This window comes from Nonomuraea sp. WAC 01424 (assembly GCF_003947315.1).
GTDB classification, from domain to species: Bacteria; Actinomycetota; Actinomycetes; order Streptosporangiales; family Streptosporangiaceae; genus Nonomuraea; species Nonomuraea spiralis.
Genome location: NZ_QHHZ01000012.1, coordinates 1 through 226,714, shown reverse-complemented (window position 1 = coordinate 226,714; position 226,714 = coordinate 1). Strand labels below are relative to the sequence as shown.

General features: G+C 71.4%; 209 protein-coding genes, 3 tRNA genes, 2 rRNA genes and 1 pseudogene. 89 read left to right on the top strand and 126 right to left on the bottom strand.

Annotation, left to right across the window (positions count from 1 at the left end; genetic code table 11):
- Positions 1-29: 29 nt before the first annotated feature.
- From DMB42_RS31695 to DMB42_RS31685, 3 genes are read left to right on the top strand one after another with little or no spacing between them, the layout of a single operon-like run.
- A complete protein-coding gene (locus tag DMB42_RS31695; protein WP_125639869.1) occupies positions 30-269 on the top strand; it encodes an acyl carrier protein in 240 nt (79 codons plus the stop codon).
- 37 nt (positions 270-306) lie between these two features.
- Entirely contained in the window at positions 307-1,539 is a 1,233-nt protein-coding gene (fabF, locus tag DMB42_RS31690; RefSeq protein ID WP_125639867.1) for a beta-ketoacyl-ACP synthase II, read from the top strand.
- Positions 1,539-2,963: an acyl-CoA carboxylase subunit beta gene (locus DMB42_RS31685; RefSeq protein WP_125639864.1), complete on the top strand. Its 1,425-nt coding sequence runs from the start codon at positions 1,539-1,541 to the stop codon at positions 2,961-2,963. Before fabF ends, DMB42_RS31685 begins: the two co-directional genes overlap by 1 nt.
- A 160-nt stretch (positions 2,964-3,123) precedes the next feature.
- On the opposite strand, the gene DMB42_RS31680 is transcribed toward DMB42_RS31685, so the two are convergent.
- A complete protein-coding gene (locus DMB42_RS31680; RefSeq protein WP_125639861.1) occupies positions 3,124-3,618 on the bottom strand; it encodes a DUF3145 domain-containing protein in 495 nt (164 codons plus the stop codon).
- A 175-nt stretch (positions 3,619-3,793) separates the two neighbouring features.
- Between DMB42_RS31680 and DMB42_RS31675 the strand changes: the two genes are divergently transcribed.
- From DMB42_RS31675 to DMB42_RS31660, 4 genes are all read left to right on the top strand, one after another.
- Positions 3,794-4,807 carry a S8/S53 family peptidase gene (locus DMB42_RS31675; protein ID WP_125639858.1) on the top strand — a complete coding sequence of 338 codons (1,014 nt, stop codon included), beginning with the start codon at positions 3,794-3,796 and terminating at the stop codon, positions 4,805-4,807.
- Positions 4,808-4,879: 72 nt separating this feature from the next.
- Entirely contained in the window at positions 4,880-5,440 is a 561-nt protein-coding gene (locus DMB42_RS31670; RefSeq protein WP_125639855.1) for an RNA polymerase sigma factor, read from the top strand.
- The gene (locus DMB42_RS31665; protein ID WP_125639852.1) at positions 5,437-5,898 is read left to right on the top strand and encodes a hypothetical protein; all 462 of its coding nucleotides are present in this window, start codon (positions 5,437-5,439) and stop codon (positions 5,896-5,898) included. The genes DMB42_RS31670 and DMB42_RS31665 overlap by 4 nt, the downstream gene beginning before the upstream one ends.
- A 67-nt stretch (positions 5,899-5,965) precedes the next feature.
- Complete coding sequence (locus DMB42_RS31660) at positions 5,966-8,518, top strand: CHAT domain-containing protein (protein ID WP_125639849.1); 2,553 nt, start codon at positions 5,966-5,968, stop codon at positions 8,516-8,518.
- A gap of 22 nt (positions 8,519-8,540) precedes the next feature.
- Here the strand turns inward: DMB42_RS31660 and DMB42_RS31655 are convergent, their stop codons facing one another.
- The 4 genes from DMB42_RS31655 to DMB42_RS31640 all read right to left on the bottom strand — a co-directional run bounded on the left by DMB42_RS31655 (position 8,541) and on the right by DMB42_RS31640 (position 13,880).
- Positions 8,541-9,353 carry a sulfurtransferase gene (locus DMB42_RS31655; protein WP_125639846.1) on the bottom strand — a complete coding sequence of 271 codons (813 nt, stop codon included), beginning with the start codon at positions 9,351-9,353 and terminating at the stop codon, positions 8,541-8,543.
- Positions 9,350-10,462 carry an alkaline phosphatase family protein gene (locus DMB42_RS31650; protein ID WP_125639843.1) on the bottom strand — a complete coding sequence of 371 codons (1,113 nt, stop codon included), beginning with the start codon at positions 10,460-10,462 and terminating at the stop codon, positions 9,350-9,352. Before DMB42_RS31650 ends, DMB42_RS31655 begins: the two co-directional genes overlap by 4 nt.
- Positions 10,463-10,520: 58 nt before the next feature.
- Positions 10,521-11,111 carry a DUF5998 family protein gene (locus DMB42_RS31645; RefSeq protein ID WP_125639841.1) on the bottom strand — a complete coding sequence of 197 codons (591 nt, stop codon included), beginning with the start codon at positions 11,109-11,111 and terminating at the stop codon, positions 10,521-10,523.
- 96 nt (positions 11,112-11,207) lie between these two features.
- Complete coding sequence (locus DMB42_RS31640; RefSeq protein WP_125639838.1) at positions 11,208-13,880, bottom strand: bifunctional GNAT family N-acetyltransferase/acetate--CoA ligase family protein; 2,673 nt, start codon at positions 13,878-13,880, stop codon at positions 11,208-11,210.
- 168 nt (positions 13,881-14,048) lie between these two features.
- On the opposite strand from DMB42_RS31640, the gene DMB42_RS31635 reads away from it, so the two are divergent.
- On the top strand, positions 14,049-14,942 hold the full coding sequence (locus tag DMB42_RS31635; protein WP_125639836.1) for a carbohydrate kinase family protein: 894 nt from the start codon (positions 14,049-14,051) through the stop codon (positions 14,940-14,942).
- Between the two features lie 21 nt (positions 14,943-14,963).
- On the opposite strand, the gene DMB42_RS31630 is transcribed toward DMB42_RS31635, so the two are convergent.
- Together DMB42_RS31630 and DMB42_RS31625 are read right to left on the bottom strand one after the other, a co-directional pair.
- Positions 14,964-17,051 (bottom strand): RecQ family ATP-dependent DNA helicase, encoded by a 2,088-nt coding sequence (locus tag DMB42_RS31630; protein WP_260478060.1) that lies wholly within the window; start codon positions 17,049-17,051, stop codon positions 14,964-14,966.
- 115 nt (positions 17,052-17,166) lie between these two features.
- Positions 17,167-17,988 carry a TauD/TfdA family dioxygenase gene (locus tag DMB42_RS31625; RefSeq protein ID WP_125639833.1) on the bottom strand — a complete coding sequence of 274 codons (822 nt, stop codon included), beginning with the start codon at positions 17,986-17,988 and terminating at the stop codon, positions 17,167-17,169.
- A 143-nt stretch (positions 17,989-18,131) separates the two neighbouring features.
- On the opposite strand from DMB42_RS31625, the gene DMB42_RS31620 reads away from it, so the two are divergent.
- The gene (locus DMB42_RS31620; protein ID WP_125639829.1) at positions 18,132-20,624 is read left to right on the top strand and encodes a DNA topoisomerase (ATP-hydrolyzing) subunit A; all 2,493 of its coding nucleotides are present in this window, start codon (positions 18,132-18,134) and stop codon (positions 20,622-20,624) included.
- 134 nt (positions 20,625-20,758) lie between these two features.
- Complete coding sequence (locus DMB42_RS31615) at positions 20,759-23,809, top strand: glycoside hydrolase family 3 N-terminal domain-containing protein (RefSeq protein WP_125639826.1); 3,051 nt, start codon at positions 20,759-20,761, stop codon at positions 23,807-23,809.
- A 46-nt stretch (positions 23,810-23,855) separates the two neighbouring features.
- Here DMB42_RS31615 and DMB42_RS31610 read toward each other — a convergent pair whose 3' ends face one another.
- A complete protein-coding gene (locus DMB42_RS31610) occupies positions 23,856-24,230 on the bottom strand; it encodes a VOC family protein (protein ID WP_396984192.1) in 375 nt (124 codons plus the stop codon).
- Positions 24,231-24,281: 51 nt separating this feature from the next.
- On the opposite strand from DMB42_RS31610, the gene DMB42_RS31605 reads away from it, so the two are divergent.
- Complete coding sequence (locus tag DMB42_RS31605) at positions 24,282-24,848, top strand: thioredoxin family protein (RefSeq protein WP_125639822.1); 567 nt, start codon at positions 24,282-24,284, stop codon at positions 24,846-24,848.
- A gap of 6 nt (positions 24,849-24,854) precedes the next feature.
- Here the strand turns inward: DMB42_RS31605 and DMB42_RS31600 are convergent, their stop codons facing one another.
- Positions 24,855-25,175, bottom strand: coding sequence for a hypothetical protein (locus tag DMB42_RS31600; RefSeq protein ID WP_125639819.1), 321 nt, complete (start codon positions 25,173-25,175; stop codon positions 24,855-24,857).
- A 139-nt stretch (positions 25,176-25,314) separates the two neighbouring features.
- Here DMB42_RS31600 and DMB42_RS31595 point away from each other — a divergent pair, with 139 nt between their 5' ends.
- On the top strand, positions 25,315-25,809 hold the full coding sequence (locus DMB42_RS31595; protein WP_125639816.1) for a carbonic anhydrase: 495 nt from the start codon (positions 25,315-25,317) through the stop codon (positions 25,807-25,809).
- On the opposite strand, the gene DMB42_RS31590 is transcribed toward DMB42_RS31595, so the two are convergent.
- The 3 genes from DMB42_RS31590 to DMB42_RS31580 form a co-directional block, all read right to left on the bottom strand.
- On the bottom strand, positions 25,790-26,806 hold the full coding sequence (locus DMB42_RS31590) for a cytochrome d ubiquinol oxidase subunit II (RefSeq protein ID WP_125639813.1): 1,017 nt from the start codon (positions 26,804-26,806) through the stop codon (positions 25,790-25,792). The genes DMB42_RS31595 and DMB42_RS31590 overlap by 20 nt on opposite strands.
- Before the next feature lie 2 nt (positions 26,807-26,808).
- Positions 26,809-28,167, bottom strand: a complete 1,359-nt coding sequence (locus DMB42_RS31585) for a cytochrome ubiquinol oxidase subunit I (protein WP_260478059.1) — start codon at positions 28,165-28,167, stop codon at positions 26,809-26,811.
- Positions 28,168-29,011: 844 nt separating this feature from the next.
- On the bottom strand, positions 29,012-31,078 hold the full coding sequence (locus DMB42_RS31580; protein WP_125639807.1) for a type IIA DNA topoisomerase subunit B: 2,067 nt from the start codon (positions 31,076-31,078) through the stop codon (positions 29,012-29,014).
- A 247-nt stretch (positions 31,079-31,325) separates the two neighbouring features.
- On the opposite strand from DMB42_RS31580, the gene DMB42_RS31575 reads away from it, so the two are divergent.
- Complete coding sequence (locus DMB42_RS31575) at positions 31,326-31,556, top strand: hypothetical protein (protein ID WP_125639804.1); 231 nt, start codon at positions 31,326-31,328, stop codon at positions 31,554-31,556.
- Between the two features lie 108 nt (positions 31,557-31,664).
- Here the strand turns inward: DMB42_RS31575 and DMB42_RS31570 are convergent, their stop codons facing one another.
- A complete protein-coding gene (locus tag DMB42_RS31570; RefSeq protein WP_125639800.1) occupies positions 31,665-32,363 on the bottom strand; it encodes a GNAT family N-acetyltransferase in 699 nt (232 codons plus the stop codon).
- A 60-nt stretch (positions 32,364-32,423) separates the two neighbouring features.
- Between DMB42_RS31570 and DMB42_RS31565 the strand changes: the two genes are divergently transcribed.
- Positions 32,424-33,170: a YaaA family protein gene (locus DMB42_RS31565; protein ID WP_125639797.1), complete on the top strand. Its 747-nt coding sequence runs from the start codon at positions 32,424-32,426 to the stop codon at positions 33,168-33,170.
- A gap of 62 nt (positions 33,171-33,232) precedes the next feature.
- Here the strand turns inward: DMB42_RS31565 and DMB42_RS31560 are convergent, their stop codons facing one another.
- The 3 genes from DMB42_RS31560 to DMB42_RS31550 all read right to left on the bottom strand — a co-directional run bounded on the left by DMB42_RS31560 (position 33,233) and on the right by DMB42_RS31550 (position 38,003).
- Positions 33,233-34,891, bottom strand: a complete 1,659-nt coding sequence (locus DMB42_RS31560) for an RNA polymerase sigma factor (RefSeq protein ID WP_125639794.1) — start codon at positions 34,889-34,891, stop codon at positions 33,233-33,235.
- A 242-nt stretch (positions 34,892-35,133) separates the two neighbouring features.
- Complete coding sequence (locus DMB42_RS31555) at positions 35,134-37,224, bottom strand: SpoIIE family protein phosphatase (protein ID WP_125639791.1); 2,091 nt, start codon at positions 37,222-37,224, stop codon at positions 35,134-35,136.
- Positions 37,225-37,430: 206 nt separating this feature from the next.
- Complete coding sequence (locus tag DMB42_RS31550; RefSeq protein ID WP_125639788.1) at positions 37,431-38,003, bottom strand: HhH-GPD-type base excision DNA repair protein; 573 nt, start codon at positions 38,001-38,003, stop codon at positions 37,431-37,433.
- Between the two features lie 141 nt (positions 38,004-38,144).
- Between DMB42_RS31550 and DMB42_RS31545 the strand changes: the two genes are divergently transcribed.
- The 8 genes from DMB42_RS31545 (at position 38,145) to DMB42_RS31510 (ending at position 45,480) form a co-directional block, all read left to right on the top strand.
- The gene (locus tag DMB42_RS31545; protein WP_125639785.1) at positions 38,145-38,369 is read left to right on the top strand and encodes a hypothetical protein; all 225 of its coding nucleotides are present in this window, start codon (positions 38,145-38,147) and stop codon (positions 38,367-38,369) included.
- Positions 38,370-38,510: 141 nt separating this feature from the next.
- Positions 38,511-40,001, top strand: a complete 1,491-nt coding sequence (locus DMB42_RS31540; protein ID WP_260478073.1) for a hypothetical protein — start codon at positions 38,511-38,513, stop codon at positions 39,999-40,001.
- Between the two features lie 20 nt (positions 40,002-40,021).
- Positions 40,022-40,792 (top strand): thioesterase family protein, encoded by a 771-nt coding sequence (locus DMB42_RS31535; RefSeq protein WP_185844954.1) that lies wholly within the window; start codon positions 40,022-40,024, stop codon positions 40,790-40,792.
- Between the two features lie 16 nt (positions 40,793-40,808).
- Positions 40,809-41,564 (top strand): LamB/YcsF family protein, encoded by a 756-nt coding sequence (locus DMB42_RS31530; RefSeq protein ID WP_125639779.1) that lies wholly within the window; start codon positions 40,809-40,811, stop codon positions 41,562-41,564.
- Entirely contained in the window at positions 41,561-42,172 is a 612-nt protein-coding gene (locus DMB42_RS31525) for an allophanate hydrolase subunit 1 (protein WP_125639776.1), read from the top strand. The genes DMB42_RS31530 and DMB42_RS31525 overlap by 4 nt, the downstream gene beginning before the upstream one ends.
- A complete protein-coding gene (locus DMB42_RS31520; protein WP_125639773.1) occupies positions 42,169-43,014 on the top strand; it encodes a biotin-dependent carboxyltransferase family protein in 846 nt (281 codons plus the stop codon). The genes DMB42_RS31525 and DMB42_RS31520 overlap by 4 nt, the downstream gene beginning before the upstream one ends.
- Before the next feature lie 76 nt (positions 43,015-43,090).
- Entirely contained in the window at positions 43,091-44,494 is a 1,404-nt protein-coding gene (sthA, locus tag DMB42_RS31515) for a Si-specific NAD(P)(+) transhydrogenase (protein WP_125639770.1), read from the top strand.
- A 71-nt stretch (positions 44,495-44,565) separates the two neighbouring features.
- Positions 44,566-45,480, top strand: coding sequence for a DMT family transporter (locus tag DMB42_RS31510; protein WP_125639767.1), 915 nt, complete (start codon positions 44,566-44,568; stop codon positions 45,478-45,480).
- Here the strand turns inward: DMB42_RS31510 and DMB42_RS31505 are convergent.
- Both DMB42_RS31505 and DMB42_RS31500 read right to left on the bottom strand, forming a co-directional pair.
- Positions 45,466-46,125, bottom strand: coding sequence for a DoxX family membrane protein (locus tag DMB42_RS31505; protein ID WP_185844953.1), 660 nt, complete (start codon positions 46,123-46,125; stop codon positions 45,466-45,468). The genes DMB42_RS31510 and DMB42_RS31505 overlap by 15 nt on opposite strands.
- Positions 46,126-46,160: 35 nt before the next feature.
- Positions 46,161-47,690 carry an MFS transporter gene (locus tag DMB42_RS31500; protein ID WP_125639761.1) on the bottom strand — a complete coding sequence of 510 codons (1,530 nt, stop codon included), beginning with the start codon at positions 47,688-47,690 and terminating at the stop codon, positions 46,161-46,163.
- Between the two features lie 255 nt (positions 47,691-47,945).
- Here DMB42_RS31500 and DMB42_RS31495 point away from each other — a divergent pair, with 255 nt between their 5' ends.
- The 8 genes from DMB42_RS31495 (at position 47,946) to DMB42_RS31460 (ending at position 59,942) form a co-directional block, all read left to right on the top strand.
- Entirely contained in the window at positions 47,946-49,676 is a 1,731-nt protein-coding gene (locus tag DMB42_RS31495) for a tetratricopeptide repeat protein (RefSeq protein ID WP_260478058.1), read from the top strand.
- Between the two features lie 15 nt (positions 49,677-49,691).
- Positions 49,692-50,588 carry a haloalkane dehalogenase gene (locus DMB42_RS31490; protein ID WP_125639755.1) on the top strand — a complete coding sequence of 299 codons (897 nt, stop codon included), beginning with the start codon at positions 49,692-49,694 and terminating at the stop codon, positions 50,586-50,588.
- Between the two features lie 64 nt (positions 50,589-50,652).
- Positions 50,653-53,001 carry an AAA family ATPase gene (locus DMB42_RS31485; RefSeq protein ID WP_125639752.1) on the top strand — a complete coding sequence of 783 codons (2,349 nt, stop codon included), beginning with the start codon at positions 50,653-50,655 and terminating at the stop codon, positions 52,999-53,001.
- 83 nt (positions 53,002-53,084) lie between these two features.
- Positions 53,085-54,068 (top strand): ABC transporter permease, encoded by a 984-nt coding sequence (locus tag DMB42_RS31480; protein ID WP_125639749.1) that lies wholly within the window; start codon positions 53,085-53,087, stop codon positions 54,066-54,068.
- Positions 54,068-54,967 carry an ABC transporter permease gene (locus DMB42_RS31475; RefSeq protein ID WP_125640264.1) on the top strand — a complete coding sequence of 300 codons (900 nt, stop codon included), beginning with the start codon at positions 54,068-54,070 and terminating at the stop codon, positions 54,965-54,967. The genes DMB42_RS31480 and DMB42_RS31475 overlap by 1 nt, the downstream gene beginning before the upstream one ends.
- Complete coding sequence (locus DMB42_RS31470) at positions 54,964-56,994, top strand: ABC transporter ATP-binding protein (protein WP_125639746.1); 2,031 nt, start codon at positions 54,964-54,966, stop codon at positions 56,992-56,994. Before DMB42_RS31475 ends, DMB42_RS31470 begins: the two co-directional genes overlap by 4 nt.
- A 20-nt stretch (positions 56,995-57,014) precedes the next feature.
- Positions 57,015-58,709 carry an ABC transporter family substrate-binding protein gene (locus tag DMB42_RS31465; RefSeq protein WP_185844952.1) on the top strand — a complete coding sequence of 565 codons (1,695 nt, stop codon included), beginning with the start codon at positions 57,015-57,017 and terminating at the stop codon, positions 58,707-58,709.
- A 126-nt stretch (positions 58,710-58,835) separates the two neighbouring features.
- Positions 58,836-59,942: a DNA glycosylase AlkZ-like family protein gene (locus DMB42_RS31460; RefSeq protein ID WP_125639743.1), complete on the top strand. Its 1,107-nt coding sequence runs from the start codon at positions 58,836-58,838 to the stop codon at positions 59,940-59,942.
- Positions 59,943-59,952: 10 nt separating this feature from the next.
- Here the strand turns inward: DMB42_RS31460 and DMB42_RS31455 are convergent, their stop codons facing one another.
- The gene (locus DMB42_RS31455) at positions 59,953-60,204 is read right to left on the bottom strand and encodes a hypothetical protein (RefSeq protein WP_125639740.1); all 252 of its coding nucleotides are present in this window, start codon (positions 60,202-60,204) and stop codon (positions 59,953-59,955) included.
- 81 nt (positions 60,205-60,285) lie between these two features.
- Entirely contained in the window at positions 60,286-61,392 is a 1,107-nt protein-coding gene (locus DMB42_RS31450) for an MFS transporter (protein WP_125639737.1), read from the bottom strand.
- Positions 61,393-61,471: 79 nt separating this feature from the next.
- On the opposite strand from DMB42_RS31450, the gene DMB42_RS31445 reads away from it, so the two are divergent.
- The 3 genes from DMB42_RS31445 to DMB42_RS53500 all read left to right on the top strand — a co-directional run bounded on the left by DMB42_RS31445 (position 61,472) and on the right by DMB42_RS53500 (position 63,004).
- Positions 61,472-61,924, top strand: coding sequence for a hypothetical protein (locus DMB42_RS31445; RefSeq protein ID WP_125639734.1), 453 nt, complete (start codon positions 61,472-61,474; stop codon positions 61,922-61,924).
- A gap of 89 nt (positions 61,925-62,013) precedes the next feature.
- Entirely contained in the window at positions 62,014-62,460 is a 447-nt protein-coding gene (locus DMB42_RS31440; protein WP_125639731.1) for a carboxymuconolactone decarboxylase family protein, read from the top strand.
- A gap of 370 nt (positions 62,461-62,830) precedes the next feature.
- On the top strand, positions 62,831-63,004 hold the full coding sequence (locus tag DMB42_RS53500) for a hypothetical protein (RefSeq protein WP_185844951.1): 174 nt from the start codon (positions 62,831-62,833) through the stop codon (positions 63,002-63,004).
- 92 nt (positions 63,005-63,096) lie between these two features.
- Here the strand turns inward: DMB42_RS53500 and DMB42_RS31435 are convergent, their stop codons facing one another.
- Together DMB42_RS31435 and DMB42_RS31430 are read right to left on the bottom strand one after the other, a co-directional pair.
- Positions 63,097-63,717 (bottom strand): pyridoxamine 5'-phosphate oxidase family protein, encoded by a 621-nt coding sequence (locus DMB42_RS31435; RefSeq protein ID WP_125639728.1) that lies wholly within the window; start codon positions 63,715-63,717, stop codon positions 63,097-63,099.
- 34 nt (positions 63,718-63,751) lie between these two features.
- The gene (locus DMB42_RS31430; protein ID WP_125639725.1) at positions 63,752-64,270 is read right to left on the bottom strand and encodes a helix-turn-helix domain-containing protein; all 519 of its coding nucleotides are present in this window, start codon (positions 64,268-64,270) and stop codon (positions 63,752-63,754) included.
- A 45-nt stretch (positions 64,271-64,315) separates the two neighbouring features.
- Here DMB42_RS31430 and DMB42_RS31425 point away from each other — a divergent pair, with 45 nt between their 5' ends.
- Entirely contained in the window at positions 64,316-65,659 is a 1,344-nt protein-coding gene (locus DMB42_RS31425) for an MFS transporter (protein ID WP_125639722.1), read from the top strand.
- Position 65,660: 1 nt separating this feature from the next.
- On the opposite strand, the gene DMB42_RS31420 is transcribed toward DMB42_RS31425, so the two are convergent.
- Both DMB42_RS31420 and DMB42_RS31415 read right to left on the bottom strand, forming a co-directional pair.
- Positions 65,661-66,746, bottom strand: a complete 1,086-nt coding sequence (locus tag DMB42_RS31420) for a PrsW family intramembrane metalloprotease (RefSeq protein WP_125639719.1) — start codon at positions 66,744-66,746, stop codon at positions 65,661-65,663.
- A gap of 76 nt (positions 66,747-66,822) precedes the next feature.
- Positions 66,823-68,028, bottom strand: a complete 1,206-nt coding sequence (locus DMB42_RS31415) for an amidohydrolase (RefSeq protein ID WP_125639716.1) — start codon at positions 68,026-68,028, stop codon at positions 66,823-66,825.
- A 117-nt stretch (positions 68,029-68,145) separates the two neighbouring features.
- On the opposite strand from DMB42_RS31415, the gene DMB42_RS31410 reads away from it, so the two are divergent.
- Genes DMB42_RS31410 through DMB42_RS31400 form a run of 3 tightly spaced genes read left to right on the top strand, consistent with a single transcriptional unit; the run spans position 68,146 to position 69,540 of the window.
- The gene (locus DMB42_RS31410; RefSeq protein WP_125639713.1) at positions 68,146-68,616 is read left to right on the top strand and encodes a hypothetical protein; all 471 of its coding nucleotides are present in this window, start codon (positions 68,146-68,148) and stop codon (positions 68,614-68,616) included.
- Between the two features lie 28 nt (positions 68,617-68,644).
- Positions 68,645-69,043, top strand: a complete 399-nt coding sequence (locus DMB42_RS31405) for an ester cyclase (RefSeq protein WP_125639710.1) — start codon at positions 68,645-68,647, stop codon at positions 69,041-69,043.
- Positions 69,044-69,072: 29 nt separating this feature from the next.
- The gene (locus DMB42_RS31400; RefSeq protein ID WP_125639707.1) at positions 69,073-69,540 is read left to right on the top strand and encodes a pyridoxamine 5'-phosphate oxidase family protein; all 468 of its coding nucleotides are present in this window, start codon (positions 69,073-69,075) and stop codon (positions 69,538-69,540) included.
- Here the strand turns inward: DMB42_RS31400 and DMB42_RS31395 are convergent.
- Positions 69,494-70,891, bottom strand: a complete 1,398-nt coding sequence (locus DMB42_RS31395) for an MFS transporter (protein WP_125639704.1) — start codon at positions 70,889-70,891, stop codon at positions 69,494-69,496. The two genes, DMB42_RS31400 and DMB42_RS31395, sit on opposite strands and share 47 nt — an antisense overlap.
- A 99-nt stretch (positions 70,892-70,990) precedes the next feature.
- Here DMB42_RS31395 and DMB42_RS31390 point away from each other — a divergent pair, with 99 nt between their 5' ends.
- Both DMB42_RS31390 and DMB42_RS31385 read left to right on the top strand, forming a co-directional pair.
- Complete coding sequence (locus tag DMB42_RS31390; protein ID WP_221762438.1) at positions 70,991-73,552, top strand: glycosyl hydrolase family 18 protein; 2,562 nt, start codon at positions 70,991-70,993, stop codon at positions 73,550-73,552.
- Positions 73,553-73,768: 216 nt separating this feature from the next.
- Positions 73,769-74,599 carry a glycerophosphodiester phosphodiesterase family protein gene (locus tag DMB42_RS31385; RefSeq protein ID WP_125639701.1) on the top strand — a complete coding sequence of 277 codons (831 nt, stop codon included), beginning with the start codon at positions 73,769-73,771 and terminating at the stop codon, positions 74,597-74,599.
- Positions 74,600-74,703: 104 nt separating this feature from the next.
- Here DMB42_RS31385 and DMB42_RS31380 read toward each other — a convergent pair whose 3' ends face one another.
- Complete coding sequence (locus tag DMB42_RS31380) at positions 74,704-77,508, bottom strand: vitamin B12-dependent ribonucleotide reductase (RefSeq protein WP_125639699.1); 2,805 nt, start codon at positions 77,506-77,508, stop codon at positions 74,704-74,706.
- Positions 77,505-77,960 carry a transcriptional regulator NrdR gene (gene nrdR, locus DMB42_RS31375; RefSeq protein ID WP_103955744.1) on the bottom strand — a complete coding sequence of 152 codons (456 nt, stop codon included), beginning with the start codon at positions 77,958-77,960 and terminating at the stop codon, positions 77,505-77,507. The genes DMB42_RS31380 and nrdR overlap by 4 nt, the downstream gene beginning before the upstream one ends.
- A gap of 2,111 nt (positions 77,961-80,071) precedes the next feature.
- On the opposite strand from nrdR, the gene lexA reads away from it, so the two are divergent.
- Positions 80,072-80,779, top strand: a complete 708-nt coding sequence (lexA, locus tag DMB42_RS31370) for a transcriptional repressor LexA (RefSeq protein ID WP_125639695.1) — start codon at positions 80,072-80,074, stop codon at positions 80,777-80,779.
- Positions 80,780-81,547: 768 nt separating this feature from the next.
- Positions 81,548-82,657, top strand: coding sequence for a MalY/PatB family protein (locus DMB42_RS31365; protein ID WP_125639692.1), 1,110 nt, complete (start codon positions 81,548-81,550; stop codon positions 82,655-82,657).
- A gap of 35 nt (positions 82,658-82,692) precedes the next feature.
- On the opposite strand, the gene DMB42_RS31360 is transcribed toward DMB42_RS31365, so the two are convergent.
- Entirely contained in the window at positions 82,693-85,839 is a 3,147-nt protein-coding gene (locus tag DMB42_RS31360) for a S41 family peptidase (RefSeq protein ID WP_125639689.1), read from the bottom strand.
- 157 nt (positions 85,840-85,996) lie between these two features.
- Between DMB42_RS31360 and DMB42_RS31355 the strand changes: the two genes are divergently transcribed.
- On the top strand, positions 85,997-86,440 hold the full coding sequence (locus DMB42_RS31355; protein WP_125639686.1) for a hypothetical protein: 444 nt from the start codon (positions 85,997-85,999) through the stop codon (positions 86,438-86,440).
- A gap of 28 nt (positions 86,441-86,468) precedes the next feature.
- Positions 86,469-87,437 carry a TIGR03557 family F420-dependent LLM class oxidoreductase gene (locus DMB42_RS31350; RefSeq protein WP_125639683.1) on the top strand — a complete coding sequence of 323 codons (969 nt, stop codon included), beginning with the start codon at positions 86,469-86,471 and terminating at the stop codon, positions 87,435-87,437.
- A gap of 30 nt (positions 87,438-87,467) precedes the next feature.
- Here the strand turns inward: DMB42_RS31350 and leuS are convergent, their stop codons facing one another.
- Positions 87,468-89,948: a leucine--tRNA ligase gene (gene leuS / locus DMB42_RS31345; protein WP_125639680.1), complete on the bottom strand. Its 2,481-nt coding sequence runs from the start codon at positions 89,946-89,948 to the stop codon at positions 87,468-87,470.
- A gap of 432 nt (positions 89,949-90,380) precedes the next feature.
- Here leuS and DMB42_RS31340 point away from each other — a divergent pair, with 432 nt between their 5' ends.
- Positions 90,381-92,237 (top strand): hypothetical protein, encoded by a 1,857-nt coding sequence (locus DMB42_RS31340; RefSeq protein ID WP_125639677.1) that lies wholly within the window; start codon positions 90,381-90,383, stop codon positions 92,235-92,237.
- 42 nt (positions 92,238-92,279) lie between these two features.
- Here the strand turns inward: DMB42_RS31340 and DMB42_RS31335 are convergent, their stop codons facing one another.
- From DMB42_RS31335 to DMB42_RS31270, 14 genes and pseudogenes are all read right to left on the bottom strand, one after another.
- Positions 92,280-93,521 carry a cytochrome P450 gene (locus tag DMB42_RS31335; protein ID WP_125639674.1) on the bottom strand — a complete coding sequence of 414 codons (1,242 nt, stop codon included), beginning with the start codon at positions 93,519-93,521 and terminating at the stop codon, positions 92,280-92,282.
- A gap of 394 nt (positions 93,522-93,915) precedes the next feature.
- Complete coding sequence (locus DMB42_RS31330) at positions 93,916-94,227, bottom strand: gas vesicle protein K (protein ID WP_125639672.1); 312 nt, start codon at positions 94,225-94,227, stop codon at positions 93,916-93,918.
- On the bottom strand, positions 94,211-94,450 hold the full coding sequence (locus DMB42_RS31325) for a gas vesicle protein (RefSeq protein WP_125639669.1): 240 nt from the start codon (positions 94,448-94,450) through the stop codon (positions 94,211-94,213). Before DMB42_RS31325 ends, DMB42_RS31330 begins: the two co-directional genes overlap by 17 nt.
- Positions 94,437-95,219 (bottom strand): GvpL/GvpF family gas vesicle protein, encoded by a 783-nt coding sequence (locus DMB42_RS31320; protein WP_125639666.1) that lies wholly within the window; start codon positions 95,217-95,219, stop codon positions 94,437-94,439. The genes DMB42_RS31325 and DMB42_RS31320 overlap by 14 nt, the downstream gene beginning before the upstream one ends.
- Positions 95,209-95,619, bottom strand: coding sequence for a gas vesicle protein (locus tag DMB42_RS31315; RefSeq protein WP_396984156.1), 411 nt, complete (start codon positions 95,617-95,619; stop codon positions 95,209-95,211). Before DMB42_RS31315 ends, DMB42_RS31320 begins: the two co-directional genes overlap by 11 nt.
- Positions 95,616-95,969, bottom strand: coding sequence for a gas vesicle protein (locus DMB42_RS31310; RefSeq protein ID WP_260478057.1), 354 nt, complete (start codon positions 95,967-95,969; stop codon positions 95,616-95,618). Before DMB42_RS31310 ends, DMB42_RS31315 begins: the two co-directional genes overlap by 4 nt.
- A 77-nt stretch (positions 95,970-96,046) precedes the next feature.
- On the bottom strand, positions 96,047-96,256 hold the full coding sequence (locus tag DMB42_RS31305; RefSeq protein WP_396984272.1) for a gas vesicle protein GvpG: 210 nt from the start codon (positions 96,254-96,256) through the stop codon (positions 96,047-96,049).
- Between the two features lie 58 nt (positions 96,257-96,314).
- Positions 96,315-97,109 (bottom strand): GvpL/GvpF family gas vesicle protein, encoded by a 795-nt coding sequence (locus DMB42_RS31300; RefSeq protein WP_185844950.1) that lies wholly within the window; start codon positions 97,107-97,109, stop codon positions 96,315-96,317.
- 214 nt (positions 97,110-97,323) lie between these two features.
- Positions 97,324-97,530: pseudogene (gene gvpJ, locus DMB42_RS56415) on the bottom strand (gas vesicle protein GvpJ); the annotation flags it as partial.
- A 58-nt stretch (positions 97,531-97,588) separates the two neighbouring features.
- Complete coding sequence (locus tag DMB42_RS31290; protein WP_260478056.1) at positions 97,589-98,887, bottom strand: SRPBCC family protein; 1,299 nt, start codon at positions 98,885-98,887, stop codon at positions 97,589-97,591.
- A gap of 5 nt (positions 98,888-98,892) precedes the next feature.
- Positions 98,893-99,429, bottom strand: coding sequence for a hypothetical protein (locus DMB42_RS31285; RefSeq protein WP_125639657.1), 537 nt, complete (start codon positions 99,427-99,429; stop codon positions 98,893-98,895).
- 878 nt (positions 99,430-100,307) lie between these two features.
- Complete coding sequence (locus DMB42_RS31280) at positions 100,308-100,970, bottom strand: DUF4097 family beta strand repeat-containing protein (RefSeq protein WP_125639654.1); 663 nt, start codon at positions 100,968-100,970, stop codon at positions 100,308-100,310.
- A 165-nt stretch (positions 100,971-101,135) separates the two neighbouring features.
- Positions 101,136-103,523, bottom strand: a complete 2,388-nt coding sequence (locus DMB42_RS31275; protein ID WP_125639651.1) for an SCO7613 C-terminal domain-containing membrane protein — start codon at positions 103,521-103,523, stop codon at positions 101,136-101,138.
- Between the two features lie 266 nt (positions 103,524-103,789).
- Positions 103,790-104,647 (bottom strand): alpha/beta fold hydrolase, encoded by an 858-nt coding sequence (locus DMB42_RS31270; protein ID WP_260478055.1) that lies wholly within the window; start codon positions 104,645-104,647, stop codon positions 103,790-103,792.
- 89 nt (positions 104,648-104,736) lie between these two features.
- On the opposite strand from DMB42_RS31270, the gene DMB42_RS31265 reads away from it, so the two are divergent.
- Positions 104,737-106,041, top strand: coding sequence for an MFS transporter (locus DMB42_RS31265; RefSeq protein WP_185844949.1), 1,305 nt, complete (start codon positions 104,737-104,739; stop codon positions 106,039-106,041).
- On the opposite strand, the gene DMB42_RS31260 is transcribed toward DMB42_RS31265, so the two are convergent.
- Positions 105,983-106,387: an ester cyclase gene (locus tag DMB42_RS31260; RefSeq protein ID WP_221762435.1), complete on the bottom strand. Its 405-nt coding sequence runs from the start codon at positions 106,385-106,387 to the stop codon at positions 105,983-105,985. The two genes, DMB42_RS31265 and DMB42_RS31260, sit on opposite strands and share 59 nt — an antisense overlap.
- 45 nt (positions 106,388-106,432) lie before the next feature.
- Between DMB42_RS31260 and DMB42_RS31255 the strand changes: the two genes are divergently transcribed.
- On the top strand, positions 106,433-107,074 hold the full coding sequence (locus tag DMB42_RS31255; protein ID WP_125639641.1) for a TetR/AcrR family transcriptional regulator C-terminal domain-containing protein: 642 nt from the start codon (positions 106,433-106,435) through the stop codon (positions 107,072-107,074).
- On the opposite strand, the gene DMB42_RS31250 is transcribed toward DMB42_RS31255, so the two are convergent.
- The gene (locus DMB42_RS31250) at positions 107,004-107,690 is read right to left on the bottom strand and encodes a TetR/AcrR family transcriptional regulator C-terminal domain-containing protein (RefSeq protein WP_125639638.1); all 687 of its coding nucleotides are present in this window, start codon (positions 107,688-107,690) and stop codon (positions 107,004-107,006) included. The two genes, DMB42_RS31255 and DMB42_RS31250, sit on opposite strands and share 71 nt — an antisense overlap.
- 50 nt (positions 107,691-107,740) lie before the next feature.
- Here DMB42_RS31250 and DMB42_RS31245 point away from each other — a divergent pair, with 50 nt between their 5' ends.
- Positions 107,741-109,222, top strand: a complete 1,482-nt coding sequence (locus DMB42_RS31245; protein ID WP_185844948.1) for an FAD-dependent monooxygenase — start codon at positions 107,741-107,743, stop codon at positions 109,220-109,222.
- Here DMB42_RS31245 and DMB42_RS31240 read toward each other — a convergent pair.
- A complete protein-coding gene (locus tag DMB42_RS31240) occupies positions 109,197-110,450 on the bottom strand; it encodes a cytochrome P450 (protein ID WP_125639632.1) in 1,254 nt (417 codons plus the stop codon). The two genes, DMB42_RS31245 and DMB42_RS31240, sit on opposite strands and share 26 nt — an antisense overlap.
- An 80-nt stretch (positions 110,451-110,530) precedes the next feature.
- Positions 110,531-112,075 carry a GMC family oxidoreductase gene (locus DMB42_RS31235; protein ID WP_125639629.1) on the bottom strand — a complete coding sequence of 515 codons (1,545 nt, stop codon included), beginning with the start codon at positions 112,073-112,075 and terminating at the stop codon, positions 110,531-110,533.
- A 147-nt stretch (positions 112,076-112,222) separates the two neighbouring features.
- On the opposite strand from DMB42_RS31235, the gene DMB42_RS31230 reads away from it, so the two are divergent.
- From DMB42_RS31230 to DMB42_RS31215, 4 genes are all read left to right on the top strand, one after another.
- The gene (locus DMB42_RS31230) at positions 112,223-113,758 is read left to right on the top strand and encodes a long-chain fatty acid--CoA ligase (protein WP_125639626.1); all 1,536 of its coding nucleotides are present in this window, start codon (positions 112,223-112,225) and stop codon (positions 113,756-113,758) included.
- An 87-nt stretch (positions 113,759-113,845) separates the two neighbouring features.
- Positions 113,846-114,508, top strand: a complete 663-nt coding sequence (locus DMB42_RS31225; protein ID WP_125639623.1) for an HAD family hydrolase — start codon at positions 113,846-113,848, stop codon at positions 114,506-114,508.
- A 9-nt stretch (positions 114,509-114,517) separates the two neighbouring features.
- Entirely contained in the window at positions 114,518-115,492 is a 975-nt protein-coding gene (locus DMB42_RS31220) for an aminoglycoside phosphotransferase family protein (RefSeq protein ID WP_221762434.1), read from the top strand.
- A 75-nt stretch (positions 115,493-115,567) separates the two neighbouring features.
- Complete coding sequence (locus DMB42_RS31215; protein ID WP_125639621.1) at positions 115,568-116,086, top strand: hypothetical protein; 519 nt, start codon at positions 115,568-115,570, stop codon at positions 116,084-116,086.
- 6 nt (positions 116,087-116,092) lie between these two features.
- Here DMB42_RS31215 and DMB42_RS31210 read toward each other — a convergent pair whose 3' ends face one another.
- The 5 genes from DMB42_RS31210 to DMB42_RS31190 form a co-directional block, all read right to left on the bottom strand.
- Positions 116,093-116,455 carry a DUF488 domain-containing protein gene (locus DMB42_RS31210; RefSeq protein ID WP_125639618.1) on the bottom strand — a complete coding sequence of 121 codons (363 nt, stop codon included), beginning with the start codon at positions 116,453-116,455 and terminating at the stop codon, positions 116,093-116,095.
- Between the two features lie 185 nt (positions 116,456-116,640).
- Positions 116,641-117,900, bottom strand: a complete 1,260-nt coding sequence (locus tag DMB42_RS31205; RefSeq protein WP_125639615.1) for a cyclopropane-fatty-acyl-phospholipid synthase family protein — start codon at positions 117,898-117,900, stop codon at positions 116,641-116,643.
- Positions 117,901-117,902: 2 nt separating this feature from the next.
- On the bottom strand, positions 117,903-119,252 hold the full coding sequence (locus tag DMB42_RS31200; protein WP_125640237.1) for an FAD-binding oxidoreductase: 1,350 nt from the start codon (positions 119,250-119,252) through the stop codon (positions 117,903-117,905).
- Between the two features lie 130 nt (positions 119,253-119,382).
- Positions 119,383-120,366 carry a D-isomer specific 2-hydroxyacid dehydrogenase family protein gene (locus DMB42_RS31195; RefSeq protein ID WP_125639612.1) on the bottom strand — a complete coding sequence of 328 codons (984 nt, stop codon included), beginning with the start codon at positions 120,364-120,366 and terminating at the stop codon, positions 119,383-119,385.
- A complete protein-coding gene (locus tag DMB42_RS31190; protein ID WP_125639609.1) occupies positions 120,363-121,901 on the bottom strand; it encodes a serine/threonine-protein kinase in 1,539 nt (512 codons plus the stop codon). Before DMB42_RS31190 ends, DMB42_RS31195 begins: the two co-directional genes overlap by 4 nt.
- A gap of 208 nt (positions 121,902-122,109) precedes the next feature.
- On the opposite strand from DMB42_RS31190, the gene DMB42_RS31185 reads away from it, so the two are divergent.
- Positions 122,110-123,231: a CaiB/BaiF CoA-transferase family protein gene (locus tag DMB42_RS31185; protein WP_125639606.1), complete on the top strand. Its 1,122-nt coding sequence runs from the start codon at positions 122,110-122,112 to the stop codon at positions 123,229-123,231.
- A 17-nt stretch (positions 123,232-123,248) separates the two neighbouring features.
- Here the strand turns inward: DMB42_RS31185 and DMB42_RS31180 are convergent, their stop codons facing one another.
- Positions 123,249-124,478, bottom strand: coding sequence for an FAD-dependent monooxygenase (locus DMB42_RS31180; protein ID WP_125639603.1), 1,230 nt, complete (start codon positions 124,476-124,478; stop codon positions 123,249-123,251).
- 83 nt (positions 124,479-124,561) lie between these two features.
- Here DMB42_RS31180 and DMB42_RS31175 point away from each other — a divergent pair, with 83 nt between their 5' ends.
- Positions 124,562-125,080, top strand: coding sequence for a TetR/AcrR family transcriptional regulator (locus tag DMB42_RS31175; RefSeq protein ID WP_125639600.1), 519 nt, complete (start codon positions 124,562-124,564; stop codon positions 125,078-125,080).
- Position 125,081: 1 nt separating this feature from the next.
- On the opposite strand, the gene DMB42_RS31170 is transcribed toward DMB42_RS31175, so the two are convergent.
- Positions 125,082-125,534, bottom strand: a complete 453-nt coding sequence (locus tag DMB42_RS31170; RefSeq protein ID WP_125639597.1) for a GyrI-like domain-containing protein — start codon at positions 125,532-125,534, stop codon at positions 125,082-125,084.
- A 95-nt stretch (positions 125,535-125,629) separates the two neighbouring features.
- Between DMB42_RS31170 and DMB42_RS31165 the strand changes: the two genes are divergently transcribed.
- The gene (locus DMB42_RS31165; RefSeq protein WP_125639593.1) at positions 125,630-127,069 is read left to right on the top strand and encodes a GuaB1 family IMP dehydrogenase-related protein; all 1,440 of its coding nucleotides are present in this window, start codon (positions 125,630-125,632) and stop codon (positions 127,067-127,069) included.
- An 88-nt stretch (positions 127,070-127,157) separates the two neighbouring features.
- On the opposite strand, the gene DMB42_RS31160 is transcribed toward DMB42_RS31165, so the two are convergent.
- Positions 127,158-128,027, bottom strand: coding sequence for an SDR family NAD(P)-dependent oxidoreductase (locus DMB42_RS31160; protein ID WP_125639590.1), 870 nt, complete (start codon positions 128,025-128,027; stop codon positions 127,158-127,160).
- Between the two features lie 66 nt (positions 128,028-128,093).
- Here DMB42_RS31160 and DMB42_RS31155 point away from each other — a divergent pair, with 66 nt between their 5' ends.
- The 3 genes from DMB42_RS31155 (at position 128,094) to DMB42_RS55275 (ending at position 131,270) form a co-directional block, all read left to right on the top strand.
- The gene (locus DMB42_RS31155) at positions 128,094-128,468 is read left to right on the top strand and encodes an FKBP-type peptidyl-prolyl cis-trans isomerase (protein WP_125639587.1); all 375 of its coding nucleotides are present in this window, start codon (positions 128,094-128,096) and stop codon (positions 128,466-128,468) included.
- 108 nt (positions 128,469-128,576) lie between these two features.
- Positions 128,577-130,100: an ATP-dependent DNA ligase gene (locus DMB42_RS31150; protein WP_125639584.1), complete on the top strand. Its 1,524-nt coding sequence runs from the start codon at positions 128,577-128,579 to the stop codon at positions 130,098-130,100.
- Positions 130,101-130,559: 459 nt separating this feature from the next.
- Entirely contained in the window at positions 130,560-131,270 is a 711-nt protein-coding gene (locus tag DMB42_RS55275; protein ID WP_125639582.1) for a septal ring lytic transglycosylase RlpA family protein, read from the top strand.
- A 478-nt stretch (positions 131,271-131,748) separates the two neighbouring features.
- On the opposite strand, the gene DMB42_RS31140 is transcribed toward DMB42_RS55275, so the two are convergent.
- The gene (locus tag DMB42_RS31140; protein ID WP_125639579.1) at positions 131,749-132,339 is read right to left on the bottom strand and encodes a DUF1707 and DUF4870 domain-containing protein; all 591 of its coding nucleotides are present in this window, start codon (positions 132,337-132,339) and stop codon (positions 131,749-131,751) included.
- A gap of 139 nt (positions 132,340-132,478) precedes the next feature.
- Here DMB42_RS31140 and DMB42_RS31135 point away from each other — a divergent pair, with 139 nt between their 5' ends.
- A complete protein-coding gene (locus DMB42_RS31135) occupies positions 132,479-132,823 on the top strand; it encodes a hypothetical protein (protein WP_125639576.1) in 345 nt (114 codons plus the stop codon).
- Between the two features lie 44 nt (positions 132,824-132,867).
- On the opposite strand, the gene DMB42_RS31130 is transcribed toward DMB42_RS31135, so the two are convergent.
- The 6 genes from DMB42_RS31130 to DMB42_RS31105 all read right to left on the bottom strand — a co-directional run bounded on the left by DMB42_RS31130 (position 132,868) and on the right by DMB42_RS31105 (position 138,948).
- Positions 132,868-133,938: a DUF4192 domain-containing protein gene (locus DMB42_RS31130; protein WP_125639573.1), complete on the bottom strand. Its 1,071-nt coding sequence runs from the start codon at positions 133,936-133,938 to the stop codon at positions 132,868-132,870.
- Between the two features lie 186 nt (positions 133,939-134,124).
- Positions 134,125-134,886: an EI24 domain-containing protein gene (locus DMB42_RS31125; protein ID WP_260478054.1), complete on the bottom strand. Its 762-nt coding sequence runs from the start codon at positions 134,884-134,886 to the stop codon at positions 134,125-134,127.
- A 10-nt stretch (positions 134,887-134,896) separates the two neighbouring features.
- Positions 134,897-135,478, bottom strand: a complete 582-nt coding sequence (locus tag DMB42_RS31120) for a nucleoside triphosphate pyrophosphatase (RefSeq protein ID WP_125639569.1) — start codon at positions 135,476-135,478, stop codon at positions 134,897-134,899.
- A 28-nt stretch (positions 135,479-135,506) separates the two neighbouring features.
- Positions 135,507-136,097: a DUF937 domain-containing protein gene (locus tag DMB42_RS31115; RefSeq protein ID WP_185844947.1), complete on the bottom strand. Its 591-nt coding sequence runs from the start codon at positions 136,095-136,097 to the stop codon at positions 135,507-135,509.
- A gap of 114 nt (positions 136,098-136,211) precedes the next feature.
- Positions 136,212-138,131 carry an ATP-dependent zinc metalloprotease FtsH gene (gene ftsH / locus DMB42_RS31110; RefSeq protein ID WP_125639563.1) on the bottom strand — a complete coding sequence of 640 codons (1,920 nt, stop codon included), beginning with the start codon at positions 138,129-138,131 and terminating at the stop codon, positions 136,212-136,214.
- A gap of 37 nt (positions 138,132-138,168) precedes the next feature.
- A complete protein-coding gene (locus tag DMB42_RS31105; protein ID WP_125639560.1) occupies positions 138,169-138,948 on the bottom strand; it encodes a hypothetical protein in 780 nt (259 codons plus the stop codon).
- A 170-nt stretch (positions 138,949-139,118) separates the two neighbouring features.
- Between DMB42_RS31105 and DMB42_RS31100 the strand changes: the two genes are divergently transcribed.
- On the top strand, positions 139,119-140,084 hold the full coding sequence (locus DMB42_RS31100) for a DUF3616 domain-containing protein (RefSeq protein WP_260478053.1): 966 nt from the start codon (positions 139,119-139,121) through the stop codon (positions 140,082-140,084).
- Here DMB42_RS31100 and DMB42_RS31095 read toward each other — a convergent pair.
- Positions 140,074-140,739, bottom strand: a complete 666-nt coding sequence (locus DMB42_RS31095) for a peptidyl-tRNA hydrolase (protein WP_125639557.1) — start codon at positions 140,737-140,739, stop codon at positions 140,074-140,076. The two genes, DMB42_RS31100 and DMB42_RS31095, sit on opposite strands and share 11 nt — an antisense overlap.
- Entirely contained in the window at positions 140,739-142,007 is a 1,269-nt protein-coding gene (locus DMB42_RS31090) for an MFS transporter (protein WP_125639554.1), read from the bottom strand. The genes DMB42_RS31095 and DMB42_RS31090 overlap by 1 nt, the downstream gene beginning before the upstream one ends.
- 71 nt (positions 142,008-142,078) lie before the next feature.
- Here DMB42_RS31090 and DMB42_RS31085 point away from each other — a divergent pair, with 71 nt between their 5' ends.
- Positions 142,079-143,029 (top strand): GlxA family transcriptional regulator, encoded by a 951-nt coding sequence (locus tag DMB42_RS31085; protein ID WP_260478052.1) that lies wholly within the window; start codon positions 142,079-142,081, stop codon positions 143,027-143,029.
- A 22-nt stretch (positions 143,030-143,051) separates the two neighbouring features.
- On the opposite strand, the gene DMB42_RS31080 is transcribed toward DMB42_RS31085, so the two are convergent.
- Both DMB42_RS31080 and DMB42_RS31075 read right to left on the bottom strand, forming a co-directional pair.
- Positions 143,052-143,816 carry a class II aldolase/adducin family protein gene (locus DMB42_RS31080; RefSeq protein WP_125639547.1) on the bottom strand — a complete coding sequence of 255 codons (765 nt, stop codon included), beginning with the start codon at positions 143,814-143,816 and terminating at the stop codon, positions 143,052-143,054.
- 38 nt (positions 143,817-143,854) lie between these two features.
- A complete protein-coding gene (locus DMB42_RS31075) occupies positions 143,855-144,304 on the bottom strand; it encodes a DUF1453 domain-containing protein (protein ID WP_125639544.1) in 450 nt (149 codons plus the stop codon).
- A gap of 38 nt (positions 144,305-144,342) precedes the next feature.
- Between DMB42_RS31075 and DMB42_RS31070 the strand changes: the two genes are divergently transcribed.
- The 4 genes from DMB42_RS31070 (at position 144,343) to DMB42_RS31055 (ending at position 146,978) form a co-directional block, all read left to right on the top strand.
- Positions 144,343-144,957, top strand: a complete 615-nt coding sequence (locus DMB42_RS31070; RefSeq protein WP_125639542.1) for a TetR/AcrR family transcriptional regulator — start codon at positions 144,343-144,345, stop codon at positions 144,955-144,957.
- Between the two features lie 49 nt (positions 144,958-145,006).
- Positions 145,007-145,582: an ABATE domain-containing protein gene (locus tag DMB42_RS31065; protein WP_221762433.1), complete on the top strand. Its 576-nt coding sequence runs from the start codon at positions 145,007-145,009 to the stop codon at positions 145,580-145,582.
- An 88-nt stretch (positions 145,583-145,670) separates the two neighbouring features.
- On the top strand, positions 145,671-146,114 hold the full coding sequence (locus DMB42_RS31060; RefSeq protein ID WP_125639539.1) for a VOC family protein: 444 nt from the start codon (positions 145,671-145,673) through the stop codon (positions 146,112-146,114).
- Entirely contained in the window at positions 146,115-146,978 is an 864-nt protein-coding gene (locus DMB42_RS31055; RefSeq protein ID WP_125639536.1) for a pyridoxamine 5'-phosphate oxidase family protein, read from the top strand.
- Between the two features lie 18 nt (positions 146,979-146,996).
- Here the strand turns inward: DMB42_RS31055 and DMB42_RS31050 are convergent, their stop codons facing one another.
- Together DMB42_RS31050 and DMB42_RS31045 are read right to left on the bottom strand one after the other, a co-directional pair.
- Positions 146,997-147,410, bottom strand: coding sequence for a hemerythrin domain-containing protein (locus DMB42_RS31050; protein ID WP_125639533.1), 414 nt, complete (start codon positions 147,408-147,410; stop codon positions 146,997-146,999).
- Positions 147,407-148,735: an MFS transporter gene (locus DMB42_RS31045; protein ID WP_125639530.1), complete on the bottom strand. Its 1,329-nt coding sequence runs from the start codon at positions 148,733-148,735 to the stop codon at positions 147,407-147,409. The genes DMB42_RS31050 and DMB42_RS31045 overlap by 4 nt, the downstream gene beginning before the upstream one ends.
- A gap of 22 nt (positions 148,736-148,757) precedes the next feature.
- On the opposite strand from DMB42_RS31045, the gene DMB42_RS31040 reads away from it, so the two are divergent.
- Complete coding sequence (locus tag DMB42_RS31040; protein WP_125639528.1) at positions 148,758-149,396, top strand: TetR/AcrR family transcriptional regulator; 639 nt, start codon at positions 148,758-148,760, stop codon at positions 149,394-149,396.
- A gap of 36 nt (positions 149,397-149,432) precedes the next feature.
- Here DMB42_RS31040 and DMB42_RS31035 read toward each other — a convergent pair whose 3' ends face one another.
- A complete protein-coding gene (locus tag DMB42_RS31035) occupies positions 149,433-150,380 on the bottom strand; it encodes a helix-turn-helix domain-containing protein (protein ID WP_125640225.1) in 948 nt (315 codons plus the stop codon).
- A gap of 127 nt (positions 150,381-150,507) precedes the next feature.
- On the opposite strand from DMB42_RS31035, the gene DMB42_RS31030 reads away from it, so the two are divergent.
- Complete coding sequence (locus DMB42_RS31030) at positions 150,508-151,527, top strand: type III polyketide synthase (RefSeq protein WP_125639525.1); 1,020 nt, start codon at positions 150,508-150,510, stop codon at positions 151,525-151,527.
- A 78-nt stretch (positions 151,528-151,605) separates the two neighbouring features.
- On the opposite strand, the gene DMB42_RS31020 is transcribed toward DMB42_RS31030, so the two are convergent.
- Entirely contained in the window at positions 151,606-152,460 is an 855-nt protein-coding gene (locus DMB42_RS31020; RefSeq protein WP_185844946.1) for an asparagine synthase-related protein, read from the bottom strand.
- A 357-nt stretch (positions 152,461-152,817) separates the two neighbouring features.
- Between DMB42_RS31020 and DMB42_RS31015 the strand changes: the two genes are divergently transcribed.
- Complete coding sequence (locus DMB42_RS31015) at positions 152,818-154,293, top strand: von Willebrand factor type A domain-containing protein (RefSeq protein ID WP_125639523.1); 1,476 nt, start codon at positions 152,818-152,820, stop codon at positions 154,291-154,293.
- Positions 154,294-154,458: 165 nt separating this feature from the next.
- On the opposite strand, the gene DMB42_RS31010 is transcribed toward DMB42_RS31015, so the two are convergent.
- Positions 154,459-155,136, bottom strand: a complete 678-nt coding sequence (locus DMB42_RS31010; RefSeq protein ID WP_185844945.1) for a tRNA-dependent cyclodipeptide synthase — start codon at positions 155,134-155,136, stop codon at positions 154,459-154,461.
- A 94-nt stretch (positions 155,137-155,230) separates the two neighbouring features.
- On the opposite strand from DMB42_RS31010, the gene DMB42_RS31005 reads away from it, so the two are divergent.
- Positions 155,231-155,303, top strand: a tRNA-Ala gene (locus DMB42_RS31005).
- A gap of 488 nt (positions 155,304-155,791) precedes the next feature.
- Here the strand turns inward: DMB42_RS31005 and DMB42_RS31000 are convergent.
- From DMB42_RS31000 to DMB42_RS30990, 3 genes are all read right to left on the bottom strand, one after another.
- Complete coding sequence (locus DMB42_RS31000) at positions 155,792-156,187, bottom strand: DUF3224 domain-containing protein (protein ID WP_260478051.1); 396 nt, start codon at positions 156,185-156,187, stop codon at positions 155,792-155,794.
- 36 nt (positions 156,188-156,223) lie between these two features.
- On the bottom strand, positions 156,224-157,027 hold the full coding sequence (locus DMB42_RS30995; RefSeq protein WP_125639498.1) for an LLM class flavin-dependent oxidoreductase: 804 nt from the start codon (positions 157,025-157,027) through the stop codon (positions 156,224-156,226).
- Between the two features lie 91 nt (positions 157,028-157,118).
- On the bottom strand, positions 157,119-158,327 hold the full coding sequence (locus tag DMB42_RS30990) for an FAD-binding protein (protein ID WP_312024769.1): 1,209 nt from the start codon (positions 158,325-158,327) through the stop codon (positions 157,119-157,121).
- Between the two features lie 64 nt (positions 158,328-158,391).
- Here DMB42_RS30990 and DMB42_RS30985 point away from each other — a divergent pair, with 64 nt between their 5' ends.
- Positions 158,392-158,739, top strand: coding sequence for a PLD nuclease N-terminal domain-containing protein (locus tag DMB42_RS30985; protein ID WP_221762432.1), 348 nt, complete (start codon positions 158,392-158,394; stop codon positions 158,737-158,739).
- On the opposite strand, the gene araA is transcribed toward DMB42_RS30985, so the two are convergent.
- The 8 genes from araA to DMB42_RS30945 all read right to left on the bottom strand — a co-directional run bounded on the left by araA (position 158,736) and on the right by DMB42_RS30945 (position 168,808).
- Complete coding sequence (araA, locus tag DMB42_RS30980) at positions 158,736-160,190, bottom strand: L-arabinose isomerase (RefSeq protein ID WP_125639494.1); 1,455 nt, start codon at positions 160,188-160,190, stop codon at positions 158,736-158,738. The two genes, DMB42_RS30985 and araA, sit on opposite strands and share 4 nt — an antisense overlap.
- Positions 160,187-160,834, bottom strand: a complete 648-nt coding sequence (locus DMB42_RS30975) for an L-ribulose-5-phosphate 4-epimerase (RefSeq protein ID WP_185844943.1) — start codon at positions 160,832-160,834, stop codon at positions 160,187-160,189. Before DMB42_RS30975 ends, araA begins: the two co-directional genes overlap by 4 nt.
- Positions 160,835-160,845: 11 nt before the next feature.
- Positions 160,846-162,465, bottom strand: a complete 1,620-nt coding sequence (araB, locus tag DMB42_RS30970) for a ribulokinase (RefSeq protein ID WP_125640219.1) — start codon at positions 162,463-162,465, stop codon at positions 160,846-160,848.
- A gap of 53 nt (positions 162,466-162,518) precedes the next feature.
- Positions 162,519-163,502: a LacI family DNA-binding transcriptional regulator gene (locus tag DMB42_RS30965; RefSeq protein ID WP_125640216.1), complete on the bottom strand. Its 984-nt coding sequence runs from the start codon at positions 163,500-163,502 to the stop codon at positions 162,519-162,521.
- Positions 163,503-163,573: 71 nt separating this feature from the next.
- Positions 163,574-164,842, bottom strand: a complete 1,269-nt coding sequence (gene mmsB, locus DMB42_RS30960; RefSeq protein ID WP_221762428.1) for a multiple monosaccharide ABC transporter permease — start codon at positions 164,840-164,842, stop codon at positions 163,574-163,576.
- 5 nt (positions 164,843-164,847) lie between these two features.
- Positions 164,848-166,377, bottom strand: a complete 1,530-nt coding sequence (gene mmsA, locus DMB42_RS30955; RefSeq protein ID WP_125639488.1) for a multiple monosaccharide ABC transporter ATP-binding protein — start codon at positions 166,375-166,377, stop codon at positions 164,848-164,850.
- A gap of 62 nt (positions 166,378-166,439) precedes the next feature.
- Positions 166,440-167,558: a multiple monosaccharide ABC transporter substrate-binding protein gene (gene chvE / locus DMB42_RS30950; RefSeq protein WP_125639485.1), complete on the bottom strand. Its 1,119-nt coding sequence runs from the start codon at positions 167,556-167,558 to the stop codon at positions 166,440-166,442.
- A 500-nt stretch (positions 167,559-168,058) separates the two neighbouring features.
- Positions 168,059-168,808, bottom strand: coding sequence for a metallophosphoesterase (locus DMB42_RS30945; RefSeq protein WP_125639482.1), 750 nt, complete (start codon positions 168,806-168,808; stop codon positions 168,059-168,061).
- Between the two features lie 68 nt (positions 168,809-168,876).
- Between DMB42_RS30945 and DMB42_RS30940 the strand changes: the two genes are divergently transcribed.
- The 3 genes from DMB42_RS30940 to DMB42_RS30930 are packed head-to-tail and all read left to right on the top strand — an operon-like array spanning position 168,877 to position 172,084.
- Positions 168,877-170,322 carry a PLP-dependent aminotransferase family protein gene (locus DMB42_RS30940; RefSeq protein ID WP_125639479.1) on the top strand — a complete coding sequence of 482 codons (1,446 nt, stop codon included), beginning with the start codon at positions 168,877-168,879 and terminating at the stop codon, positions 170,320-170,322.
- A 35-nt stretch (positions 170,323-170,357) separates the two neighbouring features.
- Positions 170,358-170,543: a DUF4236 domain-containing protein gene (locus tag DMB42_RS30935; protein ID WP_125639476.1), complete on the top strand. Its 186-nt coding sequence runs from the start codon at positions 170,358-170,360 to the stop codon at positions 170,541-170,543.
- Positions 170,544-170,587: 44 nt separating this feature from the next.
- The gene (locus DMB42_RS30930; RefSeq protein WP_260478050.1) at positions 170,588-172,084 is read left to right on the top strand and encodes a pyridoxal-dependent decarboxylase; all 1,497 of its coding nucleotides are present in this window, start codon (positions 170,588-170,590) and stop codon (positions 172,082-172,084) included.
- Here DMB42_RS30930 and DMB42_RS30925 read toward each other — a convergent pair.
- Positions 172,081-172,527, bottom strand: a complete 447-nt coding sequence (locus DMB42_RS30925) for a MarR family winged helix-turn-helix transcriptional regulator (RefSeq protein WP_260478049.1) — start codon at positions 172,525-172,527, stop codon at positions 172,081-172,083. The two genes, DMB42_RS30930 and DMB42_RS30925, sit on opposite strands and share 4 nt — an antisense overlap.
- Positions 172,528-172,588: 61 nt before the next feature.
- On the opposite strand from DMB42_RS30925, the gene DMB42_RS30920 reads away from it, so the two are divergent.
- The gene (locus DMB42_RS30920) at positions 172,589-172,969 is read left to right on the top strand and encodes a hypothetical protein (RefSeq protein WP_125639474.1); all 381 of its coding nucleotides are present in this window, start codon (positions 172,589-172,591) and stop codon (positions 172,967-172,969) included.
- Between the two features lie 17 nt (positions 172,970-172,986).
- Here the strand turns inward: DMB42_RS30920 and DMB42_RS30915 are convergent, their stop codons facing one another.
- The 7 genes from DMB42_RS30915 to DMB42_RS30885 all read right to left on the bottom strand — a co-directional run bounded on the left by DMB42_RS30915 (position 172,987) and on the right by DMB42_RS30885 (position 177,078).
- A complete protein-coding gene (locus DMB42_RS30915) occupies positions 172,987-173,628 on the bottom strand; it encodes a response regulator transcription factor (protein WP_125639472.1) in 642 nt (213 codons plus the stop codon).
- On the bottom strand, positions 173,625-174,758 hold the full coding sequence (locus DMB42_RS30910) for a sensor histidine kinase (protein ID WP_125639469.1): 1,134 nt from the start codon (positions 174,756-174,758) through the stop codon (positions 173,625-173,627). Before DMB42_RS30910 ends, DMB42_RS30915 begins: the two co-directional genes overlap by 4 nt.
- A complete protein-coding gene (locus DMB42_RS30905; RefSeq protein ID WP_125639466.1) occupies positions 174,755-175,552 on the bottom strand; it encodes a hypothetical protein in 798 nt (265 codons plus the stop codon). The genes DMB42_RS30910 and DMB42_RS30905 overlap by 4 nt, the downstream gene beginning before the upstream one ends.
- A 139-nt stretch (positions 175,553-175,691) precedes the next feature.
- Positions 175,692-175,764, bottom strand: a tRNA-Ala gene (locus tag DMB42_RS30900).
- 94 nt (positions 175,765-175,858) lie between these two features.
- A complete protein-coding gene (locus DMB42_RS30895; RefSeq protein ID WP_125639463.1) occupies positions 175,859-176,389 on the bottom strand; it encodes a Clp protease N-terminal domain-containing protein in 531 nt (176 codons plus the stop codon).
- A gap of 3 nt (positions 176,390-176,392) precedes the next feature.
- Positions 176,393-176,608: a helix-turn-helix domain-containing protein gene (locus DMB42_RS30890; RefSeq protein WP_125639461.1), complete on the bottom strand. Its 216-nt coding sequence runs from the start codon at positions 176,606-176,608 to the stop codon at positions 176,393-176,395.
- A gap of 50 nt (positions 176,609-176,658) precedes the next feature.
- Positions 176,659-177,078 (bottom strand): MarR family winged helix-turn-helix transcriptional regulator, encoded by a 420-nt coding sequence (locus DMB42_RS30885; protein WP_221762427.1) that lies wholly within the window; start codon positions 177,076-177,078, stop codon positions 176,659-176,661.
- A gap of 49 nt (positions 177,079-177,127) precedes the next feature.
- Between DMB42_RS30885 and DMB42_RS30880 the strand changes: the two genes are divergently transcribed.
- Positions 177,128-177,868, top strand: coding sequence for a dienelactone hydrolase family protein (locus DMB42_RS30880; RefSeq protein WP_125639458.1), 741 nt, complete (start codon positions 177,128-177,130; stop codon positions 177,866-177,868).
- 14 nt (positions 177,869-177,882) lie between these two features.
- On the opposite strand, the gene DMB42_RS30875 is transcribed toward DMB42_RS30880, so the two are convergent.
- From DMB42_RS30875 to DMB42_RS30850, 6 genes are all read right to left on the bottom strand, one after another.
- Positions 177,883-178,704: a metal-dependent hydrolase gene (locus DMB42_RS30875; RefSeq protein WP_125639455.1), complete on the bottom strand. Its 822-nt coding sequence runs from the start codon at positions 178,702-178,704 to the stop codon at positions 177,883-177,885.
- The gene (locus DMB42_RS30870; protein WP_125640202.1) at positions 178,701-179,924 is read right to left on the bottom strand and encodes an MFS transporter; all 1,224 of its coding nucleotides are present in this window, start codon (positions 179,922-179,924) and stop codon (positions 178,701-178,703) included. Before DMB42_RS30870 ends, DMB42_RS30875 begins: the two co-directional genes overlap by 4 nt.
- Before the next feature lie 133 nt (positions 179,925-180,057).
- Positions 180,058-180,663, bottom strand: a complete 606-nt coding sequence (locus DMB42_RS30865) for an SRPBCC family protein (protein WP_125639452.1) — start codon at positions 180,661-180,663, stop codon at positions 180,058-180,060.
- A gap of 31 nt (positions 180,664-180,694) precedes the next feature.
- The gene (locus DMB42_RS30860) at positions 180,695-181,072 is read right to left on the bottom strand and encodes a hypothetical protein (protein ID WP_125639449.1); all 378 of its coding nucleotides are present in this window, start codon (positions 181,070-181,072) and stop codon (positions 180,695-180,697) included.
- Positions 181,069-181,431: a hypothetical protein gene (locus DMB42_RS30855; RefSeq protein ID WP_125639446.1), complete on the bottom strand. Its 363-nt coding sequence runs from the start codon at positions 181,429-181,431 to the stop codon at positions 181,069-181,071. Before DMB42_RS30855 ends, DMB42_RS30860 begins: the two co-directional genes overlap by 4 nt.
- Positions 181,432-181,442: 11 nt before the next feature.
- Positions 181,443-182,132 carry a TetR/AcrR family transcriptional regulator C-terminal domain-containing protein gene (locus tag DMB42_RS30850; protein WP_125639444.1) on the bottom strand — a complete coding sequence of 230 codons (690 nt, stop codon included), beginning with the start codon at positions 182,130-182,132 and terminating at the stop codon, positions 181,443-181,445.
- 41 nt (positions 182,133-182,173) lie between these two features.
- Here DMB42_RS30850 and DMB42_RS30845 point away from each other — a divergent pair, with 41 nt between their 5' ends.
- Both DMB42_RS30845 and DMB42_RS30840 read left to right on the top strand, forming a co-directional pair.
- Positions 182,174-183,529, top strand: coding sequence for a DHA2 family efflux MFS transporter permease subunit (locus DMB42_RS30845; RefSeq protein ID WP_125639441.1), 1,356 nt, complete (start codon positions 182,174-182,176; stop codon positions 183,527-183,529).
- On the top strand, positions 183,499-183,993 hold the full coding sequence (locus tag DMB42_RS30840) for a DUF523 domain-containing protein (protein ID WP_125639438.1): 495 nt from the start codon (positions 183,499-183,501) through the stop codon (positions 183,991-183,993). Before DMB42_RS30845 ends, DMB42_RS30840 begins: the two co-directional genes overlap by 31 nt.
- Here the strand turns inward: DMB42_RS30840 and DMB42_RS30835 are convergent.
- A complete protein-coding gene (locus DMB42_RS30835) occupies positions 183,969-184,349 on the bottom strand; it encodes a hypothetical protein (RefSeq protein ID WP_125639435.1) in 381 nt (126 codons plus the stop codon). The two genes, DMB42_RS30840 and DMB42_RS30835, sit on opposite strands and share 25 nt — an antisense overlap.
- Positions 184,350-184,390: 41 nt before the next feature.
- Positions 184,391-184,990 (bottom strand): TetR/AcrR family transcriptional regulator, encoded by a 600-nt coding sequence (locus tag DMB42_RS30830; RefSeq protein ID WP_125639433.1) that lies wholly within the window; start codon positions 184,988-184,990, stop codon positions 184,391-184,393.
- A gap of 141 nt (positions 184,991-185,131) precedes the next feature.
- Here DMB42_RS30830 and DMB42_RS30825 point away from each other — a divergent pair, with 141 nt between their 5' ends.
- From DMB42_RS30825 to DMB42_RS53490, 4 genes are all read left to right on the top strand, one after another.
- Positions 185,132-186,502, top strand: a complete 1,371-nt coding sequence (locus DMB42_RS30825) for a Dyp-type peroxidase (protein WP_125639430.1) — start codon at positions 185,132-185,134, stop codon at positions 186,500-186,502.
- A 112-nt stretch (positions 186,503-186,614) separates the two neighbouring features.
- Complete coding sequence (gene nhaA / locus DMB42_RS30820; RefSeq protein WP_125639427.1) at positions 186,615-188,411, top strand: Na+/H+ antiporter NhaA; 1,797 nt, start codon at positions 186,615-186,617, stop codon at positions 188,409-188,411.
- 35 nt (positions 188,412-188,446) lie between these two features.
- Positions 188,447-188,944, top strand: a complete 498-nt coding sequence (locus tag DMB42_RS53495) for a hypothetical protein (protein ID WP_185844942.1) — start codon at positions 188,447-188,449, stop codon at positions 188,942-188,944.
- A gap of 219 nt (positions 188,945-189,163) precedes the next feature.
- Positions 189,164-189,307 (top strand): hypothetical protein, encoded by a 144-nt coding sequence (locus DMB42_RS53490; protein ID WP_185844941.1) that lies wholly within the window; start codon positions 189,164-189,166, stop codon positions 189,305-189,307.
- Here DMB42_RS53490 and DMB42_RS30805 read toward each other — a convergent pair.
- Positions 189,302-189,757 carry a hypothetical protein gene (locus DMB42_RS30805; protein ID WP_125639419.1) on the bottom strand — a complete coding sequence of 152 codons (456 nt, stop codon included), beginning with the start codon at positions 189,755-189,757 and terminating at the stop codon, positions 189,302-189,304. The two genes, DMB42_RS53490 and DMB42_RS30805, sit on opposite strands and share 6 nt — an antisense overlap.
- A 46-nt stretch (positions 189,758-189,803) precedes the next feature.
- Between DMB42_RS30805 and DMB42_RS30800 the strand changes: the two genes are divergently transcribed.
- The 4 genes from DMB42_RS30800 (at position 189,804) to DMB42_RS30785 (ending at position 194,328) form a co-directional block, all read left to right on the top strand.
- Positions 189,804-190,799 carry a YafY family protein gene (locus DMB42_RS30800; protein ID WP_125639416.1) on the top strand — a complete coding sequence of 332 codons (996 nt, stop codon included), beginning with the start codon at positions 189,804-189,806 and terminating at the stop codon, positions 190,797-190,799.
- Positions 190,800-190,957: 158 nt separating this feature from the next.
- Complete coding sequence (locus DMB42_RS30795) at positions 190,958-192,250, top strand: PHB depolymerase family esterase (RefSeq protein ID WP_125639413.1); 1,293 nt, start codon at positions 190,958-190,960, stop codon at positions 192,248-192,250.
- A 180-nt stretch (positions 192,251-192,430) separates the two neighbouring features.
- The gene (locus DMB42_RS30790; RefSeq protein WP_125639410.1) at positions 192,431-192,898 is read left to right on the top strand and encodes a hemerythrin domain-containing protein; all 468 of its coding nucleotides are present in this window, start codon (positions 192,431-192,433) and stop codon (positions 192,896-192,898) included.
- Positions 192,899-193,269: 371 nt separating this feature from the next.
- Positions 193,270-194,328 carry a glycosyltransferase family 2 protein gene (locus DMB42_RS30785; protein WP_125639407.1) on the top strand — a complete coding sequence of 353 codons (1,059 nt, stop codon included), beginning with the start codon at positions 193,270-193,272 and terminating at the stop codon, positions 194,326-194,328.
- 61 nt (positions 194,329-194,389) lie between these two features.
- Here DMB42_RS30785 and DMB42_RS30780 read toward each other — a convergent pair whose 3' ends face one another.
- Complete coding sequence (locus DMB42_RS30780; RefSeq protein ID WP_125639404.1) at positions 194,390-195,682, bottom strand: lipase; 1,293 nt, start codon at positions 195,680-195,682, stop codon at positions 194,390-194,392.
- Positions 195,683-195,876: 194 nt separating this feature from the next.
- On the opposite strand from DMB42_RS30780, the gene DMB42_RS30775 reads away from it, so the two are divergent.
- Complete coding sequence (locus tag DMB42_RS30775; RefSeq protein WP_125639401.1) at positions 195,877-197,259, top strand: sensor histidine kinase; 1,383 nt, start codon at positions 195,877-195,879, stop codon at positions 197,257-197,259.
- The gene (locus DMB42_RS30770; protein ID WP_125639398.1) at positions 197,256-197,933 is read left to right on the top strand and encodes a response regulator transcription factor; all 678 of its coding nucleotides are present in this window, start codon (positions 197,256-197,258) and stop codon (positions 197,931-197,933) included. The genes DMB42_RS30775 and DMB42_RS30770 overlap by 4 nt, the downstream gene beginning before the upstream one ends.
- Before the next feature lie 212 nt (positions 197,934-198,145).
- Here DMB42_RS30770 and DMB42_RS30765 read toward each other — a convergent pair.
- Both DMB42_RS30765 and DMB42_RS30760 read right to left on the bottom strand, forming a co-directional pair.
- A tRNA-Ala gene (locus DMB42_RS30765) sits at positions 198,146-198,218 on the bottom strand.
- Between the two features lie 96 nt (positions 198,219-198,314).
- A complete protein-coding gene (locus DMB42_RS30760) occupies positions 198,315-199,025 on the bottom strand; it encodes a TetR/AcrR family transcriptional regulator C-terminal domain-containing protein (protein WP_185844940.1) in 711 nt (236 codons plus the stop codon).
- A gap of 128 nt (positions 199,026-199,153) precedes the next feature.
- Here DMB42_RS30760 and DMB42_RS55270 point away from each other — a divergent pair, with 128 nt between their 5' ends.
- Positions 199,154-199,279, top strand: a complete 126-nt coding sequence (locus DMB42_RS55270; RefSeq protein ID WP_260478047.1) for a hypothetical protein — start codon at positions 199,154-199,156, stop codon at positions 199,277-199,279.
- 10 nt (positions 199,280-199,289) lie between these two features.
- On the opposite strand, the gene DMB42_RS30755 is transcribed toward DMB42_RS55270, so the two are convergent.
- The 3 genes from DMB42_RS30755 to nadD all read right to left on the bottom strand — a co-directional run bounded on the left by DMB42_RS30755 (position 199,290) and on the right by nadD (position 201,020).
- Positions 199,290-199,919, bottom strand: coding sequence for a histidine phosphatase family protein (locus DMB42_RS30755; protein ID WP_125639392.1), 630 nt, complete (start codon positions 199,917-199,919; stop codon positions 199,290-199,292).
- A complete protein-coding gene (gene rsfS / locus DMB42_RS30750) occupies positions 199,916-200,311 on the bottom strand; it encodes a ribosome silencing factor (RefSeq protein WP_125639389.1) in 396 nt (131 codons plus the stop codon). Before rsfS ends, DMB42_RS30755 begins: the two co-directional genes overlap by 4 nt.
- A 91-nt stretch (positions 200,312-200,402) precedes the next feature.
- Entirely contained in the window at positions 200,403-201,020 is a 618-nt protein-coding gene (nadD, locus tag DMB42_RS30745) for a nicotinate-nucleotide adenylyltransferase (protein WP_125639386.1), read from the bottom strand.
- Positions 201,021-201,106: 86 nt separating this feature from the next.
- Between nadD and DMB42_RS30740 the strand changes: the two genes are divergently transcribed.
- Positions 201,107-202,138 carry a M48 family metallopeptidase gene (locus DMB42_RS30740; protein WP_379478550.1) on the top strand — a complete coding sequence of 344 codons (1,032 nt, stop codon included), beginning with the start codon at positions 201,107-201,109 and terminating at the stop codon, positions 202,136-202,138.
- Between the two features lie 21 nt (positions 202,139-202,159).
- Here DMB42_RS30740 and DMB42_RS30735 read toward each other — a convergent pair whose 3' ends face one another.
- From DMB42_RS30735 to DMB42_RS30650, 19 genes are all read right to left on the bottom strand, one after another.
- A complete protein-coding gene (locus DMB42_RS30735; RefSeq protein WP_125639381.1) occupies positions 202,160-204,094 on the bottom strand; it encodes a serine/threonine protein kinase in 1,935 nt (644 codons plus the stop codon).
- A 91-nt stretch (positions 204,095-204,185) separates the two neighbouring features.
- Positions 204,186-204,362 carry a hypothetical protein gene (locus tag DMB42_RS53485; protein ID WP_185844939.1) on the bottom strand — a complete coding sequence of 59 codons (177 nt, stop codon included), beginning with the start codon at positions 204,360-204,362 and terminating at the stop codon, positions 204,186-204,188.
- A gap of 50 nt (positions 204,363-204,412) precedes the next feature.
- On the bottom strand, positions 204,413-205,696 hold the full coding sequence (locus tag DMB42_RS30730; protein ID WP_125639378.1) for a glutamate-5-semialdehyde dehydrogenase: 1,284 nt from the start codon (positions 205,694-205,696) through the stop codon (positions 204,413-204,415).
- Between the two features lie 10 nt (positions 205,697-205,706).
- Positions 205,707-206,828: a glutamate 5-kinase gene (gene proB, locus DMB42_RS30725; protein ID WP_260478046.1), complete on the bottom strand. Its 1,122-nt coding sequence runs from the start codon at positions 206,826-206,828 to the stop codon at positions 205,707-205,709.
- A gap of 59 nt (positions 206,829-206,887) precedes the next feature.
- A complete protein-coding gene (obgE, locus tag DMB42_RS30720) occupies positions 206,888-208,240 on the bottom strand; it encodes a GTPase ObgE (RefSeq protein ID WP_125639375.1) in 1,353 nt (450 codons plus the stop codon).
- Positions 208,241-208,373: 133 nt separating this feature from the next.
- Positions 208,374-208,631, bottom strand: coding sequence for a 50S ribosomal protein L27 (rpmA, locus tag DMB42_RS30715; RefSeq protein WP_090773491.1), 258 nt, complete (start codon positions 208,629-208,631; stop codon positions 208,374-208,376).
- A gap of 15 nt (positions 208,632-208,646) precedes the next feature.
- Positions 208,647-208,949 carry a 50S ribosomal protein L21 gene (gene rplU / locus DMB42_RS30710; RefSeq protein ID WP_049575732.1) on the bottom strand — a complete coding sequence of 101 codons (303 nt, stop codon included), beginning with the start codon at positions 208,947-208,949 and terminating at the stop codon, positions 208,647-208,649.
- Positions 208,950-209,157: 208 nt separating this feature from the next.
- The gene (locus DMB42_RS30705) at positions 209,158-212,271 is read right to left on the bottom strand and encodes an Rne/Rng family ribonuclease (protein ID WP_260478045.1); all 3,114 of its coding nucleotides are present in this window, start codon (positions 212,269-212,271) and stop codon (positions 209,158-209,160) included.
- Positions 212,272-212,504: 233 nt separating this feature from the next.
- Positions 212,505-213,275: a TIGR03936 family radical SAM-associated protein gene (locus tag DMB42_RS30700; protein ID WP_125639372.1), complete on the bottom strand. Its 771-nt coding sequence runs from the start codon at positions 213,273-213,275 to the stop codon at positions 212,505-212,507.
- A 137-nt stretch (positions 213,276-213,412) separates the two neighbouring features.
- The gene (locus DMB42_RS30695) at positions 213,413-215,323 is read right to left on the bottom strand and encodes a TIGR03960 family B12-binding radical SAM protein (protein ID WP_125639368.1); all 1,911 of its coding nucleotides are present in this window, start codon (positions 215,321-215,323) and stop codon (positions 213,413-213,415) included.
- An 87-nt stretch (positions 215,324-215,410) separates the two neighbouring features.
- Entirely contained in the window at positions 215,411-216,574 is a 1,164-nt protein-coding gene (gene rodA, locus DMB42_RS30690) for a rod shape-determining protein RodA (protein ID WP_260478044.1), read from the bottom strand.
- Entirely contained in the window at positions 216,571-218,616 is a 2,046-nt protein-coding gene (mrdA, locus tag DMB42_RS30685; protein WP_125639365.1) for a penicillin-binding protein 2, read from the bottom strand. The genes rodA and mrdA overlap by 4 nt, the downstream gene beginning before the upstream one ends.
- Positions 218,613-219,077 (bottom strand): rod shape-determining protein MreD, encoded by a 465-nt coding sequence (mreD, locus tag DMB42_RS30680; protein ID WP_125639362.1) that lies wholly within the window; start codon positions 219,075-219,077, stop codon positions 218,613-218,615. Before mreD ends, mrdA begins: the two co-directional genes overlap by 4 nt.
- Positions 219,078-219,241: 164 nt before the next feature.
- Complete coding sequence (mreC, locus tag DMB42_RS30675; protein WP_125639359.1) at positions 219,242-220,120, bottom strand: rod shape-determining protein MreC; 879 nt, start codon at positions 220,118-220,120, stop codon at positions 219,242-219,244.
- Positions 220,120-221,151, bottom strand: coding sequence for a rod shape-determining protein (locus DMB42_RS30670; RefSeq protein WP_125639356.1), 1,032 nt, complete (start codon positions 221,149-221,151; stop codon positions 220,120-220,122). Before DMB42_RS30670 ends, mreC begins: the two co-directional genes overlap by 1 nt.
- A gap of 274 nt (positions 221,152-221,425) precedes the next feature.
- Positions 221,426-221,836, bottom strand: a complete 411-nt coding sequence (ndk, locus tag DMB42_RS30665; protein WP_125639353.1) for a nucleoside-diphosphate kinase — start codon at positions 221,834-221,836, stop codon at positions 221,426-221,428.
- 176 nt (positions 221,837-222,012) lie between these two features.
- Positions 222,013-223,605, bottom strand: a complete 1,593-nt coding sequence (locus tag DMB42_RS56070) for a hypothetical protein (protein WP_125639350.1) — start codon at positions 223,603-223,605, stop codon at positions 222,013-222,015.
- A gap of 11 nt (positions 223,606-223,616) precedes the next feature.
- Entirely contained in the window at positions 223,617-223,958 is a 342-nt protein-coding gene (locus DMB42_RS30655) for a DUF4233 domain-containing protein (RefSeq protein WP_125639347.1), read from the bottom strand.
- The gene (locus DMB42_RS30650) at positions 223,955-225,280 is read right to left on the bottom strand and encodes a folylpolyglutamate synthase/dihydrofolate synthase family protein (protein ID WP_260478043.1); all 1,326 of its coding nucleotides are present in this window, start codon (positions 225,278-225,280) and stop codon (positions 223,955-223,957) included. The genes DMB42_RS30655 and DMB42_RS30650 overlap by 4 nt, the downstream gene beginning before the upstream one ends.
- A 155-nt stretch (positions 225,281-225,435) precedes the next feature.
- On the opposite strand from DMB42_RS30650, the gene DMB42_RS30645 reads away from it, so the two are divergent.
- Entirely contained in the window at positions 225,436-226,269 is an 834-nt protein-coding gene (locus DMB42_RS30645) for a carbohydrate-binding protein (protein WP_125639344.1), read from the top strand.
- 129 nt (positions 226,270-226,398) lie between these two features.
- Here the strand turns inward: DMB42_RS30645 and rrf are convergent.
- Together rrf and DMB42_RS30635 are read right to left on the bottom strand one after the other, a co-directional pair.
- A 5S ribosomal RNA gene (gene rrf / locus DMB42_RS30640) occupies positions 226,399-226,515 on the bottom strand.
- Between the two features lie 70 nt (positions 226,516-226,585).
- Positions 226,586-226,714, bottom strand: a 23S ribosomal RNA gene (locus tag DMB42_RS30635); the annotation flags it as partial.

The window sequence follows — 226,714 nt, the reverse complement described above, 5'->3', positions numbered from 1 at the left end:
CCAGAAAAATCAGAAGGAGAACTAGCGACATGGCTGCCACCGAGCAGGAGATCCTCGCGGGCCTCGGCAAGATCATCAACGAGATCACCGGCATTCCGGCCGGCGAGGTGACCCCGGAGAAGAGCTTCGTCGACGACCTCGACATCGACTCGCTGTCCATGGTCGAGATCGCCGTGGCCGCTCAGGACGAGTTCGGCGTCGAGATCCCCGACGACCAGCTCAAGAACCTGAAGACGGTCAAGGACGTGCTCAACTTCATCCAGGCCTGACGAACAACCATTTCTGACCAGTAAGGAGCGCGAAAACGTGAGTGCGAACCGGGTACGTGTCGTCGTCACCGGGCTTGGCGCGACGACGCCCGTCGGTGGAGACGTCACCTCGACCTGGACGGCGCTCCTCGCCGGTCAGTCGGGTGTGGAGACCCTCACCACGGAGTGGATCGACTCCGTCCCCGTGCGTTTCGCGGGGACGGCGGCGGTCGACCCCACCGAGGTGCTGCCCCGCCCGGAGTCCCGCCGGCTCGACCGCAGTGAGCAGTTCGCCCTGGTCGCCGCCAGGGAGGCCTGGCAGGACGCCGGCGCCCCCGAAGTCGCCCCTGAGCGGCTCGGCGTCGTCGTCTCCAGCGGCATCGGCGGGATCACCACCACCCTGACCGCCTACGACACGTGGAAGGAGCGCGGCTGGAACCGGCTGTCGCCCTTCACCGTGCCGATGCTCATGCCCAACGGCCCCGCCGCCTGGATCGGCATCGACCTGGGCGCCCAGGCCGGCGTGCACGCCACCGTCTCCGCCTGCGCCTCCGGCGCCGAGGCGATCGGCTACGCCATGGACATGATCCGGCTCGGCCGTGCCGACGTGGTGGTCGCGGGCGGCACCGACGCCGCCATCCACGGCCTCAACATCGCGGCCTTCGCCGCCGCGCGGGCGATGTCCACCCGCAACGACGACCCGCAGGGCGCCTCCCGGCCGTGGGACCGCGACCGTGACGGGTTCGTGCTCGGCGAGGGCGCCGGCATCGTGGTGCTGGAGTCCGAGGAGCACGCCAAGGCGCGCGGCGCGCGCATCTACGCCTACGCCGCCGGTGTCGGCTACTCGGCCGACGCCCACCACATCACGCAGCCCGAGCCCGAGGGCCGCGGCATCATCATGGCGATGACGCAGGCGCTGACCGACGCCGAGGTCACCGGCCTCGACGTCAAGCACGTCAACGCGCACTCCACGTCCACCCCGGCGGGCGACGTCGGCGAGGTGCAGGCCGTGGCCAAGGCCATCGGCACCCACCCGCTGGTCACCTCGACCAAGTCCATGACCGGTCACCTGCTCGGCGGCGCCGGCGGCATCGAGTCCGTCTTCACGATCAAGGCGTTGCAGGAGCGGATCGTCCCGGCCACCATCAACCTCGACAACCTCGACGACGGCATCGAGGTCGACATCGTCCACGGCGCGAACCGTCCGCTGCCGCAGGGCGACATCGCCGCGGTCAACAACTCCTTCGGGTTCGGCGGCCACAACGTGACCGTCGTCTTCAAGGGCGCTTGATGACCGTACTGGACAACCGGGCGGTGGGCGGCGGCTCCGACCAGGAGTCCGCCGATCCCCGCGATCCGGTCGTCCGGCTGGCCGCGCTGCTCGACGAGGGCTCGGCACGGTTCATCACCCCGCAGGACAAGAGCGGCGTCCTGGCCGCCATGGGTCGCGTCGAGGGCGTGCCCGTCGTCGCCTTCTGCAGCGACGCCCGCTTCCAGGGCGGCGCGATGGGCAGCGAGGGTTGCGAGCACATCGTGCACGCCTACGACGTCGCCGTCCGCGAACGGGTGCCGGTCATCGGGATCTGGCACTCCGGCGGTGCGCGACTCGCCGAAGGCGTCGAGTCGCTGCACGCCGTCGGGCGGGTGTTCGCGGCCATGACCAAGGCGTCCGGCCTCGTGCCGCAGATCTCGGTGGTCGTCGGCCCGGCGGCCGGCGGCGCCGCCTACGGTCCCGCGCTCACCGACCTGGTGATCCTGGCCGACACCGGCCGCATCTTCGTGACCGGCCCCGACGTCGTGCGCAGCGTCACCGGCGAGAACGTCGACAGCGAGGCGCTGGGCGGCCCCGAGCCCCACAGCAGGCGCAGCGGCGTGGTGCACGTCGTCACCAAGTCCGAGGCCGAGGCGTACCTCAAGGCGCGCCGGCTCGCCACGCTGCTCGGCCACCAGGGCCGGGTGCGTACCGGCGAGGTGGAGGAGGCCGACTTCTCCTCCTTCCTGCCCGAGTCCGCGCGCCGGGCCTACGACGTCAAGCCTCTGGTCAACGGCCTGCTCGACGAGGCCGGTGTCGAACTGCACGCCAAATGGGCGCCGAACATCGTCACGTCGCTGGGCCGCCTCGGCGGCCGGACGGTCGGTGTGGTCGCCAACAACCCGTTGCGGCTGGGCGGCTGCCTCGACGCCACGTCCGCCGAGAAAGCCGCCCGCTTCGTACGTATGTGTGACGCTTTCGGAGTGCCTTTGGTTGTCCTCGTGGACGTACCGGGTTACCTGCCGGGCGTCGGACAGGAGCACGACGGCGTGGTCCGCCGCGGGGCCAAGCTGCTGCACGCCTTCGCCGAGGCGTCGGTGCCCCGGGTCACGCTGGTCACACGCAAGGCGTACGGCGGGGCGTACGTCGCCATGAACTCGCGGGCGCTGGGCGCGACCAGGGTGTTCGCCTGGCCGACCACCGAGATCGCGGTCATGGGGGCCGTGGCGGCGGTGCGCGTGCTCAAGCGGCGCGAGCTCGCGGCGGCCTCCGAGGAGGAACGGCCGGCGCTGGAACAGCGGCTCGCCGCCGAGCACGAGAAGCTCGCCGGCGGCCTGGCACGGGCCCAGGAGCTGGGCGTCATCGACGAGGTGATCCAGCCGGCGGCCACCCGTGGGGCGATCGCCAAGGTGCTCGCCCAGGCCACCCCGGCCCGGGGCGCCCACGGCAACATCCCGCTCTGACCCGGCAATTCCCCAGCTTCAAGAACGAAAGGCCCCGCACCGACACCCGGCGCGGGGCCTTTCCGCATGATGGAGGCCGTGTTGCCGCCCGTTCGCTGCCCGGAGGCCGGGAGGCCCGGCAGGCGCTCAGCGGGAGGTGGGGCGAGGTCGGACGGCGAGGTCAGACGGCGGCGTGCAGCCAGCGGACGGGCGCGCCGTCCCCGGCGTACCTGAAGGGCTCCAGCTCTTCGTCCCACGGCCGCCCGAGCAGCTTGTCGAGCTCGTCCTCCAGCACGCACCGCCCCTGGCCGGCCATCATCATGGCGGCGCGCAGCCGGTCTTCGGGGATCATGATGTCCCCGGCCACGCCGATGACCGCCGTGAACGCGCCCAGTGTCGGCGTGTAGGCGTGCCGGGAACCGTCGATGCCCGGCGAGGGATCCTCGGTGATCTCGAATCTGAGGCGCTGCCAGCCCATGAGCGAAGAGGCGATGGCCGCCGCGATGCCGGCGCGGCCCTCCCACTCCGCCTGCGCGCGCACGACGTTCGGCGCGGCTGGTTGCGGTGTCCACGTCAGATCAACGGGCACGCCGAGAACACCCGCGACTGCCCATTCGATGTGAGGGCACAGCGCGGGCTGAGCCGAGTGGACGTAAAGGACGCCACGAGCAGACACCGGACCTCCCGTTTCGGTACGAGGTGCGCCTTCCCCAACGGCCTCGCCCCGGGATGATCACAAGTGACTAGGGAGAGACTACCGTCGGTCGCCATCGGACACCAGAGGGGGGCCATACCAAGTTGGTGCGGGCGTGTCACGTGACAGGTGTTGCGGACGGGGAAACTACCCGCTCATGGACATGCAATCTGTCGGCGAGGCGTTCATCCGGCCAGGTCAGGTGCTGGCCGATCGGGGCGCGGTGTCGGCCGCCGCGCGCTGGACGCAGGCGGTCTCCGAGGCCGACGGTGTCACCGTCCTGCATCTGTCGTCCGGCGTCGATCCGTGTGAGATCACGGCCGAGTTGCGCGACCGGGGATTCCGTGCCTCCCCCAATCACGTGCTCACCGGTCAGCCGCTGTTCTTCGGCGGTCCGGCCTCGCGGCCGTTCCCCGTGCCGCCGGTGCCGTTCAGGCCGGGGCGGGCGCGGTCCGACGTGGTCGTGGCCCTGCTCGACACCGGCGTGGCCAAGCATCCGTGGTGGTCGGGCGGCGACTGGTACCCCCGGCTCGGCCCCGAGGGTGCCGACGCCGCGCAGGGGGCGCAGGCCGGGCACGGCACGTTCATCGCGGGTCTGCTGGCCCGTACCGCGCCGGGCGTCAGGCTGCGGGTCCGCCGGGTGCTCGACGGCGACGGCCTGGGCGACGAGGCGACCGTGGTACGCGCGCTCCACCGCATGCGCGACGACCCGCCGCACGTGCTCAACCTCTCCTTCGGCTGCCACTCCTTCGACGACCGGCCGCCGCCCCTGCTGGCCGACGCCATCGGCGCGCTGAGGGACACGGTGACGGTCGCCTGCGCCGGCAACACCGCCTCCGACCGGCCGTTCTGGCCCGCCGCCCTGCCGTGCGCGGTGGGTGTGGCGGCCCTCGACGCCGCCCAGGAGCGCCGGGCGCCCTTCTCGGGATACGGCACGTGGGTCGACGCCTGCGCCCGCGGCGACTGGCTGACCAGCAGTTTCCTGGACACGGGCGAGTTCGGTGGCTACGCCGCGTGGAGCGGCACGTCGTTCGCCGCCGCCCTGGTGTCGGGGGCCGTCGCCGACGCGGCCCGGCGCGAACCGGCCAAGGAGGCCGTCGATCGTGTGCTGGACCCCCGGCAGTCCCGGCAAATTCCGGATCTGGGAGTTCTCGTTCCGGCGAGTCTGTAGAGTTTACGCTCAGTCCTCAGTCAATCACGAGGAGGCAGGATGACCTCCCCGTTCGGGACGAAAGGAGGCCGCATGAGCGACTTGCGCGATCCGGCGGAGCTGCTCCACGACGCGGCCGACGGCGACCGATCCGCCTGGCACGAGCTGGAGTCCAGGTTCGGCCCGCGCATGTGGGCGCTGGCCCGGTCGTGCGGGCTGGGCGAGGCCGACGACGGCGACGCCGTCCAGGGCGCCTGGCTGCGGCTGCTCCAGCACATGCACGACATCCGCGATCCGTCGCGGGTGGGCGGCTGGCTGATGACGACCACCCGCCGTGAGGCGCTCCTCCTGCTGCGTAAGGAGCCGTCGGGCCTGCTCGTCGGCGCCCCGGAGGGAAGGCCCACCTTCGGGGCCGTCGAGGAGCCCGATCCCGCGTCCGCCGTGCTGGAGGCCGACGGCAGGCGCCTGCTGTGGAAGTCGGTGTCCGCCCTTCAGGAACCCTGCCGCACTCTGCTGCAGCTGGTCGCGACGGATCTCGGAAACCAGCAGATGGCGATGCGGCTCGGGATGCCCGTGGGCAGCGTGGGGCCGACCAGGGCCCGCTGCCTGGAGAAACTGCGCACTCTGCTCTCACTACAGGAGACAGCGCAATGATCAACGACGAGTACTTCCTGGCCGCCCTGCGGCTGGCCGCCGGAATGGATCCGATGCCCGGTCACGTGTCGGCCGCCGCGCGTGACGTCTACGGGCTGCGGGTTCCGCAGGCGGTGACGGCCAACCCGGCCGAGCACGCCGGGGGCCGTCCGGCCCGCAGCGGCGCCGCCGCCCGCGACGACGGCTCCCATCTGGTGCGGTTCGTCACCGACGGTCTCACCTTCGACCTGGAGGTGACCGTGGGCGACGGGCTGATCGACGTGGCCGGGCAGATCTTCCCCGATCCAGGGGAGGACACCGTCATCGACGTACGCACCCCTCATCTGACGCTCACCCGTGGAGTCGGCCGGAACGGCCGGTTCGCGGCCACCGGGTTGCCTCCTGGGTGGCTGAGCGTCGTGTGCCACCGTCCTGGTCATGCGCCCGTACAGACGAGGTGGGTGCGCATCCGGCCGTGAGGCCCCAACCGAAGCACCCGTCCGCGCCGAACACCGTCGCTCCCCCGTCCCCGTCGGTCACCCCCCCATGAGTGTCAGTTCACCTCCATCAGAATCAGCAGACGACTTCGGTCCGCTCGTAGAGGCGGCCGAGGCGGCCGTTCTGCGTGCCCACATCGACCCCGAGCAGGCCCTCTACGCCGGCCGCACGGTCCTGGCCGCGGCTCTCCGCGCCGGATCGGCGGAGGCCGAGGTGATCGCGCTGCGGGCCATGGCCCTGGCCTCCCGTGAGCTGGGCGACCTGCTCAGCGCCGAACACTGCCTGCGGCAGGCCATCGGCACCCCGGGCGCACCGGCCGAGCGCCGGGCCCAGGCTCGGCTGTCGCTGGTCACCGTACGCACCGAGCGCGGGCATCCGCTCCAGGCCCTGCGCGTGGCCGCCCTGGCGTGGGCCTATCTGTCCCCGCTCGACCGCGCCAAGCTCGACACGCAGCGTGCGGTCGCCCTGGCCCACCTGGGCCGCCACCAGGAGGCCATCGCCGCCTGCGACCGCTCGCTGCGGGCCCTCGTGGCCGCGCCGGGCACCGTCGACGACCGCCGTTTCCTGGCCGGCGGCCTGCTCAACCGGGGTCTCATCCACGCCTACCGGGGCGACTGGGACGCCGCCATGCGTGACATCTCGGCCTGCCTGGAGATCGCCCGGCACGCCGGTCTGCGTCACCTGGCCCGGTTGTCGGCCGCCAACCTGCCGTTCCTCTCGGTGCGGCGCGGCGACGTCGCGGGCGCGTTCGAGCATTACCGGGAGGCCGAGGACACCCTGTTCGGCTTCCCCGAGCGGCTGGCCACCATGCGGGCCGACTTCGCCGGCGCGCTGCTGGCCGCGCACCTGCCGGGCGAGGCCAGGGCGATGCTGAGCCTGGCCGTGCCCGATCTGGAGTCCTCAGGCGCGCGGGTGGCGCTGGCCGAGGCGCGGTTGAAGCTGGCCCAGGTCGAGCTGCTCACCGGCGACCCCCACCGGGCGCGGCAGGTGGCCGAGCAGGCGGCGGCCGAGCTGGCCGAGCAGGAGCGGCTGTCGTGGCTGCCGCTGGCCAACGAGGTCGTCCTGCGTGCCCGGCTGGCGCTCGGGCCGGTCACGCCCGAGCTGATCACCGACCTGATCACCTGCGCCGACGAGCTGGAGGACGTCTCCTCGCACGTGGTCGCCGCCGCGGCGCTGCGCCTGGCCGCGGCGGAGGCGGCGCTGGCCGTCGACGACCATCCGGTGGCCTCGGCCCAGCTCCGCAGGCTCACCAGGCACGCCGAGCCGGCCGAGCGCTGGATGCCCGCCGGCACCCGCCTGACCCCGCTGGCGCCCGAACCGCAGGCGATGCAGCTCGCGCAGGTGCCGGTGACCGTACGCCAGCATGCCCTGGCCCTGGAGGCGGCGCTGCGGGAGGACGTGAGCGGCGCGCTGCGGGCGGTGCGTGACGGGCTGGCCGAGGTGAGCGAGCAGGTGGAGGCGTTCGAGGATCCGGCGCTGCGGGCCCACGCCGCCCGGTCGGGAGAGCGGCTGGCCGCCTTCGGGCTGGGGCTGGCGGTGCGCGACGGGTGCGCGGGCGAGGTGTTCGAGTGGGCCGAGCGGTGGCGGGCGGTGGCGGCGCCGGCGCACGCGTGCGGTCTGGTGGAGGCCGATCAGGTGCGGGCGGCGCTGGACGGCGCGGCGCTGGTCGAGTTCGTGACCGATGAGGAGACGTTGCTGGCAGTGCTGATCAGCGGCGACCGGGTGCTCCTGCGGCGGCTGGGCGGCGTGCGGCAGGTGCGCGAGTCCGTCGTGGGGCTGCGTCACGCCCTGCGCCAGTGGGGTGCGGGGCTCGACGTCGCCCGTCCCGCCCAGGCGCTTCCCGAGCTGAACGCCGCCGGCGCGGAGCTGGAGCGGCTGGTGCTCGGGCCGCTCAGGGCCGAGCTGGGTGACCGGCCGCTGGTGGTGGTGCCGGTGGGGCCCCTGCACACGCTGCCGTGGGGCGCGCTGCCGGGGCTGCGTGAGCGTCCCGTCAGCGTGGCGTCCAGCGCTGCGGCGTGGGTGGAGGCCCGGCGGCGGGCCCGCGCGCGCGAGGGCGCCCCTGCGGTACGCGCCGCTGCCGGTCCGGCGCTGGCCCACGCGCGGGAGGAGGTGGCCCGTGTGCTGGCCTGCCATCCGGGTGCCCGGGAGGTGACCGGCCGCCGCGACGACGTGCTGGCGGCGCTGGGCGAGGCCGACGTCCTCCACCTGGCCGCGCACGGCTCCTTCCACGCCCGCAGTCCGCTGCTGTCCGGCATCACCCTCGACGACGGGCAGCTCATGGCCTACGACCTGCTGGGGCTGCACCGGGCGCCGGAGCTGGTGGTGTTGTCGTCGTGCAACTCGGGCATGGCCCGTACGCCGGCGGAGGGCGCGCCGCTGGGGCTGCCCGGCACGTTCCTGGCGCGCGGGAGCACGTGTGTGGTGGCGGGGATGGTGCCCATCGGGGACGAGGCGGCGATGGCCATGATGAGCGCCTTCCACGAGCTGGCCGCCGCCGGGCAGGCGCCGGACGCGGCCCTGGCGTGCGCGTCGGCCAAGACCGGGCTGCTGGGGTTCGTCTGCTTCGGGGCCGGCGACCGGCCCCTCTACCCGGCCGGCTGACACCCGGCCGGGTGAGCGGCCGTCAGCCGGTGGCCACCGGGCGGGAGGGGTCGGCGACCCAGTTGGACCAGGAGCCGACGTAGAGGGCGGCGGGCAGGCCCGCCAGCTCCAGGGCCAGCACCTCGTGGGCGGCGGTGACCCCCGAGCCGCAGTAGGCGCCGACCGCGACCCCCTCCTCCACGCCCAGCGCGGCGAACCGCTCGCGGAGGGCGGCGGGGGCGAGGAACCGGCCGCCGGGGCCGACGTTGTCGGTCGTGGGCGCGCTCACGGCTCCGGGCACGTGGCCGGCCACCGGGTCGACCGGCTCGACCTCGCCCCGGTAACGTTCGGCGGCGCGGGCGTCGAGCAGCACGCCCTCGGTGGCCAGCGCGGCGGCCTCGTCGGCGGTGAGCGTCGGCATGCCGCCGGGCCTGGCGGTGAAGTCGCCGGGCCGGATCTCGGGCTCGTCCTGCGTGAGCGGAAGACCGGCCTCGGCCCATGCCGCGAGGCCGCCGTCGAGCACGCGTACGGACCGGTGGCCGAAGTAGCGCAGCGCCCACCAGGCGCGGGCGGCGGTCGTGGAGCCGGCGTCGTCGTAGACCACGACCGTACGGCCGTCGCAGACGCCCAGCGCCCGCATGGCCCGCTGGAAGCCGGCCGCGTCGGGCAGCGGGTGGCGGCCGCCCGCGCCGGGAGGCGCGGCGAGGTCGGCGTCGACGTCGCAGAAGACGGCGCCGGCAAGATGGCCCTCTCGGTATAGCTCCACGCCGGGCGGGCCGCCCAGCCGCCAGCGTACGTCGAGCACGGACGCCTCGGGCGACGCGGCGAGTTCGGCGGGCGTGATCAGCGCACTCATCGGGTGGACACCTCCAGGAGCGGGACGCGGAGCTCGGCGGCGGTCATCGAGCCGTGGTAGCCGGTGAACAGCGCCTCGATCGGATGACGACGGGGAGCGGTGATGGCCAGGCCGTCACGGGGCACGGCCACGACGTCGCCGATGCGGCCCAGCCAGGCCTCGCGCACCCGGGGCCCGAACCAGCCGGACTCGACCGCCTCCTGCCTGGACACTACCGACACGCGCTCGCCGAGGGTCGCGCGCCACGCCTCAAGGACGTGATCGGCGGCTCCCGGCTCGGCGTAGACGTGCCTGGCCCGGGCCTCGCCGCCGAGCAGCGCCACCCCTTCGGTCAGCGCGGGCACGCTCTCGGCGTCGATCTTGTCGGTGGCGTTGACCATGCCGTGGTCGGCGGTGACGTAGAGGGCCGCGCCGGGCGGCAGGGCCTCGGCCAGGCGCCGGGCCAGGTCGTCGACGACGGCCAGCTCGCTCAGCCACTCCTCGCCACCCCATCCGGCCAGGTGGCCGGCGGCGTCGAGCTTGCCGTAGTAGGCGGTGACGTGGGCGCGGGGCGCGGCGCGCAGGGCCACGCCCACGCGGGCGACGATGTCGTCGACGCCGTCGGCGGCCACGTAGCGCACGCCGCGGTAGACGGCCCTGGTCAGGCCGGAGCCCTCGAACTCGGCGGGGGCGACGTAGACGGCGTCGACGCCCTGGGCGGCGGCGCGCTCGTAGACGGTGGGGGCGGGCTGCCATTCGCCGGGGTCCATCGTCAGGCCGCCGGGGAGGGTCCAGCGCAGGCAGTTGAACAGGTGGCCGGTGCCGGGGACGGCCAGCATCAGGCCGACCATGCCGTGCTCGCCGGGGGTCAGGCCGGTGCCGAGCGAGCACAGGCTGGTGACGGTGGTGGCGGGGAACCCGGCGGTGAGGGTGCGGCCGGGCAGGGCGGACAGGAACGGGGCGGCCTCGGGATGGGCGCGGAGCAGGTCGGCGCCCAGGCCGTCGACCAGGAGCAGGCAGACGCGCGCCGCGGGGTCGAGGGCCAGCGGATTGGGCTCGGTCAGGCCGAGGGCGGCCAGCAACGAGCCGGGGAGGTCCGCCAGCGACCCGGTGCCGTAGTCGGGCAGCATCCCCACATCCTAGTGTCCACGCGCGATCAGGCGGGGGCCTCGCGGTGGCCCGGGGGCGTCAGGCGGCGGCCCTTGCGGTGGCCTCGGACAGGGCCTTGGCGAAGGCCAGCACGTGGGTGACCGCCTCCGGCCCGTCGGCCGCCTCGCTGACGCGCAGCGACAGGTCGCCGGCGGTGATCGCGCCGGTGTAGCCGTGGTCGGCGTCGCAGTTCTCGTCGCCGCAGGTGGCGGGCTCCAGGTCGACGTGGGAGATCGCGCCCCAGCCGATCGTCAGGGTGACCTCGGTGGGCGGGACGCCCGGCGCGTAGGAGGCCGGGTCGGGCACCACGCGGGTCACGGCCACCGACTGGACGCGGCTCAGCCGGACCGCCTCGGTGGTGGTGGAGGCGTGGGAGGCGGAGACACCCTCGACCGCCGGGTGCTCGTCGGTGTGGCAGACCAGCAGCCTCGTCGTCGACAACACCAGGACGGTGACGTGCCGGCGGACCTCCATCGCGGGATCGAAGGTGGCCTCGTGGTGGACCACGAACGCGGTCACGGCCTCCTTGCCCAGCGCGGATTCGACCGCATCGGTGACGAGGTCGGGGTAGTAGCCGCTGCGTTCGATCGCTTCACGCAGGCCCGCGGCTGAGACTCGGGTTTCCCTCATGCCTCCATCCTGCCAGGGCCGCGCAGTGCACTCACCCGCCAGACATAACGCTCTATGAACGTCTTTGTCAGCACATGGGTGACATGTTGGGTGCGGTCAGGAGAGCCTTCTCGGGCCGCCGTCCAGGCGGGGGCCGGCCGGGGTGCGCAGGGTGGCGCGGGCGCCGAGCACCAGCACCTCCGACTCGCCCACCAGCACCTGGTCAAGGTCGAGGCAGGCCACCTCCGGCAGGTCGTTGGCCAGGCGGCCCACGCGGACGAGGAGCTCCTCCAGGGCGGGGACGGCGACGGGCGGGTAGCCGTACTGGCCGAACAGCAGGGGGGCCGCGCGTACGGACCGCACGAGGGCGGCGGCGTCCTCGCCGGTCAGCGGGGCGAGGCGGAACCCCTGGTCGAGCAGCAGGCGCGCGGTCACCTCGCCGAGCCCGAACGAGACCACCGGCCCGAACGCCCGGTCCTCGACGACCCGTACGACGGTGGGCACGGCCGGCTGCGGCGCCATGCGCTGTACGGCCAGCTCGACCCGCTCACCGAGCTGCTCGGCGAACTCGGCGTAGGCGTGGCGCACCATCTCAGGACCGGTCAGCCCCAGGCGTACGGTGCCCGCGCGGCGCGAGGCCCCCGGGTCGGCCACCTTGAGCACGACGGGCGGGCCGAGCCGTTCGGCGGCGGCCACGGCCTCCTCCGGCGAGCGTACGACCTCGGCCGGCCAGACGGTCAGGCCGTAGCACGACAGCAGCTCGGTGGCGTCGATCTCGACGGGCGGGCCGGGCTCGGCGAACCCGGTGGGCTCCTCCCCCGCCGCCGGGGCCGCCGCGCCGGACAGCGTGGCGAGGACCAGCTCCCGGGCGCGGGCGGTGTCGAGGCCGTCGAGCTCGGGCGGCGGCACGGCCGGGTGGGCCCGCCAGGTGGCGTAGCGCACCACGTGCGCCAGGGCCCTGACCGCCTCCTCCGGCGCCGCGTACGACGGGATCGAGCCGCGCGCGGGCGCGGCGCCCGAGCCACCGGCCACGCGCAGGGACGGATGCATGCCGAGGTGCCCGCGGAACGTGGCCAGCACCGGCTTGGCGGAGCCCTGCGAGACCCGCAGCAGCTCGGCCGCCACCTCGTCGGACTTCCCGGGGATCGGCGGCATGTAGATCACGACGGCGGCGTCGACCTCGTCGCGGCCCAGCTCGGCCGCCAGCGCCGCGCCGAACTCCGACGGCCCGGCGGCGGCCCCCAGATTGACCGGCGGGCGCGGTTCGAGGCCCGCGGCGAGGCAGGCGTCGGCGGCCAGCAGGCCCAGCGCGTCGGAGTTGGTGACCAGCGCGACCCTCGGCCCGGCGGGCAACGGCTGGTAGGCCAGGAGCTGGCCCACGTCGAAGAGCTGGATGAGGTCGTCGACCCTGATCAGGCCCGCCTGGGCGAACAGGGAGCTGATGGCGGAGTCGGGCAGCCCGAGCTCCTCGGCCGAGTGGCCGGCGGGGGTGCCGCCGCTCTTGACCACCACGATCGGCTTGCTGCGCGCGATGCGCCTGGCCAGGCGGGTGAACTTGCGCGGGTTTCCCAGCGACTCCAGGTAGAGCAGGATCACCTCGGTGGCGTCGTCCTCCTCCCAGTACTGGAGGAGGTCGTTGCCGGAGACGTCGGCGCGATTGCCGGCCGAGACGAACGACGAGATGCCCATACCGCGCTGGGCCACGCGCTGGAGCAGCGCGGTGCCGAGCGCGCCCGACTGGCTGAAGAAGCCCACCCGGCCGCGGCCCGGCACGGTGGCGGCCAGCGTGGCGTTGAGCTTGACGGCCGGGTCGGTGTTGGCGATGCCGAGGCAGTTGGGGCCCACCACGCGCAGGCCGTACGAGCGGGCGATGCGGGCCAGCTCGTCCTGCCTGTCGCGGCCGGGCGCGCCGGTCTCGCCGAATCCGGAGGAGACCACGACCAGCCCGTGCACGCCCTTCTCGGCGCACTCCTTGACGACGTCGAGCACGCCTTCGGCGGGCACGGCCACGACGGCCAGGTCGACCTCGCCGTCGATGGCGGTCACGCTCGGGTAGGCCCGTACGCCCGCGACGGCGCGTACCTGGCGGTGGACGGGATAGACCGGGCCGGTGAAGTCGGCGGCCAGCAGGTTGCGCAGGACGGTCTGGCCGACGCCGCCGGGCTCGCGGGAGGCGCCGATGACGGCGACAGAGCCGGGGGCGAGCAGGCGGGCGATCGACCGGGACTCGGCGCGGTGCTCGCACGCGGTCGTCACCTCCGCCGAGGTCTCGGTCGGGGTGAGGTCGAGGGTCATGCGTACGACGCCGTCGGCGAACCGGCTCTGCGCGGTGTAGCCGGCCTGCCGCAGGACGCCCATCATCTTCATGTTGGCGGGCAGCACGTCGGCGACGAACCGTTCGATGCCGCGCTCACGGGCCGTGGCGGCCAGGTGTTCCAGCAGGACGGAGGCCACTCCCCTGCCCTGGTGGGCGTCCTCGACCAGGAACGCGACCTCGGCCTCGCCCGGACCGGTGCGGTCGTAGCGGATGACGGCCACCATCTCGGCGCCGATGGTGGCGATGAGGGCCACGCGGTTGTCGTAGTCGACGTTGGTGAAACGTTCGACGTCACGGTCGGACAGGCGGGGGCGCGGGCCGAAGAAGCGGAAATAGATCGACTCGTCGGACAGACGGGAGTAGAAAGCACGGAGACGGTCGGCGTCGGCGGGCCTGATCGGGCGTACGTGCGCGGTGCCCCCGTCGGCCAGGACGACGTCGGCCTCCCAGTGAGCCGGATAGTGTGCCTCCACGTCCACGAGCGTAAACCCGCATCCCACATGCCAAGACCGGCGGGCCTGTTGGGCAACGCTTGTGCATCGACTGTCGCCCGGTGTCCCGGGTCAGCCCCACGAACAGCCCGGAAGCTGTTAGTTTTGCCGTGGCCAGGCTCGTTCTGAAGGCAGCAAGGTGGTGACATCATGACGCGGGTCGTCGTGGTGGGCGATCTCATGACCGACGCGGTCGCGCGCGCCCGTTATGCGCTCGCCAGGGCGAGCGACACGCCTGCGATCGTGACCATGCACGGCGGAGGCTCCGGCGCCAACATCGCCTCGTGGCTCGCCGTCGAGGGCGCGGAGGTGGCCTTCATCGGCCGCCGGGGCGCCGACATCACGGGCCGTAACCGCGACATGGAGCTGATGGGCTACGGCGTCGACGCCCGGCTCGTCATGGATCCCGAGCGGCCCACCGGCACCTGCGTGGTGCTCGTCACGCACAAGGGCGAGCGCACCATGCTCTCCGACCCGGGCGCCAACGCCGCCCTGTCGCCGGAGGACCTGCCGCGTGACCTGTTCACCTCGGGCGCCCATCTCCACCTGTCGGGTTACACGCTGGTCAACGAGGGCTCGCGCGACGCCGGTCTCGCGGCGCTCGACATGGCGCGCCGCTCGGGCATGTCGATCTCGGTCGACTGCGCCTCGTCCGCGCCGCTGGATCGTACGGGCGCCGAGCCGTTCCTCGAATGGACCAACGGCGCCAAGCTGCTGTTCGCCAACATCGACCAGGCCAAGGTGCTGACCGGCCGCGACGACGCCGAGGCCGCCGCCAAGGTGCTGACCGCGTGGTTCCCGCAGGTCATCATCAAGATGAACGCCGAGGGCGCGCTGTGGTTCAGCAACGGCCGTCCCGACCCGGTCCGGGTGGCCGCCGAGCCGGTCGACAAGATCGTTGACGGCACGGGCGCGGGTGACGCGTTCTCGGCCGGGTTCCTGCCGCCGTGGCTGGCCGGCAAGCCGCCGGCCGAGTCGCTGGCCGCCGGGTGCCGACTCGCGGCCAAGGCGATCATGCACCTGGGCGCGCGGCCCCCGTTCTGAGCCGCGCTCCCCTGCCGGGCGCTACGACGTGGTGGCCAGCACGAGCGGGAGCACGGCCGGCGCGCCCGCGTGGCGCACCAGCGCCGCCGCCAGCGTCATCGTCCAGCCGGTGTCGACCCGGTCGTCCACGAGCAGCACCGGGCCGCCGCACTCGGCGATCGCCGTGCCGACGTCTTTGGGCATCGCCAGGGTGCCCCTGATCGCCTGGACGCGCTTGGCGCTGTTGAACTGCTGCCCCGGCGCCCCCGCCCGGTAGCCCAGCTCGCCCAGATAGGTCAGGCGGCCCACCTGGGCCAGCCGCTCGGCGAAGCCGCGTACGAGCTGCGGCCGCGTGGCGGACGGCACGTTGACCACGGCCACCGGCCGGTCGCGCCACTCCCACGCCGACAACACCTGGATCACGGCCTTGAACATGTCGTCGGCCATCGGCCCGTCGCCTCCGGCGAGCAGGTCGCGCAGCCGGTTGCCCCAGCCGATGTCGGTCAGGCGGCCGAGCGCCCGGCCCGGCTCGGCCCCCAGCTCGGGCTTGATCCGGCCGGACAGGTCGGCCAGGCCGGTGGGCCACTGCTTGCGCGCCTCGATCTCGACGCCGGGCCTGCTGAGGCGTTCGCGGGCGGTCTCGACGGCCTGCGCGGCGATCTCCGGCGAACGGTGGCGGCCGGTGCAGTTGTCGCAACGGCCGCAGGGCGTGGCGGCGTCGTCGTCGAGGTGGCGGCGCAGGTATTGCTCGCGGCACTCCTCGATGGTCAGGTAGCGCAGCATGGCGTCCTGCTCGGCCCTGCGCTCGGCGGCGATGCGGGTGTAGCGCTCGGTGTCGTAGGCCCACGGCTCGCCGGTCGACTCCCAGCCGCCCTTGACCCGGCGTACGGCGCCGTCGACGTCGAGGACCTTGAGCATCATCTCCAGGCGGCTGCGGCTCAGGTCGACCGCGGTCTCCAGGGCCGGGGTGGACATCAGGCCGCCCTGTTCGAGGGCCTGGAGCGTGGCGCGTACGACGGGCTCGGGCGGGAAGGCCAGGGAGGCGAAGTAGGCCCAGATCTCGCGGTCTTCGGTGCCGGGCAGCAGGATGACCTCGGCGCGCTCGACGCCGCGCCCGGCCCGGCCGACCTGCTGGTAGTAGGCGACGGGCGACTGCGGCGCGCCGACGTGCACGACGAACCCGAGGTCGGGCTTGTCGAACCCCATGCCGAGCGCGCTCGTGGCGACCAGCGCCTTGATCTTGTTGTTGAGCAGCGCCTCCTCGGCGGCCAGGCGCTCGGCCGGGTCGGTCTGCCCGGAGTAGGCGGCCACCTCGTGGCCCTGCTCGCGCAGGTAGCCGGCGATCTCGTGGGCGGCGGCGACGGTGAGGGTGTAGACGATGCCGGAGCCCGGCAGCTCGCGCAGGGTCTGGGCCAGCCAGGCCAGGCGCTGCTCGGCCGAGGGCTGCCGCACGACGCTCAGGTGGAGGCTCTCCCGCTCCAGCGGGCCGCGCAGCACGAACGTGTCCTCGCCCATCTGCTCGGCCACGTCGCGGGTGACACGGGCGTTGGCCGTGGCGGTGGTGGCCAGCACGGGGATGCCGGGCGGCAGCTCGCCGAACAGCGTGGCCAGCCTGCGGTAGTCGGGCCTGAAGTCGTGGCCCCAGTCGGAGATGCAGTGGGCCTCGTCGACGACGACGAGCCCGGCGCTCTCGGCCAGCTCGGGCAGCACGTTGTCGCGGAAGTCGGGGTTGTTGAGGCGTTCGGGGCTGACCAGCAGCACGTCGACCATGCCCTCGGCGACCTGGCCGTAGATCTCCTCCCACGCCTCGGGGTTGGCGGAGTTGATGGTGACGGCCCTGATGCCGGCGCGCTCGGCGGCGGCGATCTGGTTGCGCATGAGGGCGAGCAGCGGCGAGACGATGACCGTGGGCCCCTCGCCCAGCTCGCGCAGCAGGGCGGTGGCCACGAAGTAGACGGCGGACTTGCCCCAGCCGGTGCGCTGCACGACGAGGACCCTGCGCCGGTCGAGCACGAGCGCCTCGATGGCGGCCCACTGGTCGTCTCGCAGCCGGGCGTGGTCGCCGGCCAGGGCCCGCAACCGCTCCTCGGCCTCTTCGCGCAGCATCGCCGCATCGGGGGCATCAATCATGCCCCCCTTATTACCAGCTCCCACCGACGGAAGCGGCACACCCGCGCGCCCGTCCCGGGAACGCCGGGCGGTCGTACACCGGCCCGCCCCCTCCCGGAAGGGCCGGACGGGGGCGCTACCGGTCGGCGTGCTCGGGGAAGGCGTTGACCGTCACGCGGTGCATGCGGCGGCGTTCGGTGTAGTCGGCGACCGCGTAGTGCTGGGTGGGGCGGTTGTCCCAGAAGGCGAGCGTGCCGGGCCGCCAGTTCAGCCTGCACTGGTACTCGGGCGAGCGGATGTGGTCGATGAGCAGTGGCAGCAGGGCCTCGTTCTCGCGGTCGGTCAGCCCCACCAGGCGGGTGGTGGAGGCGCGGTTGACGAACAGGGCCTTGCGGCCGGTCTCGGCGTGCACGCGGACGACCGGGCGTTCGATCGGCGGCCATTTGGCCTGGATCTCGGCCAGGTCGAACGGGTGCCCCTTGGAGATCGCCTTCTTCATCGACATCGTGATGTCGTGCACGGCCGTCAGCTCGTCGCACAGCCGCTGGATCGACGGCGACAGCGTCTCGTAGGCCAGGTACGTGTTGGCCCAGCAGGTGTCGCCGCCCACGCTCGGCAGCTGCATGCAGCGCAGCAGCGAGCCCATCGGCGGCGTCGGCTCGAAGGTGTTGTCGCTGTGCCATTCGTCGCCGCCCTCGCCCTTCGGCGAGGTCTGGTCGAGCACGTGGATCGGGCTGCCGGAGTCCTTCTTGAACGCCGGATGGTTGAGTGTGCCGAAGTTCAGGGCGAACTGGAGGTGCTGCTCGTCGTCGATGTGCTGGTCGCGGAAGAAGAGCACCAGGTGCTTCAGCCATCCCTCGCGCAGGGTCGCGACGTCTTCCGGGGAGAGGGGTTTGCGCAGATCGACCCCGGTGACCTCGGCGCCGATGTGCTTGGTCACGGGACGAAACTCGATCATGGCGAAGCCTCCGGAGGCGGGCGTACGGTGTCCTCGCCTCCGACGTTAAGACCCAAGCAATTGCTTGGTCAAGGGCAGGTAGTCGCGCGCCGGACGCGCCGACGAGTCGCGGGCACCCAAGTCTCTTCGGCACAATGTTCGACATGGCCCGACGTACGACTGCACCCCCGCCTGAGGACTTCGAGGAGCGGATCGTCGACATCGACGTCTCCTCCGAGATGCGCAAGAGCTATCTCGAGTACGCCTACTCGGTGATCTACCAGCGGGCTCTGCCCGACGCGCGCGACGGCCTCAAACCGGTGCAGCGGCGCATCCTCTACTCCATGAGCGAGATGGGCCTGCGTCCCGAGCGCGGCCACGTCAAGTCCTCGCGCGTCGTCGGCGACGTCATGGGCAAGCTCCACCCCCACGGCGACAGCGCCATCTACGACGCCCTCGTACGCCTGGCGCAGCCGTTCTCGATGCGCCTGCCGCTGGTCGACGGCCACGGCAACTTCGGCTCGCCCGACGACCTGCCCGCCGCCATGCGGTACACCGAGGCCAGGCTGGCCCCCGCGGCGATGCTGATGGTGGAGTCGCTCGACGAGGACACCGTCAACTTCAAGCCCAACTACGACGGCCAGGAGACCGAGCCCACGGTCATGCCGTCGGCGTTCCCCAACCTGCTCGTCAACGGCACGACCGGCATCGCCGTCGGCATGGCGACCAACATGGCGCCGCACAACCTCGCCGAGGTCGTGGCCGCCGCCCGCCACCTGATCAAGAAGCCCGACGCGACGCTCGACGAGCTGATGAAGTTCGTGCCCGGCCCCGACCTGCCGACCGGCGGCTCGATCATCGGCCTGCAGGGGGTGCGCGACGCCTACGAGACCGGCCGCGGCACGTTCCGCATGCGGGCCAGGTGCGCGGTCGAGCAGATCACGCCGCGGCGCAAGGGCATCATCGTCACCGAGCTGCCCTACAACGTCGGCCCCGAGCGCGTGGTCACCAAGATCAAGGAGCTGGTGACCAGCAAGAAGCTCCAGGGCATCGCCGACCTGAAGGACCTCACCGACCGGCACAAGGGCCTGCGCCTGGTCATCGAGATCAAGAACGGCTTCATCCCCGAGGCCGTCCTGGAGGAGCTCTACCGGCTCACGCCGATGGAGGAGACCTTCGGCATCAACAACGTCGCCCTGGTCGACGGCGAGCCGCGTACGCTCGGCCTGCGCGAGCTGCTGCAGGTCTACGTCGACCACCGGCTGGAGGTCGTGCGGCGCAGGTCCGAGTTCCGCCGCCGCAAGCGCGAGGAGCGCCTGCACCTGGTCGACGGCCTGATCATCGCGCTGCTCAACATCGACGAGGTCATCCAGGTCATCCGTTCCTCCGACGACTCGGCGCAGGCCCGCGCCCGGTTGATGGAGGTCTTCGACCTGACCGACATCCAGGCCGCCTACATCCTCGACACGCCGCTGCGCCGGCTGACCAGGTTCGACAAGCTGGAGCTCGACAGCGAGAAGGAGACGCTGAGCGAGGAGATCGCGGCGCTGACCGAGATCCTGTCCTCGGAGGCCAAGCTGCGCCAGGTGGTCTCGGGCGAGCTGGCCGAGGTGTCCAAGAAGTACGCCACGCCGCGCCGTACCGTGCTGCTGGAGGCTCCGGGCGTGGCCCGCACCCCGGTGGTCTCGCTCCAGGTGGCCGACGACCCGTGCTGGGCGCTGCTGTCCTCGACCGGGCTGCTGGCCCGCACGTCCAACGCCGAGGCGCTGCCGGGCGAGGGCGAGCGTTCGGCGCACGACGTGCTGGTGTCGGTGGCGCGCACGTCCGTACGCGGCGAGGTCGGCGTGGTGACCTCACTCGGACGGCTGATCCGCGTCCAGGTCGTCGACCTGCCGACGTTGCCGCCCTCGGCCAACCCGCCGACCCTGTCGGGCGGCCACCCGGTCTCCGAGTACGTCTCGCTCCAGCCGGACGAGAAGGTCGTCGGCCTCGGCTCGCTCGACCCCGACAGCCCCGGACTCGCGCTCGGCACGGCGCAGGGCGTGGTCAAACGGGTGGTTCCCGACTACCCGGCCAACCGCGACGACTTCGAAGTGATCACGCTGAAGGACGGCGACACCGTGGTGGGCGCCGCCGAGCTCGACTCCGAGGACCACGACCTGGTCTTCGTCTCCTCCGACGCCCAGCTCCTGCGTTTCCCGGCCTCGCTGGTCCGTCCGCAGGGGCGTCCGGCCGGCGGCATGGCCGGCATCCGGCTCGACGACGGCGCCCGGGTGATCTGGTTCGGCGTGGTCGACCCCTCGCTGCCCGCGCAGGTGGTCACCGTCGCCGGCTCCTCGACGGCGCTGCCCGGCACCCAGGTCGGGGGCGGCAAGGTGTCCGACTACGCCGAGTTCCCGGCCAAGGGACGGGCCACCGGCGGTGTGCGGGCCCAGCGGTTCCTGAAGGGCGAGGACGAGTTGCTGCTCGCCTGGGCCGGTCCGGCTCCGGCCAAGGCCGTCTCGGCGGTCGGCAAGCCGGTGCCGCTGCCGGAGGAGATCGGCCGCCGCGACGGCTCGGGCGTGCGCCTGACCCACACGATCGGCGCCGTGGGCGGCGCCCTGGCCTCGGGTCCGGCGGCCGGCGTCGCGCCGCCGCCACCGGCCGAGGAGGAGTGACCCCGTCCGCCGGGGAGGCCCGCCCTGCGGGTCCCCCCGGCGGACACGCCCGCGAGAGCGGTTACCGGAACGTGTTATGAAATGGGCTCGACGCCCGATCTCCTCCTGAGAGCGCTCTCTCTTGGGAGGTTAACGTGTTCCGTGCAAGACCCCCGTTATGGGCGGCACTCGCCCTGGTCGCCTCGCTGGCCGTCGTCCCGCCCGCCCAGGCGGCGGCCGAGCCGCACACCGTCACCGACTTCGAGTCCGACGGCGTCCCCCAAGGCGTGTACGCCTGGGGCAACGACGCCCCCTCCACCCCCACGCTCACCGTCCAGCCCGCCCAGGACCGTCCGGACGCCCCGGCGGCCAACCGGGCGCTCAAGGCCGTCTACGCCGTCGGCCAGTGGGGCGGCTGGTCCCACGACCTGCCCGCCACCCAGGACTGGTCCCCGTACGAGGGTTTCTCCTTCTGGGTGAACGGCACCGGCTCCGGCCAGAAGATCTTCTTCGAGGTCAAGGACGGCGGCGCCGGCGCGGGCGCGTCCGAGCTGTTCGAGTCCGCCTTCACCGACGACACCGCCGGCTGGCGGCAGATCAGGACCCCCTTCTCCGGTTTCACCCGGCGGGCCGACTACCAGCCGGGCGGCGCCCCCACCGACGGCGAGCTCGACCTGACGGCCATGTGGGGCTACTCGATGCGCCTGCCGGCCGCCTCGGGCACGCTGCTCTGGGACGACGTCCAGGTCTACGGCAGCGCCCCGCCCCGCCCGGTGCGCCTGTCCACCGGCAGGCCCGTCTACACGGTCGACGAGAAGGGCGCCGTCCAGGTCGGCGTGACGGTCACCACGACCGGCGGCGCTCCCCTGCCCGCCGACCTGGCCGTCGAGTACGCCACCGGCACCGGCACGGCCACCCCGGGCGAGGACTACACCCCGGCGCGCGGCACGCTCACCTTCCCTGCGGGCACGGCCTCGGGCGCGACCAGGACGTTCACCGTCAGGACGCTGGCCGACGGCCAGAACGAGGTCGCCGAGACCATCCCGCTCGTCCTGTCCGGCGCCGGTACCAGGCCCCCGGCCGAGCAGCCGGTCATCGTGATCAACGCGCACGGCCTGCCCTACCTGGACGCGCGCAGGCCGGTCCGGCAACGGGTGGCCGACCTGCTGGCCCGGATGACGACCGAGGAGAAGGTCGGCCAGATGACCCAGGCCGAACGCGGCGCGCTGACCAAGCAGAGCGACATCGCCGCGTACGCGCTGGGCTCGCTGCTGTCGGGCGGCGGCTCGACCCCCGCCGTCAACACCCCGGCCGGCTGGGCCGACATGATCGACGCCTTCCAGGCCCGCGCCCTGCAGACCCGCCTGCAGATCCCGCTGATCTACGGCGTGGACGCCGTGCACGGCCACAACAACGTCGTCGGCGCCACGATCTTCCCCCACAACGTGGGCATGGGCGCCACCCGCGACCCCGAACTGGTCCGACAGGAAGGCCGGATCACCGCGCGCGAGGTCAGGGCCACCGGCGTCCCCTGGGACTTCGCGCCCTGCCTGTGCGTCTCGCGCGACGACCGGTGGGGACGCGCGTACGAGTCGTTCGGCGAGGACCCGGCCCTGGTCTCCAGGATGGCCACCATCGTGGACGGCCTCCAGGACAACGGCGTGCTGGCCACGGCCAAGCACTACGCCGGCGACGGCGGCACCGCGTACGGCTCCTCCACCACGGGCGACTACACGATCGACCAGGGTGTCACGAGGACGACGAGGGCGGAGCTGGAGGCGGTCCATCTGGCGCCGTTCGCCGAGGCGGTCAGGCGCGGGGTCGGCAGCGTCATGCCGTCCTTCTCCAGCGTGGACTTCGGCGACGGGCCACTGAAGATGCACGCGCACAAGGAGCTGATCACCGACGTGCTCAAGGGCCGGCTCGGCTTCGAGGGCTTCGTGATCAGCGACTGGCAGGCCATCGACCAGCTCCCCGGCGACTACGCGAGCGACGTGCGCACCTCGGTCAACGCGGGACTGGACATGATCATGGTGCCCTACGCGTACCCGGCGTTCTTCACCACGTTGAAGGGCGAGGTCGAGGCCGGGCGGGTGCCCATGGCCAGGATCGACGACGCCGTCTCCAGGATCCTGACGCAGAAGTTCCGGTTGGGGCTGTTCGAGCACCCGTACGCCGACCGGTCCGGTATCGCCGACGTCGGCTCGGCCGCGCACCGGGCGGTGGCCCGTACCGCGGCGGCCAGGTCGCAGGTGCTGCTGAAGAACGACGGCGGCCTGCTGCCGCTGCGCCCCGGCGCGAAACTGTACGTGGCCGGCTCGAACGCCGACGACATCGGCAACCAGACCGGCGGCTGGACCGTCACCTGGCAGGGCTCCTCGGGGCCGATCACCCCGGGCACGACGATCCTGGAGGCCATCCGCGCCCGCACACCGTCGGTCACCTACTCGGCCGACGCCTCGGCCCCCCTCGCCGGGCACGACGCCGGCGTCGTCGTGGTGGGCGAGAAGCCGTACGCGGAGGGGGTGGGCGACGTGGGCCGCGCCGGGCGCACGCTGGCCCTGTCGGCGGCCGACCGGGCCGCGGTGGACCGGGTGTGCGCGGCGATGAGATGCGCCGTGCTGGTCGTGTCGGGGCGGCCGCTGGAGCTCGGCGACCTGACGGGCGTCGAGGCCGTGGTGGCCTCCTGGCTGCCGGGCACCGAGGGCGCCGGGGTGGCCGACCCGCTGTTCGGGGCCGTGGCCTACACCGGGCGGCTGCCGTTCACCTGGTTCCGTACGGCCGCGCAGGTGCCGGTGAACGTGGGGGACGCGGTCTACGACCCGCTGTACCCGTACGGGTGGGGGCTGCGGACCGATCGGGCGCGGGACCGGCTCAAGGCGGCCCGTGACACGCTCGCGCGCGGCGACGGCCCGTCGAGGGCCGCGGCGGCGGCGCTGACCCCGGCGCTGCGCGAGCGCGCCTGGAACGCCGACGGCTCGGTCCGCGACACGCGGGCCGTGCTCGCGGCCGTGGCGACCGCCGCGTCGCTGCTCGAACGTTCCCGCACCGACACCCAGGCCGTGGACGACGCCGTCGTCTCGGTGGCCAGGGACGTCGCCCAGACCGTGGGCAGGCGCTTCGACCTCCAGGCGGCGGCCGACCACGAACTGTCCTCCGGACGGCTCCGCGAGGCGGTGGACCTCCTGGCCAGGGCCGCCCGCTGACAACACGAGCCCGTCCCGCCCGCTCCCGGGCGGGACGGGCTCCCGCTCAGTCCCTGCAGAGGCAGAACGGGTGGCCGGCCGGGTCGAGGAAGACCCGGAAGCTGTCGTCCTCGCTCGGCTGGTGCTCGTGCTTGGTCGCGCCGATCTCCTGCACCTGCTTCTCGGCCCGGTCCAGGTCGGTGACCGTGACGTCGATGTGCAGCTGCTGCGGCCGCGCCGGGTCGGGCCAGGACGGCGGCCGGTGGTCGGGCACGCGCTGGAAGGCCAGGCGTTTGGGCGAGCCGCCGTCCTCGACGACCACCCACTCCTCGTCCTCGTACGTGACGGGCCAGCCGAGCAGCCGCGAGTAGAACTCGGCGAGCGCCCTCGGCTCCGGGCAGTCGAGCACCGTCGTACGGAACTCCGCGATGCCGTCCATCATTACCCTCCGGGAGTTGTTTCGCCGGCACGCCCGCCGACGAGAATGAAGGTCATGGCTGCCAACTCGTTCATGGTCCCCCTGGGCACCCCCGCGCCCTCCTTCGACCTGACCGCCATCGCCGGCGGCAGTGTCTCGCTCGCGGACCTCAAGGGCTCCCCCGCCACGCTCGTGGTCTTCCTGTCCAACCACTGCCCCTACGTCCGGCACCTCGAGACGGGCCTGGGGGCGATGGCCGCCGGCTACGGGTCCAGGTTGTCAGTGGTGGGCATCTGCAGCAACGACAGCGTGAACTACCCGGACGACGATCCGACACACCTGGCCGAGCAGGCCCGGCGGGCCCGGTTCCCGTTCCCGTACCTGCTGGACGACACCCAGGACGTCGCCAAGGCGTACCGCGCCGCCTGCACCCCCGACTTCTTCCTCTACGACGGGGAGCTGCGGCTGGTCTACCGGGGCGAGTTCGACGGGTCGCGGCCCGGCAACCAGGTCCCGGTGACGGGCTCGTCGCTGCGTGCGGCGATCGACGCGCTGCTCGCGGGCGACCCCGTCCCGGACGAGCAGCGGGCCTCGATCGGCTGCGGAATCAAGTGGCGGCCGGGGAACGAGCCCACCGGCTGAGCGCCGTCAGGCGGAGGTGGCGGCCTCGATGGCGGCGGGCAGGCCGAGCAGCAGCTCGTGGGGCTCGCCGCCGGTCCACGACCGGATCATCCGGCCCCCCGCCTCCCCGGGCTCGAACTCCTCGCAGCCGAGCGGCCCGTAGCAGCCCGCCTGGTCGAGCATGAGGATGATGGGGTCGTCGTCGGGCAGGCCGGCGGCGTACGAGGCGGCGTCGAGCAGGGCCAGCGCGGACCTGGCGTTGCGCCCGTCGTCGTTGGACTCCACTCGGTCGAGGCGGCGCCGGGCTTGAGCGCGGAGATACGCGGCGAGCGATTCGGACCTACTCACGACTGACCTTCTTCGACGGCGTACAGATGGTGACGACATCATCACTCAAGGTGAGCCGATTTCGTGGGACCTTCGCGAACTCCCGCCAGTCGCCACCCCGGAAAGCATCATCTTTGGGGCATAAGGGAAGATCTGAGGCATGACTGCGTTCGACGACCTGTACGCCGCCAACGCGAAGTACGCCGAGACCTTCGGCGAGTCCGGGCTCACCGGCCGGGCAGCCCGCGGGCTGGCCGTGGTGACCTGCATGGACTCCCGCATCGACCCCCTGGGCCTGCTGGGGCTCCAGCCCGGTGACGCCAAGATCCTGCGCAACGCCGGGGCCCGCGTCACCGACGACGTGCTGCGCACGCTGGTGCTCGCCGTCTACCTGCTCGGCGTGGAACGGGTCCTGGTCATGCCCCACACCGACTGCGGGATGACCAAGGTGACGGACGCCGACGTGCACGACCTCACCAGCGCCCGCGGGGTGGACACGCGCAGCCTGGAGTTCCACACGGTCCCCGACCAGGGCGTGGCGCTCCGGCACGACCTCACCCGCATCCGCACGACGCCGTTCCTGCCCGACGACATGCCGGTGACGGGCGCGATCTACGACGTGCGCACGGGCCGGCTCACGCCGGTCGGCGACTGACCTCGCCGCGGTCGCGCTGGAAGGTGGCGTACAGCCACCACAAGGACGGGACCAGCAGGAACGCACCCACGGCCAGCGACCCGAGGCTGGCCGCCAGCACCGCGTCGGTGGCCGCCGCCCGGTCGAGCGTGAGACCGGGCAGCAACATGGGGTACTGGCCCACGCCCCACCCCCACAGCAGCCCCACCACGGCCAGCGCGGCGGTGAGGCGCACCGCGAGGTAGGCCCGCCGCCACATCAGCACGAGCGAGGCCAGCCCGGCCAGCACCGACAACACGAGCAGCGGCAGGGCGCGGCCTGAGGTCAGCTCGGCGAACAGGGCGGGTGAGTCGGCGCGCAGCACGAGCAGGCTCACCGCCGACAACACGCCGACGACCGCGCCGCACCACAGCGCCCGCCGCCGGAACTCCTCCGCCAGGGCGTCGTCGCCGCCACGCCGCGCGTCGCGGGTGAGGTAGACGGCCGCCAGGTACGCGGCCGTGCCGACGCCGAGCGCGCCGGCCGCCATCGACGTGGGGTTGACCCAGCTCCGGACCAGGTCGCCCGCGGCGATGCCGGGCGGCACCCGGCCGGAGGCGATGCCGCCCGCCGCGGCTCCGAGGAAGAACGGGGTCACCACCGAGGAGAAGGCGAAGGTCGCCCCGAACAACCGCCGCTGCCACAACCTGGAGGAGACCTTCCGGAAGGCGAACGCCGCGCCGCGCCCGATGACGCCCAGCGCCACCAGCGTCAGCGGGATGTAGAGGGTCGAGGTCACCGAGGCGAACACCGAGGGCACGCCGGTCCACGCCAGCACGATCACGAAGATCAGCCACACGTGGTTGGCCTCCCAGATCGGGCCGATGGAGTGCTCGACCAGGTCCCGGAGCCGCCGGCCGCGCCCGCCGCCGCCGGCCAGCAGGTCCCAGATCCCGCCGCCGAAGTCCGCGCCGCCGAACAGCACGTACGCGGTCAGCCCGATCCACAGGACGACCAGCATGATCTGCGGCAGCGGCATGGTCACACGACCTTGTAGCCGGTGACGTCGGGCTCCTGCGGCGCCAGCGGCACGGGCACGTCGCGGGCCAGGCGGCGCATCACGTACACGGTGGCCACGGTCAGGGCCACGTAGACGGCGGTGACCAGCACGAACCCGTACACCAGGCCGGGCGCGGGGTTGACCGCCTCCGACGTGCGCAGCACCTGGAACACGATCCACGGCTGGCGCCCGACCTCCGTGACCACCCAGCCGCTCTCCAGCGCCAGCACGGCGGCCACACCCGACACCGCGACTCCGCGCAGGAACCACGGCGAGTCCGGCAGGTCCCGCCGCCGTTTCCAGGACAGCGCCAGCCAGACCGCGATCAGGAGCAGGGCGAACCCCATGACCACCATGATCTGGAACGCCGGGTGCACGATGTTGACCGGCGGCCGGTCGGCGGGCGGGGTCCGCTCCAGGCCGACGATCTCGGCGTCGGGGTTCCAGTGGGCCAGCAGCGACAGGCCGTAGGGGATCTCCACGGCGTACTTCAGCTCGTCGCCCACCGCGATCCCGCCCAGATGCAGCGGCACCCCGCGCCCGGTGCGGAACACGCCCTCCATGGCGGCCAGCTTGACCGGCTGGGAATCGGCCACGAAGTGCGCCGCCCAGTCGCCGACGCCGATCTGCACCGGCGTGACGACCGCCGCCACCGTGAGCGGCAGCAGCAGGCCGAGGCGGTGGTAGCGGTCACGCCGTCCGCGCAGCATGGCGACGGCGTACACGCCGGCCATGAGGAACCCGGCCACCATGAACGCCGCCAGGATCATGTGCACGGTCTGCGGCGGCGTGGCCCGGTTGAACATCGCCGCCCATGGATCGACGGCGGTGATCCGGCCGCCCTCGGTCACGAACCCGGCGGGATGCTGCATCCAGGCGTTGGCGGCGACCACGAAGAACGCGCTGGACACCCCGGCCAGCACGATCGGCACGCCGGCCAGCAGGTGCGCCACCGGTGACAGGCGGTCCCAGGCGTACAGGTAGATGCCGAGGAAGATGGCCTCGACGAAGAACGCGATGCCCTCCAGCGAGAACGGCAGGCCGATGACCTCGCCGTACACGCCCATCAGCCCAGGCCACAACAGGCCCATCTCGAACGACAGGATCGTCCCCGAAACCGCCCCGACCGCGAACAACACCCCGAGCGCCCTGGCCCACCGCCGCGCCAGCAGCCGGTAGGCGTTGTCCCCGGTACGGTGGCCCCGCCACTCGGCGAGCAACGTGATGGCTGGCATGCCGACGCCGAGGCAGGCGAGCACGATGTGCCAGCCGAGCGACAACGCCATCTGCATCCGCGCCGCCCCGAGGTCCGCCCCCGCGACCCCCAGAACCCCCGTCAACCGCCCTCCCCCTCCCTCACCTCACCGCCACCCCACCAACCCGACCCGCGCGTGGTGCCGCGCTCTCCGCCCCGGTCACCGGTCATCGGTCATCGGTTTCAGAGCCCAGGCCCTCTGGTCCAGGCCCATCCAGCGGCCCGCTGACCGCCCAGCACAGCGGCCGCTCGCACGAGCTCCAGCGCGCCGACCCACCTGCTGACCTCACCCACACCCGGCCCATCCCCGAACCCGGCCGAACGACCGACGACCCGAAGCACCACGAGCCCGCCCCCCAAACACCCGAGCACACCGGCAACTCTGGCGACCTGCATGGAAACGTCCTCGTGATCGTGGGCTTGGGCACGTCCGCAGCATTCGGGCATCCCCCGCAAACGGTCCGCGTCCGCCCCGTACCCGTAATAACACTCCGCAACCACCAGTAACTCTCGGCAACCGACCCCGGGTCGGCGGGAGGGCGACACAGACCCCAGAACGCCCCCGAGTACGACGAAGAGCCCACCGAGCCCCTGGAAAGGCGGCAACGGCGACAGGACCCAGAGCGCCACTGAACCCCCAGGGGGCTACTGAACCTCAGAGAGGCCCCAGGCATGCCGTGGGGGCCACAGACACCTCAGAGGGCACCACGAACCCCAGAAAGTGCCCCGAAGGCGCTCCAGGGGCATTCTGGCGCCCCTGGAGGATCACGCCTGCCCCGCGACAGAATCACTGCCGCAACGAGACGCCAGGGCCCGCCCATGCGTTTCGGGCCACCTGGCGCATGCCTAAAACCGACAAACACACCTCGGCCGAACAGAGCACCTCAAGCCACACAACCCCCGCCTGAGGCGAAGCCGCACGCCCCTGGTCAGGCGTCGATGTGATCCCGATCGACCTCGGCCGCGCTGCTGACGATGAACTCCCGCCGCGGCGCCACATCGCTCCCCATCAGCAGGCTGAAGATCGACTCAGCCCCCTCGGCGTCCTCGATGCGCACCCGGCGCAGCACCCGGTGCCTGGGGTCCATCGTGGTCTCGGCGAGCTGGTCGGCGTCCATCTCCCCCAGGCCCTTGTACCGCTGCACCGGGTCCTTCCACCGCTTGCCCCGCCGCTCCAGGTCGCGCAGCACCTTCTGCAGCTCGGCGTCGGAGTAGCAGTAGATGTACTTGTCCTTGCCCCGCCCCGGGTTGGTGAGCTCGATGCGGTGCAGCGGCGGCACGGCCGCGAACACCCGCCCGGCCTCCACCATCGGCCGCATGTAGCGGTGGAACAGCGTAAGCAGCAGGCACCGGATGTGCGCGCCGTCGACGTCGGCGTCGGCCATCAGGATGACCTTGCCGTAACGGGCCGCCTCGATGTCGAACGAACGCCCCGACCCGGCGCCGACCACCTGGATGATCGCGGCGCACTCGGCGTTCTTGAGCATGTCGCTCACGGACGCCTTCTGCACGTTGAGGATCTTGCCGCGGATCGGCAGCAGCGCCTGGAACTCCGAGTCGCGGGCCAGCTTGGCGGTGCCGAGCGCGGAGTCGCCCTCGACGATGAACAGCTCGCTGCGGTCGACGTCGTCGCTGCGGCAGTCGACCAGCTTGGCGGGCAGCGCGGAGTTCTCCAGGGCGCTCTTGCGCCGCTGGTTGTCGCGGTGCTCGCGGGCCGCGATGCGGGCCTTGGCGGCGGCGACGATCTTCTCCAGCACGGCTCGCAGCGGCTGCTTGAACCCGCGCGGCGGGTTGGCGAACAGCTCCTTCAGCTCGCGCGAGACCACGTGGGAGACGATGCGAGTGGCCGCGGAGGTGCCGAGAATCTCCTTGGTCTGCCCCTCGAACTGCGGCTCGGGCACCCTGACGGTGATCACACCGGTCAGGCCCTCGGAGATGTCGGCGTTGTTGACCGGGTCGTCGCCGCTCTTCAGCAGCCGGGTCTCGCGCAGCAGCTCGTTGATCGTACGGGCCAGACCGCGCTCGAAGCCCGTCAGGTGGGTGCCGCCCTTGGGCGTGGAGATCACGTTGACGAACGAGCGCACGGTTGACTCGTAACCCTTGCCCCACCGGATCGCCACGTCGACGGTGAGCTCGCGCTGCACCTCGGTGGGCGTCATGTGGCCCTGGTCGTCGAGGACCGGCACGGTCTCGTGGAAGTGGCCCACGCCCTGAAGGCGCAGCACGTCGCAGACGGGCTCGTCGCGGGCCAGGAACTCGGCGAACTCGGAGATGCCGCCGTCGAAGCGGAACTCCTCGCCGGTGCGCTCCTCCTGCCTGCTGTCGAAGACCGCCAGGGTCAGGCCAGGCACCAGGAACGCGGTCTGCCGCAGGCGCACGTGGATCTCGTCGAGCGAGACCTCGGCGTCGGGCAGGAAGATCTGCTTGTCGGCCCAGAAGCGCACGCGGGTGCCCGTGACGTTCTTGGGCAGCGTGTCGCCGAGCCGCAGCCCGGACTTCTTCTTGAACTTGGCCGTCGGCCCGTCGCCGTCGAAGACGCCGGGCACGCCGCGCCTGAAGCTGATCGCGTGCACCCGCCCGCCGCTGTCGACCTCGACGTCGAGCCGGGAGGACAGGGCGTTGACCACGGAGGCGCCCACGCCGTGGAGACCGCCGGAGGCGCCGTAGGAGCCGCCGCCGAACTTGCCGCCGGCGTGGAGCTTGGTGTAGACGAGCTCGACGCCCGCCAGGCCGGTCTTGGGATGGATGTCGACGGGAATGCCGCGACCGTTGTCGCGCACCTCGATGGAGCCGTCGGCGTAGAGCTCGACCTCGATGCGGTCGCAGTGGCCGGCCAGCGCCTCGTCGACGCCGTTGTCCACGATCTCCCAGAGGCAATGCATGAGCCCGCGGCTGTCGGTGGACCCGATGTACATGCCCGGCCGCTTGCGTACGGCCTCGAGGCCCTCAAGCACCGACAGGTGACGAGCTGTGTAACCCGCCTCCACTACCGTCACTCTTGCTCCCCTGGTCTAAGCATCGAACACGTGTGCGTAGCTTACCGTTCTTCCCTCAGGCGCGCGTACAAGCTTGCCATGGCGACACGTTTGCCGTTACCAACCGGCTGATCACCATTACTTTCGGACACATTCCGCTCTGGGCGTAGCGAGGCGGAGGTTGGGAACGTCCACGTCCGGTTAGATGTTGTCTCAAGTGACTGACGCCAGATCCTCGCTTCGGCGGGGGTGACCCGAAAGGCGATACGTGACTGGAGCTCTCGCCCCCGTTAAGCCGCTGACGGCCCTCGACCGCTGCGACCGCTGCGGCGCCCAGGCCTACATTCGCGCGACCCTGCCTGTAGGTGGGGAGCTGCTGTTCTGCGCTCACCATGGGCGTCAGCACGTCGCAGCGCTGCGCGAAAAGGGCGCCGACATCCTGGACGAGTCGGCTCGCCTCAGCGAAACCCCATCGATGAACCCCAACGACGACCGCTGACCCGTTCGTTGTGATCACATAACCACATATTGCACGACCAGCTCGGCGATCCCGGCCCACCACGCCGGGGTCGCCGTTCTGCGTTCGACTGCGTTCGACTGCGGCCGGCTACCGGCGCACGCGGTAGTGGTAGCGGCCGACGGTCTCGAAACCCTCCGCGCGGTACAACGCCTGCGCCGCCAGGTTGGGTTCCGTCGTGACCAGGTACGCGCTCTTCGCCCCGGCCCGCCGGGTCAGCGCGCGCAGGACCGTACGCGCCAGCCCACGCCGCCTGGCCTGCGGCAACGTCGCCATGCAGAAGATCCCGGCCGTCTCGCCCTGCGGCACGACCCGCCCGACCGCGACCGGCACGCCGTCCTCCTCGACGGCGGCGTACCAGGCGGGGACGCCGGTGCAGATGCGTTCGGCCTCCTCCAGGCCGCTGCCGTACCGGCCGTCCACGGACCACCAGGTCTCCAGCCATTCCGGCCACGGACGGTCCTCGATCCGGACCGGGCCGCGCGGCTCGGCCGACGGTGATCCCGCCATGATGACCGTGGGGTCGACCAGCTCGTACCCTCTGCGCGCCAGTTCGGCGTCCAGGTCGGGCCAGGTGCCAGGCCCGATGGAGAACGCGCAGAGTTGTCCCCGTTCGCCGTAGAACGCCTCGGCGGCGCCGATCGCCGCGTCCAGGTCGGCGGCGGCGGTCAGGGCCAGCACCGAGTTCGCCCGTTTGGTCACGCCGCCCGCCGAACGCAGCACCCACCCGTCGTGGGAACACTGTTCGTAGGCCGGCCAGGCCTCGTGCACCAACAGGTCGAGATTCATCCGCGCAGCCTAGCCGACCAGCGCGAACACCCTCCGAGCGGCCCGTTAGGGTGTGGGGTTGTGCTGATTCTGCTGCCGCCGTCCGAAGGCAAGGCCACTGAAGGGAGCGGGCCGCCGCTCGGGGAACTCTCCTTCCCCAAGCTCGGCCGGGCCCGCGGGCGCGTCCTGACCGCGCTGATCCGGGCCTCCAAGCGCCGCGACGCCCCGCAGGTGCTCGGGCTGACGCCCGGCCTGGCGGGCGAGGCGGCCAAGAACACGGTGCTGAGGACCGCCCCCACCCTGCCCGCCGCCGAGCTCTACACCGGCGTCCTGTACGACAACCTCGCCCTGAACACCCTGGACGACGCGGCCAGGGCCAGGGCTGAGGAGTCCGTGCTGATCTTCTCCGGCCTGTGGGGCGTGTTGCGCGTCACCGACAGGGTGCCCCCGTACCGGCTCTCGATGGCTGTCAGCCTGCCGCCGCTGGGCGGCCTGGCCTCCTTCTGGCGTCCCCACCTGGCCAAGGAGCTGGACCGGGTGCCGGGGCTGGTGGTGGACCTGCGCTCGTCCACGTACGCCGGCGCGTGGCAGCCCGGCGACCGGTCGGTGTCGGTTCGCGTCTTCAGGGACGGCAAGGTCGTCAGCCACATGGCCAAGGCCACCCGGGGCGAGATCGCCCGCGTGCTCCTTCAGCAGGAGGAGGCGCCCTTCACTCCCGGGGAACTGGCGAAGGCCCTGGATAACTTGGGGTACCAGGTCGAGCTCATCGAGCCCGTCCGCGTGGCCCGCCCCTGGATCCTCGACGTTCACCTCACCGACGCACGCTGAGGGCGGAAACGGCGATCGCCCCGCCCGGAAGGTTCCGGACGGGGCGATCGACGAGCTGACTGCTAGTCCAGGTAATCGCGCAGGACCTGGGACCTGGACGGGTGACGCAGCTTGGACATGGTCTTGGACTCGATCTGGCGGATGCGCTCACGGGTGACCCCGTAAACCTTGCCGATCTCGTCGAGCGTCTTCGGCTGCCCGTCGGTGAGGCCGAACCGCATCGACACGACGCCCGCCTCCCGCTCCGACAACGTGTCGAGAACGGAGTGCAGCTGCTCCTGCAGCAGCGTGAAGCTGACGGCGTCGGCCGGCACGATGGCCTCGGAGTCCTCGATGAGGTCACCGAACTCGCTGTCGCCCTCCTCGCCCAGCGGGGTGTGGAGGGAGATGGGCTCGCGGCCGTACTTCTGGACCTCGACGACCTTCTCGGGCGTCATGTCCAGCTCGCGGGCCAGCTCTTCCGGCGTGGGCTCGCGGCCGAGGTCCTGCAGCATCTGCCGCTGGACGCGGGCCAGCTTGTTGATCACTTCGACCATGTGGACCGGGATGCGGATGGTCCGCGCCTGGTCGGCCATGGCTCGCGTGATCGCCTGCCGGATCCACCACGTGGCGTACGTGGAGAACTTGTAGCCCTTGGTGTAGTCGAACTTCTCGACGGCCCTGATCAGGCCGAGGTTGCCCTCCTGGATCAGGTCGAGGAACAGCATGCCGCGCCCGGTGTAGCGCTTGGCCAGCGAGACCACGAGCCGGAGGTTGGCCTCCAGCAGGTGGTTCTTGGCACGGCGGCCGTCTTCGGCGATCCATTCGAGCTCGGCCCGGACGTCGACCGGCAGGCTCTCGGTCTCACCGCCGCCGAGCTGCTCCTCGGCGAACAGGCCCGCCTCGATGCGCTTGGCCAGCTCGACCTCCTGCTCGGCGTTGAGCAGGGGGACCTTGCCGATCTGCTTGAGGTAGTCCTTGACCGGGTCGGCGGTGGCGCCGGCGGCGGCCACCTGGGCGACCGGGGCGTCGTCGTCGTCGTCCGACAGGATGAGGACCTCGTCCTCGGTCTTGTCGGCGGCGACGGCTGCGACCTCGGCGGCCTTGGGCTCCTCGTCGGTGTCGTCGTCGGAGTCACCCTCGGACTCGGAGTCGTCGTCGGTCTCGATGTCCTCGACCTCGATGTCCTCGAGGTCCTCCAGCTCCACGTCGCCGTCGAGCTCGAGATCGTCGTCGTCTTCCGAGTCGGAGCCCTTGAGCCCCTCGGGTGCCTTCTTGGTCTCGGCAGGCCCAGCGCTTGCGACTTCTGGCTTGGCCTTCTTGGCGGCGGCCGGAGCCGCCTTCTTCGGAGCGGGAGCGGCCTTCTTGGCCGGGGCCGGCTTCTTGGCGGCCGGCTCGGCCTCAGCGGCGCCCACGACCGCGGTCACGGTCTCGGGCTGCTGCTCTTTGGCGGCCGCTGCCGTCTTGGTCTTGACGGGGGCAGCGGTGCGGCGCTTTGCTGGACCACGAGACTTCTTCGGCGCAGCCGAATCCGCGGCGGTCACCACCACGGTCACGCCCTCTTTGCTGAGGTTCCGCAAGAACGCGGCGGCGTGCGACATGGGGATGTCCGCCTCCTCGAAGGCCTGACGGACATCCTCAGACTCGAGGAAACCCTGCGAGCGCCCACGCTCGAGCAGTCGCTGAATGACGGGCTCGTTCAGCTCTTGTGGCTTCGAGCGAGTCGAACTTGCAGGCGACACGAACACCTCTCGAACGAACGCGTGGCGACAATGGACCCAGATGCCCGCTGGGGGCTGTTGCCTCTCTCGGAGATCGGTGAGGCCGTGCGAAGCGCGACGGACCTGACACAGCATTGTGGCACGACCCAGCACTCCATACGGCCACCTCCCGGCGGTTGTCCTCCACCCTAGGCCGACGAAGACAGTAGTGCGTACGTAAGCGGGGCACTGATACCCGAAAGCAACCGTTATGACTGTTTCATTCAGTCACTCTTCGTGGCTGGAGGAACGTGAATTGCGAGCGCGGTAACGTCATCATCCTGTTCATATCCAGACAACATCCGGTCAACCAGGAAGTCCAGCAACATGTGCGGGCTACTCACGACCTCAGGCGGCGCTTCGGTCACAACACTGCAAATCTCTGCGAGACCGGCGTCGAGACCCCGCTTCCTGTTCTCCACGAGACCGTCGGAGTAGAGCACGGCGGTGTGACCGGGCGGCACCACGAACCGGAACTGCCGGCGGCTGGTCGGCCAGCCCAGCGGCGTGCCCGGCTCGGCGTCACACAGGATCGCCGTGCCCTGCGGCGAGACGAGGACGGGTGGCGGGTGGCCGGCCATGGCCAGCGTGCCCTCGCCGGTGACCGGCTCCACGACCATGTACGCCAGCGTCGTGACCTGCTCTTCCTCCTCCGTGGCCTCGAAGACCCGGTCGAGGCCGGTGACCACGGCGGCGGGCGGCGGGTTGGTGAGCGCCAGCGCCCGCATGGCGTTGCGGATGCGGCCCATGCCCGCCGCGGCCTTGACGCCCTTGCCCATGACGTCGCCGACGACGGCCGCCACCCGGCCGTCCTGGAGGACGAAGGCGTCGTACCAGTCGCCGCCGACCTGGACGTGACGGCTGCCCGAACGGAAGCGCTGGGCCAGTACCAGGCCCTTGACCACGGGCAGGCGGTCGGGCAGCAGGCTGCGCTGCAGCGTCTCGGCGGTGCGGTGCTCACGCTCGAACAGCGTGGCCCGCTCCACGGCCAGGGCGCACTGCCCGGCCAGCGCCTCCAGGAAGACGCCGTCCTCCTGAGAGATCTTCTGCGGGCGCGTGAAGGAGAAGCGCAGCGCGCCGAGCGCGTCGCCGGCGGCCAGCAGCGGCAGGCCCACCCAGGCGCGCTCGTCGCCGTGGGCGAGGAAGCCCGCGAGGATCTCCTCGTCGCCGCCGGCCTCCAGGAGCTGCGACTTCAGCGACTCGGGCGACTCGGCGAAGACCGGCCGGCGGCTGTTGACCGCCATGGTCATCACGTTGGAGTGGGACAGCGGGATCTCGTCGCCGCCGCCGGAGACCTCGGGGATGCCCTCGCCGTTGACCAGCTTGAGCGCGGCGCGGTCGGTGTCGAGCAGCGCGACCGCCGAGCGGTCGGCGGCCAGCGCGGTACGGCCGACGTCGATGATGACCTGCACCACCTGCTCGACCGTCAGGGCCTCGGCCAGCATGGCCGTGGCGCCCTGGAGACGGGCGGTGCGCAGGGCGGCGGCGCCGAGCTGGTCGGTCAGCCTGCCGCGCATCTCCTCGGCCTCGCGCTGCGGGGTGACGTCGGTGTTGGCGCCGACCCACTCCACGACCCTGCCGTGCCTGATGATCGGCACGGCGCGCACCTCGAAGTGGCGGTAGCCGCTGGCCCGGGTGCGGACCCGGTAGTTCCACTCGAACATCGTGCGGCCGCGCAGCGCGTCGCGCCACGCCTCCTCGGTGTGCTGGCGCTCCTCGGGGTGGACGACCTCGAGCCAGCCGTTGGCGAGGTACTCCTCCAGGCCCTGGCCGGTGATGGCGCGCCACTGCGGCGCGTCCTCGACGACGGCGCCGGTGGGCGAGGTGATCCAGACGAGCTGGGACTGCGCCTCGACCAGCGAGCGGTAGCGCTCCTCGCTGCGGCGCAGGGCCTCCTCGGTCTGCCTGCTCTCGGTCACGTCGAGGCCCACCAGCGCGATCGCGCGCAGCTCGCCCGCCTCGTCGTGGACCGGCGAGAACGACAGCGACCAGTGGCGGGTGTCGCCCTCGGCGGAGCGTACGCGCACGCGGCCCTCGGTGACCGGCGCGTCGCTCTCGATGACGGCCTGCACGGCGTGGGTGATGATCTGGCTCAGGTCGGCGGCCAGCACCTCGACCGGCGAACGGCCCACCAGGCGCTCGGCGGGCACGTTGACGACGTCGCTGAACACGTCGTTGACCCGCTGGACGCGGCCATCGCCGTCGAAGAACGCGAAGGCGAACTCGGCCTCCGACAGCATGCCCTTGAACAGGGCGGAGTCTGAGATGTCCACATCCGACTCCCGGGGACGGGGAACGGAGGTCTCGGCGCTCATGGTCGGCACCTCCGTCGCGTGCCAGGGTCTCCCACGCGGCACATCTCCATAACTGTGTATCGGCGTAGCGCAGCTCCGGGCGACCGGATTCTGCAGTACATCATCGGCGATGGGCATGCGCCGACGGAAGCCCCCGCCGCCGCCCGGTCGCCATAAGGGTCAACGCATCCTGTCAAAGTCGCTCCACGTTGCGCAGCAAGATCAGGTTACTCGCCCTTGGCCGCCGCGCGCTTGGCCTCCTGTTTGGCGGCGCGCACCCGGCCCAGACTGTCGGCGTCGACCACGTCGGCCACCGACCGGAATGACCCCTCCTCGCCGTAGAGTCCGGCTGCCTCACGCCAGCCTGACGGCTGGACCCCCAGCTGCTTGCCCAGCAATGCCAAAAAGATCTGGGCCTTCTGCTTGCCGTATCCCGGAAGGGCCTGCAGTCGTTTCACCAAGTCTTTCCCGTCGGCCGCGTCGCTCCAGATGAGCTCCGGCCGCCCGTCGTAGTGTTCGACGAGGTAGGCCGCGAGCTGCTGCACGCGGGCAGCCATCGACTTGGGATAACGGTGAACGGCCGGCTTCTGCGCCAGCAGCGCGGCGAACGCCTCGGGGTCGCAGGCGGCGATCTCCTCGGCGGTCAGGTCGTGCCCGAGCCGTTCGGAGATGGTGTAAGGCCCCGTGAACGCCCATTCCATGGGAATCTGCTGGTCGAGCAGCATGCCGACAAGCAGGGCGAGCGAGCTGCGGCCGAGGAGCTCGTCTGCCTCGTCCCGCTGGGCGAGCTGGATGCGCATGGAACCAGCTTTGCACGAGAAGCGAACACAGGCGTCGCAGAGCCTTGACACAAGCCCGAGAAAAGATGAAATGGGAGCGCAAGTCACCCTGCATACGTTCCTGGGGGTTTGCTCCCGGGTCTCCAGAGGAATCTCACAACTATGCTCGCTCTGGCCACACGCTTCCTCAGGGAGCCGGTCAGTCTCCGGCTGGCCGAAGAGTTCCTGACCGTACCCGTGGACACCATCGACCGGTGCGTGGCCGATGTGTGCGCATGCGCGGAGCACCTCGGCGTCCCGCCGACGCCGGAGGTCGTGGAACGCATCGCCCGCGAGCACCTGCTCGCCATCGTGAACTCCGCCCCGCCGCCCCGAAGTCCCCGCTGAGCGCGGTTCCACCGATAACATCGGGGTCACCAGGCCGAGTTCTCTTCACCGTTTGCGCCTGGAATACGAGAGAGTGAGGGCGTGCGCCGACACCGACGAGATCCCCGGGAGAGCACCCCGCCAGACGACGTGTTCAAGGAGATGGTGCAGGCGGCCCGCGAGCTGCTCGCGGTGCGCAGCCCTCTCGACGCGGAGCTGATGGTCTCCGACATGATCGGGGCCTGGTGGGGCAGACGGGTCAGGGGCGGTGACGTGGAGCAGGTCCTCGGGGAGGGCCTGGTCGACTACGCGGCCAAGGCCGGCACCCCGGCCTCCCTGACGCTGCTGGTGTGCCTGGCCTACCTGGGCACCGCCCGCCAGGGCGCCAAGGCCGAGGGGGCGGCGCTGGCGATGATGGAGTCCGGCGTGGCCAGGCCCGGCTGGGCCGACAGGGTGGGCGCGGTCAAACCCACCGGCTGCTACGTCTCCCGCGACGCCTACGGCGACCAGGACACGGTGATCTGCACGTTCGCCTACCGCTGGAACGAGGCATCCCCGCCGAGCGACCGCCACGCGCTGGTCGTGGTCGTCGACCACAACATGAGCGGGATGGCCCGCGACGCCTGGGTCTCCTCGCACGTCGACAAGCTGCTGGAGCAGGCCAGGGCCCAGGCGGCCGGAAACCCGATGCTGCTGTTCGAGGAGATCCAGCCCGAGCAGGCCAGGGCGCTGCTGGAGTCGGCCATGAAGGCCACCAGGGAGCCCAAGACGCCGCCGCCGGTGAGCGACAGCTACAGCGCCTACCACGCCTTCGCCCGCGCCCGGCTCAAGGCGCTGCCGCCGGGCCGCAAGCGTCCGGCGCCGCTGCACATCGAGGCGCCCTACAGCCGCGAGCGGCGGGCCATGCTGGCCGCGGAGTTCCTGGCCTCCGACGCGGCCGAGCACCTGTCGGACCCGTCGGCCGCCTCGCGCTGCGCCGACCACATCATCGACTACGGCTGCGAGCGCGACTTCAACCGGCCGCTGCGGATCAGCCCGACCAAGAGCGAGACGTTCCTGCTCGACTGGCTGCCGCGCAAGGTGATGCTGAGCGTGGCCGAGCAGGAGGCGATGCCGCACGTGCTGTCGGCGTGGGTGCGCTTCGCCGCGCGCCGTACGGGCCTGCCCGAGCAGGGGCTCAAGGCCACGCTCGACGCGGTGTGGGAGGCCACGGGCAAGTTCCCCGAGGCCTACCGCGACCCGACGTCGTTCGGGCTCGACCGGCCGCTGCTGGAGCGGCTGCTGCCCGACGGCGACCTGTCGGCGCTGGCCAGGCGGGTGTTCGCGTTCCCATTCCTGCAAGGGGTGCACAACGGGATCGACCTCGACAGGCTCAACCCGGCCGACGAGGCCGACCGGCGCACGTTACTCGAGATCGACCACGGCGGCACGATCGACCAGGAGCACCTGGCCTGGCACGAGGAGATCGCGACCCGGCTGTGGGACGGCGACCCGCCGCAGTTGTGGGAGGCCGCCCAGCGCCTGCTCGACCTCGGCCACGACCGTCACGACGTGCTCCACGTGCTGATCGAGATCGCCGAGCGCATCGGGGGCGACCCCGACGAGCTGGCGGCGGCGCTCGACGACATCGCCGACATCCCCGACGAGATCTAGAGGCGACCGCCGTCATGTCGATGTACCGCCGTCTGGCCCTGGGGCGCTACCTGGCCTCCGAGCACACCCAGGGCCCTTGGGACCCGCGCACCCAGCACATGGGCCCCGTGACCGCCCTGATCGTCCACGAGCTGGCCGCGACCGCGCCGCGGCCGGGGCTGGAGCTGTCCAGGCTGGCGGTCGACGTGTTCTCCCCGGTCCCCGTGGCCGAGCTGGAGGTCGTCACCGGCGTCGTCCGCGACGGCAAGCGCGTGCAGTGCCTGTCGGCGTCCGTCCTGTCCGGCGGGCGCGAGTACGCCAGGGCCACCGCGTGGCGCATCCGCGAGGCGGACACCCCCGCCACGCCGGCGCCCGCGCCGCCCGCGCCCGTGCCGCCGCCCTCGTCCGAGCACGCCGCCTCGTGGCTGCTCTCGGGCTTCGGCTACGGCAGGGCGCTCGACTGGCGGTACGTCAGCGGCGCCCCGATGCGTACGGGCCCCGCCACGGTGTGGGGCAGGCTGACCGTGCCGCTGGTGGAGGGCGAGGAGATCACCCCGGTCGAGCGGCTGGCCGTGTTCGCCGACAGCGGCAACGGCGTGAGCCCCGCCGTCGACTTCGCCACCCACGTGTTCGTCAACGTCGACCTGACGATCTCGCTGTTCCGCACGCCCGCGGGCGAGTGGATCTGCATGGACGCGGCCACCGCGATCGGCCCCTCCGGCCGCGGCCTGACCCGGTCCACCCTGTACGACGAGCTCGGCGAGGTCGGTACGGCGACTCAGACGTTGTTCGTCGCGCCGAGGGAGCCCTAACCGCCATGATGGTGGGATGGTGATCGACCTCAACGCGGACCTCGGTGAGGGTTTCGGCATCTGGCGGCTCGGCGACGGCCACGCGCTGCTGGACATCGTCACCAGCGCCAACGTGGCCTGCGGCTTCCACGCGGGCGACCCCGTGACGATCAGACGCACGTGCGCTGCGGCCGTCGACCGCGGCGTGTCGATCGGGGCGCAGGTGTCCTACCGCGACCTGGCCCACTTCGGCCGCAGGGAGATGGACGTCGAGCCCGAGGAGCTGTGCGCCGAGGTGCTCTACCAGCTCGCGGCCGTCGACGGCATCGCCAGGGCGATGGGCGGCCGGGTCTCCTACGTCAAGCCCCACGGCGCCCTGTACAACCGCGTCTGCCGCGACAAGGAGCAGGCGACGGCCCTGATCGACGCCGTCGCCGACTACGATCCCGCGCTGCCCGTGCTGACGCTGCCGGTCGCGGCGGTGCACGAGGTGGCCGCGGCCGCGGGCGTCCCGACGGTGAGCGAGGCGTTCGCCGACCGGGCGTACACGGCGGCGGGGGCGCTGGTGCCGCGGCGGGAGGCGGGGGCGGTGATCCACGACGTGGCGGCGGTGACGGCGCGGGCCCGCGGGATGGCCCTGGAAGGCTCTGTGACGGCCGTGGACGGCAGCCGGGTGTCTGTTCCCGCCCGTTCGCTGTGCGTCCACGGAGACACGCCTGACGCCGTCGGACTGGCCCGTGCCGTGCGCAACGACCTGCTGGCGGCCGGAGTGGTCCTCCAGGCGTTCGCGTGATCCGTACGGCGGGAGAGCACGCGCTGCTCGTGGAGACCGGGTCGCTCGCGGCCTCGCACCGGCTCGACGCGGCGCTTCGCGCGGATCGGCCCGAAGGGGTCGTGGAGATCGTGCCGGGTCCCGAGACCGTGCTCGTGGTGGCGCCGGGCGCCGATCGGGAGCGGTTGCGGGCCCGGCTGGCGGCCGTGGCCGTACGGACCGGCGGGGACGCCGGGGACGTCCCGGCCGGGCCGGTGGTGACGATTCCCGTCGTCTATGACGGGGCCGATCTCGATTCCGTGGCGGCGCTGGCCGGGATCCCGGCCGAGGAGGTGGTCGCCCGGCACACCGGGCGCGAGCTGGTGGTCGGATGGCTGGGGTTCGCCCCGGGATTCGCCTATCTGACCGGGCTCGACCCGGTGCTGGAGGTGCCCCGGCTGGACACGCCTCGCACGTCGGTGCCGGCCGGGTCGGTGGCGGTCGCGGGGCCGTACTCGGCGGTCTACCCCACCGCCTCGCCGGGCGGGTGGCGACTGCTGGGCCGTACGTCGGCGCGGGTGTGGGACGTGTCGGCCGATCCGCCGTCGCCGTTCAGGCCCGGGACGCGCGTGCGGTTCGAACGCGCATGATCGAGGTGATCGCGCCCGGTCCCTACGCGACCGTCCAGGATCTCGGGCGGCCCGGCCTGGCCCATCTGGGGGTGCCGAGGTCGGGCGCGGCCGACGTGCACAGTCTGCGGCTGGCCAACCGGCTGGTGGGCAACCGCGAGGACGCGGCGGGCGTCGAGGTGACGTTCGGCATGGCGCGGCTGCGCTTCCACGGCGGCGCGTGGGTGGCGCTGGCCGGGGCGCCGGCGGCGGCGCGCATGGGGGTGCCGTTCTGGGTGCCGCCCGGCGGCGAGCTGCGGCTGGGGGCGCCGGAGTGGGGTCTGCGGACGTACGTGGCGGTGCGGGGCGGGATCGCGGTCGAGCCGGTGCTGGGCAGCCGGTCCACCGACTCGCTGTCGGGCCTCGGCCCCGAGCCGCTGCGAGCCGGGACGCTGCTGCCGGTGGGCGGGGCCGCGGTCGAGGAGATCTCGGTCGATCTGGCGCCGCCGCCGGGGCCGGGGCCCGCCGTGCTGCGGGTGCTCGCGGGGCCGCGGGACGACTGGTTCGCGCCGGGGGCGCTGGAGGCGCTGTGCGGGGGGCCGTACGTGGTGAGCCAGGACAGCAACCGCGTCGGGGTGCGGCTGGGCGGGCCCGAGCTGGCACGGGCCAGGAAGGGCGAGCTGCCGAGCGAGGGGATGGTCACCGGGGCGGTGCAGGTGCCGCCGAGCGGGCAGCCGATCGTGTTCCTGGCCGACCACCCGCCCACGGGGGGCTATCCCGTGATCGCGGTGGTGCGCGAGGCCGACCTGCCGGTCGCGGCGCAACTCCGGCCGGGCGACGAGGTGCGCTTCAGTACGCGGCCCGCCCGCCGGCGCCGGACCTGACGGAATCCGGACGACGTACGCACGGTCTTGGCTGCGGCCCTTCCGTCACCGGCCCCGCACGCTCACACTGGGCGATGTGGCGGACTTCGACGTGTTGGTGCTCGGCTCCGGTCCCGGCGGGCAGAAGGCCGCCATCGCGGCGGCGAAGCTGGGCCGGCGCGTCGCCGTCGTCGAGAAGCGGAACATGATCGGCGGCGTCTGCATCAACACCGGCACGATCCCCTCCAAGACGCTGCGCGAGGCGGTCCTCTACCTCACCGGCCTCAACCAGCGCGAGCTGTACGGCGCCAGCTACCGCGTCAAGGACGAGATCACCGTCGCCGACCTCGGGATGCGCACCCAGCACGTGATCGGCCGCGAGATCCAGGTGATCCGCAGCCAGCTCGGCCGCAACCACGTCACCGTCCTGCCGGGCACCGGCCGCTTCCTCGACCCGCACACCATCGGGATCAGCGGCGACGAGGAGCGCAAGGTCACCGCCGACAAGATCGTGATCGCGACCGGCACCTCCCCCGCCCGTCCCGACAGCGTGGAGTTCGACGAGCGCACGGTCATCGACTCCGACGCGATCCTGCGTCTCGACCGCGTGCCCGAGACCATGGTCGTCGTCGGCGCCGGGGTCATCGGCATCGAGTACGCCTCCATGTTCGCCGCGCTCGGCACCAAGGTGACCGTGGTCGAACGGCGCGAGCGCATGCTGGAGTTCTGCGACCTGGAGATCGTGGAGGCGCTCAAGTACCACCTGCGCGACCTGGCGGTGACGTTCCGGTTCGGCGAGCACGTCGCCGCCGTCGAACGCCGTCCGCGCGGCGCGCTGACCCTGCTGGAGAGCGGCAAGAAGATCCCCGCCGACTGCGTCATGTACTCGGCGGGCCGGCAGGGCAAGACGGCCGAGCTGAATCTGGAGGCCGCCGGGCTGGCCGCCGACGACCGCGGCAGGATCCGGGTGGACGCCCACTACGCCACGGCCGTGCCGCACATCTACGCGGTCGGCGACGTGATCGGCTTCCCGGCCCTGGCCGCCACCTCGATGGAGCAGGGCAGGGTGGCCGCCCAGGTCGCCGTCGGCGAGCACGTCGAGGAGCTGCGGGAGCTGCCGCCGATCGGGATCTACACCATCCCCGAGATCAGCTTCGTCGGGAAGTCGGAGGACGAGCTGACCCGCGACAGGATCCCGTTCGAGGTGGGCGTCTCGCGCTACCGGGAGCTGGCCAGGGGGCAGATCATCGGCGACTCGTACGGGATGCTCAAGCTGCTGGTCTCCTCGGAGGACCGGCGGCTGCTCGGCGTACATGTGTTCGGCACGGGCGCGACCGAGCTGGTGCACATCGGCCAGACCCTGATGGGCTGCGGCGGGACCATCGACTATCTGGTCAACGCGGTGTTCAACTATCCGACGCTGGCCGAGTCGTACAAGGTGGCGGCGCTGGACGCGATGAACAAGATGCGGGTGGTGGCCCGGCTCACCGCCGACATGTGAGTCCGTTTCGAAACACTTTCTGTCGGTTTCTCTCGCTACGCTCTCGCTGGTTCATCTACGGGAGGCGTCGAGTGCAGAGCAAGGCCGCGGGGAGGTGGCTGCCGGCGTTCCTGCTGCTGGCCGCCATCTGGGGCAACAGTTTCTTCTTCATCAAGATCGCGGTGGGGGCGCTGCACCCGTTGCAGGTGTCGTTCGGCCGTATGGCGGTCGGGGCGGTCACCGCGCTGCGGGTGCTCGCGGTCACCCGCCAGGGGCTCCCCCGCGACCCGCGGCTGTGGGGGCACTTCCAGATCGCCTCCGTCGTCCTCACCACCCTGCCCTTCACCCTGTTCGCCTACGGCGAGCAGTACGTCTCCTCCGTCGTCGCCGCCATCTGGAACGCCACCACCCCCCTGTGCACGCTGGCCTTCACCCTGCTGCTGCGCGCCGAACGGGCGACCGCGGCGCGGGCGGCCGGGCTCGGCCTCGGGTTCGCGGGCGTCATGGTCGTGCTCGGGGTGTGGCAGCCCATGGCGGGCGGGCAGCTCGGCGGCAGCCTGGCCTGCTTCGGCGCGGCGCTGTGCTACGGCGTCGGCGGGGCGTACATGGGCCGGTTCATCACCGGGCGCCGCCCGGAGCCGCCGGTGGTGCTGGCCGCGGGCCAGCTCCTGACCGGCGCCGTCCAGCTCGCGGTGATCACGCTGGTGGCCGGGGTGCCGCTGGTGGACACCGCGGCGCCCGCCGAGGTCTGGTGGAGCATGCTGGGGCTCGGCGGCCTCGGCACGGGCGTGGCCTACCTGCTGCTGTACTGGGTGCAGGCCAGGGCGGGCGTGACGACGACCTCGACGGTGACGTATCTGCTGCCGGTGTTCGCGGTGGTCTCCGGCGTGCTGGTGCTCGACGAGACGATCAGCTGGAACCAGCCGGTGGGCGCGCTCGTCATCCTGCTGGCCATCGCGCTCACGCAGGGCGCGTTGCGCGTGCCCGCCCGCTCAGCCCTCCGCTGAGGGACGCCGGCCGCGCGGCGCGGGCTTCTTGCGGCCCGCCACCAGCGTGTCCCCGGCGACCGGCGCCGGTACGGGCTCCTCGGCCGCGGGCTTCTTGACGGGCTCGGCGCGCGGCCGGGGGTGCGGCGCGGTGTCCTCCCCCGGCGACACGGCGCCCTTCGCGGGCTCGGGCGCGGGTTCGTCGGAGTCGCGCAGCGAGGCGAGGACGCGGTCGGCCTCGGCGTCGGCGGCGAACTCGTTGGCCGCCTCGGTCTCCCTCCTGCGGATCACGACCATGTGGTCGACCGACAACCGTCCCGCGCCCACGACGGCGAGCAGGATGGCGGCCGTACCGAGGAGGATCAGCTCGTTCAGGCTGATGGGATTGAGCGGCGGGGCCACCACGAAGACCGCCAGCGCCTCGGCGAACAGGATCAGCCCGGTGGCGGAGACCGCGAGCCCGGCGATCAGCAGCGCGCCGCCGATCAGCTCGGTGAGCATGGTGACCGTGGCCCACGCGCCGGGGGCGGGCGCGCCCTGCTGGAGGAACTTCGCGCCGGTGGCCGTGAGACCGTCCTCGAGCTTGGTCCAGCCGTTGGCGAAGAAGATGCCGCCCACGCCGACGCGGGCGACTAAAGCGGCGATATCACGAAGGCCCTGTTTCACGGTACTTGTCTGCCCGGAGCGGGACATGGCACACCTCAATCACGGCCGAGCAGCACGGCCACGGCGACGGCGGTCAGGCTGAGCAGGACGACGCTGACGACCACGGTCGTGTGCAGCGCGTTGACGAACGCCCAGCGGGCGGCGTCGACGGGCGCGCCGCCGGTGCTGCCGCCGATCTCGCGGGCGACGTGCGCGGCTCCGGCCAGCGACTGCCTGGCCTGGTCCATGCCACCGGCGGACACGCCGGGCACGGCGGGCAGCGCGGGCGCGTAGGCGATCGTGGTGATCGTACCGAGCACGGCGACGCCGAGGCCCGCGCCCAGCTCGTACGCGGTCTCCTCGATGGCCGCGGCCCCGCCCGCGCGGGACTCCGGGACCGTGGACATGATCGTGTCGGAGGCGGCCAGCAGCGCCACCTGCACGCCGAACCCGATGCCCACGAAGCAGACCGCCAGCATGACGGGATGGCCCTCGACGCCCCAGCTCAGCGTGGGCGTCAGGGCCAGCGCGACCAGCCCGAGCCCGCCGCTCATGGTGGCGCGCATGCCGATCCTGGGCAGGATGTGGGCCGCCGCCAGCCCGCCGGTGACGGCCGACAACACCAGGGGCAACATCCTGACCGCCGCGCGCAGCGGGCTGTCGCCCAGCACGAGCTGCAGGTATTGGGCCAGCATGAGCTGGAGGCCGACCAGCGCGAACACGCCCAGCAGCACGCCGGCCACGCCGGTGGTGAACTCCCGCCGCCGGAACAGCCCGAGTTCCAGCAGGGGCGCCGGCAGGCGGGACTGGCGGCGTACGAACGCGACCAGCAGCCCGGCCCCGCCGAGGAACACCAGCACCGAGGCCCAGAACGGCAGCAGGCTCCCCGACCCGGCCTCCTTCAGCCCGAAGGCCAGGGCGAGGATGCCGAGCACCGACAACACGGCGCTCGGGGAGTCCCAAGGGCGTTCCGTACGCCGCGGCGACTCCGGCAGCAGCCGTACGGCCGCGGGCAGCAGCACCAGCAGGATCGGCACGTTGATCAGGAACACCGCGCCCCACCAGACGCCGACGAGCACGCCGCCGATCAGCGGGCCGACCGCCGCGCCGGCCGCGGCGACCGCGCTCCAGACGCCGAGCGCGACGGCCCGCTCGCGCCGGTCGGTGAACACCTGGCGGATCAGCGAGAGCGTGGCCGGCATGATCATGGCCCCGCCGACGCCGAGCAGCGCCCTGGCCATGATCAGGGTCAGCGGGGTGGGCGCGAACGCCGCCCCCGCCGAGGCCAGGCCGAACAGCACGAAGCCGCCCAGGACCAGCCTTTTGCGCCCGTGACGGTCGCCGAGCGTGCCGAACACGATGAGCAGCGGCGCGACGACGAGCGAGTAGATGTCGATGATCCACAGCAGCTGCACGGCGGACGGCTCCAGCGCGGCCGTGAGCGCGGGCACCGCGATGTGCAGGACGGTGGCGTCGACCGTGATCAGGAGCAGGCTCAGGCAGAGCAGGACGAGGACGGCCCAGCGGTTGTCCCGGGGTTCGCGGCCGGCACGCCGTACGAGGGGTGCGGCCTGTGTGACGGTCATGGGCCTCCTCGCAGGCCGATCCGGTCACCAGGGCCCGCACATGCAAAATGGTCGAAAGCGACGAAACTCGCGGGGGGCGATCTCCTGCCCTCTCCTGCCGCGGCTCTCCGCTCCGGCTTGCGTGGCAGCTTAAGCCATGCCAGGCGCCGGGGATAGCGGTATCGGCGCATCCACGACCCGCCATACCTCTCTAGAGAGATACAGCCATATGTCGGGATCTACCCAACGCTCCCCCGCCGCCAGATCATGGAAGCCGTGGGGATCGATGGCAGTGCCGGGAAAGACGATATTTCCGATAAGTCCTCACGCGAGTGGTGCACCGAGGCGCTGACCAGGCTGAACGCCGGCCGTCCCGAGTCGGCGCTGGAGGCCGCGCGCCGGGCGGCCGACCTCGACCCGGCCGACGAATGGGCCCACCGCCTCATCAGCCTGGCCCACGAGCGGCAGGGACGCGACGCCGACGCCCTGCCCCCCGCCGAGCGCGCGGTGGACCTCGCACCCGGCTCCTGGTCGGCCCGCCTGCGCCTGGCCGCGATCTCCCGCCGGATCCCCGGCCGCTGGGCGGGGGCCGTCGCCGACGCCGTCCTGGCCGCCCGGTTCGCCCCTGAGGAGGCCGATCCGGAGGTGCTGCTCGGGGACCTGGCGCTGCTGCGCGGGGACCACCCGGACGCCGAGCGGGCCTACCGCGCCGCGCTCGCCCGCGATCCCGGCCATCCGCAGGCCCGCGTGAACCTGGCCCTGTCCCTGCTGCGCTGGGACCGGCCGCGTCCGCACCACGACCCCGCCTGGCCGGTCGATCCCCGCCAGACGGGACGGGCCAGGCGGGCGCTGGAGGTGTGGGCGCGCCAGACCCGGTTGTTGCTCGCCCTGGCCACGATCGCCGTCACGGCGGCCGCGCTGGCCCTTGAGGCGGGGGCGTGGGCCCAGGTGTGCGGGATCGGCGCGCTGGCCGCGCTGGTGCCCCTGACGGTGCGGCAGGCGCGGCGGGTGGGCGTCTGGGCGTACGTGCCGGCGATGGCGGGGCGCGATCCCTGGCTGGGCGCGGCCGTGTTGTCGGCCGGGTTGTCGGTGCCGGCGTTCGCCGCCTGGCTGCTGTTGGGCGCGGTGCCCGCGACGCCGTCCTGGCTCGACCCGGTCTGGGCAGGGCTGGCCGGGATCGTGGTCCTGGGGTGGCCGGCGCTGGCGGTCGTACGGGTGCTGGCGGAGGCGTGGCGGGGGCGGCCGATGTCGGCCCTGGCCGAGCTGGGGGCCGTACCCGGGGAGCGCACGGCGGCGCGCGACACCGGGGTGACGTTGTGGATCGTGCTCATCAGGACGTGGTCGGTGCTGGTGGCGCTGGCGGCCGGGGCTCTGGCGGTCGAGCCGCGGGCCGCGGTGGCGGCGGTGGCGGTGCCGTACCCGATGGTGCGGGCCTGCCTGCGCGCCCGGCGGAGGGGCGACGCGGGGCTGCTGGCCGCGGGCGCGCTGGTGGCGCTGGCCGCGCTGGGCTGCGCCGCGGGCGGCGCGCTGGGATCGCCGTGGGGATGGCGGGCGGGCCTGGGCGCGCTCGGCGCGGCGGTGGCGGTGTTCGCGGTACGGGCCCTGCGCGCGTGGTGGCACGGCGCGCCGGGACCCTGGCGGGCCTCTCTCGTCATGTGCGACCTGCCCATGGGCGGCGCGCCCTCGGTGGCGCTGACCTCCGAGGTACGCCAGGCGTTCGCCTACGCCAGGAGCCTCGTGCTGTCCTACGGCGACTCCATGGGCCCGCGGGTCGTCGGCGCGGCCGGCTCCCTCACCTCCTCGGGCGAGCTGCGGCTGATCGCCGAACCCCGGGTATGGGAGGCCGTCGAGGCCGACCCCCGGGTCGCGGTGTTCGCGGCCGACCCGCTGCAACGCCGGTTCTGGGTCGAGGTGCGCGGCATCGCCAGGGCCGGCCCGGACGTGCTGCGCATCACCCCCAAACAGGTGCTCGTCGGCGAGTTCCCCGGACGTCACCAGCGACGCTGACTAGAGTTTTGTTCTATGCGGACTCTGCGCACCCCCGAAGACCGCTTCGCCGGCCTGCCCGGCTTCCCCTACGAGCCCCGGTACGCCGACCTGCCCGACGGCCCGCGCATGGCCTACGTCGAGGCGGGCCCCGAGGACGGCGAGCCGGTCGTCCTGCTGCACGGCGAGCCGAGCTGGTCCTTCCTCTACCGCCACGTCATGCCCGAGCTGGCCGCGGCCGGGCTACGCGCGATCGCCCCCGACCTCATCGGCTTCGGCCGCTCCGACAAACCGGCCGACCCGGCCGACCACACCTACGCCCGGCACGTCGAGTGGACCCGCGCGCTGCTGTTCGACGCCCTCGGCCTGAACGGCGTCACCGTCGTCGGCCAGGACTGGGGCGGCCTGATCGGGCTGCGGATCGCCGCCGAGCATCCGGGGCGCGTCGCCAGGATCGTGGCCGCCAACACGGGCTTGCCCACGGGTGACATTCCCATGCCCGAGGTCTGGCACCGCTTCAAGGACGCCGTCACCGGTGCCCCCACGCTGGACATCGCCCGGTTCGTCCAGGCGGGCTGCCGGACCCGGCTCGGCGACGAGGTACGCGCGGCCTACGACGCGCCGTTCCCGGACGAGTCGTACAAGGCGGGACCGCGTGCCCTGCCCGGACTCGTGCCGACCACGCCCGACGACCCTGCCGCGCCCGCCAACCGCGCTGCCTGGCAGATCCTCACGACGCTCGACCGGCCGTTCCTGGTGGCCTTCTCCGACGGAGACCCCATCACCGGCGGCATGGCGCCCGTCATGCTCAAGGCGATCGCGGGCACGGCCGGGCTGTCCCATCCCGTGATCGCCGGCGCCGGCCATTTCCTCCAGGAGGACGCCGGGACCGAACTCGGACGTCAGATCGCCCTTTTCGTGACCTCCACCTAGCGTGTCAGGCCCGCCCAATCGTCGGTCCGGTGCGGTATAACCGGGGGCGGACCGGGGAGGCGTGATGCGTGAGTCCGACAGGGCCCAGGCCGCGGGGCGGGCCGCGGCGCGGGATCTGTTCGAGCAGGTGCGGCTGCGTTATTTCCAGATTCCCCCGGCTGTGCGCCGGGTGCTCTACGCCGTGCTGCTCGTGGCCGCCATGGGGGTGGGGGCGGCGCTCGGCTGGGATCTGCTGAAGACGTTCCCTCTTGTGCTGCTGGCGCTCGCCTTCGTGGCGCTGACCATGCGCTTCCCGCGGGCCGCGGCGACCGCGCTGGTCGTGGCCGGCTGGGCCGTGCTGGCGCTGCCGCTGTTCTCCGGGCTCTTCCCGGCCGGTTCCCTGGCGGTGCACGCGATGCTCGGGCTCGCCCTGCCGGTCGCCGCCGCCGCCCATCTCATCCGCTGGGTCACGCCGTGGGTGACCACGCTGGCGGCGCTCGTACCGGCGGCGGCGGTGGCCGCCGCGCTCTCCCCCCTGTCGGCGACGATCGCGCTCTGGGGCGCCTGCCTGGTGGCCGCCGTCGTCCTCGTCTACCGGTTCCTCCAGGCGCGCCGGGCCAGGGCCGAGCTGACCGTGGAGGAGCAGCAGGTCCGCGTACGAGGCCGCGAGGGCAAGCCGGAGCAGCAGTCCGACAAGGCGGCGGCGCCGCCGCAGATCTCCGTCGAGGACGCGCTGGCCGAGCTGGAGGGCATGATCGGGCTGGCGCCCGTCAAAGAGCAGGTGCGCTCGATCGCCGCCTCCATCGAGGCCACCCGGCTGCGCGCCGAGGCCGGCTACACCGCCGGGCGTCCGACCAGGCATTTCGTGTTCGTCGGCCCCCCTGGCACCGGCAAGACCAGCGTGGCCCGCGCGCTGGCCAAGATCTTCTACGCGTTCGGCCTGCTGGAGACCCCCTACGTGGTCGAGGCGCAGCGGGCCGACCTGGTGGGCGAGTTCCTGGGCGCGACCGCGATCAAGACCAACGAGCTGGTCGACCGGGCGCTCGGCGGCGTGTTGTTCATCGACGAGGCGTACGGCCTGGTCAACTCCTCCGACGGCCAGCCCGACAGGTTCGGCGCCGAGGCCGTGCAGACCCTGCTCAAACGGGCCGAGGACGACCGCGACCGCCTGATCATCATCCTGGCCGGCTACGAGCAGGAGATGGCCTCGTTCCTGTCCAGCAATCCGGGCCTGGCCAGCAGGTTCGCCACCCGGGTGCGCTTCCCCAGCTACTCCGCCGCCGAGCTGGCCGAGATCACCGAGGTGCTCCAGCGGCGCAGGGGCGACACGATGGGCCCCGACACCAAACGCGCCCTGCTCGGCCTCTACGACGACGTCCAGCGGCGCGGCCTGGTCGACGAGCTGGGCAACGCCCGGTTCGTCCGCACGCTGGTCGAGGCCGCCGCGCAGGCCAGGGACGTCCGGGTGGTGGGCGCCGGCGGCACCCCGACCACACAGGACCTGGTGACCACCGCCACGCCCGACGTGACCAAGGCGTTCGAGGAGCTGACCGCCCGCTTCCGCGGCTACGTGGCCACCCCCACGCTGGAGGAGGCGCTGGCCGACCTCGACAGGATGGCCGGCCTCGAACCGGTCAAACGCCAGGTGCACGCCATCGCCGCCCAGCTCCAGGTGGCCCGGATGCGGCAGGAGCGCGGGCTGCCCACGCCGCCGCAGATGCGCCACTTCGTCTTCGCCGGGCCGCCCGGCACCGGCAAGACCACCGTCGCGCGGGTGCTCGGCCGGGTCTTCGCCGCGCTCGGCCTGCTGGCCAGGCCCGACGTGGTCGAGGCCCACCGGGCCGACCTGGTCGGCCAGCACCTCGGCGCGACCGCGATCAAGACCAACGAGCTGGTCGACCGCGCGCTCGGCGGCGTGTTGTTCATCGACGAGGCCTACAGCCTGGTCAACCCCGGCTACGCGGGCGGCGACGCCTTCGGCTCCGAGGCCGTGCAGACCCTGCTCAAACGGGCCGAGGACGACCGCGACCGCCTGGTCGTCGTGCTGGCCGGCTACCCCCGCGAGATGGACTCCTTCCTGGCCACCAACCCCGGCCTGGCCAGCCGGTTCAACCAGCGTGTGGCCTTCCCCAGCTACGCCCCGCGCGAGTTGTCGCAGATCGCGGTGCTGCTGGCGGAGAAGGCCGGCGACACCTTCGACGAGCAGGCCCAGCGCGACCTCGACGAGGTGTTCGCCTGGGTGTGCGAGGAACGGCTGATCGACGGCCTGGGCAACGGCCGCTTCGCCCGATCCCTGTTCGAGCGGGCCGCGATGCGCCGCGACGTGCGCCTGGCGGCCCAGGCGGCGGGCGGCGGGGCGGCCACCGCGGCCGACCTCACCACGATCACCAGCGACGACGTGCGCACCGCCGTGGACGAACTTTCCGGACGTTAACCCCTCTTTGGCATTTCCCCGCGCCACGATGCTGCCGCCTGTAGCAGTATGACTACCTATCGTGTGCGTCCGGGAGGGGGACGATGGCGGGGTTCCTGGCCCGCAGGCTGCTCAACTACGTGGTGCTGGTCGCCGTGGCCGCGAGCCTGGCGTACCTGCTGGCGGCCGGGGCGCTCGACCCGCGCTCCAACTACGCCGACCGCACCCCCAAGCCGCCGCCCGCCGTCGTCGACGCCCAGCTCACCGCGCTCAACCTCAACGACAAGACCCCGCTGCTGCAGCGCTACGCCACCTGGGCCTCGGGCGTGCTGCACGGCGACTTCGGCAAGACCGTCACCGGCTCGCCGGTCAACGAGGACCTCAAACGCCGGATGGGGGTCACGTTCCGGCTGGTCATCCTGGGGTTGCTGTTCGGGAGCCTGCTCGGGGTGCTGCTGGGCGCGTACGCGGCGGTCAGGCAGTACGGCTGGTTCGACCGGCTCTCGACCGGCCTGTCGTTCGTCGTGCTCGCGGTGCCCGTCGTGGTGCTGGCCAACATGCTGATCCTGGCCGGCACCTGGGCCAACGACAACGTCTTCGGCCGCCAGGTGCTGCTGGTGAGCGGCGAGTACAGCGACGGCCTGCAGACCGGGTTCTGGGGTCACGTGCTCGACCGGCTGCAACACCTGGTGCTGCCGACGATCTCGTTGTCCGTGGGCCTGATCGCGGTCTTCAGCCGCTACCAGCGCAACATGATGCTCGACGTGCTCGGCGCCGACTTCGTCCGTACGGCCAGGGCCAAGGGGCTGAGCAGGCGCAAGGCGCTCACCCGCCACGCGCTGCGCACCGCGCTGATCCCGGTGGCCACCTACTTCGCCTTCACGTTCGGCAGCCTGCTGACCGGGGCCACCTTCACCGAGAAGATCTTCGGCTGGCACGGGCTGGGCGAGCAGCTGATCAACTCGATCTTCACCAACGACGTCAACACCGTGGCCGCGATCTCCTTCCTCGCCGCCGTGGCCGTGTTGTGCGCGGCGCTCGCCTCCGACCTGGTGCACGCCGCGCTCGACCCGAGGGTGCGGGCGTGATGACGCTCTCGGACGAGGAGCTGGCCGAGGAGCTGACCACCGACCTGGGCCGGGCGCCGTCGCGGCTGCGGGTGGTGGCCGCGCGCTTCTTCCACTCGGCGCAGGGGATCATCGGGTTCGCGGTGCTGGCGCTGATGTTCCTGCTGGCGTTCGCAGGGCCGCTGTTCAGCCCGTGGACGTACACCGACAAGGACTTCACGGCGTTCCTGCAGCCGCCCTCGGCCCGCCACTGGTTCGGAACGCTCCAAACAGGCGCCGACGTCTACGCGGTGACCCTGCGCGGCATGCAGAAGTCGCTGATCGTGGGCCTGCTGGCGGCGCTGGTCTCGACGGCGGTCGCGGCCGTGGTCGGGGCCTTCTCCGGCTACTTCCTGGGCTGGACCGACCGGACGCTGAGCTGGGTGACCGACCTGCTGCTGGTGCTGCCCGCGTTCCTCATCCTGGCGATCATGTCGCCGCTGTTCGGGGCCGGGCAGTGGGTGCTGTTCGTGATCATGCTGGCGCTGTTCCTGTGGATGGTGACCTCGAAGATCGTCCGGGGGATGACGATCTCACTGAAGGAGCGCGAGTACATCCAGGCCGCCCGTTTCATGGGGGTGACGCCGGTGCGGATCATCTTCCGGCACGTGATCCCCAACCTGTCCTCGCTGCTCATCGTGGACGCCACGCTCAACGTCAGCGCCGCCATCCTGACCGAGACCTCGCTGTCGTACTTCGGGTTCGGCATCCAGCCGCCCGACGTCTCCTTCGGCACGCTGATCGCCGACGGCTCGCGCACGGCGGTCTACGCCCCGTGGACGTTCTGGTTCGTGGCGGGGCTGCTGGTGGTGACCGTGCTCGCGGTCAACCTCATCGGCGACGCGCTGCGCGACGCCTTCGACCCGGCGGCCCGGCGATGAGCCCCGAGGCGAACCCGGTCCTGGAGGTCAACGACCTCCATGTGTCCTTCGGCGACGTACGCGCGGTGCGCGGGGTCAGCTACGCCGTCGGCCCGGGTGAGGTGCTGGGCATCGTGGGCGAGTCCGGATCGGGCAAGTCGGTCACCTCGGCGGCGGTCATGGGCCTGCTGCCGCCGTCGGCCCGGGTCACCGGATCCGTACGCCTGCACGGCAAGGAGCTGATCGGCGCCTCCGAACGGGAGCTGACCCGCTTCCGCGGCAAGACCGTGTCGATGGTGTTCCAGGACCCGCTGTCGGCGCTCACGCCCGTCTACCGGGTGGGCGACCAGATCGCCGAGGCCGTACGCATCCACCAGCGGGTGAGCAAGGAGAACGCCGCGGTCAAGGCCGTCGAGCTGCTGGAACTGGTCGGCATCCCGTCGCCGAGCGAACGGGCGCTGGCCTTCCCGCACGAGTTCTCCGGCGGCATGCGGCAGCGCGTGATGATCGCGATGGCCATCGCCAACGACCCCGACGTGATCATCTGCGACGAGCCCACCACCGCGCTCGACGTGACCATCCAGGCGCAGGTCCTGGAGGTGCTGAAGAAGGCCCAGCGGGAGACCGGCGCGGCGATCGTCATGATCACCCACGATCTCGGCGTGGTGGCCGGGTTCGCCGACCGCGTGCTGGTCATGTACGCCGGGCGTCCGGTCGAGGTGGGCGACGTCGACGACATCTACTACCGGATGCGGATGCCGTACACGGCGGGGTTGCTGGCCTCGATCCCGCGGGTCGACCGGGGCGGGCGGCAACCGCTGACGCCGATCGCCGGGAACCCGCCCTCCCCGGCGGCGCTGCCGCCGGGCTGCCCGTTCGCGCCGCGCTGCCCCCTCCACATCCCCGACTGCGACACCGCCGAGCCGCCGCTGTTCGAGGTGGGCGTTCACCATCGGGCGGCGTGCATCCGCTGGGAGGAGGTGCACCCCCAGGGCCCCGGCCGTCACGCGGCCATGGAGCCGGCCGCGCCGCCGGTCCGCGGCGAGCGCACGGTCCTGGAGGTGGACGGCCTGGTCAAGGACTATCCGCTGCTCAAGGGGGCGCTGTTCAAGCGCCGGGTCGGCACGGTGCACGCGGTGGCCGGCGTCAGCTTCGACATCCGGCAGGGCGAGACCCTGGGGCTGGTCGGCGAGTCGGGCAGCGGCAAGACCACGACGCTGACGCAGATCCTGGAGCTGGTTCCGCCGCAGGAGGGGCGCGTGGTCGTGCTGGGGCGCGACACCGCCCGGCTCGGCAGCGCCGGGCGCACCGCGATCAGGCGGGACATGCAGGTCGTCTTCCAGGACCCGATGGCCTCGCTCGACCCGCGCATGACGGTCTACGACATCCTGGCCGAGCCGCTGCGCACCCACGGGGAGCGCCGTCCGGGCCGCCGGGTCGGCGAGCTGCTCGCGCTGGTGGGCCTCGACCCGGCGCACGCGGCCCGCTACCCGCAGGACTTCTCCGGCGGCCAGCGGCAGCGCATCGGCATCGCCCGGGCGCTGGCGCTGGAGCCGAGGCTGCTGGTGCTGGACGAGCCGGTCTCCGCGCTCGACGTGTCGATCCAGGCGGGCATCGTCAACCTGCTCGGGTCGCTGCGTGCCAGGCTCGGGTTGTCGTACCTGTTCGTGGCGCACGACCTGGCCGTGGTGCGGTACATCGCCGACCGGGTGGCGGTCATGTACCTGGGCAGGATCGCCGAGATCGGGCAGGTGGACGCGGTCTACGGGGCTCCGGCGCATCCGTACACGCAGGCTCTGCTGTCGGCGATCCCGCTGCCCGACCCGGCGCGCGAGCGCCAACGCGAACGCATCCTGCTCGAAGGCGACCTGCCCAGCCCGGCCGACCCGCCGACGGGCTGCCGCTTCCGTACCCGGTGCCCGAAGTTCCGTTTGGAGCTCGACGACGACGAACGCACGCTCTGCGTGCGGGTCGAGCCCGAGGTGCTGCCGGTGGGCGACGACCAGGGCGCGGCCTGCCATTACGCCGAGAGGCGTGACGTCGTCTAGATCAGGAGGAATGCGCGCAGATGAAAGCTTCACGTCTTGTCGTGGCCGTCGCGGTGACCGGCTCACTGTCCCTGGTGGGCTGCGGCGGCGGCGGTTCGGGGGGCGGCTCGACGAGCAGCCCGGAGGGCACGCACAAGACCATCAGAGCCTTCGACATCAACCCGCAGCCGCGTGACAAGGTCAAGGACGGCGGCACGCTGCGGTGGGGCATCAACGAGTTCCCCACCCAGTGGAACCGCAACCACGTCGACGGCAACCTGGCGATGGCGGCCGTGATCAGCAACGCGCTGCTGCCCTCGCCGTTCGTCTCCGACGAGAAGGCGGAGATCTCCGTCGACCGCGACTACGTGCTCGACGCCAAGGTCACCGACCAGAGTCCCAAGCAGGTCGTCACCTACACCCTCAACCCCAAGGCCAAGTGGTCGACCGGGCAGCCCATCACCTGGGCCGACTACCAGGCGCAGTGGCAGGCGCTGAACGGCCGCAACCCCGAGTTCCACATCGTCTCCTCCACCGGCTACCAGGACATCCAGAAGGTGGAGCGGGGCAAGGACGACTACGAGGTCAAGGTCACCTTCATCCGGCCGTTCGGCGACTGGCAGTCGTTGTTCGGGCCGCTGCTGCCGGCCTCCACCAACAAGACGCCGCAGGCGTTCAACAACGCCTGGCTGAACCAGATCCCGATGACCGCCGGGCCGTTCAAGTTCAAGGGCTTCGACCAGACGGCCAAGACCATCACGATCGTGCGCGACGACGCCTGGTGGGGCGACCGGGCCAAGCTCGACCAGATCATCTACCGGGCCTCCGAGCAGGACTCCCTGATCGGGGCGTTCAGCAACGGCGAGCTCGACCTCATCGACGTCGGGCCGTCGGCGCCCGACTACGCGCGGGCCAGGGGCACCCAGGGGGCGCAGGTACGCCAGGCCGCCGGGCCCGACTTCCGGCACTTCACCTTCAACGGGTCGAGCGAGCTGCTCAAGGACGTGAACGTGCGGCAGGCCGTCCAGCTCGGCATCAACCGGCAGGCCATCGCGCAGTCCGACCTGCAAGGGCTCGACTGGCCGATCGCGCTGCTGAACAACCACTTCCTCATGAACACCCAGGAGGGATACCTGGACAACGCCGGAAACCTCGGCGTCTACAACCCCGAACGCGCCAAGCAACTGCTGGACGCGGCCGGCTGGAAGCTGAACGGGACCGTCAGGCAGAAGAACGGGAAGCCGCTCGACCTGCGGTTCGTCGTGCCGTCGGGGGTGCAGTTGAGCAAGTCGGAGGGTGAGCTGGCCCAGAACATGCTGGCCCAGATCGGGGTGAAGCTCACGATCAAGGCGGTGCCGAGCGACGACTTCTTCACCAAGTACGTCATCCCCGGCAACTTCGACATAACGCCATTTGCCTACATTGGGACGCCCTTTCCGATTTCGAGTAGCTATGGGATCTATGCGAACTCGGCGGACGGGAAGACCTGGAACGCCAACTTCGGGCGTACGGGCTCGGCGGAGATCGACCAGGCCATGGACAAGGCGGCCCAGAACCTCGACCCGGCGGGGGCCCGTACGCAGACGAACGAGGCCGACGGGCTGATCTGGAAGCTGGTCAACGTCCTGCCGCTCTACCAGCGTCCGCAGAACGTGGCGGCCAAGCAGACCCTGGCCAACGTCGGCGCCCGCGGCTTCTACGACCTGCGCTACGAGGACATCGGCTTCACCGGCTGACCCGGGCCCGGCGGTGGGCGAACGCCGGAAGGCGGCCGTCGAATGCTGTCCGATATCCTCCCCTATCTCCCGCTTCGGCACTCCGGTGGCGGCGGAGTGTCGGTGGCGGGCGATAGAAGTGGACGCATGATGCTGGAGCTCACCTGGCCGCAGATCCTCGGCTGGCGGCTGCGCAGGCAGTTCGTGGCCGGCGCCGACGGGCCCGACGTGGTGTCGGTGGCCCGCCGGTTGTGCGGGGTGCAGGCGCAGGTCGCCTCCTCCGCCCAGCTCGCCGTGGCGGTCAGGAGCGCCCGGCCCGACCCCGGCGAGATCGACAGGGCCCTGTGGACCGACCGCACCCTGGTGAAGACCTGGCTGATGCGCGGCGGCACCCTCCATCTGGTGCCCGCCGACGAGCTGGCCGGCCTGTGCTCGGCGCTGGCCACGCTGCGGTCCTGGGAGAAGGGGTCCTGGCAACGCGGCCACGGGGTGACCGCCGCCGAGATCGCGGCCGTCATCGAGGCCGTGCCCGAGGCGCTCAAGGGCGCGCCGCTGACACGGGAGGAGCTGGTCGACGAGGTCGTCGCGCTGACCGGCGAGGCCCATCTGCGCGAGGCGCTGACGTCCGGCTGGGGGGCGCTGCTCAAGCCGCTGAGCCGCCTGGGCGAGTTGTGCTACGGCCCGCCCCGCGAGGGCAAGGTGACCTTCACCTCGCCGCGTTCGTGGGTGCCTGGCTGGCCGGGGGCCCTCCCGCCGCAGGAGGAGGCGGGCGTACGGGTGTTGCGGGCGTTCCTGGGGGCCCATGGGCCGGCCACGCCGGAGATGTTCGACACGTGGCTGTTCGGCGGGGTGGCCAAAAAGGCGGTGCTCAAGGGATGGGTCAAGGCCCTCGCGCCGGAGCTGGTGGAGGTCAGGGCCGACGACGGCACGACCCTTCTTGCCCTGGCCGAGCACGCCGACGACCTGGCCGCCGCCCGTCCCTCGGCGGACGTCCACCTGCTGCCGGGCTTCGACCAGTTCATCCTGGGGGCGCCGCGGTCCCTCGCGCCGCTCCTCCCGCCGTCGCTCAAGCCCAAGGTGAGCCGTCAGGCGGGCTGGATCTCCCCCGTGGTGGTCCACGAGGGGCGGGTGGCCGGTGTCTGGGAGGCGAAGAACGGCGCCATCACCCTCGACCTCGCCGCCCCGGTGCCGCAGGACGCGCTCGACCGCGCCCTGACCCGCATGCGCCTGCTGCTGGGTCCGGCGGCGGCGTAGCGGGAGCCGGTCAGCCGGTGGTGGTGGCCATCACCCGGTCGACGATGCCCTTGTTGCCCTCCTCGCGGGCGCAGTGGGCGCAGCAGTACCAGTGTTCGCCCGACTGCACGCCGTGCCCGATGACCTTGGTACTGCAGTGCTCGCAGATGGGCGCCATGGCCTCGATCGCGCACTGGAAGCAGTCGAAGGTGTGCACGACTCCCTGCGCGCGCACCTCGAACGCCATGTCGTAGTCGTTGCCGCAGTTCTCGCAGACGGCCATGGTGATCCCCTCTTCACACGTCCGAATCAATTCGGGCAATACCCGGATCCGTGGCGTCCTTTCCCCAACGAACCGCCATTTTCAGGCCGAGTCACCATCGATCACAGCAAAGCGCGCAATAAGCGGAAGCCCGAGAAGGCCGAGGGCGGCGAGCGCGGCGGGCAGCCCGAACGGGCCGGCCAGGCCCGCCACCAGCAGCGGGCTGATGACGAACCCGGTGTAGGAGACCGTGGAGACGCCCCACACCAGCGTCCCGGTGGGGTCGTCGGCGGCCGAACGGCTGAGCAGGGCCGGCACCAATGGCCCGAGCGTCAGCCCAGTGAGGGCGAAGCCCGCCAACGTCATCGGCACGCCCCTGCTCCTCCCGGCCAGGCCGATCCCGGCCGCGCCGCCCACCCCCGCGACCAGGTACAACCCGCGCAGCGGCACCCGGGGCAACGCCTGGGCGGCCAGTCGCCCGGCCGTGAGCGCCGCCATGTAGACCGAGGGCGCGAGGCTGGCGGTCAGGGGGGCGGCGTCCCGGTGGTCCTCCAGCAGGAGCACCGACCACTGCTCGACCGCGTTCTCGATCACCAGCACGCACGCGGCCAGCGCCCCGAGCAGCAGCGCGAGCCCCCACAGCGCGCGCCTCGCGCCGGGGTCGCCGGAGGCGGCGGGCAGGCCGCGTCCGACCGCCAGGCCCGGCAGCGACAGGGACGTCGCCACCACCAGCAGCGCGATCACCACGAGCACGGTCCCGACGCCGATCCCCAGCGACCGGGCCAGCCCGGCGAGCGGCGCGGCCACGATGACGGCGACGGGGAAGGCCGCGTGCACCGGCTGGAAGAGCCGCCGCCCGCTCTCGCGTTCGACGCGGCCGGTGGTCAGGTTCAGCGTCACGTCGAGCGCGCCGCTGGCCGCGCCGAGCAGCAGCAGCCCGGCCGCGAGCTGCCACAGCTCGGTGACCGCGGCGAGCCCCGCCACGGTCAGCCCGAACAGCGCGGTCGCGGCCGTCAGGGCCCGGCGCTCGCGCCCGCGCGCCAGCCGTCCGGTCAGCACCATCGCGGGCAGGGCTCCGAGCGGCACGGCGCTCAGCGCCGTGCCGAGCTCGGCCGCCGAGACGCCGAGCTCCAGCTTCACGGCCGGCAACAACGCCGACCACGCCCCCCAGAACACGGCCCAGACGGCGGACACCGCGATGAGCGGCATTCACCAACCCCCTTGAATTACGGTTAAGTCTCCGTAAAGATCGACGACGTCCTTAATATCCCCCGTCGAAGGGAATATCGTGCTGACACGAACGGTCATGGCGGCCGGTCTGGTCGTCGCCGGTATCGCCGCCACCCCCGCCTCGGCCGCCGCCGCCTCCGCGGCCACCGAGTCGCCGGAGCAGGTCTGCGGTCCGGGCTACCACCGGGTCCAGGACGGCCACCGTGCGATGAAGACGCGCGAGGGTGCGGTGTTCGGGCACGTCTACCTGATGTACGACAAGCGCGCCGGCAAGAACTGCGTGGCCGCGATCAAGACCGCCTACCGCGGCAGCCGTACGGTCACCGGCGCCTCCATCGAGGTCCGCGGCGGCGGCCGGAGCGAGGACGTGCAGCGTTACCGCTTCTACGCCGAGACCGGCCACATCGACGGAAGCTGGAAGTGCGTGAAGTACGCGGGCTGGACGCGCGACCCGGACGGCCGGGTCGAGGCGTGGGGCGGCCGCAACTCCTGGGGCAACTGCGGGGGCTGAGCCGGAAATCCCGTCCTTCTCTCCGGAGCTGTCACAACCCGCCGGGCTGTCTCGTCCTGTGTCATGGAACCGACACCTAGGAGGATCGCATGACCCAGCGGATCGACATCGCCAAGCTCGCCCCGGAGGCGTACCGGGGGTTCCTGGCCGTGGAGAAGTACATGCACGACAGCGACCTGCCGGGCGCCACGATCGAGCTGGTCAAGCTGCGTGCCAGCCAGATCAACGGCTGCGGCTACTGCGTGCACACGCACAGCAGCGACATGAAGAAGGCCGGGGAGAGCGACGAGCGGCTGTGGTCGGTCGCGGCCTGGCGGGAGGCCACGGTCTTCACCCCGGCCCAACGGGCGGCGCTGGCGCTGACCGAGGACGCCACCCGGCTGGCCGACCGCGGCGAGGCCGTGCCGGACGAGGTGTGGCAGCAGGCGGCCGAGCACTACGACGACAGGCAGCTCGCCGCGCTCGTCGTGTCGATCGCGATGATCAACGCCTGGAACCGGGTCGGCGTGGCCACCCGCATGGTCCCCAGGACCTGACGCGGCCCGGCGGGCGTCGTACGTAGAAGCGGCGTCGCCGTGGAAGCGGCATGGCCGCAGAAAGCGGCGTAGTCGTGGAAATGCGTTGAACGCACCTGTCAGGCCCGGTTAGGTTGGCGCGCAAGGCGGGTGGCCACCACCCGCCGAACCGCCATCAGGCGCGATGCATGATCGCGGCGCTGGGAGGGGGAGGACCATGAAGCGGGTCAGAGTCCTGAAGTCGACGTCCAGAAGGCGTCCGCACCCGTCGGCCGAGCCGGATCTGCGCACCCCGTCGGGGCGCAAATTGCCCTATTAGTTACCCTTTACACCGAACTTACGGGTGTCTCGATAGACACAGAGGTAACAGAAACATCACGGGGGGCTCACCATGAAGAGGCTTGCGGTGGTACCACCGCAGATCGCCAGGCACAAGATCCGCGACATCCGCGCGGCCGTCCACCGGAGGAGGTCCGTGGCCGCCGACCCCAAGGTCGTCGACCTACGGGCCTACAGCGGCCGGAACGTCATCCGCTTCCCCGGCGGACCGACACCCGCCGCGTAGCGGCTCGCCTGTAGCCGGCCCGCACACAGCCGGCCCGCACACAGCCGGCCCGCGCGCCGAAGGCTCCCGACCGGCCTCCCCCCGCCGGACGGTCAGCCGTAGAGCCTCTTGGCGTACGACTCGCCGTAGTACGCCTCCAACTGCTCCAGCGTCTCCTCCACGACCTGCAACTCCTTGATCAGCTTGGCGTGCGAGGGCAGGACCGAGGGGTTCCAGGAGTCGGGCGTCCAGAGCTGCGAGCGCAGGAACGCCTTGGCACAGTGGAAGAAGATCTGCTCGATCTCCACCACCAGGGCGAGCCGTGGCCGGTGGCCCTTGACGATCATCTCGTCGAAGAACGGCGCCTCGCGGACGAGCCGGGCGCGGCCGTTCACGCGCAGGGTCTCGTTGCGGCCGGGGATCACGAAGATCAGCCCCACGTGCGGGTTCTTCAACACGTTGAGGAACCCGTCGGCCCGGCGGTTGCCCGGACGGTCGGGGATGGCGATCGTGGTGTCGTCGATGACGTGCACGAACCCGGCCGGGTCGCCCTTGGGCGAGACATCGCAATTGCCCTGCTCGTCGGAGGTGGCGATCAGGCAGAACGGGGAGGCCGCGAGCCAGTCGCGGTCACGTGGGTGCAGCCGGACCCGTTCCTTGGTCACGGCCCTTGGCATGACCTCGCCCAGCAATTCCCGCAGTTCGTCCTCGGACTCGATCTCCGCCCAGCTCATCTGATCTCCTCTCGGGGGTTCCCGCCCGATTTTGTCAGGTGATCGGGGTCAACATGCGGCGGGGCCCCCGCAGTACCACGCTGACCGGATCGTCCCGGTTGCCCTCCAGGCCCGGGCCGGGGCGCACCTCGATCTCCTCCAGCCCGACGTACGCGCCGCAGGACGGGCACCGGGACACCGGGTCGAGCCGGGCGCCGCAGGTCGCGTGGTGGAACAGGCGGCGCGGCCCGGCCCCGCCGAGGTTGCGTTCGCCCCACTGGGACATGGCCAGCAGCGGCACCCACAACTCGCGGCCCATCGGGGTCAGGACGTACTCGTCGCGGGGCGGGTTGTCCTGGTAGCGGCTCCTGACCAGGACCCCGGCCTCGACCAGCGCGCCGAGCCGCTGGGACAGGACGGCCCTGGGGATGTCGAGGTGGGCCAGGAAGTCGCCGAAGCGGCGCACGCCGTACATGGCGTCGCGGACCACCAGGAGCGTCCACCGTTCGCCGATCACTTCCAGGGCCTTGGCCAGCGAGCAGTCCTGGCCTTCGTAGTTCTTGCCGAGCGCCATGGACCCCATGTTAGTTCATTCATCGAACCGTGTTACGGTCCACAAATGAGTTCAATGACCGAACTGACCCGGGTGCGGCCGGGCACGCTCGCCGTGGCGTCGGCGGCGCCGCTGCTGGTGCTGACGAACTACACCGTGCCGATGGTGACGTTGCCGCAGACCGCCGCGTCCCTGGGCGCGGGGCCGACGGGACCGGTGTGGATGCTGGGCGGCATCTCGCTCGGGTTGTCGGCGCTGCTGCTGGTCTCCGGCGGGCTGGCCGACGACCACGGGCGGCGGCGGGTGCTGGTGTGGGGGTCGGCCGTGCTGGCCGCCGCCGGGGTGGCGGCCGGCGTGGCCACGTCGGTCCTGGTGTTCGTGCTGGCCAGGCTGGCGCAGGGCGGGGCGAGCGCGGCCGTCCTGGCCGCCAGCCTCGGCATCGTCGGCCACGCCTACCCCTCGGGCGCCGAGCGGGTGCGCGCCACCGGCCTGTACGGCGCCATGATCGGCCTGGGCACCGCCGTCGGCCCGCTGGCCTCGGGCGTACTGGCCACGGCGACGAGCTGGCGGGCGGTGTACTGGGTGTTGTCGGGCGCCGCGCTCGCCCTCGCGGCGGCGTCGGCGCGGCTGCTGGCCGAATCGCGCTCCCCCACGCCCCGCCGGTTCGACGTGCCGGGTGTGGTGCTGCTCAGCCTGGGCGTGGCGGCGCTGGTCGCGGGCGTGACGGAGGGGCGCGCCGGCTGGGGACGGCCGGTCGTGGTCGGGGCGTTCGTGCTGGCGGTGGCGCTGGTGGCGGCGTTCGTGTGGATGGAACGCCGGCGGGCCGAGCCGCTGCTCGACCTGGAGCTGTTCCGGCGGCCGGTGTTCCTGGTGGCCACGGGTGGGGCGCTGGTCGTCGGGGCGGCGGTCGTGGGCCTGCTCAGCTACCTGCCGACCGTGCTGCAGGCCGCCCACGGGCTGACGCCGCTGCAGACGGGCCTGCTGTTCTGCCTGTGGTCGGGCACGTCGTTCGTGGTGTCGCTGCTGTCCCGGCTCGTACGCCTGCGCACCGCCGCCCGCCTGGCACTCGGCCTCGGCCTGACCGCGCTCGGGTTCGCCGGTCTGCTGGGCATGGGCGGCTCGCTGGACCTGCCGCTGGTCACGGCCGGGCTGCTGGTGAGCGGCGCGGGCTCCGGACTGATCAACTCCTCGATCACCCACCTGGCGATCGAGAGCGTCCCGGCCCACCGGGTGAGCATGGGCTCGGGCGCCAACAACACCGCCCGGTACGTCGGCTCCTCGCTTGGCGCGGCCGGCGTGGCCGCGCTCGTCGGCGCGTACGGCCTGGACGTGGGGACGACGGTCGCCGTGGCGGGCTGCGTCGTGCTGGCGGCGGCCACGGCGCTGGCCGCGCTGCTCACCCGGCCGTGAGCTACCAGCGTCTGGCCCGGGCCATCGAGTTCAGCAGCGCGTCGCGCTCGTCCGTGAACCTGCCCGGTTCCATGCCCTGCCGTTCGGCCCGCAGGTGCAGCATGGTCAGCTCGGTCGCCGCCTGCTGGTAGTCGCTCATCGCGCGGCCGAGCCCGGCGCCCCTGGCCCACTTGCGGGCCTCCTTGCGGCCCTTGAGCGTGCTCAGCATCCGCAGGTCGTCCTCGGCGACCAGGCCCGTCGGGGCGTAACCGGGCAGGTAGACGCCCATCTTGGAGATGAGCTGGCGGCGTTCGGCCACGGTCACGACGATGAGCAGGACGAGCGCCACCATGATCACCAGGTACGCCGTGCCGAGCCAGGCCAGCGACTGGGTGGAGGCGGCGCCGTTCCAGAGCCCGTGCAGGAAGACCGCGGCCAGGTAGCCCAGCGGGATCGCGGCGAACCTGGCGGGCGTGCGGCGGGTGAGCGCGTAGGCGACCCCGAGGCCGATCATCGAGGTGTAGATGGGATGGCCGAGCGGGTCGATCAGCCCCCTGAGCACGAACAGCCGCACCGCCGCGCCGGTGCCGTCCTGGCCGAAGGCGATCAGGTAGTAGCCGATGTTCTCGACGGCGGCGAAGCCGAGGCCCGCCATGGAGGCGTAGACGATGCCGTCGGTCAGGCCGTCGATCTCCTGTTTCCGGCGCAGGAGCAGCAGCAGCGCCGAGCCCTTGAGCGCCTCCTCGATCACCGGGGCCAGGAACACCGTGCCCACGTCGTTGACGAGCTGGGTGCCGTAGCCGGCCCGCAGGAACAGCGCCTGGCCCGCCAGCGTCAGCCCGACGCCCAGCACGATCGCCACGCCGCCGCCCCACGCGAAGGCGAAGGCGAGGTGCAGCTTGGGCTCGGGCTCCAGCCGGTCGAGCGAGAGCACGGCCGCCAGCAGCACCGGCAGCGGCGCGATGCCCAGCAGCGCCGACAACCCGAACCCGACCGGCCCGCCCTTGCGCAGCATGAGCCCCAGGACGATGAGGGCGATGACGCCCGAGACCACCAATCCGATCAGGAGGGCCTTGCTGGGTCTCTTGGCGGGCTGCGGTGCTGTCATGGGGGGGCGCCTTTCTCCGACTCGGTGCACCTACTATGAGCGTTCCCGGCCGTCGCACACTTGACAGTCGCTTACATCACCGTGACTCGCGGTAATAGGGGTCGGCCACGACGGATTCCCCGTCCACGTACGAGTACACCTCGCGCCCGGAGACGAACACCCGCAGTGCTCTGCTCATGACGTCGAGCGGGTCGCCGCCGCAGATCACCACGTCGCCGTCGAGGCCGGGCCGCAGCGCGCCCACCCGGTCGTCGATGCCCATGATGCGGGCCGGGTTGACGGTGATCGAGCGCAGGGCGGTGTCCCGGTCGAGCCCCTCCTTGACGGCGAGGGTGGCCTGGTGGACGAGGAAGTGGATGGGCACCACGGGATGGTCGGTGGTGATCGCCAGCTCGACCCCGGCACGCGCCAGGATGCCCGGGTTGCGAAGGGCGCGCTGCCGCAGCTCGACCTTCGACCGGCTGGTGAACAGCGGGCCGATGATGACGGGCACGTTCCGCTCGGCCAGCGTGTCGGCCAGCAGGTGGCCCTCGGTGCCGTGGTTGATGATCACCCGGTAGCCGAACTCGGCGGCCAGGCGCAGCGCGGTGGCGATGTCGTCGGCGCGGTGGGTGTGCTGGCACCACGGCAGCTCGCCGTCGAGCACCCGGACCAGGATCTCCAGCGTGCCGTCGCGGTCGAACGGCTTGTCCTCACGCTCGGCCGCGGCCTTCCTCGCCTTGTAGTCCTGCGCCTTCATGAGCGCGTCGCGGATCACCGCGGCCACGCCCTGCCGCGTGGAGGGCAGCTTCTTCTGGTCCCCGTAGACGCGCTTGGGGTTCTCCCCCAGCGCGCTCTTCACGCTTACCGGCTCCTTGACCAGCATCTCGTCGACGGACCTGCCCCAGCACTTGACCGCGACCGTCTGGCCGCCGATCGGGTTGCCGGACCCCGGCTTGATCACCGCCGTGGTGACGCCGCCGGACAGCGCGTCGGCGAAGCCCTGGTCGGCCGGGTTGATGGCGTCGAGGGCGCGCAGCCGGGCGCCGTTGGGGTCGGTCATCTCGTTGGTGTCGTCGCCGGCCCAGCCTTCGGCCTCCTCGTACACGCCGAGGTGGCCGTGCGCCTCGACGAAACCGGGCAGCACCCAGCCGCCCGCGGCGTCCACGACGGTCGCCGACTCGGGGATCTCCACGTCCCTGCCCACCGCGACGATCTTTCCGTCCGCGACGAGGACGGTGGCGTCCTCGATGGGGTCGCCGTCGACGGGCACGACATATCCGTGGGTGATGGCAAGAGTCATGGCGGCAACTTACAGTCACCTCGGTTCTGGGCCTAAAGCCTGGACCGATAACCATGTTTCGGGCATGCTTGTCGAGATCTTCAGTCAAGGTCCAACGAAAGGGACATACAGGTGCGCATGCCGGCAAAGGCAATCCTTCTCACGGCGGCACTCTGCCTCAGCGGTGCCGTGGCGACCCCGGCGAACGCGACGGCCGCACGGACCCCGCAAGGCATCTGCGGCTCCGGCTTCGGGCTCGTCTCCGGCGGCACGCAGCCCGTCAAGACCTCCAGCGGCCGCCGTTACGGCACGGTCTACCTGCTCTACAACCGCGGCACCGAACAGAACTGCGTGGTCACCATCAAGTCGAGCTTCGTGGGCACGAAGACGCAGATGAGCGCCACGCTCACCGTCATGGCCAAGCCGCGCCAGGACGGGAAGCAGGACCCGATCGTCCGTACGGACAGCGGCAGGTTCTCCATCTACGCCGGGCCGGTCAAGTACTGGGCCAAGGGCACCTGCGTGAAGTTCTGGGGCACGATCAAGCCGATCGGCCACGACCCGGCCGTCGCCGGCGGCGGCCGCAACGCCTGGGGCAACTGCGGCTGAGCGCGTCCCTCGCGGGTAGACGGGCCACATGCTGACCCGACTCTATGAGCGCTGGCTGCTCGACCTGTGGAACGGCGACCTCGCCCTCGCGCACGACCTGGTCACCCCCGATTTCGTCGGCCACTGGCCCGGCCGGGACGTGCACGGCCCCGACGAGCTGGCCGAGACGATCCGGCAGGGCCACGAGCCGTTCGACGACGTCCGGCTCACGCTCGACGTGGGCCCGGTCGTCGACGGCGACATGGTGGCCGCCCGGTGGACGTTCTCGGGCGCCTACCAGGGCGGCCTGCCCGGCGCGAGTGCCCCGCCGGGCAGCACGATCGCGTTCGCCGGGCACGACCTCCTGCGCGCGACGGACGGACGATTCTCCGAATACTGGGTGATCTCCGACGCACAGACCTTCTCCCGACAACTCGGGATAGGCTGACGTCTTCGCATCACGACGGGGGTCGAGGGATGTCGCAGGACGCAACGGCGGCGCAGCCGCGCGAGCTGACCGAGGAGGAGCTGTCGGAGCTGCTCGGCGGCCAGCGTTTCGGCGCCCTGGCCACCAACAGCGGCAGCGGCCACCCGCGGTTGTCCACGGTGATCTACACCTGGGACCCCCGGCAGCGGGTGGTGCGCATCTCGACCGTCGCCGACCGGCCCACCGTGCGACTGCTCCACAAGGACCCGCGCTGCGCGCTCTACGTCGCGGGCGAGAACTTCTGGTCCTACGCCGTCGCCGAGGGCGAGGCCGAGCTGTCCCCCGTGAGCGACCGGCCGGGCGACGAGGTGGGGATGGAACTGCTGGCCATGCAGCCGTTCATCGGTGGCGCCGGCGGCGAGCAGGCGTTCCTGCACCGCGCGGCCGCCGACCGCCGGCTGGTGGTCCGCATCAGGGTGAGACGTCTGTACGGGAGTGTCCTGCCGACGCCTGCCTGATCGCGCGCCGCCGGTTGTAGGCCACCATCGCGACCACGAGCAGGATCAGGCCCAGGTCGATGGCGGCCGACCAGCTCATGGCCCGCGCGTGGTGACCACCCTCGGCGACCGCGAAGAAGACCGCCCCGATCACCGCCACGCCTCCGGCGCCCGCGAACTGCTGCGCCGTACTGAGCACGCCCGACCCCACGCCGGCCTGGTGCGGCGCGACCTCCACCAGCGCCGCGCCGATGAGCCGCGGCAGGACCAGGCCGTTGCCCGCCCCCACGAGCACGAGCGCGACCATGATGTACGGCAGCCCGCGCCCGGCCCCGCCCACCAGCAGCGCCAGCCCCAGGGCGGTGACCAGGCCGCCGATCATGACGACGACGAGCCCGTACCGGCCGACCAGGCGGGTGCCCAGCAGCGAGGTCACGGTGAACAACACGCCCATCGGCGCGAACGCCAGCCCTGCCTGGAAGGCGGTGAGCCCGAGCCCGGCCTGCAACAACAACGTCAGTGTGAACATGAACGAGGCGAAGTAGGCCATGAACGCCACGATCGCCCCGACGCCCGCCAGGTAGGAGTGGACCTTGAGCAGGTAGAGGTCGAGCACCGGCTGCCCGCCGCGGGCCGCGAGCACCCGCTGCCACCGCCAGGTCAGCGCGAGCACCGGCACGCTCGCCGCCATGGCGGCCCACGTCCAGGGGGGCCAGCCCAGGCTGTTGCCCAGGCCGAGCGGCACCAGCAGCAGCGCCAGCCCGGCGGCGAGGCCGGCCGCGCCCGGCAGGTCGAACCCGACCGCCTCGCGCGGGTCGGCCTCGGGCAGCAGCCATCGGGCCAGCGGCACGACGACCAGGCCGACCGGCAGGTTGATCAGGAAGATGACCCGCCAACCGAGGCCGAACACGTCAGCGGTCAGCAGCAGGCCACCGAGCACCTGGCCGGCGATGGAGCCGAGGCCGCCGGCGGCGCCGTACCAGCCGATGGCGCGGCCGCGCCGCTCCGGCGGGTAGACGGCCGAGATCATGGCCAGCACCTGGGGCACCATGACGGCGCCCGCCAGGCCCTGGAGCAGGCGGGCGGCCACCAGCCAGGCCGCGCCCGGGGCGAGCCCGCACAACACCGAGGCGACGGTGAAGCCGGCCACGCCGTAGACGAAGAGGCGCCGGTAGCCGTAGCGGTCGCCGAGCCGGCCGCCGGTGATCATGCCCGCGGCGTACGTGAAGGCGTACCCGGCCACGATCAGCTCCAGGGCCGCCGGACCGGCGCGCAGGTCGTGCTCGATGGCGGGTGCGGCCACGTTGACCACGAAGAAGTCGAACTGGGCCATGAACCAGGCCGACAACAGGACCGGCAGTACCCCTCTCATCTTGTCAGGCTAGATCAGCCGGGCTCTTGCAAGTTCAGTGGGACGGGCTTACTATCCGCGTAATTGTTAGGAAACTTTCTTTAAAGAAAGGTCCTTGACGTGCGCCGATTAGTCACCCCCCTGATCGCCGTTCTCGTGATCATCGGCATGTGCACCCTTCCCGCACAGGCCGCGAGCCGCCTCATCGCCACGTTCTCCCTCTCCGGGAACACCGGCACCTTCCTCGTGAACAACCCCGGCACGACCGCCGTCAGCGGCTGGTCGATCGTCTTCGAACTGCCGTCCGGGGTCACCGCGAGCAATCCCCAGAACGCCACCATCCGCCAGAACGGCACCAAGGTGACGCTCACCCCCGCTTTCTACATCAACACCGTGCAAGCGGGGAAGAACACCGAGCCGTACAGCCCCAAGGTCACGCTGAGCTCGGCCGTCCAGCCGACGAGCTGCCTGATCAACGGCGCCAACTGCGACGGCACCGGAGGTGACCCGCCCGCCAAGCCGCCGGTCAGCGCCACGTACGACGTGAGCGGCACCTCGGCCAAGTTCATCGTCGCCAACAACAGCACCACCGCGCTGAACGGCTGGTCGATCGTCTTCGACCTGCCCGCCGGCGTCACCGCGAGCAACGCCTCGAACGGCTCGCTCACCCAGAGCGGACGGACCGTCACCCTGACGCCCGTCCACTACAACACGACCGTGAACGCGGGCGCGACCACCGAGCCGTACAGCCCGAGCTTCACCGTGAGCACGGCCAACGCCGAGCCGACGAGCTGCCGGATCAACGACGTCAACTGCGACGGCACCCCCGACGCGCCGCCCGGCGCCCCCGGGAACCTGCGCTCGCCGGTCAAGACCACCAAGACCGTCTCCCTCGCCTGGGACGCCGCCACCCAGGGCAGCCTCCCCATCGTCGGGTACGAGATCTACAACGGCACGGCCCTGGCCGCCTCGGTCACCGAGACCTCGGGCACCGTCTCCGGCCTGACGCCGAACACCGAGTACACCTTCACCGTCAAGGCCAAGGACCGCAAGGGCACGCTCTCGGCCGCCTCCGCGCCGGTGAAGGTCACCACCCGCAACCCGGCCGACGACACGCAGGCGCCCACGGTTCCGTCGGGCCTGCGCAGCACGGCCAAGTCGTCCAGCAGCGTCACCCTGGCCTGGACGGCCTCCACCGACAACTCCGGCGTGGCCAACTACGACGTCTTCGTCGGCCCGACCCTGGCCACGACCGTCACGGGCACCACGGCGGTCGTCTCCGGCCTGTCCCCCTCGACCGAGTACCCCTTCACGGTCAAGGCCCGCGACCTGTACGACAACGTCTCCGCCGCCTCCGCCGAGGTGAAGGTGACGACGTCGGACATCGTCGAGACCGGGTACGCCCGCGTCGGCTACTTCGTGCAGTGGGGCATCTACGGCCGCCAGTACTTCGTCCGCAACCTGGACACCACCGGCGCCGCGGCGAAGCTGACCCACATCAACTACGCCTTCGCCAACATCGATCCGAGGAACCTGACCTGCCTCCAGGGCGTCACCAAGGGCACCACGTCCGACCCGCAGGACCCGAGCCAGGGCGACGGCGCCGGTGACGCCGAGGCCGACTACGGCAGGCCGTTCAGCTCCGCCCAGTCGGTGGACGGTGTCGCCGACACCGGCTGGGAGAAGCTCCAGGGCAACTTCAACCAGCTCAAGAAGCTCAAGGCGAAGTACCCGAACCTGAAGGTGCTGATCTCGCTCGGCGGCTGGACGTACTCCAAGTACTTCTCCGACGTGGCGGCGACCGACGCCTCGCGCAAGAAGTTCGCGGCCTCCTGCATCGACACCTACATCAAGGGCAACCTGCCCGACTACAACGGCAAGGGCGGGCCGGGCACGGCCGCCGGCATCTTCGACGGCATCGACCTCGACTGGGAGTGGCCGGGCGCCGAAGGGCACGCGGGCAACCACATCAGCCCGAATGACAAGGCCAACAACACGCTGCTCATCGCCGAGTTCCGCCGCCAGCTCGACGCGCTGACGACGACGACCGGCAAGCGGTACCAGCTCACGGCGTTCACCCCGGCCGACCCGGCCAAGATCGCCGCCGGCTGGGACCTGCCCGAGGTCGCCAAGTCGCTGGACATCTTCAACATCCAGGGCTACGACTTCCACGGCGCGGGCAGCGACAACTCCTGGGAGCCGAACCGCACCGGCCACCAGGGCAACCTGTACCTCGACGCGGACAGTCCGTACAACCCGGACTTCAGCGTGGAGAAGGCCGTGAACGTCTACCTCCAGGCAGGCGTCAACCCGCGCAAGCTCACCATCGGCCTGGCCTACTACGGCCGCGGCTGGCAGCAGGTGACCGACGGCGGCAAGAACGGCGAATGGCAGGACGCGCACGGCGCCGCGCCCGGCCAGTTCCAGGAGGAGGCGGGCACGCGCGGCTACAGCAACCTGCTCGCCATGGTCCCCGGCTGCACGATCCGGCACGACGAGGTCGCCGTGGCCACCTACTGCTACACCGGGAACAACGGGCAGTGGTGGTCGTTCGACGACGCCTGGTCTATCGGCAAGAAGACCGCCTGGCTGAAGAGCAAGGGGCTGCTGGGCGCGATGATCTGGGAGATGTCCGGTGACCCCGGCGTCCTGACCACCGCGCTGGACGCAGGTCTGAGGTAACACCAGCACACAGGAGGGGCGGACCGCCGGGGGCGGGCCGCCCCTTCGACGTTCCGGCGTGCGTTCCGGCGTGCGTTCCGGCGGGTGTACCGGCGTGTGTTCCGGCGTGTCGAAGGCTCATCGGACGGGCACCTCTGCGTTACTCTGCCCTCAACTGACAGTCATCCGGCCTTGTCACGGTCGAGTTTGTCGGTCTCTCCCCAACCGAGGAGATCCATGTTCCGGCGACTCGCCCTGTTCCTGCCCCTCGCCCTCCTCCCCCTGGCCTCCCCGCCCGCCACCGCGTCGGCCACCGCGTCAACCACGGTGGTCAACGTCGCCCATCGGGGCGCTTCGGCGTACGCGCCGGAGAACACCATCGCCGCCTTCCAGCTCGCCGCCCGCCAGGGGGCCGACATGTTCGAGCTGGACGTCCAGGAGACCAAGGACCACGAGCTGGTCCTGATGCACGACACCACCCTCGCCCGGACCACCGACGCCGAACGCGTCCTGCCCGGCCTGGCCCCCTGGCGGGTACGCGACCTCACGCTGGCGCAGATCCGCAGGCTGGACGCGGGTTCCTGGTTCGACCGGGAGTACACCGGCGAACGGGTCCCGACCCTGCGCGAGGCGCTGCGCGCGATGGCCGGCACCGGACTCGGCCTGCTGCTGGAGGTCAAGGAGCCGCGGCTCTACCCGGACATCGAGTCCCGCGTCGTCCGCGCGCTGCGCGACGAGCCCGCCTGGCTCGTGCCCGGACGGCTGGTGGCGCAGTCCTTCGACTGGGACTCGATGCGCGCCTTCCACCGGTTGCTGCCCGAGGTCCCGATCGGCCTGCTCGGCACGCCGGACACCGCCGCGCTGCCCGACCTCGCCAAGTTCGCCAACCACGTCAATCCGCCGTACACCGCGCTCACCTCGTCGTACGTGAAACGCGCCCACGAACTCGGCATGAAGGTCTTCACCTGGACCGTGGACAGTCCGGACATCATGCGCCGCCTGCTGACGTACAACGTGGACGGCATCATCACCGACAAACCCGACGTCCTACGCGACCTATCCCTGTAAGCGACGGCTGAACCGCTGGAAAACGAACGGGGATCCGGGTCATGACCCGGATCCCCGTCCTCACCCCTGCCGGCTCCTCAAGCCGTCAGTACGTGTCGTCCTCGTCAGCTGCAACCGCTGGTCGAACCGCAGCCCTCGCACACGTAGCAGCTTCCGGCGGGCCGCATCTTGGTGCCGCAGGTCATGCAGAGCGGCGCGTCGGCCGTGAAGCGCTGGTGGCTCTCCAGCGTCAGCTCCTTGACCGGCTGCTCCTTCGGCTTCTCCTCGATGGGCGCCGACTGGGCCAGCGCCTCGCGGTCGACCGCCTCCTGCAGCGCCGCCGGGTCCTCGCCACGCTGCTGCGCGGCGCGCTCGGCCGCCGAGAAGATGCCCAGGGCCGCCCGCTCGTCGTACGGCAGGTGGTCGAGGGCCAGACGACGGAAGATGTAGTCCATCACCGACGTGGCCATCCGGATGTCCGGGTCGTCCGTCATGCCCGCCGGCTCGAACCGCATGTTCACGAACTTGCTCATGTACGTCTCCAGCGGCACCCCGTACTGGAGGCCGATGGAGATCGCCACCGAGAAGGCGTCCATGACGCCCGCCAGCGTCGAACCCTGCTTGGACATCTTGAGGAAGACCTCGCCGAGCCCGTCGTCAGGGTAGGACGAAGCGGTCATGTAGCCCTTCGCGCCGCCCACGGTGAAGCGGGTGGTCATGCTGGGACGCTGGTTGGGCATGCGCCGCCGGGTCGGCCGGTTGACCTCGATGACCTTGACCTCGGGCTCGACGGCCTTCGGCTCGTCCTTCTTGGCGCCGTTGCCGACCGACAGCGGCTGGCCGACCTTGCAGTTGTCGCGATAGACGGCCAGGGCCTTGAGGCCGAGCTTCCAGCCCTCCATGTAGACCTGCTCGATGTCGTCGATCGTGGCCGACTCCGGCAGGTTGACCGTCTTGGAGATGGCGCCGGACAGGAACGGCTGGGCCGCCGCCATCATCCGCACGTGGCCCATCGGCGCGATGGCCCGCTCGCCCATCGCGCAGTCGAACACCTCGTAGTGCTCCTTGCGCAGGCCGGGGGCGTCGACCACGTGGCCGTGCTCGGAGATGTACTCGACGATCGCCTCGATCTGCTCCTGCTGGTAGCCGAGCTGCTTGAGCGCCCGCGGGATCGTCTGGTTGACGATCTGCATCGAGCCGCCGCCGACCAGCTTCTTGAACTTGACCAGCGCGAGGTCCGGCTCGATGCCGGTGGTGTCGCAGTCCATCATCAGGCCGATGGTGCCGGTGGGGGCGAGGAGGCTGGCCTGGGCGTTGCGGTAGCCGTTCTTCTCACCGACCTTCAGGCACTCCGACCACTGGCGCGACGCCTCGGCGTGGATCTTCGCGTCCATGGTGCCGACCGCGCGCAGGTTGTCGTTGGCCGCGGCGTGCTTGCGCATGACGCGCTTGTGCGGCTCGGCGTTGCGGGCATAACCGTCGTACGCCCCCACCACCCCGGCCAGCTCGGCGCTGCGCCGGTAGGACACACCGGTCATCAGCGACGTGATCGCCCCGGCCACCGCGCGCCCGCCGTCGGAGTCGTAGGCGTGGCCCGTGGCCATGAGCAGCGCGCCCAGGTTGGCGTAGCCGATGCCGAGCTGGCGGTAGGCCCGCGTGGTCTCGCCGATCTTCTCGGTCGGGAAGTCGGCGAAGGTGATCGAGATGTCCATCGCGGTGATGATCAGCTCGGTCAGCTTGACGAAGTCGGCGACGTTGAAGGAGTTGTCGTCCTTCAGGAACTTCAGCAGGTTGATGCTGGCCAGGTTGCACGAGGAGTTGTCCAGGTGCACGTACTCGGAGCACGGGTTGCTGGCGGTGATCCGGCCGGTCTCCGGCGTGGTGTGCCAGTCGTTGATCGTGTCGTCGTACTGCAGGCCCGGGTCGGCGCACTCCCAGGCGGCCTTGGCCATCTTGCGGAACAGGTCTTGAGCGTCGACCTTCTCGATGATCTCGCCGGTCAGGCGGGCACGCAGGCCGAACTCCTCGCCCTTCTCCACCGCCTTCATGAACTCGTCCGAGACGCGCACCGAGTTGTTGGCGTTCTGGTACTGGACGGAGACGATGTCCTTGCCGCCCAGGTCCATGTCGAAACCGGCGTCACGCAGGGCGCGGACCTTGTCCTCCTCGCGCGCCTTGGTCTCGATGAACTCCTCGATGTCGGGGTGGTCGACGTCGAGCACGACCATCTTGGCCGCCCGGCGCGTCGCGCCGCCCGACTTGATCGTGCCCGCGGAGGCGTCCGCGCCGCGCATGAAGCTGACCGGGCCGCTGGCCGTGCCGCCGCTGGAGAGCAGCTCCTTGGACGAACGGATGCGGGACAGGTTGACCCCCGAACCCGAACCGCCCTTGAAGATCACGCCCTCTTCCTTGTACCACTCCAGGATCGACTCCATCTGGTCGTCCACGGAGAGGATGAAACACGCGCTGACCTGCTGCGGCGAGGCGGTGCCCACGTTGAACCAGACCGGCGAGTTGAACGCGAAGACCTGGTGGACCAGCGCGTGCTTGAGCTCGTGGTCGAAGATCTCGGCGTCCTCGTCGCTGGCGAAGTAGCCGTGCTCCACACCCGTCCTGGTGTAGACGCCGACGACCCGGTCCACGAGCTGCTTCAGGCTCCACTCGCGCTGCGGGGTGCCCACGGCGCCGCGGAAGTACTTGGTCGTCACGATGTTGGCGGCGTTCACCGACCAGAACTCGGGGAACTCGACGCCCCGCTGCTCGAAGTTGATCGAGCCGTCGCGCCAGTTCGTCATGACGACGTCACGGCGTTCCCACTGGATCTCGTCATACGGGTGCACGCCGGGCTTCGTGAAGATCCGCTTCATCCGCAACCCCTTACGCGGCCGCTTACCCCCGCGCGCCACTGAACCGCTGGCCGTGTCCGTCATGACTCCCCCTTCTCCGCCTTCAACTGTGAGATCTCGGCCTCGAAGTCCGCCAGGCTCTCGAAACCGCGATAAACCGATGCGAATCGCAAGTAGGCCACCTCGTCCAGCTCCCGCAGCGGGCCAAGGATCGCCAGGCCCACCTCGTTGGACGGCAGCTCGGCCGCGCCCTTGGCCCGGATGGCCTCCTCGACACGCTGCCCGAGCTGCGCCAGCGAGTCCTCACTGACCGGCCTGCCCTGACAGGCCCGCCGCACGCCCGCGACGACCTTGTCCCGCGAGAACGGCTCCGTCACCCCGCTGCGTTTGCTCACCATCAACAGGACCGTCTCCTGCGTGGTGAACCTGCGCCCGCACTCGGGACAGGTGCGGCGGCGCCTGATGGCCGCGCCGTCGTCCGTGGACCGGCTGTCGATGACCCTGGTGTCAGGGTGGCGACAGAACGGACAGTGCACGCTTCGCCTCCTTGACCCTGCCCGGCCCACCACACGCGTAAAACCCGCGCCGCGGTACGCTCGCGCACGCCCCACGGCTGACCATGGAGCGGTCACGGAAACACAAGGTGTGGTGAACCGACATCGGTGTAACTACTAGATGTTGTGGTCCAACCGTAGAAGCGCGCGACCATGAACGCAAGTTGAGCAACACCATCGAGCCGAAGTCGCTGATCAGCCCCTGAGTCACAGCCGTCCCGGGCGTGTCGCGCCTCCGACGCCACCACTTCCCGGCGGACGCGCCCCCACGCCACCCCGAGAACCACCAGGCCAAACAAGCTCCACAAAGGTACCGGAGCCCACACCCACTCCACCCACCTCCCACACCCCGCTCTCAAAGCCCGCACCCCCTGATCCCCATTCCCACAGGGGGTACGACACGGGCCACCGCACACAGCACCACCGCCCATAAGCCGTGATGGTCTCCACGCGCGCCGGCACCACCCAGAGTCCCGTCGCACGGGATGGCGGCTCGCCCTCAGAAGACCGCAGCGCGCCTGGGCGCCGTTCAGGAATGCCGCCGCTCGCTAGGGCGCGGCGTTGCAGGCCGGATGGCCCATGCGCAGGTCAGCGCCACCGTCTCAGTGAGCCACGTCACCCGCCGACGGTCTGGCCGGAAACGTAAGGGGCCAGCCCCAGAACCGATCAGATCACCGAGTCGGCGACCCCGTTCAGCTGCTTAACGTGCTCGCCCAAGCCCTAGGCACGTCAGCACTCCCCCACAGCGTGTCCCCCGCCCATGACAGCCCCACATGCCCGGACCCCACACCACCCGCAGCCGCATGCCCCGCCGCCCGCGTACCGAGCCAGAACCCGCCCAAAGACAGCAACACCATCCCCACCACCAGCACGATCCGCCCCCGCCGAGTCAGCCGCACCGGAGGAGCGGGCGTCCTGGCGCCACCACTCCCCCGAGAGATCATCTCCCCCGTACGCCCGTTCCGCCGCAGCGCACGACGACTCCACGCACGCCCGGCATGCCCGGCCCCGTTCCCGACCCGAGCATTCCCCGCACCCACTACACGCCCCAACACCTCTCGCCCCCCGCGAGCCTCGCCACCACCACGTACATCCCCTCGCGTCCCCCGACGCCCCGAGCCTCCCGGCCCGCCCCCTGTCTGGCCCCGTTCCCTGCTCCCAGCCGCCCCTTCCCCCGAACGCCGTCCCCGCCCCTCAAGCCGACCGCCCTCCCCAGGACGCCGCCCCCGGCCGACGACACGATCGGCCGCCGCCCCCGACCGGCGTTCCCGCCTCTCGACCCGTCCGACCGCCTCGCCCGAACGCCGTTCCCGCACCTCGCCCGCTCCCCCATCCGGCCGGTGCTTCCCCGCGCGGCCCCTCGTAAGGAGCCCGGCGCGCCTCCCCGGCAGCCGTTCGCGGTCGACGACGTCGTCGTCAGCACCGCCCGCCCTCCGACCGCTCCTATCCTTCCCGTTCGCACCGGCCCCGCGACTCCCAGGCGCTCCCGTACTCCCTGGGGCGGCGCGGCGGCGGCCGGTCAGCGTGTCATCGCCCCTCGACGGCACCGCCTGATCGGCGGTGTCCCCATCGGGACGCGGAGAAGGGACCAGCCACAGCCGGGGCCGACTGTTACTACCGCCCGGCGCCCGCCGGGCGGCGGGCTCGGAGTCGCGCGCAGCGCCGGAGGCGCCGACCGTGCGCCGCCGCCGGGTGTTCGAATTCGTCCCCCGCCCCTTTCCCTGGGTGACGCGGCGCTCTGAGTCCGTACGGCCGGCGTCCCCCCTCCGGTCCCCGCCCTGCGTGGCGTCGGCGATGAGCGTGAGCCGGTTGACGTCGCCGCTGGTCGAATAGGTGCTCGTGGTCGTTCGCACGATTGACCTCCCGCCGCCCGGCCCGAGGAACCGGCCAAAATTGGATCAGCAAATCGAACACGGTGTCGATCGAACTCCCGTACGATGTTGTACACCACGCTGGCAACAATTTCGAGGAAGACTCGAACAATTGTTTGAAGATGATCTTCAACAGCGATACGGTCGCTGTGTGCGACATCAAGACCACGGACCGGGAGGTTCGCCGGTGAGGCGGGCCGCCGCCAGGCGAGGAGGAAGAGCATGAGTGAGCGGGATGACGCTAACGGGGTCACAGACCTCGCGGTGCGCCGGCGCGACTCCCTGGGCCTGACTCCCAGGCAGCGCAAGATCCTCGAAGTGATTCGCGATTCGGTGCAGCAGCGCGGATATCCGCCCTCGATGCGCGAGATCGGCGAGGCCGTTCAGCTGACGAGCACGTCCAGCGTGTCGCACCAATTGACCGCGTTGCAGCGCAAGGGCTATCTGAGGCGCGACCCGCACCGGCCGCGAGCCCTGGAGGTTCGGCTGCCCGGTGAGCCCGTGTTGTGGGTCGACCCCGACGCCACTGACGACGAGGCGCCGGTGAGCCGGCCGACCGCTGCCTACGTCCCACTCGTCGGCCGCATCGCCGCCGGTGGCCCGATCCTGGCCGAGGAGAGCGTGGAAGACGTCTTCGCCCTGCCCAAGCAGCTCGTCGGTGAGGGCACGCTCTTCCTGCTCCAGGTCGCCGGTGACTCGATGATCGAGGCCGCCATCGCCGACGGCGACTGGGTGGTCGTCCGTCAGCAGCCGGTCGCCGAGAGCGGTGACATCGTGGCCGCCATGATCGAGGGTGAGGCCACGGTCAAGACGTTCAAGCGCAAGGACGGGCACGTCTGGCTGGTCCCCCACAACCCGAACTACGAGCCCATCCCCGGTGATGAGGCCAGCGTTCTGGGCAAGGTGGTGGCCGTCCTCCGCCGCCTCTGACCCTTCGCGACCGGTCGGCAGCCACCCTTCCCAGGAGGGCTGCGACCGTCCACCTCCTCGCGCACCCGGAGCCCCTTGTACGGGGGCTACGGTCGTCCGCGTCGAGGCGCGGTCCCCTCGCACGTCGCACACGCCCACACTCGTACTCACGCCGAACGACGGTCCCCACGACGAGGCTCCATCCAGTCGGATGGCAGTCACCTTCTTCGTCGTGGCGACCCTCGACCGGCCGGGACAGCTCGGGCAGCCTGAACGATGCCCGACACACGAACGAGCCAGGCACACGAAACGGCAGGCCGGACGCAGAACCGAGGCGGTGTGCTCGCGTGGACGGCCCCCATGGGCAGGGGATAACGCAACATCGCGTAGCGACGACCCCGACACGAACAGGCCGCCGAGTGTTAGCGCTAGCATCACACGGTGAACAGCAGTGATCACGGGCAGGCCGCGGAAGAAGCACCGCACAGAGCGTGCGCGCCCCTGAGCACCACCGGTTGCCGGGCCGCAAGGGTGCGCCTTTGAGGTAGAGCCTTCGGCAGCCGTGGGCTGCGCATACATCGGCCACACCACCGCCCGACGGCGTCCTCGATCCGTGAACGCGGGTTCCCTCAAGGCCGCGCTGACCACCCGCCAGGACATCCGGCCTCGCTTCGTGGATCCGGGCTCCCCAAAGCCGCGCTGACCGCTCACCCGGACGCGCGCCCCCGGTCCGGGGATGGAGGCTCACCCGCCGCCTCCCGTCCGGGTGCGGAATCCTAAGATGTGCCCGTGAACGACGTATTCCCCCCAAATGACCTGAAGGCCCTCAAAGAGACGCATGACGGGCTCAAGTGGGCGTTCGTCGCGCCCGACGTCATCCCGGCCTGGATCGCCGACATGGACCTCTCCACGGCCCCCGAGGTCATCGACGCCCTGACCCGCCGCGCCACCGGCGACCTCGGCTATCCCACCTGGCTCGACCAGCCGCAGAGCGGCCCCCTGGCCGAGGCGTTCGCCGAGCGTATGACCACCCGCCACGGCTGGGCGGCCGACCCCTCGTACGTCCACACGTTCAGCGACATCAACCAGGCGCTCCAGGTGCTGCTGCATCTCTGGACCCGGCCCGGGGACGGCGTCGCCCTGCACACCCCCGCCTACCACCCGTTCCTGACGACCCTCGACGTCATGGAACGCCCCCTCGTCCCCATCCAGCTCGAACCCGACGGCGACGCCTGGCGCTTCGAGGTGCCCGATCTGTCCGGCTGCCGGGTGCTCCTGCTGGTCAACCCGCAGAACCCGACGGGCCGGGTGTTCACGCGGGAGGAGCTGGAGGAGCTGGCCGAGCACGCCGAACGCCACGACCTGCTGGTCATCGCCGACGAGATCCACGCTGACCTGACGTACGAGCCGCACCGGCACATCCCCTTCGCCACGATCCTCCCCGAGCGCACGGTCACGCTCACCTCGGCGACGAAGGCGTTCAACCTGGGCGGCATCCGCTGCTCGGTCGCCCACCTGGGGCACCCCGGCGTACGCGCGGCCGTGGCGGCGCAGCCGCCGTTCCTGTACGGGTCGGCGCACCTGTTCGGGGTGGAGGCCACGGTCGCGGCCTGGCGGCACGGCGACGCCTGGCTCGACGACACGCGGGCGCTGCTCGACCGCAACCGCCGCCTGATCGCCGAACGCCTGCCGGACCGGTACGGCTACCGGATCCCGCAGGCCACGTACCTGGCGTGGCTGCACACCGGGCGGCCGGGCATGGCGGAGGTCATCGAGCGGGAGGCGAAGGTGAGGCTCAACGACGGGGCCGGGTTCGGGCCGGGCGGCGCGGACCACGTACGGCTGAACTTCGCCACGACGGAAGCCGTGTTGTCGGAGATCCTCACCAGGCTGAGCTGAGGGGCGGCCCGCCGGGCCGCCCCTCAGGAGCCGGGTCAGCCCAGCGGCGGCAGGTCCGGCGCGGTGGCGGCCGGGTGCTCCTCAAGGGCGGCGAGCGCCAGCTCGATCGCCTTCTCCAGTTGCGTGTCGCGACCGGCCACGCGGTCCTGCGGCGTGATCACGACCTCGACGTCGGGGTCGACGCCGTGGTTCTCCACGCCCCAGCCCGGCCCCTCCAGCCAGAACGAGTACCGCGGCTGGGTCACCACGGTCCCGTCCACCAGGGAGTAGCGCGAGTCGATGCCGATGACGCCGCCCCACGTGCGGGTGCCGACGAGCGGGCCGATGGCCCGGTTCTTGATCCCGGCGCTGACGATGTCGCCGTCGGACCCGGCGAACTCGTCGGTGACGGCCACGATGGGCCCGCGCGGGGAGTCCTCGGGGTAGCGCATCGGCTCGTAGCCGCGGGCCCGCGCCCAGCCGGTGACCTTGCGCGACAACTTCTCCAGGACCAGCTCGGACAGGTGCCCGCCGCCGTTCTCGCGCACGTCCACGATGAGCCCCTCGAAGGCCATCTCGGTACGCAGGTCCCGGTGGAACTGCGCCCACCCGGAGGCCACCATGTCCGGTACGTGCAGGTACCCGAGCCGCCCGCCGGACGACTCGCGTACGAACGCCCGCCGGTTCTCCACCCAGTCGTGGTAGCGGAGCTGGCCTTCGTCGGCGAGCGGGGTGACGACGACGCGACGCGGCGAGCCGCCGGCCGCGGGCCGTACGGTCAGCTCGACGAGCTGGTCGGCGGTGCCGGACAGCAGCGCGAGCGGGCCGCGTACCGGATCGACCGGGCGGCCGCCGACGGCCACGACGGCGTCACCGGACCGGATCGCGACGCCGGGGGCGAGCAGCGGCGAGCGGGCCGCGTGGTCGGAGGTCTCGCCGGGCAGGACACGCTCGACCCGCCAGGTCCCGTCCTCGTCCTTGACCAGGTCCGCGCCGAGCAGGCCCTGGCGGCGGCGCGGGTCGTTGACCCCGTCGTTGCCACGGGCGTAGGCGTGCGAGGTGCCCAGTTCGCCCTGTACCTCCCAGAGCAGGTCGATCAGCTCGGAGTGGCAGCCGAGGCGGGAGACCAGCGGCTCGTACCGGTCGAGGACGGCCTGCCAGTCGACGCCGCCCATGTCCTCGCGCCAGAAGTGGTCGCGCATGAGCCGTCCGGCCTCGCGGTAACCCTGGAGCCACTCGGCGAGCGGGTCGATCTGGACGGTGATCCGGTCGAGGTCGATCGTGACGACCTCGTCGCCCTCGCCGGCCGAGCGCGTCTGGAGGCCGTTCTTGCCGTTGGTGACGAGCCTGCTGCCGTCGCCGCTGACCTCGAAGACCCGTACCTCCTTGCCCAGCTCGCTCTTGGCGCGCTTCTTGAGGTCGTAGCGTTCGAGCACGATCTCGGCGGACTGCTCGGTGCCGTCGCCGAGCTGGCCGGTCACGGGGTGGCGGAGCCAGAGCAGCGCGTCCTTGGCGGTCCTGAGGTTGCCGTAGCGGGCCGCCGGCACCGGTACGGCCACCACGCGCGAGGCCAGCCCCTCGGGGTCCACCTCGGTACGCGGCGGCGCGTCGTCCTTCTTGTCCTCCTTGGCGGCCTTGTCCTCCTCGCCGTTGAAGCCCCGCCCCTGCAACGAGGGGTCGAACGGCGACGGCGTGGTGGCCTGGAGCGGCACGATGTACGGCCGGCAGCCCGCCGGGAACGACAGGTCGAACACGTGCGCGTCGTAGACCGGGTCGAACGTGCGCACCGACAGGAACGCCAGGTGCTTGCCGTCCTGGGTGAACACCGGGTCGTAGTCGGAGAAGCGCAGCGGCGTGACGTCGATCACCGACGTGCCGTCCACGCGGCCCATCTTGATCTGCGACAGCGGCTCGTGGTCCGGGTGCACCCAGGCCAGCCAGCCGGAGTCCGGGGAGAAGGCGAGCCCGCTGATGTCGCCCTGCGTGGTGCGGTCCAGCTCCCGCAGGTTGCCCGACTCCAGGTCCACGACCAGCAGCCGGCCGTCGTGGGTGGCCACCGCGGCGTGCTTGCCGTCGGGCGCGGCGCTCAGTTCGAGCACCCTGCCGAGCTGCCCTTGGGCGAGGGTCCTGACCTCGCCGCCGGGCGTGCCGATCTCCAGGCCGTCCTCGCCGCCGGCGTCGGAGACCCACACGGCCCGGCCGTCGGCGTCGAGGGCGCGCGGCAGGCGTACCCGGATGCCGGGCTCCACGCGCAGCGCGCCGGCCGGGCCGTCACGGTGGGTCACCCAGTGCGCGGTGCCGCGGATCTCGACCGCGCTGGCCCGCCCGGTCGCGTCGGGCGAGAAGGCCCCGGCGCGCGTGGGCGCGGGCCGGCGGGCGCGTCCGGGCCGGAACCCGCCGAGCTTGACCTCCAGTTTGTACGGCTCGGCGTCCAGGCTCTCCAGCACCCACAGGTCCCCCGCGTGGCTGTAGATCACCCGCTGGCCGTCGCTGGTGGCGTGACGGGCGTAGAACCCCTCGTGCGCGCTGTGCCGGCGCACGTCGGAGCCGTCCGGGAGGGCCGAGTAGAGATTCCCCGCGCCGTCGGCGTCGGACAGGTAGACGATCCGGTCGCCGACCCAGTTGACCGCCCAGTGCTGCGCCGGGCTGTCGGCGAACAACCTGGTGAACTCCCCGTCGCCCTCGGCGTCGACCCAGATCTTGGCCGCGGTGCCGCCCCGGTAGCGCTTCCACTGCGAGGGCTCGCGCCAGATCGAGGACACCGTGGCGACCTTCGCGCCGCTGACGGCGACCTCGCTGACCCATCCGTACGGCAGCCGCGCCGCCGGTCCCCCGTCGAGCGGGACGGCGTAGGCCCAGGTCCGGGTACGCGCCCCCTCGCCGGTGGAGCTGACCGCGAGGACGGCCCCGTCGGCGGTCCAGCCGCGGACGCCGGTCATCGCGTTGCCCCAGTGCGTCAGCCGCTCGCCCTCGGGACCGTCGAGCTGGTCCGCGAACACCTCGGGGGCGCCCTCCTTGCCGCCGGTCCAGGCGATGCGCGTGCCGTCGGGCGAGAACCTCGGGGACGACACCGGCACGCGGTCGGCGGTGAAGCGCCAGGCCCGCCCGCCGGTGACGGGAGCGAGCCAGACATCGTCGTCGGCGACGAAGGTGACCAGGTCACCGGACAGATGTGGATATCTCAGGTATGCGCCATTTGTCACAGCTAGACACTAATGCGCAACACCAAATCAGCTAAAGAATTTCTCTCTCAGCGCTCGTTCACCCTCCGGGAACAGCCAAGACCGGCCGGGTCCCCGGATGCGCGGAGGAGGCCAGGGCAGGAGCCAGATCGCCAAAAATCACAACTAGTGAGGAATCATGAGATTTTGCGCTCGCCCGCACCAGCTACCGCCCCGCCTGGCCGCCGCCGCCGTCATCCTGAACTCAGGGCTCGGCAAGGCCCACGCCGACGACCAGACCGCCGCCGGCCTGCACGGCATGGCCTCGGGCACGTACCCGTTCCTGCGCGGCCAGGATCCGGTGGCCTTCACCCGGCTGCTGTCGAAGGGGGAGATCGCCCTCGGGGCCGCGCTCGTCCTGCCCTTCGTGCCGTCGCTGCTGGTCGGGGCCGGGCTGACCGCGTTCGCCGCGGGACTGCTCGGGCTCTACCTCAAGACGCCGGGCATGCGCGAGGAGGGCAGCCTGCGCCCGACCCAGCAGGGCATCGGCCTGTCCAAGGACATCTGGCTGCTGGGCATCGGGCTGGGCCTGGTCATCGAGGAACTCGGCCGGTGCCCGCGATCTTCAGACGCCCAACGCTAATCCGGACAAACTGGGGTAGTCCGACCGTATGGTGCAAATCGGCTACACCCTGATGTCGGAGCAGACTCCGGCCCGCGAACTGGTCGACTACGCCGCCACCGCCGAACACGTCGGGTTCGACTATGCGGTGATCTCCGACCACTACTTCCCGTGGGTCGAGGAGATGGGACATTCGCCGTACTGCTGGTCGGTGCTGGGCGCCGCGGCGCAGGTCACCGAGCGTCTGCCGCTCATGACGTACGTGACCTGCCCCATCATGCGCTACCACCCCGCCGTCGTGGCGCAGAAGGCCGCCACGATGGGGGTGCTGAGCGAGGGCCGGTTCACGCTCGGCCTCGGCGCCGGCGAGAACCTCAACGAGCACGTCGTCGGCGAGGGCTGGCCGCCCGTGGACACCAGGCACCGGATGTTCACCGAGGCCGTACGGATCATCAAGGAGCTGTTCAGCGGCGAGTACGTCACCTACCAGGGCGAGTTCTACGACGTGGACTCCGCCAAGCTCTACGACCTGCCCGACGAGCGGGTCCCGATCGGCATCGCCGCGTCCCCCGCCAGCCCGGCCGAGATCGCCGCGGAGCTGGCCGACGTCCTGGTCGTCAACGACCCGATGCCCGAGGTGGTGCAGCAGTTCAACGCCGCGGGCGGCCAGGGCAGACCGGTCTACGGCCAGCTCCCGATCGCCTATGACACCGACCCCGAGGCCGCCCGGGAACGGGCGCACCGGCTGTGGCGCTGGTCGGGCGTCGGCGGCTGGAAGGTCATGGCCGAGCTGCCCGGCCCGGTGAACTTCGCCGCCGCGGCCGGCTCGGTACGCCCGGAGGACGTCGCCGGAAGCGTGCCCTGCGGCGCGGACGTGGACGCGGTCGTGCGGAGCGTCAGGGAGTTCGCCGACGCCGGTTACACGCACGTGGCGCTCGTACAGATCGGGCACGACCAGCAGGAGCCGTTCTTCGACTGGGCGGAGAAGGAGCTCCTGCCGGCCCTGCGCCGGATCTAGCCTGCGGCGAGGCTCCGGGCCTCGCCGCGGCTACGGGACGATGTTGACCAGCTTGGGCGCGCGCACGATCACCTTGCGCGGCGCACCCTGGAGGTAGCCGGCCACCTTGTCGGAGGCCAGGGCCAGGGCCCGCAGCTCGTCCTCGGAGATGTCGGGCGCGACCTCCAGCCGGTCGCGCACCTTGCCCGCCACCTGCACCACGCACGTGACCGACTCCTGCACCAGCAGCGCGGGGTCGGCGACCGGCCAGCCGGCGACGGCGACCGGACCCGTGCGGCCCAGGCGCTCCCAGCCCTCCTCGGCGACGTACGGGGCCACCAGCGACAACATGACGGCCAGCGACTCGGCGGCCTCGCGCACCGCCGGGTCGGCCGCGCCGGGACCGGAGTCGATGGCCTTGCGCGCGGCCGAGGTCAGCTCCATCATCCGGGCCACCGCGACGTTGAAGCGCTGGGACTCCACCAGCTTGGTGACCTCGTCGATCGTGCGGTGGGTGGCCTTGCGCAGCTCGGTGTCACCGCCCTCGAACGGCACACCGGGCTCGGCGCCCGCCTCGGACATCACGCGCAGCACGCGGGCCAGGAACTTCTGCGAGGCGGCCGGCGAGACGTCGGCCCAGTCGATGTCGTCCTCCGGCGGACCGGCGAAGATCATCGTCAGGCGCACGGCGTCGACGCCGAACGCGTCGATCTGCTGGCCCAGGTCGATGCCGTTGCCCAGGGACTTCGACATGGCCTTGCCGCCGTTGATCACCTGCCCCTGGTTCAGCATGCGCAGGAACGGCTCGGTGAAGTCCACCATGCCCATGTCGTGCAGGACCTTGGTGAAGAAGCGGGAGTACAGCAGGTGCAGCACGGCGTGCTCGATGCCGCCGACGTACTGGTCGATCGGGCCCCACTTGCGCACCTGCTCGGGGTCGAACGGCCCGTCGGTGTAGCCGGGCGAGGTGTAGCGCAGGTAGTACCAGGACGAGTCGACGAACGTGTCCATCGTGTCGGTGTCGCGCTTGGCCGGCCCGCCGCACTTGGGGCACTCGACGTTGACCCACTCGGTGGCGCTGGCCAGCGGGGAGACGCCCTTGGGCGCCAGCGCCTCGCCGCGCAGGTCGGGCAGCGTGACGGGCAGCTGCTCGTCGGGGACGGGCACCTCGCCGCAGTCGCCGCAGTGGATGATCGGGATCGGCGTGCCCCAGAAGCGCTGGCGGGACAGCAGCCAGTCGCGCAGCCGGAAGTTGACCGCGCCGGTGCCCCTGCCCTCGACCTCCAGGATCTCGATGATCTTGGAGATCGCCTCGGCCTTGGTCAGGCCGTCCAGCGGGCCGGAGTTGACCAGTGTGCCCTCGCCGGGCGTGGCCTCGCCGGTCTCGCCGGGGTCGGCCAGCCCGGTGTGGACGACGACCTGGACCGGCAGCTCGAACTTCCTGGCGAAGTCGAGGTCGCGCTGGTCGTGGGCGGGCACGGCCATGATCGCGCCGTGGCCGTAGTCGGACAGCACGTAGTCGGCCGCCCAGACCGGGATGCGCTCGCCGCTGACCGGGTTGACCGCGTGGCGGCCCAGGAAGACGCCGGTCTTCTCCTTGTCGGTGGACAGGCGCTCGATGTCGCTCAGCTTGGCGACCTCGGCGCGGTAGGCCTCGTAGGCCGGACGCTGCTCGTCGGTGACGATCTCGTCGGCCAGTGCGGCGTCGACCGCGACGACGAAGAACGTGGCGCCGTACAGGGTGTCGGGGCGCGTGGTGTAGACGTGGACCGGCTCCTCGCGGCCCTCGATCTCGAACAGCACGTCGGCGCCCTCGGAGCGGCCGATCCAGTTGCGCTGCATCGTCAGCAGGCGCTCGGGCCAGCCGGTCAGCTGCTGCATGTCGTCCAGCAGGCGCTGGGCGTAGTCAGTGATCTTGAAGTACCACTGCGTCAGCTCGCGGCGGATGACGTCGGCGCCGCAGCGCTCGCACTTGCCCGCCACGACCTGCTCGTTGGCCAGCACCGTCTGGTCGTTGGGGCACCAGTTGACCAGGCCGCCCTTGCGGTAGGCCAGGCCGCGCTCGAAGAAGCGGTTGAACAGCCACTGGTTCCAGCGGTAGTACTCGGGGTCGCTGGTGTGCAGGCGGCGCGACCAGTCGAAGGAGATGCCGTAGCGCTGGAAGGAGTTGGCCTGCGTCTCGATGTTGGCGTAGGTCCACTCGGCGGGGTGGGCGTTGCGCTTGATCGCGGCGTTCTCGGCGGGCAGCCCGAAGGAGTCCCAGCCGATCGGGTGCAGGACGTTGTAGCCCTGCTGCATCCAGTAGCGCGCGACGACGTCGCCGATGGCGAACACCTCGCCGTGGCCCATGTGCAGGTCGCCCGACGGGTAGGGGAACATGTCGAGCATGTAGCGCCGCTCCCGGGGGTCGGCCGCGTCCTCGCTCGCCCGGTAGGGCTCCTGTTCCTCCCATCGCTGCTGCCACTTGGCCTGCAGCGCCTGCGGGTCGTACTCACTCACGGCTACTGTCCTTCTGGCTTGACTCGGACCCATAAGAAAACCCCTCGTGCACAACGAGGGGTAGCCGCGACGGCGAGACCTCTCAGGGCCGTCGCGGCCCGCTAAGAAGCAGGGTCGCGGAACGCATGTGTCAAGCCTAGCGCACGTCTTCGACGGAATGCAGATACTCGATCGACCAGCGCAGGCACAATAGATCCTTCAGGTCCAGCGAGACCTGATGGTGATGTATCCGTTGTGACCTCATATGTCCCATTAGAATACTGTCGTCGCGTGGTGTACCCAGCTGAGCCAGATCGACCGGGGGGCGACCTGCCACTGCAGGATCCGCCAACCGATCCGCACGGCTTCGCTCGTTTCGCTGCGAAACCAGCCGTATCTCCTGGAAAATCCCATGAGATCATGCCTGGTACGTCAAATCCGGATATAGCGGCAGATCCGGACACAACTTCGGGAGGGCCGGCAGCAATGGCAACGGAGAATTCCGCGAGCTCCGGGGCGTCACACCTGCCGCCATCCTGGCCGGAGGCCCGCGACGACGTACCGTCCTCCTGGCCGTCCGGCGGGCAGGAGCCGTCCGGGGTGCCGATGTCGTGGCCGGAGGCCGCGCCCGCCCAGCCGTCCTGGCCCGAGGCCCCGCAGGCGCCCGCGTGGCCCGACCCGCCGCGCGGCGACGCCGCCTGGCCGGAGGCCCCGCGCAACGACGTCCACCGTGACGTCCACCGTAATGACGGCTCGCGCAACGACGTCCACCGCAACGACGGCTCGCGCTCGCCGCGGCAGGGCGGCGACGCCTCGTGGCCGGAGCAGCCGCGGCAGTCCTGGCCCGAGGCGCCCCGCCAGGAGCCCGGCTGGCCCGAGACCCCCCGCCAGCAGGACGTCCCGGTCTCCTGGCCCGAGCAGCCGCAGCCGGTCCAGCCGCAACCGATCCAGCCGCAGGACCCGGTGCCCGCCTGGTCCCAGCCGCCGACGCCCTCCGCGAACGCCTGGTCCAACCTCTCCACGCCGGCGCCCTGGCCGAACAGCCCGTCCAACGTCCCGCCGGGCGGCCCGTCCGCCTCCCTCGGCGACCCGCTGGACCACACGGTCACGCTGGGCCGCGCGCCCGGCCCGCTCGACGCCCCCGTCCAGCCCGGCCGTCCCGTTCAGCCCGGCCAGCCCGGCCTCTCGCCGCTCGACGGCCCCGGCGGGCCGTCCGCCGTTCCGGCCGACGAGCGCACGATGATGTACGGCGGCCGCCCGGGCGACGGCATTCTCGGCGACCAGGCGGTGCCGTCGAACCAGCTCGGCGCGGCCCACGTCGGCGCGCCCCCGCCCGGCGCCGAGGGGATGCCCGGCGACCAGGGCATGCCCGGCGGCCCGGGGATGCACGGCGACCAGGGCATGCCCGGCGGCCCGGGGATGCACGGCGACGGCCACCCCGACCAGGCGCGCCCCGGCTCGAACCTCAACCGCGACCCCTCCGACCCCGACCGCCGGTTCGTGACGGCCGGTCAGATCAGCGGCTCGCGCACCCCGCCCCCCGACCGTCAGCAGGAGCTCTGGAACAACGTCTTCGGCGACGAGTTCGAGGGCATGAGCGAGCACGACTCCCTGGACGACGAGTCCGGCAAGCCCATCTGGATCTACGCGCTCGGCGGCTCGGTGGCGATCGCGCTGGTCGCGGCGCTGCTGTGGGCCTTCCTCGCGGGCCCGCTGGCCGGTGAGGACACGCCGGAGAGCAAGACGGCCGCCTCCCCCGCGGCCTCGGGCGGCCCCACCAAGGGGGGCACGGGCAAGACCTCCACGACGATCCCCGCCCTGCCCAAGTACCCGGGCAAGGCGTCGCCGGTGACCGGCCGGGTGGAGGACGCGGCGGCCGGCGTCTCGCTGCCCCGCCTCGGCGGCACCTGGCAGCTCGACCAGCGCGCCACGGTCAAGTCCACCTTCGGCTACGACACCCGCCAGTACGTGCAGGTCGCGCCGGAGAAGTACGCCCAGATCATGTCGGGCCCGCTCCCGTCGCAGCTGTCCTCCCTGTACGAGGAGGACAACCTGGAGCCGGTCATCAAGCGCATGGTGCTGCAGGCCCGCAAGAACCTCTACCCCGCGGGCAACAAGGTCAGGAAGATCGCGCAGCAGTCGATCAAGGTCGGCGCCTCGACCGGCCGGCTCATCGCGTACACCATGACCGCCGGCACGGACAAGGCCACGATCGTCACGATGGCGATCAACGCCGGGGGCGACGTGCCCGCCATCGTCTTCGTGTCGATCCCGGAAGAGGGCAAGCAGCTCCTTCCGGACATCCGTACGGTGATGAACCAGCTCAAGGTGAGCGCGCAGTAGTCCTGCGACCCGGGCGCCCGCGGCGCCCGGGTCACTCGCGCGTCAGAACGTGCACTCCATGTGCTTGATGCCGTTGATGAACGAGGAGTGCAGGCGATCGGGCTTGCCGCCCTCGATCTGCGGCACGCGCCGCAGCAGCTCCCGGAACATCACCGTGATCTCCCGCCTGGCCAGGTGCGCGCCGAGGCAGAAGTGCGGCCCCGGGCCGCCGAACCCGACGTGCGGGTTGGGGTGGCGGGTGATGTCGAAGCGGTACGGATCGGCGAACACCGTCTCGTCCCGGTTGGCCGCCCAGTAGAACAACACCACCTTCTCGCCCTTGCGGTAGAGGTGGCCGTTCATCTCGTGGTCGCGGGTGACCTTGCGGCGCATGAAGTTCACCGGCGAGGCCAGCCGGACGATCTCCTCCACGGCCCCGGGGGCGCGGCCGTCGACGTCCTCCAGCCACAGGGCGCGCTGGTCGGGGTTCCTGGTCAGCAGGCGCAGGCCGTAGGAGATGGCGTTCCTGGTGGTCTCGTTGCCGGCCACCACCAGCAGGATGAAGAACGACCCCAGCTCCTGCATCGTCAGCCGCTCGCCGTCGATGTTGGCGTTGACCAGCGAGGACGTCAGGTCGTTCGTGGGGTTGGCGGTGCGGTGGGCGGCCAGGTCCTGGACGAGCTGCTGGAGCTCCATACCCACGGTGAGCAGGCGGGTGGCGAGCTGGTCGAGGTCGCCGCCGGTGTACTCGGGGTCGAAGCCGCCGAGGATGATGTTGGAGCGGTCGAAGACGAAGCGGTAGTCGCGCTCGGGGATGCCCATCATGTCGCAGATGATCTTCAGCGGCAGGCGCGCGGCCACGTCGGTGACGAAGTCGGCGCCGGGGCCGGCGGCCAGCAGGTCGTCCACGATCCGGACCGCGGCGGCCTCGACGTCCGACTCGAACTGTTTGATCATCTTGGGGGTGAACGCACGGGAGACGATCCTGCGCAGCCGGGCGTGCCGGGGGTCGTCCATGTTGATCATGGAGCCGAAATACTCGGTGAACTCGGCCGGCATGTCGGGGATGTTCGTCGCGCCGCCGTCGCCCGAGCAGAAGACCTCCGGGTTGCGGCTGGCCTCCAGGATGTCGGCATGCCTGACCAGCGCGTAGTAGCCGGGCCCCTGAGGCGCGAAGTCGATCTTCATCTCGTCGAAGAAGGCGGGCGTCGCACGGGCTCGTAACCGGTCGAACGCCTCCTCGCGCTCGCTCATGGGCCTGGCCCAGAAGTTCCGGTCCGACAGGTCGAAGTCGAGGACGGTCATAGGAACATCATTCGGAAAGCGACCACTTACGTCAATGGTTGTGACGTACACCGTACGTGGGGGCCGGAAAACCTGTGGCTCCTGACGCCAGGGGCTTTGTAGGGTTCCGCGCATGACGTTCCGCCTCCTCCTCGGCTAGCGATCCGCCGGCGCCGGGAGACGTGTGGTTCATGACCCGGCCGGGGGCCGGGCTCCTGGGGTTGCGCACGGCGGACGACGTCCTGCCGGCGGCGGCCGTGGTGGACGGGGTCGGCCACGGCCGCGCGCGCCGGCTCCGGGCCGGGTAAGGATCACTCATGACCGGGTCGGCGGTGCCGTACGCGGCTGTGGTCGGGGCGGTGGCCACCGCCCTGCCTGCTCGGCTCATGATGTGCTCGGCCGCGTGAGTGTACGGTCAGTCCGCCGGGAGCAGGGTGCCCAGGGGGCCGAGGTCGAGGTTGAGGTCGGCGGGCGAGAGGCCGAACCGGTCGCACAACTCGGCCATGGCCTCCTCCAGCCGCATGAGGGTCAGCCCCACCGCCTCAAGCTGCTCCCCGGTCAGGTCGCCGTTGTCCATCCGCCGGACGCACTGGCGTTCCACCAGCTGGCGGATCAGCTCGACCAGCGTCAGCACGAGACGGCTCAGGTCGTGCTGCACCGAGTCGGCGTCCGTCTCCAGCCGCCACTCGCCAGGTCTGGCCGCCTGCCGGTCAGTCGGGCTCGTCATGTCGCATCCCTCCTTTTACCGCGTCGCCCTCGCGCACGCTGACCAGCAGGGCCCTCAGGGAGATCCGTACGAGGTCGATGCCGGAGATGGACAGCACGAGGTCGCCGGTCACGACCGCCCCACCCGCCAGCAGGCGGTCCAGCAGCTCGACGAGCGCCACCCGCTGCTCGGGCAGGCGGCCCTGGGCGGCGAGCCGGCCTCCTCTCGGCTCAGGGGGCGTCACCGCGGGCCGCCTCACCGTCCTGGTCGAGGGCGGCGAAGGAGTAGGGCGCCCAGGGGCCGACGAGCTCCACGGTGACCCCCCGCTCGGCGACGTCCTCGATGACCTGCGCGAACTCGGCGGCGCGTTCGTCGTCCACCAGGTAGGCGCCGTTGAGGACCATCTGCTCCCGCCGTCCGGACAGCTGCGGGTCCTGGGCCCGGTGGCATCTGCCGACGACGGCGACGTCCATCAGCGCCTCGTGCACGGCCCGGGCGTGCTCGGCGGCCCGGCGCCAGTCGGCCTCCCGTCCGCGCAGGGCGGCCCGGCGGCGGTTCAGGTAGGCCGCACCCGGCGCCGCGTCCTGCGGGTCGGCCACCGGTTCCGCCCGGCCGGGAACGGCGTACGCCTTGACGCCCCACTCCCGCCGGCCGGCCACCCGCGCCAGCACCGCGTCGAACTGTTCGTGCCGCTCGTCGAGAAGCTCCCGTACCTGCGCCTCTCCCGTGTAGACGGTGACCAGCCGCACCGGGGCCGTGGGCCTGAGGGCGGCGACGGCCTCCACCACCCGGTGGTGGGTGCGCGCGGTCTCCTCCAGCCAGGCGAGGTCCTCCATCGAACGGCGCAGCGCCTCCTCGCCGAACTCCGCCAGCGAGACCGTGCTGAAGAAGGCGGCCAGGTCCCGGTGCGTGAGACGGCGCACGGGCGCGCCCGCCACCCCCGTCAGCCCGTCGGGCCCCTCGCCCTCGTCGCGGGTGACCGCGTAGAGGTAGACGCCCTGGTCAGTGGCCACGTTCGACCGCCTCAGGCACGTGGCCGGGCGCGCGCCCGGTCGCGGCGCCGCGTTCCAGCACCCGGGCGGACACCATCTCCTCAAGGGCCGCGAGACGGCGGCGCAGCTTGCGGTTCTCCTTCGCCAGCTCCTGGGTGTCGCCGGTGAGCCACGGGTCGTGCTCCCACCAGTCGATGCCCATCTCGCGGGCGGTGTCGACCGAGGCGATGAGCAGGCGCAGCTTGATCGTCAGCAGCTCGATGTCGAGCAGGTTCACCTGGATGTCGCCGGCGATCACCACGCCCCGGTCGAGCACCCGTTCCAGGATGTCGCCTAGGTTGGCCGACTCGCGGCCGCCATGGGAGGCCGGCTGGAAGGAGGACCCGGGCACGTACGGGCTCGGCCGTACGTTGGCGCTCACCGCGAGCCCTCGGCGAGGTCGCCGCTGCCCCGCTTGTAGCGGCGCACCCGGCGGTAGGACAGGAGGCCGCCCGTCATGTCGAGGTCGATCTCGTACATGGCCAGGGTGTCACCGGAGGACGGGATCCGGCGGTCCTCCACCATCTCCACGCCGACCAGCCATCCGTCCTCGGACGGCTCGACCAGCGTGACGCTCTCGGCTTCCTTGCCGGTCAGCTCGGTCATCATCCGCAACCCGACCCCGGCCACCTCGGCGGCCGGCAGATCCGCGGAGCGCGTACGCGGCGGCCCCTCGTCGCCGGTGTCCGCACGCTTCGTCCCCGGCACGCGCTCGTGCTCGGATCTCGGCACGCGCTTGTGCTCGGTTCCCTGCCTGGCAGGCACCACATCACCCCCGTACTTTCCTGGTGCGGCCCCCCGCTAGCGCCTCACCAGCCGACCATCCCCCGCAAGATCTCCTCCACCGCCCGGTCCTCCTCCTCCGCGGAGATCCGGCCGTCGGCCCTGGCCTGCTCCACCTCCTCCAGGCGGCGCCGGACCACGGCCGGGTCGTGCAGCTCCCGCTCGACCTGGTCGCGCATGAGCTCGCCGAGCTTGACGACCGCGTAGATCGGCATGAGTGGCCAGCCAAAAAGCAACGTCCCCAGTCCCAAGGATGTTCACTCCTCCCGGGCGTCGGCGTCCGTGCCGGCGCGGTCAGCTCGTGCCGACGAAGTCGTACGGCGCCATCGGCCCCAGCAGGCGCAGCTCGACGCGGCCCGACCAGCGTCGGGCCAGCTCGTCCACCGCCTGTTCGAACTCGGCCCGCCGGTCGCGCGCCACCAGCGCGGCCACGTGCGCGGCGTCACGTTCGTGGGAGGGCTCGCGCACGACCAGCTGTTCGCACAGGTCCGAGAGCTCGTCCACCACCGTCGCGGTGTCCGCCTCGCGCTTGTCCGCGATCGTGCCCTCGATGATCTCGCCGAGCCGCATGCGCTCATTGCGTGTCGCGTCCTCCGGGCGCCCGGTGATCTGCTGCCGAAGGCTCGCGGCCTCGCCGTTCTCCCGCAGGATCTCGGTCAGGATCGCGCGCTCGTCGTACCGGCCGTTGACCACGTACTGCGTCCGGCCCTCCACCTCCTGGAGGGCGTCGGCGAACTGGTCGTGGTACGGCTTCAGCAGCTCCTCCACCACGGCCTCGGAGTTCGTCAGCACCGCCCCGAACCGGAACGGCAACACCGGCACCTCCGCCGCGGTCTGGTCGAGCAGCCGCTGGTGCGTCTGGAGGTCTCGCGGGCGGCCGAGCGGGCGGTCCGCCTCGACATCGCTCACCAGAGCGGCGATCTGACCGAACGGCACCAGCCGCACCTGCTCCCCGGGATCCCCCACTCCCTCGGTCCCGGGCTCCACCTCGACATCCATCGGGACGATCCCGTACACGTAGGACGCGTAGCCGTTCATGCTCGCCTGCGACGCGTCCTCGGACCCGGCGGCCTCTCTGCGTGGCGTCATCTCACTCATCCTCTCCACGACGTGCCCGGCGCGGCCGTTCCTCGCGCTCCACGACCTCACCCGCGAGCTCCTGCAACTCGTCGGGCTCGTCGGACGCGGCCTCCAGCTCTCCGCCCGCAGGCCGGCTCGCCTGGCTGACGGCCCTGGCCGTCGTCACGTCCTCGACGACCTCCGGCAGGCCCTTCTCCGTGGCCGACAGATCGAGGCGGTTGGCCGCCTCCGCGAACCGCAGGTACGTGTCCACGCTGGCCACGACGATCCGGCTGTCGATCGTCAGCACCTCGATGCCGACGAGCGAGACCCGGACGAATGCGTCGATGACGAGGCCCTTGTCGAGGATGGTGTCGATGACGTCCGCCAGACTTGTCCCCGCAGTACCGCTGCTGGCCGGTGTGCCGTGACCGGCAGGCTGAACGGTCATGTCGTTCCCCCCCTGGTTCTGGGTGGCCGGGCCTTCGGCGACAGGCCCTGACGAGTGGCTACTCGGCTCGGACCCGACGCCGGCGTACCGGGCGGTCGTGCTCGGCGGACCGGCGGGTGGACGCTCCGGCGCGACGCCGCGCCACGGGCGGAGCCGCGGGACGCTCCTCGGGCTCCACTTCCTCCTCTTCCTCCTCTTCTCCTTCTTCTTCCTCTTCGGGCTCCTCGAACTCTCCCTCTTCCTCCTCGGGCTCCCCCTCTTCCTCCTCGTACTCCTCTTCGGGCTCCTCTTCGGGCTCTTCCGCCTCCGCCCGCTCGACGTCCTCCGGCTGCTCTTCCTCGGCTTCCTGCTGCTCCCGTTCCTCCTGGACGGCGGTCTCGTGATCCTTGACGACCTCGCTGTCGTGGATCTCGCCGCGCCAGCCCTCCATCTCGTCGGGATTCAGCAACAGGTGCGCCATCACGTGCCGTCTGAAGTGCTTGAGCTCCAGGCGTACGCGTCGTCCCTGGGCGCGCCACAGGTTGCCGGTGCGCTCGAACAGGCCCTGCGGGTGGTACTCCAGCACGACCAGGACCCGGGTCAGGTCAGGCGTGACCTCGTGGAAGGTCACCGCTCCATCGACATGCCCCTTCTGTCCCTCTGAGCGCCAGATGATCCGCTGATCCGGGATCTGCTCGACGATGTGCGCCTTCCAGCTCCTGTGCGACAGGAAGACCTGAGCCTTCCAGGAGAGCTCCTCGTCGGCGTCCTGCTTGACGGTCTCGACCTTCTTCATGAACGTCGGGAAGTCCTGGAACTGGGTCCACTGGTCGTACACCAGACGCCGTGGGGCACCGATGTCGATCGTCTCCACGATGTTGGTGATCTTCTCGTGGCCCGCTTTCGCGCCGCCACCGCCGCCGGTGATCCGCTGCCAGATGCCCTTCAGACCACCCTTGAGACCTCCCTTCAGACCTCCCGCGAGGCCGCCCTTCAGCGCTCCGCTCACGAAGCCGCCCGGCTTGTCCGAGCCCGTGACCGCGCTCATCAAGCCCTTTCCGCCGTGTTCCACGTAATCGCTGAGCCGGCCGGTCAGGTCTTCGAGCTTGTCTCCCGCGGAGGACAACACCCGCGTGCCCGCCGCCTGCAGAAGCCCCTGAGCGGATTGCACGAGCCGGTCCATCGGCAGGGCGTCGGCGATTCCCTGGCCGGCCTCCCCGGCCTTCCCCGTGACGTCTCCAGCCTTTCCCGCGACGTTCTTGGCTTGGTCTTCGAGCGTGCCCGTCGCAGCCCGACCGGCTTTACCGGCCGTTCCGGCGGTCTTGCCCAAGGCGTCCCCGCCGCTTCCGCGCACCGTTTTCTTCGCTGCCTCAGCCACCGCACTCACCTCCGTGACTGGCCGACCCGCCGGACAGGACGTGTCCGCCGCTGCCCCCTGTGACCCTCATGGCCCTCGGGCCTCCGTCTGGCCTGCTCCGGTACCTCGGGTTCCTCTTCGTAGTCGTCCTCCTTGTAGCGATCGTGTTCGTCGTAGTCCTCGTCGCCGTAGTCCGCTTCCTCGTCCCTGGGCGCCTGCCGCTTCGTGGGCCGAGCTTCGGCTTCCTCGTCCTGCGGGGCCTCAGGCTTCGCCCCGTGCTCCTGGAGCTTCTGGGTCAGGGAGTCGATCTGCTTGGTGGCCGCGGAAATGGCCGCCGCCTTGCCGACTTCCATGAGCTCGCCCCGAAGGCGGCCGGTCATCCGTTGAATCTCGGGACTGGAGCCGAGGGCCTTGACGCCTTGCGCCAGCAGGCCACCCTGGCCGCAGCTGGCGCGTCCCGCCAGCCCGGCCGCCGCCAGTGCCGCCGCCGTACGCAGCTTGTGGCGCCTTCCGAGGTAGTACCCGGCGAGTATGGCGAAGGCCATCTGCAACCTGCTCGACATGATCAGCGCTCCTTCCGCTCGCTCACCATCTCGACCCGCACTGGGTCCTTGCGCGCGGCTTGACCTACCCGAAAAAGCGACAAAGCACCCAACTGGCGAAAAAAGGGACAGGGAGTTGGTGTGAGGCGGCGAATCCAAGCCACCTCATCAGCGGGCGTTTAGCCCTGCCTGCCCCCGGGCTCAGGGCACACGGAAGGTCAGGACCTGGCCCTGGCCCGCCCAAGGATCCGCCAACTCCCGAACCGGAGCCTGCGCACCGAGCGTCATACGGGACCAGACGGCAACGATCTGAGCGTGATCTCGGAGGCGACCATGAACGACCTGCCATCTTCCGTGTTCATCCGTCCGGCCCCGGCCCGGCCCACGTCACGCGGCAAGGCCGTGCTTCCGCCGTCCGCGCTCTTCCGGGGATCACCGCTCGCCCCTCGGCGAGGCGTCAGCCACGTCTCGCTCGTCATCGCGGTCGGCCTCGCGCTCGGGCTGGGCGGGTTCGTCGGCTTCACCGTCAGCCGCGGCCTCCAGGAGGAAGCCCAGGGCCGTGGCCCGGCGGGCGTCGTCCTGAAGGCGGCCGTCCCGCAGGCGCCCCCCTCAGCGCTCCCCCGGCCACCGGCCGCGCAAGCGCCCCCGCCTGCCGCACCGCCGAAGACCGCGGCGAAGCACCGGGTCAGGACGAGGAAGGCCCACCACTCGAAAGGGCACAGACACCACCGCTCGCCGTGCGCCAGGTTCCAGGGAGTGCGGATGCGAATGTGTCACACGATCTTCCGATGAACCCTCGCCCGGCAACGCAGAAGAGGCCCCGAAGGGCCTCTGAACTGCGAGTTCTTCCTGAGGGCGGTCTCGGCGGGTCGGCCCGCCCTCCCTCCGGAAGCCGGGGGTCACAGGCTGCGGGCGGTGATGTCGCCGCTGGAGGTGGTGGCGCGGATGTCGAGGTCGGCGTTGCCGTCGTTCTTGAGGGCGTTGCTGACGCGGCCGTAGCTGGTGCCGGCGTCCAGGGCCGCCGAGACCCCGGCGGCGGCGGTGATCGAGATGTCACCGGACTGGGTGGCGAGCACGACCTTGCCACCCGCCGCCTCGGCGACCCGGATGTCACCCCGTGCGGTGCTGATCTCCGCGGGGCCGCCCAGCCGCCCGACCTCGACGTCGCCGTCGACCGCGGTGAGGCGGAGGCTCGCCACCTCCTCGATCTTGATCTGGCTGTACGCGCCCTCGAAGGCGACCTCACCCAGACGGCCGGCGGTCAGCAGCTCGGCGCCGACCGCCTTGGCCTCGACGCCGGAACCGGCGGGCAGGTTGACCGTCACCTCGATGGCCCCGGACGGGCCGAGGTACTGGTTCTTCTCCGGGGTCGTGATCCGGAGGACACCGTCGGCGTACTCGACCGTGGTCTGCTCCGCCGCCTTCACGTCACGGCTCCTCGAGGCGTTCGAGGGCCGGACCTCGACCGTGGTGTCGGCCCGGTCGGCGGCGACGAACCGGACGCGTCCCGCGGGGACGTCCAGGACGGTACGGATGGCGGCGGGGGTGTCGAACGTCTGCATGATGCTCTCCTGTGGACTCATGTTCGGCGGGCCCGATTCGCGACCCGGAGGCCGCATCGCCGAACCCTTCATGCGTCTACCTTCGCCGACCGTCCTGATACCGGACCATCGCCGCCCTGACACGGCCGCTGACGTACGACCGGCCCCAGCCCGTCCCGCGGGGCGTCAACCCATCGTCGCGAAGGTGTCACGCAATCGGCGCAGGTCGCGCATGCGGGCCTCGTACGTCGCCCCCACCACCACGAGCAGCAGGCCGCCAACGGCGATCGGCACCCAGCGCGGCACCGCGAGGAACATCTCCGACACGTACGGAGCCAGCTCCCGCACCACGACCCCGGCGACCACGACCGCTCCGATCGACGTGGGCGCCTGGAGCTTGAACCGGACCCCGGCGAGCAGCACGACCAGCGCCACCACGCCGAGCACCAACGACCTCCGCCATTCGGTGTCCGCGTAGACCGCCACCAGGCTGGGCAGCATCGTGAAGGAGAGACCCGCCCCGTAGGCGGCCCACGACGGGACCGCCGCACCGCGCCGCCGCCACCAACCGGATCCGAGCAGGACCAGCGAGCACGGCACCGTGTACGCCTCGACGACGGTGACCTCGTCCGCCCCCAGCCGCAGCCACGACGCCAGCAGCAGCAGGACGGCGCCGGTGTACCTCAGGCCGTTCCCCCGGTCGGCCGAGCCCGTCCACAGCGACACGAGCAGCACCAGCACCCCGGCCACGGCGAACCCCATGCTTCCCGCGATCGGGACGCGCACGCCCAGTGAGAACCCCGCCGCCACCGCCTCCAAGCCGAGGAACAGGGCGGCGAAGCCCACTCCCCAGAGCCGGAGACCCGTCAGCCTGGCCCGCAGCGCCATCGCGCCCGCCGCCACCGCCAGGATCGGCAACACGATCAGCGTCGCCGGCTCGCTGCCGAACGCGTACGCCGCCGCCCGTACCGAGGCTGGGGCGGCGACGAGCGCGCAGGCCGCCGCCCACCACGGCGCCCGGCCCAGGGTGGCGGCCACCGCCGGCGCGACGGCGAGCGCCGCCTGCACCGCCGTCGCGACCGGGTAGGGCATGCCGAAGGCCTGAGGGGCGACCGCGATCACGAGCGCCCCGGCCACCAGCGCGCCGACCACGGCCGCCCTCGTCAACCACCCACTGCCGCCCCCGGCCTCCCCTTTCATCGGCCACCCGCCGGCGGCCCTGGCGGTCGCCGCCAGGAGGCCGGTCGCCAGCACGGCCAGCACCACCACGTCCGCCGGCGACGCCGGCTCGAACGGCTGCCGCTCCCGCCCGTTCCAGGTGCCCGTCCACAACACGTCCAGCCAGGCGAACGGCGCCGCCAGGGAGACCACGAGCCGAGGCAGCAGTGTCAGCGTGGTCAGCAGCGCCACCAGCCCGCCGGTGGCCATGCCCGCCGGCCGTACCCGCCGCCAGGGCAGCCGGTCAGCGGCGAGCACCACCACGAGTGCCGGGACGAGGTACGCCAGGGGACGCCAGTCCGTGCCCGGACCGTCCAGCATCGGTTGCGCCGGCGCCGCCGGTACGGCGATCAGCGTGAGCACGGTTCCCACGGCGGCCGCGGCGGCCCAGATCTCCCGCTCGGCGTCGCCCCGCCTGGCCAGCAGCCATGTCACCAACCCGCCGAGCAGCGCCAGTCCGAGTAACGGCGCCGACCTGACCAGCGCCTGAGCGACGGAAGGAGATCCCAGCGCGTACGGCACGCCGCCCAGCAGGGCGAGGACCGCGACCCCGCTGCCGGTCGAACCGGCCGTCACCCGCACCGCTCCCCGGCCGTGGCGGACCAGGACGACGTCCAGCGCCGCCGTCGCCACCAGCATGGCCACCAGCCAGGTCTCCGACCAGTCTCCGGTCAGCAGCGGCAGGACCGGCTGCGCCAGCACCACGGCGACGGGAGCAGGGCCGCGGAGCCGGGTGACCCGGGCATAGGCCACCAGGATCAGCGCGGTCAGCCCTAACACACCCGCCGAGTAGTGCAACGCGTCGAGGGAGTCGACCCCAAGGAGTCCCACCCGCCTGGCGGCGTAGCCGTCGAGCAGCAGCAACGCGACCGCCAACCCGGCCATGGTCTCGGCCGTCGCGGTGAGCCCGCGCCGGATCAGCACGACCGGCGCCAGCATGACCAGCGCGGTGAACGCGGCCAGCACGGCCGCGCGCCCGCCTATGCCCAGTTGCCCCCAGCTCACCACGGTGAACACCGCCGCCGCCACCGTCAGCAGCAGGCCGCCGAGGATGAGCAGGACGTTCTTCGCAGTGCCCGTGGAGACCTCCGGCCTCGGGACACCGGAGCCCGCAACCCCAGGTCCGGCCGCCGCCGGGTACGGCGGCAACGCGCCCGCAAAGGGAGGTACCGCGCCCGCGCTCCCCACCCCCTGCGCCGCGCCCGCGCCCGCCGCTCCCTGACCTGCCGCTTCGGCACGCAGGGCGCCGAGCAGTTCCGTACGGCGGGCCCGCAGCCCGGCGAGCTGATCCCCCAGCCTGGCGAGAGTCTGGTCCACCTGCCACAGCTCGTGCGCGACGGGGCCCTGAAGAGGCAACGCACACCTCGGGCATCTGGAAACCGGCTCCTGGAGCCCGGTTCCGGACAACATCGCCCCGCAGTCCGGACACTTCATACTTCCACGCACCGACACTCCGTTTGAGCCTGACAAGATGACCCATATTGCACCGTGACGTCCTTGCGAAGCACTGTCATCGGTTACCGGCGCGACCGCCCTCCGGCCGGCGGCGGCGGCGAGCGGGTTCGTGGGCGAGGAGGCGATCCGGGTGGGCCCGTCGGGGCGGCACCCGGTGATCGCCGGGCTCAGGAGGCGGGGCCGAGCCAGTCGAGGATGAGGCGGTTGACCTCGGCGGGCCGCTCCAGGTGCAGGAAGTGGCCCGCGTCCGCCACCTGTTCGACCCGCGACCCCGCCGGCAGGTGCTCGGCCGCGCTCTTGGCCATCTCCACGCCCATGCAGCCGTCCCGCTCGCCGTGCAGGTAGAGGACCGGGCCGGCGGTGGCCGGGTCGACGTCCGGGTAGCGGCCCGAGGGTGGCGTGGTGCCGAGCGCCGCGCGGTAGTAGCCGATGGCCGCGCCCTGGTTGGCGGACTCGCCGAGGCTGCGCCGGACGAACGCCAGATCCTCGGCCGGGTCGTAGCCGGGCGACCAGTCCCGCCAGAGCCGTTCGATGAACGCCGGGTCCGCGACGGCGGCCTCACCCAGCACGGTCTGGAAGAGGAAGATGTAGAACGACCGCTGGAGCTGCTCGTACGCCATCAACCCCGGAAGTTGCGCGCCCGGCGGCGGCACCGCGAGGGCGACGGCCCGGCGGAAGCGCCCGGCCAGGGCGTAGGCGGGGAAGGCCCCCCAGTCGTGTCCGACGATGACGGCGTTCGCGTCGCCGCCGAGTTCCTCGTGCAGCGCGCGCACGTCGGCGACCAGCGCCGCCTCCTCGTACGCGCCGTCGGCCGGGACCTCAGTGGGCGCGTAGCCGCGGGTGAACGGCGCGACCGCGCGGTAGCCGCGTTCGGCCAGCGCGGGCATCAGGTGCCGCCAGGTGTGCGCGGTGTCGGGGAACCCGTGCAGGCACAACGCCAGCGGCCCCTCCCCCACGGTCAGATACGCGAACTCCACACCGTTGGCGTGGATCGTCCTGATCTCCATGACTGCGAAACCTAGCATTCGCCCTCTTCCGGGAGTACCACTACACAAGGGGCCTCTCATCACGGGGAGACGGCATGCGACGGGGATGGGTTCTCGCTCTCGCTTCGATGACCATTGTGCTCGTGGTGGTCGATCTGACCGCCGTGACGATCGCGCTGCCCGACATCCGCGCGAGCCTGGGCGCGAGCCTGGCCGAGGTGCAGTGGGTGGTGGACGCGTACGCGCTGACGCTGGCCGCCGTCCTGCTGCCCGCCGGGGTGCTGGCCGACCGGTACGGCCGCCGCAGGATGCTGGCCATCGGCGTGGCGGTATTCACGCTCGCCTCGCTGGCCTGCGCCCTGGCCCCCACGGCCCCCCTGCTGGACGTGGCCAGAGGCGTCCAGGGACTGGGCGCGTCCGCCCTGTACGGCACCACCACCCCGCTCATCGCCTCGGTCTACCCCGAGGGCCCGGCGCGGGGCAGGGCACTCGGGATCTTCAGCGCGGTCTCGGGCCTGGCGATGACGCTGGGCCCGGTGGTGGGCGGCGTGCTGACGGCGGGGTTCGGCTGGCGGGCGATCTTCCTGATCAACCTGCCGATCGGCCTGTTCGTGCTGGTGGCGCTGCGGCAGCGGGTCGCCGAGTCGCGCGGCAGGGGGCACCTGGACCCGCTCGGCGTGCTGCTGGTCGCCGCGGCCCTGTTCGCGATCATCCCGGCGCTGATCCATGACCTGCCGCTGCTGCTGGTGGCCGGGCTGGTGTTGCTGGCGGCGTTCGTGCTGGTCGAGCGGCGCTCGGCGGCCCCGGTGATCGACTTCGGGCTGTTCGCGAACCGGGTGTTCGCGGTCGGCTCGGCCACCACGCTGCTCATGCTGGCCGCGCTGCTCGGCGGCTTCACCTATCTCACCCTGTACGTCCAGGGCCCGCTGGAGGCGAGCCCCGTCGAGGCCGGGGTACGTTTCCTGGCCTTCAGCGTGGCCGCCGTCATCGGCCCGATCGCGGTCGGCCGGGTCCTGCACCGCTGGCCCATGGGCGTGCTGATCGCGGCGGGCCCGGCGCTGATCACGGTGGCGCTGCTGGTCATGGCGATCCCGGCGGCCGACCGGTGGACGCCGATCATGATCGGGCTGTTCCTCGGCGGTCTGGGGCTCGGCGCGGGCAACGTCGTGGCCAACCAGGTGGGCCTGACCGCGCCCATGGACCAGGTGGGCATGGCCACCGGGACGGTGAACACGCTCAAGCAGGTCGGCACGGCGGTGGGCGTGGCGGTGCTGGCGGTGCCGTACCGGTCGGGGGTGTCGGCGATGTTGCTGGTGGCGGCCGGGCTGGCGCTGGCGGGCGCGCTGCTGCCGCTGACGCTGGCGGCCGGGCGGGTCAGTCGGTCTCCGGCCAGTCCCAGCCCAGCTGGAGGAACAGACCCAGCCGGTCGCTGACCGCGCGGATCTCGCTGATCCGCCCCTCGCGCAGGGTGAACAGGAAGATCGCCTCGACCTCGAAGCTCCGGCCCGTGGGCACGGGCATGCGGGGGTGCGTGCCGGAGTGCACGCCGGTCATGCGGATCCTGGCGACCGCCTTCTCCCCTTCTGCGACGACCTCCTCGACCTCGATGTGGAACGGGTCGAACGCGTCGAGCTGCATCCGGATGCCCTCGAAGGCGGCTCCGGGCTCGTCCGGCTCGCCAAAGATGATCTTGTTGTGGTCGACGACGTCCGGAGCCATGTAGGCGGCCAGGTCGTCGAGGTGGCGTTCGTTGATGGCGGCGATGAACTCGGTGACCACGATCGATCCTCTCTTACGGTGTAAGACGGGAGTATCTTACGGTGTATGAGAGAGCGGATGTCAAGGGAGCGGGTGCTGGAGGCGGCGCTGGAGCTCCTCGACCGGGAGGGCGCGGCCGGGCTGTCCATGCGCAAGCTGGGCAAGGCGCTGGGCGTGGAGGCGATGACGCTCTACTACTACGTGCCGAACAAGGACGCGGTGCTCGACGGGCTGGTCGAGCTGGTGCTCTCCCGCGTCACGGTCGAGCCGGCGGGCGACTGGCGGGTGTGGGGGAAGGCGTTCGCCGAGTCGATCAGGGCCGAGCTGCTGCGGCATCCGGCGCTCATGCCGGTGGTGGCGATCAGGCCGGTGGCCACGCCCGGCGCGCTCGGCCTGGTCGAACGCGCCGCCGCCGCGCTGACGGAGGCGGGCTTCACCGCCAGGGAGGCGCTGCACGTGATCAACGCGCTGTCCACGTTCGTGATCGGGCACACGCTGGCCGAGGCGGGCCCGGACAGCCCGGACCAGCCCGATCTGGACCTGGCGGACTATCCGGTGCTGGCACGGGCGGTCGCCGACGGCCTCGGCACGCCCGAGGACCACCGGGAGCGCTTCGACCTGGCCGTCGACGCCCTGCTCAGCGGACTTGCTCCGCGAACCCCCGCAGCAGGCACGACAACCCGAACTCGAACTGGTCGCCGAAGCTGAGGTCGTCGGCCTCGGCCACCCGCCGGTTGAACTGCGGGTAGGCGCCGCTCGCCATCACCTCGCGGATGTAGGGGGAGATCGAGGCCCGCCACTCCTCCTCCGACAACCCGGTACGCCGCCGCGCCTCCCCCTCGGCCAGCTCCTTGGCCACCGCGCCGAGCACGTAGTCGCCGATCACCCCGATCACCGCGGTCGCCCGCGTGATGTCGGCGGTCAGGGAACGGGCGGCGGACAGGGCGTGCTCGACCCGCCGCAACGAGTTGGGCCCGAGCGCCGGCCTGCTCGACATCAGCGCCGCCAGCCACGGATGGCGCAGCACGCTCGCGCGCTGGTCGCGGGCCACCTGGGCCAGGTCGGCCCGCCAGTCGCCGGTCAGCGGGCCCGGCGCGCCCTCGCCCCAGACCGCGTCGACCATCAGGTCGAGCAGCTCGTCGCGGTTGGCCAGGTAGCGGTAGAGCGAGGTGGTGCCCGACTTGACCTCGCCCGCCACCCGGCGCATGGACACCGCGTCCAGCCCCTCGGCGTCGGCGACCGCGAGCGCGGCCCGCACGATCGCCTCGACGCTCAGGGCATGACGCTTGGGCGCGTAAGGCTCGCGGCTCCACACCAATGACATCCGGCCACCCCCTCTGGCCATCATCGTACGCCTGTGGTTACAGTGTTCCCATGACGGATACAGTGTTCCCAGAAGTTCATGACGTGCTGGTCGCGGGCGGCGGCAGCGTCGGGCTGAGCGCGGCCGTGTTCCTGGCCCGCCACGGCGTCCGCGCCCTGGTCGTCGAGCGCGAGTCCGGCCCCCGGGCGCACCCGCGGGCCACCGGGATGGGCCCGCGCACGATGGAGCTGCTGCGCGAGGTGGGCCTGGAGCAGGCGGTGAACGAGGTGGCCGTCGACATGACCGGCGCGACCCTCGGCAAGATCACCGTGGACACGCTCGCCGGCGCCGACCTCGCCACGCTCGCGGCCGACCTGCCCGCCCGGACGCGGGCGTTCGACACGATGACCTACAGCCCGGCCCGGCTGCGCGGCGTCTGCCCGCAGAACCGGCTGGACCGGGTGCTGCTCGACGCCGCCCGCGAGCGCGGCGCGCACGTCGCGTACGACACCGAACTGCTCTCCGTGGAGCAGGACGCCGACGGCGTGACGGCGGTCGTGTCCGGCCCCGGCGGCCCCCGCACCCTGCGCGCCCGCTACCTGATCGCGGCCGACGGCGTGCGCAGCAAGGTACGCGAGAGGCTCGGCATCGGCGTGACCGGCCCCGGCCCGCTCGGCCCCGAGCTGCACAACGTCATGTTCCACGCCGACCTCGGCCACCTGACCGGCGAGTACGGCTTCGCGCTCGCCGAGATCACCACCCCGGAGGCCCCCGGGATGATCATGGCCATCGACGGCAAGTCCGAGTGGGTCTTCCACACCGCCCAGGAACCGCACCCCGACCTGGTCAGGACCGCGATCGGCGACCTCGGCCTGGAGCTGGAGATCGTCAGCGTGCTCGGCTGGCGGGCCCGCGGCCAGGTCGCCGACCGGTTCTCGCGGGGGCGGGTCTTCCTGGTCGGCGACGCGGCCCACGCCGTTCCGCCCACGGGCGCGTTCGGGCTGAACACGGGTGTCGCCGACGCGCACAACCTGGCCTGGAAGCTGGCCCGGGTGTTGTCCGGCCGATCGGACCCGGCGCTGCTGGACACCTACACCGCCGAGCGGCGGCCGGTCGCGCAGCTGGCGCTGGAGCAGTCGCTGCTGCGGATGCGGGACCTGCGCATGCACTTCGGCCACGGCCCGGAGGCGGCCCGGCTCCGGGCGGAGGCGGGCGCGGTGAACGCGCCGATCGTGCACGTCGGCTACCGGTACGGCGGCGCGTCGGCGGTCGAGGGGCTGCCCTCGACCGAGGACGTGACGCTCTGCCTCGACGGCTCGCCCGGCTCGCGGCTGCCGCACGTGTGGGTCGGCGAGCGCTCCAGCCTCGACCTGGTCGGCACCGACTTCAGCGTGTTCACCGGGACGCCGGTGGACGGCGACCCCGGTGTGCCGGTGCACGTGATCGACGGCTGGCCGTACGGGACGGTGCTGGTGCGGCCCGACGGGTTCGTGGCCTGGCGCGGCGAGGAGGGCCTGGCCGAGGCGGTCAGAACGTGTACGGCAGGTGCTTGATCCCGTTGATGAAGTTCGACAGCAGGAAGTCCGGCTCGCCGGTCGTCCGGATGCCGGGCAGGCGGGTGAACAGCTCGCGGAACATCACGCTCATCTCCCTGCGTGCCAGGTGGGCGCCCAGGCAGTAGTGGGGCCCCGGCCCGCCGAAGCCGACGTGCGGGTTGGGGTCGCGGGTGATGTCGAACGTGTCCGGGTCGGTGAAGACGGACTCGTCGCGGTTGGCCGAGTTGTAGAAGAGCAGCACCTTGTCGCCCTTCTTGTACGGCACGCCGTTCATCTCGTGGTCGCGGGTCAGCGTACGGCGGAACTGGATCACCGGGGTCGCGTAGCGCACGATCTCGTCGCACGCCTTGCCGATGCGCCCGTCGAAGTCAGCCAGCAGCAGTTCGCGCTGGCCGGGATGGTCGGTGAACAGCTTCAGCCCGTAGGAGACGGCGTTGCGGGTGGTCTCGCTGCCGGCCACCACCAGCAGGATGAAGAACGAGCCCAGCTCCTGCGGGCTGAGCCGTTCCTCGCCGCCCACGAGCAGGCTGACCAGGTCGCCCGTCGGGCGTTTGCGCCGTTCGTCGCCGAGGCGGGCGGCCATCCTGTTCAGCGAGTAGCCGGCGTGCAGCAGCTTGGCCAGGCCGCGGGCGACGTTGACGCGGCTGAAGCCGGGGTCGATGCCGGTGTACTCGGGGTCGGCGTTGCCGAGGATGACGTTGGTCCGCCGAAGCACCACGTCATGAAATTTCGGCGGAATCCCCATCATGTCGCAGATGACCCGTACGGGCAGCCGGGCGGCGACCTGCGACACGAAGTCGCCCGGACCCCGCTCGATCGCCTCGTCCACGATCTCGGCGGCGGCCCTGGCCAGGTCCTCCTCCATCTTGGACAGGATGCGCGGTGTGAAGGCCCTGGAGACGATCCGGCGCAGCCGGGCGTGGCGCGGGTCGTCCATGTTGATCATGGAACCGAAGTACACGCTGAGCCAGCGCGGCATGTCGGGGATGCTGTTGGAGCACGGCTCGCTGCTGAAGACGGCCGCGTTCCTGCTGGCCTCGGTCACGTCGGCATGGCGTACCAGGGCGTGGTAGCCGGGGCCGCCGCCGATGAACGGCACGGTCTGCTCCGGCACGAAGACGGGCCGATCCAGCCGGCGCAGCCGGCGGAAGGCCTCCATGCGGTCGGCCTGCGGCAACCCCCAGAACGGTATCTGCGAGATGTCCGGATCCGCGGAGAGCGTCATACCTGCCAAGCCTTGGGCAAGTGCTCACTTACGTCAAGGTCCGCCGGACCGGGGGGCGCGGCGCCCGGCCCGGACGTGGGTCACTCGTTCTGGAGGATCAGCTCGGAGCCCTTCTCGCCGATCATGACGGCCGGGGCGTGGGTATGGCCGCGGTTGAGCGTCGGCATGACGGACGCGTCCACCACCCTGAGCCCTTCGACGCCGCGTACCCGGAGCGAGGGGTCCACGACCGACGCGTCGTCGGCGCCCATCCGGCAGGTGCCGACGGGGTGGTAGAGCGTCTCGCCGCGCTCGCGGATCCACTGGGCCAGCTCCTCGTCGCTCTCCGGCCCCCAGTACGGCGCCATCGGCCCGCCCGCGTACCGCCTCATCGCGCTGGTCGCGAACACCTGCTTGGCCGTCCTCAGCCCGGCGATCAGCCGTTTGACGTCGGCCTCCGCGCTCAGGTAGCCGGGGTCGATCAGCACGTCCCGGCCGCTCAGCCCGACCCTGCCGCGGCTCTCGGGCTGCAGCAGCACGACGCCGACGGTCAGGCCGTGGCCGGTCGGCGGGGTGAGCCCGTGGTCGACGAACGGCCCGGGGGCAAAGACGAGCTCGATGTCGGGCGCGGGCTCCTCCTCCGAGGTCCTGACGAACGCCACCGCCTCGCCGACGTTCGTGGTGAGCATGCCCGAGCGCAGCACGATGTAGCGCAGCAGGTTGACCAGCGACTCGGCCTTCGTCAGGGTCACCGGCTCCTTGCACTCGACGTACACGCCGGAGGCGAGGTGGTCCTGGAGGTTCTTGCCGACCTCGGGCAGCTCGCGCACGATCGGCACCCCCGCGTCGCGCAGCTCGTCGGCCGCGCCCACCCCCGAGCGCATCAGCAGGTACGGCGAGCCGATCGTCCCCGCCGACAGGACGACCTCCCTCCGCGCCCTGATCAGGGTTCCGCCGCTGTGCTCGACGCCGACGGCGCGCGTGCCCTCGAACACCACGCGGTTCACCGGCGCGCCGGTGAGCACCGTGAGGTTGGGCCGGGCGGCGGCCGGGCGCAGGTAGGCGTCGGCCGAGCTCCACCTGCGGCCGCGGTTCTGGGTGACCGGGGTGGGGCAGTAGCCCTCGTTGGAGCGGCCGTTCAGCTCGCCGAGCCGGGTCAGGCCCAGCTCCTCGCAGGCCCGCAGGAAGGCGTGCGTGGTGACGTTGGGGCTGCGCAGCTCGGAGATGTAGAGCGGGCCCGAGGTGCCGTAGACGCCGCCGTGGTTGCTGCCCACACGCTGCTCGGCCCTGGTGAAGTAGGGCAGGACCTCGTCGTACGTCCAGCCCGGCACACCCCACTGGTCGTAGTCCTCCTGGCAGCCGCGCACCCACATCTGGGCGTTGAGCGAGGACGAGCCGCCGATCACCCGGCCGCGCGGCCAGTAGAGCTCACGGCCGGACATCTCGCTCTGCTTGGCCGTCGTGAAGTTCCAGTCGTAGTCGGTCTTGAACAACCTGGCGAAGCCCGCGGGCATGCGGATCTCCAGCTTGTCGTCGTGCCCGCCCGCCTCGACCAGCGCCACCGACACCGGCGCGTCCGCCGACAGCCTGTTGGCCAGCACGCACCCTGCGGACCCCGCTCCGACGATCACGTAGTCGTACTCCATGAGCACTCCAGGGGGTGAGTAACTTCCTACTTGCTTACTCCAGGTGAGCCGGCACGTCCATATGCATCTGTAACCTGGGTTACCTACCGGTCGGTATGGGCTGATGCCAAGATGGCGGGCAAGCGCGTACAGAGGAGGAAGGCGTTCATGCTCAACTTGTCGGTCGTCCTGGAGGACAGCGCCAGAAACAACCCAGACGGCACGGCCATCGTCTTCGGCGACATGCGCCTGCCGTACGGCATGATCGACACTGTCGCCCGCCAGGTGGCGAACCTGCTGGTGTCGCGTGGCATCGGCAAGGGCGACAAGGTGGCCCTGGCCTGCCCCAACCTGCCGTACTTCCCGTTCGTCTACTTCGGCATCCTCAAGGCCGGCGCGACCGTCGTGCCGCTGAACGTGCTGCTGCAGGGCCGGGAGATCGCCTACCACCTCGACGACAGCGACGCCAAGGCGCTGTTCTGCTTCGAGGGCTCGCCGGAGCTGCCGCTGGGTGAGCGCGGCAAGGCGGGCTTCGAGGCCGCCGACGGCTGCGAGCACTTCTTCGTGCTGCCCGCCACGGCGCTGGCCACCGAGTCCCCGTACGGCGAGACGGTGTGGGCCGCGCTGAACGGCGTGCCGGCCGAGTTCGAGACCGTGCAGACGGCCCCCGAGGACACCGCCGTGATCCTCTACACCTCCGGAACCACCGGCCAGCCCAAGGGCGCCGAGCTCAGCCACCAGAACATGCTGATGAACGCGCTGATCAGCGACCGGATGTTCCCCCGCAGCGAGGGCGGCGACACCTACCTCGCGGTGTTGCCGCTGTTCCACTCCTTCGGCCAGACGACGATCATGAACACCGCGTTCATGCGCGGCTCGACGGTCGTGCTGATGCCGCGCTTCGAGCCCGGCGAGGCCCTGGAGCTCATGCGCAAGGAGAACGTGACGACCTTCGCCGGCGTGCCGACGATGTACTGGGGCATGCTCACGAAGATCCACGCCGAGGGCGCCGAGGTGCCGCGCAGCCTGAAGGTGGCCGTGGCCGGCGGCGCGTCCTCGCCGGTCGAGGTGCTGAGGGACTTCGAGCAGACCTTCGGCTTCGGCATCCTGGAGGGCTACGGCCTGTCCGAGACCTCCCCGGTCGCCAGCTTCAACCAGCTCGGCCGTCCCACCAAGCCCGGCACGATCGGCACGCCCGTCTGGGGCGTGGAGATGAAGCTGATCGACAGCGAATGGAAGACGATCGAGGGCGAGGGCCCCGGCGAGATCGCCATCCGCGGCCACAACGTCATGAAGGGCTACTACGGCCGCCCCGAGGCGACGGCCGAGGTGCTCGACGACGGTTGGTTCCGCACCGGCGACATCGCCACCCGCGACGCCGACGGCTACTACGCGATCATCGACCGGGCCAAGGACATGATCATCCGAGGCGGTTTCAACGTCTACCCGCGCGAGCTGGAGGAGGTGCTCATGACCCACGAGGCCGTCTCGCTGGCGGCGGTCGTGGGCGTGCCGCACGCGTCGCACGGCGAGGAGGTCAAGGCGTACGTCATCCGCACGGCCGGTTCGGCGGTCACCGCGGACGAGCTGATCGCCTGGGCCAAGGAGAACATGGCCGCCTACAAGTACCCGAGGATCATCGAGTTCCGCGACGCCCTGCCGATGACGGCCACGGGCAAGATCCTCAAGCGCGAACTCCGCTAGCCGCCGAGGCGGAGGCGCGGGCCACCCCCGCGCCTCCCCCGGCCGCCTCCCGCGCCTTCGCCGACCGAGACCGGACGGACCACGCCGATGCCGCCGCTCGCGCTGTTCGACCTGGACAACACGCTGATCGACCGGCTGGGCGCGTTCCGGCTGTGGGCCGCCGAGTTCGCCGCCGGGCGCGGGCTGGGCCAGGACGCCGTTCAGTGGCTGGTACGTCTGGACGCCGACGGTTCCGTGCCGATGGACGTCTTCTTCGCCCGCGTACGCGAGCGGTTCGGGCTGGCCGAGCCCGTCGAGGAGCTGTGGCGGGACTACCGGGGCAGGTTGCCCTACCTGGTGGAGTGCCGGGGCGGCGTGCTGGCGGGGCTCGACCGGCTGCGGGCGGCCGGCTCGGCGGTCGGGATCGTGACGAACGGGATGGCCGACAACCAGACGGGCAAGATCCGCCGTACCGGTCTGGCCGGGCGGGTGGACGGGTGGGCGATCTCCGGCGCGGAGGGCGTACGGAAGCCGGACACCCGGCTGTTCGAGATCGCCGCCGCCCGCTGCGGGGCCGTACTGGAGGGCGGGTGGATGGTGGGCGACGATCCGGACAAGGACGTCGCGGGCGGGCACGCGGCCGGGTTGCGGACGATCTGGATCGACCGCGGCACGGGCGTGACCGCTCCCACCGCCGACCTGGCGGTGGACGACGTGCTCGCGGCCGTGGAGGCGCTAATCCGGATGCCCGCGAGCGGGGAGGCTCGCTAGCGTGGGCGGATGCGCGACAGGCCCACGGATCTCGACGAATCGCTGCTGGTGACCGCCCTGGAGGCGTGGGGGATCGAGGCCACCGGGCTGACGCACGCGCCTGTGGGCTTCGGCGACCACCACTGGACCGCGACCGGCGCCGACGGGCGGCGCTGGTTCCTCACCGCCGCCGACCTGGTCCGCAAGCCCGAGGGCGCGTTCGAGGAGCTGCGGCGGGCCATGGAGACGGCGGCGGCGCTGGCGACCGGTCTCGGGTTCGTGGTGGCGCCCGTGCCCGATCTCGCGGGCGGCGCGTTCCTGCGCCCGCTCGGCCCCCGGTACGCGCTGAGCCTCTTCCCGTTCGTCGAGGGCGTCGGCGGCGAGTTCGGCGACGAGCTGACCGCCCGCGACCGCGCCGAGGTCATCGACCTGCTGGCCGAGCTGCACGCCGCGCCCCCGCCCGCGTCCGTCCCGGCCCGCCCTCTGGAGCTGGCTGGGCGGGCGGAGCTGGAGCGGGCCCTCGCCGAGACCGGCCGCCCGTGGACCGGCGGCCCGTACGCCGAGCCCGCGCGGGCCCTGGTCGCCGGGCACGCCGAAGCCCTGCGTGCCCGGCTGCGCGAGTTCGACCGCGGATCACGCGACCTCGGCCGTCCCGTCGTCACCCACGGCGAACCGCACCCCGGCAACCTGCTCCGCCACGAGGGCCGCCGCCTGCTGGTCGACTGGGACACCGTCGGCCTGGCCGTGCCCGAACGGGACCTGTGGCTGGTCGCCAGGACCCCCGCCGACCTGGCCAGGTACGCCGCCGCCACCGGCCGTACGCCCGACCCGGCGGCCCTCGGCCTCTACCGGCTGCGCTGGAGCCTCGAGGTCGTGGCCGAGTTCGTCGCCTGGTTCCGCGCGCCGCACGGCTCCACCCGCGACGCCGAGCTGAGCTGGACGGCTCTCACCGAAACCCTGGACGACCTGGCCGACCAGGGCGACGGCGTGGCCTCCGCCCAATAGCACCGACATGCCCGCATACTGGCACCACTCCCCTCGCGCTTGAACCGCATGACCTGTCCGCGGAAAAGGGAGATCATGAGATTTCGGGTGGTCGCCGGCGTACTGACAGCACTCCTCGCGAACCCCTCCGCGGTCGCCGTGGCCTCGGCAGGGCTGCCACTCCCCGACGATCCCATCTCACAGGACGACACCGAACGCTCCGAGAACGAGACCAACCCGCAGGGGGCCGGCCCCTCCGGCCCGGGCGGCTACTGGACCGGCCTCAAGGTGCGCCCGCGCCGGCCGCGTCAGGACAGCAACGTGCGCGTGCTCGTCCACTGCCCCCACACCTCGACCGACGCCATCGTGACCGCCAAGCCCTTCAACCCGCCGGGCTCGTTCCGGCACTCCACACCGCTCGGCGTCGGCATCAGGAAGGGCCGCGGCTTCGACACCAAGTACGTCGCCTACGACGCGCTGCTCGGCTGGCGCCTGGTCAGGTTGAAATGCCTGCGCATCACCATGCTGGAACACCCGCGCCGCCGGATCGTCCGGCTGGTCAGCCGGGACCGCACCTACGTCCTCATCCGCCCGTTCAGGAAGGAGCGCTTCTGAGGGAGGTCAGCCCTTCAACAGGTCGGCCAGCACCGCGGCCTCGCTGATCTCGGGCTCCCTGGTCGCGGTGAGCAGGGTGAGCGGGCCCTTCCCGGCCAGCTCGCGCAGGTGCGCCACGGCCTCGGCCCGTTCGGGCTCCTCAAGCTCGCCGCGGTAGCGGCGGCCGAATTCGGCGAACCGGTCGGGGTCGTGCCGGTACCAGGTGCGCAGCTCGGTCGAGGGGGCCACCTGCTTGCACCATTCGTCGAGGTGGGCGTCGGCCTTGGACAACCCGCGCGGCCACAGCCGGTCGACCAGCACCCTGGCGCCGTCGTCCGCCGCCGGCTCCTCGTAGACCCGGCGCACCCGGACCCTGTTCCCAGCCGTCACCGTCAGCCCCTTCCCCCACCGTGACACCACGCTACGCCGGGCGTCGCCAAGCGGGGTTCAGGGACCCGGACGGGAAGGTCCACGATCCGGGCCGCCTCGCCACGCCGGTCCGGCGTCAGCCCCCTGAAGGCGCCCGGCGCCCCGGACCCGGGGCACCGGGCCGAGGCGGCGGCCCCCCTGGGTGATCAGGGCCAGGTGACCGACGGGCGCAGCGGGACTCCCGCGCGGCCGTCGTCGTCGAGCTTGACGCCCAGCACCTGGTGGAGCTGGACCTTGTTGCGCTCGAAGCCCACGATGCAGCCGGCCATGTAGAGAGCCCACACCCGGGCGGTGCCCATCCCGACCTCCTGGACGGCGTCGTCCCAGTTGGCGTCGAGGTTGTCGCACCAGTGGCGCAGGGTCTTGGCGTAGTGCTCGCGCAGGTTCTCCTCGTGGCGGATCTCGAAGCCGACGTCCTCCATCTGCCTGACCAGCCAGCCCACCGACTCCAGCTCGCCGTCGGGGAAGACGTAGCGGTTGATGAAACCGCCCTTGTTGAACGTCTTCTCCTTGCCGGTCGGGCGGGTGATGCAGTGGTTGAGCAGCCGGCCGCCGGGCTTGAGCTTGCCGTAGAGGAACTCGAAGTACGACGGGACGTTGTCCTTGCCGATGTGCTCGGTCAGGCCGATCGAGCTGACGGCGTCGAAGCCGGTCTCACGTACGTCGCGGTAGTCCATGAAGCGCACTTCGGCGAGGTCCTGGAGGCCCGCCTCGGCGATCGCCTTCTGGGCCCACTCGGCCTGCTGGCGGCTCAGGGTCACGCCCAGGGCCTTGACGCCGTAGTGCTTGGCGGCGTGGATGACCATGCCGCCCCAGCCGCAGCCGACGTCGAGCAGGCGCATGCCGGGCTTGAGGCCGAGCTTCTTGGCCACCAGGTCGAACTTGGTGTACTGGGCCTCCTCCAGCGTCGCGTCCTGCTCGGGATAGGTCGCGCACGTGTACGCCATGGACGGCCCGAGCACCCACCGGTAGAACCGGTTGGACACGTCGTAGTGGTGGTGGATCGCCTCGGCGTCACGCTGCTTGGCGTGGCGCGAGCCGAGCCGGGCCAAAGCGCTCTGGCGCACCTCCTGCGGGGGCGGCGGCACCCGCATGAGCAGCGGCTTGACGCCCAGCGACCGCACGGCGGAAAGCTTCTCACTGGTCGTCAGGTCGTTGGTGGTGATGTTCCACATACGGTCGAGCAGGGTGTACAAGTCGCCATGCACGTCGATGTGGCCGGAAATGTAGGCCCTGGCCAGGCCCAGTTCCCCGGGGGCCTGTGCCAGGTAGGCCACCGCGATCGGCGACTTGACCTCGATGCCGAGGTCGGCGCCGTCGGGCCCGGCCTTGCTGCCGTCGTAGGCCATGAACGAGATGTTCGCGTCAGAGCCGACGATCTTTTCAAAGATGGTTGCGAGAGCCATGCTCACCTTCCCCGTACACACTTTTCGTACAGGTCCAGCAGGCGACCGTTCGGGTCGTATTCCCGCTTGACCGGCCAATAAGCATCACCGTTGTACAGCTCCCAGAACTGCTCACGGGCGTAGAAGGAGGTCGAGTAGAGCGACTTGTGGCCGTCCAGCTCGTGCACCGAGTCCTCGATGAGCTTGTTGTAGTAGCCGTCGAACTGGCCGCGCGGCAGCGGGACCATGCCCCAGAAGCCGAAGTTGACGTAGAGCTTGCCGGGCTCCAGCGGGTAGATCGGCCAGCGGGAGCTCGCCCGCAGCGGGCACATCCACACCGGGGTCATGCCGACCTTGTCGTGGAAGAACTCCAGGAACTGGGCGCCCCGCTCGATCGGCACCTCGACGTCCTGGATCACCGACTCCTGGACGGGCTGGTCGCGCCACCGGTCGACGCGGGCGGTCAGCCCGGTCCTGCGGTCGAGGGCGACCAGCTTGCGGTAGACGTCGGAACGCATCCAGCGGCGCGGCATGAGCGAGCGCACCACCGGCTGCTGCACGCCGAACGCGCGCGAGCACCAGAACCAGTCGGTGTCCCAGCGCCACAGGTAGTCGTGGATGGTCAGCCAGTCACGGCTGCGCTGCCTGATCGACTGGTAGTAGATGCGCATGCCGGTGTAGTCGGAGACGTAGGGCGCGCGGTCGGCGAAGCGGCCCAGCGTGATGTACATCTCCTCCGGGTCGAAGAAGACGCCGTCCACGAAGTCGACCTGCTCGCCGTCGTGGACCATGCTGTCGGAGATCTCCTGCATGGCGAGCATGCACTTGGCCGCGTCGGTGAACCTGATGTGCGTCAGGTGCACGTACGGCTGGACCTGGCGGAGCTTGATCCTGATGCGCAGCGCGTAGCCGAGCGTCCCGTAGGAGTTGGGGAAGGCGCGGAACAGGTCCTGGTGCTCGTTGTCGTCGCGGGCCACGATGACGCGGCCGTCGCCGGTGAGGATCTCCAGTTCCTCCACCGACTCGTGCGGGAGGCCGTCCCTGAAGCTGGTCGACTCGATGCCGAGGCCGGTCACGGCGCCGCCGAGCGTGATCGTCTTGAGCTGCGGCACCACGTACGGCATGAGCCCGTACGGCAGCGTGGCCTCGACCAGGTGCTCGTACGTGGTCATGCCCTGGACCTCGGCCGTCATCGTCACCGGGTCCACGCTGATGACCTCGTCCAGGTCTCGGGCGGACAGCTTGGCCGTCTTGCCCCCGTCACGGAACCTGAACAAGTTCGACGTGGACTTGGCCAACCGGGGCGCGGCGTCACCGGGGATCTCGGCGTAGGACTGCCGGATCTGCTCTACTGCCCGCTGGTGTGTCGACATCGTCGTCGTCACGGAAGCACCCCCTTGAGCTGGTAGAGATCGTCCGTAAGACCGTATCTCCCGCAGGCTGACTCGAACAGACCGGGGTCGTTAAAGACACGAAAACTGTTCATCGTGCCAGGTGAAACCCTTATATGGCAGGCAAATCCGGAAATCTCCTACAAACCGTCGGTGAGACCCCGTTTAGTACCGCCTGTACCTCTCGTCCCTCCAGGGCCGCCGTCAGGTTGTCCAACGTCGCCGTGAGCAGGCGCGTCGTGGCCTCGGGGGTCACCCCGGCGGCGTGCGGCGACAGCAGAACGTCCGGCAGGTCGCGCAGCGGATCATCGGCGGGCAGCGGCTCGGTGTCCAGCACGTCGAGCGCGGCCCCGCCGAGCCGCCCGTCGCGCAGCGCGGCGACCAGCGCCGCCTGGTCGACGACCCCGCCCCTGGCCGCGTTGACCAGCAGCGCGCCCGGCTTCATGCGGCGCGGGTCGATCAGGCCGCGGGTCTCCTCCGACAACGCGATCACCACGACCAGGACGTCGCTGGTGGACACCAGCGTCTCCAGGTCGGCGCGGCCGGGGGCCTGCCTGGGCGTCCTGGTCCAGTACGAGACCTCGCAGCCGAGAGCGCGGAACAGGCGGACGCAGTTCTCGCCGATCGGGCCGTAGCCGACGACGCCGACGCGACGGCCGCTCAGCTCGCGGGGCCGCAGGCCCTGCTGCGGCCACTCCCCCGCGCGTACGGCGGCGTCGGCCGCGCCCAGCCTGCGCGACAACGACAACGTGGCGGCCAGGCACCACTCCGACACCGCGACGGCGCTGACGCCGGGCGTGTTGGCCAGCGGCACCCCCGCCTCGGCGAGGGCCGCCAGGTCGTGGCCGTCCACCCCCACCGACGGCTGCTGCACGAAGGCCAGCGCGGGCGCGTGCTTGACCGCCTCGGCGTCGAGCACGAGCGTCGAGGTCCAGTCGCCGAGCACGATCTCGGCCTCGGGCAGCGCGGCCAGCGGGCCGGCCCGGTCGCGGGTGGCGGGCACGCGCACCTCCACCCGGTCACCGAGCGGGGCCAGCAGGTGGCGCGTCGCCTCCTCGGGAAGCGGCGGCAGGGCGAGCAGGTTCCAGGGGCTCATGCCTTCACAGTAAAGCTGTCGATCACCTGCCGCATCAGGCCCCTGTTGCGCATCCACTGGTCCTGGGCGACCGTCCAGGACAGGATGTAGGCCGTGTCGCCGGACACCACGGCCCGCCGCACCTCGTGGTACGTCATGCCGGGCCTGATCCAGCGTGTGCCGGCGGTGCTGGCGGCGGTCCAGGAGAACTCCCACTCGACCGCCTTGGCGCCCCGGTGGGTGACCACGCGGCGGCCGCGGCTGATGACCTCCTGGCCCTCCTGCCGCAGTGTCTCCTCCGAGTCGCGCAGGATCTGGTTGGGGTCGACGCTGGAGAACAGCGCCTGGACGCCGAGATGGGCGTTGCCGTCGGGACGCGTCCACTCGGTGGAGGACTCGCGCAGCGCGCCCCTCCAGCCGAACGGCCGCAGGATCGACCACCCGTCCCGCGAGTTCCACGCGCGTACGGCCGGGCGGGGACGGCGCACGGTCGGCGTCGGGGTGGCCGACGGCGTCCCGGCCGTCGCGGACGGCTGCGAGGGGGACGGCGTCAGCGGGCTCGCCGCGGCGGCCGGCTGCGCGGTGCGCGGCGCGCCCTCGGCGGGCGAGGCGAACTTGAAGTAGGCGACGGCGCCGCCCGCCACCACCACCACGGCGGCGGCCGCCACGGCCAGCACGGCCCGCCCGCGCCCGCTGCCCGGCTTCTTCTCCGGCAGGTCGGTGTAGGCCGGCTTGGCCGCCACCTCGATGGCCGCGAGCAGCCGGTCGGCCTCCTCGATGTTCACCCGTTCGGCGGGCTCCTTGCGCAGCAGGCCCTTCAGGACCGGGTGCATCACCGGCGGGATGCGCCGGTAGTCGGGCTCCTCGTTGAGCAGCGCGTTGATCGTCGCCATCGCCTCGCCGCGGTCGAACGGCGACCGGCCCACCATCGCGGCGAACAACGTCGCGCCGAGCGACCACAGGTCGGAGGGCGGTCCGGCCTCGTCGGCGCGTACGCGCTCGGGGGCGAGGAAGCTGGGCGAACCGGTCACCATGCCGGTCCTGGTCAGCGAGGCGTCGCCCTCGACCGTGGCGATGCCGAAGTCCATCAGCACGACGCGGCCGTCGTCGGCGATCAGGATGTTGGCGGGTTTGACGTCCCGGTGCAGGATCCCGGCCTCGTGGGCGGCCTTGAGCGCCGACAACACCTGGCGGCCCACGTCGGCGGCCTGGCGTACCGGAAGGGCGCCGGAGGTGGCCACGACCTGCTCAAGTGAGGGGTGCGCGACCAGTTCCATGACGATCCAGGGCCGGCCCCCCTCCTCGACCACGTCGTAGACCGCGACCACGGAAGGGTGGTTGAGCTTGGCCGCGGTACGGGCCTCGCGGGCGGTGCGCATCAGATGGCGCTCCTGCTCGCCCGGCGACAACCCGTCGGGCAGCAGCACCTCCTTGATGGCGACCTGCCGGTTGAGCAGCGTGTCGTAACCCTCCCAGACGACGCCCATTCCCCCGCGGCCCAGTTCGCGCATTAACTGGTAGCGCCTGGCGACAAGCTGGTTGCTCTCCGAAACCATGTCCTACCCCTGTAGCGGCGCGAGCGCCTGCTGCAGACAGCCGCTGGACGCCGGCGATCTGTAGACCACCCGAACAGTGGGCAAGTTTCCCATACCTCCCACGAGTTCGCGGGAAGGACGGCGAAGGCCGCTTGCCACGACTTGCCGAATGTTGTTCTACTGAGGCAGGCTCGGAGCTCTTGTTCGCGCATCCGTCGAGGAGTTGTTCATGTCCAAGGATAGTGGCGGTCCCCTGGCCGGAGTGCGCGTACTGGAGCTGGCGGGGCTCGCCCCGGGGCCGTTCGCCGGGATGATGCTGGCCGACCACGGCGCCGAGGTGTTGCGGGTCGACCGGGTCAAAGCCGTGTCCGACAGACCCCGTACGGACGTCATGGACCGCGGCAAGCAGACGATCGGCCTTGACCTGAAGTCCCCCGAGGGGGTGGCCGCCTTCAAGGAGCTGGCCCGCAACGCCGACGTGGTGATCGAGGTGTTCCGGCCCGGCGTCGCCGAACGGCTCGGCATCGGCCCCGCCGACCTGCACGCCGTCAACGAGCGGCTGATCTACGGCCGGATGACCGGCTGGGGCCAGGACGGCCCGCTCGCCCCCACCGCCGGCCACGACATCGACTACATCGCGATCTCCGGCGTGCTGTCCATGCTCGGCCGCGAGGGCGACCGGCCCACCCCGCCGATCAACATCCTCGGCGACTTCGCCGGCGGCGGCCTGATGCTCGCCTACGGCGTGCTGCTGGCCCTGTTCGAACGCGAGCGCACCGGCCGGGGCCGGGTGATCGACACGGCCATGGTCGACGGCGCCGCGGTGTTGTTCTCGATGTTCTACCAGGCCGCCCAGAGCGGCTTCTGGGGCCCGCGCGGCACGAACCTGCTCGACACCGGCGCCCCCCAGTACGACACCTACGAGACCGCCGACGGCGGCCATGTGGCGGTCGGCTCGCTCGAACCGCAGTTCTGGGACACCATGGTCGGCCTGATGGGCCTGACCGACCTGCCCGACAGGAACGACCGGGCGCAGTGGCCGGCGCTCAAGGCCCGCCTGGCCGAGGAGTTCGCCAAGCGGACCCGCGCCGAGTGGGAGGCCCTGTTCGACGGCTCGGACGCCTGCGTCTCCCCCGTCCTTTCCATGGCCGAGGCCGCACGGCACCCGCACAACGTGGCCCGCGGCACGTTCAGCGAGGTCGGCGGCATCGTCCATCCGGCGCCCGCGCCGCGCCTGCTCGGCGTGCCGACGCCCGACCTGTCCCCCGCCACCCGTATCGCGGACCTGTCCGCATGGGGCCTGCCGAAGGAAGAGGCGGACAAACTGCGCGAGCAGGGCGTGCTGGCCTGAGGCGCCGGACGCGCCGTTCAGGGGCGTGACGGCGTCACCGGACGCGCCAGGGCGGCGTAGTCCTTCGGCCTGATCGAGTCGTGCAGGCGCACGCCCTTGCTGCTGATCCTGGCCGCGGCCCTGGTGAGGGCGACCGGCAGGCTGTTGACCAGCCGGACGCCCTGGGTGAGCGCCCACACGTCGAAGCGGCTCCCGGGGACGATACCCCTGGCCGCGCGGCGGGCGAAGGAGCGGCTGCGGCGCACGTAGTCGCCGAGCTCGGCCTCGTAGGCGGGGAAGGCCGCGCGGTGGTCGCCGCCGTGCGCGGCCAGCTCGCCCGCCAGCACGTACGCCCCCACGACCGCCAGGTTGGTGCTGCCGCCCACGGCGGGCCCCGGGCAGTAGCCGGCGTCGCCGGCCAGCGTCACCCGGCCGCGCGACCAGGAGTCGAGCCTGAGCTGGGTGATGGAGTCGAAGTAGAAGGCGGGCGTACGGTCCACCTCGTCCAGGATTCTCGGGACCTGCCAGCCCAGGCCGCCGAAGCGCTCGCGCAGCAGTTCCTTCTGCCGGGCCACGTCCCGGTAGTGGTAGTCGAGCGGCTCCGGCGTCCTGAACAGGAATCCGGCCCGCGCGTCGTCCATGTGCGCGGCGCTGTACACGGCGGCCATCCAGCCCTCGCCCGCCATCGCCTCCATACGGCCGTCGAGGCCCAGGAAGTTCGGGACGGAGGCGACCGCGAGGTAGGCGCCGATCCAGGTGGCGAAGCGCTCCTCGGGGCCGAAGGTCAGGCGGCGTACGTTGGAGTGCAGCCCGTCGGCGCCGATCACCAGGTCGAACCGCTCCTCCCGGCCGCTGTCGAAGCGCACCTCGCCGTCCTCGGAAATCGAAGCGATGGAGTCGCCGAAGACGTAGTCGGCGTCGTGGCGGGTGGCGTCGTAGAGGACCTCGCTCAGGTCGTCGCGCATGATCTCGACGTGCCGGTCGGAGACGGCCGTGAGGATGCGGCGCAGCTCCAGCTCCACGGGCCGCGCCCCGCCCTCCCGGTGGAGCCTGAGCCAGTCCGTGCCGGTCTTCTTCGCCAGGATCGGCTCCAGGACGGCCATCTTCTCCACGATGTCCATGGCGGGCCTGAACAGGTCGACCGCGTGGCCGCCCGATTTCCTGAGCCCGGGGGCCCGTTCGACGACCGTGACCTCGAAGCCGTACTTGGCCAGCCAGTACGCCAGCACCGGCCCGGTGACGCTCGCACCCGAGACGAGGACTCTCATGGCCGCCCTCCTTACTTAACGGTTGGTAAGTTCACGGTAGCACGTGTCCTTACTTAACGATAGGTAAGCGATAGGGTTGGGCCATGCCCAGTGACACCAAGGCCCGAATCCAGGCGGTGGCCCGCGAGCTGTTCGCCGAGCAGGGCGTGCAGAACACCAGCCTGCGCCAGATCTCCGACCGGCTGGGCATCACCAAGCCCGCGCTCTACTACCACTTCGCCTCACGCGACGACCTGGTGCGCAGCATCGTGCAGCCGCTGGTGGAGGACTTCGAGCGGTTCACCGCCACGCGCGAGCCCGGCGACCCGCGCGCGCTGCTCGACGACTACTTCGAGCTGATGTGGCGCCACCGCGACGTGATCGGGATGATGGTGCGCGACATCTCGATCCTGTCCTACCTCGACCTGGGCATGCGCATGTTCGAGTGGCGGCGCGAGCTGATCGCCCTGCTGCTCAGCCCCGACCTCACCCAGGCCCAGCAGATCCGCGCCACGGTCGCGCTGGGCGGCATGGCCGACTGCACCGTCGAGTACGCCGGCCTGCCGCTCGACGAGGTCAAACCCACGGCGGTCGCGGCGGCGGCCGACGCGCTCGGCCTGTGACCTAGACGGCCACGTAGAGGTCGGCGCCCTCGGGGTGGTGGACCTCCAGGTCCGTCGTGAAGGCGCGGGAGGGCTGGCCGCCCGACTCGGTGTGCTGCCACACCTGCTGCCACGCCTCGATCAGCGCCTGCGGCATCGGCCCGCGCGCCTCCAGCCTGAGCGACTTGGCGGCCGGCACGCGCACCGCCACCATGCCCTCGGGCAGGCGCGGCACCGTGCGCACGCAGATGCCGACGATCTGCGTGTAGGCGCCGTTGTGGTCGCTCTCGTAGTCGGTCAGCACCGCGTAGAGGTTCTCGTCGATCCGGCCCGGCACGTGCGCGAAGGCCCCCGGCGCGCCCGCCCGCTGCCACAGCGCGGGCAACGTGGCCCGTGCCGGATCCATCTCACCGGCGTTCGTGGTGCGTACGGCGTAGCCGACCACGGTCAACTCGGTCCGTTCGACGATGTCCACGGATTCCCTCCCCCAAATGTGTCCCGGCCGATCATAAGCCCCGCAGAAAGGGGGAAACCCCTTGTTGACCCTGTCACCCCATAAGATGGATGAACGTGAAGTTTCTTAACGACCAAGAGCCTCGTTACGATTTGACTTATAGCGACGTGTTCATGGTGCCGTCGCGTTCCTCGGTCGGGTCGCGGCTCGCGGTCGACCTCTCCACGAACGACGGCACGGGCACCACCATCCCGATCGTCGTCGCCAACATGACCGCCGTGGCCGGCCGGCGCATGGCCGAGACCGTGGCCCGTCGCGGCGGCATCACCGTGCTTCCGCAGGACATCCCGCTCGACGTCGTCGCCGACGTCGTCGACTGGGTCAAGAAGCGCGACCTGGTCCACGACACGCCGCTCACGCTCACGCCGCACGACACCGTGGGCGAGGCGCTGCACCTGCTTCCCAAGCGCGCCCACAACGCGGTCATCGTCGTCGACTGGGACAACCGGCCCGTCGGCGTGGTGACCGAGGCCGACTGCCAGGGCGTGGACATGTACACCCAGCTGTCCGAGGTCATGTCGAGCGAGCTGCTGACGCTGCCCGCCGGGCTCGACCCGCGCGCCGCCTTCGACCGCCTGCACGGGGGCCGCCACCGCCTCGCGCCCATCGTGGACGAGAACGGCCGGCTGGTCGGCATCCTCACCCGTACGGGCGCGCTGCGCGCCACGCTCTACCAGCCCGCGCTCGACGCCCAGGGCCGCCTGCGCATCGCCGCCGCCGTCGGCGTGAACGGCGACGTCGCCGCCAAGGCCAAGGAACTGCTGGAGGCAGGAGCCGACTGCCTGGTCGTGGACACCGCCCACGGCCACCAGGAGAAGATGGTCGCCGCCCTGCGCGCGGTCCGGGCGCTCGACCCCGGCGTGCCGGTCGCGGCGGGCAACGTGGTGACCGCCGAGGGCGTGCGCGACCTGGTGGCGGCGGGGGCCGACATCCTCAAGGTCGGCGTGGGGCCGGGCGCCATGTGCACCACCCGGATGATGACCGGGGTCGGGCGGCCGCAGTTCTCGGCGGTGCTCGAATGCTCGGCCGAGGCCCGGCGGCTCGGCCGGCACGTCTGGGCGGACGGCGGCGTACGGCATCCCCGCGATGTCGCGCTCGCGCTGGCCGCCGGGGCGTCCAACGTGATGATCGGCTCCTGGTTCGCCGGCACGTACGAGTCGCCCGGCGACGCCCGTACCGATGCCGACGGGCGCAGGTACAAGGAGAACTTCGGCATGGCCTCCTCGCGGGCCGTACGCCTGAGGACGGCCGAGGACTCCGCCTACGACCGGGCCAGGAAGGCGCTGTTCGAGGAGGGCATCTCGACCTCGCGCATGTACCTTGACCCCAAGCGGCCCAGCGTGGAGGACCAGATCGACGGGATCGTCGCCGGCCTGCGCTCGTCGTGCACGTACGCGGGGGCGGGGACCCTGGAGGAGTTCCACCGGCAGGCCGTCGTCGGCATCCAGAGCTCGTCCGGCTACGCGGAGGGCATGCCCCTGCACCAGAGCTGGTGACCCAAGCCCCGGGCAGTCGTGGGGCGGCGCGGACTTGCGGCGGCGCGGACTTGCGGCGGCGGGGTCTTGGAGTCTTCGGGGGCGCGGGTCAGGTGCGGTGCCAGCCGCCGGCCGCGTGGATGCCGCCGTCGACGTGGACCGTCGTGCCCGTGACGAACCCCGCCAGCCCCCCGGCGAGGAACACCGCCGCCCCCGCGGCCTCCGCCGGATCGGCGAGATGGCCGAGGGGCGGCAGGCCGGCGGGGTCGTAGGGCAACGGACGGGCCGACATGCTCTCACGCACCCGCGACTCCCCCTCGGTACGCAGCGCGTCGGGCGCGATGGCGTTCACCCGGATGCCACGCGGGGCCAGCTCAAGGGCCAGCGAACTGGTCAGGCTCACCAAGCCCGCCTTCATCGCGGCGTACACGGCGAAACCCGGCGCGGCCTGGTGGGCCTCGCTGGAGGTCACGTTGATGATCGAGGAACCGTCGGGCATCATCGGGAGCATCCTCCTGATCATGCCGGTGACCTGGCTGAAGTTCTCCTCGACCAGCGTGCGCTCACCGCGCGGCGACAGGTCGGCGAACGCCGCGTGGAACGTCCCGCCCGCGTTGTTGACCAGTACGTCCACCCGTCCCCAGCGCTCGCGCACCGCCTCGGCGAACAGCCCCACCGCCACCGGATCGCGTACGTCCAGCGTCATGGCCAGCTCGGCCCCCGCACGATCCACCTGGGCCGCATGGTCCGCATGGGCCGCATGGGCCGTCCGATCTGCGCGGCCCGCCTGACCTGCGCGATCCCCCTGGTCGGCACGGTCGGCGCGGTCGGCCTGCGGCCAGTCGCGGTCGCAGGCGGCGACGTGCGCGCCGAACGCCGCGAACGTCTCGGCGATCGCCAGCCCGATGCCCCGGCCCGCACCGGTGACCACGGCGACGCGCCCGGTGAGCAGGACGGCGTCGGGCGAAAGGGCGGCCATGAACGACGACCATATCCCGACGGCATAGAGTCGTCGGGTTATTGTCATCGTCAACAGGAGCACTTCGTGGCACTCGAGAAGCCTGAGATCGACTTTCCTGAGGGCAACCCGCCCGCCGACCTGGAGATCGTCGACCTCGTCGAAGGCACTGGCCCCGAGGCCAAGCCGGGCCACAACGTCAGCGTCCACTACGTGGGGGTCTCGTTCTCGACCGGGGAGGAGTTCGACGCGTCGTGGAACCGCGGCCAGGCGTTCGAGTTCCCGCTCGGGGGCGGGCGCGTCATCGCGGGCTGGGACCGCGGGGTCGCCGGAATGAAGGTCGGCGGCCGTCGCAAGCTCGTCATCCCGGCGCACCTCGGCTACGGTGACCGCGGCGCCCCGCCGCGCATCAAGGGCGGCGAGACGTTGATCTTCGTGGTCGACCTGCTCGGCGTCCGCTAGACCGGAACGGGCGGGCCGCCGCCGGTGGCCCGCCCGGCTTCCCCGCTTTGGTGAAACCCAGGACAAATCGGGTGGGGAAATGTCGGCGTGGTGAGGCACGATAGCGGTGTGCTTCTGATCGACGTGGTCCGCACCTCCGACGCGGTGACGCGCACCTCCGCACGGCTGGGCAAGGTCGGCCATCTGGCCGAGCTGCTCGCCCGGGTCGGCCCCGACGAGGCGGAGATCGCCATCGCCTACCTGTCGGGCGACCTGCCGCAGCGCCAGGTGGGCGTGGGCTGGCGCTCCCTGGAGGACGTCCCGCAGCCCAAGCTGGCCGCCACCGCCACGCTGACCACCGTCGACGCGCTGCTGACCAGGATCAAGGCGATCTCCGGTCCGGGCTCGCAGGCGGCGCGCAGAGCGCTGGTCGCCGAGCTGTTCGCGGGGCTGACCAGCCAGGAGCAGCAGTTCATGCGCAGGCTGCTCAACGGCGAACTACGCCAGGGCGCCCTCGACGGCGTGATGATCGAAGCGGTGGCCAAGGCGTCCGGCGCGCCGTCGGCCGACGTGCGGCGGGCGCTCACCCTGCGCGGCTGGCTGCCCGCGGTCGGCGCGGCGGCTCTGACGGGCGGCGTGGCGGCGCTGCACGCGTTCAAGCTGGAGGTGGGGCGGCCGGTCGCCCCCATGCTCGCGGGCAGCGCGCCCAACGTGGCCGCCGCGCTGGAGAAGGCGGGCGCCCCCGCGGCCCTGGAGTGGAAGCTCGACGGCGTGCGCGTGCAGGCCCACAGGTCAGGCGAGGACGTACGCGTCTTCACCCGCACGCTCGACGACATCACCGCGCAGGTGCCCGAGCTGGTCGAGGCCGTGCTCGGGCTCGACTCCGCCGACCTGGTGCTCGACGGCGAGGTCCTCGCGCTGCGGCCGGACGGGCGTCCCCATCCGTTCCAGGTCACCGCGAGCCGCGTGTCCAGCAAGACCGGCGTGGAGCGGCTGCGCGAGCAGACCCCGCTCAGCGTGTTCTTCTTCGACGCGCTGCGCGCCGACGTCCGCGACCTGCTCGACCTGCCCTACTCACAGCGCCAGGAGGCGCTGGCCCGTGCCGTCCCGCCCGGCCTGCTGGCGCCGCGGCTGATCACCGCCGACGTGGCCGAGGCGGAGAAGTTCTTCACGGACGTCGTCAAGGCGGGCCACGAGGGCCTGGTCGTGAAGTCCCAGTCGTCCCCGTACGCCGCCGGTCGGCGCGGCGCGGGCTGGATCAAGGTGAAACCCCGGCACACGCTCGACCTGGTGGTCCTGGCTGCCGAGTGGGGCCACGGCCGGCGCGAGGGCAAGCTGTCCAACCTCCACCTGGGCGCGCGCGACCCCGAGGGCGGGTTCGTCATGCTGGGCAAGACGTTCAAGGGGCTCACGGACGAGCTGCTGGCCTGGCAGACCGAACGCTTCCTCCAGCTGGCCGAGGGCCCCACCGACGACTGGATGGTCAGGCTCCGGCCCGAACTGGTCGTGGAGATCGCCTTCGACGGCGTGCAGCGCTCGCCGCGCTACCCCGGCGGGATGGCGCTGCGCTTCGCCCGGGTGCTGCGGTACCGGCCGGACAAGCGCGTCGAGGACGCCGACACCGTGGACACCGTCCGCTCACTCATGTTCTGAGACGTTGAACCCCGTACGCCAGCTCATGTTCTGAGGCGGAGGACTCGATCCGTCGGCCCACGTTCTGGGACCGTGGACGCCGTTCGCCGGCTCATGTTCGGAGATCGAATTCTGCCGATCATTCTGAGGCGGGCGAATTTCCCGATCATGCTTTTCGCGGCAATTCACGATCATGTTGGCGATGAATTCCGCCGCGCGCAGGTTGCGGCGAATTCCGGTGTTCTCCGGAAACCCGAAGATCCTCGGCGTACTCTCGGCGACCTGGGCCTCTTGCGCCTTTAAGTGATATATGTCACTGTATGTCGCATTAAGTTGTCTTTACCGGCTGTTTGTCGCATATGTTCTTCCTCGCCCGCCGGATCCCCCATCCCTGCGGGCGGATCGGCCGTCACACGCCTCCACATCCCCCATGACCTGGCCTTTCCTCTTCCTATCCCCTAGCTAGGACCGTGGTTTACCTTGGGCCAGCACTCCCACAAATCGTCCCCCAACGACCGCAAGCTCTCCCCGGGCAAGCGCCGCTGGACCGCCATCGCAGCAGGCGCCGCCGTCGTGGCCGCCGCCTCGACCACCGCCTGGGCCGCCGTGGGCAACGAGTCCCCCGACACGGCCGGCAAGGACTCCGTCCCAGCGGCCTCCGTCACCGGCACCCCCAACCCGCCGGTCGCGGCCAAGGCCGCCCAGCCCAAGCCGACCACCCCGGCCCCCGGCACGAAGTCCACCCCGAACTCCACGAACCCCACGGACGCCGCGGACACCGCCGCCTCCGCCCCCAAGCCGCCCGCCGCCGCGCAGCCCGCCCCCGCCTCGGACGCGAGCCCGAAGACGGCCAAGACCGTGAAGCCGGTCAAGCTCAAGACCACGAAACCGAGGGTCCGCGTACTGTCCTCCGGGACCTGTGGCGCCTCGTACTACGGCGAGCCCCAGATGACGGCCAGCGGCGAACGCTTCAACCCCTCCGCGATGACCGCCGCCCACAAGTCCCTCCCCCTGGGCAGCCGGGTCCGCGTGACGAACCCCCGCAGCGGCTCGTCGGTCACCGTACGTATCAACGACCGTGGCCCGTACGTGGGGGGCCGGTGCCTCGACCTCTCAAGGGCCGCCTTCGACGCCATCGGCAGCCTGGGCGCGGGCGTCATGACCGTCCGCTACGAAGTCCTGGCCCGCTGACCCCCGTCTCCTCAGGTCGGGCCTCGGCTCGGGGCTGCTGACGGACCATCTGGACGGTCTCCTGTAGCGGGCCGTCGAGCAGGCGCTCTGGGCCGTTTGTTGCGCCGCGCCGCACCGCGTCCGGCACCGCCCGCCCCCGGGACCTTCCGTTGGTCAGCCAGGGGGCGGGGTGGGCAGCCTCTGCACAGAGCCCGCCCCGCACGCGGTGGGCCGGGCGCTCGCCAAGAGGTGGCCCCCTCCAGCGGAGAAGCCGACCGCCCCCTCAGCGCCACCCGACCTCACAGGGCCACCCCGAGCTCGCAGCACCGCACGACACCGAGCTGCGCCGCAGCCGAACGTGTCCCCAAACGTCCCCCCAGCGTCCCCAAGCGCCCCCGAACGTCCCCAAGCGTCCCCCGATGTGCGGCAGGACGTCCCCCAACATCCCCCGATGTCACTCTCCCGGCCCCACGCGTCCCCCTCGTACGGTGGGAGAGGGCTACTTCACCAGCCTGACGGTCAGCGGGTAGCGGAAGTTGCCTTCCGACAGGGCGGAGACGCCGCCCACGATGGACAGGACGACGGCGGCGACCCAGATCACCGGCAGCAGCACCACGCCGATGACGGTGATGGGCAGAAGGACCGTCGCCCCCAGCACGGTGAGCTGGAAGTTCAGTGCCTCCAACGCCTGCCGCCGCATGTACGCCGACGTCTTGGCCCCCGTCAGCAGCAGGACCAGCGGCCCGACCACCGGGATCCCGACGGCCATCAGCAGGTGGCCGGCGGCGGCCCCGAGGCGTTCGTTGCTCTCCGGAGCCCGCCCATGCCGGACCGGCGGATGCGGCATGGGCGGCGCGAACCTAGGCGCCGCCATCGATCCGTACAGCTCGGTCATGATGGGCATCAGGTCGCCGTGGGTGCGCGCGGTCATCGCGCGTTCGAGCCGGTCGTCGAACTCGAACTTGTCGAACCGGCCGTCGGCGTAGGCGGCCTTGACGTGCTCGACGACGTGCTCTCGGTCCTGGTGGGTGACGCGCAGATGAGCTGGCGGCACCTGTCCCGGCCCGGGGGTCTTGGGTACCCCAGCCATGATTGTCATGCCTCTCCTTGGAATCGGCAGTCAACTTTCATACTGCGTCCTCAGAGCCGGACGTGCCATCGGGAGAAACCCGGAGCTGTCCCCGAGATCATCCCCGACGCGGGAGCTCCAGACGGTATAAAAAGGATTCATGAGATGGCGAGACCGCTACGGTATCCGTCGACTTCGCGGACAGAAGGTCGCGAAGTTCGACCGCGAGGCGACCGATGCCGACATCGAAGCGCTCATCGCCTTCGCACGTTCGCGGCGTGGCGTCGAGTTCTACGTCGAGCCCGAGACGTTCGCCACCGACACGACCGCCATGGCGGTCGCTGACGACGGCGAATGGACCAGACGCAGGGTCGGGTCGCCGGCGGTGATCCACAAGGTCGCTCGCGATCTTGCATTACCGGTGTACGACGTGCAGCTGACGGGATATCCCCCTCGGATGCGCGCGTACAACGAACGCCGCCGCCGCGAAGAAGGCAGCCTGTAGTTCCTCCGGAAAGGGTGCTGGTCCACGGGACCGGCACCCTTTCTTCATGCCGTCGGCGGCGGTTCGTCGTCGAGCAGGCCGAGCAACGGGATCAGCCATCCGCCGTTGGCGGGGCCCATCGCGGTGTCGAGCTCGCCGGGGGTGGGCAGGCGGTCCCGGACGATGTCGGGCGACAGGAGACTCTGGAGGGCGTGCGTCAGGAGGTTGGCCATCGAGTAGTGGGGGTCGGTGGTGAGGGCGCGTTCGAGGGCGATGGTGGCCAGGATGTTGTCGCCCGTGCGCCAGGCCGCCATGGCCAGCAGGGATGCGGCCGGTGGGACGAAGCGGGGCTCAAGGCGGCGGGTCAGGTCCTTCCAGAGGGGGAGGTGGGCCTCGTGCATCATCGTCCAGGCTTCGTCGCGGACTCTGATCACGCTCAGGGCCAGGCCCAGTCTGGCGGCTTCGGTGTCGTCGAGGCGGAGTCGGCCGCCGTGGGTGGTCAGGGCGGCGCGGACTCCGGTCAGGGCTTCGGTGACGTAGTCGTGGGCGAAGGTGTCGAGGTCCGTGGCGGCTGTCAGGCGGGCTCGCACCTCCGCGACGGCGGTGGCGGTGGCACGGCGCATCGCCATGCGGACGGGGCCCGTGGCGGGGGCGATCGTACGTTCGAGGGCACGGCGGTCGGGCAGGGCGACCATGCCGCGCACCGTCGCCTCGGCGGCTATCTGGCTGGTGGTCGGGTCGTACGGGGTGCCTTCGGGCGGGCAGCATCGGGGGAGGTCGCAGATGTAGGACCAGTAGCGGCCCTCGTGGGCGCGGATCGCCTCGCCCACGTGGATGTCCGAGGCGGTGGCGAGGAGTCTGGCTTCGTCGACGGCCGGGGTTACGGCCTCGCCTCTGCCGTAGCCGACGATGACCATCTCGGTGATGCCTTCGCGGTCGAAGAGGGCGGTGAGGGGGTCGAGGGTGCCCCGGGGGAAGGGGAGGTTCCATCTCGCGGCCACCTTGGCCTGGCCGTGGTGGAGGCCGATCACGATGAGGCTGTCTTCGGGGTGGAAGCCGACCAGGTAGGGGACGGCGGCCAGGAGGTCGGCCGGGCTGGTCAGGGTGAGGCAGGGGGCCGGGGCGTTGGTGGTCATGACCGTCAGGGTGCCGAGGAGACACGCGGCGCGAACGCCCGAACGGGGTTCTGGGGATGACGGCACCCCGCGACGACCGCCCTGTGGACAACCGCGAGCGGAGACGGCCCAGTGAGGGCCGAAGGGGTGACGGTCCGGGGAGGGCCGAAGGGATGACGGCCCAGGCAAGGCGGGGAGGTGGGTGGGTCAGGGGGTGGTGGGGGGCAGCGGGGGCGGAGGGGTGGGGGCTATGCGGGTGCGTACGAGGAGGGCGGCGCCGGCCACGGCCGCCGGCATGGCCACGATCGCGACCAGCGGCACCAGGAACAGCAGGAACCCCACCACCCCGAACCCCAGCGTCACCCCCATGTTCCGGCGCAGCAGCGCGAAGCGTTCCTTCCTCGGCACCCCGCGGCGTTCGAGCGCCAGCGTGGTGAGCTCGACCGTCAGGAAGAACCCGGAGACGAACGCCCCCAGTACGGGCACCACTGTCTGGCCGATCACCGGCACGAACCCCAGGAAGAACAGCGGCACGGTGAAGAGCAGCACGTAGAACAGGGTGATCAGGCTGTCCCTGATCGAACGGGGCAGCGTACGCCACCACGGCTGCTCCACGGCCCCCGGCAGCGGGTCGACCTCGGCCGACAGCCGTTCGTAGAACGGCTCGCCGATCACCAGCGTCAGCGCCGCGAACGTGAGCACCGCCAGCGCCAGCCCACCGAGGAAGATCGCGATGCCCACCAGTGTGCGGAACAGGTCGGCCCAGCTCCACGAGTCGGCGAACGGGGTGAAGAACTCGGCCACCTCACGGGCGTTGGCGCCGAGCAGGATCAGCGCCGCCACGTAGACGGCGAAGGCGATCACCGCCGGGATCAGCCCGAACAGCCACCAGCGGCCATGTCGCGACATCCATCCGAGACCCTGGAAGAAGAAGCCCACGCCGGAGGCGAAGTCGCGCAAAGATCGCATGTCCGGCAGGCTAGCGCCAGAACGACGTGACCGCGTAACCCAGTTCGTCGAACAGTTCGCGCAGCAGCGGCAGGGACACCCCGAGCACGTTGCCGTGGTCGCCTTCGATGCCCTCGACGAACCAGCCGCCGCGCCCCTCGATGCTGAACCCGCCGGCCAGCCCGAGCGGCTCGCCGGTTGCGACGTAGGAGGCGATCTCCTCGTCGGACGGCTGGCCGAAGCGCACCACGGTGGTGGCCACCTGCGCCGCCTGCCGCCCCGCCGGGACGTCGATCACGCAGTGGCCGGTCACCAGGCGACCGGTACGGCCACGCATGATCCGCCAGCGCTCGACGGCCTCCTCGGCCGTGCCCGGCTTGCCGTAGGGACGGCCGTCGAGTTCGAGGATCGAGTCGCAGCCGATGACCAGCCCCTCCGCCAGGCCGCTCGCGACCGCCTCCGCCTTGGCCTTGGCCAGGACGAGGCTGAGCGCCGCCGGCGAGTGCGCGGTGAAGGCGTCCTCGTCGACCCCGGAGACGATCACCTTGGGGTCGAGGCCGGCGTTGCGCAGCACGGTCAGGCGGGTGGGCGAGGCGGAAGCCAGAACGATCACCGCACCAGCTTACCGAAGCCCGGCCCGCTCACCAGTCGTGGTTGGGCGCCCCCCGCGCGGGCTGGCGGTCGGCGGGGTCGTACGGGCCGCCCTGGGGCGGGACGGCGCCGCCGAAGATGCCGCCCAGCAGGCCGTCGAGCAGCCCGCCGAGGGCGCCGGGCAGCGCGTCGTGCTCCCTGCGCAGGTGGACGGCCAGGGCCGAGGCGTCCATGTGGGCCTTGGTGACGCGGTTGGCCAGCAGGGACATGACCATGGGGGCGATGAGGGGGAGCAGCTTCATGATGGTGCCGGGGCTGACGCAGGCAAGTTGCGAGAGCCCGGCGGCGGCCCGTTCGGTGCCCTGGCCGCCGAGCACGTGGCCGAGGATGCTGTGGCCGTCGCGGGTCAGCGAGGCCACGTCGCCGTTGAACGGGTCGGTGTCGACGTGGACGTCGAGGGCGGCGCGCAGTGCCTCGGCGCCGTCGGGGTGCTCGGCGTTGCGCGCCATGCCACCCAGGACGGTTCCGGCCACGGCCTCGACGACCTTGCGTGCCGTGGCCGGGTCGGTGCCGAGCATTCCGGCGATCTGATCTACCCCTGAGTCGCCGAGCTGGGTGAGTAGCTCGTCATTCAGTGTCAAGACAGTCCCCCGATCCGAGTCGCGGGAGACGTTCCCCGGCCGTGATCGAGGCAAGGCCGGGGTTTCCCTATGTCTCGGGAAAGACGGGCTTTCCCGGGGGACCGTCTCGAGACGTCAGTCGAGGGCGGGCTGCAGGCTGGCGCTGGCCAGGCCGGCGGCGGAGTACGCGCTCACCTCGTCGAGCGTCTCGTGTTCGAGCAGGGCCGCCACGATGCCGTCGAGCCGTTCGCGGTTCTCGGTGAGCACCTGGACCGCGCGCTCGTAGCACTCGTCCACGATGCGGCGGGCCTCCTCGTCGACCGTGGCGAGCGTGGCCGGCGAGGCCTGGGGGGCCGAGCCGTCGTTGGGCAGGATGGTCAGCGGGCCGACCTTCTCCGACATGCCCCAGCGGCCCACCATGCCGCGCGCGATCATGGTGACCTGTTCGAGGTCGTTCTCGGCGCCGGTGGTGATGACGCCGTAGACGACCTGCTCGGCCGCCATGCCGCCGAGCGCGCCGGTGATGCGCCCGCGCAGGTACTGCTCGTCGTAGGCGTAGCGGTCGGTGTCGGGGGTGGACAGGGTGACGCCGAGCGCCCGGCCGCGCGGGATGATCGAGATCTTCCTGACCGGGTCGGCGCCCGGCTGGAGCATGCCGAGCAGGGCGTGTCCGGCCTCGTGGAAGGCGGTGCGGGTGCGCTCCTCCTCCGGCATCACGATGCTGCGGGCCGCGCCGAGCTGAAGCTTCTCCAGCGCGTCCGCGAAGTCGGACATGTCGACCTTCTCCTTGCCGCGCTTGGCGGCGAGGAGTGCACCCTCGTTGACCAGGTTGGCCAGGTCGGCGCCGGTCATGCCGGGCGTCGTCTTGGCGATGCGGTCGAGGCTGACCTCGCCGTCGAGCGGCACGCCGCGCGAGTGCACCTCCAGGATCGCCGTGCGTCCGGCCGCGTCGGGCAGGCCCACCTGCACCGTACGGTCGAAGCGCCCGGGACGCAGCAGCGCCGGGTCGAGGATCTCGGGCCGGTTGGTGGCCCCGATGACGATGACGCCCTCGGCGCCGGAGAAGCCGTCCATCTCCGTGAGGATCTGGTTCAGCGTCTGCTCACGCTCGTCGTGGCCGCCGATGCCGCCCGCGCCGCCGCGGGCCCGTCCGATGGCGTCGATCTCGTCGATGAACACGATCGAGGGGGCGACCTTGCGCGCCTCCTCGAACAGGTCGCGTACGCGCGAGGCGCCCACGCCGACGATCATCTCGATGAACTCGGAGGCGCTGGCCGAGAAGTACGGCACCTTGGCCTCACCGGCGACGGCCCTGGCCAGCAGGGTCTTGCCGGTGCCGGGAGGGCCGGCCAGCAGCACGCCCTTGGGCAGCTTGGCGCCCAGCCTGCGGTACTTGCCGGGGTCCTTGAGGTAGTCGACGACCTCGACGAGCTCGTTCTCCACCGCGACGACGCCGGCGACGTCGTCGAAGGTGACGCGTACCTTGCCGGCCTCGACCGGCTTGGCGGCCTTGGACTTGCCGAGCCCGCTCAGGCCGCCGCCCATCATGCTGGCGCCGCGGCGCATGACCCAGATCCACAGGCCTGCCAGCAGCAGCACGGGCAGCAGCGACAGCAGCAGGTTGGAGAAGAATCCCCGGGTCAGCGGCTTGGAGGTGGTCTCCACCTGGGCCGACTTGAGCTGCTGGTCGAGCTGGTCGGTGTTGGCGAAGGCCGGGATCTCGGTCTGGAACTTCGTGTACGACTCGCTGCTCTCGGGGTTCTTGGCCGCACTCCTCAGGTCACCCTCGACCGAGAGCCCCTGGGCGTAGATGTCCTTGACGTTCTTGGCATCGACCTGCTTGGTGAACTCGGTGTACGAGATCGTCTCGACCGAGCTGTTGTCCACGAACGACGACACGACGAAGAAGCCCGCGTAGACCACGAGCAGGGTGACGACGAAGCGCCACCAGTTGATTTTGGGCCGCCCTCCGGGCGTACCGGGCAGGCCCTCCGAGCGCCAGGGCGGCTTGACCTTGCCCTTGTTCGGTGCCTGCGGCGGTCCAGAGCGTTCCACGGCGTCACTCCCCCACATCGCCGCATACATGATCTTTCTAGCCTAGAACACGCACTCCTGAGACGACGCGGCCAATATCACGCCATCGCTTTCTTTGCGAGTCCGGCACTGTGACGAACGCAAGTCCTGGCTTGCCCATTCCCCCGTCCATGACCACGACGGCCGCTCTTGACGAATGTTTGCCGTATTTGACGCGATAGACGAGCATCCAGCCAGTTTTCACTCTTTGCGAAGCCAGCCAGCTGATCTTGGAGCCCTTGGGGTGGTGGTTGAGCGTCCAGCGGGCGGCCAGCAGCGCCGTGTCGCGGGGCGACTTCTGCTCCATGATCGGCAGCGGGCAGGTCACGAGCATGCCGCGCAGCTTGCTGCCGCGCGTCGGCGGCAACACCTGCTTGCTGGTGAACGGCGCCGCGCCGTGCTGCTTCCACGGCCTGCCCAGCCTGGGCACGGCCAGGCCGGTGCGCTTGTCCTTCACCAACCGCTTGGCCGGACGGGGAAGGGCCATCCGCTTGACGCGGCCGGTCAGCCGGGGCACGCGGGAGTCGGCGTACAGGGCCTCCATGGCGGTGTAGCCGGGCGCGAGGGAGGAGCCCGGCGACGGGACCGCCGTGGGGATCGGGGACAGGCTCGGCGACGGGGTGGGGGTTCCCGAAAGCGTCGGAGTAGGGGCCGGGGCGGACGAGGCGGGTGCGGCCGGCGGCGCGGTTACCGGCCCCGCCACGACCTCGTCCGGCCCGGAGGGGAGCGCCAGGACGATCACCGTGGCGGCGACCGCCACGGCCGCCACGACGGCGAGCCCCCGGTATATGGACCGCATCCGGACATCGCCGATGCGGGAGCGCCTGGGCGGTGAAACGGGGGTTCCAGGGCGGTCTGCGGTTGTCACTCGTGAACCCTCGGTCTCATCTTCCCCATGGAGCACGACGGGAGCGTACGACATATCCCGCCATTGCGTGTGTGAAGCGACCGAAGTGCAATCATGACGGGGTGGAACAGGTGGAGCTGCGGTTCGGCGAGGAGTCTCGGTTCGCCCAGACGCACACGAACCTCTCGGCGGTCAGGTGGGAGCCCTCGGGCCTTTGGGTCGCGGGTGACGAGACCGCCACGATCGAGCGGCTGACCTGGACCGGCGACCATTTCGGCGACGAGCGCAGCTTCGCCCTGGCCGACTACGTCGACCTGCCCGCCGGCCGGTTCGACGAGGCCGACATCGAGGGCCTGGCCAGGGCCGACGGGCACCTGTGGGCGGTCGGCTCGCACAGCCTCAAGCGCCGCAAGGCCAAGCCCGGCGACCCGGAGAAGTCGATCAGGAGGCTCGGTACGGTCGTCCGCGAGGAGAACCGGTTCGTCCTGGTCCGCCTGCCGCTCGACGAGACCGGCGAGCCGCCGGTGCCCGGCGCGATCCTGTCCGGCGACCAGAACGTGGCCGCCATGCTGGCCGATGACCGCCACCTGGCGCCGTTCCTGGCGTTGCCCGGCAAGGACAACGGTCTCGACATCGAGGGCATCGCGGTCGTGGGCGAGCGCGTCTACCTGGGGCTGCGCGGGCCGGTGTTGCGGGGCTGGGCGGTGGTGCTGGAGATCCGGCCCGTGGACGACGGCCGCGGCCGGTTACGGCTCGACCGGCCGTACCGCAAACACTTCCTGGACCTCGGCGGGCTGGGCGTACGGGACATGTGCCCCCACGGCGGCGACCTGCTGCTGCTCACCGGACCCACGATGAACCTGGACGGCCCGGTACGGGTCGTGCGCTGGCGGGAGCGGCGCAGCGACGGGCTCGTGCCCGCGCACGACCTGGAGACGGTACTGGAGCTTCCCTACGGCGTCGGCGACGACCATCCGGAAGGGCTGGCCGTGCTGCCCGACGGCCGGCTCATGGTCGTCTACGACAGCCCGTCGCCCGCCCGGATCACCCCGGCGGGCGGCGTGCTGGCCGACGTCTTCACGATCTAGCCACCCGCCCGAGGAGCCAGGGCGCCTCGGCCACGAACGTGCACGAACCCGGCTCGATCTCGGTGAACCCGGCGTCGCGCACCACGGGCAGCCCGGCGGCCACCTTGGCGTCGAAGTCGTCCTGGTCCGGCGCGGGACGCACGGAGACGGCCAGGCCGTTCGCCCGCCAGGCGGCCCGCTCGGCCTCGTCGCTGGCCCACCAGGCGAGTTGCGCGGCGTGCCCGGCCTGGGCCATGGCCTTGCCCGCCGACATGGTCAGCCTGGGGTTCTCCCACAGGACCGGCGGGCCGGACGGGTCGCCGGGCCCGGCCGTGTCGCTCAGTTCGGTGCCGCCCACCTGGAGCCGGGCCAGATCCCTGGGCCAGGCGTCGAGCGGGACGGGCGGGTGCACCCGCACCTCGGCCGTACGGTGCTCGACCGTACGGCCGGGCAGCGCGGCGGCCCTGCGCCACTCGGCGCCCCTCGCGCGGCGCACAACCTTGCGGATCTTGCCTGTCGACTGCCAGGCGTGCAGTTCCCCGGCCCACTCCCCCGGGTCGTCGAGCAGGCTCAGCACGGCCATGGCGGCGGCCTCCAGCGCGTCGGTGCGCTCGGGAGGAGCGGCCCTCTCGATCCTGACCACGAGGGGGAGGACCATCAGTTCGGTCTCGTTCATCACCGTTTAGCATGCCCGATGGCCAGGGACATTCCGGCGGCGAGGAGGCAGAGGGCGCCGGCGGCGTACCAGGCCAGGTCGTAGGCGCCGAGGTGGTCGCGGGTCAGGCCCGCCCCGACGGCCGCGACGGCGGCGCCCACCTGGTGCGAGGCGAACACCCAGCCGAACACGACCGCGCCGTCCTGGCCGTAGATCCGCCGGCACAGGGCGACGGTCGGGGGCACGGTGGCCACCCAGTCCAGGCCGTAGAACACGATGAAGATCAGCATGCTGGGCTCGGTGGTGGCCGCGAACAGGCCGGGCAGCAACATCAGCGACAGGCCGCGCAGGGCGTAGTAGACGCCGAGCAGCAGCTTGGGATCGACCTTGTCGCTGAGCCAGCCGGAGGCGACCGTGCCGACGATGTCGAAGACGCCGATGACCGCCAGCAGGCCGGCGGCGACGGGCTCGGCCATGCCGTGGTCGTGCGCGGCGGGGATGAAGTGCGTACCGACCAGGCCGTTCGTACTCATGCCGCAGATGGCGAAGCCGCCGGCGAGGAACCAGAAGGCGCGCGTGCGCGCCGCCGACCTCAGCACCGTGAGCGCCCGCGCGGCCGCGTTCCCCGCGGCCGGCGCGGTCCGTACGGCGCCCGCCTCCGCCCCCAGGGCGGTCGTGCCCACCTCCTCGGGACGGTCGCGCAGCAACCACCAGACGAACGGCACCACCGCCAGCGCGGCGCCGGCCACGGTCAGGGAGGCCGCCCGCCAGCCGGGCCCTTCGGCGAGCGCGGCGAGCACCGGCAGGAAGACGAGCTGCCCGGTCGCGCCCGCCGCGGTCAGGATCCCGGTGACCAGCCCGCGGTGCCGGACGAACCAGCGGTCGGTCACCGTGGCGGCGAACACCAGCGCCATCGACCCGGTGCCGAGCCCGATGAACACACCCCAGAACAGCAGTAGGTGCCAGCTCGCCGTCATGAGCACAGTGAGCCCGCTCCCCAGCGCGACCAGCAGCAGTGCCAGCGACACCACGCGGCGCATGCCGAAACGGTCCATCAGCGCGGCGGCGAAGGGGGCGGTCACGCCGTAGAGCACCAGGTTGATCGACACGGCGAGGGAGATCGTGCCCGTGCTCCAGCCGAACTCCTCGTGGAGCGGGGTGATCAGCACTCCGGGGGTGGCGCGGAAGCCGGCCGCGCCGAGGATGGCCACGAAGGCCACGGCCGCGACCCACCAGGCACGGTGGATCCTTCCGGACCTCGTGGGGGCGGGGGTGGTGCTCAACGTCATGCGCTAATCCTGATTCATCACCTTTTGGCGGTGTGAGTGGCCCGAAAGCCAATATGTGCAAGAATCAGGCCATGGCCCATCGTGTCGCGGTCGTCGCGCTGAACAACTTCGCCCCGCTCGACCTCGGTGTGCCCGGCCAGGTCTTCCACTCCGCCGAGACACCGGACGGCGAGAAGCTCTACGAGGTCGTGACCTGCTCGCCCGACCGCGAGCCGGTCCGCTGCACGGCCGGCTACACCGTGCTGCCCGGCGCGGAGGTCGACGTGCTCGACACGGCCGACACGGTGCTGGTCCCCGGCATCCACGCGGGCCGGGCGATGAAGGACGGCACGATCACCGCCTCCCTGCGCGCCGCGCTGCAGGACCGGCCGCGCGTCATGTCGATCTGCACGGGCGCGTTCGTGCTGGCCGCGGCGGGCCTGCTGGACGGCCGTCCGGCCACCACGCACTGGCGGGAGGCGGCCCGGTTCGCCGCCCTGTTCCCGCGGGTCGAGCTGGACCCCGACGTGTTGTTCGTGGACGACGGCGACGTGCTGACCTCGGCCGGCGTCGCGGCGGGCCTGGACCTGTGCCTGCACGTGATCAAGCGCGACCACGGCGCCGAGGTGGCCAACCGGGCCGCCCGCCGCTGCGTGATGCCGCCCTGGCGGGACGGCGGCCAGGCGCAGTACATCGAGCGCCCGCTGCCGGACGACGTCGCCGGCGGCACCGCCGCCACCCGGGACTGGATGCTGGCCCACCTGGAGGCCCCGCTCGACCTGGCCGTACTGGCCGCCCACGCCAGGATGAGCGTCCGCACGTTCACCAGGCGCTTTCGCGAGGAGACCGGGATGAGCCCGGCCAAATGGCTGTCCGGTCACCGCGTACGCCACGCCAGGCGCCTGCTGGAGACGACCGACCTGGGCGTCGAGGAGGTGGCCAGGCGTTCCGGCTTCGGCACGGCCGTCTCGCTGCGCCAGCACCTGCACGCGGCCGTCGGCGTCGCGCCGCTGGCCTACCGGCACACCTTCCGCCGCGCCTGACCCCCCGGGCCGCCCGGCCGGCTCACTCGAACAGGTCGGGCTGCTCGCGCACGATCTGGTCGTGCAGCGGCTGGTAGTTGATCCAGCCGACCAGGTCGTTGCCGATCTGCTGGTGGGTGAGCGCGGCGTTGTCGGGCTCGATGGGCACGACCTGACCGGCGGCCTTGGCGAGGAGCTGGACCTGCGCCGAACGTTCCATGGTGATGAACCACCAGGCGGCCGCGTCGACGGTGTCGCCGACGGTCAGCAGGCCGTGGTTGCGCAGCACGGCGGCCTTGTTGCCGCCCAGGGCGGCGGCGATGCGCTTGCCCTCCTCCAGGTCGGTGACGACGCCCGTGTAGTCGTCGAACAGCGCGTTGTCCTGGTAGAAGGCGCAGGAGTCCTGGGTGATCGGCTCGATGATCTGGCCGAGCGCCGACAGGGCACGGCCGTGGACCGAGTGGCTGTGGGCGGCCGCGACCACGCCGGGGCGGGCCTGGTGCACCTGGGAGTGGATGGCGAAGGCCGCCTCGTTGACGTGGTAGCGGCCCTCGACGACCTTGCCCTCGTGGTTGACGAGGATGAGGTCGCTGACCCTGACGTGCTTGAACGACATGCCGAACGGGTTGACCCAGAAGTGGTCGCTCAGCTCGGGGTCGCGGGCGGTGATGTGACCGGCCACGCCCTCCTCGAACCCGAACCTGCCGAAGATGCGCAGCGCCGCGGCGAGCCGTTCCTTGCGGTGCCGCCGTTCCTCCTCGACGGTCTCGAACGTCGGCGGCAGGCGGAAGATGAGGTTGTCCGGCATGGCTCTCCCCAGGTCCAGAATGATGTTCTGACCGCAGACTAACGCTTGAACGGCACCCCCGCCGTCCTCGACCTGGCCAGGATCACCAGCGCCTCGCCGAGCAGGCCGACGCCGATCGACAACGGGATCGAGCGGACCTCCTCGTGCATGCCCGTCGCGAGCGCCAGCGCGCCCACGCCGAAGCTGATCGCGAACGTCACCACCCACACCACCAGCGTCTTCCAGGTGTAGCGCTGCCAGAGCACGCCGTCCTTGGGGAACACCTGCGTGGTGGCCGCGCGCAGCGCGCCGAAGGCGACGCCGACGAGGGCGGTGACCACCAGCCAGAGGACGTCCAGCGGGGTGGGGCGCAGGTTCAGCAGGCCGTGGAGGCCGATGCCGATCAGGATGACGGGGGGCACGTACACGTCTTTGGCGATGAGCGGCTGGCCCATCATGCGTCTGGCCACGGCGTAGACGACCAGCGCGGCGATTAGTAGCACGTCCATGCTAAATAACGTAGCAGGGGCGTGCTATAAAGGACAACATGCCGAAAGTCGTCGATCCAGAGGCCCGCCGCGACGAGGTGGCCGACGCCGTGTTCCGGGTCGTCCGCCGTGCCGGGTTCGAGCAGGCGTCGCTGCGCAACGTGGCGGAGGAGGCCGGGCTGGCGATCGGCTCGGTGCGCCACTACTTCGCCGGACACACCGAGCTGATGACCTTCGCGATGCGCGCCTCGGTCGAGCGGATCAGCGCGCGCCTGGAGGAACGCGTCGGGCCGCTCCTCGCCGCCCAGGACGGCGGAGAGCGGGCCGAGCGGGTCGAGCTGATGTTGTCGGAGCTGCTGCCGCTGGACGAGCCGCGACTGGAGGAGGCCGCGGTCTGGCTGGCGTTCACGACGGCCGCGCGCACCCGTCCCGAGCTGCGGCCTCAGGCTCAGGAGGCGTACGACGGCATGCGCCGGCTGGTCGGCCGGATCATCGCGGGCATCGCCGCGCACGGCCGCCTGGGCGCCGACGTCGAGGTGGAGACCGAACGCCTGTGCGCGCTGATCGACGGGCTCACCGTCGAGGGCGTGCTGCATCCCGAGCGGATGACGCCCGGCCTGATGCGCCGCTGCCTCCGCCGCCACCTCGCCACCCTGATCGAACCCGGCCGCTGACCCCTCCCGTCTAACGGCAGCGGCGGCGAGCAGGCGTTAGATTGGAGGCATGTCCACCTTCCTGACCATGGAGTTCGCCGGCACGGTCGGAGCCGACCGTGCCGGGCCCTACGACCTGCTGCGCGACGCGGCCACGACGACCGAGTGGGTGCGCGGGCACGCGGCCGACCTGGGCGTGGCGCCCGACTTCACCGCCTCGGAGGAACTGCGCGAGCAGACCGTACGGCTGCGCCAGGCCGTACGGGCCCTGCTGGCCAGGGCGATCGCCCCGGCCCCGCCGAGCGGCGCGGACGCGGCGGACCTGCCCGGCTTCGCCGAGTCGCTGACCCTGGTGAACGCGACCGCGCTGGCCGCCCCCACGGCCCCGCAACTGACCTGGACCGGCGAGCCCGCGCTGACCACCGTCCCCGCCGTGAAGGCGAGCACGTCCGCGCGCCTGCGGGGCAGGCTCGCCACCGCCGCCGTGGTTTTCCTGGCCGGCCCCGGCCGCACCCTGCTGCGCACCTGCGGCGCCCCGCGCTGCGTGCTCTATTTCGTCAAGGAGCACCCGCGCCAGGAGTGGTGCTCGCCGGCCTGCGGCAACCGCGCGCGGGCGGCCCGGCACTACCGGGAGCACAAGAAATAGCCCCATCTAACGCCAAAGACCGATTTTTGCCGTTATATTGTCTTCTAACGGCTGATCGGTCGTGCAACCATTAGATGAGGAGAGTCGTATGTCCTTCCGCCCCGGGCACGTCGGGCTCAACGTCACCGACCTCGACAGGTCGAAGGAGTTCTACAGCCGCGTCTTCGGCTTCACCGTCTCGCACGAGTCGCAGGAGGACGGCCGCCGCTTCGCCCTCCTCACCCAGGACGGAGACCTGGTGGTCACGCTCTGGCAGCAGAGTGAGAACCGCTTCTCCACCGCGCTGCCCGGCCTGCACCACCTGTCCTACGGGGTCGCGGACGCCGACGCGCTGAGCAGGGCCGAACAGGTCGTCAAGGAGATCGGCGCCACCGTGCACCACGGCGGGGTGGTCCCGCACGGCGAGGGCGCCTCCTACGGTGGCCTGTACTTCGAGGACCCCGACGGCATCCGGCTGGAGATCTACGCGCCGGGCGCCGCCGGCGACCGTCCCGCCCCCACTCCCGGCGCTCCGACCTGCGGGTTCTTCTAAATGAGGCATCCAGGGGAGATCGCCGTCCAGGCCCGGGCGGGGGTTCGGGAGCCGGGCGCGTTCGGCAGCTCGCGCACCCGTCCGGAGATTCCCGAGGTGGCCGCCGCGTTCCTGGGCGAGCAGCGTCTGCTGGTGGCGGGCGCGGCCGACGACCTCGGTCAGGTGTGGGCGGACGTGCTGACCGGCCCGCGCGGCTTCGCGACCGCCGCCGACGACCGCACGATCACGGTCCGGGCCCTGCCCGCCGCGCCCCTGCGCGACCTGTTCACCGCGGAACGCGACCTCGGGCTGCTGGCCATCGAGCCGCACACCCGCCGCCGGATGCGCGTGAACGGCACCGCCGTACGGGCGGGCGACAGCCTGGTGATCTGGACCGAGCAGGTGTACGCCAACTGCCCCAAGCACATCCAGACCCGCGAGCCCACCGCCCCGCCCGGCATCCCTGCGGTCGCGGGCGACGGGACGGCGTTCACGCCGCGCCACGTGGAGTGGATCGAGAGCGCCGACACGTTCTTCATCGCCACCCGCGCCGAGGGCCTGGGGGCCGACGTCTCGCACCGGGGCGGAAACCCCGGGTTCGTCCGGGTGACCGGGCCGGCGTCGCTGGAGTTCCCGGACTATCCCGGCAACTCGATGTTCATGACGCTCGGCAACCTGGAGCTGGACCCGGCCGCCGGGCTGCTGTTCGTCGACTGGGCCCGGGGCCAGACCCTCCACCTGACCGGGCGGGCCGAGGTGGACTGGAGCGGGGAGGGGCGCGTCGTCCGGTTCGGGCTGACGGCGTACACGCACATGGAGGGCACGGTCGGCGCGGGCTGGACGCCGCCCGGCCTCCACCGCTTCAACCCGCCCGTCACCCGCTGACGGCGGGAGCACACGGGCTCAGAGATCCTCGGGCATCGTGGTCATGCTGTTCAGCAGCGGGACGAGCTGCTCCTCCTCATAGTCGAGGTGGGCCTCCAACTCGGCGGACAGCCGGTCGAGCTCGTCGGCGGCGTCCGCGTCCGCGCCGGCCAGGTCGCGGACGCGGCCGCTGATCCGGGCCACCACGCGGTGCTCCGCTCCCAGTCTGGCCAGGACTTCGGCCAGCTCGGGATGCCCGGCGGCCAGGTGCGGGAACAACACGGCGTCCTCGCCCTCGTGGTGGGCGTGGAGGGCGTCGCAGAAGGCCAGGCAGTGCGTACGCAGGTCGGCCCCGTGACCACCCGCCCTGATCCGGGCCAGCTCCTGACGGAAACCGGCGTGCAGTTTCACCAGTTCGTCGCCCCAGGCCACCACGCGCTGCTCCGCGGTCATGCCCACTCCCCCCTCGCCCGGTGGACGGTCGAGAACACGGCCGCCAGCAGGGCGGCCACGGCGGCGACGCCGAAGCTCCAGCCGGCGCCCCCGGAGGACAGCACGGCCGCCCCCACGGCTCCGGCCAGGCTGCTGCCCACGACTCTGACCAGCGCGTTCACGCCTCCGGCCGCCGCGGTCTTGGCGGGTTCGACGTGTTCGACGGCCATCGTGCCGAGCGCGGCGTACCCGAGGCCGACGCCGACGCCCAGGACGGCGGCGGCCCCGTACAGGTCGGCGCCGCTGTCGCGGGAGATCACCAGCCACACGGTGGCGGCGGTGACCAGCGCGGACCCGGCGGAGACCAGCGCCGAGGCGGAGAGGCGCCGCATCAGCGGGCCGGCCAGCACCGACACCGCGAGCATCAGGACCGTCGTCGGCAGCAGGTAGAGCCCGACCTGGAGCACCGAGGCCCCGAGGGCGCCCTGCGCGACCGCCGAGAGCGTGGTGATGGCCGCGAACAGCGCGAACCCGATCAGGAACGAGGCCACCGTGGCCCCGATCGTGCCCCGGTGCAGCAACATGGGGATCTCGATCAGCGGCGAGGCGCTGCGCCGGGCCGTGACCACCCAGGCCACCGCCAGCACGACGCCCGCCGCGAGCAACCCGGACGTCCGCGGCGAGGTCCAGCCCCACGCGGCGCCCTTGCTGATCGCGAGCAGCAGGCAGACCAGCCATCCGGAGACCAGCGCGGCCCCCACCAGGTCCGGCCGGCCCGCCGCCCCGGCCGGGGTCACCTCCCGCACCAGGGCCGCCACCAGGGTGAAGCTCACCGCGCCCAGCGCCGCCAGGATCCAGAACATCGAGTGGTAGTCGCCGTCCACCAGCCCGGCGAGGATCATGCCGCCGCCGCTGCCCACGCCGATGGTCGCGCTGAGCACGCCGATCGCCGTGGGCAGCCGGTGGGCGGGGACCGCCTGCCTGACCAGCCCCATGGCCAGCGGGAGCAGCGCGGCGGACACGCCCTGCAACACCCGGCCCGCGATGACCGCGCCGAGCGTGCCGGACAGGGCGGCGACCGCCGCGCCGGCCACGAGCAGGCCGAGCGCGGACAGGTCGACGGTACGGCGGCCGTACATGTCGCCGAGCCGCGACAGCAGCGGGATCGCGACCGCGCCCGACAGCAGACCGGCGGTGAGGGTCCAGGAGACGGACGTGGCAGGCGCCCCCAACTGCCGCTGGAGCAGCGGGAGCATCGGGACGACGACCGTCATCTGGAGGGATCCGACGGCGACGGCGAACGCCAAAACCACCACCGCCGTCCAGGGAGATGTCTTTTTATACATGTATAGAAAGTAACATGGCGGCATGCCGGCACGCACTGGAAGACCACCCCGGATCTCGCGGGCGGACATCGTGGCAGCGGCGCACCAGGTCATCGAGGCCGACGGCGTCGGCGGGCTGACCATGCGCAGGCTGGCCAAGGAGGTCGGCAGCACGCCGATGGCGCTCTACCACCACGTCCGCGACAAGGAGGAGCTCCTGCTGCTCCTGCTCGACGAGTACGCGGCCGGGATCCCACGCCCCGACCTGCCCCCCGACCCGCGCGAACGGGTCGTCACCGTGGCCCTGGCCATGCGCGACGCGGTGTCCGGCTGCCCCTGGGCGGTGGACGTGCTGCGCGCCGACGACCTGCTCGCGGTCGGCGCGCTGTGGTACCCGGAGAAGATCATCGACGCGGTCGTCGAGGCGGGCGTGCCGATCGAGCGGGCCGTGCACGTCTACCGGATCATCTGGCACTACACGGCGGGCGAGATCGCCGTACGGGCGGCGGCCGGGCGGCGGCGCGAGGAGGACCGGCCGACCTACCGCGCGCAGGTCTTCGCCGGTCTCGACCCGGCCACCCTGCCCCGCCTGGCCGAACTGGGCGGCCGCTGGGCCGAGCTCACCGCCGAGGACACCTACGAGCCGGGACTGCGCGCCCTGGTCCACGGCCTGCTGCCCTGACCCGGACACCGGGCCCGCAGACCTCGGGTACGGCGGTCAGCCGGCGAAGGTACGGCGGTAGGCGGACGGCGAGGTGCGCATGGCCCTCGCGAAGTGGTGCCGGAACGTCACCGGGCTCTCGAACCCGACCGCCGCCCCGATCTCCTCGACCGGCGCCGTCGTCGATTCCAGCATCGGCAGGCTCGCCGCCACCCGCTGCGAGATCACCCACCGCAGCGGGCTGGTCCCGGTCTGCCGCTTGAAATGCCTGATGAACGAGCGTTGTGACAGGTTCGCCACCTTGGCGAGGTCGGCCACGCTGATCGGCCCGGCCAGGTGCGCCAGCGCCCACGCCATCGCCCTGGCCACGGCGTCGTCGTCCTCCACGGGCGTGACGGCCGCCTGGATGAACTGGGCCTGGCCGCCCTCCCGGTGCGGCGGGATGACCAGGCGTCGGGCGACCTCGTTGGCCACGTTCGGGCCGTGGTCGTTGCGTACCAGGTGGACGAGCAGGTCGAGGCCGGCCGCGCTGCCCGCGCTGGTCAGCACGTCGCCGCCGTCCACGTACAGGACCGAGGGGTTGACCCGGACGGCGGGGAAGCGGCGCTGGAGCAGGTCGGCGTACTTCCAGTGAGTGGTGGCCTCGCGGCCGTCGAGGAGACCTGCGGCGGCCAGCGCGAACGCGCCGGAGCAGATCGACACGATCCGGGCGCCCCGCTCGTGGGCCAGGCGCAGTGCCCCGACCAGCGCGCCGGACACCTCACCGCACACGTCGGCGACGCCGGGCACGATCACCGTGCCGGCCCCGGCCACGACGTCGAGCCCGTGCTCGGCCCGCATGGTGAACCCGCCGACCACGCGCAGCGGCTCGGACGTCTCGGCGCACACCTTGAGGTCGTACCAGGGGACGTCCAGCTCGGGCCGGGGCAGCCCGAAGAACTCCACCACGCAGCCCAGCTCGAACGGCGCCATACCGTCGAAGGCCAGCACGGCGACCGTCGGCAGGCGGCCAGGAACCGGAAGCGGACGCGACGACGGGCAGCCGTGAGACGTGAGCGGCACAAATGCATATTAACCGCCTATATCCGGCGCGAGCAGGTTAGCGCCCTCCTCCCTGCGGCAGGAGTGATATATGCATATTTCGGGGGTGGAGACCGTTTTCCCCGGTCACCGCTACGAGCAGGCGGAGATCACGGAGGCGTTCTCCCGTCTGACGGACTGCGACGAGGAGTTGCTGCGGCACTTCCACGCCGCCACCGGCGTCGTGGGCCGCAACCTCGCGCTGCCCCTGGACGGCTACTCCAAGCTCGACTCCTTCGGCCGCGCCAACGCCATGTTCATCGAGATCGCCCTCGACCTGGGCGAACAGGCGGTCAGAGGCGCCCTCGAAAAGGCCGACGTGTCCCCGGAGAAGGTCGACCACCTGCTGTTCTGCTCGACCACGGGCCTGGCCACGCCCTCGCTCGACGCCAGGCTGGCCCAGCGGCTCGGGCTGCGCGGCGACGTCAAGCGGGTGCCGGTGTTCGGCCTCGGCTGCGCGGCCGGGGCCTCGGGCCTGGCCCGCCTGCACGACTACCTGCGCGGCTGGCCCGACCACGCCGCCGTGCTGGTCTGCGTGGAGTTGTGCTCGCTGACCATCCAGCGCGACGACACCTCGATCGCGAACCTGGTCGCCAGCGGCCTGTTCGGGGACGGCGCGGCGGCCGTCGTGGGCACCGGACGCGGCAGGGGCCCCGAGGTCGTCGCCACCCGCAGCAGGCTCTATCCCGACACCGAGCACCTGATGGGCTGGGAGGTGAGCGACCACGGCTTCCGCATCGTGCTCGACGCCGACCTCACCGACTTCGTGAACCAGGTGCTGGCGGACGACATCAGAACCTTCCTGGCCGACTACGGCCTGACCCCCGAGGAGGTGCCCACCTGGATCTGCCACCCCGGCGGCCCCAAGGTCATCGACACGATCACGCAGAGCCTCGACCTGGACCCCAAGGCCCTGGAGGTGACGTGGCGGTCGCTGCGCACGTACGGCAACCTGTCGTCGGTCTCGGTCCTCCACGTGCTCCAGGAGACGCGGGGGCATCCCGGCATGCCCGCCGTGCTGATCGCGCTCGGCCCCGGTTTCTCCGCCGAGTTGCTCCTGCTGCACTGGTGAGGCGAGCCGCTCACTGGTGAGGCGAGTCGCTCCTGCCGCACCGGTGATCCACCACGTTCTGCAAGGACGCGCCGCTGTTCACGGCGGAGGCCAACGAGCACGCGCGGGAGCTGACCAGACCGTGGCAGCAGCGGCCGAACCGGCTGGAGGCCCTGTGCCACCTCTACATCTGGTACAAGGTGGGACGCTGGCAGGCCGGCGCGCGGGCGGGCGCGCTGCGGCGCGGCGACCCGGTGCGCCCCTTCCTGGACAACCGGGTGGTACGGGCGGCGCTGGGCCTGGCCCCCCGCCCACCTGCCGAAACGCGGCGCAGCAGCGCCTTGTCGCCGAGGTCATGCCCTCGCAGGTGCGCAGCGTCTTCCACGCCCGGCTCAGCGGGTGCTCCACCAGCACGGCGTCCTTCTCGGCCGTCTGCGGCGGGGCGATGACCGTGTGCTCCACCTTGAGCCGGGCCGCGATCTCCCTGGCGATGATCACGTCCGGGTGGCTGTCCAGGCCGTTCGTCGTCACGCGGAAGGGCACCCGCGCCGCGTGCAGCAGCGCGGCCAGGATCCGGGTGTCGCGCCCGCCGGTCAACGCCAGGTTCACCGGCTCGTCCAGGTCTCGCAGCGGCGCGACGTTGGCCAGCAGCGCGTTCGCCGGCTCGCCGATGGCCGCGCGCTTGGCGCGTCCGGTGGCGGGCGCCGGCGCGGCCTCGGGCAGCGGCGTCCCGGTGATCGTCCGTACACCGTCCCGTACGGTGATCCGCGAGCTGGGCCGCAGCGCCGAGACCCCCTTGTACGGCGTCTCGTCCGACAGGAAGAACCCCTGCCTGACCATCGTCTGGAGCGCGAGCAGGTCGTGGTCGACGCGGTCCACCGGCTGGGCCACGAGATGCACGAGCAGGGCCCGGCTGCCGACCACGTACAGGTCGGGGGTCTCGGCGTGGAACACCGGGCCGACCCGGTTGATCGCGGTGCTCCGACAGCAGCGGGGGGCGGCGGGTGTCGTCGGGCTCGTTCGTCCAGGCGAACAGGGAGACGCCGCGCCCGTGCCACTCGCGGCCGCGGATGACGTCAGGGGCACGGGGAAGGCGATTTCGATAACGGAACGGACCTTGTCCAGGACACGGACAGGGACGTCCTGCCGCTTGGCGGCCACACCGAGATAGACGCGCACGGCATCCGTGCCTATCTCATTCGTACCAATTGTCACAACTGATCACGTGACGATCGCGGTTTGTGCTCGCTTGAGTCTCCGGCCCGGCCACCCGCGTACTGACCTTCGTCATAGGACGCGGAGGTGGTTGCGATGAGATTTCGTCCCTTAGCCATCAGTGTCGGACTCGCCGCGTTGCTCGGACTCGCCGCATGTGGCGGCTCCGGCGGATCGACGAGTGGCAGCGCCGCGCGGGCCCCCGCGTCCGACCAGCAGCGGCGGCTCGCGCCGAGCGCGTCGGCGGCCGGCCCCGAGCAAGCCGAACAGGACACGACCACGGCGCAGATCTCCACCTTCGCCCTGGACGTGGACACCGCCTCGTACGGCTACGCCCGCCGTACGCTCCAGGAGGGACGCTGGCCCGCGCCCGGCGAGATCCGCCCGGAGGAATGGGTCAACGCCTTCAGGCAGGACTACGAGCAGCCCTCCGACGACGGCTTCACCGTGCACGTCGACGGCGCGCGACTGCCCGCACGCGACGAGGCCGTGCTCCGCGTGGGCCTGCAGACCCGCGCCTCCGACTCGGCCGCCCGCCGCCCGGCGAACCTCACGTTCGTGGTCGACGTCTCCGGCTCGATGGCCGAGGCCGGGCGCCTCGACCTGGTCAAGTCGGCCCTGCACAAGCTGCTCGACCAGCTCGCGCCCGGCGACCAGGTGTCGCTCGTGTCGTTCAGCGACGAGGCCAAGCTGCTGGCCTCGATGACGCCGCTCACCGCGCGTACCCAGTTGCACGCCGCGGTGGACGAGCTGGAGACCTCCGGCGGCACGAACCTGGAGAGCGGCATGCTGGCCGGCTACCGGGAGGCGTCGGGGGCGTTCCGCCCCGCCGCCACCAACCGTGTCGTCCTGCTCTCCGACGGCCTGGCCAACCAGGGCGCGACGGAGTGGCAGACCATCGTGGACCAGGTCAAGGAGTACGCGGGCAAGCAGGTCACGCTGCTCACCGTCGGCGTCGGCCGCGACTACGGCGACGAACTGATGGAGCAGCTCGCCGACAACGGCGACGGCATGGCCGTCTACGTGGACTCCGAGCAGGAGGCCGAGAAGGTCTTCACCACCCAGCTCCCCGCCACCATCGAGGTACGCGCGCGCGACGCCAAGGCGCAGGTCGTGTTCAACCCGTCGGTCGTGGAGAGCTACCAGCTCATCGGGTACGACAACCGCGTGATGTCGGCCGAGGAGTTCCGCGACGACAGCCGCGACGGCGGCGAGATCGGCCCCGGCCACTCGGTCACCGCCCTGTACGCCCTCCACCTCAAGCCGGGCGCCCGCGGCCAGCTCGCCCAGGCGACCGTACGCTGGCAGGACCCCGACACCCGCGAGGCCGCCGAATCCGGCAAGTCCCTCCAGACCGGCGACCTGAACGCCTCGATCTGGGACAAGACGCCGGTACGCCTTCAGGTGGACGTGGTCGTCGCGGCGTTCGCGGTCTACCTGCGGGACAGGAAGGCGTTCGGGCTGGACCTGCCGGCGCTGCGCGAGCACGCCGCGCGGCTGGCCGGGGCCTCGGAGGACCCGATGGTCACCGAGCTGACCACCCTCATCGACAAGGCCCGCTCAGTCGGCTGACCCGCCCCTTCCCTGGGCCGGGCCCAAGCTCAGGCGAGGCCCGGGATCGGGCAGGGCCTGGGATCGGGCAGGGCCTGGGATCGGGCAGGGCCTGGGATCGGGCAGGGCCTGGGATCGGGCAGGGCCTGGGATCGGGCAGGGCCTGGGATCGGGCAGGGCCTGGGCTCAGGCGGGGTCGGCGGGCCGCTCGGGGCCCAGCCGGGGGGAGACGAAGCCCTGGTGGGGCGAGCGCGAGACGGGCAGCGAGCCCGCGTACAGCTCCCCCACCATGGGCATCGGCTCCGGATGGCAGAACACCGACGAGCCGGTGCGCAGGATGGCCGGGCTGTTCATCATCAGCGGCAACTCGGCCAGCAGGAAGGGCAGCGCGTTCGCGGCCTGCTCGGGGGTGAGCTCCTGGCCGCCGACGATCGGCAACACCGCCGCCACGCACCGCTCACGGAACGCCGGATCCCGCGCGACCAGCCGCTCCAGCTCCCGCCGGGACCGCCGGTAGGGCCGGTTGCCCGCCAGCTCGTTCCAGTCGAAGACGGTGGCGTTGGCCGCGTCCATGCCGTCGAGCACCCGGATCACCCGGTTGCGCGTGTTGTTGGCCGCCGACCTGGCCTTGATCAGCGCCGCGCCGGACGGGAGGCCGCGCGCGATCAACGTACCGGCCAGCTCGACGCCCGGCACGAGCACGTGAACACCGGTGAACGTGCGGGTGGCCCACTCCAGGAGGCTGCGGATGGCACGAAGGGTGAAGAACCCGTTGAACGCGCTCACCCCGACGACGGCATGCTCACGAGTGGCGAGGATCTTCGCGCACCGCGCGGTCAAGGGGACGGCCTGCACGCTTGACATGGCACGGAGAGTAGCAAGATTTGACTGTACGTATGCCTGGTACGCGCATGTGTTTCGCGGGTCCCGAAGTCCGATACACTTGTGATCGCAGCAAGGGGCTATGGCGCAGTTGGTAGCGCGCCTCCATGGCATGGAGGAGGTCTGGGGTTCGAATCCCCATAGCTCCACCCCTTTCCCACCGCCCGATCCGGGCGGTCACTCGCCCAGCTCTTCGGGCACAATTCCTCTCTTCTGAAGCGAGCCACGCCTCGCCATCTGCGGCAATCCGCGCACCCCAAACGCAGCCCCGGCCCCCTCACACCTCGAACCCGCCCTGTTGCCGAGGCGGAAAAGCGGGCGCGGACCGTGCGCTGGGCGAGCGCGGACGGTACGGCGCGGACGCGAGCCGTACAAGGCGCGAAGCCCAGACACGAGCCCCTGCCCAGACGCGAAAGCCCGGCCGGGGCCGTACGAGGCGCAGAAGGCCCCGCGCAACCCGTACCAGACACGGAAGCCGTAACCGAAGCACAGATGGCCCCCGCGAGCTGCTCCCCCGGCGCGGAAGCCCGGCGCGGGGCGTACCGGGCGCGGATGGCACCGCGCGCCACCTACGCCTGCCCCCGGTGCGAGGCGTGTCAGGCGCGGCGAGTGGGTGGTGGTGCTGGTGGGATCGGGGTTAGGGGAGGGTGTGGTCGAGGGTGTAGGAGTGGGTGCCGTCTGCGGCGATGGTGATGGTCATGTGGCCGCGGAGGCCGGTGAGCTCGCCGGTTGCCGAGTCGGGGACGACCGTGATGGTGAGCGATTGCCGGCCGCGGTCGCTCACCGCGTGGTGCGCCACGACGAAGCTGCCCTTGCGGCCCTCCAGGGTGCCTTCGATGCGTTCGAGCGCCACGTACACCCGTGACTCCTCGACCGGGGTCGAGGCCACCATCAGGTTCACGACGCTGGTCCCGGTCAGGTCGCCGTGGAAGGTCTTGGTCATGCTGACGAGCCCGAGCGTGATGCCGTCGCGCTCGTCGAAGGGCGGCTTGGCGTCCCAGCCGGCGGTGTCGAAGGTTCCCTTTGCGGTCATGGGAGTCATCTTGCCGGGTGTACCTGTCAGCTTCCGTCAGGTACCGGCCAGGCGTTCGATGACCGGGGCGAAGGCGTCCATGAACTGGGCGTTCACCGACACGTACGAGACCCCGAGCCGCTCCCTGCGCCGCCGGAGGGTCTCGGCCATCTGGTCGGGGGTGCCGGTGAGCAGGCCGGTGGCGTCGGGGCCGAGCGGGCCGAACCGGCTGGTCAGCCAGGCCGGCGGCTCGCCTCCCACGGCCATCAGGTTCATGCCGATCTCCAGGTCGTGGAATCGGTCACCGGCCAGCTCATACAGCTCGTCGAGACGGACGGCGACCTGGTCCTCGGTGTGCTGCGGCGGCAGGCCGAGCGCCACCGTACCGGCCTTGCGGGCGGCCAGCCCGAGCACGCGGGTGCCCGAGGCTGCGACCAGGATCGGCACCTCCTTCACCGTGTCCCGGACCGCGTCGATGGTCCTGGCCAGGCGGTCCACGCGCTCGCGGGGCGTGCCGAACGGCACGCCGAGCGCCGCCGCGTCCTGCTCGGCGCCGGGCCGGCCGGCGCCGAGGCCCAGCTCGAAGCGGCCGCCGATCTGGGTGTGCAGGGTGGCGGTCTCCCAGGCGACGGTCTCGGGCGTCCGGTACGGAACGCTGACCACGAACGTGCCGACCCGCAACGTCGTGGTGACGGCGGCGGCCGCGGCCGCGGCGGCGAACGGCGACAACGTCCCGAGCGTGTCGGGGACGAGCAGGGTGGAGTAGCCCAGGCTCTCGACCCTGCGGGCCAGGCCGGTCCAGGCCTCGGCGGTCTGCGCTTGGCCGGCGACGGCTCCGAATCTGAACGGGTGATCGGTCATGCGTTCCACGATGGCGTGCGGACCCGGCCGGCACATCGTCCGCCGGACCGGTGGCCCCCTACGCCGCCGGGCGCAAGCCCGGCGCGGGCCGCTACTCCCCCAGCAGTAGCCGGACGAAGTCGTTGGCGAACTTGCCCGCCGGGTCCATCCGCCGTACCAGCTCGCGGAAGTCGCCGGGGCAGTCCGGGCGGCGGGTGAACAGCTTGCCCCAGTGCGGCCGCGGGTCGAAGGGGGCCAGTGTCCGTTCGACCAGGTCGAGTGCGGGGAGCACGGCGGCCACGTCCCTGATCCAGGTGAAGTGCACGCCGACGCTGTCGCGGTCGCGGAACGGGCTGAGCCACAGGTCGTCGGCGGCGATCGTCCGCACCTCCGAGACGTGCAGCGCGGGCCGTAGGCGGTCGCCGACGGCGTACAGCTCGCGCAGGGCCGCGACCGCGTGCGCGCGGGGCAGCAGGAACTCCGACTGGAGTTCGTCGCCCGCGCCGCTCGGCGGCGCGTCGGCGCGGAAGTGCGGCAGGCGTTCGTGCCAGGGCCCCGGCACGCCGAGCTGCGTGGTGCAGGCGCCGGCGGGCATCCCGGCCAGCGGGTGCTGTGGCGCGGTGGCGGGACGGGTGCCGTGCCAGGAGTCGTCCGTGAACTCCTCGCGGCGCTTGAGCCAGACGCGGGTGTCGCGCCAGTCGGTGAACAGGCTCATGCTGTAGCCGTTCGCCATGATGTCGTCGAAGCCGTCCAGCGCGTCGGGCGTCAGGCCCTCGCGGACGTACTGGCGCAGCTCGAAGGCCGGTACGAGGTCCAGCGTCAGCGCGGTGACGACGCCGAGCGCGCCCAGCGAGACGACCGCGCCGGCGAAACCGTCGTCCCCGCGGGACAACGACGACACCGAGCCGTCGGCGGTGACCAGCTCCAGCCCGGACACGGCGGCGGCCAGGCAGCGGTTGGCGTCGCCGGAGCCGTGCGTGCCGGTCGCGACCGAGCCGCCGACCGAGATGTGCGGGAGCGAGGCCATGTTCTCCAGCGCGAACCCGGCCGCGTGCACCGCCTCGGCCAGCCGGGCGTACGTGGTGCCCGCGCCGACCCGTACCCGGCGGGCCGCGCTGTCGATCTCGATCGTCTCGGGCATGCGATCGAGCACGACGAGGTCGCCGGTGGTGTCGGCGACGTCGTTGAAGGAGTGGCCGCTGCCCAGGGCCCGGATCCGGTCACCGGCGGCGACCAGGCCGCGCAGCTCGTCCAGGGAGACGGGATGATGGACGGCTCTGGCCCGGAAGGCGGTGTTGCCCGCCCAGTTGGTCAACGTCACGGCTTTCACCCTAATCAGTGGCCATCCCTTGCCAGCTCTCCCGCCCGTCACTACGTTCGGGGCCGTGCTGTATCTGTCCGAGGCCATGGGTCTGGCCACGCTCGTGTTGTGGCTCTACTGCCTCTTCGACGTGATCACCACGCCGGACGCGGTCTGCAGGAACCTGCCCAAGATCGTATGGGTGCTCGTCGTCCTGCTGTTCCCGCTGATCGGCTCGGTCGTCTGGCTGCTGGCCGGACGCCCCGAGCGCGCGCCGCAGGCGGCCTCGCGGCCCAGCCCGTTCCCCGAGTACGACCGCCCCGGGCGCTTCGCCGCCACCAACCCCGACGACGACGAGGAGTTCCTGCGCCGCTGCCGCGAACGTGCCGAGGAGCAGCGCAGGAACGCCCCGAAGAAGCCGCCGGAGGACTAGAAACCCTGGGCCAGGCGGTAGTACGCCTGGTTCCAGCGCATCTCCTTGACGAACCGGTCCGTCGTGGTGTCCTTGTCGATCATCAGCAGCTCCACGCCGAGCATGTCGGCCAGCTCGGCCAGCTCCTCGCGCCCGACGGCGGTGGACAACACGGTGTGGTGCGGCGCCCCGGCGGTCAGCCACGACTCGGTCGAGGTGCGCAGGTTCGGCCGCGGCGACCAGACGGCACGGGCCACGGGCAGCGCGGGCAGCGGCTCCGGCGGCGCGACGACGTCGATCTCGTTGGCCACCAGGCGGAACCTGTCGCCCATGTCGGCCAGGCCGACGACGATGCCGGGGCCGGGGGCGGCGTCGAACACCAGCCGTACCGGGTCCTCACGGCCGCCGATGCCCAGCGGGTGGATCTCGCACGACGGCGTCCCGGCGGCGATGGACGGGCACACCTCCAGCATGTGCGCGCCGAGGATCAGCTCGTTGCCGGGCGTCAGGTCGTAGGTGTAGTCCTCCATGAACGACGTGCCGCCGGGCGTCATCGCCTTGAGGGTGCGCAGCAGGACCGAGGTCTTCCAGTCGCCCTCGCCGCCGAAGCCGTAGCCGTCGGCCATCAGGCGCTGGACGGCCAGGCCGGGGAGCTGGCGCAGGCCGCCGAGGTCCTCGAAGTTCGTGGTGAAGGCGCGGAATCCGCCGCGCTCCAGGAAGCCGCGCAGGCCGATCTCGATCCTGGCGGCGTACCGCAGCGACTCGTTGCGCTCGCCGAGCAGCTCGGGGGCCACCCGGTACAGCTCGGCGTACTCCTTGACCAGGGCGGAGACGTCGGCGTCGGAGGCCGCGTCCACGGCTTCGACCAGGTCGTTGACGCCGTAGGTGTTGACCGAGACGCCGAAGCGGAGCTGCGCCTCGACCTTGTCGCCCTCGGTCACGGCGACGTCGCGCATGTTGTCGCCGAAGCGGGCCAGCCTGAGCGCCCGCACCTCGGCCACGCCCCTGGCCGCGCGCGCCCACGCCTCGATGCGCGCGCCGACGGCCGGGTCGCTGACGTGCCCGGCGACGGTCTTGCGCGGTACGCCGAGCCGGGTCTGCACGAACCCGAACTCGCGGTCGCCGTGCGCGGCCTGGTTGAGGTTCATGAAGTCCATGTCGATGGAGCTCCACGGCAACTGGACGTTGGCCTGCGTGTGCAGGTGCAGCAGCGGCTTGCGCAGCGCGTCGAGACCGGCGATCCACATCTTGGCCGGGGAGAAGGTGTGCATCCAGGCGATGACGCCGGCGCACTCGTCGTCCGCGTTGGCCTCCAGCATCACGCGCCTGATCGCCGCGGCGTCGGTCAGCACGGGCTGCCACCGTACGGGCACGGGAAGCTGCTCGGCGATGCGCCGCGACTGCTCGGCGACCTGGCGCAGGGTGTCCCCGCCGTACAGTCCCTGGCTGCCGGTCAGAAACCAGATGTTCAACGGGGGCTCCTCTGTCCGTAGACGTTCTGATAGCGGTCGTACAGGCGGTCGATGTGGTCCGGGCCGATGGGCAGCGGCGTGCCGAGCTGCCGGGCCACGTGGACGGTACGGGCCACGTCCTCGCACATCACGGCGGCCTTGACGGCGGCCTTCGGGTCCTTGCCGATGGTGAAGACGCCGTGGTTCCGCATGAGGACGGCCGGCGAGCGGTGGCCCTTGAGCGTCTCCACGACGCCCTGCCCGATGGAGTCGTCGCCGATCAGCGCGAACGGTCCGACCGGGATCTCGCCGCCGAACTCGTCGGCCATCGCGGTCAGCACGCACGGGATGGCCTCGCCGCGCGCGGCCCACGCCGAGGCGTAGGTGGAGTGCGTGTGGACGACGCCGCCCACCTCGGGCATGTCGCGGTAGACGTAGGCGTGCGCGGCGGTGTCGCTGGAGGGGGCGTGGGCGCCCTCGACGAGGTTGCCGTCGAGGTCGCAGACGACCATGTTCTCGGGGGTCAGCTCGTCGTAGGAGATCCCGGACGGCTTGATGACGAACAGGTCCTCGCCCGGGATCCGGCCCGAGACGTTGCCCGCGGTCCAGACGACCAGGCCGTAGTTCACCAGCTCGGCATGCAGCCCGGCGACGGTCGCTCTCATTGCCTCGTGGTTCACTTGGCGGCCTCGTTCCTGATCGCGCGGAGGGTGTGCAGCATGCGCCCGTCACCGAAGTGGTCGTGCAGCTCGCGGTACTGGGCGTACAGGCGGTCGTAGGCGTCGGCGCGCGCCTGGTCGGGCACGTACGCGGCCCGCGTGCGCTTGCCCATCGCCGCGGCGGCCTCGCCGATGCCCGGGTAGGCGCCGGCGGCGACGGCCGCGCGCAGCGCCGCGCCGAGCGCGGGGCCCTGGTCGGAGCCGATGACCGACAGCGGGCGGCGCAGTACGTCGGCGTAGACCTGCATGAGGAAGCGGTTCTTCAGCAGTCCCCCGGCGACCACGAACTCCTCGACGGGCACACCGGACCGCTCGAACGTCTCGACGATCATGCGGGCGCCGTACGCGGTGGACTCGATGAGGGCGCGGTAGACGTCCTCGGGCCGGGTGGCGAGGGTCTGGCCGACGATCACGCCGGACAGGTCGTGGTCCACGAGCACCGAACGGTTGCCGCCGAACCAGTCGAGCGCGACCAGCCCGTGCGCGCCGACGGCCTGCCGCTCGGCCAGTTCGGTCAGGCGTTCGTGGCCGTCGGCGCCGAAGTTGTCGACGTACCAGGCGAAGATGTCGCCGACCGCGGACTGCCCGGCCTCGTAGCCCCACAGGCCGGGCACGATGCCGTCCCGTACGACGCCGCACATGCCGGGCACCTCGGCCAGCCGATCGCTGGGCATGATGTGGCAGGTGGACGTGCCCATGATGGCCACCATCTGACCGGGCCGTACGGCGTCCGCGGCGGCGGCGGTGACGTGCGCGTCCACGTTGCCGACGGCGACGGCGACGCCCTCGGGCAGGCCGGTCCAGGCGGCGGCCCGCCCGGTCAGCCGGCCGGCGAGCCCGCCGAGGGGGGCCAGGGTGGTGCCGTTGACGTCGTCGCCGACCACACCGGTGGCAAGTTTGCCGACAAAGCCGGAAAAATCGGGGTTCAGGGCGGTCAGGAAGTATTCGGAGGGATAGCTCCCGTCCTGGAAGACGCCTTTGTAACCGGCCGTGCAGATGTTGCGGCTCTCGACGCCGGAGAGCTGCCAGACGATCCAGTCGGCGGCCTCGATCCAGCGTTCGGCCCTGGCGTACACCTCGGGAGCCTCCTCCAGGACCTGGAGGGCCTTGGCGAACTCCCACTCGGAGGAGATCTTGCCGCCGTAGCGCGGCAGCCAGCTCTCGCCCCGGCGCGCGGCCAGCTCGTTGATCCGGTCGGCGTGCGGCTGGGCGGCGTGGTGCTTCCACAACTTCGGCCAGGCGTGCGGCTGCTCGGGCGTCTCAAAGCACAAGGGCGTGCCGTCGGCCGCCGTGGGCAGCACGGTGCAGGCGGTGAAGTCGGCGCCGACGCCGATCACGTCCTCGGGGGCGACCCCGGCGGCGGCAAGGGCCCCGGGCACGGCCAGGCGCAGCACGTCCAGCCAGTCCCGCGGTGACTGCAACGCCCAGTCGGGGCCGAGCCGCACGTCCGTGCCGGGGAGCGTGTGCTCGATGACGCGCTCGGCGTACTCGTGGACGGCGCTGCCCAGCTCGGCGCCGTCGGCCACGCGGACGACGACCGCGCGCCCCGACAGCGTGCCGAAGTCCACTCCGACCACGTACTTGTTAGCGTTCACATTGCTCTCCAGGAAATTGTCTGTTCGCCCGCCGTCTATCGGCCCGGCGCGGTGCTGGACCTGACGACGAGGCTGGGCGGCACCACCAGGCGCTCGTACGCCGCGGGCCCGGCGTCGATCTGCCGCAGCAGCACCTCGATGCAGTGACGGCCCACCACGTCGAAATCCTGCCTGACCGTGGTGAGCGGCGGGGAGAAGAACTCGGACTCGGGGATGTCGTCGAAGCCCACGACGCTGATCCGGCCGGGCACGGGCACCCCGGCCTCGCTCAGCGCGCGCAGCACGCCGAGGGCCATCTGGTCGTTGGCCGCGAACACCGCCGTGACCCCGTCCATCCCGGCCAGGACCTTGCCGGCCGCGTACCCCGCGCGCGGGCTCCAGTCGCCGGCCAGCGGCTCGGGCACCGGGCGGCCGGCCTCCTCCAGCGCCGACCGCCAGCCCTCGATCCGGCCCTCGGTCTCCAGCCAGTCGGCCGGCCCGGTGACGTGCCAGACCGTCTCGTGGCCCAGGTCGAGCAGGTGCCGGGTGGCGAGCCTGGCGCCCTCGACCTGGTCGATGCAGACCGCGGAGACGTCGGCGCCGTGCGCGCCCTCCACGACCACCGCGGGCACCCCGACCGGCAGGCTCTCCAGGGCGGAGGCGGCCGAGCGCTGCGGCGCGACCACCACCACCCCGTCCACGCTCTGCTCGGCCAGGTAGTCGAGGGCGTCGCGCACGCTGTCCGCGTCGATCGACTTCAGGCTGACGATGCTGACGAAGTAGCCCGCGGTCCTGGCCGCCTGCTCGATGCCGTAGACCATGCTGGCCGGGCCGTACAGGGTGGTGTCGAAGCTCACCACGCCGAGCGTGCGCGACCGCTGGGTGACCAGCGCGCGGGCCACCAGGTTGCGCCGGTAGCCCAGCCGGGTGATCGCCGCCTCCACCCGGGCGCGGGTGCCGGCCCGGACGTTCGGGTGGTCGTTGAGCACCCGCGAGACCGTCTGGTGCGACACGCCGGCCTCCTTGGCCACGTCGGCCATGACCGGCGGGCGCCGCCTGGGGCTCGGTACCACGGGTTCTCCTTTCGCGGGGCTGCCGGGATATGCGGCGATCAGCGGGAGGCGCCGGCCCGGCGCTTGGTCCACACGTCGAACGCGACGGCGGCCAGCAGGACGGCGCCCTTGACGAGCATCACCCGCTCGCTGGGCGAACCGATGAGCGACATGCCGTTGTTGATCACAGCCATGATCAGGCCGCCGGTGATCGCGCCGACGACCTTGCCGACGCCGCCCTGCACGGCCGCGCCGCCGATGAAGGCCGCCGCGATGGCGTCCAGCTCGAAGCTGTTGCCGGCGGTCGGGCCGGCCTGGTTGAGCCGGCCCGCGAAGATGATGCCGGCGACGGCCGACAGGACGCCCATGTTCACGAAGATCCAGAACACCACCGACTTGACCTTGACGCCGGACATGACCGCCGCCTGGAGGTTGCCGCCGAGGGCGTAGATCTGCCGGCCGAAGACCGTACGGTTGGCCATCAGCGAGTACGCCAGCACGAGCACGGCCAGCAGCACCAGCACCCACGGCAGGTTCTTGAACCGGGCGAGCTGCACGACCAGGAACAGGATCAGCGCGGCGCCGGCCGCCATCTTCAGCGCGAACACGGCCATCGGGTCGACCGACTGGCCGTAACCCTTGCGGGCGTTGCGGGTGCGCCACTGCGCGGCGACCATGCCGCCGATCGCGACCAGGCCGATGAGCAGGCTGAACAGGTCGGCGCCGCCCAGCGGGCCGAGGCCGACGTTGCCGAGGTAGCCGTCGGTGAAACCGTTGGCCAGCGTACGGACCTGGTCGGGGAACGGGCCGATGCCCTGGTTGCCCAGCACGGTCATGGTGAGCGCGCGGAACAGCAGCATGCCGGCCAGCGTGACGATGAAGGCCGGGATGCCGAAGTAGGCGATCCAGTACCCCTGCCAGGCCCCGATCAGCGCGCCGGCGGCGATCGTGATCAGCAGGGCCAGCGGCCACGGCATGCCCATGTTCACCATGAGCACGGCCGCCAGCGCCCCGGTGACCGCCACCACCGAGCCGACCGACAGGTCGATGTGCCCGGCGATGATGATCAGGATCATCCCGATCGCCAGGATCAGGACGTAGGAGTTCTGGACGATGATGTTGGAGATGTTCTGCGGCTGGAGCAACGCGCCGTCGGTGAGCACCGAGAACAGCACGATGATCAGCGCGAAGGCGATGTAGATGCCGCTCGAACGCAGGTTCAGGGACAGGCCGCCCAGCGACACCCGGCCGGGCCGCCGCGGCGCTCCCCCGTCACTTCCGGCGGCGCTGCCGCCGACCTGCACGTCGGCGGGCGTGATGCTGCTCATCGGAGCTACTCCTGTCCCTTGGTCATGAGGTGCATGAGGCTTTCCTGGGTGGCCTCCTGGCGGGGAACCTCGCCGGTGATGCGACCTTCGGAGAGTGTGTAGATGCGGTCGCACAGGCCGAGCAGCTCGGGCAACTCACTGGAGATCACCAGCACCGCCTTGCCCTGGTCGGCCAGGCGGTTGATGATCGTGTAGATCTCGTACTTGGCGCCGACGTCGATGCCGCGGGTGGGCTCGTCGAGGATCAGCACGTCAGGCTGGGTCAGGATCCACTTGGAGAGCACGACCTTCTGCTGGTTGCCGCCGCTCAGCTTGCCGACGACGCTGTTGACGCTGGGCGCCTTGATGTTCATGCTCCGGTGGAACTCCTCGGCGACCTTGTACTCCTCGTTCTCGTTCACCCAGCCGCGCCGGGACAGGCCCTTGAGCCCGGCGGCGCTGATGTTGCGCTTGATGTCCTCGATGAGGTTGAGGCCGTACCGCTTGCGGTCCTCGGTGGCGTAGGCCAGGCCGTGGTTGATCGCGTCCTGGACGTTCCGGATCTCGATCGGCTTGCCGTCCTTGAAGACCTTGCCGGAGATGTGCACGCCGTACGTGCGGCCGAACAGGCTCATCGCCAGCTCGGTGCGCCCGGCGCCCATCAGCCCGGCCAGGCCGACGATCTCACCCCTGCGCAACGTGAGGGAGGCGCCGTCCACGACCTTGCGGCCGGGCTGGCTCGGGCTGTGGACCGTCCAGTCCTCGATGCGCAGGACCTCCTCGCCGACCGTCGGCTCGTGCGGCGGGAAGCGGTTGTCCAGCGCGCGGCCGACCATCCCGGAGATGATCCGGTCCTCGGTGACGTGGTCGGCGGCCATGTCGAGGGTCTCGATCGTGCGGCCGTCGCGGATGATCGTGACGGAGTCGGCGATCGCGGTCACCTCGTTGAGCTTGTGGGAGATGATCACGCAGGTGATGCCCTCGTCCCGCAGCCCGCGCAGCAGGTCGAGCAGGTGGGCCGAGTCGTCGTCGTTGAGCGCGGCGGTGGGCTCGTCGAGGATCAGCAGCCGCACCTCCTTCGACAGCGCCTTGGCGATCTCGACGAGCTGCTGCTTGCCGACGCCGATGTCGGAGACCGTGGTGGTGGGGTTCTCCGCCAGGCCGACGCGCCGCATCAGCTCGGCGGCCTCGAAGTTGGTGCGGTTCCAGTCGATGAAGCCGCGCCTGGCGCGCTCGTTGCCGAGGAAGATGTTCTCGGCGATCGACAGCTGCGGGCTGAGCGCCAGCTCCTGGTGGATGATGACGATCCCGGCGTGCTCGCTGTCGCGGATGCCGGAGAACTCGCAGCGCCTGCCCTCGAAGGTGATCTCGCCCTCGTAGTCGCCGTGCGGGTAGACCCCGGACAACACCTTCATCAGGGTCGACTTGCCGGCGCCGTTCTCGCCGCAGACGGCGTGGATCTCGCCGCGCCGGACGGCCAGGTTGACGTCCTGCAGCGCCTTGACGCCGGGGAACGTCTTGGTGATCCCGCTCATCCGCAAGATGTGCTCGGTCATATGCCCCTCGCTCAGGTCAGGGAAGGTGCCCCCGGGGGACGGGCGTCCCCCGGGGCGGGCCCTTACTTGAGCTGGTCCTCGGTGTAGTAGTTGCCGCCGACGATGACCTCCTGGTAGTTGCTCTTGTCCACGATCACCGGGTCGAGCAGGTAGGAGGGGACGACCTTGTTGCCGTTGTCGTAGTCCTTGGTGTTGTTCACCTCGGGCTTGCCGCCCTTGAGGACCGCGTCGGCCATCTTCACCGTCTGCCCGGCGAGGTTGCGGGTGTCCTTGAAGATGGTGGAGTACTGCTCACCGGCGATGATCGACTTGACCGAGGCGAGCTCGGCGTCCTGGCCGGTCACGACGGGGTACGGCTGGCCGCTGGTGCCGTAGCCGGAGCTCTTGAGCGCCGACAGGATGCCGATGGACAGGCCGTCGTACGGGGACAGCACGCCGTCCACCTTGGTGCCGCCGTTGTAGGTCTTGGTGAGGATGTCCTCCATGCGCTTCTGGGCCGTGGCCGGGTCCCAGCGCAGGATGGCGGCGGTCTTGAAGTCCTTCTGGCCGCTCTTGACCACGAGGGTGCCGTCGTCGATCTTCGGCTGGAGCACCGACAGGGCGCCGTTCCAGAAGAACGTGGCGTTGTTGTCGTCGGGCGAGCCGCCGAACAGCTCGACGTTGAACGGGCCCTTCTTGCCGTCCTCGACGCCGAGGCCCTTGAGCAGCGAGGTCGCCTGCTGCACGCCGACCTTGAAGTTGTCGAACGTGGCGTAGTAGTCGACGTTCGGGCTGTTGCGGATCAGGCGGTCGTAGGCGATGACCGGGATCTTGGCGTCGGCGGCCTGCTGGAGCTGCGAGGTGATCGCGGTGCCGTCGATCGAGGCGACGATCAGGAGCTTGGCGCCCTTGGTGATCTGGTTCTCGATCTGGTTGGCCTGGGTCGGGATGTCGTTCTCCGCGTACTGGAGGTCGACCTTGTAGCCCAGCTTCTCCAGCTGCTGCTTGACGTTGTCGCCGTCGTGGATCCAGCGCTCGGACGACTTGGTGGGCATGGTGACGCCGATCAGGGCGCCCGCGCCTCCCGTCCCGGCCGGCGCGGAGGTGCCGGCGTCGACCGTCTTCTGGCTGGAGCCGCAGGCCGTCATGGTCGCGGCGAGCGCGATGGCGGACACCACGCCCCCGATACGTCCCAACCTCATGTGGCACTCCTTGCGATGGGGGTTGCGGCAGCGGCATGTGAGCGTTAACTGCCGAAAGAGCAGGGGACTCAGCCACGGGACGTGCTGAATCAGAACAAAGTTCGTGCTTCGTTCTGGCCGATTGTTATCGTTAACAAAGCTTCTGTCAACGGTCGGCCATAACCTCCAGGAAACCTTGAGGTAACTTTCATGGCGCCCCCATCGCAGGTCAGCGCCCCGCGCCGCCGCGTGCCTCGCGTGCCGAACAGCCGTTGCCGTCCGCCGCCGCAACCGCTCCCTTCCTGGCTTGGCCCCGACTGTGAGCGTTAACAACCAGCCCCGTCAAGGGCCCCCTCGATTACGGTCACGTCACGCCGGGAACCCCTTGACCGTAAGGGCATCCGGTCCTTACTGTGGCGCCAACCACCCCTGTTAGCGCTAACAGAGTCCCGTGAGGAGCGCGCCCATGAAACGACCGGCCCGCCGCCGGGAGCCCCGCGGCCACCCGGCGGCGTACGACCTCAGACCGGCACGACGCGGTGATGGGTGGTGATCCGGCCGGTGTCGTCCAGGACGTGGTAGACGAGCCCCGGCGGGAGCGCGTAGTCGGCGCAGCCGGCCAGCGTCGTCGCGCCCTCCCACGGCAGCCGCAACGTGGACAGCACACCGGGGGCCGCCAGCATCGGGCGTCCGGCGAAGGTGGAGGCCGCGGCCGTGTGCGCGTGGCCGACCAGCACGGCGGCCACGTTCGGGTGGCCGGCCAGCAGGTCCGCCAGGCGCTCGGGCCGCCGGAGCATGATCGTGTCGACGGGCGAGTGCAGCGGCGCGGGCGGGTGGTGGAAGGCCACGAACGCCGGCAGGTCGCCTTCCTCGCCGAGCACGCCGTCGAGCCAGGCCAGCGTCTCGCCGTCCAGGTCGCCCGCGTCCTGGCCGGGGATGGAGGAGTCGCACATCGCGTAGAGGGCCCCGCCGGTGCGGTGGGCCCGGTTGACCGGTCCGGCCGCGGCCGGCTCGCCGAGCAGCACCCGGCGGAACTCCTCCCGTACGTCGTGGTTGCCCGGGCAGAGGAGGACCGGGTGGCGCGAGGTCAGCAGCTTGCGTGCCTGCTCGTACTCCTCGGCAAGCCCGTGGTCGGCGATGTCGCCGGTGACGAGCACCGCGTCGAGGTCGTACGGGAGGGCGTCCAGGTGGCGCATGACGGAGTCGGTGCGCTCGGCGGACCGGTCGGAGCCGCCGATGTGGATGTCGCTGAGGTGGGCGATCACGAGCATGACAGAAATCCTTTCGGGTAACCCCTCGACGCTAGCCGCCGACCGGACCAGCCGTAAGATCCGGTTCTGTGTCGAAAGACTGGGCCAGTCAGGGCGTGGACCTGCATCTGGAGCTCGACCCCGCCCACGGACGCCGGCGCGGGGTCGAGGACGCGCTGCGCGCCGCCCTACGCGACGGGCGGCTGCCGCCCGGCACCCGGCTGCCCTCGACCCGCGCGCTCGCCGCCGGGCTGGGCCTGGCCCGCGGCACGGTGAGCGCCGCCTACGACCAGCTCGCCGAGGAGGGCTACCTGAGCACCCGGCCGGGTTCGGGCACCGTGGTCGCCGACGTCCCCCCGCCCAGCCCCCGTGCCGCGTCACCCCGGCCCGCCGCCGTGGCCACACGCCCGGCGCACGACCTGCGCCCCGGGCAGCCCGACGGCTCCGCCTTCCCCTCGCGTGCCTGGCTGCGGGCCACCCGCCAGGTGCTCGCCACCGCCGGCGCCGAGGTCTTCGGCCCCTGCGATCCCCGGGGCCGTGTCGAGCTGCGCACCGCGCTGGCCGACTACCTGGGCAGGACCCGGGACGTACGCGCCACGCCCGCCCAGATCGTGATCACCACGGGGTTCGTCCAGTCGCTCAACCTGCTGGCGGCCGTGCTCGGCGCGGGGCCGGTCGCCATGGAGGACCCGGGCCACGACTTCTACCGCGAGGTCCTGCGCCGCGCCGGCCGTACGGTCGTGCCCCTGCCGGTGGACGGGCACGGCGCCCGTACCGGCGAGCTCGGTCCCGGCGTGGCCGCCGCCGTCCTCACCCCGGCGCACCAGTACCCGACCGGCGTCCCCCTGGCCCCCGCGCGCCGCCGCCTGCTGCGCGAGTGGGGCGGCACGGTCGTCGAGGACGACTACGACGGCGAGTTCCGCTACGACCGCCGTCCCGTGGGCGCCCTCCAGGCGACGGCCCCCGACCAGGTCGTCTACTGCGGCACCACCTCCGAGTCGTTGTCCCCGGCGCTGCGCCTGGGCTGGATGGTGCTCCCGCCCGCCCTCGTGGACCCGGTCGCCGACGCCAAGCTGCACGCCGACTCCCACACCGAAGTGCTGGGACAGCTCGTACTGGCCCGCCTGATCGCCGACCACGCCTACGACCGGCACATCCGCGCCGCCCGCCTGCGCTACCGCCGCCGCCGCGACCTGCTGCTGGCCCGGCTCGGCCCCGGCCCTGACGCGCCGCTGCCCGGCGCGCGCCTGCCCGGCGTGGCCGCCGGCCTGCGCGCCCTGCTGCTGCTCCCCCCGGACGGCCCGCCGGAGTCCGCGCTGCTGGCGGCCTGCGAACGGCGCGGCATCGCCCTGCGCGGCCTGACCCCGCTGCGCCAGACGCCCGGCCCCGGGGGCCTGCTCATCGGGTACGCCGCCCCCTCCGAACGCGCCTACCCCGCCGCCCTGGACGCCCTCGCCGAGACCCTGACCTGGGCATCCACCAACGAAGGCACCGCAACCCCCGAAAACCCCGATATATCAGGCTTTCTCGGGTAGTCGGAAGGCTCTCGCGATCTCTACGGAGGAGTCCGATGAGCTGGAGCTACCGTAAGACGATCAAGCTGGGCCCGATCCGGCTGAACCTGTCCCGCGGCGGCGTCGGCCACAGCTGGGGCAACCGGCTGTTCAGGGTCACGCGCACCGCCGACGGACGTCGTACGCTGTCGGTCAACCTGCCCGGCGGCTTCCACTGGCGCAAGACCCTCGGCGGACGCTGACGCCGTCCCTTCTTCCCGGGCCCGGGCCATGATGATCTGAAATCATGAACGCCCACATGAGCCCGGAGGAGTTCCGCCGCCACGGCAGGCAGGTCGTCGACTGGATCGCCGACTACATGGCGGGCATCGAGTCCCACCCGGTGCGGTCGCGGGTCGGCCCGGGAGAGATCCGCGACGCGCTGCCGGCCGAACCGCCCGAGCACGGCGAGCCGTTCGAGGCCGTGCTGGCCGACCTGAACACGATCCTGCTGCCCGGCCTGACCCACTGGCAGCACCCCTCCTTCTTCGGCTACTACCCCTCCAACGCCAGCGGCCCCGCCATCCTCGGCGACCTGCTCTCCAGCGGCCTCGGGGTGCAGGGCATGTTATGGATCACCAGCCCGGCCTGCACCGAGTTGGAGAGCGTGGTGGTGGACTGGCTGGCGAGCCTGCTCGGCCTGCCCGCCCACTTCAGGACGGACGCGCGCGGCGGCGGCGTGATCCAGGACTCGGCGTCGAGCGCCTGCCTGGTCGCGCTGCTCGCCGCCCTGCACCGGGCGAGCGGCGGGCGGGTGACGCGTACCGGGATCGCCGATCGGTACACGATCTACGTCTCGTCGCAGACCCACTCCTCGCTGGAGAAGGCGGCGCGCGTGGCGGGCCTGGGCGCGCAGGGCGTAAGGGTCGTCGACGTGGACGACCGTACGCTGGCCATGGACCCCGTACGGCTGCGCGAGCTGATCGCGGCCGACAGGGCGGCCGGCGCGGTGCCCGCCATGGTGTGCGCCACGGTCGGCACCACGTCCACGGCCGCCGTCGACCCGGTGCCGGCGATCGGCGAGGTGTGCCGCGAGCACAGCGTGTGGCTGCACGTGGACGCCGCCTACGCCGGGGTCGCCGCCGTCTGCCCCGAGTTCCGCCGGCTCAACGACGGCCTGGCCGAGTACGCCGACACCTACTCCACGAACCCGCACAAATGGCTGCTGACCAACTTCGACTGCACCGTACTGTGGACCGCCGACCGCACCCCCTTGCTCGACGCGCTGTCGATCCTGCCCGAATACCTGCGCAACCCCGCCTCCTCGTCCGGCTCGGTGGTCGACTACCGCGACTGGCAGATCCCGCTCGGCCGCCGCTTCCGAGCGCTGAAGTTGTGGTCGGTCATCCGCTGGTACGGCGCCGAGGGCCTGCGCGCCCACATCCGCAAGGGCGTCTCCCTGGCCCAGGACCTGGCCGCCCGGATCGCCGCGGACCCGGCCTTCGAGGTGCACGAGCCGCACCCGCTCGGCCTGGTCTGCTTCCGCCCCCACTGGCCCGGCCTGTCCCCCGCCGCCGCCGACGCGGCCACGCTGCGACTCATGGAAACAGTGAACGCCGGCGGCTCCCTCTACCTCACGCACACCACGATCGGCGGACGGGTCGTGCTGCGCATGGCCGTCGGCTCCCCCGCCACCGAACACCGCCACGTCGAGCAGGCCTGGGACGACATCCGCCGGGAGCACCAGGCCCTGCCGATCCAGCGGGTGACCGACCAGACCGACCAGACCGACCAGACCGACTAGATCGGCAGCCCGGCCTGCGCGGCGAGCGTGCCGAGCACCTTCGCCAGCACCGCCCGGTCGCGCGGGCCGAGGCCGCCGGTCAGCTCCGCGTCCATCTCCAGCGTCACCTCCAGGCACCGGTCCAGCAGCGCCCGCCCCTCGCCGGCGAGGTCGAGGAGCTGCCGCCGCCGGTCGTCCGGGTCGCGCACCCGTGAGATCGCGCCGAGCCGTTCCAGGTGGTCGGCCAGCGTCACCACCAGGCTCGGCGCGACGCCCATGGTCCGCGCGACGTCGAGCTGCGAGGCCGCGCCCCTCGCCTCCAGCAGCGTCAACAGCCCGACGTGCTTGGGCTTGAGATCGAGCGGGACGAGCGCGGCGGTGAACCGCTCGGTCAGGATCGCCCCCAGCGTCCCGAGCCTGAAGGCCATCGTCCCCGCCACCGACACCGGCTTGACTTCATCCACAACCGTAATGGTACCGTCGATTTATCATTCAAGAGCTGAACGATTCGAGTGGAGAATCTCTATGCGCAAGTCCCTCGTGGTCCTCAACGTCGTCGCCGCAGCCGGAGCCATGGTCTCCGGTGCGGTCGCCGTGGTGGACCCGTCGGTCATCCTGCCCGCCGGCGCCGAGGTCTCCGGCGGCCTCTCCCTGTACGCCCAGACCTACGCCGCCCGAGCCCTCCCCCTCGGCGCCGCCCTCCTGTGGGCCATGACCGCCAAGGGACGGCCGGCCCTGGTCCCGCTGCTCGTCGCGTCCGGGGTGGTGCAGGTCGCCGACGTCGCGATCGGCCTCACGCAGGGTGTGCCGGGCATGGCCGTGGGCGGCACGATCGCCGCCGCCGCCCACCTGTCGACCGCCTGGGCCCTGACCCGCCGTGCCCGTACCGCGCCTGCCACGGCCTGACCCCGCCTTCAGCGTCTTCAGGGGCGGCGGTTCAGCCCGTGCTCGTAGGCCCAGATGACCGCCTGGACCCGGTCGCGCAGCCCGAGCTTGCCCAGGATGCGGCCGACGTGGGTCTTGACGGTGCCCTCGGCCATGAACAGGGCTCCGGCGATCTCGGCGTTCGTCGCGCCCCGGGCGATGTGCCGTAACACGTCCCGTTCGCGGTTGGTCAGCGGGTCGGGCCCGGCGTCCGGCAGGTGCGGCGCGACGTGGTCCAGCAGGCGGCGGGTCGTGGAGGGGGCGATCACCGCGTCCCCCCTGTGGACGGTACGCACCGCGGCCAGCAGTTCCTCGGCGGGGGCGTCCTTGAGCAGGAACCCCGACGCGCCGGCCCGCAGGGCGGAGAAGGCGTACTCGTCCAGGTCGAAGGTGGTCAGGACGATGACCTTGGGGGCGTCGCCGGCCGCCAGCAGCCGCCGGGTCGCCTCGACGCCGTCCATGCGCGGCATCCGTACGTCCATGAGCACCACGTCCGCCGTCACCGCGCGCAGCCCGGCCAGCGCCTCCACCCCGTCGCCGGCCTCCCCGACCACGCGCATGTCGTCCTGCGCGTCGAGCACCATCACCGTGCCCGTACGCACCAGCCGCTGGTCGTCGACGACGTAGACCCTGATCGTCATGTCCGGTACGGCAGGCGGGCCTCGACGACGAAGCCGCCCGCCTCCTCCGTCCGGACGTCCAGCGTCCCGCCCACCTCGGTCACCCTCTCGCGCATCCCCGCCAGCCCGTTCCCCGGCCCGTTGCCGCGCGTGGCGGCGCGGGCGCGACCGCCCGCGTCGCCGGCGGTGATGTGCAAAGCGTCGTCGGCCCACTCCAGCCGCAGCGTGCTGCGCGCGCCGGGGCCGGCGTGCCTGAGCGTGTTCGTGAGCGCCTCCTGCACCACACGGTAGGCGACGAGATCGGCGGCCGGTCCGAGGGGGTGCGGCGTTCCGCGTACGACCTCCTCCACGGGCAGGCCCGCGCCCCGGGTGCGCGCCACCAGGTCCGGCAGGCCGGCCAGACCGGGCGGCGGCCCGGCCTCCGCCGTCGCCGCCCCGGACCCGGCGCGCAGCACGCCGACGGCGGCCCGCATGTCCGTGAGAGCCGCGCGCCCCGTCTCCTCGATCGTGGCCAGGATCTCCTCCGCGCGCGCGGGCGCGAACCGGCCGCCCCTCGCCTGGGCGACGATGACCGCCAGCGCGTGGGCGACCACGTCGTGCATCTCGCGGGCGATCCTGGCCCGCTCCTCGGCGGTCGCCCGCGCCGCGGCCTCACGGGCCCGTTCCCGCAGCAGGTCCACGTGGGCGAGCTGGGTACGCCGGTACAGTCCGAGCCCCCACGCCGCGACCACCACGGCGGCCAGCAGCCCGGCCAGCAACCACGGGTCTGGCCCCAGCCCCGCGGCCTCGACGCTGGAGTCGGTCGCGAACCGGGCCGCCGCCACCCCCGCCCCCGCCAGCCCGACCGCCAGCGGCGGACAACGCCGGGCGTGGGCGGCGCAGGAGTAGACCGCGAGCGGGAACACCAACGCCGACGGCAGTACGAGGAACAGCCCGGTCACGGCGGCCTGGACGGCGAAGGCCCCGGCGACCACGAGGAACGCCCACATCGCCCGCCGGTAGGCGAGGGCCGCGTGCGCCACCAGACAGGCCCCCGCCAGCAGGACGGCACGCGTCCCCGGCACCGACAACACCGCCACCGTCAGGGAGAGCGGGACCAGCGGCACCCCGCCGTCCAGGGCCAGGAGCACGTCCGCGCGACGGGGCCTCACCGCGGCGTCGTGCGCTGGTAGGAGAGCGTGGCCCCGGCGACCGCCAGCCCGAACAGCAGCCAGCTCCCGTACACGACGCCGACCGTCACTACGGTCGCGAGATCGGACAGCGGCACCGGGCCCTGGGTGATGCCAAGCACCTGGGCGAAGGTGCCGAGAACGGACATAGCCCCCATAGTGGTCAACATGGCCGCGCCCGTCCAGCCGCCGGCCAGCACCAGCCGCCTCGGCAGCGACCGTCCCCACCTCTGGACGAGGGCCAGAGAACCCACAGCCCCGATCACCAGCATGATCAGCTCACCGTACGGGAAACCCTCGCCGTACCCGGCGGGGCGCAGCAGCGTGCCGCCCGCGGACCAGTACAGCTTGGCCAGCGGATAGACGAACCCGACGGCGAACGCGGTGTACCCGAGCCACGCCCCGCCGGGAACCCTGACGCGTGGCAGCACCAGCGCGCCCAGCAACGCGCAGCCGGCCAGGCTGAGCCCGCGCAACACCATCCCCGGCCAGTCGACCCGCGCGAACTCCCCCGCGGGGATCCCGGTGACCGCGAAGAAGGCACGGAAGGCGTCGAGCACGAGACCGCCCGCCGACCACAGCAGCAGCAGGGCGGGCAGCAACCCCGCCGGACGCGGCCGTACCACGAAGACCGCCCCCAGCACGGCCGCGAGCACGGTCACCCAGTGCGGCGCGAACCCCGCGGTGTACGGAAGCGCCGGCAGCGGCGCGAGCGCCAGCACCACGACGGCCGCGAGGACGACCCGCGCCGCGATCTGCATTCGTTGAAGTCGCATGCCCCCGACGATCCCGGCCCCGGCCCGCCACCCGCGTCTCCCTCAGCTCCGAAAAAGAAGGACCTGAGAGGTATTGACACCACCCGCACCGGACAACGAAAAACGGTGGCGCCCGAAGGACACCACCGTTTTCTTGGGGTGGAGCTATGGGGATTCGAACCCCAGACCTCCTCCATGCCATGGAGGCGCGCTACCAACTGCGCCATAGCCCCTTGCGATCACCAAGTGTATAGGAATTCGGGAGCCCTCGTGCCACGCCGCAACCGCGCTGCGCCCAGGGCCCCCGGCGACCTCAGGCGGGGCCGGTCAGGCGGCGTGGCGGACCGGGATGCCCGCCTCCCTGACCAGCGCGACCACGTCGACCCCGGCCTCGGCCAGCAGGCGGCCGGCGCCGTTCGCGCCGTCGGCCAGCAGGCCCCACAGCAGCCGTTCGCCCGTGACCGGTCCGGGCTTCCACATGGCCACCTCGATCACCTTCCTGGCGTGCATGGCCAGCGGGATCCGGCCCAGCGGGCCGTCCAGGGTGACGCGCAGCGGGCGCAGCCGCGACCTGCGCAGGGACCACAACTCCGGCGCGTCCGTCCCCGCCCTGGTACGGCGGCGCACCTCGTCGAGGTCGATGCCGAGGGTGGCCAGCAGCGAACGCGCGTCGCCGAGGTCGAGCCGCGGGCGCAGGTCGGCGCCGGAGGCGGTGAAGGAGGGCAGCGTGAACGGCCGCACCTCGGCCACGCCCAGCAGCAGGAGATCGGCGTCGAGCGTGGCACGGTGGGCGTCGAGCGCGAGAAACCCCGCCCGGACCACCGCCTCGCGGGCGCCTTGCGTGAACCTGTCGAACACCTGCTACCTCCCCGTTCTGCGGGCGTGCTTGCGATGGGCGGACTGCCGCCGGACCCCCAGCGCGCCGGCGATCTGCTCCCACGACCAGCCGGCGGCGCGGGCGTTGGAGACGTGGACCGCCTCCAACTCCTCCAGCAGGGTCCGGAGCGCGGCCACCGCCGCCAGCCCCGTGCCGGGGTCGCGGTCGGCGGCCGCCTCGGCCAGTTCGGTGACGTCCATGGTGTCAGCATGTGCTGACAGAGGCCCGCTTGTCAACATATGCTGACGCCTCAGAGGCGTTCGGCCAGATTGACGAGCACGGGAAGGGCGGCCGCGAGGCGGTCGCGTTCGTCGGGAGTGAGGGAGTCGACGGCGGCGGCCAGGCGTTCGGTGATCACCTGTTCGCGGCTGACCAGCGCGGCGCTGCCGGAGTCGGTGATGGCGGTGATCACCCGCCGCCGGTCGGCGGGATCGGGCTCGCGGGCCACCATGCCCCGCTGGTGCAGGCCGCCGAGGACGGTGCCGATGGCCTGGGCGGTGATGCGTTCGAGGTGCGCGAGCTGGGCCGAGGTGTGGGGGCCGTCCCGGTCGAGGCGGGACAGCACGGCGAGCTCGGTGAACGAGACGTCGTCGCCGGAGGCGTTCGTGTACAGCTGACGGATGCGGCGGGCGAGCCGCCCGACCGAGATCCGCAGATCCTTGGCAAGCACAAAGCCAAGTCTAGCTTTATCAATCCAACTTTGGTAGTTTCCCGGCACTATGTGCTACGACAACGACGCCGCCCCACCGCGCCCGCAACCGCCGATCACCGGCACCCGCTCCGCCGCCCTCCGCCTGACCTCCGCCGACGGCACGTCGTTCGCCGCCTACGAGTCCCGTCCCGACCGGGTGAGCGGGCCGGGGGTGGTGATCCTCCCCGACGTACGAGGCCTGCACGGCTTCTACAAGGAGCTCACCGTACGGCTGGCCGAGCAGGGCCACCCGGCCGTCGCCATCGACTACTACGGCAGGACCGCCCCCGACGACGACCGGGGCGAGTCCTTCCAGGTCATGGCCCACATCCCCAAGCTGACCAGGGAGAACATCCAGGCCGACCTCCGGGCCGCGACCGGGCACCTGGGCCGGCCGGCCGTGGCGCTCGGGTTCTGCATGGGCGGGCGGAACGCGTTCTTCGCCTCGGAGCCCAGGTTCGGGTTCGCCGGCGTGATCGGGTTCTACGGCGCGCCGGGCATCGCGGGCCCGTACGGCCCCGGCCCCACCCAGCACGCGGCGGAGCTGGGCGCGCCGGTCCTCGGCCGGGTCGGCGGGGCTGACGAGGGCATCCCGGCCGAGCAGGTGGCCGAGTTCGGGGCCGCGCTGACCGAGGCGGGGGTCGAGCACGAGATCGTCGTCTACCCGGGCGCCCCGCACGGCTTCTTCGACGAGTCCCACGGCGGGCACGAGGCGGCCTGCGCCGACGCCTGGCGCCGGGTGCTCGCCTTCCTGGCCGAAAGAGCCTGAGGCGAGAGGGTGGGTCAGCCGCAGGTGGTGCGCATGGTCAGGGCCGCTTCCTCCAGCGAGAACGCGACCTTGACCGAGCCCAGCTCGGCCGTGTCGCGCACGTGCGTGCCGCCGCACGGGATCGACACCTCGCCCTCGGGCAGCGAGCAGTGCCAGGTGCGCAGCGCGGTCAGCCCGGGACCCGGCACGTCGATCCGGACCGCCGCCTTGGCCGCCACCCACGACTCAAGCCGCTCGTCCACCCGCCCCGCCAGCTCGGCCGCGTCGGGGTCGTCGGCGGAGAAACCCTTCTTGCGCAGCGACTTGCCCAGCCGGTAGACGTCCACGCTGCCGTGGGGCTGGATGTGCGAGGAGGTGATCGCCGTCTGGTCGAAGTCGGGATTGCCGAGCCGGTCCTGGCGCACCTCCTTCCGCCACCGGTCGGCGAGCGCCGCGTTGAGCGCCAGCGCGGCCAGGTGGCAGGCGGTGTGACCGGCCGAGAGCGCCGCTCGGTAACCGGCGTCCACTTCAAGGTCCACCTCGGTGCCGACGGGCAGCGGGGTGTCGGTGACGTGGACGACCAGCCACTCCCAGCCCTCGGTGCCCCGGCGGACCGGGATGGACTCGCCGACGAAGATCTCACCGTCGTTCGACTGGGCCCCTGTCACGCAGTCGACGACCGGCAGCTCCCCGATCGTGCCGCGGTCGGCGGGCTGGTCGGGCCAGGTGTGGTCGAGGGGATGGAACGGCGTCTCGGCGGTGACGAGGCCGTGCCGGTCCCCCACCGGCACGGCCCCGACAATCGGGGAACGGCCGCTGACGTGGCCGTCGGGAAAGGTGACGACAGTGGATCTCACCTGGTCATTGTGGCAGGCTTGCGCTCGTCCTCCAGGTAGCGGTCACGGCCGGCGTACAGGCCGGTGAAGAGCTGGACGACGATCACGGCGAAGAGCAGGGCGTACGTCAGCTCCCAGCCGCCGGTCATCTGGTAGATCACCCCGACCAGGAGCGGACCGGCGCCGGCGATCAGATATCCGGCGCTCTGCCCGAAGGCCGACAGCGCGGCCGTGGACTCCGGCGTACGGGTGCGCAGCCCCAGCATCATCAGCGCCAGCGGGAACGACCCCATGCCGACCGCCACGAACACCACCCACACCATGGCGGTCGAGGCGGGCGCGAACCACAGCCCGAGGAAGCCGATCGTGTAGAACACGACCAGCCCCACGACGACCGGCCGCTGGTCGCGGAAGCGCGCGGCGATCGTGGGCACGAGGATCGAGACCGGGATGTTCAGCGCGGTGAACACGCCGAGGATGAGCCCGGCCTGCCCGGTGGTGAACCCGCCGTCGGTGAGGATCGTGGCCAGCCAGCCGAACATGATGTAGGCGATCATCGACTGCGTCCCGAAGTAGATCGCGACCATCCAGGCGAGCCTGCTCCTGAGCAGGGTCGAGATGCCCGCGTCCCGGCTGCCCGTGTCCCGCTCCGGCTCACTGCGCAACAGCGCAAGCCACGGAATGGCGGCCACGGCGGCCAGGGCCGCCCACACGCCGAGCGCGATGTGCCAGTCCCCCGACGCACGCTCGATCGGCACGGTCGCGGCGGCGGCCAGCATGGTGCCCGCCGCCAGGGCCGTGGTGTAGACGGTGGTCATGATCCCGGTACGCCCGGGGAAGTGACGCTTGATCAGCGTCGGGATGAGCACGTTGCCGACGGCGCCGCCGGACAGCGCGACCGCGCTGCTCAGCAGGAACACCGGGGCCGACCCGACCAGCGACCTGACCAGCATGCCCGTGCCGAGCGTGACGAGGGCGAGCAGCAGCAGCCGGTGCTCGCCGATCCGCCGGGCCAGCGTGGGCGTGAGGGCGCCGACGCCGGCGAAGGCCAGCACGGGCAGGGTGGTGAGCAGTCCGGTGCCGACGCTGCTCATGCCGAGCGCCCCGGCGAGCTGGTCGAGCAGGGGGCCGACGCTGGTTACGGCCGTACGAAGGTTCAGCGCGGCCAGAACGATCCCCAGCACGAGAAGCCAGGCAAGGGGGGCCGTTCTGCCTCGGGTCTCTTGGGCGTACACGCTCATGCTGGGAAGGTCCTCCACTCATCAAATCATGGGACGAATCACCACCTTAACAGGACCGTAATGTCCCTTTATTCCTGGATATGAGAAAGCCCCCGGGGCGGGGGCTTGATGATCTCAGGGGGAGACGGCCGCCCTACAGGACCGGGGCCGGGCCCTCCGGGGGCTGGTTGCGTGGGGGCACCGGGCCGGGAGGCGGAAGGGTGCCGCCGGGCCGGAAATCCTCGCCGCCGACGGTGCCGGGCGGGACCGGCGCGTCACTGTCGCCGTAGGTGGAGCCGTGCTGGTGCGGGGCGGGGACGTCGCCGCGCCAGCCGCCGGTCTCGCCACCGCGCGACTCGATGAACGACTTGAAGCGTTCCATGTCGTTCCTGATGCGCAGCCGGACGATCTGCAGGGCGTCGCCGACGGTCTCGACGACACCCTCGGGGTCGTACTCCATCTGGAGGGTGACCTTGGTGGTGGCCTCGTCGATGCGGTGGAAGGTGACGACGCCCGCGTGGTGCGGCGAGTCCGTGCCGCGCCAGGCGACGCGCTCGTCGGGGTGCTGCTCGGTGATCTCGGCCTGGAACTCACGCCGGACCCCGGCGATCTCCACCACCCACTCGGTCAGCGTGTCGGAGACCTGTTTGACGGACTCCACGCCTTCCATGAACTCGGGGAAACTCTCGAACTGGGTCCACTGGTTGTAGGCCACTCGGATCGGGACGCTGACGTCCACTGAGTGCTCGATCGTACTCATGGGGTCTGCCACTGCCCGCGCGCGCCGGACGTTAACGCCTGCGCAGCAGCCAGTAGAGGCCCACGAAAGGCAGGACGAGGGGGATGAACAGGTAACCCTTGCCGTACGTCGACCACACGGTCGCGTCGGGGAAGGCGGCCGGATCGACGAGGCTCAGGGTGCCGATCACCAGCACTCCGGCCAGCTCGATGAGGAGCGCGCCGAGCGCGAGGCGGCGGGCGCCGCGCGCGAGGGCGACGGTGAGCACGATGTAGACCAGCGCGGCGAAGGCCGACAACGAGTAGGCGAGCGGCGCCTCGTCGAACCTGGTGGCGATCTGCACGGCCGCCCGCGCCCCCGCCGCCAGCGAGAACAGCCCGTAGACGGCGACCAGCGCGCGCCCGGGACCGGTGCCGATCGGGGCGGTCACGCCACGCCCTGCCAGATCTGCAGCAGCCGCGCGTTCATCACCGCGATCGCGAACCCGGCCACGACCAGGATCGCCGTCCCCCAGCGGCTGCGCTCGGCCAGCGCGAGGAACACCCCGGCGGGCGGGATCAGCACCTGGCCGCCGATGTAGCCGAACAGCGTGACCTTCTCCGGCGGCCCCTCGCCGCCGGCCACCGCCGCGATCACGAACCCGGCCTGCACCAGGATCGCCACCTCCAGCACGGCGAAGCCGACCAGCAGGACCATGCCCATGGGCCGGTTACGGACGGCGACGACCAGGCTCGCCAGCATGAGCAGCAGTGAGCCGACGATGACGATCGTGGAGACGGTGGTGTTCATCGGGAGACAGGTTAGCGCCCGGGCAGGTCGCCCTCGATTCCGTCCAGCACCCACGACAGGCCGCGCTCGAAATTGTCGTCGGCGCCCGGCACACCCTGCTCGATCATCGGCGCCAGCCTGGGGAACTCGCCCCCCTCGATCAGCTCCCTGATGTACGGCTCGGCCACGGCCGCCCGCTCGGCGTCGTTGATGCCGCCCTGCCGGGGTTGCCCCCGTTCCAGCGCCTCCCTGACCACGAACCCGGTCATGTAGTCGTTGAACGCCGCCAGGTAACGCCAGACCCGCAGCCGGTCGGCCCCGAGCCCGTCGAAGGCGGACAACTTCTGCTCGACGTGCCGCAGGCCGTTGGGCCCGACGGCGACGCCCTGGGAGATCAGCTCGACCCGCCAGGGATGGCGGCGCACGACCTCGCGCTCGCGCCTGGCCAGCAGCAGCAGCGCCGCCCGCCAGTCGCCGGGCAGCGGCTCCTCGACCAGCACCTCGGCCGCGATCTCGTCGGCCATCAGGGCGAGCAGGTCCTCCTTGCGCTCGATGTAGGAGTACAGCGTCATCGTGCGGGCGCCGAGCTCGGCGGCCACCCGCCGGATCGAGACGGCGCCCAGCCCCTCGGCGTCGGCCAGCTCGACCGCCGCGGCCACGACCGCCTCCCTGCTCAGCGCCGGACGCCGGGGAGGCACGGGACGCGACCACACGGAACTCATGCCCCGATGCTACACCGTACGAAACTGCTACGCTGTACGACATGCGATACGGTGTACGAAACTCCTTCCGGGCGACAGGCCTGGTCGTGCTGCTGGGCGTGGTCATGACGATGCTCGACACCACGATCGTCAACGTCGCGCTCGGCACCCTGTCCCGCGACTTCGGCGCGACCCCCGCCACCATGCAGTGGGTCGTGACCGGCTACCTGCTGGCCCTGGCGATGACCGTGCCGGTCACCGGCTGGGCGGTCGGCCGCTTCGGCGCGCGCCGGGTCTGGCTGGTCTCGCTCGTGCTGTTCGCGGCCGGGTCGGCGCTCGCCGCCGCCTCCTGGTCGATCGGCAACCTGATCGCCTTCCGCGCGCTCCAGGGGCTGGGCGGCGGCCTGCTCCTGCCTGTGGGGCAGACGATGCTGGCCCAGGCGGCGGGCCGGGAGCGGATGGGCCGCGCGATGGCGATGATCTCCGTACCCGCGATGCTGGCGCCCGTCCTCGGGCCGGTGCTCGGCGGGGCGATCGTGGAGGGGCTCGGCTGGCGCTGGATGTTCCTGGTGAACCTGCCGGTCGGGGCGGCGGCGCTGGTGGCCGCGCTGGTGCTGGTGCCACGCGAGCCGGGCGCGGCCCCCAGGCGGCTCGACGTGGCCGGGCTCGCGCTGCTCTCCCCCGGCCTGGCCGCCCTCGTCCACGGCCTGGGCGAGGTGGGCGACGGCGCCTCCCTGCTGCGTCCGGCGCTGTGGGTGGGCCTGGCGCTGGTGGCCGCGTTCGCGGTGCGGGCGCTGCGACGGCCGGACGGCCTGGTGGACCTGCGGCTGTTCGGCAACCGCACGTTCACCTCGGCGGTGGTCGCGATGGTCTGCTACTCGGCGGCGATGTTCGGCGTGACCGTGCTCGTACCGCTCTACAGCCAGCTCGCCGAGGGCGGCGGCGCGCTGGACGCCGGGCTGCTGCTGGCGCCCATGGGGGTCGGCGCGGCGATCACCATGCCCCTGGCGGGCAGGCTCACCGACAGCAGGGGGCCGCGCGGCGTCGGCGCGGCGGGCGTGCTCGTCGCCGTGCTCGGGATCGCGGCGTTCGCGCTCTTCGGCGGGTTCGTGCCGGTGTTCGTGCTGGGGCTGGGGCACGGGCTGGTGGCGACCTCGGTGATGGCGGCGGCGTTCACCACGCTGGAGCGCGCCGCCGTCCCGGCCGCGACCGTGCTGAGCACGATCGCCGTACGCCTGGCCGCGCCGTTCGGCGTCGCGCTGCTGACCGTGGTGTTGCAGGTGGTCACCAGGGCGGGGGTGGAGCGGCCGTTCGCGTACGCGTTCGGCTGCGCGGTCGTGCTGGCGGCCGTCTCGTTGGTACCGATCGCGCTCATAGGATCGGGGACATGCAGAGAATCCTCGTCAGCGCCTGCCTGATGGGCCGCCGGGTCCGCTACGACGGCGGCGCGAAGACCAGCGCCGACGCCGTGCTCGCGGGCTGGCGGGAGGAGGGGCGGCTGGTGGTGGTCTGTCCCGAGGTGACGGGCGGGCTGCCCGTGCCGCGTCCGGCGGCCGAGATCGAGGGCGGCGCGGGCGGGGCGGCCGTGCTCTCCGGCGCCGCGCGCGTGCTGGCGAGCGACGGGTCCGACGTGACGGCCGAGTTCGTGGCGGGCGCGCGGGCCGCGCTGGAGACCGCGCGATCGGCCGGGATCCGGCTGGCCGTGCTCAAGGAGGGCAGCCCCTCGTGCGGGGCGCTGGCGGTCTACGACGGCACGTTCGGCGGCCGGCGGGTGGCCGGCCGGGGGGTGACCACCGCCCTGCTCGAAGCGCACGGCATCCGCGTGTTCAGCGAGGAGCAGATCCCCGGCGCGGCCGACTACCTGCGCGATCTGGAGGCGTAGAAGGCGGCGGCCAGGCCCCCGGCCAGCAGGATCGCCATCGTGTCGTGGAACCAGGTGGTCAGGGCCGTGGCCGCCGACGGCCGCAGGGCCAGCGCCAGGATCCCGATCAGCACGCCGCCCAGCGCTCCGGCGTGGGCGCGGATCAGGCCGTCCCACGCCCACGGGCGGCGGGACAGCGCGCCGTAGCCGCCGGCGAGCAGGCCCACGGCGCACAGCGTCTCGACGATCACCGCGGGCACGATGGCCGGCTGGGTCAACGGGCCGGCCGGGGTGCCCGCGTGCAGCAGCGCGGCCCCGAAGAAGATCAGCGCGTAGACCAGCGAGAGCGCGCCGAGGGCTTTGCGCAGTGCGTCCATGGGGTCAACGCTCGCATCGCGGCGGGCCGGCGTAATCGTCCTCAGGGAGACGGCCGCGGTACGCCGCCTGGGGTAGCCAGCATGCGCCGGACGATCCGGATCACCTCGTCGATCGTCACCTTGGCGTCCACGTCGGACTCGCAGGCCGCCACCTCGCGCCCGGCCTCGCCCATCACCGTGGTCAGCAGGACGACGAGCACGTGGCTCTGCGGCGTGTCCGCGAGGCCGAGCAGGCGTTTGTTGCCGCCGATCCACTCCCAGCCGCGCTGCCTGCGCAACGTCGTGAACTCGGCCGGGCCGTCGTTCTCCAGGAACAGCCGGGCCACGTCGCGCTGCTCCCACGAGCCTTCCAGATAGGCGCGGGCACCGGCCAGGAAACGTTCCTCGCCCGCACCCGCGGTGGCCTTGGCCGCCCGGGAGGTACGTTCCTCCTGGTCGCGCATGAACTGCTCCCAAAGGGCGAGGAACAAGCCCGGTTTGCCGCCGAAATGGTGATACAGGCTGCCCACGCTGATGCCCGACGTCTCGACGATGTCGGCGACCGTGGCCTCGCCATACCCCTTGGCCAGGAAGACCTCGCGGGCCGCGCGCAGCAGCGTGTCACGGGTGCCGCTGGAACGCCCCCAGCCTCGATTCTTCACCCGGTCATTATGTACGGTCCGCCGGGATTGAACGGGAAATCGAACTGGCCTGATCAGCCGGAAACTTTTTCACATTCCCGGGAGTCGTACAGGGTGCAGGGGGCCCGATTCATTTCGAAACGGGGAAAGGATTCGGCGACAATGACTGTCGACCTGAACAACGCACAACCTCTGGCCTGGGAATCGGCCAAGCTCGACGCGGACACCAAGGAGATGCTGGACAATCTCCAGCCCAATATTCTCCGCGCCCACGTGCGCGAGCACCTGTCCGTGCTGTTCGTCAGGTTCAACGACGTCGTCGCGGGAAAGGCGTTCCTGCGGCACATCGCCGTCACAAGGATGAAGTCGGCGCGCAGGCACCTTCAGGAGGTGCGCGAGTTCGCCGCGAACGGCCGGGGCGGCACCCCGTACGTCGGCGTCGGCATCAGCAAGGCCGGCTACCGCGACCTCGGCCACTCGGTCGAGGACGTGCGCAAGTTCGGCGACAAGGTGTTCCGCGACGGCATGAAGCGGCGCGTCGCCGAGGTGAACGACCCGCCGGTGGACGAATGGGAGCCCACCTACCAGCGGGAGATCCACGCCGTCATCCTCATCGGCGACGCCCGGCGCGAGCGCGTCGAGGAGCTGCGTGAGGAGATCCTGGGCGAGCTGCCCGCCAGCGCGCGACTGCTCGGCGAGGAGACCGGCGCCGGCATTCACAACCCGGCCGGCGAGGGCATCGAGCACTTCGGGTACGTGGACGGCCGCAGCCAGCCGCTGTTCGTGAAGGACGAGGTGGACAAGGAACCGAAGGAGCACTGGGACCCCGCCTTCCCGCTCTCCAACATCCTGGTCGCCGACCCCTTCGCGCCGCACCCCGAGCGGCATTTCGGCAGCTACCTGGTCTTCAGGAAGCTGGAGCAGAACGTCCGGGCGTTCAAGGAGATCGAGCAGGACCTGGCCGACAACCTCGGCCTGGTCGGCGCCGACCGCGACCGGGCGGGCGCCATGCTCATCGGCCGCTTCAAGGACGGCACCCCGGTCACGCTCAAGCCGAAGCCGGGCGGGGGCCCGGTGTCCAACGACTTCACCTTCGACGACGATTCGGGCGCGAAGTGCCCCTTCAGCGGGCACATCAGGAAGACGAACCCGCGATCGTTCGGCCGCGAGGTCCTCATGGCCCGCCGGGGCCAGACGTACGGGGAACGCGCGGACGACCCGTGGGACGACTCCCCGCCCCACACCCGCCCGAGCGGTGAGGTCGGCCTGCTGTTCATGGCGTTCAACAGCAGCCTGCTCGCCCAGTTCGAGTTCACCCAGCAGAGCTGGGCGAACAACGCGGACTTCCAGAACCCGGCGACCGGCCACGACCCGGTCATCGGGCAGGGAGCCCGCGACGTCAAGGTGACCTGGCCGAAGGTCTGGGGCCGCGACGAGCAGTCGGGCCCGCAGGCCCAGGTCGCCCAGACGATCACGATGAAGGGCGGCGAGTACTTCTTCGCCCCCTCGCTGGCCTACCTCCGCAACCTGTAGGCCGCCCGGCGGGGGCGGCACGCCCGCCCCCGCCGGCCGCCTCACGAGGGCGGGGCCCCGGGCGCGATCAGGGCGGGGTTCTAAGATCGGATCTCCGGGGGGAGATCTGACGATGTTGCGGGCGTTCTTCAGGACCGAGGCGGGCAGCACGAGCGTGCTGCTCGTGGCCACCGTCCTGGCCATGGTCTGGGCCAACTCGCCATGGGCCGACACCTACGAGGCGTTCTGGCACCTGCGCATGGGCCTGTCGTTCGGCGACGCGCAGTTCTCCCTCGACCTGCGCCACTGGGTCAACGACGGCCTCATGACCGTGTTCTTCTTCCTGATCGGCCTGGAGGTCTCCTACGAGGTGCGGCTCGGGCAGCTCAGGGACCGCCGGCTGATCGCCGTGCCGGCCGTGGCCGCCTTCGGCGGGATGCTCGTGCCCGCCGGCGTCTATCTCGCGCTCAACTTCGGCGGGCCGGGCGCGGGCGGGTGGGGCGTGCCCATCGCCACCGACACCGCGTTCGTGCTGGGCGTGCTGGCCGACGTGGGCGCGCGCTGCCCCGATCCGCTGCGGGCGTTCCTGCTGACGCTGGCCATCGTGGACGACGTGCTGGCCATCATGATCATCGCGATCTTCTACACGGCCAGCCTCCAGGTCACCGCGCTCGTCGTGGCCGCCGTGCTGCTGGCGGCCATCGTGCTGCTGCGCTGGCTGAAGATCTGGCGGGCGCCGGCGTACATCGCGCTCGGGTTCGGGTTGTGGGTCGCGACGCTGGAGAGCGGCATCCATCCGACGCTCGTCGGCATCGCGCTCGGCATCCTCGTCTTCGTCTACGCCCCCAGCGACCAGAAGCTGCTGCTGGCGGGCGAGGCCGTCCAGGAGTTCACCACCGAGCCGAGCGCGCGGGCGGCCAGGGAGGCCACCCGGCGGGTGCAGCGTGCCGTCTCGGTCAACGAACGGCTCCAGCTCCGCCTGCACCCCTGGAGCAGCTACGTGATCGTGCCGGTGTTCGCGCTGGCCAACGCCGGGGTGCGGCTCGACGGCGAGTCCCTGCGGGCGGCGATGACCTCGCCGGTCACGCTCGGCGTCGTGCTGGGGCTGCTGATCGGGAAGTTCGCCGGGATCTCGCTCGGCACGTGGCTGCCCCTGCGGTTCGGGTGGGGCATCCTGCCCGGCAACCTGGTGTGGGGCCAGTTGCTGGGCGGCGCGGCGGTCTCGGGGATCGGGTTCACGGTCGCGCTGTTCATCGTCGACCTGGCCTTCGAGGACCCGGCGATCCACAGCCAGGCGAAGATCGGCATCCTGGCCGGGTCGCTGCTGTCCGCCGCGCTGGGGTGGGTGATCTTCCGGCTGGCCTGGGACCGGGGCGGCGTCTGCGCGCCGCCCGAGGCAGAGCCCGACGAGGAACTGCCCGACGTGCTGTCCGTCCCGGTCGGTCCGGACGACCACGTACGGGGTCCGGCCTCGGCGAAGGTGACGATCGTCGAGTACGGCGACTTCGAGTGCCCGTACTGCGGACGGCTGCACCCGATCCTGGAGGAGATCCTGCGAAAGAACCCGGACGTACGCCTGGTCTTCCGGCATTTCCCGATCCGTACGTTGCATCCCCGGGCCACGTCCGCCGCGATCGTCTCCGAGGCCGCCGCCGACCAGGGCCGCTTCTGGGAGATGCACGCCATCCTCTACGACAACCAGCGTTTCCTCACCGACGCCGACCTCGAACACTACGCCGCCGAACTCGACGTCTCCCCCTGGGAGGACGTGGCCGGGCACACCTCCCGCATCGCGCTCGACGAGGCGTCCGGCAAGGAGAGCGGCGTACGCGGCACCCCCACCCTGTTCCTGAACGGCCGCCGCTACAAGGGCGGCCTGGACCTGCAGTCGATCAGCCGCGCGGTGGAAGAACTGCGCGGATCCCCGTAACGTCGCCCGAGTCCCCTTCTGGCTGGAGTCTCCCCATGAGTTCAGTGTCCGTGTCCGTGCTCACGAGCCTTCTCCCCGGCATCCTGATCGCCCTGGTTCTCGTCGTGGGCATCGTCCTCATCGGGATGAACCGGCGGCACATCGGCCGCGCGGCCACGCTCGGGATGTCGGGCTGCGGCCTGCTCCTGCTCGCCACGCTGTTCAATCTCGTGCTGAGCCTGCTGACGGCTTCTCTGTACGACTCGTTCGGCCCCCGGCTGCTGGGCATCCTGCCGATCCTGTACCTCGTGTCCTCGCTCGTGCACCTGGCCGGCACCGGACTGCTGATCTGGGCCGTCATCGCGCGCCGCGCCGCGTCCCCGCAGGCCCAGCACGTCCAGCACGTCCAGCCGCAGGGGACCGGCTGGCAGCAGCCCTACCAGCAGCCCGGCCCCCAGCCCGGCCAGCCCGGCCAGCCCGGCCAGCCTGGGCAGCAGCCGGGGTGGCAGGCGCCGCCGCAGCCCCCGTACGGCGGCGGCCAGAGCGGTTACTGAGCCTCAGCACGTCTGGACGGCGAATCACCGGCAAGTATGACAATGTCGGCGTAACCCACCTCCAGCGCCACGTCTGAGGGGATCATGAAGCGAGAGCCGCAGGAGCCGGATCCGAACCAGACAGTCAGACATCGCCTCCCCCATCCCGAGCAGCTTCCCCCGCCCCCGCAGGGTCCCCCGGAAGCGCCCTACACCCAGCGTCTGCCCTACACCCCGGACATGCTCCCCGACGTGCCCCTGTACGAGACCCGGCCGCCGCCGAAGTCGGCCTGGTGGTGGGTGGTCCTCGTGGGCGGGTTGTTGCTGCTGGTCGCGGCGGTGGCCGTGGCGACCGTCCTGTGGGTGCGCGGCCAGGCGTCATGAGGTCCGGGTGAAGTCCATCGTCCAGTTGGTCTCCCAGGTCTCGCCCTCGTCCACGGAGAAGGCCTGCTCCCACCGGGCGCGGTCGACGCCGATGACGGTCCAGACGAACCGGCAGCGCACCGGCCGGCCCTCGTGGGTCTCCTCGCCGTGGAACTCTCCCCGGTCCCCGGTGAAGCCGCCCACCATCGGACGGGTGTCCAGCGTGCCGCTCGCGCTGCTGCCCCAGTAGATCGACCACTGCCGCGTCCCCGGGTGGTACACGCGTACGGTCAGCCCGTGCCGCCCCTTGGTCGGGAAGGTGATCTCGTCGAAGCTGGCCGCGCCGTCGAAGTGCCGGGTCGCGACCGACCGGCCGGGGAACTCGTCCCATTCGTCGCTGCCGGACAGCGGCTTGACGAGCCTGCGGTTCACGACGTCCCAGGTGCCGGCGAGGAAATCGAAGTCGTTCATGCGGGCGAACGTACGACGGGGTCACTGACATGTAGTGTCAGTGACCGTGCGCGCCTCCCGCCTGGTCTCGATCCTGCTGCTGCTCCAGACGCGCGGGCGCATGACGGCCCACGACCTGGCCCAACGCCTTGAGGTCTCCGTACGCACCATCTACCGCGACATGGAGTCCCTGCACGCGGCCGGCATCCCGCTCTACGGCGACGCCGGGCCCAACGGCGGCTACCAGCTCCTCGACGGCTACCGCACCCGGCTCACCGGGCTGACCAGTGACGAGGCCGAGTCGTTGTTCCTGGCCGGGCTGCCGGGCCCGGCGGCCGAGCTCGGACTCGGCGCGGTCGTGACGGCCGCCCAGCTCAAGCTGATGGCCGCGCTCCCCGTCGAGCTGCGCGACCGCGCGGGCCGCATCCAGGAACGTTTCCATCTCGACGCGCCCTCCTGGTACCGGGACGCCGAGCCGGTCACCTACCTGCCCGCGGTGGCCGACGCGGTGTGGAACGAACGGCCCGTCCAGGTCAGGTACCGGCGGTGGAAGGCGCCGCAGGAGGTGGAACGGCTGCTGGAGCCGTACGGGCTGGTGGTGAAGGCGGGCCGGTGGTACCTGGTGGCGCGCTGCGGCGAGCACGTACGCACCTACCGCGTCTCCCAGATCCTCGACCTGCACGCCCTCCCCGGTACGTTCGACCGGCCCGAGGGCTTCTCCCTGGCGGCGTACTGGCAGGGCTATCTCGCCGAGTTCGAGGCCCGGCTGCGGCGCGGCGAGGCGGTGGTCCGGCTGTCGCCGCGCGGTCTGGAACGCCTGCCCGACCTCATGACGCCCGGCGTCGCGGCGGCGGCGCGGGAGACCGCCGAGCCGCCGGACGCGGACGGCTGGACGCGGGTCACCGTGCCGATCGAGTCGGGCGAGCACGCGCTCGGCGAGTTCCTGCGGCTGGGGACCGACGTCGAGGTGTTGTCTCCCGCCTTCCTGCGCGACGCGCTGGGCGCGACGGCGGCGGAATTGGCCCGCCGCTACGCCCTGCCCTCCGGCGACATCTCGCGGTAGGACCTCGGGCCGCCATGAGCGCCTGCCGGTCCGCGTCGAAACTTTCATCACCCACCCCACTCCCCGCCCAGGTCAACCCACCGCAGGCATCGAGGCCATTGTCAGCCCGAAAGTTTCTCTTCATACTCGCAATGTTTCAGGCGAACGAGAGGAACCCGATGAACCTGAGAGCTCGACTAGCAGGCGCTCTGATCGCCGTCGCCGCGCTCGCCGTCGCGGGCCTGATCACGGCTCCCCCTGCCGCCTCCGCCCAGCTCGCCGAGGTGACCGGCTTCGGCACGAACCCGACAGGGCTGCGCATGCACCTGTACGTCCCCGAAGGCGTCGGCGCCCGCCCGCCGCTGCTGGTCGCCGTGCACTACTGCACCGGCTCCGGCCCCGCCTTCTACTCCGGCACGGAGTTCGCCTCGCTCGCCGACCGCTACAAGTTCATCGTGATCTACCCCTCGGCGACCAGGAGCGGCGCCTGCTTCGACGTCTCCTCGCCGCAGGCGCTGAAGCACGACGGCGGCAGCGACCCGGTCGGCATCGTCTCCATGGTCAGGTACGTGCAGCAGCGCTACGCCGCCGACCCCGCCCGTACGTACGTGACCGGCGCCTCCTCCGGCGCCATGATGACGAACGTGTTGCTGGGCGACTATCCCGACGTGTTCAAGGCGGGGGCGGCGTTCATGGGCGTGCCGTTCGGCTGCTTCGCCACCACCGACGGGTCGAGCTGGAACAGCGCGTGCGCCAACGGCCAGCTCGTCAAGACCCCGCAACAATGGGGCGACCTGGTACGCGCCGCCTACCCCGGCTACACCGGCGCCCGCCCGCGCATGCAGGTGTGGCACGGCACCGAGGACGCCACGCTGCGCTACCCGAACTTCCAGGAGGAGATCAAGCAGTGGACGAACGTCCACGGCCTGAGCCAGACCCCCACCCTCACCGACCAGCCCCAGCCCGGCTGGACCCGGACCAGGTACGGCAGCGCCGGAACGAGCGCGCAGGTCGAGGCGGTCAGCGTCCAGGGCGTGGGACACAGCCTCCCGACCAGCGGAATGGCCGCCGCCGCGATCACCTTCCTCGGCCTGACCGGCACCTCCACCCCGACCCCCACCCCGACTCCGACCCCCACACCCACGCCGACCACGAACCCGGGCGCCTGCCGCGTCTCCTACACGACGAACGCCTGGAACACCGGCCTCACCGCCGCCGTCACGATCACCAACACCGGCGCCACGGCCCTGTCCTCCTGGGCTCTGGGCTTCACGCTGCCCACAGGTCAGACCGTCACCTCCGCGTGGAACGCCACGATCTCCCCCGCCGCCGGCCAGGTCACCGCCAGGAACGTCGCCTACAACGCCGCGATCGCCCCGGGCGCGTCGGTGTCGTTCGGCTTCCAGGCCACCCACACCGGCACCACCACCTCGCCCACCGCGTTCACCCTGAACGGCTCCCCCTGCACCTGACCGCCGTCCCGCCATCCCACCGTCCCGCAGTCCTCGCAAGGGCCGAGCCTCGCTCGGCCCTTCGTGTACGCCCTCACGTTTGATTCCGCGCCGAAAGCGTGATCTGATCCCGGATGCGTCGCAGTGCACCCGGCCAAGAGACCGTCGTGGGCATGGAGGCGCCCGTGACATCGGACAACCATGAACGTTTCCCCCGAGCCGGCCCGCCGTCTGGCGGCATTCGGCAACCAGCTGATCGACGTACACATCCGCCTGCGCGAAGAGCTGGCCAGGCTGCGCGACACCGCCGGCAGCGGCGGTTCCCTGCGCGACCTGCGAACCCACTGCCTGACCTTCTGCTCGGCCCTCACCACCCACCACACGGGCGAGGACGACACGGCGTTCCCGGTGCTCGCCGCCGAGTTCCCCGACCTGCGTCCCGTCCTGGAGGAGCTACGCCGGGACCACGTCCAGGTGGCCGCCCTCATGCGCAGCCTGGAAACCCTGCTGAGCGACGACAGCCCGCCCGACCGTGACGTACGAACCGAGCTGGACACCCTGTCGGCCCTGCTCGAATCCCACTTCACCTACGAGGAGAAGCGCATCGCCGCCGCCCTCGACTCCCTACCCCCCTCAACCTGGACCGCCCCCACCTTCCTGAACCCCTGACCACCCCTCACCAAACCGCCCAACTCCCCCAGCCCTCCCCCTCGGGCACACCCCCCAGCCCTCACCCCCGAGCACCCCCAGCCGCACTCCCCCGAGCCCTCCCTCACTGCCCCCGAGCCCCCGCTCCCGAGCACCTGGAGGCCGCCCTCCCCCTCAGTTGTCCACAGGCCCAAGCCCGTCGGCCTCCCTCATCCACAGAACGCGTTTCGGCCCCTCCCCGCACCACCCCCGCCCGGCATCCTCGTGCCCACCACAGCACCCGAAAGAGGAGCCGAGATGCCCGGAGGCCCGCCCACACTGGGTTTCAGCCTGATCATCTACGCCACGGTAGGCCTGGTCACCATGGTCGCCCTCAAGCTGCGGGGCCGCAGATGAGCCACGCGACCCTCACGGTCATCGTCCCCGCCCACAACGAGGAGCACGGCCTCCCCGCCACCCTCCGCTCCCTGGCCGCCCAGACGACACCCCCTGAGAAGATCATCGTCGTGGACGACGCCTCGACCGACCGCACCGGCGAGGTGGCCGCCTCCTTCGACGGCGTCACCGTCCTCCGTCCGCCACACAACCTGGGCAGCAAGGCCAGAGCCCAGAACCACGCCCTCCCCCACTGCGACACCGACCTGATCCTGGCCGTCGACGCCGACACGGTCCTGGCCCCCGACTACATCGAAAGGATCAAACCCACCTTCGACGACCCCGAGGTGGGCGTGGCCGCCGGCAACGTCCAGACCCGCTTCGCCCGCACCCCCTGGGAACGCGGCCGGTCCACCGAATACCTCTTCGGCTTCCACTGGCACCGTCCCATCCAGCAGCTCGCCGACAGTCCCATGGTCTGCTCAGGCTGCTGCTCGGTCTTCAGGCGCGACGTCCTGACGTCCTTCGGCGGCTTCCCCGAGCGCACGATCGTCGAAGACATGGACTTCACGTGGAGCCAGCAGGTGGCAGGCCGCAAGGCGGTCTACGTCTCCGACGCCGTGGCCTGGGCCGCCGACCCCGAAACCCTCACCTACCTACGCAAACAGGTGTGGCGCTGGATGGCGGGCTTCATGCAGAACGTCCGCCTCCACCTCCCCCGCCTCCTCACCCGCAAGCCCATGCTCGCCACCTGGGTCCTCATCGCCCTCCTGGAGATCCTGCTGGCTCCCCTGTGGTGGGCCACCCCGCTCTGGCTCGCCTTCGCCGCCCACGAGCCCGTCGCCCGGACGATGGTCTGGTGGACCGGCGGCGAGCTCCTGCTCACCGTCCCCGTGCTCCTCCACGCGGCCAGACGCCGCCGTCTCCCCGCCGGCCGCGTCCTGCTCAACCTCCCGTTCGTCTACCTGAACAAGGCGGTCAACCTCTACTACGCCTGGAAGGCCCTGATCGTGGAACTCGTCCTGGTCCCCCTCCGCCTGTCCCAGGGCCTCACCGTCTATGAGAAGGGCCGCTGAAGCCGTGCGGCGGAACAGGCGGCCCATGGATCCGCCGGCAGGCCGTGGCTCAGGGGATGGCTCAGGGGATGAGGCTGACGTCGGGGTGACGGGGGTCGGGTGCGTCGAAGAGCCGGGTGGGCTTGTCGTTCAGGTGCAGGTCAAAGAAGGCCGCGATGTACGCCCGCTGCGCCGACACGGACCGCGCGGGGTCGATCGTGCCGACGAAATCGGCCACAGGCACCTTCGGCAGCTTGGTCGCGATCTGCGGCAACATCGCCTGAAGGTCGGTGAACGAGCCGTGCGCCGCGCCCGCGAAGCGCAACTCCCGCTTCCACCCGGTGGAGGCGTCCCAGAAGGACTTCCACGTGGGTTCGTTCGCTCGCGTGTGCGCCTGGGCCGCGACCTGCATGAACGGCTTGGCGACACCCGTCTTCGCCACCGGACCGGTGTAGGAGCCGTCGAGATTGACCCCGGCGTCCACACGCGGGTCGTCGTGGGCGAGCTGCGCGGCCACCGACCCGCCGAGCGACTGGCCGAGCGCTCCCACGCGGGTCAGGTCGGGCGCGCCGCGCAGCCCTGCGGGCAACCGTCCGGCGTCCTCACCGAGGTCGCGACCGCGTCCCAGGTCGGCGATCCGGTCCAGGACGTACCGCATGTCCGCGAGGCGGGCCCGGGAATGCCGCACCAGCAGCTTGGCGATGACCTGCGGGGTCAGCTTGTCCGGCAGGGGCAGGGCCCGCACGACCCGGCCGCCCGGGAACTCCACCTGGTCGGCCTCGTACGTGAAGTCCACGGTCACGACCAGATAGCCACGGGCGGCCAGGTCCTCGACCAGGGCCGTGCCGAGCGAACGCGGGCCGCCGTCCCCCGAGCCGAAGAGCACGACCGGCAGCTTCCCCGCCCGAGGGTCCACCGGCGCGCCGACACGAGCATGCGTACGGGTGGCGGCCCAGTCCACCGCCCCCTTCGGGATGCCCATGGGCGGCCCGGAGTGGCGATCCCAGTCGGCCGCGGCCAAGGGCGCCATCTGCGGAGCGACGGCCGAAGCCTGACCGGCGTCCTTCGCCGGATACCACAGGCTGACCATCATCTCCCGATAGGGCTTCGACGTCAGCAGAGGATCCCGCCGCGATCGATCCACCAGCCGCACAGCAACCGTACCGACGGCATACGTCCCGGTCGGCGCAGGAAGAGTGACCGCGAGCCGCTCCGCAGCCGACACACCCCGAACAGCCACAGGCGCGGCGTGCCCGACACCACCCACGGTCGGCACGGGATGGGTGAGCGCGGAAGGGGTGAGCGTGGCGGGGGCTGCGGCCACGGCCAACGCCAGCCCGGCGACGGCACCGGCGATCACGGTCGAGAAGGGCATGTGAAACTCCTTGCGCGATGCGGATTGTTGTCTGCCGAAGAGGCTGTCGTCACAACACCCACCTGAGCCAGCGGCATACGACTGATCCACGCGTAAGACTTCTGTCTGATGTGCCCGGAAGTTCGTCCTCAAGGAGGATGGGGCGCAGACCAGCAGTCCAACTAGGGTGACCGGCATGAAAGCGGGTGACCAGCATGGAAACAACTGACCGCCTGGTCTCCGCCCTCGGAGCACTGGCTCGCCGGTCGCCCGTACCCGCCGACGCGCTGCTGGCGACCGTACTGTTCCTCGCCACGCTCGGCCCCGGCCAGGTGCTGGCGAGTGGCCGACCGGAGCGGCTGGTGCTTCAGGCCGCCCTGGTGGCCCCTTTGGCGTGGCGGCGGCGCGCACCCATGGCGGTGTTCTGCGCGATCGCCGCGGCGGCCGCGATCCAGTGGCTCCTCGACGTGCAGCTTCCCGCTGACGCAGCGCTGCTGGTGGCTCTCTACACGGTCGCCGCGCGCCGCTCCTGGCGGTGGTCGCTGGCGGCCGGGCTCACGCTGGAGGCAGGGGCGCTGCTGGCCGCCATACGGTGGGCGCCCCCAGGTCGATTCCCGTTCACGGCGGCCACGCTGACCACGATGGCCGCCGCCGCTCTCACCACCGGCCTGTGGATGCGTGCCAGGCGTGCGTACGTCACCTCGCTGGAACACGATCGCGAGCAGCGGGCGCGGCTCGCCGTGGCCGAGGAACGCGCCAGGATGACCCGGGACGTGCACGACATCGTCACCCACAACCTGTCGGTCATGGTGGCACTGGCCGACAGCGCGGCATACGTACGGCACCGCGCGCCTGACCGGGCGGCCGCCGCCGTCGAACAGATCGCGGCCACAGGACGGCAGGCCCTGGCCGACATGCGCCGCACCCTCGCCCCCGGCGAACAGGCGAGCACTCTACGTCCCGCACCCGGGATCACCCAGCTCGGCCCGCTGACCGAGAGGATGCGCGCCGCCGGACTGCCGACCCGCCTGGAGGTGACCGGCGACCCGAAGCCCGTCCCCGCCGCCGCCCAGCTGACCATCTACCGCCTGACCCAGGAATCCCTGACGAACGTACTCAAACACGCCCCCGGCGCCACAGCCAAGGTCAAGATCCACCTGACCCGACAACACGCCACCCTGGAAATCACCAACACACCAAGCACCCCCAGGAGACTCCCCCACCCCGAACCCCCACCAACCACCACCCCAGAACACCTCCACCTCGAACCCTCACCAACCACCACCCCAGAACACCTCCATCCCGGACGCCCATCAAGCAACCCTCCGAGAAGAGGCCAGACCGCACCGAGCACCCCCTCGGGCCGGGGCCTGGCCGGGATGAGCGAGCGCGTCGCCGCCTACGGCGGAACCCTCCACGCCGGCCCCCTCCCCGACACCGGCTGGCGCGTGGCGGCCAACCTCAACCTCACCGACACTCTCGCCGCCACCCCCGACACCAACCTCGTTGACGACTTCGATGCCGACCTCACCGACGTCCCTCAGGGCGACCCCCACGGCACCCCCAGCAACCACCTCGCGAGCAGAAACAGAGCATGAAGAAGATCCGGCTCCTGCTGGCCGACGACGAGTCGCTCCTGCGCATGGCCTTCCGCATGGTGTTCGAAGCAGAGCCCGACATGGAGGTGGCCGGCGAAGCGGCCGACGGCGACGAGGCCGCCCGGATGGCCCGCCTCCTCCGTCCCGACGTCATCCTGATGGACGTACGCATGCCCGGCCTCGACGGTGTAGCCGCCACCCGCAGAATCGTCAGAGATTCCCCCCATTCACGGGTGCTCATCCTGACCACCTTCGACCTGGACGAGTACGCCTTCGCCGGCCTGAAGGCCGGAGCCTCGGGTTTCCTGCCGAAGAACACACGCCCCGAAGACCTGCTGACCGCGATCCGCAACGTCGCGGCTGGCGACGCCGCCCTTTCCCCGCGCATCGCACGCCGCCTGCTGGAGAAGTTCGCCCCCCAGCTCATGCCCGCCCCGTCCGAACGCGACGAACGACTGGAGGAGCTGACCACCCGCGAACGCGAGGTCCTGATCCAAGTGGGTCGCGGCCTGTCCAACGCCGAGGTGGCCACGGCCATGCACCTGGCGGAAGGCACCGTCAAGACGCACCTCAGCCGCGTCCTCCTGAAGCTGGGCCTACGTGACCGCGCCCAGGTCGTGGTCTTCGCCTACGAAACCGGCCTCATCCGCCCGACACCCCCACACGCCTCCTGACGCGCGCCCCCACCGGCGACCGGAGACCCAGGGGCCGAGGGCGAGGGCCGGGACTGGGGTCGAGGCCGGGACCGAGGGACGGGGACGAGGGACGGGGACGCGCGGGCGCGCCTGCCCTCCTGAGCCGGGAAGTGCGGTTACCCGCCCACTCTCCTGACCCGGAGCACGAAAAAGCCCCCCGCATCCGAACGGACGTGGAGGGCCAAAAGGGGTGGAGCTATGGGGATTCGAACCCCAGACCTCCTCCATGCCATGGAGGCGCGCTACCAACTGCGCCATAGCCCCTGGTCACCGCTACGAGTCCACCCGTTGCGGCGCTCCGAGAGCATATAGCCATCCGCACCCTTTCACCTAATCGCCCGAACGCCGCCACCACTCCCCCTACGCCCGAGCCCGAGCCCGAGCCCGAGCCCGAGTCCTAGCCCGAGCCACCAGCACGGCCAGCGCGTCGATCTGCCCGCGCAGCCCGAACTCGAAGACGGATTCCAGATCGAGGTCCACCTCAGGCCGCGTGACCACCTTGGCCAGCGTGGGAAAGGCCCCGGAGGCGAGCAGCTCCGCCATGTCCGCCTCGTGCTCGCTCAGCCACTCGTCGTCGGTCACCCCGATCTTCGCACGCGCCTGAATCTCCGCCTCCAGAGCGACGGCGGTGCCGCGGATGAAGTTCACGAGGAACACAACGGCGTGCAACATCGTGTTGGCGTCGAGGCCGAGCCCGTCGAGCGCGCGCAGCAGGCGATCGGTGTGGGCCATGCCGTTGCGTACGAGCTGGGGCCTGCTCAACGAGACCGCCTGCGCCAGCCACGGATGACGGCGGTGCACCCGCCACAGCCGCCTGAGCTCCAGCTCAAGCTGAGGACGCCACCCGCGCGGCGGCGTTCCGGGGAGTGGGCTGGCAGGTCCCGCCCCTGCTGGCCGCCATGGAGGAGGCCGAGGACTTCTACCTCTGGCCGGCTGTCGTCCGGCCGGGTGGCGCTGGTCAGCGACGCCGGATACGCCCCCGGCCCCGGCCCCGGCGGCATGGGCACGGGCCTCGCGATGATCGGCGCGTACGTGCTGACCGAAGAGCTGGCCGCGGCCCCCGACGACCACAGGGCCGCCTTCGCCGCCTACGAGCGGCGGATGCGGCCGTACGTCAAGGTGTGCCAGAAGCAGGCCAAAGGCGCCGACAATACCTCGTGCCAGGCAGACGATCACAGATCTGGCGGCGGAACCAGCTCATGCGGATGTTGCCGTACCTGCCGGGCAAAAGCCTGATCAAACGGATGACGGAGAAGGCCGCGAGCGCCGTCACCTTGCCGGACCACACCCGGCCGGACGCTCGCCGCCCCGCGCAGCCGGCCTGAGCCGGGCCGGCTACACCTCCGCGTCGGGCCGGTCGTCGCTGCTGATGGGCTCGGGAAGCGTACCGGCGTTGTGTTCGAGCAGCCGCCAGCCCTTGCGGCCCTCCTGCAGCACCGACCAGGAGCAGTTGCCGAGGCCGCCCAGCGCGGGCCACAGCTCCTCGGGCAGGCCGAGCAGCTCGCAGATGCCGAGACGCAGCGCGGCGCCGTGCGAGGCGACGACCAGGAGCCCGTCCTCGTCGAGCCGGGCCGCCCACTTGCGCATGGCGGACGCCACCCGGGCCGCGACCTCGCCGACGGGTTCGCCGTCGGGGGCCTCCCAGGCGACGTACTCCTCGGGCCAGCGCGCGGCGATCTCGTCGCGCGTCAGCCCTTCCCACTGGCCGCCGCCGCGTTCGCGGAAGTGTTTGTCGACGGAGACGTCCAGCCCGACGAGCCGTCCGAGCGACAGGGCCGTGTCATGGGCGCGCTGGAGGTCGGAGGAGACGATGAGGGTGGGCCGCAGCGAGGCCAGCAGCGAGGCCGCCCTGGCCGCCTGCGCGACGCCGGTCTCGTCGAGCGGGATGTCGGAGTGGCCCTGGAAGCGGTGCTCCACGTTCCACAGGGTCTGTCCGTGGCGGAGGCAGACGATCCGCCTGCTCAACTGCGGGCCCGCTGCATGTTGGCGAGCATGACGCTCTCCGGCAGCCCGATGGCCGGGCAGTCCTTCCACAGGCGCTCGAGCGCGTAGAACGTACGGTCTTCCTCGTGCTGGACGTGCACGACGATGTCGATGTAGTCGAGCAACACCCAGCGGCCCTCGCGCTCGCCCTCGCGGCGCACGGGCTTGGCGTCGGCCTCGGTGCGCAGCCGGTCTTCGATCTCGTCGACGATGGCGCGGACCTGGCGGTCGTTCGTGGCGGAGCAGAGCAGGAAGGCGTCGGTGATGACGAGCTGCTCGCTGACGTCATAAGCGAGGATGTCATCGGCCAGCTTGTCGGCCGCGGCTTCCGCGGCGATCTGAACGAGCTGGACGGATCTGTCGGATGCGGTCACGATGCGGGTCTGTCCTCCTGTGTCGGCAGCATGCCCATATATCGAGGGTACCCTTCCAGGCCGAAACCCCTCACCCACGGCACGGAGACCTTCACCCTTCCCCGTGATACAGCCCACGTTTGTTGATGTACTGCACGATTCCATCGGGTACCAGATACCAGATCGGCTCCCCCTGGGCCACCCGCTGACGGCACTCCGACGAGGAAATGGCCAGCGCGGGAATTTCCAGGAGGGTCACCCTGCCCTCGGGCAGCCCGGGATCGTGCAACGTGTGCCCGGGACGGGTGCAACCCACGAAATGTGCCAGCTCGAACAGTTCGTCGGCGTCCTGCCAACCGAGAATCGCACCGAGGGCGTCGGCACCGGTGATGAAGTACAACTCCACCTCTGGGCCGTAAATGTTGGAGACATCCCGCAAGGTGTCGATGGTAAAGGTGGGGCCGGGGCGGTCCACGTCAACCCTGCTCACCGAGAACCGGGGGTTGGAGGCCGTCGCGATGACCGTCATCAGATAGCGGTCCTCGGGCGCCGACACCTCGCGTCCTGACTTCTGGTACGGCCGCCCGGTCGGCACGAACACGACCTCGTCGAGATCGAAGTGATGGGCCACCTCGCTTGCTGCGACCAGGTGACCATGGTGGATGGGATCGAACGTCCCGCCCATCACACCCACCCGTCGCTTCCCCTGGACACCAGGCGCGTTCATCATGCATCGGACCTTACGTGGGCGCGTACCCGAACATGATGGCACCCCCCTGGGTGATGTCCGCGCATCACATCCGTTGCGGACGTAGCATGCCGGGCATGACGACCACCCCGGACCGCAACCGCGTCCAACTGCCCGGCATCTCGTCCCGTGCCTATGAACACCCCGCAGACCGGTCCGCCCTGGTCGCTCTGCGGAAGTTGAGTGGGTTCGACACTGTTCTCAAGCAGATGTCCGGTCTCATCAGTGAGCGCCGCCTTCGCCTGATGTACCTGGCGTCGTCCGTGCGCGTCAGCGAGACCCAGTTCCGCTCCCTGTACGACATGGGACGCGACGCCGCCTACGTCCTCGACCTGCACCGCATCCCGGAGATCTACGTCCAGCAGGACCCGCAGGTCCAGGCCAAGGCCATCGGCTTCGACGACCCGTTCATCGTCGTCACCACCGGCCTGCTCAACCTCATGGACGAGGAGGAGCAGCGCTTCGTCATCGGCCACGAGACCTCCCACATCCTGTCGGGTCACGCGGTCTACCGGACGATGCTCGACATCCTCACCCGCCTCGCCACGCGCGTCGCCTGGATCCCGCTCGGCTACATCGGGTTGCGCGCGATCGTCGCGGGCCTGGAAGAGTGGTATCGCAAGTCGGAGCTGTCCTCCGACCGCGGCGGCCTGCTGACCGGCCAGAACCCCGAGTCGGCCAAGCGCGCGCTGATGAAGCTCGCCGGCGGCGACTACACCCACGAGATGAACATCGAGGCGTTCCTGGAGCAGTACCAGGAGTACGACACCGCGGGCGACCTGCGTGACGGCTTCCTCAAGGTGCTCAACCTGCTCGGCACCACCCACCCGTTCGCCGTCGTACGCGTGGCCGAGCTCGACAAGTGGCAGCGCAGCGGCGAGTACGAGCGCATCATCGGCGGCGACTACCCGCGCCGCGAGGACGACGCCAACGCACGGGTGACCGAGGAGATCAAGGCCGCGGCCGAGTCCTACCGCGCCTCCTGGTCGCAGTCGCAGGACCCGTTCATCGGCGTGCTGCGCGACGTGGCCGAAGGGGCGGTGAACGCGGGCGAGCGCATCTTCAACCGCTTCTCCCGCCGCGACGGCGGCCAGGGCTGACCGGCCGGCCGTCCCCGCCGCCTACAGCAGAAGGGCGATCGCGCGTACGGCGGCCGCGCACAGGGCGACGAACCCGCCCAGCACGGCCAGTGCGCGCAGCCCTTCCCTGCGCAACTCCGGCAGCTTGCCGCCGATCCGCTCGATCTCGCGGCCGGTGATACCACCGCACAACATGCCGAACACCACTCCCGCGACCGTCACAGGCGCCGGCTGCTGCCACCAGTCGGAGTCGATCTGACCGCCGCCGGTCACCCAGAGCGCACCGCCCGACGCCACCGCGACGGGCACCCCCGGCCACACCACGGCGGTCGCCGCCGCCCCGGACAGCGCGAACGGGAACAGCAACACGCGCAGCGCGATCCGCATGCGACGCGCGCTGCGCTTTCTGACCAGCCAATGACTCATCCAGAGCGTCCTGGTCAGCACCACGAACGCCGTCGTGATCGCGATGGAGGCGATCGGCCAGATCACCGACGTCACCACGCAGGGCACCGCCAGCACCGCGAGCAGCAGCAGGGCCGTGTTGCCCGCGGGCAACGTGGTCGGCGCGTCGGCCCTGAGCCTGCCCCGCCTGCCGTCCTGCGTCCTGCCGCGCACGACCGCCGTCGCCCGCGCGCGCGGGCCCGTCTTCGGGTCGGCGCCCGTCCTGGTGCGGGCCGCGGCGGCCTTGCCGTCGGTGTTCGTCCTGCTCCGCGGCGGCGGAACCGCGCCGTCGGCCCTGACCCGCGTCCCGTCGGCGCCGGTCCTGGCCCGCGTTCCCTCCGCTCCCGTCCTGGCTCGTGTTCCTTCGGCTCCCGTCCTGGTCCGGGCGCCGGACGGGGTGCCGTCCGCGCCGGTCCTGGTCCGTGCTCCGGGGGTCGCGCCGTCCGTGCCCGGCCGGGGTCGCGCGCCCGAGGCGGCGCCGTCGGCCCGGTTTCTCGTGGCGGGCGGCTCGGTCCGGTTCCTCGGTACGGGCGGCTTCCCGTCCGTACCGGTCCGCGTCCGCGGCACGGGTGTCTTCCCGTCCGCGCCCGTACGGCTGCGCGGCACGGGCGTCTTGCCCTCCGTACCGGCCCGGCCACGCGGCGCGGGAACCTCCGCCGCCGCGCCGTTCGCCCGGCTCCGCGCGTTCTCGCCCCGGGAGGTCTCCTCAGCGGACGGGGACGCCTCGCCGTCGGGCCCGTTGGTGGCCTTGGCCAGCCGGGAGAGCCGGTCGGCCAGCAGCGCGGCGGTCGGCCGCTTGCCCGGCTCCCGGTTGAGCGCCGCGCGCACCAGCGGCAACAACGCCACCGGCACGCCCTTGAGGTCGGCCTGCCCGTTGAGCACCGCGTACATCTGCGCCTCGGCCGTGCCGCGCCCGAACGTGGGCCGCCCGGTCGCCGCGAACGCCACCGTCGCCGCCCAGGCGTGCACGTCGGCGGGCGAGTCGACGTGCTCGTCGGCGAAGATCTCCGGCGCGGTGTAGCCGGGCGTGCCGAGGAACGTGCCGGTCATGGTGAGCCGGGTCGCGTCGAGCACCTGCGCGATGCCGAAGTCGATGAGGACCGGGCCATCCGTACCCATGATGATGTTGCCCGGCTTCAGGTCACGGTGGACGACCCCGGCCGCGTGGATGATGGCCAGCGCCGCCGCGATGCCCTGCGCCATGTGCACGAGCTGCCCGAGGTCGAGCGGCCCGCTCTGGCGTACGCGCTCCAGCAGCGTGACGCCCTCGATGTGCTCCATGACCAGGTACGGCCGGGCACAACTCAGGTCGGCGTCGAGCACCTTGGCCACGTAAGGGCTCTCGACCCTGCGCAGCGCCCGCACTTCGCGCTCCAGCCTGACTCGGGACATTTCATCCTCGGTCAGGTCATGGAGGACCTTGAGTGCGACCTGCTCGCCACGGCGGGTGGTCGCGAGGTAGACCTCGCCCATGCCGCCTCGGCCGAGCCGCTCGACCAGGCTGTAAGGCCCGACCTTGCCGAGCTTGCTCACCGTCCCTCCCCGCCCGGCGCGCCCATAAGGGACACAACCCTAGCGCTGGGACAGGAGTTGACGCCCGCGGCGCGCCGGAGCTCGCGAACCTTTATCGGTTTGAACGATCGGACAACATGCTGTCGAGCTCGGCCGTGGGTTCTTCGGACAGGGACTTGCGGCCCTTCCTGCGCCAGTTGACGTGACCGCGGCTCTCCAGCCAGAGCAGCAGCCGGTCGGCGCCGAACAGCACCGCGGCGGAGAAGACAAGGGCGACGACAATTTCCATGACACCCAGTCAACCCAGGCCGCGGGCCGCCGGTCAGCCCGACACGCCGACTAGCCGCAAGCCGGGCCGGCCACAACCGTGCCCTCTGACGTGCGCAGATGCCCTTCTCCCGTGTAGATCCACTTGGTGGAGGTCAGCTCCGGCAGGCCCATCGGGCCACGGGCGTGCAGCTTCTGGGTGGAGATGCCGATCTCCGCGCCGAACCCGAACTCGCCCCCGTCGGTGAACCTGGTCGAGGCGTTGACCGCCACGGCCGCCGAGTCGACGAGCGCGACGAAGCGGCGGGCGGCCGGCTGCGACCGGGTGACGATCGCGTCGGTGTGGCCCGAGCCGTACCGCCGGATGTGGGCCACCGCCTCCTCCAGCGAGCCGACGACGGCGGCGGCGATGTCGAGCGACAGGTACTCGGCCTGGAAGTCCTCCTCCGTGGCCGGCACGACCTCGCCGTAACCGGCGATCCGCTCGTCGCCGTGGACGGTCACGCCGGCCTCGGCCAGCGCCCGCAACGCCCTCGGCACGAACGCGTCGGCGACCCCCGCGTGGACGAGGAACGTCTCCGCCGCGTTGCACACCGACGGCCGCTGCGCCTTGGAGTTGACCAGGATCTGCACGGCCAGGTCGAGATCGGCCTCCGCGTCGACGTAGACGTGGCAGTTGCCGACGCCGGTCTCGATCACCGGCACCGTGGACTCCTCCACCACCGAGTTGATCAGCGACGCGCCGCCGCGCGGGATCAGCACGTCGACCAGCCCGCGCGCCCGCATCAGCTCCTTGACCGACTCGCGCGTCCGGCCCGGCACGAGCTGCACCGCCCCGGCGGGCACCTGCGTGGCCGCCAGCGCGTCCAGCATGACGCGCACCAGCGCCGCGTTGGAGGAGTAGGCACTCGACGAGCCCCTGAGCAACACCGCGTTGCCGCTCTTGAGGCAGAGCGCGGCGGCGTCGACCGTGACGTTGGGACGGCCCTCGTAGATGATCCCGATCACCCCGAGCGGCACCCTGACCTGCCGCAGCTCCAGCCCGTTGGGCAGCGTGCTCCCCCGGACGACCTCGCCGACCGGGTCGGGCAGGTCTGCCACCTGCCGCACGGCCTCGGCGATGGCCCCGATCCTGGCCTCGTCGAGCCGCAGCCGGTCGATCATCGACTCGGACGTGCCCTGGGCCCTGGCCCGCTCGACGTCCTCGGCGTTGGCCTCGACGAGCTCGGCGGCGTGCGCGACCAGGGCGTCGGCGATCGCCCGCAAGGCCCGGTCCTTGGGCGCCCGCGGCAGCGGGGCCAGCTCGGCGGCGGCCTCTCGTGCCGCGTGGGCGACCTTCAGGAACTCCTCGGACATCGCGTGCTCCTCACTGGTGATGGGCTTCCAGTATGACGATGTCGTCGCGGTGGATCAGCTCGCGTTCATATTCCGGACCGAGGGCGCTGGCCAGCTCTCTCGTGGAACGGCCGAGCAGCCCGGGGATCTCGACGGCGTCGAAGTTGACCAGGCCGCGCGCCACCACGCCGCCCTGCGGCCCGCACAGGTCGACCGGGTCGCCCGCGGCGAACTCGCCCTCCACGGACGTCACGCCGGCGGGCAGCAGCGACTTGCGGCGGCCCACGATCGCCTCGACCGCGCCCTGGTCCAGGTGCAGCCGCCCGCGCCCGGTCGTGGCGTGGGCGAGCCACAACAGCCGCGTGCCGGGGTGGCGGCCCCCCGGGTGGAAGTAGGTGCCGATGTCGGCCCCGGCGAGCGCCTGGGCGGCGTGGGCGGCGGCGGTCAGCACGACCGGCACGCCCGCGCCCGTGGCGATCCGGGCCGCCTGCACCTTGGTCACCATGCCGCCGGTGCCGACCGCCGCGCCGTTCCTGCCCAGCTCGACGCCGGCCAGGTCCTGCGGTCCGCGGACCTCGGCCAGGCGGCGCGAGCCCGGCCGGCTCGGCGGGCCGTCGTAGAGCGCGTCGACGTCGGACAACAACACCAGCGCGTCGGCGTGGATCAGATGGGCGACCAGCGCCGCCAGCCGGTCGTTGTCGCCGAACCTGATCTCGTCGGTCGCCACCGTGTCGTTCTCGTTGACGATCGGCACGATGCCCAGCTCAAGCAGCCGGGCCAGGGTGCGCTGGGCGTTGGCGTGGTGGGCGCGGCGCATCATGTCGTCGGCGGTCAGCAGCACCTGGCCGACGCGCAGGCCGTAGCGGGCGAAGGAGGAGGTGTAGCGCGCGACCAGCACACCCTGCCCGACGGACGCGGCCGCCTGCTGGGTGGCCAGGTCGCGTGGTCGCGCCGACAACCCCAGCGGGCCGAGGCCCGCCGCGATCGCTCCCGACGACACCAGTACGATCTGCGTCCCGGCACGCCGCCGCGCCGCCAGGACGTCGACGAGGGCGTCAACCCGGTCGACGTCGATCATGCCCTGGGGGGTCGTGAGCGAGGAGGAGCCGACCTTGACGACGACCTTCGACGCTGAGCTGATCTGTTCCCGCACGCCTGGCAGCCTATCTGAGCCCGCCCCCCACCTCCGGACGGCGGAGGGCCCCGGACGGCCTACCTCAGGCGGTTGTCCGAGCCGCGCGGCCCCTGGTGCACCGACTCGGCGTTGAGCGTCGGCTGCCAGTCGAAGACGTATCCGCCCTCCATCGACCCGATGACCACCCCGGCCCCGGCCTTGGCGCCGGCCTTGACCAGCTCCTCCTCCACGCCGAGCCGTTCGAGCCGGTCGGCCAGGTAGCCGACGGCCTCGTCGTTGCTGAAGTCGGTCTGCCGGATCCAGCGCTCCGGCTTCTCGCCGGTGACCTGGAACAGGTCGTCGTTGACCCGCCGCACCTTGAACCCGGCCTCGCCGAGCTGCTTGGGCCTGATCACCAGTCGCGTGGGCTCCTCGACCGGCTTGCTGGCCCTGGCCGCGGCCACCCAGTCGCCCATCGCGTACGTGAGCTCCCGCAACCCGTCGTGCGTGGCCGCCGAGATGACGAAGACCTGCAGCCCCCGCTCCTCGAACTCGGCCCGGACCAGGTCGGCCAGCTCCCTGGCGTCGGGCACGTCGGCCTTGTTCAGCACGATCATCCGCGGCCGGTCCTCAAGCTTCCCGTACGCCCGCAGCTCGGCCTCGATCATCTCGTAGTCGGTGATCGGGTCGCGGCCCGGCTCCATGGTCGCGCAGTCGATGACGTGCACGAGCATGTCGCAACGTTCGACGTGGCGCAGGAACTCGTGCCCGAGGCCCTTGCCCTGCGAGGCCCCCGGGATCAGTCCGGGCACGTCGGCGACCGTGAACACGTTGTCGCCTGCGGTCACGACCCCCAGGTTGGGGATGAGCGTGGTGAACGGATAGTCGGCGATCTTCGGCTTGGCCGCGCTCAGCGCCGCGATCAGCGACGACTTGCCCGCGCTGGGGAACCCGACCAGCGCCACGTCGGCGACGCTCTTGAGCTCCAGCATGACGTCGAGCCCGTCGCCGGGCTCCCCGAGCAGCGCGAACCCGGGCGCCTTGCGCCTGGACGTGGCCAGCGCGGCGTTGCCGAGCCCGCCGTGCCCGCCCTGCGCGATCACGTACCGGGTGCCGGCCCCAACGAGGTCCACCAGCACGTCGCCCGAGTTGGCGTCCTTCACCACGGTCCCGTTGGGGACGGACAGGACCACGTCGTCGCCGTTGGCGCCGTCGCGGTTGGAGCCCTGCCCCTGCCTGCCGTTGTCGGCCTTGCGGTGGGGACGGCGGTGGTAGTCCAGCAGCGTCGCGGTGTTGGAATCAACCTCAAGGATCACGTCGCCGCCGCGGCCGCCGTTCCCCCCGTCGGGGCCGCCGAGCGGCTTGAACTTCTCCCGGTGGATGGAGGCGCAGCCGTTTCCCCCGTCACCGGCCTTGACGTGCAGGACCACCTGGTCCACGAAGTCCGGCATCCAGCTCTCCTTCATCAGCCCACCAGGGCATTCATCAACAACTACGACAGGCGCCCCCAAGGGCCCCGGAAAACGCTCAAGGGGTGGATCGACAGGCGATCCACCCCTTGAAGCAACACCGAAGCGAAGCTGATTACTCCGCGACGGGAACGATGCTGACGGCGCGACGACCGCGCTTGAGGCCGAACTGCACGTGGCCGGCGGCCAGCGCGAACAGCGTGTCATCGCCACCGCGGCCGACGTTGTCGCCGGGGTGGAAGTGGGTGCCGCGCTGACGAACGATGATCTCGCCCGCGTTCACCAGCTGGCCGCCGAAGCGCTTGACGCCCAGGCGCTGAGCGTTGGAGTCACGGCCGTTCCGGGTGGACGACGCGCCCTTCTTGTGTGCCATCTCTCAAACTCCCGATCAGGCCTGGTCGATACCGGTGATCTTCACCTGGGTGTACCGCTGACGGTGACCCTGGCGCTTCTTGTAACCGGTCTTGTTCTTGTACTTGAGAATGCGGATCTTCGGGCCCTTGGTCTCACCGAGGATCTCGGCGCTGACCGTGAACTTGCCCGCCTCGGTGGTCACATCGCCGTCGTTGACGACGAGCACCGTCGGCAGCGAAACCGAAGAGCCGACCTCGCCGGCGACCTTGTCCACCTCGAGGACGTCACCGACGGAGACCTTCTGCTGCCTGCCGCCGCAACGAACGATCGCGTACACCGCGGAACCCTTCTACTGACTCGCTGTTGGCCTCAGCCGCCTCGCATCGAGGCGACCGCCGAATGTTGCGCCTGTCATTCGGCCTGTCTCAAACCGACGAACCGAGTAAGCGCGCCAACAGGGCACGTCACCTGACGCACCGATTCACCAGGGTACCGCTTTACGGTGCCCTAGGCGAACCGGACGGATCGTCGGAAGCCTACCGAGGCTACTCGGCGGACTTGGCTCGGCGAGAGCGTCGCCGCCCTCTGCCGGAAGTCTGGCTGGCCTGGTCGTCCTCAGCCGGGACGTCATCAAGCGCACCGGTCACGGTATCACGGCTGGCGGAGTCCTTGGCCGCGGAAACCTTGTCCGAGACCGCCTTCTCGATCGCCATCTTGCCCTGCGTACCACGCGGCTCGGGCTTGGCCTCGACCGGCTCGGTCGAGACGATCAGCCCACGCCCGTTGCAGCACTCGCACGGCGTCGAGAACGCCTCCAGCAGCCCCTGACCGACCCGCTTACGGGTCATCTGCACCAGTCCCAGCGAGGTCACCTCGGCGACCTGGTGCTTGGTCCTGTCGCGTGCCAGGCACTCCAGCAGCCGGCGCAGCACCAGGTCGCGGTTGGACTCCAGCACCATGTCGATGAAGTCGATCACGATGATGCCGCCGATGTCCCGCAGCCTGAGCTGGCGCACGATCTCCTCGGCCGCCTCCAGGTTGTTCCTGGTGACGGTCTCCTCGAGGTTGCCGCCCTGGCCGGTGAACTTGCCGGTGTTGACGTCGACGACGGTCATCGCCTCGGTACGGTCGATCACCAGCGAGCCGCCGCTCGGCAGCCACACCTTGCGCTCCAGCGCCTTGCCGAGCTGCTCGTCGATCCGGTACGACTCGAACACGTCGCCCTGCCCGGTGTCCCAGCGCGACAGGCGCTCGGCCAGGTGCGGCGCGACGTACTTGACGTACTCGTCGACGGTGTCCCAGGCGTCGTCGCCCTGCACGACCAGCGAGGTGAAGTCCTCGTTGAACACGTCGCGCACGACCCGGATGGTCAGGTCGGGCTCGGCCGACAGCAGCTCGGGCGGGCTGGCCGACTTGGCCTTCTTCTGGATGTTCTCCCACTGGGCCGACAGCCGGGCCACGTCGCGGGCCAGCTCGTCCTCGGAGGCGCCCTCGGCCGCGGTGCGGACGATCACGCCCGCGTTCTCCGGCATGACCTTCTTCAGGATGCTCTTGAGGCGGGTGCGTTCCTTGTCGGGCAGCTTGCGGCTGATGCCGGTCATCGACCCGTCCGGCACGTACACCAGGTAACGGCCGGGCAGGCTGATCTGCGAGGTGAGCCGGGCGCCCTTGTGGCCGATCGGGTCCTTGGTGACCTGCACCAGCACCGACTGGCCGGACTTCAGCGCCGCCTCGATCCGCTTGGGCTGTCCTTCCAGCCCGGCGGTGTCGAAGTTCACCTCACCGGCGTACAGGACGGCGTTGCGCCCCTTGCCGATGTCCATGAACGCGGCCTCCATCGACGGCAACACGTTCTGGACCTTGCCCAGGTAGACGTTGCCGACGTAGGACTGGCTGGCCTCGCGGTTGACGTAGTGCTCGACGAGCACGCCGTCCTCCAGGACCGCGATCTGCGTACGGTCGCCCTGGCGGCGCACCACCATCATGCGGTCGACGGACTCGCGGCGGGCCAGGAACTCCGACTCCGTGATGATCGGCGGACGCCTGCGCCCCAGCTCGCGCCCCTCACGGCGGCGCTGCTTCTTGGCCTCCAGGCGGGTCGAGCCGCGCACGCTCTGCACGCCGTCGATGGCGGTCTCCAGGACGGCGGCCCGGCCGGAGCGCGGCGCGCGGATGCGCACCACGGTGTTCGGCGGGTCGTCGCTGGAGGGCTCCACCGTCTCGTCGGCACCGCGACGGCGACGCCGGCGACGGCGGCGCGAGCTGGTGGCCTCCTCCTCCTGGGACTCCTCGCCCTGCTCCTCCTCGGCCTCCTCGTCGCCTTCCTCGCCCTCGTCACCCTCGTCACGCTCGCGCGCCTTGCCGCGGCCCCTGCCGCCGCGCCTACGCCGGCGACGACGGCCGCCGCCCTCTTCCTCCTGCTCGTCGGAGGTGTCGACGTCGCCCTCGTCCTCGACGACGCTCTCGTCGACCAGCTCCTCGATCTCCTCGGGCTCCGGCTGCGGCTCGGGCCGCCGGATCACGGCGGGCTTGCCCTGGCTGGGGTCGGGGGCCTGGAACAGCGGCGCGAAGATGGCCGCCGGACGCTGGAACGCGGCGCCCGGCTCGTCCTGCCTGCGCGCGGCCAGACCGAAGGGGTCGGCGAGCAGGCTCGGGCGGTCGGCGTCCTCGTCGAGGTCCTCGCCGGCGGGCTCGTCGTCGAGCGGCTCCTCCTCCGGCAGGATCTCCAGGATGTCCTCGTCGCCCGCCTCTGCGGCCTCGGGCACGGTGACGGCCACCTCGACGTCCGAGGGCGTCGCGACGACCTCGACGTCGGCGCCCGCCGGCGCCTCGACGACCACCTCTTCGGGCTCGGCCTTCTTGCGCGTACGCCGCCGCTTCGGCGCCTCGGCCTCCTCCTCCGGGAGCGCTCCCGCGACCTCCGGCTCGGCCTTCTTCGTCGTACGGCGACGCGTCGTGGTCGCCGTGGACCGCGTCCGCGTGGTCCGCTTGGGCTTCTCCTCGGGCATGTCGGAGGCGTCCACCACGGCTTCCGCCACAGCCGCCTCGACGACACTGGCGACCTCACCGGCACCCGCGCCGGCCAGCGTCTCCGCCTCCAGCTCGGCCGGACTCTGCACCACCGGCGCGACGACCGGCTCGGCCGCGGCGGCACCGCGCCCACGCGCCCTGGTCCTCGTGGTCTCCCGCCGCTCCACAACCGGCTCCACGACGGGCTCGGCCGACGTACCGGCCTGGGAGGCGGCAGGGCTCTCGGCCTGCTGCGGCGCCGGGCCCTCCGGCACGACGGCCTCGGCCGCGACCGGCTGCCGCGCCTGGACGCCCTCGGGGCCGCCCTGGGCGGCTCCGGCCGGGCTCTCCGGCGCCTCGGCGGCGGGCGCCGCGGCACGGGCTCTGGTTCTCCTGCCGCGCCCCGCGTCGGGGGCCGGCTCTCCCGCCGCGCGCTGCACGGCGTTGGTCTGCACCGGCTGCACCTCGGCAACCGACGGCGCGGCCTGCGCGGCCGCGGCAGTGATCGGGGCGGCGGCTACCGGCTCCTCGGGCAGCTCGGGCGGAGGACCCGCCGGGCGGCTCGCGGAACGGCGCCTGGTCACCTTGGACTGTTCAGTTGTCTCCCCGTCAGGGCCATTGGCCCCGGCGTTGGGCTCGTTGTCGAGCATGCGGGCGCTCTCCCGTCAGCTCCCGGGCGCGTCGCCGCGCCGCGCAGGAGCCCTCGTGTCTCGTTGTCCGCCCCTGCCTCCGGGTGGGAGGCACGGGCGCCAAGTCCTGTCAGCGGTGGCGCCCCGCTCGCGCAGGGCACCTCCTGCCCAATGGGAAATCCGCTCATCAGACCGCCGCCCCACTGGCGTGCCCGGCGTGAGCCGTAGCGGCAGTCCATCTCGCAGACGTCCCATCAGTAGCCGACGATGTGCTCTCCCGCCGGTCCCGCCTCGCCGCCGCGCGTCGTGTCGCGGTCAAGGTCGAGCGGATCGGCAAGCGCACCAGTACTGGCGTCGAGCGGCCCCTGCGCCAGCCTGGTCACCTCGGGGGGAACCGGCGGCGCGAAGTCGGCCACAAGGCGCAGCCCTGTGAGCACATCATCGGGTCGAACGGCAGGCGTCATGTGCCGAACAACCATGCGCAGTATGACACACGTCTGTCCGGGCACCTGAGCTGCGGTTCTGTCTGTTCCCTCAGACACCACGAGCCTCAGGACGGCCTCCCGCGCGTCGAAGCGCCGGGGGCCCTTCTTGGTGAGGCGTTCGACCTCCACGGTGGCCGCCGCGAGGAACTTCTCCGCCGCCACCCGGGCGAGCTCGCGATCGGCGCCGGGCAGCCGCACCTCCCAGTCGGAGACCTCCAGACGGTCGGCGAGGCCCCCCGGGCCCGCCGGCACGACGTCGAGCACATCGAGACCGGGCGGCAGTGAGGTGTCCAGACTGGACTTGACCTGCTCGGGGTCACACAGCCTGGTGACACCGATCTCAAGGTATTCGGCTTCGCTGGCGACGCCGGTCGGCGCCGCGCCCGCATAGGAGATCTTCGGGTGGGGCGAGAAGCCCGCGCTGAAGGCCACCGGAATACCGGCACGGCGGACCGCCCTCTCGACGGCCCGCGAGATGTCGCGGTGACTGGTGAAGCGCAGGCGGCCGCGCTTGGCGTAGCGCACACGCAGGCGCTGCACCGTAGGCGCGGGCGGAGGCCCGTCGGGAACAGGTTTCAGAGCTTTGCGTCCTTCCCTTGTAAGAGTTCCTTCTCCCAGGATAAGCCGCCGCGACACGTGTATGTGTACGCCGTGACACGGCTCGCCCACTGAGCGCGCTAGACCACGGTGAGAGGAAGGAGCTTGCGCCCTGTCGGGCCGATCTGGATCTCGGTGCCCATGGTGGGGCAGACCCCGCAGTCGTAGCACGGGGTCCAGCGGCAGTCCTCGACCTCACTGCCGGACACGGCCTCCTGCCAGTCCTGCCAGAGCCATTCGCGGTCGAGCCCGGCGTCGAGGTGGTCCCACGGAAGGACCTCGTTCTCGGCCCGCTCGCGGACGGTGTACCAGTCGACGTCGACGCCCGACTTCTCGGCGGCCCGCATCCACCTGTCGTAGGAGAAGTGCTCGCTCCACCCGTCGAACCTGCCGCCGTCCTCCCAGACGGCCCTGATCACCGCGCCGACCCTGCGGTCGCCGCGCGAGAGCAGGCCCTCCACGATGGACGGCTTGCCGTCGTGGTAGCGGAAGCCGATGGCCCTGCCGTACTGCTTGTCGCCGCGCAGCGAGTCGCGCAGCGCCTTGAGCCGTCTGTCGACGGTCTCGTGGTCGGCCTGCCCGGCCCACTGGAACGGGGTGTGCGGCTTGGGCACGAACCCGCCGATGGAGACCGTGCAGCGGATGTCGCGGCTGCCCGTGGCCTCCCGGCCCGCCTGGATGACCTTCTTGGCCAGGTCGGCGATGCCGAGCACGTCTTCGTCCTGCTCGGTGGGCAGGCCGCACATGAAGTAGAGCTTCACCTGCCGCCACCCCTGCGAGTAGGCGGTGGTGACGGTGCGGATGAGGTCTTCCTCGGTGACCATCTTGTTGATCACCTTGCGCATGCGCTCGGAGCCGCCCTCGGGGGCGAACGTGAGACCCGAGCGCCTGCCGTTCCTGGAGAACTCGTTGGCCAGGTCGATGTTGAACGCGTCGACCCTGGTCGAGGGCAGGGACAGCGAGGTGTTGGTGCCCTCGTAACGGTCGGCCAGGCCCTTGGCGACCTCGGCGATCTCGGAGTGGTCGGCCGAGGACAACGACAGCAGGCCGACCTCGTTGAAGCCGGACTCGTTGATGCCGTTCTCGACCATGGCGCCGATCGTGGTGATCGAACGCTCCCGCACCGGACGGGTGATCATGCCCGCCTGGCAGAAGCGGCAGCCGCGCGTGCAGCCGCGGAAGATCTCCACGCTGAACCGCTCGTGCACCGTCTCGGCCAGCGGCACCAGCGGTTTCTTCGGATAGGGCCACTCGTCGAGGTCCATCACCGTGTGCTTGTGCACCCGCCAGGGCACGTCGGACCTGTTGGGCGCGACCCGCTTGATGCGGCCGTCGGGGTGGTAGTCGACGTCGTAGAACTTCGGCACGTAGACGCCGCCGGACTCGGCGAGCCGCATCAGCAGCTCGTCGCGCCCGCCGGGACGCCCCTCGGCCTTCCACTCGCGGATGACCTCGGAGATGGCGATCGCGATCTGCTCGCCGTCGCCGAGCACGGCGGCGTCGAGGAAGTCGGCGATCGGCTCGGGGTTGAAGGCCGCGTGACCGCCGGCGAGCACGATCGGGTCGTCCTCGCCCCGGTCGACGGCGTTGAGCGGGATCCCCGCGAGATCGAGCGCGGTCAGCATGTTGGTGTAGCCCAGCTCGGTCGAGAACGACACGCCGAGCACGTCGAAGGCCCGCACCGGCCGGTGCGCGTCGACGGTGAACTGCGGCACGCCCTCGGCCCGCATGAGCGCCTCCAGGTCCGGCCAGACCGCGTAGGTGCGCTCGGCCAGGGTGCGGGGCAGCTCGTTGAGGATCTCGTAGAGGATCGCCACGCCCTGGTTGGGCAGCCCGACCTCGTAGGCGTCCGGGTACATCAGCGCCCACCGTACGTCGGCGGAGTCCCAGTCCTTGACGGTCGAGTTGAGCTCACCCCCGACGTACTGGATGGGCTTCTGCACCTTGGGCAGCAGCGCTTCCAGGCGGTGGAATATCGACTCGACAGGCATACCGTCCAGGGTAGCGGCGCCCGGACGGTGACAAATCCGGCCCGGCCCCAACGCGCCGGGCCCGCGCCCGCCGAACACGCCGTGAACTCAGTTGAACGACTGCCGTCTGACTCTGATGGCGAGCAGCAGCCCGACCGCCATGAGGTTGGCGAACGTGGCCGTACCGCCGTATGACACGAACGGCAGCGGCAAACCGGTGATCGGCATGATCCCGATCGTCATCCCCACGTTGATGAACGTCTGGAACGCGAACCAGCACACGATCATGCCCGCGACCAGCGTGCCGAACCGGTCGTCGCAGTGTCTGGCGACCTTCAGCCCGCGCAGCAGCACCACGCCGAGCAGCAGCACCACGGTGACCGACCCGATGAACCCGAACTCCTCGCCCGCCACCGTGAAGATGAAGTCGGTGTGCTGCTCGGGCACGAACCGGCCGGTCGTCTGCCCGCCGCCGAACAGCCCCTTGCCCAGCAACTGCCCCGAACCGATCGCGATCAGCGACTGCGTGCTGTTGTAGCCCACCCCGCGGGGATCCACCTTCGGATCCACAAATGCGGTGAACCGCGCCACCTGGTACGGCTCCAGCAGGTTGAAGTAGAACACGCTGAACACCCCGACCGCCGCCACCAGCACCAGCGCGACGATCCACCGCTTGCGCACGCCCCCGATCACCAGCCCCGCGGCCGTGATCACGGCGAGCACGAGCGCGGCGCCGAGGTCGGGCTGCAACATCACCAGGCCCATGGTGATGCCCGCCGCGACCAGGGCCAGCGCGATGTCGAGCCCGCGCGGCCGGTCGCTGCCCTCGGCGGGCTGGGCCAGCAGCATCGCGATGATCAGCAGCAGCCCGACCTTGGCGAACTCCGACGGCTGCACCGCGAACCCGCCCCCGAGCAGGATCCACGAGTGCGACCCGTTGATCGTCGCCCCCAGCGGCGTGATCACCAGCGCCAGCCCCACCAGCGACACCAGGAACACCAGCGGCGCGTACGCCCGCATCGCCCGGTGGTCGACCATCGCCACCACCGCGCAGAGCGTCACGCCGATGACCTCGTTGAGCAGGTGTTTCTTCACCAGCCCGGTGGCGCCGGGCGCCCACGTCCGGGTCGAGGACCACACCAGCAGGGTGCCGATCAGGCACAACCCGGCCACCGCGACCAGCATCAGCCCGTCCATGCGCCGCACCACGGAGTGCTCGCCGATGGCCCGCTGGATGAACGAGGGCCGCCGTGCGGCCATGGTGCGGGTCACTGGTGGATCACCGTCCCGTCGGGCGCGAACTTCGGCAACTTGGTCGGGAGCTTCCCGCCCGGCACGGCGGCCGGGCCCTTGAAGCCGTAGATGCCCTCGTAGATCTCGCGGGCGGCCGGGGCCGCGGTCGAGGCGCCCATGCCACCCTGGGACACCATGACGACCACCACGTACTGCGGGTTCTTGGTGGGCGCGAACGACGCGAACCAGGAGGTGTCCTTCTTGCCCCACACCTCCGCGGTACCGGTCTTGCCGCCGATGCGTACCTTGTCCATCGGGAAGCCGGTGAACGCCCCCGCCGCGGTGCCGTCAGAGGGCACCTGGCTCAGCGCGTTCTTGATGTAGAGCCGTTCCTTCTCGCTGATCGGCAGCTTGCCGACCACCGGCACGTCGATGGTCTTGACCACCTTGCCGTCCGGCCGCACCTGCGCCCACCCGATGCGCGGGCTGCGCACCTTCCCGTCGCTCACCAGCGCCATGTACGCCCGCGCGAGCTGCATCGGCGTCACCAGCACGTCGCCCTGCCCGATGGCGAAGTTGGCCGAGTCACCGGGCCGCAGCAGGAACCCCTCGGTGCAGTTCTCCAGCGCCAGGAGTTTGAGGAAGTCGGCCCGCGCCCGGTCCTTCTCCTCCGGGTAGCCCTTGCGCGACCGTTCGCAGCTCGTGGCGCTGGTCCGGTTCCACAGGTCCTTCTTCCAGGCCCGGTCGGGGATGCGTCCCGAGGACTCGCCCGGCAGGTCGACCCCGGTCCGCTCGCCGAACCCGAAGGCCCTGGCGGTATTGGCGAAGACTTCCTTCGTGCGCTTCTTCGGGTTGCGCCCGCCGTCCTTCAGGTACTGCTCGTACGCCGCCCGATAGAAGATCGTGTCGCACGACTTGACCAGCGCCATGTGCAGGTTCATCTGCCCCAGGCCGATCCCCCTGAAGTTGCTGAAGGACCGGTCGCCCACCATGTACGCCCCGGGGCAGTCGTACGTGCCGTTCAGCGGATACCCGGCGCGCAACATCGCCGACACCGACGACACCTTGAACGTCGAACCGGGCGCGAACTGCCCGTTGATCGCCCGCGACACCAGCGGCTTACCCGACTTGTCCGACAGCAGCCATTGGTAGCCCTTCGCCGAGATGCCGCCGGCCCAGATCTCCGGGTCGTACCCCGGCGCGCTGGCCACCGACACCACCCGCCCGCTCCGCGCGTCCAGCACCACCGCGGCGCCGCCGTCGGCCCCGGGGGCGTTCTTCATCGCGTGCGCGAGCGCCTTCTCCGTCACCGCCTGCACCCGCGAGTCGATGCTGGTCACCAAATGGTCCCCGGCGACCGGCTGCACCTGCTCCTCGACCCCGAGGGCCTTGCCCATCCGGTCGACCTGCACCCTGCGCAGCCCCGACTTCCCGCGCAGCGCGTCGTCGTAGACGTACTCGATGCCGTCGCGGCCCGCCAGGTCGACGCCCGAGAAGCTGGCCTTGAGCCCTTCGCGCTTCTCCAGCTCCGCCTCGGTCACCGGCTGCAGGTAGCCCAGCATCTGCGCCCCGGCCCGGCCGCCCGGGTACTGCCGTACGGAATGGATCTCGGCGGTGACCCCGGGGAACTCCTCCTGCCGTTCCAGGATCTGGAGCGCCTCCCGCGTGTCCACCTTCTCGTCCAGCGGAACCGGCTGGTACGGCGACCCCGTCCAGCACGGCTTGCCCACCCCCGGCCCGCACGGCGTGATGCGCTGCCGCAGGTCCTTGACCGGCCGGTCGAGCACCGCGGAGAGCCGGCGCAGCACGCTCATCCCGCCGCCCGGCATCCTGTTCAGCTTCGTCCGGTCCACGGACACGACCAGCGCCGTCCTGTTGCGCACCAGCGGACGCCCCGACGAGTCGAGGATCTGCCCCCGCACCGCGGGCACGATCACGGTGCGCGTCCTGGTCTCCATCGCCCTGGTCACGAACTCCTGGCCGCGCACGACCTGCACCTGCCACAGCCGCACGGCCAGCACGACGAGCAGCACCACCACCAGGACGTGCAGGACCAGCAATCTCGTACGCATGCGGATCATGTCGAGAACCTCGGTTGTCTCCCCCGGGTGGCGAGCCAGATCACCACCGGCGCCACGATGAGCGTGTAGAGAACGGTGACGGGCACCTGCTGGGTCAGCGTCGACAGCGACACCCGCGGATCGGAGATGAGCCCGGCCACCCCCACCGCCACCAGGGGCGCGATCAGCACGCACAACACCACGGTCGTCGCCGCCCCGCCCGCGCCCCGCCCGGCCACGTAACCCACCAGCGCCAGCACGAACGCGTACTGCCCCATCAGATGCGCCGTCGGCGGCACGAGATCGACCAGCAGCCCCGAGAAGAACCCCACCATCGCCCCGGCCACCGGCCCGCGGTCCAGCGCCACGCCCACCACCGCCAGCAACACCAGGTCGGGCGCGCCCCCCGCGGGCAGCGGCAGCCGGTTGACCAGCATGACCTGTGCCAGCAACGCCAGCACCACGACCAGCGCCCCGATCACCGCACCCCCGCCCTCGGCGCGAACAGCACGCCCCTCATCCCCGGATCACCGCACCCTCGCCCCCGCCGCAAGCCGCACGCCCGTCCCGATCACCCCGGCAGCCCCAAAGCCACCACCGGCCACACCGAAAGGACCCACCACAACGGCCGCGCCGGGATCGCTCATCACCGCGCCCCCTCCTTGGTCGGCAGCACCGCGTCACGCGGATCCCGCTGGGGACCCTCGACCACCACCCCGACCACGTCGAGCGCCGTCAGGTCCGCGAACGGCCTGGCGTAGGCGATCCGGGTCAGCTCCCCGGGCGTCGACTCGACCCGTTCGATCACCCCGATCGGCACCCCCGGCACGTACGGCCGCCCGTTCTTGGACCCGAAGCTGACGATGCGCCCGCCCCGCTCCATCGGCGCCGTCGAGTCGAGCAGCCTGAACTGCACGAGCCGCCCGTTCTCCCCCACCCCGTGCACCACGCCGATCTCCTGGCCGCCCTCCAGCCGCGCCCCCGCGGCCGAGGCGGGATCGCTGAGCAGCAGCACCGTCGAGGTGGCGGGCGAGGCGTCGATGACCCGGCCGACCAGCCCGTCACCGTTGAGCACCGTCATGTCGGTACGGACCCCGTCACCCGTGCCCACGTCGATCTGCACGCTGTCCTCGAACCCCGGCTGCCCACGCCTGGCCACCACATTGGCCGGGACCACCTTGTAGCCGCCGGTGCCGGTCAGCCCGAGCAGCTTCTTGAGCTCGGCCGAGCGGGTGGCGTCGAGCGTGGTGGAGGACAACCCGGCACGCAGCTTCGCGTTCTCCTCCTGAAGCTGCTCGATGTGCCGCTGCGCGCTGGGCGCGCTGGCCAGGGCATGCAGGAAGCCGCCGACGGGACGCACCACGCCACCGCCGAACCGCTCGGCCGCGCCGAAGACCCAGGACCCCGCCGAGCGCAGCGGACGCAGCGGTGAGCTGTCGCCCGCACGATGGTCGATGGTCAGGACGACCAGCGCCGCCATCAGCAGCACTCCCAGGATCAGCCGGGCCCGGCGCGAGTCTCTCATCAGTGTCGCGACTCCGGAACCAAGACCTGCTGCAGGGCCTCGAACTCCTCCGCGCACCGGCCCGAGCCGATGGCGACCGAGTCGAGGGCGTTCTCCACCAGGTGGACGGGCATGCCGGTCTCCGCCTTGACCCGCTCGTCGAGGCCCTTGAGCAGGGCGCCGCCACCGGTCAGGGCGATCCCGCGGTCCATGATGTCGCCCGCCAGCTCGGGCGGGCACTTGTCGAGCGTGGTCTTCACGGCGTCGACGATCGCGTTGACCGGCTCCTCGGTGGCCTTGCGGATCTCCTCGCTCGACACGATGATCGTCTTGGGCAGCCCGCTGATCAGGTCGCGCCCGCGCACCTCGGCGTGGGACTCCTCCGCCATGGGGCAGGCCGACCCGATGGCCATCTTGATCTCCTCGGCGGTGCGCTCGCCGAGCATCAGCGAGAACTCCTTCTTGGCGAACGTGATGACCGCCTGGTCGAGCTCGTCACCGCCGATCCTGATCGACTGGCTGGTGACCACGCCGCCCATCGAGATGATGGCCACCTCGGTGGTGCCGCCGCCGATGTCGACCACCATGTTGCCGGTCGGCTCGTGCACCGGCAGCCCGGCCCCGATGGCGGCGGCCATCGGCTCCTCGACGATGTAGACCTTCCTGGCGCCCGCCTGGTAGCCGGCTTCCTTCACCGCGCGCTGTTCGACGCTGGTGATGCCGCTCGGTACGGCGATGATGATGCGCGGCTTGGCGAAATGGCGGCGTCTGTGCACCCTTTGGATGAAGTAACGCAACATCCGTTCGGTGACGTCGAAGTCGGCGATCACGCCGTCCTTGAGCGGGCGGACCGCGACGATGTTGCCGGGCGTACGACCGATCATTCGCTTTGCCTCGATGCCCACCGCCACGATCTTGCCCGTGGTGGTGTTGATCGCTACGACTGACGGCTCATTGAGCACGATGCCCCGGCCACGCACGTACACCAACGTGTTGGCGGTGCCCAGATCGACCGCCATGTCACGGCCGAGAAACGCGAGCTTGCTGCCCATGGGGAACGGAGCCCTCCGTAACGTCGTTCGCGAATGACTACGGATCGAATTCGAATCGTAACGTGACGTACCCACCAGTGGGCGCAATGAGCCCTCGCGCTCCACAAAAATCTCCAGCCCCTACCTCAACCTGGATTTTGCCCGAATTGCACCCACAAGAGCGGATCGCTGGGGTCAACGCCTGCCAGACTTGAGGAACGCTACAAGGCGCTGCCGACAAAAAGACGCGCCCGCACGGCGTGAAGCCGGCGGGCGCGCTGGGTGACGCTGACTGCTAGAAGCGGTCGGGGAAGAAGATCTTGATCTCCCTGGCGGCGGACTCGGGCGAGTCGGAGCCGTGGACGACGTTCTCGCCGATCTCCAGGGCGTGGTCGCCGCGGATCGTGCCGGGGGCGGACTTCACCGGGTCGGTGGCGCCGGCCAGCGCGCGGAACGCCTCGATGGCCCGCGGGCCCTCAAGGACCATGGCCACGAGCGGCGCCGAGGTGATGAACTCGACCAGCTCACCGAAGAACGGCCTCTCGGAGTGCTCGGCGTAGTGCGCCTTGGCGGTGTCGGCGTCGAGGGTGCGCAGTTCCATCGCCACGACCTTGAGGCCCTTGCGCTCCACGCGGGCGATCACGTCACCGATGAGGCCGCGCTTCACCCCGTCGGGCTTGATCAGGACAAGAGTGCGCTCGGACACGTGTGGTTCTCCTTTGAACAGATTCGGGTCGCGACTGCGGGCACCTGGCCCGACCGCGAGGACGCCCCTTGGGCACGGGCCCTCGCGTCGCCATAGCCGTCGCTCAGCTTACCGTCAGCGCCCACACCCTGGGCGCCACAGGAAGGCCACAGGAAGGACGCGCGAAGGCGAGGGCGTCAGGACGGCTCGTCGTCCTCCGGCGAGGGCGCCTGCGGCGGCACAGCGGGCACGGGCCCGGCGGGCTCCCCCTCCTCCTCGCGTTCCTTCTTGCGCGCGGGAGACCCCTCAGGAACGGCCGAGCCCCACGTCCTGACCGGCTCCTCGGCCACGGCCTCGCTCCTCCCGCCGGCCCCGACCGCGACCGCCACCCCCGCCGGCTCCCCCTCGGACGGCGACGCCTCCTCACGGGAAGACCGCCGCCCCATCACCGCCGCCAGCACGATCACGCCCACCAGCAGGAACCCGCCGACCAGCGACCACCAGTGCAACGCGCCCACGAAACTGTCGACCAGCTCCTGCCGCGAGCTGACCCCGCCCAGCATCCACATCTGCACACCCGTGCCCAGCAGGTAACCCGCGAGCACCCCGGCGAAGCACAACGACAACCCGAACGCCGCCGCCCCGACCCCCACCTCGCCGAGCGTCGCCGTCACCGCCACCGTCGCCCCCACCGCGAGCAGCGTGAACGGCACCGCCAGCACCAGCCCGTCGGCCGACGGCACCACCAGCCGCACCGAGCACAGGCCGACCACCATGGCCAGCAGCCCGAGCGGCGCGAGAACCCGCCCCACGCCCTTGGCGAACATCCGCACGCCCACGCCCGCCGCGATCGCGAACACCGCCGCGACCCCGAACGGCACCCAGAGCCCGCGCAGCCCAGGCCCACCGAGGCCGCCCATCTCCACCAGCGTCACCTGCGCCGCGCTCGGCAGCAGCACCACCCCGACGGCCACCATCGTGTACGCGTGCGTACGGCTCTCCCCCCTCCCGGCCGAGCCGAGCACCAGCAGCCCGGCGATCGCCAGGCCCGCCAGCAGGATCACCGGGGCGACCCCCCAGCCCGCGGTCGCCGTACTGACCGCAACGACCGCGATGCCCGCCGCCGGCACGGCCGCGAGCAGCAGCCGGCCGCCTTCCCCGGCGTCCGGAGCGGGCGCTGGCCGCCGCCCGGCGAGCCTCCAGACCATGAGGTACGCCGCCGCCAGCGCCAGCGCGACGCCGGTCACCATCGGGTAGGGCTGCAGCGTGACCTTCCAGCTCGTCACGTCGACCAGCGGCCACAACGCGAACGCCTGCGCCTCCAGGAGGCTCACACCGAGCACTCCCGCCCACAGGCCGCGCAGCACGGGCGCCCGGTCCCAGACCGCCACCAGCGTGGCCGGGATGATCAGGCCCCCGCCGACGCCGCGCAGCACCCGTACGACGCCGACGACCAGCTCGGAGGACGCGTAGCCGCCCGCCGCGTCGGCCACCGCCACCAGCGCGAGCCCGGCGACCAGCAGGTGGGCCACCTTCACCCGCCGTAACACGACGGCGGCGAGCGGCACGGTCAGCATCAGCGCCGGCAGCGCCAGCCCGTGCGTACGGCTCAGCCCGATCTGGTCGAACTCGCCCGGCAGCAGGTCGGCGACCACGGACAGCGTGTTGGGTATCGCGACGATCGCCAGCGGCAGCGCCACGAGAACGAGCAGCCCGAGCAGCACGTCGAGCAGCCATGAGTGTCTGAGGCCAGCCGGATCCGGCGACCGGTCGAGTGGGGGGACGGCCATGTAGGCCGACTTTAGCGGGAAGTCACGCCCTCGACACGGCGAGCTACGATAATCGCGGTGATCCACAGCGCGGCGAAGATCGCGCCGAGGAAGAACATGGTCGGCACGAGGAAGCCCGTGGCGATCGCCAGCACCTGGATGACGCTGCCCGCGACGTACCCGATGGGCCGTTTGAGCAGGCCCGCGGCGACCACGCACAACACCGCGAGCCCGATGCCCACACCGACGGCGAGGGCGGGGGCGATGCTGCCCACGGTGATCGCCACCGGCGTGATGAGCCCGGCCACGATGGCCTCCATGCCGAGCACGCTCGCACCGAGCCTCCGCATGCCCGGCGTGACCTCGAAGTTCATCGCACACCATCCGCCTTGAGCAGATGCCGGGCATCTCCGGCAGTCACCACCGAACCGGTGATGTACACCCCGGCCCCGCTGAACTCCCCCTCAGCGTCGGCGATGCCGATGCCCCTGTCGATGGCCTCGTCGAGCCGCTCGACGACGTGCACCCGATCCTCGCCGAACACCGGCACGGCCAGCTCCGCGAGCTCCTGCGCCGACAACGACCTGGGCGAGGAGTTACGCGACACCACGATCTCGTCGATCATCGGCTCGAGCAGCTCCAACAGGGTCTCGACGTCCTTGTCGCGCATGACCGCGACCACGCCGATCACCTTGGCGAAGTCGAACGACTCGTGCAGCGCATCCAGGCTCGCCTCCAGCCCGCCCGGGTTGTGCGCGGCGTCGATCACCACCGTGGGCGTACGCCGTACGACCTCCATCCGGCCCGGCGAGGCCGCCTGGGCGAACGCCTGACGTACCAGCTCGACGTCGAGCGGGTCGTCGCCGCCCGTCAGGGCCTCGACGGCGGCCAGCGCGCACACCGCGTTGCCGGCCTGGTAGGCGCCGTAGAGGGGCAGGTAGACCTCGTCGTAGACGCCCTTGAGGCCGCGCAGCGTGAGCAGTTGCCCGCCCATCGCCACCTCACGGCTGAGCACGCCGAACTCCAGGCCCTCACGCGCGACCACCGCGCCGACCTCGGCCGCGCGGCGCATCAGCACCTCGGCCGCGCCAAGCTCCTGCTGGGCGAGCACGGTCGTGGCGCCCGGCTTGATGATCCCGGCCTTCTCCCCGGCGATGCTCGGGATGTCAGGGCCCAGACGATCCATGTGATCGAGGGAGATGGGCGTGATGACGGACACCAGGCCGTCGGCGACGTTCGTCGCGTCCCACGACCCGCCCATGCCCGCCTCGATGACCGCGACGTCGACCGGCGTGTCCGCGAACGCCGCGAACGCCATGGCCGTCAGCAGCTCGAAGAACTGGATGCGCCGGTGCCCCTGCGCGTCGGCCAGCTCGACGTAGGGCAGGACCTCCTCGTAGACCTCGGCGAAGCGCTCCTCGCTCAGCGGCTCGCCGTCGACGGTGATGCGCTCGCGCACCGTGACCAGGTGCGGGCTGGTGAAGCGCCCCACCCTCAGGTTGCGCTCCCGCAGCAGCGCCTCGGTCAGCCGCGCCGTGGTCGTCTTGCCGTTGGTGCCGGCGATGTGTATGACCGGGTACGCCCGCTGAGGCGACCCGAGCAAGTCCATGAGGGCCGCGATCCTGTCGAGCGTCGGCTCGAAATCCCACTCGACGCCCCGCTCCAGGATCGCGTGTTCAACCGCACGATAATCCACCCCTCAACCCTACTGACCACGCGTAGCGGTCTGGACGCGGGGCAAACATATCGTGAATCGTATAGAAAATTGGAGGGTACCTACCTCTGCCGCCCGGTGCCACCTTGGAAAACAGCCTGCTCTACCCCCCAGCAGGCGCTTTCAAGGAGGCCATCGTGGAAGGCGAGAACACTCGCGAGGAAAGGCAGCGCGGCATCACCAGAAAAGCGCTGTTCAAGGCGGCTCTCATAGCGACACCGGTCCCGTTCCTGATCGGTGAGGTGCCGGCTCTGGCCCGCACCATGGCCGGAACGGGCCAGCAGCTGGAGCCCACCCCGTTCTGTGACGACGGGGACGACCTCACCATCGCGCAGACCGAGGGACCGTACTTCAAGCCGAACTCCCCTCAGCGCTCGACCCTGCCCGGCTCGGGCACCCCGCTGACGGTGAGCGGGTACGTGTTCGGGCTCGCCTGTCAGCCGCTGGCGAACGTCCTGCTCGACTTCTGGCAGGCGGACACCAACGGCAACTACGACAACGTCACGTACAACTTCCGGGGGCACCAGTACACGAACGCCCAGGGTGCCTTCAAGCTCACCACCATCGTGCCCGGCCTCTACCCCGGCCGTACCAGGCACATCCACGTCAAGGCGCAGGCTCCGGGCCGCGGGATCCTCACCACGCAGCTCTACTTCCCGGGCGAGCCGCGCAACAACACCGACAGCATCTACGATCCGCGACTTCTCATGAACGTCCGGACCGTCGGCTCGGGGAGGGAGGCGACGTTCGACTTCGTCCTCAACGTCCAGGGCGTTCCGCCCACGCAGACGCCTACTCCCACGCCCACGACGAGCCCGCCTCCGGGCGGCGGAACCTGGAAGGTTGGGGTGACCTACCAGGCGGGTGACCAGGTGACGTACGGCGGGTCGACGTACCGGTGCCTGCAGGGGCACACGTCACTGGCCGGCTGGGAGCCACCCAACGTCCCGGCCTTGTGGCAGCGCGTCTGACCCACTGGTCCCCGAACGCACAAAAGGGCCACCCCGGCTGCTGGGGGTGGCCCTGTTCGCGTTCGCACACATCGCCCCGTAAACGCAGAAAGGGCCCCGACCAAACGGTCGGAGCCCTTCCCAAAGATTGTCCGGCGGTGACCTACTCTCCCACACCCTCCCGAGTGCAGTACCATCGGCGCAGAGAAGCTTAACTTCCGGGTTCGGAATGTAACCGGGTGTTTCCTTCCCGCCATAACCGCCGTAACCCTATGAAACAATCAAACACAACTGTTTGCTGTCTCAGAATTGCCTAGTGGACGCGAGCAAAAGCTTTGAGGTCAAGTCCTCGGCCTATTAGTACCGGTCAGCTCCACACGTTACCATGCTTCCACCTCCGGCCTATCAACCCGGTCGTCTACCGGGAGCCTTACCCACTCACGTGGTGGGAGACCTCATCTCAAGG

What these genes read in the sequence shown, in the direction of transcription:
- DMB42_RS31055 (WP_125639536.1), top strand. Translation starts at nt 146,115, where the DNA reads ATGAGGCATCCAGGGGAGATCGCCGTCCAGGCCCGGGCGGGGGTTCGG.
- DMB42_RS30975 (WP_185844943.1), bottom strand. Translation starts at nt 160,834, where the DNA reads ATGAGAGCGACCGTCGCCGGGCTGCATGCCGAGCTGGTGAACTACGGC.
- nadD (WP_125639386.1), bottom strand. Translation starts at nt 201,020, where the DNA reads ATGATGAACGCGCCTGGTGTCCAGGGGAAGCGACGGGTGGGTGTGATG.
- DMB42_RS31460 (WP_125639743.1), top strand. Translation starts at nt 58,836, where the DNA reads ATGATGCTGGAGCTCACCTGGCCGCAGATCCTCGGCTGGCGGCTGCGC.
- DMB42_RS31570 (WP_125639800.1), bottom strand. Translation starts at nt 32,363, where the DNA reads ATGAATCTCGACCTGTTGGTGCACGAGGCCTGGCCGGCCTACGAACAG.
- DMB42_RS30930 (WP_260478050.1), top strand. Translation starts at nt 170,588, where the DNA reads ATGAACGCCCACATGAGCCCGGAGGAGTTCCGCCGCCACGGCAGGCAG.
- DMB42_RS31475 (WP_125640264.1), top strand. Translation starts at nt 54,068, where the DNA reads ATGACGCTCTCGGACGAGGAGCTGGCCGAGGAGCTGACCACCGACCTG.
- DMB42_RS31420 (WP_125639719.1), bottom strand. Translation starts at nt 66,746, where the DNA reads ATGACAGCACCGCAGCCCGCCAAGAGACCCAGCAAGGCCCTCCTGATC.
- DMB42_RS31470 (WP_125639746.1), top strand. Translation starts at nt 54,964, where the DNA reads ATGAGCCCCGAGGCGAACCCGGTCCTGGAGGTCAACGACCTCCATGTG.
- DMB42_RS31455 (WP_125639740.1), bottom strand. Translation starts at nt 60,204, where the DNA reads ATGGCCGTCTGCGAGAACTGCGGCAACGACTACGACATGGCGTTCGAG.
- DMB42_RS30695 (WP_125639368.1), bottom strand. Translation starts at nt 215,323, where the DNA reads ATGCCTGTCGAGTCGATATTCCACCGCCTGGAAGCGCTGCTGCCCAAG.
- DMB42_RS55270 (WP_260478047.1), top strand. Translation starts at nt 199,154, where the DNA reads ATGCGGATGTTGCCGTACCTGCCGGGCAAAAGCCTGATCAAACGGATG.
- DMB42_RS53495 (WP_185844942.1), top strand. Translation starts at nt 188,447, where the DNA reads ATGAGTTCAGTGTCCGTGTCCGTGCTCACGAGCCTTCTCCCCGGCATC.
- DMB42_RS31070 (WP_125639542.1), top strand. Translation starts at nt 144,343, where the DNA reads ATGCCGAAAGTCGTCGATCCAGAGGCCCGCCGCGACGAGGTGGCCGAC.
- obgE (WP_125639375.1), bottom strand. Translation starts at nt 208,240, where the DNA reads ATGCCGGACTTCGTGGACCAGGTGGTCCTGCACGTCAAGGCCGGTGAC.
- DMB42_RS31685 (WP_125639864.1), top strand. Translation starts at nt 1,539, where the DNA reads ATGACCGTACTGGACAACCGGGCGGTGGGCGGCGGCTCCGACCAGGAG.
- DMB42_RS31410 (WP_125639713.1), top strand. Translation starts at nt 68,146, where the DNA reads ATGCCGGCAAAGGCAATCCTTCTCACGGCGGCACTCTGCCTCAGCGGT.
- DMB42_RS31620 (WP_125639829.1), top strand. Translation starts at nt 18,132, where the DNA reads ATGGCCCGACGTACGACTGCACCCCCGCCTGAGGACTTCGAGGAGCGG.
- DMB42_RS53485 (WP_185844939.1), bottom strand. Translation starts at nt 204,362, where the DNA reads ATGGAAATTGTCGTCGCCCTTGTCTTCTCCGCCGCGGTGCTGTTCGGC.
- DMB42_RS31330 (WP_125639672.1), bottom strand. Translation starts at nt 94,227, where the DNA reads ATGACGAGCCCGACTGACCGGCAGGCGGCCAGACCTGGCGAGTGGCGG.
- DMB42_RS31245 (WP_185844948.1), top strand. Translation starts at nt 107,741, where the DNA reads ATGACGGATACAGTGTTCCCAGAAGTTCATGACGTGCTGGTCGCGGGC.
- leuS (WP_125639680.1), bottom strand. Translation starts at nt 89,948, where the DNA reads ATGGGTCCGAGTCAAGCCAGAAGGACAGTAGCCGTGAGTGAGTACGAC.
- DMB42_RS31545 (WP_125639785.1), top strand. Translation starts at nt 38,145, where the DNA reads ATGCTCGCTCTGGCCACACGCTTCCTCAGGGAGCCGGTCAGTCTCCGG.
- DMB42_RS30915 (WP_125639472.1), bottom strand. Translation starts at nt 173,628, where the DNA reads ATGACGATCAGGGTCTACGTCGTCGACGACCAGCGGCTGGTGCGTACG.
- DMB42_RS31270 (WP_260478055.1), bottom strand. Translation starts at nt 104,647, where the DNA reads ATGCTAGGTTTCGCAGTCATGGAGATCAGGACGATCCACGCCAACGGT.
- DMB42_RS31405 (WP_125639710.1), top strand. Translation starts at nt 68,645, where the DNA reads ATGCTGACCCGACTCTATGAGCGCTGGCTGCTCGACCTGTGGAACGGC.
- DMB42_RS31530 (WP_125639779.1), top strand. Translation starts at nt 40,809, where the DNA reads ATGGTGATCGACCTCAACGCGGACCTCGGTGAGGGTTTCGGCATCTGG.
- DMB42_RS30965 (WP_125640216.1), bottom strand. Translation starts at nt 163,502, where the DNA reads ATGGCCGACGTGGCCAAGGAGGCCGGCGTGTCGCACCAGACGGTCTCG.
- mreC (WP_125639359.1), bottom strand. Translation starts at nt 220,120, where the DNA reads ATGAGAGACTCGCGCCGGGCCCGGCTGATCCTGGGAGTGCTGCTGATG.
- DMB42_RS30920 (WP_125639474.1), top strand. Translation starts at nt 172,589, where the DNA reads ATGCGCAAGTCCCTCGTGGTCCTCAACGTCGTCGCCGCAGCCGGAGCC.
- nhaA (WP_125639427.1), top strand. Translation starts at nt 186,615, where the DNA reads ATGTTGCGGGCGTTCTTCAGGACCGAGGCGGGCAGCACGAGCGTGCTG.
- DMB42_RS31655 (WP_125639846.1), bottom strand. Translation starts at nt 9,353, where the DNA reads ATGAGTGCGCTGATCACGCCCGCCGAACTCGCCGCGTCGCCCGAGGCG.
- DMB42_RS30780 (WP_125639404.1), bottom strand. Translation starts at nt 195,682, where the DNA reads ATGCCCTTCTCGACCGTGATCGCCGGTGCCGTCGCCGGGCTGGCGTTG.
- DMB42_RS31135 (WP_125639576.1), top strand. Translation starts at nt 132,479, where the DNA reads ATGAGATGGCGAGACCGCTACGGTATCCGTCGACTTCGCGGACAGAAG.
- DMB42_RS30730 (WP_125639378.1), bottom strand. Translation starts at nt 205,696, where the DNA reads ATGTCCGAGGAGTTCCTGAAGGTCGCCCACGCGGCACGAGAGGCCGCC.
- DMB42_RS30670 (WP_125639356.1), bottom strand. Translation starts at nt 221,151, where the DNA reads ATGGGCAGCAAGCTCGCGTTTCTCGGCCGTGACATGGCGGTCGATCTG.
- DMB42_RS31030 (WP_125639525.1), top strand. Translation starts at nt 150,508, where the DNA reads ATGCATATTTCGGGGGTGGAGACCGTTTTCCCCGGTCACCGCTACGAG.
- DMB42_RS30840 (WP_125639438.1), top strand. Translation starts at nt 183,499, where the DNA reads ATGCAGAGAATCCTCGTCAGCGCCTGCCTGATGGGCCGCCGGGTCCGC.
- DMB42_RS30870 (WP_125640202.1), bottom strand. Translation starts at nt 179,924, where the DNA reads ATGAGCGTGTACGCCCAAGAGACCCGAGGCAGAACGGCCCCCCTTGCC.
- DMB42_RS31400 (WP_125639707.1), top strand. Translation starts at nt 69,073, where the DNA reads ATGTCGCAGGACGCAACGGCGGCGCAGCCGCGCGAGCTGACCGAGGAG.
- chvE (WP_125639485.1), bottom strand. Translation starts at nt 167,558, where the DNA reads ATGAGGTTGGGACGTATCGGGGGCGTGGTGTCCGCCATCGCGCTCGCC.
- DMB42_RS31435 (WP_125639728.1), bottom strand. Translation starts at nt 63,717, where the DNA reads ATGAGCTGGGCGGAGATCGAGTCCGAGGACGAACTGCGGGAATTGCTG.
- DMB42_RS31205 (WP_125639615.1), bottom strand. Translation starts at nt 117,900, where the DNA reads ATGGCTCTCGCAACCATCTTTGAAAAGATCGTCGGCTCTGACGCGAAC.
- DMB42_RS31085 (WP_260478052.1), top strand. Translation starts at nt 142,079, where the DNA reads ATGGCCCATCGTGTCGCGGTCGTCGCGCTGAACAACTTCGCCCCGCTC.
- DMB42_RS30835 (WP_125639435.1), bottom strand. Translation starts at nt 184,349, where the DNA reads ATGGACGCACTGCGCAAAGCCCTCGGCGCGCTCTCGCTGGTCTACGCG.
- DMB42_RS31635 (WP_125639836.1), top strand. Translation starts at nt 14,049, where the DNA reads ATGACGCGGGTCGTCGTGGTGGGCGATCTCATGACCGACGCGGTCGCG.
- DMB42_RS30905 (WP_125639466.1), bottom strand. Translation starts at nt 175,552, where the DNA reads ATGCGACTTCAACGAATGCAGATCGCGGCGCGGGTCGTCCTCGCGGCC.
- DMB42_RS56070 (WP_125639350.1), bottom strand. Translation starts at nt 223,605, where the DNA reads ATGGCCGTCCCCCCACTCGACCGGTCGCCGGATCCGGCTGGCCTCAGA.
- DMB42_RS53490 (WP_185844941.1), top strand. Translation starts at nt 189,164, where the DNA reads ATGCTCCCCGACGTGCCCCTGTACGAGACCCGGCCGCCGCCGAAGTCG.
- DMB42_RS31415 (WP_125639716.1), bottom strand. Translation starts at nt 68,028, where the DNA reads ATGACTCTTGCCATCACCCACGGATATGTCGTGCCCGTCGACGGCGAC.
- lexA (WP_125639695.1), top strand. Translation starts at nt 80,072, where the DNA reads ATGAGTGAGCGGGATGACGCTAACGGGGTCACAGACCTCGCGGTGCGC.
- DMB42_RS31300 (WP_185844950.1), bottom strand. Translation starts at nt 97,109, where the DNA reads ATGACGCCACGCAGAGAGGCCGCCGGGTCCGAGGACGCGTCGCAGGCG.
- DMB42_RS31050 (WP_125639533.1), bottom strand. Translation starts at nt 147,410, where the DNA reads ATGACCGCGGAGCAGCGCGTGGTGGCCTGGGGCGACGAACTGGTGAAA.
- DMB42_RS31645 (WP_125639841.1), bottom strand. Translation starts at nt 11,111, where the DNA reads ATGAGGGAAACCCGAGTCTCAGCCGCGGGCCTGCGTGAAGCGATCGAA.
- DMB42_RS31355 (WP_125639686.1), top strand. Translation starts at nt 85,997, where the DNA reads ATGAGATTTTGCGCTCGCCCGCACCAGCTACCGCCCCGCCTGGCCGCC.
- DMB42_RS31015 (WP_125639523.1), top strand. Translation starts at nt 152,818, where the DNA reads ATGAGATTTCGTCCCTTAGCCATCAGTGTCGGACTCGCCGCGTTGCTC.
- DMB42_RS30740 (WP_379478550.1), top strand. Translation starts at nt 201,107, where the DNA reads ATGCCGGGCATGACGACCACCCCGGACCGCAACCGCGTCCAACTGCCC.
- DMB42_RS31180 (WP_125639603.1), bottom strand. Translation starts at nt 124,478, where the DNA reads ATGAGAGTCCTCGTCTCGGGTGCGAGCGTCACCGGGCCGGTGCTGGCG.
- DMB42_RS31280 (WP_125639654.1), bottom strand. Translation starts at nt 100,970, where the DNA reads ATGCAGACGTTCGACACCCCCGCCGCCATCCGTACCGTCCTGGACGTC.
- DMB42_RS31590 (WP_125639813.1), bottom strand. Translation starts at nt 26,806, where the DNA reads ATGCCGCTGCCGCAGATCATGCTGGTCGTCCTGTGGATCGGGCTGACC.
- DMB42_RS31605 (WP_125639822.1), top strand. Translation starts at nt 24,282, where the DNA reads ATGGCTGCCAACTCGTTCATGGTCCCCCTGGGCACCCCCGCGCCCTCC.
- DMB42_RS31130 (WP_125639573.1), bottom strand. Translation starts at nt 133,938, where the DNA reads ATGACCACCAACGCCCCGGCCCCCTGCCTCACCCTGACCAGCCCGGCC.
- DMB42_RS31695 (WP_125639869.1), top strand. Translation starts at nt 30, where the DNA reads ATGGCTGCCACCGAGCAGGAGATCCTCGCGGGCCTCGGCAAGATCATC.
- DMB42_RS31380 (WP_125639699.1), bottom strand. Translation starts at nt 77,508, where the DNA reads ATGACGGACACGGCCAGCGGTTCAGTGGCGCGCGGGGGTAAGCGGCCG.
- DMB42_RS31160 (WP_125639590.1), bottom strand. Translation starts at nt 128,027, where the DNA reads ATGGCCGCCCTTTCGCCCGACGCCGTCCTGCTCACCGGGCGCGTCGCC.
- mmsB (WP_221762428.1), bottom strand. Translation starts at nt 164,842, where the DNA reads ATGAGCAGCATCACGCCCGCCGACGTGCAGGTCGGCGGCAGCGCCGCC.
- DMB42_RS31550 (WP_125639788.1), bottom strand. Translation starts at nt 38,003, where the DNA reads ATGCGCATCCAGCTCGCCCAGCGGGACGAGGCAGACGAGCTCCTCGGC.
- DMB42_RS30880 (WP_125639458.1), top strand. Translation starts at nt 177,128, where the DNA reads ATGTGCTACGACAACGACGCCGCCCCACCGCGCCCGCAACCGCCGATC.
- DMB42_RS30825 (WP_125639430.1), top strand. Translation starts at nt 185,132, where the DNA reads ATGACTGTCGACCTGAACAACGCACAACCTCTGGCCTGGGAATCGGCC.
- DMB42_RS31065 (WP_221762433.1), top strand. Translation starts at nt 145,007, where the DNA reads ATGTCCACCTTCCTGACCATGGAGTTCGCCGGCACGGTCGGAGCCGAC.
- DMB42_RS30795 (WP_125639413.1), top strand. Translation starts at nt 190,958, where the DNA reads ATGAACCTGAGAGCTCGACTAGCAGGCGCTCTGATCGCCGTCGCCGCG.
- mmsA (WP_125639488.1), bottom strand. Translation starts at nt 166,377, where the DNA reads ATGACCGAGCACATCTTGCGGATGAGCGGGATCACCAAGACGTTCCCC.
- DMB42_RS31215 (WP_125639621.1), top strand. Translation starts at nt 115,568, where the DNA reads ATGAGATTTCGGGTGGTCGCCGGCGTACTGACAGCACTCCTCGCGAAC.
- DMB42_RS31230 (WP_125639626.1), top strand. Translation starts at nt 112,223, where the DNA reads ATGCTCAACTTGTCGGTCGTCCTGGAGGACAGCGCCAGAAACAACCCA.
- DMB42_RS31465 (WP_185844952.1), top strand. Translation starts at nt 57,015, where the DNA reads ATGAAAGCTTCACGTCTTGTCGTGGCCGTCGCGGTGACCGGCTCACTG.
- DMB42_RS30655 (WP_125639347.1), bottom strand. Translation starts at nt 223,958, where the DNA reads ATGAACTTCGAGGTCACGCCGGGCATGCGGAGGCTCGGTGCGAGCGTG.
- mrdA (WP_125639365.1), bottom strand. Translation starts at nt 218,616, where the DNA reads ATGATCCGCATGCGTACGAGATTGCTGGTCCTGCACGTCCTGGTGGTG.
- DMB42_RS31045 (WP_125639530.1), bottom strand. Translation starts at nt 148,735, where the DNA reads ATGTATAAAAAGACATCTCCCTGGACGGCGGTGGTGGTTTTGGCGTTC.
- DMB42_RS53500 (WP_185844951.1), top strand. Translation starts at nt 62,831, where the DNA reads ATGAAGAGGCTTGCGGTGGTACCACCGCAGATCGCCAGGCACAAGATC.
- DMB42_RS31105 (WP_125639560.1), bottom strand. Translation starts at nt 138,948, where the DNA reads ATGCGGTCCATATACCGGGGGCTCGCCGTCGTGGCGGCCGTGGCGGTC.
- DMB42_RS31140 (WP_125639579.1), bottom strand. Translation starts at nt 132,339, where the DNA reads ATGGCTGGGGTACCCAAGACCCCCGGGCCGGGACAGGTGCCGCCAGCT.
- DMB42_RS31595 (WP_125639816.1), top strand. Translation starts at nt 25,315, where the DNA reads ATGACTGCGTTCGACGACCTGTACGCCGCCAACGCGAAGTACGCCGAG.
- DMB42_RS30890 (WP_125639461.1), bottom strand. Translation starts at nt 176,608, where the DNA reads ATGGACGTCACCGAACTGGCCGAGGCGGCCGCCGACCGCGACCCCGGC.
- DMB42_RS31040 (WP_125639528.1), top strand. Translation starts at nt 148,758, where the DNA reads ATGCCGGCACGCACTGGAAGACCACCCCGGATCTCGCGGGCGGACATC.
- DMB42_RS31255 (WP_125639641.1), top strand. Translation starts at nt 106,433, where the DNA reads ATGAGAGAGCGGATGTCAAGGGAGCGGGTGCTGGAGGCGGCGCTGGAG.
- DMB42_RS30805 (WP_125639419.1), bottom strand. Translation starts at nt 189,757, where the DNA reads ATGAACGACTTCGATTTCCTCGCCGGCACCTGGGACGTCGTGAACCGC.
- DMB42_RS31535 (WP_185844954.1), top strand. Translation starts at nt 40,022, where the DNA reads ATGTACCGCCGTCTGGCCCTGGGGCGCTACCTGGCCTCCGAGCACACC.
- DMB42_RS31430 (WP_125639725.1), bottom strand. Translation starts at nt 64,270, where the DNA reads ATGGCGCTCGGCAAGAACTACGAAGGCCAGGACTGCTCGCTGGCCAAG.
- DMB42_RS31185 (WP_125639606.1), top strand. Translation starts at nt 122,110, where the DNA reads ATGTCCAAGGATAGTGGCGGTCCCCTGGCCGGAGTGCGCGTACTGGAG.
- DMB42_RS31195 (WP_125639612.1), bottom strand. Translation starts at nt 120,366, where the DNA reads ATGAGCCCCTGGAACCTGCTCGCCCTGCCGCCGCTTCCCGAGGAGGCG.
- DMB42_RS31000 (WP_260478051.1), bottom strand. Translation starts at nt 156,187, where the DNA reads ATGACCGCAAAGGGAACCTTCGACACCGCCGGCTGGGACGCCAAGCCG.
- DMB42_RS31340 (WP_125639677.1), top strand. Translation starts at nt 90,381, where the DNA reads ATGGCAACGGAGAATTCCGCGAGCTCCGGGGCGTCACACCTGCCGCCA.
- DMB42_RS31500 (WP_125639761.1), bottom strand. Translation starts at nt 47,690, where the DNA reads ATGACCGTCACACAGGCCGCACCCCTCGTACGGCGTGCCGGCCGCGAA.
- DMB42_RS31485 (WP_125639752.1), top strand. Translation starts at nt 50,653, where the DNA reads ATGCGTGAGTCCGACAGGGCCCAGGCCGCGGGGCGGGCCGCGGCGCGG.
- DMB42_RS31235 (WP_125639629.1), bottom strand. Translation starts at nt 112,075, where the DNA reads ATGGAGTACGACTACGTGATCGTCGGAGCGGGGTCCGCAGGGTGCGTG.
- DMB42_RS30935 (WP_125639476.1), top strand. Translation starts at nt 170,358, where the DNA reads ATGAGCTGGAGCTACCGTAAGACGATCAAGCTGGGCCCGATCCGGCTG.
- DMB42_RS30770 (WP_125639398.1), top strand. Translation starts at nt 197,256, where the DNA reads ATGAAGAAGATCCGGCTCCTGCTGGCCGACGACGAGTCGCTCCTGCGC.
- DMB42_RS31060 (WP_125639539.1), top strand. Translation starts at nt 145,671, where the DNA reads ATGTCCTTCCGCCCCGGGCACGTCGGGCTCAACGTCACCGACCTCGAC.
- DMB42_RS31350 (WP_125639683.1), top strand. Translation starts at nt 86,469, where the DNA reads ATGGTGCAAATCGGCTACACCCTGATGTCGGAGCAGACTCCGGCCCGC.
- DMB42_RS31450 (WP_125639737.1), bottom strand. Translation starts at nt 61,392, where the DNA reads ATGCCGCTCATCGCGGTGTCCGCCGTCTGGGCCGTGTTCTGGGGGGCG.
- rpmA (WP_090773491.1), bottom strand. Translation starts at nt 208,631, where the DNA reads ATGGCACACAAGAAGGGCGCGTCGTCCACCCGGAACGGCCGTGACTCC.
- DMB42_RS30850 (WP_125639444.1), bottom strand. Translation starts at nt 182,132, where the DNA reads ATGAGTTCCGTGTGGTCGCGTCCCGTGCCTCCCCGGCGTCCGGCGCTG.
- DMB42_RS31265 (WP_185844949.1), top strand. Translation starts at nt 104,737, where the DNA reads ATGACCATTGTGCTCGTGGTGGTCGATCTGACCGCCGTGACGATCGCG.
- DMB42_RS30705 (WP_260478045.1), bottom strand. Translation starts at nt 212,271, where the DNA reads ATGCTCGACAACGAGCCCAACGCCGGGGCCAATGGCCCTGACGGGGAG.
- DMB42_RS31675 (WP_125639858.1), top strand. Translation starts at nt 3,794, where the DNA reads ATGGACATGCAATCTGTCGGCGAGGCGTTCATCCGGCCAGGTCAGGTG.
- DMB42_RS31540 (WP_260478073.1), top strand. Translation starts at nt 38,511, where the DNA reads ATGGTGCAGGCGGCCCGCGAGCTGCTCGCGGTGCGCAGCCCTCTCGAC.
- DMB42_RS31395 (WP_125639704.1), bottom strand. Translation starts at nt 70,891, where the DNA reads ATGAGAGGGGTACTGCCGGTCCTGTTGTCGGCCTGGTTCATGGCCCAG.
- DMB42_RS31670 (WP_125639855.1), top strand. Translation starts at nt 4,880, where the DNA reads ATGAGCGACTTGCGCGATCCGGCGGAGCTGCTCCACGACGCGGCCGAC.
- DMB42_RS31010 (WP_185844945.1), bottom strand. Translation starts at nt 155,136, where the DNA reads ATGTCAAGCGTGCAGGCCGTCCCCTTGACCGCGCGGTGCGCGAAGATC.
- DMB42_RS30865 (WP_125639452.1), bottom strand. Translation starts at nt 180,663, where the DNA reads ATGAGTACGATCGAGCACTCAGTGGACGTCAGCGTCCCGATCCGAGTG.
- DMB42_RS31090 (WP_125639554.1), bottom strand. Translation starts at nt 142,007, where the DNA reads ATGACGTTGAGCACCACCCCCGCCCCCACGAGGTCCGGAAGGATCCAC.
- DMB42_RS31200 (WP_125640237.1), bottom strand. Translation starts at nt 119,252, where the DNA reads ATGTCGACACACCAGCGGGCAGTAGAGCAGATCCGGCAGTCCTACGCC.
- DMB42_RS31385 (WP_125639701.1), top strand. Translation starts at nt 73,769, where the DNA reads ATGTTCCGGCGACTCGCCCTGTTCCTGCCCCTCGCCCTCCTCCCCCTG.
- DMB42_RS31555 (WP_125639791.1), bottom strand. Translation starts at nt 37,224, where the DNA reads ATGAGCGCCGAGACCTCCGTTCCCCGTCCCCGGGAGTCGGATGTGGAC.
- DMB42_RS31425 (WP_125639722.1), top strand. Translation starts at nt 64,316, where the DNA reads ATGAGTTCAATGACCGAACTGACCCGGGTGCGGCCGGGCACGCTCGCC.
- DMB42_RS30845 (WP_125639441.1), top strand. Translation starts at nt 182,174, where the DNA reads ATGCGATACGGTGTACGAAACTCCTTCCGGGCGACAGGCCTGGTCGTG.
- DMB42_RS31220 (WP_221762434.1), top strand. Translation starts at nt 114,518, where the DNA reads ATGCGCGACAGGCCCACGGATCTCGACGAATCGCTGCTGGTGACCGCC.
- DMB42_RS31225 (WP_125639623.1), top strand. Translation starts at nt 113,846, where the DNA reads ATGCCGCCGCTCGCGCTGTTCGACCTGGACAACACGCTGATCGACCGG.
- DMB42_RS31190 (WP_125639609.1), bottom strand. Translation starts at nt 121,901, where the DNA reads ATGGTTTCGGAGAGCAACCAGCTTGTCGCCAGGCGCTACCAGTTAATG.
- DMB42_RS31075 (WP_125639544.1), bottom strand. Translation starts at nt 144,304, where the DNA reads ATGGACGTGCTACTAATCGCCGCGCTGGTCGTCTACGCCGTGGCCAGA.
- DMB42_RS31490 (WP_125639755.1), top strand. Translation starts at nt 49,692, where the DNA reads ATGCGGACTCTGCGCACCCCCGAAGACCGCTTCGCCGGCCTGCCCGGC.
- DMB42_RS31630 (WP_260478060.1), bottom strand. Translation starts at nt 17,051, where the DNA reads ATGATTGATGCCCCCGATGCGGCGATGCTGCGCGAAGAGGCCGAGGAG.
- DMB42_RS31125 (WP_260478054.1), bottom strand. Translation starts at nt 134,886, where the DNA reads ATGCGATCTTTGCGCGACTTCGCCTCCGGCGTGGGCTTCTTCTTCCAG.
- DMB42_RS31285 (WP_125639657.1), bottom strand. Translation starts at nt 99,429, where the DNA reads ATGTCGAGCAGGTTGCAGATGGCCTTCGCCATACTCGCCGGGTACTAC.
- DMB42_RS30790 (WP_125639410.1), top strand. Translation starts at nt 192,431, where the DNA reads ATGAACGTTTCCCCCGAGCCGGCCCGCCGTCTGGCGGCATTCGGCAAC.
- DMB42_RS30855 (WP_125639446.1), bottom strand. Translation starts at nt 181,431, where the DNA reads ATGAACACCACCGTCTCCACGATCGTCATCGTCGGCTCACTGCTGCTC.
- DMB42_RS31095 (WP_125639557.1), bottom strand. Translation starts at nt 140,739, where the DNA reads ATGAACGAGACCGAACTGATGGTCCTCCCCCTCGTGGTCAGGATCGAG.
- DMB42_RS31665 (WP_125639852.1), top strand. Translation starts at nt 5,437, where the DNA reads ATGATCAACGACGAGTACTTCCTGGCCGCCCTGCGGCTGGCCGCCGGA.
- DMB42_RS31440 (WP_125639731.1), top strand. Translation starts at nt 62,014, where the DNA reads ATGACCCAGCGGATCGACATCGCCAAGCTCGCCCCGGAGGCGTACCGG.
- DMB42_RS30785 (WP_125639407.1), top strand. Translation starts at nt 193,270, where the DNA reads ATGAGCCACGCGACCCTCACGGTCATCGTCCCCGCCCACAACGAGGAG.
- DMB42_RS31175 (WP_125639600.1), top strand. Translation starts at nt 124,562, where the DNA reads ATGCCCAGTGACACCAAGGCCCGAATCCAGGCGGTGGCCCGCGAGCTG.
- DMB42_RS31660 (WP_125639849.1), top strand. Translation starts at nt 5,966, where the DNA reads ATGAGTGTCAGTTCACCTCCATCAGAATCAGCAGACGACTTCGGTCCG.
- DMB42_RS31335 (WP_125639674.1), bottom strand. Translation starts at nt 93,521, where the DNA reads ATGACCGTCCTCGACTTCGACCTGTCGGACCGGAACTTCTGGGCCAGG.
- DMB42_RS31610 (WP_396984192.1), bottom strand. Translation starts at nt 24,230, where the DNA reads ATGATGGACGGCATCGCGGAGTTCCGTACGACGGTGCTCGACTGCCCG.
- DMB42_RS31240 (WP_125639632.1), bottom strand. Translation starts at nt 110,450, where the DNA reads ATGACGCTCTCCGCGGATCCGGACATCTCGCAGATACCGTTCTGGGGG.
- DMB42_RS31650 (WP_125639843.1), bottom strand. Translation starts at nt 10,462, where the DNA reads ATGCTGCCCGACTACGGCACCGGGTCGCTGGCGGACCTCCCCGGCTCG.
- DMB42_RS30775 (WP_125639401.1), top strand. Translation starts at nt 195,877, where the DNA reads ATGGAAACAACTGACCGCCTGGTCTCCGCCCTCGGAGCACTGGCTCGC.
- DMB42_RS30945 (WP_125639482.1), bottom strand. Translation starts at nt 168,808, where the DNA reads ATGCTCGTGATCGCCCACCTCAGCGACATCCACATCGGCGGCTCCGAC.
- DMB42_RS31520 (WP_125639773.1), top strand. Translation starts at nt 42,169, where the DNA reads ATGATCGAGGTGATCGCGCCCGGTCCCTACGCGACCGTCCAGGATCTC.
- DMB42_RS30995 (WP_125639498.1), bottom strand. Translation starts at nt 157,027, where the DNA reads ATGACCGATCACCCGTTCAGATTCGGAGCCGTCGCCGGCCAAGCGCAG.
- DMB42_RS31250 (WP_125639638.1), bottom strand. Translation starts at nt 107,690, where the DNA reads ATGTCATTGGTGTGGAGCCGCGAGCCTTACGCGCCCAAGCGTCATGCC.
- DMB42_RS31625 (WP_125639833.1), bottom strand. Translation starts at nt 17,988, where the DNA reads ATGATCGAGTTTCGTCCCGTGACCAAGCACATCGGCGCCGAGGTCACC.
- DMB42_RS31080 (WP_125639547.1), bottom strand. Translation starts at nt 143,816, where the DNA reads ATGCCGGACAACCTCATCTTCCGCCTGCCGCCGACGTTCGAGACCGTC.
- DMB42_RS31480 (WP_125639749.1), top strand. Translation starts at nt 53,085, where the DNA reads ATGGCGGGGTTCCTGGCCCGCAGGCTGCTCAACTACGTGGTGCTGGTC.